Genomic DNA, 162107 nt, shown 5'->3' with positions numbered 1-162107 from the left:
CTCCGGCGTGACAGGCCGGCACTCTAACCGACTGAGCTACACCCGCATCATCTTGACTTGGTTGAGGCGTTTCCGCCCCGCATCGAGCAGCAGCGCCGTTCGATGAGCGGCTAACTAAGCGGTTCGGATTGGGGTGTCAAGCGTGTTTGAAGACAAATCCGTGACGGAATGAAAATTGATCCACAGGGCAATAAAACGATCGAAATCGGAATGGACCAATGACGCCTGCCGCCACCGACCTATCGCCCCTACCCGATCATGCATTCGTCCATGCGCGTACAGGGAGGCTGATTCCGGATCTTCTTCCCTCCCTCCCCCCACGCGTCGTTGCCGGGGCGCCATACGCGTATTTTGTCCACAAGCACGAAGCCCGCTGTTTCAGGGGGTCGCGCAATCGCCAACAAAAAAAATCAAAAAAACGATACAAATGCTCTTGCGGTTTTTTTCGGTTACGCCTAGATCACGGCCACCGACGCGGCGGACTGATCCGGTCCAAACGCGGAAGGGCGATTAGCTCAGTTGGTAGAGCGCCTCGTTTACACCGAGGATGTCGGGAGTTCGAGTCTCTCATCGCCCACCATTTTCTCCAAAAGAAAAACATCACCGAACCTGCCGTATTTGTCGCTTACGTTATCGCGTGACGTTTGCGATCTGCCTTTCGTTCTGAGTTGCATTCGCTTTAGAACTCGGCCGTCAGCGGCCGGGAATCAGGGATTCGACGGCCCCGATCGCGATACCCGCCACCGTCACCCTCGCCTGAAGCAGCAAACCCTCCAAATCCCAACGGATCGATAGGCGCAGCGGCGCTAGCCGCCGCGATACTGCTCGTCGCTGACATGCTCCAGCCAATCCACAGCCTTGCCGTCGAGCGCTTCCTGGATCGCGAGGTGGACCATGGCTGTATCGGGCGCTGCACCGTGCCAGTGCTTTTCGCCCGGCGGGAACCAGACGACATCGCCCATGCGAATCTCCTGCACCGGGCCACCCCAGCTTTGCACGAGGCCACGGCCGGCGGTGACAACCAGGGTCTGGCCGAGCGGATGCGTATGCCAGGCCGTGCGCGCGCCGGGCTCGAAGGTGACGCTGACGGCGCGGACGCGCGCCGGTTCAGCGGCCTCGATTACCGGGTCCTGGCGTACCGTGCCGGTGAAGTATTCCGCCGGAGCGCGCATCGAAGGTCTCGATCCACCGGGTATGATGTCCATCTCTCGTTCCTCCGATTTTCGTATGTGCGCTCGTCGTCAGCAGAAATGCGCTACGGCCAACGGCCCGACATCATCCGCGAGCCTATCATAACCTGTGAATTGTCACAGTCGGGCAGGCCTCACGGGCGATCTCGCAAAGATGTTCGTGGTGCGTGAGATAGATCACCTGGCCGACACGCGCCATTTCGGCCATTTGCTCGAAGGCGCGGCCTGCGCGCCCGTCGTCAAAGGTCTCCATGATGTCGTCGGCGATGAAGGGCAGCGATTCGCGGGTGGCGGCAATTTCGTGATAGCCGGCGATCCTGAGTGCCAGATAGAGCTGGAAGCGCGTGCCCTTGGAAAGATCCTTTGCAAGCTTCGATCCGCCGCCAGCGGCGTTGGCGATCAGAAACTCCTGCCCCTTGTCAGATTGTGCCGACAGGCCGGAATATTCGCCACCGCTGATGCGGCTGAAGGTTTCCGACGCACGGCGCATCATGGCGCTGCGATGCTTCTCGCGGAAAAGTCGAAGTGCAGTCTCGGCCGCGATAACGCCGGCCCGAAGCCGCAGGTAGGCAAGCGCCTCGCTTTCGATCTCGAGCAGCAGCGTCCGCCGTTTTTGGTCGAGCGCGGCGACCGTGTCGCCGCCTTCGACAGCTGAGAGCGCCTTTTCCTTCTCCCGCATGTCCGTGTGCAATTCGCTGACGTCGCGGTCGGCTTCCTCGAGCGCCCCGTCGAGCCGCACCAATTCCAGCCGCACGGCCGCATCATCGAGTTCGGAGAGTAGCGCCTCGGCCTCAGCGCATTCGTCAACGCCAAGGCGCTGCGCGAGATCCGCTTCCGATTCGACGATGCGCTGGCGTAGCCGTTGTTGTTCTCGGGCGGCTTCAAGAAACTGACCTGCCTCGTCGAGCGTCTCACAATCGAAAAATTCAAGTACAAGCTGTGTGCGCCCGACATGAAATTCCTGCTCCGACCTCACACCACGCCGTTCATCCTCAAGGCGGGCGAGTTCCAATACAAAGGTCGCTCTGCGATCGGAAAGCCGCTGCGCCTCCGCTGCGCGCGCTTTGAGCGCCATGTAGGTCACGAGCGTATCGTCCACGCTTGGCTCTCCGGCGAGCTCGGCAATGACACTCTGGAAGGCAAGCTGGTCCTTGCGCATGCCGGCGATGCGATATTCGAGGTCGGCCTGACGCTGCGTAAGCTTGTCGAGTTCCTGCAGGATCGCAAGGATAGGGCCGACCTGAGCCGGCACGAGCGGTTCGTCGCGCGCGCCCAGCCAGTTCCTCGAGAGAAGCGCCGCCCATTGCTCCTGCCAGTCGGTCATCTCGCCCTCCGCAAGAGCAAGGGCCGATTGCCGGGCCTCAAGGACCATTTTGGCGCGCTTTGCCATGTCGCGGGCCGCACCGAGGCTACCGGCGAGCGCCTGTGCCTGCGACACCGCCTGTTCGGCGACCAGCAGAAGGCCGTCGAGCCGTTCCGGCAGGCGTCCCGTCATGTCGATTGCCAGGAGTTCATCGCGTAGCCCAGCGATTGCCTCGCCCTCTTCGGCATGGGCGCGATCGATCTCCATTTGCGCGGAGCGCAATTGTGCCCGTAATTCGAGTGCCCCATTGCGGACCACCAACCAGGTCTCCAGTTGCGGCAGGCTCGTGCCGCTCGGTAAGCCACAGTCAGCGACACCTGATGCCAGCAGCTCCGCCTGCATGGCCGCATCCGTCCGAGCTTGCCTCTCCTGCTCACGCAAGACGTCTACTCGCGCCCGTCGTTCGGCAATCGACAGCGCCAGGCCGCGCATGTCGGCAAGCCTGCTCGTCTCGGAGAGACGCATCGCCGTGGCTTCGTCGTCCTCGGCCATGACGCGTTCGAAGGCTGCTGCCGTCTCAACGACAAGCCGGGCCGTGTGCGCGCGCCAAGCCTCGTCACGGCGGCGACGCAATGCTGCGGCCGAACCGTCGTCCAGGGCGCTGCCGGCCGCAGAAATACCGGCAAGCCGCGCCTCGTCGCCTGCAAGCAGCTCCCGCTCGCCGGCCATGCGGTCGGCGAGACGTTCTTGACGCTCCTGCTGGGCCGCCATCAACCTGCGCCACCCATCCAGTGTCGCGGGTGCCGGAACACCGAGTGCGTGCAGATCGTCGACGCTTCCGGCAAATGGCTTCAGCAGCACGAGCTTGTCAGCAAGTTCCGCAGCCAGCCGAGCCTTCGACGCCTCGGCCACCTGCCTGCGCACGACACAATCCCTGCGTCGCGCGTGTGACACCTGCGCGGCAAGAGCGGAGACGTCCACTGCCCCCTGCTCCTCGAGCGTCGCCAGCTTGTGCTCGGCATCCCGGCTTGATTCGACGGTGATCTGCAGTTCCTGTCGAGCCGAGGCCAGGCGCTCGACGAGCGCAGAGTGCCGGCGGGCAAGATCCTGAAGGTCGGCTACCGTACCCGCCGGCAACAGAAGAGCTGCGGGGTCGCGGTCAGCGGGCTCGCCAAGCCGCAGCAGGCAGCCAAGTATTTCTGCCTCCGCCCTTGCCAGATCGTCCTGCCTGGATGGCATATCCCGCGCCGCAGTCACATAGCGCGCATCGAGAGCGGTCTCCTGAAGGGCTGCAAGGCGCTCGATCAGGAGAAGATCCGCCGTGTCCACCTGCACCGCTTCCAGCGCATCGCGGCGATGCTGCGTTTCACTGCTGTTCTGCTGCAGCCTGATCGCAATCTCCGTCTCCTGACGCTGGAGCACCGGCAGCTCGCTCACCCAAGCCGCGGGCGGTACAGGCAACGGCGGAGCACTCGCCAGCTCCGCACGAAGCGTCTGCAGCCGGCCGAAATGCGGCAGCGCTTCGATCTCGGCTTTATGGCGCGCGCGCGCCAGTCTCAGCTCGGTGCGACGCGTGTTCGCCTCGTCGTGACGTTCGCGTGCCTGCGTCAGCGCCTTGCGCAGGGCTGCATACTCCCGTGCATTGATATCGAGTGCATTGCGTTCGGTCCTGAGCGCGTCCAGCTCGGCCTTCAGCTCCGCAAGTTGGTGCTTGCGTGCCTGCGGCCGGTAGAAGGCGTCGGCCCTCGCTCGCAGGGCTGAAAGAATGGCCGCACTGTCCGGCAAGCCGGAGCTTGCGGAAAACAAGAGCGAGCCAAGCTCGCCTTCGCTCTTCAGGATCGCCTCGCCCCCATTCTCGATGCTCTCGTCGTCCAGCGAGAACATCATCTGGTAGGTGTCGCGATCGATCGCGCCGAGCGCTCCGGAAAACAGGTTGTCGGGCAAGGGCTGCTCGTCGGGGCCGACCAGCGAGTTCGTCTTTCGCTTGATCCGGAAGACGCGATCGCTGCGGCCAGCCGCTTCGAGCGTGCCGCCCACGCGCATCGTCTGGTATGGGTGCAGGAAGCCGTAGGGGCTCGAATGCTCGATGCCGAAGAGCAGGTCGAGGAAGCCGGAGAACAGGGTCGACTTTCCAGCCTCGTTCGGGCCGTAGACGATGTGGAGATCGGGCGTGCTGGGCACCCTGTCGCCGAAATCGAGGCGGCGATCGGTGAACTTGCCGTAGCGGACGAGATCGAGCGCGCTGAGCCGCATCAGTGGCCACCCTCGCCGGCGCCGCCGCCATGAAGATGGGCGAGCACCTCGGCGGTTCCCGACACGCCGGCTTCAAACGCCAGCCGCGCGACCGCCTCTTCATCCGGCGCCAACGATTGGCGAAGCTCGGGCGGAAGCTGTTGCAAAACATCTTCCACGGCAGCCAGCACGTCCTGGCGGAACCCGTGCGCCGGCAGGACGTCCGTTTCGACGAGTGCGGCCAGCTCTTCGACGGGATCGAGCATGGTGCCCGGCTTTTCGGTCCGGGCATTACCACAGGTGAGCTCGACCTTCTCGACCCAACATCCGGCGATGCCTGCGGCGATGTTGTCGATCTCCGCCCGCAGTAGGTCGGCGTCGCGGCGAAGGCGCCAGGCCAAGGGTGTCGCGCCGGCGAGCGCCAGACGCAGGATGACGTTCTCCGCCGCTGTTTCACCACAGATGCGTGAAAGTGCCTGCCTGACGGCATCGAGCATGTCGCGCCATTCCGTGATGCCCGTCAGATCGACGCGAAGGCGTTCGAAGCTGGCGATGCCGATCGCCCGCTCGGCAACACTGAGGCGGCCATCCTCGTCGACCGTGACGAGCGACACGCTCTTCACGCCGACCTCGTTGATGTCGCGGCCTTGCGGCATGCCCGGCATGACGATGAAGGGCTCTGCCGCATGGACCTGCCGCTGATGGATATGGCCGAGCGCCCAGTAATCGAAACCATGGGCAACGAGATCGGCGACGCTGCAGGGGGCATAGAGATCATGACCGGCGGCGCCGGCGAGGCTCGTGTGCAGCATGCCGATGTTCACCGCGCCGGGCACTGGCGGCTGGAAGGCCGGAAGCAGGCTTTCGGGCGCATGCGGGCTGGCGAAGCTTACCCCGTGCACATAGACGTCACGACCGCTTGCCAGCGTCTTGGCGACCACCGCCTTCGCCCTGCCCTTGAAGACGTGGGCCGATGGCGGCAGGGTCAGCTCATTGGTGACCTGTGACTGGGCGTCGTGATTGCCGCGGATGATGAAGACGCGGATGCCGTGTTCGTCGAGCCTGCGCAGTTCCCGGCCGAGAAAAAGGGCCGTGTTCATCGACGTCTGGCTGCCGTCATAGAGGTCGCCGGCAATCAGCAAGGCATCGGCCTCTTCGGCGATGCAAAGATCGACGATCTTGACCAGGGCCTGCCGTGACGCCCCGCGCACGATTTCTGCGAGATCGGCGTTTCTAAGGGCGAGGCTGCGGAGGGGCGAATCGAGATGCAGGTCTGCGGTATGAACGAAACGGAAGGGCATGGCCGACCATGGCCGCCCCGCCATCGCCCGTCAATCAGCCGTCATGCGTCATCCACTTGCGAGATGCGCAGCCTGCCGGAAAGCATATTTCGGACATCTGAAGTAAAGGCAACGCTAATACAGATGCGGCCGGCGGCAATAGTTAACATCGTCCACTCCAGACATCGCGGTGCTACCTGCAAATATCAGATTATACTCACTTTAATCGATTAGGGCTTTTGTAATATCTTGTTCGATAGGTTTGCCCCGGCTGCGTTTCACGCGCGGCCAGGCACCGGAATGATTCCTGCTTCGGCTATCCGCTCCGTCATGACGATCAAGAGCCGGAATGACTTAATTCAAGTACAGTTTTACGGACGGCCGTCCTTCCGGGGGTACCATGTCACGGCTCAAGATTTCCCACACGCTTATTGCCCTTTTCCTCGTGGTTGCCGTTATCGTCTCGGCACTTGCCGTTTCATCTCTCGGCGGCATCAAGATGATGAACGAGCGCAACAACGAGATCGCCACCACCTGGCTGCCGCGCGTCTCGCTTTCCCGCGCGCTCGAAACGCAGCTTTCCGATACCCGCATGGCGTTTGCGCGCCATCTGATTTCCCTGACCCCGTTTGAAAAGAAGGCGGCGGAGAAGGTCATCGGCGAGACCGTCGCAGGCTTCAACAAGCTCGCCGACGAATATTCGAGCCTGATGGTCACCGATGCCGACAAGGCAGGGCTCGACAATGTCCGGACCGCCTATCAGGCCTATCTCTCGGTCGCCGAAGGCATGGTCAAGCTCTCCAACAACCTCGAGAACATGAAGGCGCAGAGCGTCTTCAAGGTCGAGATGCGCGAGACAGAAGGTAAGGTCGACGAAGCGATCAAGGAAATGCGCGCGCTGAACCTCGCCGGTGCAGATGCCGCCGTAGCCGCAAGCTCGGCGACGCATGACCAGATCCGCATGATCGAGATCGGCGTCATCGCCCTTGCCGCCGTCATCGTGCTCGGCGCCATCCTCTATGCCGTGCGCGGCATTGCCCGCCCGATCCAGATCATCACCCGATCGATGGCACGCCTTGCCGAAGGCGACACCGACAGCAGCATCCCCTATGGCGCCCGCAAGGACGAAATCGGCGAGATGGCCCGTGCAGTCGAGGTCTTCCGCCAGGCTGCGATCGCCAATCAGCATCTCGAAGCCGACGCCCAGACGCAGCGCGCCAAGGCGGAAGCCGAGCGCCTGCGCGTGACGGAAGAAGCGGAAGCAGCAGCCCAGTGCCGCCTCCAGGAAGCAACCGCCGGTCTTGCCACCGGCCTGCGCCGTCTCGCCTCGGGCGATCTCGCCTTCCAGCTCAACGAACCCTTCTCGCCCGATTTCGAGCAGTTGCGTCACGATCTGAACCAAGCCGTCGCCCAGCTCGCCGACACGCTTGCCGCCGTTTCGGCAGCCTCGGGCAGCATCGACAGCGGTGCCCGCGAAGTCAGCCAGAGCGCCGACGACCTGTCGCGACGGACGGAGCAGCAGGCAGCCTCGCTGGAAGAGACCGCAGCCGCGCTCGACCAGATCACCGTCAATGTCGGCAATTCGTCGAAACGCACCCACGAGGCCCGCACCGTTGCCGGCCAGGCCAACGAAAGCGCCCGCAAGTCCGGCGCGATCGTCTCGGGTGCTGTCGACGCCATGGGCCGCATCGAGCATTCGTCGAGCCAGATCTCCAACATCATCGGCGTGATCGACGAGATCGCTTTCCAGACCAACCTGCTGGCTCTCAATGCCGGCGTCGAAGCTGCCCGCGCCGGTGATGCCGGCAAGGGCTTCGCCGTCGTCGCCCAGGAAGTGCGCGAGCTTGCCCAGCGCTCGGCCAACGCGGCCAAGGAGATCAAGGATCTCATCCGCAACTCCGCCGTCGAAGTCGAAAGCGGTGTCCGGCTCGTTCGCGAAACTGGCGAGGCTCTGCGCACGATCGAAGGCTTCATCGTCACGATCAACCAGCACATGGACGCGATCGCCGTCTCGGCGCAGGAACAGTCCGCCGGGCTTTCCGAAGTCAACACGGCCGTCAACCAGATGGACCAGGTCACCCAGCAGAACGCGGCAATGGTCGAGGAAGCCAATGCGGCAAGCGCCCAGCTTGCCCAGGAAGCCGGCCGTCTGCGCGAGCTGATCGCACGCTTTACGCTCGCCGAGGCCGGTGGTCACGGTTACGCCCAGTCGACCGGCGCATCGCGTTGGGCCGCCTGATCGCGACCCGAGGCGACGCGCAAACGGTCGCCGATCGCGAGAATTTCTTGCCGAACAAAGTGAAACGGCCGCCAGAAATGGCGGCCGTTTCTTTGTCGGCGACGGAGTTACCGTGAAACGCCGGAGGTTTGTGTCGACAAATGCGGCAATTATAACTATCACTAATGTTACTGCCATTTCACATGGCACCTCATGAAATTCCAGCGACGATCATGAAGAAGACATTCGAAGTATCCGATAGACTGTTCGAGCTTTACCACCGGGTTCACCGGCTGGTGAACGAATCGATGACCGAGGAAGGCGTGTCGCTGGCGCGCAGCAAGTTCCTCTTCTTCCTCAGCAAGCTCGGCCCCTGTCGCTCGACCGACATCGCCTGTGCGCTGAACTTCGCGCCGCGCACGGTCACCGAAGCGATCGACGGCCTGGAGCGTGACCGCCTGGTCATGCGCAAGCCCGATCCCGAGGACCGGCGCGCCAAGATCGTCTCGATCACCGAAACCGGCCGCATCGTTCTGGAAGCCGCCGAACATCCCCGCAAACAGCTGCTCGAGGAAATCTTCTCCGCACTCGACGATGAAGAACTCGACGCGCTCTATGACATCGTCGGCAAGCTGGTCGACCGGACGGACGAGATCCGCAAGCGCAAGGATGAGGCCGAAGAGGCAGCGCAGGTCGCGATCGCCCGCTAGGCGCGGGCCGCCTTTCGCAAATCACCAGTGCCGAAACAGAAAGAGGCCGGGACGTCATGTCCCGGCCTCTCCCGTTTTCTCCGGGCGGTAACGCTTACATCGCGTTGATGGCGCCAATGGAGAAGAACAGGGTTTCGCCGGAGGAGTCGTCGACGCCGTCATTGTCGGTGACGACATAGCCGTTGCCGGCGGCATCGACGGTGAAGCCTTCGACCTTGTCGACGACGTAACCGTTCAGCGCCTTCAGTTCCGGAATGAGGTCACGAACCTCTTCCTTCTTGACAACAGGCAGTTCACCGCCAAGGGCAGCCGGCTTCAGTTCCGACAGCGCAACGCGATAGATCTTCTTGAGCTTGGCAGCCTGGCCGATCAGGTTGTCGCGCTCGATGATGTAGGCGTAGTCGCCGTGGACGGAGATTTCCGACAGGCCGACCCAGCCGTCACCGGCCTTTTCCAGCGGGTAGCGCACCGCGCCCCATTCTTCGCTCTTCGGGTTGTAGGAGACGAGCTTGACGAAGCCCTTTTCGTCATCCTTCCACTCGCGCTGAACAGCCATCCACAGCGTCTGCTCGTCGCCTTCGCCGACAACGGTGATGCCCTCGAAGCCGAAGCGGGTTTCGCCGGCGCGCAGCGCTTCCGGCAGGGCGATTTCCTTCTTGATCTCGCCCTTCTTGTTCACGTGGAAGATCGCGTGGCTGTAGAGCTTGTCGGAGTTGCCTTCCGACGCGAGCCAGAAGCCCCCTTCCCCGTCATTGGCGATGCCTTCGATGTCGAGCTTCTGAGCCGGTGCGCCGTCACGGGTGATGGCGAGCGCTTCGGTGATCAGTGCCGGCTTCTGGGTAGCGTCGATGGTGAAGATCGTCGGCTGCGACGAATAGACCGAATCATTGACGGCGCGCAGGAAGCCGGGCTTGTCGGCGACGGCAACGAGACCGGAGAGCGCACCGAAGCCGATCGGCAGGCCGTCCTTCTCGGCGGAGCGGATCTGCGGATAGGCTGCTTCGCCCTCAGCACGCTCATAGATCATGACGTGCGAGCGTGCGCCGCCATCCTCGACGAGATCGACTTCGTTTGCGGTCGCAAAGAGATTGCGCGACGGGATCGCGACGGCGCCTTCCGGCGAAATGCCCGACGGCAGAAGCTGCAGCAGTTCGGGCTCGGCGCCCGTGTCCTTGTAGACGCCGACGATCGAAGCGCGCTCGGCCAGCACGAAGAACAGGTTGTCGTCGCCGAACTTCGCCGCTTCCAGGCCCTCGGGCTCGACGCCCTTGGCCGAAGAGCGCTTCTCGGGATAGTGGCCGATCGCGGCGACTGCATGCTCGAAGCTGGCGCCCGCCTCATAGAGAACCTTGCCGGTCGTGTCGAAGATGGTGAAGCCACGCGCGCCGCCTTCATAGTCGCCTTCGTTGGCAACGACGATGCGGTTGTCGTCAAGCCACTTCACCGCATCGGGCTCGCGCTTGCGGCCCGGCTGCTCGTCCTTGAAGGCAATCGCGCCGTTGCGCTTGGTGTCGATGTTCTTGAGGTCGACAGTGCCGGCAGAGAAATGCGTCTTCACCGTTCCCGTCTTGCCGTCGATGATGACGATGTGGTTGTTCTCCTGCAGCGTCAGGGCGATCTCGTCCTTGCCGTTGAAGGAAACGAATTCCGGCTCCGGATCTTCACCGGCGATTTCAGCAAGACCGGTCAGCGTCACGCGCTTCAGCGAACCGCAATCGGCAACACCATCCTTCAGCGACAGGATAACGAGGTCGCCGGCCGGCATCTGCGGGATCTTGCCATCGTTCAGCTCTTCATCGCGCTCGTTTTCGATCGCAATGGCAGCAAGCGTGCGGTCCTTGTTGACGGCGATCGAATCCGGCTGGCCGCCGAGATCACAGGTCGCATCGACTTTCTTCGACGCCAGATCGACGATCGCCAGAAGCCCCGACGGCTTGACGAAGCTCTCGCGCGTGTTGACCGCGACGAGTGCCTTTGCACCGGCGATGGTGACGGAGGTCGGCTCGCCGTCAAAGGAAACCGTGCCGGCTGCCTTGGGCGCCTTGGCATCGGTGATGTCGATCAGGCCGACGCGCTTGCCCGGGCTGTCGGAATAGACGAGCAGATTGCCGTCTTCGCTGGCCGTGATGATTTCGGCGGATGTCGGCGCCTTGCGCGCATCGCCTTGCGGCAAGTTATCGGCAACAGCAAAGGATGCAATGCGGTTGAAGACGGGCTCGGCCGCCGCAGGAAATGCTGCGGAGGCAAGAAGAACGGCCGCGAGCGCGGTCACGCGCGAAGTGATGGTCATGATATCCCCCATGTGCGAACACTGAAAACATGGGGGTTCTGCGCGATGCCGATGACAGCCGAATGACAACGCTCGGGTTTTACACCGTTCCGGTTGCGGGAGCGGCGCGCTCGAGCCGCATCTCGTTGCGCATGATGAACAGCGAAGCGCCAAGGATCAGCACCGCGCCGACCCAAAGATACCCCGTCGGCGCGTAACCGAAAACCAGCCAGCCGGCAAAGACGTTGAGCGGCAGCTTCAGGTCGTCGAAGGGCTGCACATAGGCGGCGTCGGCAACCGTATAGGCAAGCGTCAGCAGATACTGCGCGACGACGGTCAGGATCCCGGCGAGCAGCAGGAAGCCGAGCGCTGCGCCATCGGGCACGGTGAAACCGGCCGAAAGCGCCATGGCGCCGTTGATCGGCGTCAGAAGCACAAGCAGCCAGACCGTGATCGTTTCGGGGCGCTCAAGACTGGTGAGGCTCTTGGTGATGAGCGACGAAGCCCCCCACAAAAGCGCCGAGAGGATCGGCAGAAGAGCAGCCCAGCTGAAACTGTCCGACCAGGGTTCGAGAATGATCATCGCCCCGGCGAAGCCAACCGCGGTTGCCGCCCAGCGCGCCGCACCGACACGTTCGCCGAGAAACAGGCGGGCGCCGAGGATGATGAAGAACGGCGAGGTCATGACCAGCGCGATCGCCTGCCAGATCGGCACGTGCGCTAGCCCCGAGACCCATGCCCCGACCCCGAAGGCGGCCAGCACCACGCGCACGACGTGGCGCCAGGGATAGTCGGTGCGCATGGCCGACAGCCCGGCGCGTCGCAGAAACGGCAGCGAGAAGAGGAAGGCGAAGGCATATTGCCAGAACGCCATGGCGGTGGCCGGGAAACCGAGCTTCATCGTCAGCCATTGGGTGACGACATTGAGGCCGGCAAAGGCGATCCCGGCCAGAACCATGAAGCCGGCTCCGGCCATGGCGCGCGAGGAGGAAAAACCGAGGGAAGTCTGATTCATGTCATGCACCCTGAATGCGGACCAAACACAAATCAGGACGCATGAGCGCACGACACGACGCCGGGCATCCCTGCCCTTCGTGCCGGCGACCATTCTCTTTCATCCGGACTATGACCGTCGGCTCCGGAGTTGCACCGGATCTGCTGACCCTCCCCCCAAAAATCGAGGAGAGGCGCTCGCGGGCTTGGGCCATCTTCGCGTGCCATCAAGACGCCGCGCTCTCATGCCCTTACCGCCGGTGGGGAGTTTCACCCCGCCCTGAGAATGGGCAAGCCCTAGAGCAAATGGCGGGTACCCGCAAGGGCTGCCCCAAAATGCGAAAGGGTCCGGCTTGCGCCGAACCCTCGAATACCTGGACTGCCGGCCTCGTGTCCGGCCGCCAAGCAAATCTCATCAGCCGTTGACGGCATCCTTCAGGCCCTTGCCGGCCGTGAACTTCGGCACGTTGCGTGCCGGGATGTCAACTTCCGCGCCCGTGGACGGGTTACGACCCTTCGAGGCTTCGCGGCGCGAAACCGAGAAGTTGCCGAAGCCGACCAGGCGAATGTCGCCGCCGTTCTTCAGCTCAGCCTGGATGGTCTCGAAAACTGCATCAACTGCAGAAGATGCGTCGGTCTTGGAAAGTCCGGCCTTCTCAGCAACGGCAGACACGAGCTCATTTTTGTTCATGTTTCCACCCCTTTCAGATTGGTTCGAAACGACTGTGTTTTAAGGCGCGGCGGCTTGCGCTTCGCCCGCGTCTTGCCTTTCCCAATTGCGCCTAATCCCTTGGAATGCAAGGCTTGCAGGGCGCTTTTACAACAAAAAAGACCGGCCAATGGCCGGTCTTCCCAATTTTTCTGCAAAATGAGCGCCGCGCGAGCCGGCGGCGCCCTTTTTCGAGCACCCGTCAGTGGGCGATCGAAGAGCCTGCTTCGTCCTGCGAATCAACCGGTGCAACGGTTGCCGGCTCGTTTGCCGGGTCCCATTCGATCGGTTCCGGCATGCGCACCAGAGCGTGTTCGAGCACTTCGCCCATCCGCGAAACCGGGATGATTTCGAGCGCGTTCTTCACGTTGTCCGGGATCTCGGCGAGATCCTTGGCGTTCTCTTCCGGGATCAGCACCTTCTTGATGCCACCCCGAAGCGCTGCCAGGAGCTTCTCCTTAAGACCGCCGATCGGCAGCACGCGGCCGCGCAGCGTGATCTCGCCGGTCATGGCGACATCCTTGGAGATCGGGATACCGGTCATGATCGACACGATCGTCGTTGCCATCGCGACACCCGCCGACGGGCCATCCTTCGGCGTCGCACCTTCCGGCACGTGCACGTGGATGTCACGCTTGTCGAACAGCGGCGGCTCGATGCCGAAGTCGATCGCGCGCGAGCGGACATAGGACGCCGCTGCCGAAATCGATTCCTTCATCACGTCGCGCAGGTTGCCGGTGACGGTCATGCGGCCCTTGCCGGGCATCATGACGCCTTCGATCGTCAGCAGCTCGCCGCCGACCTCGGTCCATGCAAGACCGGTGACAACACCGATCTGGTCGTCACGTTCGGCTTCGCCGTGGCGGAAGCGCGGAACGCCCAGATAGTCGTTGATGTTGGCAGCGGTGACTTCGACCTTCTTCGCCTTGCCCTTGATGATCTCGGTCACGGCCTTGCGGGCGAGCTTCATCAGCTCGCGCTCGAAGTTACGCACACCGGCTTCGCGGGTGTAGGTCTGGATGACCGCCATCAACGCGCCGTCGGTGACCGAAAACTCCTTCGGCTGCAGCGCGTGGTCGCGGATCGCCTTCGGCAGCAAGTGCCGCTTGGCGATTTCCAGCTTTTCCTCTTCGGTGTAGCCGGCGATGCGGATCACTTCCATGCGGTCCATCAACGGCGCCGGTATATTCAGCGTGTTGGCGGTGGTGATGAACATCACGTTGGACAGGTCGTATTCGACTTCCAGGTAGTGGTCCATGAAGGTCGAGTTCTGTTCCGGATCCAGCACCTCGAGCAGCGCCGACGACGGATCGCCGCGGAAGTCCTGGCCCATCTTGTCGATTTCGTCGAGCAGGAACAGCGGGTTGGACCGCTTCGCCTTCTTCATCGACTGGACGACCTTGCCCGGCATGGAGCCGATATAGGTGCGGCGGTGGCCACGGATTTCGGCTTCGTCACGAACGCCGCCGAGTGCCATGCGCACGTATTCGCGGCCGGTCGCCTTGGCGATCGACTTCGCAAGCGAGGTCTTGCCGACGCCCGGAGGGCCGACGAGGCACAGGATCGGGCCCTTGATCTTGGTCGAACGCGCCTGCACGGCAAGATACTCGACGATGCGCTCCTTGACCTTGTCGAGGCCGAAGTGATCGACGTTGAGCACCTCCTCGGCATGGTTCAGATCGGTCTTGATCTTCGACTTCTTGCCCCAGGGCAGGCCGAGCAGCCAATCCAGGTAGTTGCGAACGACGGTGGCTTCCGCCGACATCGGGCTCATCTGGCGCAGCTTCTTCAGCTCCGCGTCAGCCTTTTCGCGCGCTTCCTTGGAAAGCTTGGTCTTGGCGATACGCTCTTCGATCTCGGCCATCTCGTCGCGGCCGTCTTCGCCGTCGCCGAGTTCCTTCTGGATCGCCTTCATCTGTTCGTTGAGGTAGTATTCGCGCTGGGTCTTCTCCATCTGGCGCTTGACGCGCGAGCGGATGCGCTTTTCCACCTGCAGGACGGAGATCTCGCCTTCCATGAAGCCGAGCGCCTTTTCCAGGCGCATCTTCACGCTGGTGGTCTCCAGCATTTCCTGCTTTTCGACGATCTTGATCGAAAGGTGCGAAGCCACCGTGTCGGCCAGCTTCGAATAGTCCTCGATCTGGCTGGCAACACCGACGACCTCGGGGGAGATCTTCTTGTTGAGCTTCACGTAGCTTTCGAACTCGGAGACGACCGAGCGGCTGAGCGCCTCGATCTCGACCGGGTCTTCCTCCGGCTCGCTCAGCGTGTGCGCGGCAGCTTCGTAGAATTCTTCGCGCGGCGTGTAGCCGTCGATCTTGGCGCGCGCGCGGCCTTCGACCAGCACCTTGACGGTGCCGTCGGGCAGCTTCAGCAGTTGCAGGACGTTGGCGATGGTGCCGACTTCGTAGATCGCGGACGGTTCCGGATCGTCGTCGGTGGCGTTGATCTGGGTGGCAAGCATGATCTGCTTGTCGGTGCCCATGACTTCCTCAAGCGCACGGATCGACTTTTCGCGGCCGACGAAAAGCGGCACGATCATGTGCGGGAAGACTACGATGTCGCGGAGCGGCAGGACCGGGTAGGTCGCGCTTTCAGTCGCCGGTGACGTTTTGTTCGTCATGTCATTTCCTTTCCGTCCCGATTTCGGGCCCGTTTCCGGGAGCCCTACAGGCACTCCCGGCTGTCATATTTTCCACATGAAAGTGGAGTGCAACCGCGTCCATTTCAAGGCTCGACGCAGACATCCACAAACTGTGGCCGGGTCCCTCTGACTACGCATCAATGCTGTTGCGGACCTTGCGACGGACTACAAGCTCTTGGACCGCAACCATTAAGGTCCTTCATTGAATCGTCACATCATTGCGTTGTTTGCGGCACTTTAGCAACAATCGAATTGTGAAATCTGCGCCCCTGCGTTCGTGTCTCAACAGCTAAGTGTGAAGACATGAAGTAGACATGAAAAAGCCCGCACGAGGCGGGCTTCTCAAAGGATATTTCAGGACGCTCAGGCCGAAACGTTGGTCTTTTCGTCCGACCGTTCCGAGTAGATGTAGAGCGGCCGGGCAGAGCCCTTGACCACCTCGTCGGAGATGACCACTTCGCGCACGCCTTCGAGCGTCGGCAGCTCGAACATGGTGTCGAGCAGGATCTTTTCCATGATGGAGCGAAGGCCACGGGCACCCGTCTTGCGCACGATCGCCCGGCGGGCAATCTCGCGAAGCGCGTCCTCGTGGAAGGTCAGTTCCACGTCTTCCATCTCGAACAGGCGCTGGTACTGCTTGATCAGAGCGTTCTTCGGCTCGGACAGGATCTGGATCAGCGCATCTTCATCGAGATCTTCGAGCGTCGCCAGAACCGGCAGACGACCGATGAATTCCGGGATCAGGCCGAACTTGACGAGATCTTCCGGCTCCAGTTCGCGCAGGACTTCACCGACGCGGCGATCTTCCGGCGAGCGGACCGTTGCGCCGAAACCGATCGAGGTCTTCTCGCCACGGGCGGAGATGATCTTGTCGAGGCCGGCAAAGGCGCCGCCGCAGATGAACAGGATGTTGGTCGTATCCACTTGCAGGAATTCCTGCTGCGGATGCTTCCGGCCGCCCTGCGGCGGCACCGAGGCAACCGTGCCTTCCATGATCTTCAGAAGCGCCTGCTGCACGCCCTCGCCCGATACGTCGCGCGTTATCGACGGATTGTCGGACTTGCGCGAAATCTTGTCGACTTCGTCGATATAGACGATGCCGCGCTGCGCGCGCTCGACGTTGTAGTCGGCGGCCTGGAGCAGCTTCAGGATGATGTTCTCGACGTCTTCACCGACGTAACCGGCTTCGGTCAGCGTCGTGGCGTCGGCCATGGTGAACGGCACGTCGATGATACGGGCGAGCGTCTGGGCGAGATAGGTCTTGCCGCACCCCGTCGGGCCGACCAGCATGATGTTCGACTTCGCCAGTTCGACGTCGCTGCCCTTGGCGGCGTGCGCCAGGCGCTTGTAGTGGTTGTGAACGGCGACCGACAGGATGCGCTTGGCCTGCTGCTGGCCGATGACGTATTCGTCCAGAACCTTGATGATTTCCTGAGGGGTCGGAACACCGTCGCGGGACTTGACCATCGAGGTCTTGTTCTCTTCGCGAATGATGTCCATGCACAGTTCGACGCATTCATCGCAGATGAATACGGTCGGTCCGGCAATCAGCTTGCGGACTTCGTGCTGGCTCTTGCCGCAGAACGAACAATAAAGTGTATTCTTCGAGTCACCGCCGTTGCTTCCGCTGACCTTGCTCATTTCGACTTCCTTCCAGCACGCCGGACACTTTCAAGATAAGTGTCGCGGACCACTCAATTTGCCCCGCGCCTCAACCTCACGCAGGGCTTCCGGGAGTACTTGCCGCCCCTGGCGAAGACGCCCGACGCGGCCGCAACGACTCTCCCAACTCGAACCAACACTACGCCGTCAGATTCCAACATAGCATTAATGGTTCATATTACCGGCTTTACCCTGTCGATAAAGCCCTTGAGCCATTACAATTGTGTCACAATTACATCTATCCCGACACAAATGCGCGTTATCAGGCCTGCTCGCCGCCTTCGATTTCTTCGCGCGAGGTCAGCACCTTGTCAACGAGGCCCCAGCTCAGAGCTTCGTCCGCGTTCATGAAATGATCGCGATCGAGCGTCTGCTCGACTTCCTCGTAGGTGCGGCCGCAATGCTTGACGTAGACCTCGTTGAGGCGACGCTTCATCTTCAGGATGTCCTTGGCGTGACGCTCGATATCCGAGGCCTGGCCCTGGAAGCCGCCCGAGGGCTGGTGAACCATGATGCGCGCGTTCGGCGTGGCGAAACGCATGTCCTTGTGGCCGGCGGCCAGGAGCAGCGAACCCATCGAGGCGGCCTGGCCGACGCAGAGCGTCGAAACGGCCGGCTTGATGAACTGCATCGTGTCGTAGATCGCCATGCCCGACGTGACGACGCCGCCCGGCGAGTTGATGTAGAGCGCGATTTCCTTCTTCGGGTTTTCCGCTTCGAGGAAAAGAAGCTGGGCGCAGACGAGCGTTGCCATCTGATCTTCGACCGGGCCGGTCACGAAGATGATGCGCTCCTTCAGAAGGCGCGAAAAGATATCGTAGGAACGTTCACCGCGGTTGGTCTGTTCAACAACCATCGGCACCAGTGCCAGGGCGGTATCAACGGGATTTCTCATATCGAACCTTCATCAATCGGGTTCGCAAAACCTTTGCGAACCGGGAATCACGGGATTTACCTTCTGCTCCTACATAGAGTGTCAACACCCTGCACTTCAAGTCGCGAAGCTTCGATAAGCTTAATCGAAGGCACTGTTCGCCTCGAAGTTTGGCCGTCCTCCACACATGGTTGGCGATAGAGCATTTTTCGCGCAACGTCCTCGACCAAGACCGCACACCCAGACGCTGCGCACAGGGATCAACGGTATCGGTAAACGAAGCGCAAATGAGGCAAGCAGGCCACGGGTCACAGCTGCGACTCGATCGGCAGAATGCGGATCAGCCCGGCGATCATGCGCCTTGTTAGGCTCGCATCCGGCTCATGGCGCACCAGCCGCTCGGAGCCATTGGCGCGATCACGCCAGATGAGGCGTGATCCTTCGATGTCGACCCGGTAGCTGATTGCCGGAGAGGTTTCCTCCTCGAACATGGAAGCCAGTTCGCCGGCAAGTGCCGCATCCTGAAAGACCACGCCCATTTCGGTATTGAGCGAGGCGGAGCGCGGGTCGAAGTTCATCGAGCCGACAAAACCGTTCAGGCCGTCGACCACGAAGGCCTTGCTGTGCAGGCTCGCATTGCGGCGTCCGAACAGCGTCATGCGGTGCCCCTCGGCAACATCGCCCTGCTCCTTCAACTCGAAGAGCGCGACGCCGGCCCGGATAAGCTTGCGGCGATATTTGACATAACCGCCGTGAACGGCGGCAACGTCGGTCGCCGCAAGCGAATTGGTGAGCACCGCGACGCGAGCGCCGCGCGAAACGATGGCGGCGAGCTCCCGTGTGCCGGCAACGCCGGGGATGAAGTAGGGCGAGATGATCCTCAGATCCCGCGTGGCAGCCTCGATCAGCGGAAAGAGCTCGCGCAACAGCCAGTTCTGGCGTCGCTGCATCAGCGCCTTTTCCGGCGGATCGGATGCCAGTCGGATATCGGAACTCCAGTGAAGCTGCCGCGTGCCATGGTAGATCTCGGCCTCCTCCGCCGCCTTGTCGATGCGTTCCAGATAGAACCGCCCCGCCGGCGTGCGGGCCAATCCGTCGACGGCCTCGCGTAGCGCGGGCAAATACTGCTTGCGCGGCGTGCGCAGCGCTGCGATCGGAAGCACGGAGGCACTGTTCCAGTAGCGGTCGAACATGGCCGACGCCTGATCCAGCACCGGCCCCACCATCCAGACATCGAGATCGCGGAAATTGGAGAGTTCGGCGGCATCGAAATAGGCGTCGCCGATGTTGCGGCCGCCGGCAATGGCAACGCGGCCATCGGCCACCCAGAGCTTGTTGTGCATGCGGCGCGTGGCGCTGAAAGCGCGGATCGCCATTTCGAAGCCGCGGCGAAAGCGATCAGTGCGCGCCCGGCTCGGATTGAAGAGCCGCACGTCGATATGGGGGTGGGCGTCGAGCGCGATGCACATGCGGTCGTGGATGCCGGCATTGATGTCGTCGAGCAGCAGCCGGACACGCACGCCGCGGTCTGCAGCCGCCAGGATCTCACGGGCAAGAAGAAGTCCGGTCAGGTCGCCCTTCCAGTAATAGTACTGCAGATCGAGGCTGCGTCCGGCGCGCCGTGCCGCGTGCGCGCGCACAACCAGGGCCTCGATATTGTCGGAAACCAGCGCCACGCCATTGGCACCCGCCTGGGCGTCAACGAGCGGCGCCAGATAACGGTCTAGCTCCGTGCCTGCATCGGCCAACGGAAGGGCGCTTGACGGCGGCCCGTGTGGGCGTCGGCCGAAACGGCCGTAGATGTAAAGCACGGTCGCCACGAGCAGTCCGAGGATGGCGGCAATGGTGAACAGGACAGAGGACCACATCGAAAACTCGTCCGCGCGCTCAGGCCGACCCCGCGCGACCCGCTTCCACCCGCTTGCCGTCTCTTGGCTCCGGCTGCACGGCCTTCAGGTCGATCGAGGCCTTTACGGGCAGATGATCCGAGGCGATCCGCGCCAGCGGCGAGTCGTGCACCGCGACCGACGTCACCAGATGGTGCGGATTGCCGAGCACACGGTCGAGCGGTAACAGCGGGAAGCGCGAGGGAAAACTGGCGACCGTCGCATGGGACGGATCGAATACCGGGCTGAGGAAGGACAGCGACGAACGCCGCCCCATCCGCCATTCGTTGAGATCACCGATGAGCAGGGTCGGCCGCCCGTTGGCATCGGACGCCGCCTCGAGGATCGCCTCGGCCTGCTGGGCGCGCGAATGCCGGAGAAGGCCGAGATGGGCGGCGATGATGCGCAGCGGCCCGACTTTCAGGTCGAGATCGACGACCAGCGCACCGCGCGGCTCGACGCCAGGGAGCTTCAACTGCCGCACGTCGGAAACGGCGCCCTCGCGCAGCAGCAGGACGTTACCGTGCCAGCCATGCCCCTTGGTCGAAAAGCCGGAAATCGGCACCGAAACAAGATGCGCCTCGCGGCGCAGGTGCTCGAGATCGAGAAGACCGGCGCGCTCACCGAAGCGCTGATCAGCCTCCTGAAGCGCCACGATATCGGCACCGAGTTCACCGATGACATTGGCGGTGCGGCCGGGGTCGAAGCGCCCGTCGGTGCCGACGCATTTGTGGATGTTGTAGGAGGCGATGACGATATCGCCGCGGCTGACCGCGGCTTCGCGGTGAACGACGGTGGGACGTCTCTTGCGGATCGCAGCGACGATCCCCGCCGATAGACTGGACTGGTTTTTTCCCATGCCGCTCCCTGCTTGCTGGCCGCATCATGCGCAAATAGGTCGCCTGGTGCCATAGAAAAAGGGAGGAAAGCGGAAGTTTGTTCCCCGCGGATGGCGCACCGGAAGACGCGGGCGCCGGCGGCGAACGCACGCTACCGGCGCCCCCTTCCTGCTTTTCAGTTCAGTCGGCCGGCCCTGCAAACAGGATCAGGTTTCCGTCGGGATCGAGCACGATAAACGTACGCGCACCCCAGGGTTCCGTGCGCAACGCTTGATGAAAAGAGACCCCGGCCGATTGGTAGGCCAGGTACAATTGTTTGATGTCATTGGCGGTATCGAGGGCGATGGAGGCGGAAAGCAGGTGCTCGCGCTGTCGGATGTCGCCGACGAAGACGGGTTCGCAGACGAGACGCAGGGCAAGCCGAGCATTGTCCCGGATCACCTGCCCATAGAAGGGCGGATCGCCGTAGACGAAATCGACCGCAAAGCCGAGCTTCTCGGTGAAGAAGTCGCACGCGGCCCTTATATCGGCAACGAACAACTGTGCGGCTGTCGATTGCAGCACCGGCTGCGGTGTGGCGGGTTTCAATTGTTTGGTCATTGTCAGGGCTCCTGATTTGAGCGCCTGCCAGCTTTCGAACCCCGATTGACGCGCGACGAGTTCCTGCGCGTCAGCGAGCTTGAACTCAGCCGTCAAAATGGCGTGATCGTCAAGATCGCGGAAGCGCGGCAAGGCAGCCCTGATCTCGGCCGCGACCGGATAGTACTGGTCGCGATGCCATCTGAGGTATTGCTTCGCCTGCTTCTTCAGGTTTTCAAGGTTTGGCATGGGCGCAACTACGGTCTGTGTTCCGTAGGCGGGCGTTGCCCTTTCAGCTCTCTGCCGATGCGCCCTACGCAGCCAGGAGAGATTGGCCGCCATGGCACGTGCTGTCAACGCCCCGACGGGTGCGACATCCACGCTTGCCGGCCGAACCGCGATTCCCTTAGACATAGGGGCCATTGAAGTCCGCGAAGAGCCCCTGCCATGCCTGCCATTTCCATCGACCGCGCGCTGAGGCGCGTTTCCATCGACGCGCGCGATCCAGCCTTCTACCGTGACCCGCTCGCAGCCTATGCCGAGATCCATGCGCAGTGCCCGGCCTTCTTCTGGGAGGAACGGCAGCAGTGGTATTTCGCTGGCTACGACCAGGTGAACGCGCTTCTGCGCGACCGGCGTTTCGGCCGGCAGATCTTGCATGTGGCGACGCGCGACGAACTTGGACTACCAGCGCCGAAACCGCATTTGAAGGAATTCGACGCGCTCGAAGAACATTCGCTGCTGGAGCTCGAGCCGCCCGCACACACCCGGCTGCGCACGCTCGTCAACCGCGCCTTCGTCTCGCGGCAGATCGAACAGCTGCGGCCAGACATCGAGCAACTGTCCCATACCCTGATCGACGGCTTTGCCGATGACGGCGAGGTCGAACTGCTGAAGAGCTTTGCCGAAACGCTTCCCGTGACGATCATCGCCCGCATGCTCGGCATTCCCGTCGAGGCAGCGCCCGATCTGCTCGACTGGTCGCATCGCATGGTTCGGATGTATGTCTTCAATCCCAGCTACGAGACCGAGCTCGACGCCAACCAGGCTTCCGCGGATTTCGCCGATTATCTGCGCGGCATCATCGCAGAGAAGCGCCGCAACCCCGCGGACGACCTGCTGACGCACATGATCACCTCGGAAAAGGACGGCGAGCGGCTGTCGGACGCGGAGCTGGTCTCGACCACCGCCCTCCTCCTCAATGCGGGTCACGAGGCGACCGTGCATCAGATCGGCAATGCTGTGAAGACGATCCTGCAATCCGGACTTTCGGCGAAAGACCTGTTTGCGACGGATGCGGCAACCGCGCTGACGGTCGAGGAATGCCTGCGCTTTGCCGCACCGCTGCATATTTTCCAGCGTTACGCGCTGTCGGATATCGAACTCGACGAAGGCGTCACGCTGCGGAAGGGCGACAAGGTCGGCCTGCTGCTCGGAGCGTCGAATGTTGACCCTAAGAAATTCACCGACCCGAACGCCTTCCGACCGACGCGCGACGAAGGCGCCAATGTCTCCTTCGGAGCCGGCCTGCATTTCTGCATCGGCGCGCCGCTCGCCCGGCTGGAGCTTAATCTGGCGCTGCCGATCCTGTTTCGGCGCCTGCCGGGCATGCGGCTAAAGACCGAGCCCGAGGTCAAGGACGCGTTCCATTTTCACGGACTGGAACGCCTCGACCTCGCCTGGTGAGCAGCACCGAAGCCCTATGGGTCTCCGGTGCCGCAACGATTAAAGGCGGATGACATAGTCCTTGCGGGTCGTCTCCACGACTTCCCAGGTGCCCTCGAACCCGGGACGCAGGATCATGCTGTCGCCGGCGCGCAGATGCGCCGCTTCGCCACCATCCTGCGTGAGGATCGAATAACCGGAGAGGATGTGGAAATACTCCCACTCCTCATAGACGATCCGCCATTTTCCGGGCGTCGATTCCCAGACTCCGGCATAGAGGCCACCTTCGGCCTCCTCCAGGTTCCAGGTCTTGAACTGCGGCGCGCCTGAGATGAGCCGGTCGGCCGCCGGTGTACCGGTTTCCGCCTCGACGGTGGACAGGTCGAACTTCTGCATATTCGTCATCTTGGCACCCTTGCGAAGGGCGCGCTGGCGCGCCCTTCTCGGCTAGAGTTTCAGAGCTTGGCCAGCGCCTGTTCGAGGTCGGCGATGATGTCGGAGACATCCTCGATGCCGACCGAGAGGCGCACGACGTCGGGGCCGGCGCCGGCCGCCACCTGCTGCTCGGGCGTCAGTTGGCGGTGGGTGGTCGAGGCCGGGTGAATGACGAGCGAGCGCGTGTCGCCGATATTGGCGAGGTGCGAGAACATTTCCAGCCCTTCGACGAAGCGCTTGCCCGCCTCGTAGCCACCCTTGAGGCCGAAGGTGAAGACGGCCCCGGCGCCCTTCGGCGAATAGCGCTGCTGCAGCGCGTGGTTGGGGTCGTCCTCAAGCCCGGCATAGTTGACCCACGAAATCTTGTCGTGCGTCTTCAACCACTTGGCGACAGCAAGCGCGTTGTCGCAATGGCGCTGCATGCGCAGCGGCAGGGTCTCGGAACCGGTGACCAGCATGAAGGCATTGAACGGCGAGATCGCAGGGCCGAAGTCGCGCAGGCCGAGGACACGCGCGGCGATGGCGAAGGCGATGTTGCCGAAGGTCTGGTGCAGCACGACACCGGCATATTCCGGACGCGGCTCAGACAACATCGGGTATTTTCCGGACTTCGACCAGTCGAAGGTGCCGCCATCGACGATGACGCCGCCCATGGAGTTGCCGTGGCCGCCGATGAACTTCGTCAGCGAGTGCACGACGATATCGGCACCATGCTCCAGCGGCCGCAGCAGGTAGGGCGTCGCCATTGTGTTGTCGACGATCAGCGGCAGCTCGTGCTTGCGGGCGACCTCGGCGATGGCAGCGATATCGACGAAGGTGCCGCCGGGATTGGCGAGGCTCTCGATGAAGATCGCCTTGGTGCGCCGGTCGATCTTCGCTTCAAAGGAAGCCGGATCGGCGGGGTCGGCCCAGCGGACCTGCCAGTCGAAGGATTTGAAGGCGTGGCCGAACTGGTTGACCGAGCCGCCATAGAGCCGGTTGGCGGCGATGAAATTGTCGCCCGGGCTCATGATCGTGTGGAAGACGAGAAGCTGTGCGGCGTGGCCGGAGGCAACGGCGAGTGCCGCAGTACCGCCTTCAAGCGCGGCGATACGCTCTTCGAGCACTGCCTGCGTCGGGTTCATGATGCGGGTGTAGATGTTGCCGAACTGCTGGAGCCCGAAAAGCGCCGCGGCATGGTCGGTGTCGTTGAAGACGAAGCTCGTCGTCTGGTAGATTGGCGTCGCCCGTGCACCCGTGGTCGGGTCGGGCTGCGCCCCCGCATGAATTGCGAGCGTGTTGAAACCAGGATTGTCTTTCGTCATTTCGTCCCTCCCATGACCAGAGCGCGGCCGCCAGCCGGCGCGCCGAGGCGCTCTATCACCTTGAATCTACGCGTGAACCGCTATCGTGCTCGCACGGTTGAGCGCGCAAGCCGCGGCACTATTCCAGAGCCTACGCATGCGGTCAAAGAGGATTTTTCAAGAACTGACGGTTGTGTGGTCCGCCGGCGATGCGCCGACCGCGATCAGCCGATCAGACGCGGGTACTCGATCGCCGGACAGCGGTCCATGACCACCTTGATGCCGGCGGCTTCCGCTTTCGCCGCAGCAGCATCGTTGCGCACGGAGAGCTGGCCCCAGATCGCCTTCGGCAGCGTCTCCAGCGCGAGAATTTCATCGACGAGCGCCGGCAAGGCGTCGGCAGCGCGGAAGACGTCGACCATGTCGATCGGCTCCTTTATATCGGCAAGCCGGCCGACCACGGCCTGGCCCTGGATGCTCTTGCCGACATGCCCGGGATTGATCGGGATCACCCGGTAACCCTTGCGCAACAGAAACGCCATGACCCGATGGCTCGGACGCTCAGGATTGGGCGAAGCGCCGACAAGGGCGATCGTCTTGGTCTCGCGCAGGATGTCGGCGAGATAATAGTCCGGGTAAGCGTCGTGGTTCATCTGCGGCTTCGGATCCGTTCGTGTTAAACGGTCGTATAATGATGGCGAGGCCGGCCAAGTCAACCGTGCAGGCCGATCGTTCCCCGCCAAAGATTGCCGCTTCTGCAAGACTTTCCGGTTGCTTTTGCGCCCGTGCGGCGCGACAAGCATCACAAAGCCTGCCACATCGTTTTCCGAGGTCTCATCTTGCCCGTTGAAGTCATTGCGCTCGTCCTGTTCGGGGCGTTGTTGCACGCGACCTGGAATGCGTTGGTCAAGGCGGGAACGGAAAAGTCGCTCGACGCTGCAATGATCGCGCTCGGGGCCGCAGCCGTCGCCATCCCCTTCCTGCCGTTCATGCCGTTGCCCAAACCGGAAGCGTGGCCATACATCCTGGTTTCGGCACTGTTCCAGTTCGCCTATTTCCAACTCGTCGCCGCATCCTATCGCGCCGGCGACATCGGCCTTGTCTATCCGCTGATGCGCGGCGCGGCACCGTTGATCGTCGCGATGACCAGTGGGGCGTTGATCGGCGAAAAGCTCACCTTCGGGACGATGATCGGTATTCTAACGATCTCTGCCGGTGTGCTGACGCTCGCCTTCGAGTCGCGCAAGGGCGGCAAGAACGCGATCGTGCTTGCGCTGCTTAATGCCTGCGTCATCGCAAGTTACACCTTTGTCGACGGTATCGGCGCGCGCGTTTCAGGCAACGCCATCTCCTACACGCTGTGGATGGCGCTGCTGCCGCCGGTGCTGCTGTTCACCTGGGCTTTCGCCCGGCGCGGCATCAAGCCGGTCGCCCGCCACGTCTACAAGAACTGGTGGCGGGGCCTCATCGGCGGCGCCGGCTCGATCGGCGCCTATGGCCTGGCGCTCTGGGCCATGACCAAGGCGCCGGTCGCAACCGTCGCAGCGCTCCGCGAAACCTCGATCCTCTTTGCCGTGGTGATCTCGGTCGTGTTCCTGAAAGAACCGGTCAGCGTCTGGCGCATCGCGGCTGCCTGTGTGATCGCGCTTGGCGCCCTGCTCCTGAAGCTCGCCTGAGCGTCAGTCTTCCTTCCATTCCGGCATGCGCTTGCCGAGGAACGCGCCAATGCCGTCCTCGGCATCGCGCGCCAGCATGTTCTCAACCATGACGCCGACGGCGTAGTCGTAAGCCTCCGGCAGGTCCATCTCCGCCTGGCGATAGAAGGCCTCCTTGCCGATCTTCAGCGCCTGCGGCGACTTCGAGGCAATGACTGCGGCGTATTTGTCGACCACCTGGCGCAGATACTGCTGCGGTACGATGCGGTTGACGAGACCGAAATCCTTGGCGGTCGAAGCGTCGATGGTCTCACCGGTCAAGAGCATTTCCATCGCCTGCTTGCGATGTGCCGCACGCGTGAGCGCGACCATCGGCGTCGAACAGAAGAGACCGATATTGACGCCGGGCGTGCAGAAGGTGGAGCTGTCGGTGCAGATCGCAAGGTCACAGCTGGAAACGAGCTGGCAGCCAGCTGCCGTTGCCAAACCATCGATCTCGGCGATGACGGCCTGCGGCAGCCGTGTGATTTTCAGCATGAGATCGGCGCAGAGGCGTATCGTCCGCTCGAAGAAGGCGCTGCCGCGATCGTCGTCTTCGCGGTGCGCGGTCATTTCCTTCAGATCGTGACCGGCGGAAAATAGCTTGCCGGTCGCGGCGAGCACGACCACCTTGATGTCTTTGGAGGTTGCGACCAGATCGAACTCGGCGTGCAGTGCCTCCATCATGGCGATCGACAGCACGTTGGCCGGCGGGTTGTTGAGTGTCAGCCGCAAGACAGGCCCCGAACGTTCTTTCAGCAGCAGGCCGTTCGGCTCTTCCTTCTTGAACGATACGACGTCGGCCATCTTTTTCTCCTGGAACTTGAACGTTGGCTTGGTGGTACGCCGGCAGCGCGTGCCGTGCAAGCCGACAGGCACACCCGCTGACGCATTCCGCCTACGACCATTTTCCGCCTTGCGTCGGGCCATCAGTCGGTTTCAGGTGGCGGGCAGACATGTTGAAGGATGCAATGCATGACCATCGAGCCGATCATGACCGTCGACGACCTCAACCGGTTTCTCGACACGGATTTCCCGCAGGTCCACACTGACGGCAAGGTCTTCCATGTCACGGCGGTCGGTCCGGGCTTTGCCACCATGCGGCTCGATCCGAACGAACGGCATATCCGGCCGGGCGGAACCGTATCCGGCCCTACCCTGTTCGCGCTCGCCGATGTTTCCGCCTATATCGCGCTGATCGCCCATATCGGGCCGGTTGCGCTTGCCGTCACCACCAATCTCAACATCAACTTCCTGCGCAAGCCCGAGCCGGAACCGCTCGAATGCACCTGCCGGATCCTCAAACTCGGCAAGCGGCTTGCCGTTCTCGACGCATCGATCGTCAAGGTTGGCGACGACGACCTCGTCGCGCACGCCACGGCGACCTATTCGATTCCGCCGCGATAATTTGTGGTATCAAAATACCTCACTTGCAACATATTGTTTTTACTTGATTTTATTTCCGTAGCGCAGATTTCGCGTTCTTGACGCTTGTTTCGCACTTGCGTATAAGCTGCCGCAGATCGCGGTCCTTACGGGCCGCTTTCTCTTTTGCCCGGGAAACTGGGCAAAACCAAGCAACAAGAAACGCCCAGCGGTTCGCCGCTCGGGTCCAAAGAAAGATTTTGATATGGCAACCTTCGTTCAGAAGCCTGCAGAGGTGGAGAAGAAGTGGATCATCATCGACGCCGAAGGCCTCGTTGTTGGTCGCCTCGCTTCCCTCATCGCGAACCGCCTGCGCGGCAAGCACAAAGCTACCTTCACCCCGCATGTTGACGACGGCGACAACGTCATCGTCATCAACGCCGAGAAGGCAGTTCTGACGGGCAAGAAGTACACCGACAAGAAGTACTACTGGCACACCGGCTACCCCGGCGGCATCAAGGAGCGCACTGCGCGCCAGATCATCGAAGGCCGCTTCCCGGAGCGCGTCCTCGAGAAGGCCGTCGAGCGCATGGTTCCGCGCGGCCCGCTCGGCCGTCGCCAGATGAAGAACCTGCGCGTATACGCAGGCGCCAACCACCCGCATGAAGCACAGCAGCCGACCGTCCTCGACGTCGCCAAGCTGAACAGCAAGAACACAAGGAGCGCCTGATAATGGCTGACCTTTCCGCTCTCAAGGACATCGCCACGACCGCGGAACCGGCTGCTCCGGTTCACGTCAAGAAGGTCGACGCCCAGGGTCGCTCCTACGCGACCGGCAAGCGTAAAGACGCTGTCGCCCGCGTCTGGGTCAAGCCGGGCACCGGCAAGATCACCATCAACGGCAAGCCCTACGCGGCTTACTTCGCCCGTCCGGTTCTGCAGATGATCCTGCAGCAGCCGATCGTCGCAGCTGCCCGTGACGGCCAGTTCGACATCGACGCGACCGTTGCTGGCGGTGGTCTTTCCGGCCAGGCCGGTGCCGTTCGTCACGGCATCTCCAAGGCACTCACCTACTTCGAACCGGGCCTGCGCTCTGTCCTGAAGCGTGGTGGCTTCCTCACCCGCGACAGCCGCGTGGTCGAGCGTAAGAAGTACGGCCGTGCGAAGGCACGTCGTTCGTTCCAGTTCTCGAAGCGTTAATCGCTTCAACTGCGACACTTGGAAAGGCGGGGCTTTGCTCCGCCTTTTTTTGTTATCATCCGACGCACCATATCCCGCAACGTCGAGCCTTTGAGGCACCGCATGACCCGTTCTCCCGTCGCCAAGACCCCAGAGCCGCCCTATTACATCGTCACCTTCGCCTCGCGGCGCACGGCCGGTGATCACGGCTATGACAACATGGGAGACGAAATGGAGCGGCTTGCACGCGAGCAGCCGGGTTTTCTCGGCCTGGAAAGCGTTCGCGGCGCCGACGGCTTCGGCCTCACCAATTCCTACTGGGCCGATGAAGAAAGCATCGCGGCCTGGAAAAACAATGTCCGCCACCTGACGGCCCAGCGGCTCGGCCGCGAGCGCTGGTACGAGGATTACCAGGTGCGCGTCGGCAAGATCGAACGCCAATACGGATTCGAGCGCTCGTAGTTCTCCCGCGAGATAAGGGCACCACTGGCGACCGGCTTAAATCGGCAGCTCCGTCGTCGACTTGAGTTCGCGCAGGACGAAACTCGACACCACCGTGCGCACATGCGGATTGCGCATCAGGTAGCGCGTCATGAAGGCATCGTAGCTTTCGACGTCATTGGCGCGGATCTTCAGCATATAGTCGAACGTTCCGGATAAAGCGTAGCACTCCATGATCTCCGGCCGCTCGCGCACGACGGCGGAGAAGGCGGCAATCGCCTCATCGTGGTGATCTTCGAGCGTCACATGGGCGATGATGCAGAGTTTCAGATCGAGCTTTGCCGCATCGAGCAGCGCGACGCGCTTGCGGATGACGCCATCCGTCTCCAGTTCCTGCAGCCGTCGCCAGGCCGAGCTTTGCGACATGCCGGCTTTTTCGGCGAGATCGGAGAGAGACTGGCCGCTATCGGCCTGAATCAGCCGCAGCAGCTTTCGAACGGGCTGAAGACTTTCTTTCACATCGGACGGCATTTCGAATTTTCCTCCCGCCATCAGGCCTCCACCTGGCAACTGTGGAACAAATACTCGCTCCATCCGCGATACAATTGCAACAGGAGAGTTCATCTGACGAATGAGGAGACGTCATGACGAAGGAAAGCAGCTACACAGCCAAACTGCCGGAACCGGACGGCACTTATCTGTACACCCCGGAAGAAGATGCGATCTGGGGCGAGCTCTATCAGCGGCAGATGACGCTGCTCGCCGACAAGGCCTGCGACGAATATCTGGAAGGCGCAAAGACGCTCGATCTCGGCCCTGATCACGTGCCGCAGTTGAAGGACGTGAACCGGCGCCTCGCGGAAACCACCGGCTTCGGCGTCGAAGGGGTACCTGCCCTCATTCCGCCGTCCCGCTTCTACGAACTGCTGTCTCAGGGCAAGTTTCCGCTGGCGACCTTCATTCGCCGCCGCGAGCATATCGATTACATCGAAGAGCCCGACATCTTCCACGAGGTCTTCGGCCACTGCCCGCTGCTCACCAACCAGAGCTACGCCAACTTCGTGCGCCGCTTCGGCGATAAGGCGGTTTCGCTCGGCAAGGGCTATTCCTGGCATATGTTCCGGATCTTCTGGTTCACCGTCGAGTTCGGCCTGATCAACACGCCGAAGGGTCGCCGCTGCTATGGCGCGGGCATCGTGTCTTCGCCCAACGAGACACGCAATGCGATGGGAACCCCAGGTGTCGAGTTTCGGCCCTTCGATCTGATGACCGTGCTGCGCACGCCCTATCGCATCGATATCGTCCAGCCGATCTATTACGTGATCGACAGTTTCGCCCAGCTCGAGACGATCATTGAAGAGGATATCGCCGCGCGCATCACCGAAGCCAAGGCGCTTGGCGACTTCGCCCCGACCTACGAAGCCAAGGCCTCGTAATCGCCGAAGAAACGGCCGGCAGGGCCTTGCCTTGCCGGCAACGATTGTCCAACCTTCCGCCACCACAGGTTTGAGCGGATGCGCGCAGAGGATGCGCGCTGTCCGGCTCCGAGGCAGAGGCGGGATATGGCGAACAGGACAATCGATCATGCGCTGACGGCGCGCTCACTGACATCGGCGGCGTCCGATCCGACCCATGCCGGCATTCTCTCCTTCATGCGCCGCAAATATTCGAAGCAGTTGAAGGGCGTCGATGCCGTCGTCTGGGGGATTCCCTTCGACGCCGCCACGTCCAACCGTCCCGGCGCCCGCTTCGGGCCGCAGGCGATCCGCCGCGCCTCGGCAATCTTCGACAACGACCCGCAATACCCGTTCGACCGCGATCTCTTCGCGGAGATGGCAACGGTCGACTATGGCGACTGCCTGCTCGACTACGGCAACCATTCGAAGACGCCGGCAACGATCGAACGCGAAGCGGCCAAGATCATCAGGAGCGGCGCTTATCTGCAGACGCTCGGCGGCGACCACTTCGTCACCTATCCCATCCTGAAGGCGCAGGCGGCGCTGCACGGTCCCCTCGCCCTCGTCCAGTTCGACGCCCACCAGGATACCTGGTCGGACGAGCGCGGTCGCATCGACCATGGCTCCTTTGTCGGCCGTGCGGCGCGCGAAGGGCTGATCGACACGGACGCCTCGATCCAGATCGGCATCCGCACGCACGCGCCCGAGGATTGCGGCATCCGCATTCTCTATGGCTACGACGTCGAAGAAATGAGTGCCGGCGACATCGCCGAGACGATCATAAGGCAGGTCGGCGAGCGCAAGGCCTATCTCACCTTCGATATCGACTGCCTCGACCCGGCCTATGCGCCCGGCACCGGTACCCCGGTCGCCGGCGGCCCGTCGAGCGCCAAGATCCTGTCCGTCCTGCGCAAGCTCGGCGCGCTGACGGTGGTCGGCAGCGACGTGGTCGAAGTGGCGCCAGCCTACGACCATGCCGACATCACGGCGATCGCCGGCGCGACCGTCGCGATGTATATGCTGGGGCTGCATGCAGAGAAGCTTGCCGAGCGCGCGCCGCTTCGCTGAAGACGACCGTTGCCGTTGCGATGGAGGGCGGCTGCTTATATAGAAAAGGTGGGGTTGGCGGCGCTCCGCCGGCCTGTTGAGAAACTGATTCAATTCTATGCCAGAGTGATTCCGGAACGGCTTCTAACTGTCTGGCAGAACGGGAAAATCATGAAACCGAAGATCTTCATCGATGGCGAACACGGCACCACGGGCTTGCAGATCCGCACGCGCATGGCCGGCCGTAGCGATCTCGAACTGCTTTCCATTCCGGAAGCGGAACGACGCAACGCCGCGATGCGCGAAGATCTTCTGAACGAAGCAGACATCGCCATCCTCTGCCTGCCGGACGACGCCTCGCGCGAGGCGGTTTCGATGGTCTCGGGCAACAACAAGGTCCGCATCATCGACACCTCGACCGCGCACCGGATTGCACCCGACTGGGCCTATGGCTTTGCCGAAATGGACAAGGCGCAGCCGGAGAAGATCCGCAGCGCCCTTTGCGTCGCCAATCCCGGCTGCTATCCGACCGGCGCGATCGGCGTGATCCGCCCGCTGCGCCAGGCCGGCATCCTGCCCGACGGCTATCCGGTGACGGTCAATGCGGTTTCCGGTTACACCGGCGGCGGCAAGCAGATGATCGCGCAGATGGAAGACGAGACCAATGCCGACCACATCAGCGCACCGCACTTCCTCTACGGCCTGACGCTCAAGCACAAGCACGTGCCCGAGATGAAGATGCACGGCCTGCTCGACCGCGCACCGGTCTTTGCACCCTCCGTCGGCAAGTTCGCACAGGGCATGATCGTCCAGGTGCCGCTCTATCTCGAGGACCTCGCCGCCGGTACGACACTCGAGACGATCCACGCTGCGATCGTCGCGCATTATGCCGACCAGTCGATTGTGGAGGTCGTGCCGCTCCAGGAGAGCGAAAAGCTCGCCCGCATCGACGCCACCGAGCTTGCCGGCAAGGACACGATGAAGCTCTTCGTCTTCGGCACCCCTGGCGGCAACCATGTGAACCTCGTCGCCCTGCTCGACAATCTCGGCAAGGGCGCCTCGGGCGCGGCGGTCCAGAACATGGACCTGATGCTGTCGGCCTGATCGGCAATCGGCTGAAAAACAAAAGACCCCGGCGAGCCGCTCGCCGGGGTCTTTCTTTTTCCGGATTTCGCCGGGCGTCAGTCGCGCAATTCGATCGCCGTCGGCCGCGGGTACTCGCCGTAGAAACCGCGCCAGTGGGCGATGGCAAAGCCAAGCACCACAAGCGCGCCACCCTGGTGCGCCACGCCCCAGCCGACCGGCACCTGCAGCACCAGCGTAGTGACGCCGATCACCGCCTGCACCGAGACGAGCAGGAACAGGAGCACGGCACGGCGCGCATGGGTCGTTTCGGGTGCTGCGCGCAGCGAGGCAATCATATGCATCAGTGCGAAGGCAAAGAGCACATAGGCGCCAATGCGGTGGACGAACTGCACCGTCTTCGGGTTCTCGAACAGGTTGATCCACCAGGGCTGCTGCAGGAACAGGTCTTGCGGGATGATCGCGCCGTCCATCAGCGGCCACGTGTTGTAGCTGAAGCCGGCATCGAGACCGGCGACGAGCGCGCCGAGATAGATCTGGAACAGACTGAAGATGGCGATGATCATGGCCATCTTGCGCGAGCGGTCGGTGGGCGCCGCTTCATTCGAATGCCGACTGAGCCCGCGGAAGATCCACATGCAGGCGGCAAAGATCAGACAGGCGATGACGAGATGCGTCGCCAGCCGGTACTGGCTCACTTCCGTGCGCTCCACCAGGCCCGAGGAAACCATCCACCAGCCGATGAAACCTTGAAAACCGCCAAGCGCAAGGATCCCGAGCAGCGGCATGCGCAGTTTGCGCTCGACCTTTCCGGTGAACCAGAAATAGGCAAGCGGCAGCGCGAAGATCAGGCCGATCGTGCGCGCGAGCAGGCGGTGTGCCCATTCCCACCAGAAGATCGTCTTGAACTCGTCGACCGTCATGCCGCTGTTCATCTGCTGATACTGCGGAATGCGCTGGTAGAGCTGGAACTCCTCTTCCCACTCGGCCACCGTCAGCGGCGGGATCACGCCATGGATCGGCTTCCATTCGGTGATGGAGAGGCCCGATTCGGTAAGTCGCGTCGCGCCGCCGACGAGCACCAGGGCAAAGAGGGTGAACAGCACGACCGCCAGCCAGCCGCGGATCTGCCGGCGGTTGCGGTCGGTCCTGCCGATCTCGTTTCGAAGCATTTGTTCAGTCGCCATTTCGACGCCGGCCATCATGTTCCCTCTGGTGTCGCAGGGTTGTCGGCGGCGCAACCGGACGGATCAACGGTCGCACCTTTCGGAAAGCCGTTGATTTGCACCAGAGCGGCATGCAAAACAAGGCCGAAACCTTTGCGGCATGCGGTCGCGGCCGCTCCGCGCGCATTTGCCCCTGTGAAAGATATGAAATGCCCGTACGCCTCAGAAAGCTGATCGGCACGATCCTGATCATCATCCTCGTCGTCGTCTATGCGCTTGCCGCCGTTACATTCGCCTCGCTGCTGCTTGGCGCTGCTCCCTGGTACGTGCACCTGGCCTATTTCTTCTTCACCGGCCTGCTCTGGATCTTGCCGGCCATGCTGATCATCAAATGGATGGAAAAGCCCGCTCGGGATCGTTGATCCTCGATCCGGTAGCCATTCGGGAGGACGCCCATGCGACTTGCGGTTATCGCGGACATCCACGGCAACGATCTTGCGCTCGAAGCGGTGCTCGCCGACATCAATGCACAAGGGATCACCGATATCGTCAATCTTGGCGATCATCTGAGCGGTCCCCTCAATGCCGCGCGCACGGCCGACATCCTGATGAAACGGGCGATCCCCTCGATCCGTGGCAATCACGACCGTTACCTGTTGACGGTCGATCCGCGCGACATGGGGCTCTCCGATCGCGCGGCGTTCGATGAATTGAAGCCGGAGCACCGCGAGTGGTTGGCCACCCTGCCCGTCGCACACGTCCACAGGCAAACGTTCTTCCTCTGCCATGCGACCCCGACCGACGATGAGACCTACTGGCTCGAAGCCCTGACGGCGGACGGTACGGTTCACAGGGCCGCGCGTTCGGCTATCGAGGCCGAAGCTGTCGGGATCGACTATCCGGTCATCCTGTGCGGTCACACCCACATTCCTCGCGTCGTCCGCCTCTCCGACGGACGCCTGGTCGTCAACCCCGGCAGCGTCGGCTGCCCCGGCTACACCGACAGTCGGCCCGTGGCCCACAAGGTCGAGGCCGGATCCCCGCACGCGCGCTACGCCATCATCGAGCAGTCGGGGACGGAATGGGACGCGACCTTTCGCAGCGTGACCTACGACTGGACGGCGATGTCGCAACTTGCGGCCCGCCGCAACCGCCTTGAATGGGCCAGCGTGTTGGCAACCGGCTTCATCGCGTGAGGCGTCAATTTCGTTTCACGCTTTGCTAACCGCGTTCGCCGGTTATTGCCAATCGACCTTCATAAGCACTCCCAAATTAAAGCGATCGTAGCGGGTTTGAGGTTCAATCTCTCCGCAACAAGGACCGGACGGCACCTGCGATGACGAACTCGGAACTCACCATGGACGGCTCCGGCGACCGCCGCGCGCATGCGTCCTTGCGTGCAGATCCGACCGATGCCACCGGCCGCTTCGAAATCTCGCTTCACCGCGACCTGGAGACACTCGAAACCGAGTGGCGCATGCTCGACACCCTTCCCGGGAACTCGCTGCACCATGCCTATCATTGGTGCCGCGCCTGGGCTGCGACCCACGCCAGCGACCTGGCTCTCCTACGGATTACGTTCGATGGCGAGCTCCTGCTCATCCTGCCGCTGGAAGTGGCGCGCGGACGCCTGTTTCGAACGGCAAAGCTGATTGGAACCGAGCACAGCAACCTCAACACCGGGCTGTTTGCCCACAACGCCGCGGCCATCATCACCACGCCCGCGCTTGCCGAGGCGCTTGCCCGCGCCATCTGCGACGCACTGCGCGGCCTGGCCGACATCGTCATGCTCGATCGCCTGCCGAACGACTGGCGCGGCGACCCCAGCCCCTTTGCCCTGTTTTCGGGCGTTACCAATCCCAACCCGTCGTTCCAGCTTCCCCTTCTCGGTGGCATTCAGCCCACACTAGCCCAGCTCAACGCCAAGCGGCGGCGCAAGAAGATGCGCATTTCCGAACGGCGGCTGGCTGAAATGGGCGGCTACGACTATGTGGTCGCCCGCACGAGCGACGAGGCCCAAGCCCTGCTCGACACATTCTTTCGGCAGAAGGCGACGCGCTTTGCCACGCTCGGCTTTCCCGATGTCTTCCAGGATCCGGAAACGCAGACGTTTTTCCATGCGCTCGCCGCCCGCGTGGACGACGACGTTCAGCTCATGGAACTCAATGCCATACGCCTGCGCGGCGAAAATGATGGCCGGATCGTCGCCGTCGCCGGACTGTCGCGCAAGGCGGATCACGTGATCTGCCAGTTCGGGTCGATCGACGAAGCGATTGCCGGCGACGCCAGCCCGGGTGAATTGCTGTTCTACCGCATGATCGAGCGCCTATCGGGCGAAGGCGTGCGCCTGTTCGACTTCGGCGTCGGTGACCAGCCCTACAAGCGCTCCTGGTGCACGATCGAGACGCCGTTGCGCGATATCGTGCTGCCGGTGACGCTCGCTGGCCGGCTCGCGGGCCTGCGGCACTACCTCGTCGTGAGGGCAAAAAGGGCGATCAAGGCGAACAAGGCCGTCTATGGCCGCATTCAGCGCACGCGACGGCGCAGGCAAGGCAAGACCTTCGACAACAGTGCCGACTGATCATCCACCCTAGAGCACGGTCCCTGCGCTTTGCGGCAGAGGCCCGCGCCGCCATTACGCCGCGTCGCGATCCGGATATTCGGGGTCCGATTGCACCTGGCCGGTCATCAGCACGATGTCGCGGTAGCCCGCCGCGCCGAAGCCGGTCAGTACCTCGACGATCCGTTCGTCGCTCACCGACGGTGCCGACAGGATGATTTCGGCGCCATCGCGACCGGCGATCTTCTCGACAGCCATTTCATCGGCAGGGCCGCATTCGAGCAGGACGAGATCATAGGCGTTGGTCAAGGCGTCGATGATCATCTTCAGCCGGTCGATGCCACGCATCGCCTGGCGCGGATCGGCATCGCCCTGGGGGATGATGTGCGCGTCGGAAAAGCGGTCGGCGTGGATCGTGTCCGTGAAGGGCACCTCCCCCGCCAGGAGATTGGTGATCCCCGGAAGCTGCTGCGAGCGCGCCATCAGCCGTGTCGGGCAGGCAGAGCCCGTCAGGTCGATCAGCACGACTTTCAATTCTTCTTCGGCGAGCAACCGGGCGAGCATCACGGTCGCGGTGGAGCCCTCGTCTCCGCCGGGCGAAACCGAAATCGCAACGCGCACATTGGTGGCACGCAGATGCTCGGCGACGGCTTCGATCGAGAAATCCGCCTCGGCGGCCTCCTCCTCCGTGTCCGGGGCAAGCGAAAGCTCCGCCGCAGGCAGCAAGTCGGCTGCGTCATCAGTTGCGGACGAAATGACGGGGGATGCCTCAGCCATCTGGGTCGGCGGCAAATCGGCAACGCTTGCGGCAAGCGCCGGACGGGGCCGGACCGGTGCCCGTTCGCCCGTAGCTGAAACCGGCCGCAAGGCTCGCCCGCTGAAAAGCTCGCCGAGCATGATGCCAATGCAGGTCAGGAGGAACGTTGCAAGCGCTGCAACGATGGTGATCGGCAGTACTTTCGGGAAGCTCGCGCCGGTCGGAACCACGGCACTCGAAATGACGCGTGCATCGGCCGGCGTCGCATTCTCGACGGTGCGCGATGTCGCCTCGCGATAGCGCGCGAGATAGGTCTCCAGCAATTGCCGCTGCGCGGTCGCTTCGCGCTCGAGCGCGCGCAGCCCCACCTCTTCTTCGCCGGCCTGCGCCGACTGTGCCTTCAGCGCATTCAACTGCTGCCCGAGTTGCTGTTCGCGCAGTTCGCCGACCTTCGCCTCGTTTTCGAGGCTCGTCAGGATCTTGCGGGTCTCGGTGCTGATCTGGCCGCGGATACCTTCGAGCTGCGACTTCAGCGCCTTCAGACGCGGGTGACCGTCAAGCAGGGTGGTCGAGAGGTCCGCCACTTGCGCCTGCAGGTTCGCTTCCGTCTCCTTCAGCCGCTGGATCATCTGCGAACCGACGACATCGGCAATGGTGTCCGGCGCGCGGCCGCTTGCCAGCGCCGAGCGTACGCCGGCGGCACGCGCTTCCGCATTGGCGCGCTCGCCACGCACCCGCGCCAGTTCCGACGAAATATCCGTAAGCTGCCGTGTCGCGAAGTTGGTGGTTTCACCGGTCGGCAGCAGATCGGACGAGGCGCGATAGGCCGCAACCTTCGCTTCGGCGTCGCGCACCTTCTCGCGCAGATTGGCGATCTCGGGTTCGAGCCAGCGTGTCGCCTCGGAATTGGTATCGAGTTTTGCGCCGCTCTGGAGCGCCAGGAAGACCTTCGCCATCTCGTTGGGCACGGCGGCCGCAAGCTGGCGGTCCTTCGAGGTGAAGGCGATCGCGATCACGCGCGACTTCTCCACCTGGTAGACCTGGAGCTTGTCGGAGAATTCCTTGAGCACCCTCTCCTCGGGCGGCATCTCAAGCGGATTCTTCTTCAGGCCGAGCATGACGAGAAGATCAGAAAGCGCAGAGGGCGCCGACGACGGATCGAACTCCTTGAGTTCGTAAAGCTTCATGTTACGGGCGACCTGCTTGATGAGGTCGGCCGACTTGAGCACCTGCACCTGGCTGAGAATGCCGGATTCGTCGAAGACGCGGTCGGCGCCCGCCTGGGAAGCCTGGTTGGGGCCGCTGAACTCCGGCTCGCGCGATTCGATCAGCACGCGGGTTTCGCTCTGGTAATCCGGCGCGATCATCTTTGCTGCGCCAAAAGCAAGCGCCGCCACAGCGACGGTGGCGAGCAAAACCTTGACGCGCCGATCCCAGACGGCGCGAAACAGGCCGCCGAGGTCGATATCCACATCCTGCTGTGCGCTGCCGCTTCCCGACATGCTCGTCGCTCCGAACTTTCAAATCTCGCCGGACCGTAAAGGAACATGGTAACGCAAGGGTTAATGCGATCAACCTGCGGATGGTAAAGGCCGGGCGGCATCGCCAGGTCTCCGCGAAAATTCTACCGCGAGTTTACCTGCTATTAACCCTAACGGATCGATAACGTCACAAAAGCTGGTCGTTTCCGGAGCCTATGAACCGCATGTCCACTGCAGCTATCAAGACGGGTCTCGCGATCACGGCGGCAGCGCTGTCGATGTTGCTCGGCGGCTGCACGAGCTACCAGCCCGCACCCAAAGCCTTCAGCGAAGCCACGATCCAGCCCTATCGGCTCGACAGCGGCGACCGCCTGCGCATCAACGTTTTCGAACAGGCCGGCCTCAGCGGCACCTACACGGTCGATCAGGCCGGCTACGTCGCCTTCCCCCTGATCGGCACGGTCGCCTCGCGCGGCAGAACCCTGCCCGAACTCGAAGGCATGATCGCCGCCAAGCTGAAGCAAGGCTATCTGCGTGATCCAGACGTCACGATCGAGGTCGATCGCTACCGTTCCGTCTTCATCATGGGCGAAGTCGGTCAGGCCGGCCAGTATGCTTATGTTCCGGGGATGACCGTGCAGAACGCGATCGCGGTTGCCGGCGGCTTCTCGCCGCGCGCCAACCAGTCGAACGCCGACATCACACGCAAGATCAATGGCCGCATCATCACCGGCCGGGTCCCGATCACCGACGCTGTTCTTGCCGGCGACACGATCTATGTTCGCGAACGCCTGTTCTGATCTCGATGCAACAAGAGCGGCCCTTGCGCATCATCCACTGCTTCAGGTCGCCTGTCGGCGGGATATTTCGCCACGTGCGCGACCTGGCCGAGGCGCATGCCAAGGCCGGCCATGAGGTCGGGATCCTCTGCGACAGCACGACAGGCGGCAGTCACGAGGATCGGCTGTTCGACGAAATTCGCCCCTATCTGGCGCTCGGCCTCATCCGGATGCCGATCCATCGCTCGGTCGGGCCGTCGGATTTTGCCGCGTTGTGGCGCGGCTACAAGGAAATCAGAAGTTTGCGACCGGATGTGTTGCATGGGCACGGCGCCAAAGGCGGCGTCATTGCCCGGCTCATCGGTTCAGCCCTGCGGGTCAACAAGTATCGCGTAGCCCGCCTCTATTCGCCACATGGCGGCAGCCTGCACTACCGTCCAGGCTCTCTGACCGGGCGCTTGGTCTTCCCGGCCGAGCGGATCCAGCAGCGGATCACCGACGCCCTCGTCTTCGTCTGCGACTTCGAGCGGCAGACCTATTTCGCAAAGGTCGGTGCACCGCGCGAGCGCAACGAGCTGATCTACAATGGCATCGACGACCGGGAATTCGAGGTCGTCCCGCCCCAGCCGGATGCGGTCGATTTTCTCTATATCGGCATGATGCGGGACCTGAAGGGTCCCGATCTGTTTGTGGAGGCTTTCGCCCAGACCGAACGGCTTGTCGGCCGGCCGCTGTCAGCGCTGATGATCGGCGACGGCCCGCAGCAGCAGGAATACAGCGACCTGGTGCTGCAGCAGGGTCTCGGCCGCCGTATCCGCATGCAGCCGGCGATGAAGACGCGCGAGGCCTTTGCGCTGACGCGCAACATCGTCGTTCCCTCGCGCGCCGAATCCATGCCCTATATCGTGCTTGAGGCGCTGGCCGCGCGAAAGCCTGTTATCGCCAGCCGTGTCGGCGGCATCCCGGAAATTCTCGGACGCGACAGCACCGCGCTTGCCGAACCTGCCAATGCCCGGTCGCTTGCCGACATCATGGCCCGCGCAATCACAGAGAAAGACTGGGCGGCACGTGTGATGCCCGACCCGAGCACGTTCAAGTCGCAATTTGCAGCTTCGGTAATGTCGGCGGATATGTTAAGCCTCTATCGGGAATTGTGCCGTTACCAGCCGCCCGCCGATAGCGTGTTGCCCACAACGTAAGCGTTTCTTAGTGGCTTTCTGCTATCCCGGCTGAGGGACTTCAGCGCCGGAAGACAGCCATGAACAAGTTTGACCGCCCGGGTTCGTTCGATCCCGAAGCGCTTCGCAAGAAGATTTCGGAAATCCGCGCCCGCGCGCCTGGCGAAATGCCGGACGAAACGACGACCACGGATCTCAATCCGCTGGCGCGGCAGATCGCCGAGCAGTTCAGCGCCGATACCTATTCGCCAGCGATGATCATGGGGCTGATGCGCCTGTTCGAGTTCAGCGCGCTCTTTGCGATCGGCTATGCCATTAACGCGCTTTATGTCCAGCCGGGCTTCGAGCAGCTGCCGCTCTATCTGGCAATCCTCTTTGGCGGCTCCGCCCTGGCGGTCGCTGCCATGCAGATCGCCGACACCTACCAGATCCCGGCGCTGCGCGCCTGGCTGCGGGTGATGCCGCGCATCCTCGCCTCCTGGGCCATCGCATTCGGCGGCATCGCCATCGCGCTGTTCTTCCTCAAATCCGGCCATCAGTATTCACGTGTCTGGTTCGGCGGCTGGTTCATCGGCGGCGCAATCTTTCTGATCGCCGAGCGCGCCTTCATCGCCTATTCCATCCGCCATTGGGCCCGAAACGGCACGATGGAGCGCCGCGCCGTCGTCGTCGGTGGCGGCCAGCCGGCCAAGGACCTGATCCGCACGCTCGAGGACCAACCCGACAACGACATCCGCATCTGCGGCATTTTCGACGACCGCGACGAGCGCCGCTCGCCCAACGTGATCGCCGGCTACCCGAAACTCGGAACAGTCGACGAACTCGTGGAATTCGCCCGCCTGGCCCGCATCGACATGCTGATCATCTCGCTGCCGCTGACGGCGGAAAAGCGCATTCTCCAGCTTTTGAAGAAGCTCTGGATCCTGCCGGTCGACATCCGGCTCGCCGCCCACGCCAACAACCTGCGCTTCCGCCCGCGCAGCTATTCCCATGTCGGCGACGTGCCGATGCTCGACATCTTCGACAAGCCGATCGCCGATTGGGACTCGGTTGCCAAGCGCGGCTTCGACATCTTCTTCAGCGTCGTCGCCCTGGTGCTTCTGTGGCCGATCATGCTCGGCGCGGCGATTGCGGTCAAAGCAACCTCCCCCGGCCCGATCATCTTCAAGCAGAAGCGGCACGGCTTCAACAACGAGACCATCGAGGTCTACAAGTTCCGTTCGATGTATACGCATATGAGCGACCCGACGGCCCGCAACGCGGTGACCAAGGGCGATCCGCGCGTCACCCCCGTCGGCCGCTTCATCCGCAAGTCCTCGATCGACGAACTGCCGCAGATCTTCAACGTGCTGAAGGGTGAGCTGTCGCTCGTCGGGCCGCGGCCGCACGCCGTGCTCGCCCAGACCCAGAACCGCACCTATTCCGACGTTGTCGAAGGCTACTTCGCCCGCCACCGCGTCAAGCCCGGCGTCACCGGCTGGGCGCAGATCAACGGCTGGCGTGGCGAGATCGACAATGACGACAAGATCCGCCTGCGCACCGCCTTCGACCTGCACTACATCGAGAACTGGTCGCTGCTCTTCGACCTCAAGATCCTGTTCCTGACGCCGTTCAGGCTGCTCAACACCGAGAACGCCTATTGAGCACCGTCGATACAGGCCGGCTCCCGATCGCTCGTCCCCAGCTTGCGGCGCTCTCGCTGCTCGGCTCCGGGCTCGTCGCCTTTGCCGTGTTTCTCTCCGGCTTCGTCATTTTCGAGCCGGCGCCCTATGAGCTGTTCCTGGTGGCGCTCATCGGCCTTTGGGCCCTTGTGGGCCTCAAGATCTCGCGCAGCGTCGCCCCGCTGCTGACGCTTCTAACCCTTTTCATGGTCGGCGGCATGCTGTCCCTGACGGTCATGACCGACCTGACAAAGGGGCCGATGTACATGGCGGTCTCCGGCTTCCTCGCGCTCTCCTCGGTCTTCTTCGCAGCCATCATCGAGGACCGCCACGAGCGGCTGCGGCTGATCTTCAATGCCTGGACGGCGGCGGCCATCATCACGGCACTGCTCGGCATCCTCGGCTATTTCGGCGCCGTGCCGGGTGCGGAAAACTTCACGCTCTATGGCCGCGCCAAGGGCGCATTCCAGGACCCCAACGTCTTTGGCCCGTTCCTCTCGGTGCCGGCCATGTACCTCATCCACGGCATCCTCACGCAGCCCATCCAGAAGGCGCCGCTCAAGATCGCCGCGCTGCTGGTGCTGGCACTCGGCGTCTTCCTTTCATTTTCCCGCGCAGCCTGGGCCCTCAACCTATTCTGCGTCGTCGCCTTCGTCTTCGTGATGCTGCTGAAAGAGCGAAACGGCCTCTTTCGCCTGCGTATCCTGGTGCTTGCGCTGGTCGGCGGAATCATGATCGTCGGCGCCCTCCTCGTCGCGCTGCAGTCCGAGCAGGTCGCAACGCTCTTTTCCAGCCGCTCGCAGCTGGTGCAGGATTATGACGGCGGCCACCTCGGGCGCTTCGACCGCCACAGGCTCGGATTCCTGATGTCGATGGAAAAGCCGCTCGGCATCGGCCCCATGGTCTTCAGCACGATCTTCCCGGAAGACGAGCACAACGTCTGGCTGAAGTCGCTGACCTCCTACGGCTGGCTCGGATTCATCAGCTACGTGACGCTGATCATCTGGACGCTCTCGCTCGGCTTCCGCTTTCTGCTACTCAACCGCCCCTGGCAGACCTATCTGATGATCGCCTGGGTCGCCGTCCTCGGCCATGTCGGGGTGGGCAATGTCATCGACACGGACCATTGGCGCCACTTCTACCTGCTCATCGGAATCATTTGGGGTTGCGCCGCCCTTGAATATCGCCATCGCCGGCACGCGCGCGCCGGCCGGAGCTCCTGACCATGGAACATGTGGTTCCGCGCCGGTCGCCGGCCCCTTCCCTCAAGCTCCTAGAAGTGCTGGAGCCGAGCGGCGGCGGCTCGGGCCGGCACTTCCTCGACCTCTGCCGCGGCATGCACAAGCGCGGGCATCACGTAGAGGCCGTCTATTCGCCGGTGCGCGCCGAGGAAGGTTTCGTTCGTGAACTGAAGGCAATCGGCCTGCCGGCGGTACACGCCGTCCTGATGAGACGCGCGCCCGGGCCGTCTGACGTCGGCTGCTTTCTCGAACTCCGGCGCATCATCCAGAACAACGGTTTCGACATCGTCCATGGCCACAGTTCCAAGGCCGGTGCGCTGACGCGCCTGCGGCTGCCCGGTTCTCATGTGCCGCGCATCTACACGCCACACGCCTTTCGCACGCTCGACCCGACGCTCGGCCGCGGCGGACGGCTGATCTATGGCACGATCGAATGGGCGCTGGCCCGCTTCTTTACCGATCACCTGATCTGCGTCTCCGACGACGAGTTCCATCACGCGCTGTCCCTGCACATGCCGGAGAAGCGCATGTCGGTGATCGTCAATGGCGTGGCACCACCCTCGGGCGAATTGGCGCAGACGCTGCGCGCCAGCTTCGGCATCGCGCCGGACGCTTTCGTTTTCGGCTTCGTTGGACGATTGTCCGCCCAGAAGGCGCCGGAACGGCTGATCGCCGCTTTCAAGAGTGTGGCCGCCTCGGTCAGAAACAGCCACCTGGTCATGGTCGGCAGTGGCGAGCTCGAGGGCAGTCTTCGCAAGGCGATTGCCGAAAGCGGGCTTCAGAACCGGATGCATCTGACCTCCGCCTTCACAGGCCCGCAGGCCGTGCCGGCCTTCGACCTCCTGGTGATGCCGAGCCGCTACGAGGCGATGTCCTATGTGATGCTTGAAGGGGCTGCGGCCGGCAAGGCGATCATCGCCACCGATATCGGTGGCGCGCGCACGGTGATCGAGGACGGGCGGAACGGTTATATCCTTCCCAATAGCGACGACACATCAGCACTCGCCAAGAGCATGATCAGTGCCGCGGAGCCCGAAACCTTCAAGGCCCTGTCGGCCAGCGCGGTAAGCCTGAAGGACCGCTTTACGCTTGCCGTCATGCTCGACCGCACGGAGGCCCTTTACCGGAACGCGGCTTCAAAACTGCAGAAGGCCGCCCCTCAGCCAGTCACCTAGAACGGACAGCGGCGGCGTGATTGCCGCAGCGCGCCTACAGAAAGCAAAAAAGAGGCCCTGCTGAAGGACCTCTTTTGCTGCATTTGCAGGATCGCTTAGGGCGTCGATCCTTCTGCGCCCGAACCACCGCCGGTATCAGGGTTCGAACTTGGTGCCCCCGTATCGCCGTTGGAATTGGCGGTGCCGGTATCCGGGTTGGAGCTCGCAGCACCGGTATCCGGGTTGGAACTCGCCGTGCCGGTATCACCCGATGAGCCGGTAGGCTGGCCCGGAACGAGGATGACGGCGTCGTCGGCACGGGCGGTGCCGGACGTCGAAATGACCGGCATTGCCGTCAGGGCCGAAAGCCCGAGCAACGACACGGCAAAAATCTTCGAAAGCGTCTTCATTCCATTTCCTCCTTTGGCAGGCAGGTGCCCGCCATAAGGCCATTCCATCACTTTCGCGAGGACGGCGATCGGCCCCAGCCGCGTGGACCATCGCACCGGAACGAGGCATTTTAGCGATTTCGGATGAGCGATAAATTTTATGCGTTGCAACCAACGGGGGCCCGTCCGGTTTCGTGCGCCGATCACAGCCAAGTGCGACCCGGGCCGGCGCGATGCTGAGATAGCCCGTTGCAAGGCCAAACCGAAGCTTGGAGCACCGGAGCCGGCAAGGAGACATCACGATTGCGGACGCAGCCGACCGAACTCCGGCTGGCCGAGTTTCAGCGCTCGAAAAGTCTTCGGACGGAGTGCGTCAGCCGACTGATCCGCTTGTGCCAGCGCGACTTGAGACGCTTGCTCGCCCAAGGCGTCGCTTGCCGGTACTGCAAGTACAGGGGCTGCGCCGGGTGCTGGCAACGAACGGAGTTGGGCTTGTCGTGCGTGAAATGGAAGATCGCCGGTTCGTCGGCATGCGAATGCAGGATCACATTCCAACGACGGTCGAGGGAAGCGAATTGCCCAACGAGAGCGATGTTCAAGGCGTCCTGATCGAAGAATTTCAGCCTTGCGGCCTGTGAACGGACAATCTCGAGGCAGCGGCTGGACAGATCCCTCTTCAGCCATTCCACAATGTCGATCAGCAAAACGCCGGAATTCATCGTTCTCGTTCCGTCCGGAAGCTTCAGACGCGCATTGTCCTGGTTGGAAACGCCGCCAACGGCGGCCACCGGCATGCCGGACATATCCAGGTTCAGCAACGGACGCAGACTGTCGACCACGATCGTATCGGCATCGAGATAGACAAGCCGCCCCTCCTTGCAGCCAAGGAGGTCTGGCAAGACAAGCCGGGTATAGATCGATCGGCTCCAGTTGCTGTTGGTCTTCAAGCCCTCGAATTGCCGAAGCGCTTTTTCGGACAATTCGAACAGCGTTAAGCGCAGGCGCCCGCCGCACCGTCTCAGATGCGATTTATCCTTGGGGGTCAGTCCGTCGCAGAAGACGATGACGTTGACCTCGTCGACGTCGCCATTCAGAGCCAGCGTATGCAACATCACTCCGGCGAACTCGACAAACCTGCGGTCCACGGAAGTGACGACAAAACACGCGCTTAAAGCCAAAGCCGATTCATCAGTTTCCGCACGCATTAAGCCCCCCAAATCGTGCCAGGCCATCAAGACAATGACCCGCTATTCGCCCATCCCTCACGGCAAGGCCGCCGAAGTGATCGGTCGCTTATCGAAAAGATGAAGGGAAAACAAAATTCCTCAGGGGATTTCGGCCATCAAAGCCGAAGAGGAAAATGGTCGGAGCGGCGGGATTCGAACCCACGACCCCTTGACCCCCAGTCAAGTGCGCTACCGGGCTGCGCTACGCTCCGAACCGAGGAAACCCCTATATAACCAACGCTTAGAGCGCAAGCGGGAAAATGCGGCCAGGATCGAAAAAGGAACAAACGGCGTGGAAAAGTATGCTTGGGAGCCGAAAGTCCGACAGGACATTCGGCAAATTCACGGCATGGCATCGCCCCCGTGACGCGACCGCGGACAGAGAAAGCCCCCACCATCCGCGCGCCACTGGATGTCTGCAAGGTCCGATGCTGCGTGGCGACGAAAACACCATCCGCGCGTCCGGCTACGGAACCTTCACCAAAACGAGATCCCGTCGCTCGAAACTTGCTGCCTAACGCAACGTGAGCTTGCCATCATGGATGAATTGAGGGACAGTTTGATACTGGCCCTTGAGGCCTGGAGCGTCTCCCCTTCTAGGAGAAAACCATGCCTCTTAAGTCCCTTATGGCCCTCACCGCGCTTGCGCTTCTCACGCTCTCCGGCTGTGCGACCTCGGGTTCGACCAACACGACCTATGCGCAGTGGACAGGCCCCTACCCTGAGCCTGACGTCTCCGCGGCGAGCCCCGGCGGCTTCCGCATCTCCTACTGACGCTTTTTCAAACGCTGTTGAAGTTGGTCGCGCGAACGTCCTGCGGATAGGCGCGCATATGCTCCTCGCCGTCGGGTAGCGCGCCGACGGCAGAGGCGCTGCCTTGGTGATCGTATAAAAGATAATTGCGCCGAGACGGCTCGGCCGACATTCAGTCGGCCGTCCGAAAACGGTCTTGATCGATCCTCCGGAATGGCTTTCTCAGCGCACCTGGTCGAGCAACCGCTTGCACTCCAGGAGGTCATAGAGCGCCTCCTGTAGCAGGGCGCGATCTTCCTTGCCCACGGACGAGGATTTTCCAAGAGAGATCTCGGGCACGTCGTCACTGCTGCCGCCGAAGGAGAAGAAGCGGCGGCTCGCGGGCGCCTTGGCGCGGCCAACGATCTGATCCTCCTCGGAAAGACCAGCCTTCGGCGGTGCCGGCTCTTCGTTGCTGGAGGCCGCAAGCGCCTCGACGGTCGCGAGATCGCCGCTCGCAATCGCCGCGACGAACTTGTTGCCGTTGGTCTTCAGGAGTTTCTGAACGCCCTTGATCGTATAGCCGTGATCATAGAGCAGATGCCGGATGCCCTTCAAAAGGTCGACATCCTCCGGCCGGTAATACCGCCGGCCACCGCCGCGCTTCATCGGCTTGATCTGCTGGAAGCGGGTTTCCCAGAAACGCAGGACGTGCTGCGGCAGGTCGAGATCGTCAGCGACCTCGCTGATGGTGCGAAAAGCGTCCGGGCTCTTTTCCATATCGTTCCCAATCCATGCCATGCGACTCAGGCTCGAAAGCCGACAATGAGCCGATACCGCGCCAATGATGGCACGAATCGGCTCCATTTCAACGGCTTATGGATGGGTTTTCAACCACATTTGTGGCTGTCGTCTGGCGTTCACGAAACGGGAGACACCGGTTTCTGCTTGGCCCTGCGGCCCAGATGCGCCTTCAGCACGCGTTGCTTCAGGACGTTCGACGCCTTGAAGGTCATCACGCGCCGGGGCGAAATCGGCACTTCCTCGCCGGTTTTCGGGTTTCGCCCGATGCGTTCGTTCTTGTCGCGGACCTGGAAGGTCGCGAAAGAGGACAGCTTCACACTCTCGCCACGCACGATTGCGTTGCATATTTCGTCAATGACGGTTTCCACCAGCTCGGCAGACTCTGTCCTCGACAGACCCACCTTGCGAAAAACCGACTCAGCCAAGTCCGCCCGTGTTACTGTTTTTCCGCTCATCTTCCCCCACCAACGTCTGGTACGCCGATCAGCGTCCGAAGACTATTGCCCTTGCCTTTTGCGGTCAAGCGCCTGTTGCTTAAGCAATTTCTTTACCAGCGGAGGAGCACGGAGCCCCAGGTGAAGCCACCGCCCATGGCCTCGAGCAGGACAAGGTCACCCTTCTTGATCCGGCCATCACCCGCCGCCGCATTCAATGCCAGCGGAATGGAGGCTGCGGAGGTGTTGCCATGCAGATCGACGGTCACCACAACCTTGTCGAGAGGGATACCAAGCTTCTTGGCGGAACCGTCGATGATGCGCCGGTTGGCCTGGTGCGGGACCAGCCAATCCAGATCTTCGGCCGTCGTCCCGGTCGCCTCGAAGGCGGCCTCGATGACGTCGGTGATCATGCCGACCGCATGCTTGAAGACTTCGCGGCCTTCCATCTTCAGATGGCCGACCGTTCCCGTCGTCGACGGGCCGCCGTCGACATAGAGCTTGTCGCGGTGCGCACCGTCGGAGCGAAGCTTCGCCGTCAGCACGCCGCGGTCGGCATTGGTGCCCTCGCCTTCCTGGGCTTCCAGGATAATGGCGCCGGCGCCATCGCCAAAGAGCACGCAGGTCGTGCGGTCGTTCCAGTCGAGAATGCGGGAGAATGTCTCCGCGCCGATCACCAGCACGCGCTTGGCAAGCCCGCCGCGGATATAGGCATCCGCCGTGGTGACCGCGTAGACGAAGCCCGAGCAGACTGCCTGCATGTCGAAGGCCGCGCCATGGCGCATGCCGAGACGGTCCTGGATGTTGACGGCCGTTGCCGGGAACGTGTTGTCCGGGGTGGAGGTCGCCAGGATGATCAGGTCGATGTCATCAGGGGTGAGCCCGGCATTGGCGAGCGCGGCGCGTGCCGCACCTTCGCCGAGCGAAGCCGTGGTCTCGCCCTCGCCGGCGATGTAGCGCTGCCGGATGCCGGTGCGCTGCACGATCCACTCATCGGACGTATCGACCTTGGATTCCAGCTCCTGATTGGTGACCACGCGTTTCGGCAAAGCCGCGCCGAAACCGCGAACGACGGAACGGATCATCTATTCAAACCTCATCATTCATGCCGGCGGAAAGGGCCTGTGGCGGCTCGCCGCCATGGTACTTCGCCAGATCGAGCTCGATCTTCGCCTTCAGGCCATTCTTCACCATGTCGTAGCCGACATCGATCGCGGCTGCAAAACCTTCGGCATCCGCACCACCATGGCTCTTGATCACGACGCCATTGAGGCCAAGGAACACGCCGCCATTGACCTTGCGCGGGTCCATCTTCTCCCGCAGGCGGTCGAAGGCGCCCTTGGCCAGGATATAGCCGAGCTTGGCAAGAAGCGTGCGCGACATGGCAGCGCGCAGATATTCGGCGATCTGGCGCGCGGTGCCTTCGGCAGCCTTCAGCGCAATATTGCCGGAAAAACCTTCCGTGACGACGACGTCGACGGTTCCGCGACCGATGTCGTCGCCCTCGACGAAGCCGTAATAGTCGAAGCCGTCGATATTGGCTTCACGGATCAGGCGGCCGGCTTCCTTGACCTCTTCCTGTCCCTTGATCTCCTCGACGCCGACATTCAGCAACCCAACCATCGGCCGCTCGATCTCGAACAGCGCGCGCGCCATGGCGCCGCCCATCAGCGCGAAATCCATCAATTGCTGCGCGTCCGCACCGATCGTCGCGCCGACATCGAGCACGATGCTCTCGCCCTTCAGCGTCGGCCAGATGGCGGCGATCGCCGGCCGTTGAATTCCCTGCATGGTGCGCAGACAGAAGACCGACATGGCCATCAGCGCGCCGGTATTGCCGGCGGAGACGACGACGTCTGCCTCGCCGGCGTTGATCGCGTCGATCGCTTTCCACATGCTCGACTTGCCGCGACCACGGCGAAGCGCCTGGCTCGGCTTCTCGTCCATGGCGACTGCAATCTCGCAGTCGTAAAAGGTGCTGTTGGCCTTCAGCTTCGGATATTTTTCAAGGAGGCCCGCGCACTGCGCTTCGATGCCGAACAAAACGAACTTGATGTCCGGATGACGTTCAAGCGCTCTTGCGGCGCCGGGGATGACGACTTCAGGACCATAGTCGCCCCCCATCACGTCAAGTGAAATTCTGACCACGCGTGTCTTATCCTTTATTTCTGCCACACAACACGTGCCGCCGCGGCGCACTCAACGGAAACGCATTGACGAAACATATTGCTTCTGACGCTTGAGCCAAGCACGCGGCAGATCGCTTTGGCGGCTCTTCTGGCCGGTTTGGGGCCAAAATACTGCTTTTCCATTGCGTGACAACCGAATTGTAGATGACGCTTTCGCGACCTCAGTCCTTTTTCCAGTCCTTCAGGACCGCAAAGGGGTTCGGCTTCTTGTCATCGGCAGATGTGCTCTCGATGCGCTCGCCGAACGTCACGCCGGGCTTACGGGGATAAGGGTCGATCGCGAGCGCAACCTGCTCGCTGACGACGACGCCGGCGTCGATGGTGTCGCCGATAAAGGTATCGGGAATATCGGGGCCGTCAGGGTCGAGAACCATCTCGCCGCCGTCGTTGCTCGCCTGGCGGGCAAGCCGCGATCCCTCGGGCACGAAGATCGCCTCGACCAGCTCGTTGATATCGGCTTCAACCGGCTCAAGCGTGACAACACAGCTCTGCACGATGCGGGCCTTGACGTCGCCCTTGATCTTCACGCCATCCTTCTTCCAGCGCGCGATCTGCAGGTCGGCCTCGAGCGACAGGACATCGTTGATGTTCCAAAGCTCGGCAAGCGCCTTGCGCTCACGTTCATTGGCGGAGAGGTGAACGCTGACCGCGTTCGCCGAAATGTGCCCTACCTTCACCGGGTAAGAAAAGGCCGGCCGGCTTTCGTCTTTCATGATTGGATCCTTCCTCGCGCGGGCTTGCCTGGCGCCCATCGCGAATGCAGCCGCCGACCGGCTGCCGGTGGCGACGCTCTTGTTTTCTATTACGCCCCAGCCGGCGGAATGTGCAACTGGCCGACTTCGACAACGTCTTCCGCGACATCGACGAGTTGCGCCTCAACCGCCAGCAGATAGCCAGCAAGCGCCACCATCGAAGGCGCGGCGTCGCCGCCATCCGGATGGAAGTTGCGCCTGAGCGCTGCCGCCAGAGCCTCAACGTCCTTCGTTTCCAGCGCCGCCGCGTAAGATTCGAGCCGGCCGTAATACATGCCGGCCAGCTTCTTCATCTTCTTCGGCACGCCGGCGTCACCGACGCCGAGCTCGCGGATCGAATGATCCACGTCCTCGAAGAAGGCATCGATGATCTCCTGGGCGATTTCCTGGCCCGCCCTCGCCGAAGCGCGCGTGCGGCGGAAATAGAGGATCAGCGTTGCCGACAGCATCTCGAACCGGCCCATGACCGTGTCCGGCACATCGAGGTCGGTGTAGAGGTAAGGCTGGCGTGCGGCCGCCGTCAGCAATGCATATTGCCGCTCGACAATCGCGGTGTTGCCACTTTTTCTTTTAAACAGTCCAAAAATCATCACAAAGCTCGGGCTTGGCTTTCTCGAAATGCGCGCAAGCGCCCATGACGTTGTTGCATGACAGCCGAAGCTGGTTTACCGAAGCAGGCACGAATTGCAATGGCGGATCTGCCATCGTTTCTCCAAGGGGAGCTGTCGTTGACGAAGCGGTATTTGAGAAAAAACTTTAAGACCCTCGGCCGCGTGGCGGTCGTAGCCACAATCGCCGGTTTTACCCTTTCCGCCTGCCAGTCCGCCAATGTCGGTGAAGTTCTCCATCAGGGCTATGTGGTTGATCAGGAAACGCTAAACCTCGTTCCGGTCGGCTCCAGCCGCGAGCAGGTGCTGCTCTCGCTCGGCACGCCCTCGACGACGGCAACCTTCGACAACGAAGTGTTCTACTACATTTCGCAGACGCGCAAGCGCCCTGTCGCCTTCATGAAGCCGCAGCTGGTCGACCAGTCGATCCTGGCCGTCTATTTCGACAAGGAAGGCACCGTCAGCCAGCTGGCTCACTACACGCTGAAGGACGGCAAGGTCTTCGACATGCTGACCCGCACGACGCCGACAGGCGGCAAGGAAACAAGCTTCCTCGGCCAGCTGCTGACCGGCCCCGGTGCAGGCCAGGCCGCGGCACGCAGCCTGTTCAAGGACTTCGGCAACTAAGCCGCCCCATTCCAAGGAAAAGGCCCGCGGAACGATGTTCCGCGGGCCTTTTTGTTTGCTTGGCGATGCGATCAGGCGAGGATTGCCAGAAGCAGCAGCGCCACGATGTTGGTGATCTTGATCGCCGGGTTCACGGCCGGACCGGCCGTGTCCTTGTAGGGGTCGCCCACGGTGTCGCCGGTCACCGACGCCTTGTGGGCGTCGGAGCCCTTCAGATGACGTTCGCCGTTCTTGTCGACGAAACCGTCCTCGAAGCTCTTCTTGGCATTGTCCCAGGCGCCACCGCCCGAAGTCATCGAGATCGCCACGAAGAGGCCGTTGACGATGACACCGAGCAGAGAGGCACCGAGAGCCGCGAAGGCCGAGGCCTTCGAGCCCGAGAGCAGCAGCACGCCGAAATAGACGACGACGGGCGCCAGCACCGGCAGCAGTGAAGGAATGACCATTTCACGGATCGCCGCCTTCGTCAGAAGGTCGACGGCGCGGCCATAGTCCGGCCGTTCCGTGCCTGCCATGATGCCGGGCTTCTCGCGAAACTGCCGGCGAACCTCCTCGACGATCGAGCCGGCTGCACGGCCGACGGCAGTCATCGCAATGCCGCCGAAGAGATAGGGAATGAGGCCGCCGAAGATCAGGCCGGCAACCACATAGGGGTTGGAGAGGTCGAAGGAGATCTGCCCGACATCGGCGAAGTAGGGATATTTGTCGCCATTGGCGGCGAAATAGCTCAGATCGTTCGAATAGGCTGCAAAAAGCACCAGCGCGCCGAGACCGGCGGAACCGATTGCGTAGCCCTTGGTGACGGCCTTGGTGGTGTTGCCAACGGCGTCAAGCGCGTCGGTGGATTTGCGCACCTCCGGCGGCAGATGCGACATCTCCGCGATACCGCCGGCGTTGTCCGTGACCGGCCCGAAAGCATCCAGCGCCACGATCATGCCGGCGATGCCGAGCATGGCGGTGACGGCAATGCCGGTGCCGAAGAGGCCGGCGAGCTGGTAGGTCGCGATGATGCCGCCGACGATGACGATGGCCGGCAGCGCCGTCGATTCCAGCGAGACGGCAAGCCCCTGGATGACGTTGGTGCCGTGGCCGGTGACCGAGGCCTGGGCGATCGAATTCACCGGCCGCTTGTTGGTGCCGGTATAGTACTCCGTGATCACCACGATCAGCGCCGTGACCACCAGCCCGAGAATGCCGCAGATAAACAGGTTCCAGCCGGTGATGTCCTTGCCGGCGACGGTACCGATCGAGCCCCATCCGATGGTGAAGGATGTGGCCGCGCCGAGACCGAGGATCGACAGCACGCCGGTGACGATCAGCCCTCTGTACAGCGCTCCCATGATCGAATTGTTGGAACCCAGCTTCACGAAGAAGGTGCCGACGATCGAGGTGATGATGCAGGCGGCGCAGATTGCCAGCGGATAGACCATGACGGTTGCGAGCAACGGCGTCCCGGCAAAGAAGATGGCCGCCAGCACCATGGTTGCGACGATGGAGACAGCATAGGTCTCGAACAGGTCGGCGGCCATACCGGCGCAGTCGCCGACATTGTCGCCGACGTTGTCGGCAATGGTCGCCGGATTGCGCGGGTCGTCTTCCGGAATGCCGGCTTCGACCTTGCCGACGAGGTCGCCGCCAACATCGGCACCCTTGGTGAAGATGCCACCGCCGAGACGGGCGAAGATCGAAATCAGCGATGCGCCGAAACCGAGCGAGACCAGGGCATCGATGACTTCGCGCGAGGCAGGCTCATGCCCCATGCCGGCCGTAAGGACGACGTAGTAGACCGAGACTCCGAGAAGGGCCAGGCCTGCAACGAGAAGGCCGGTGATTGCGCCGGATTTGAAGGCGATGTCGAGACCGGAGGCAAGGCTGACGGAAGCAGCCTGGGCCGTGCGTACATTGGCCCGCACCGAAACATGCATGCCGATGAAACCCGCGGCACCCGAAAGGATCGCACCAATCAGAAAGCCAAAAGCGGCGGCGGGAGAAAGAAGAACCCAAGCGGCGATGAATACGACGACGCCGACAATGGCAATGGTCTTGTATTGACGCGTGAGATAGGCCTGCGCCCCTTCACGAATGTAGCCTGCGATTTCTTGCATGCGGGCGTTCCCCTGGTCGGCGGCAAGCACCGACTGTGTTGCCCAGATGGCGTAAGCCACCGCGAGCAACCCGCATGCGATAACGCCCAATAAAATGGTCATTTCGCATTACCCTCCGTTACAACCCGCGGACTCACTCCCGGCCGCAGGCCCCTCAAAACCGCGAATCACGCACCACCTCCTCAAGCAGCACCCCTCACGGCGCGGCCAGAGTGCGGTTGCAACGGGAGATCGTCAAGCCCCGAGAAACGCCACTGGCGGCGCCTCGTTCGCTTTAGATTTCAGGGGAATGGAGCGTTAGGCGGCGGCCTTGCGCGGCGCCCGCTTCAGGAGCAAGAGGAGGATAAGGCAAACGATCGTCACCGGCCACACGACCGCGTTCAGCATGTCCCAGCCATAGGCGGTGAGGACCTTGCCCGAGGCAAACGACGACAGCGCCACGGTGGTGAACAGGATGATGTCGTGGAAGGCCTGGACCTTGTCGGCTTCCTGCGGCCGGTAGCTGCTGGCGACGATCGCCGTCGAGCCTATGAAGCCGAAGTTCCAGCCGAGGCCAAGCAGCACCAGCGCACCCCAGAAGTTCCAGAGCTCGATGCCCATATGCGCGACTGCGGCGCAGGCCATGAGCAAGAGCAGGCCGCAACCGACGATGCGTTCCGCGCCAAAGCGGCTGATGAGCATGCCGGTGACGAAGCTCGGCGCAAACATCGCCAGCACGTGCCACTGGATGCCGAGCGTGGCGAGCTCGGTCGAGAAGCCGCAGCCGATCACCATGGCGACGGGGGCGCCGGTCATCATGAAGGTCATCAGCGCGTAGCTGGAAATGCCGCAGATCATGCCGGTGGCAAAGCGCTGGCTGCGGACGATCTCGCCGAGCGGACGAACGGACTGATCGTGGTGGGCACTCACCATTGCGCCCGGCTCGGGCAGCCGCAGCGGCGCGAAAAACAGGGCAGCGACGAGGCAAATCGGCATCAGGACGACGAAAGCCCCGGCAAAGGAAACCGGCGCGAACAGGTCGCCAGCGAAAATGACGATCTGCGGACCGAGAACGGCCGAAACGATGCCGCCGCCGAGGATCAGCGAGATTGCCTTGGGCTTGTAGAACGACGGGGACGCATCAGCGGCGGCAAAGCGCAGCTTCTGCGTAAAGCCGTTCGACGAGCCGAGCATCGCGAGTGCGAAGGCGAAGAGCCAGAAATTCTCGCGGAAGAGTGCGACGGCGGCGAGCGCTGCCCCGGCGGCCGCGATTGCGGTCCCGCTCATGAAGGCGAAACGGCGGCCGATCAGGCGCGACAATACCGCAACCAGCACAACGCCCAGCGCCATGCCGACGTTGAACGCGGTGAGCGGCGCGGTGGCCAGCGACTTGTCTTCCGCCAGCATCTGGTAGCCGGCGACACCGCCGACCGAAAAGCAGATGGGGCCGACGACGCCGAGCACGGCCTGCGCGGCGGTCAGGAGGTAAACGTTGCGGCGTGTTTCGCGAAGGGTGTTGCCCATGTCATCTGCAGCAGCCGCAACCATCGACCTTATTTCCTCGGTTCGCCGCGGACCTGTCGGGCAATGCGGTCGAGGACAGCATTGACCAGCTTGGGCTCGTCATCCGAGAAGAAAGCCTTGGCGATCTCGACATATTCCGTGACGATCACCGGAACCGGCACGTCCTTGCGCTCGAGCATCTCGAAGGTTCCGGCACGCAGGATGGCGCGCACGGTGGAATCGAGACGCGACAACGCCCAGTCGTCCTGAAGCGCCGAACCGATCAGCGGATCAAGCTTGCGCTGGTCGCGCACGACACCGGCGACAATCGACCGGAACCAGGAGGGGTCGGCCTTCAGGTAGGTGTCGCCATCGACATCCTGTCCGAGGCGATGCGCTTCGTATTCAGCAACCACTTCGAGGACACCGGTGCCGCCGATGTCCATCTGATAGAGCGCCTGCACCGCGGCAAGGCGTGCTGCACCGCGCTGGTTGACCTGCTTCAGCGGTTGATCCGAGGGGGTTTTCGTCACTTTTCCGTGCCCAGTTTCTTCTTAAGTTCAATCATGGTCAGTGCCGCACGCGCAGCAAAGCCACCCTTGTCGCCTTCCGACCGGCGCGCACGCGCCCAGGCCTGATCGTCGTTTTCGACCGTCAGGATACCGTTGCCGATCGCGAGGCTCTCGCTCACCGCAAGATCCATGATCGCGCGCGAGGATTCGTTCGCGACGATGTCGAAATGATAGGTTTCGCCACGAATGACCATGCCAAGGGCAACGAAACCGTCGTATTCGGTGCCGCCTTCATCGGCGCCGTCGAGCGCCATGGCGATCGCCGGCGGGATTTCGAGAGCACCCGGAACCGTTACGATATCATAGGTCGCCCCGGCTTCGTCCAGCGCATGTTTTGCTCCGTCGAGCAGAGCGTCGGCCATATCGTCATAGAAACGCGCTTCCACAATCAGGATGTGGGCTGCCGTGGTCTCTGCCATGGATCACCTGTCTTTGAGAATTCAGCGCCGGATGCGACCGGCCAAGGCGGCGGTCAAACCACGCCCGGCGTCGAATGGCAAGCAAATTCCACCGCAGACGGCCTTTTGCCGCGTCCGGCGGCCGCCAATAGCCACCATCCTAAGCTTCGCCGCTCCTCCAATTCGGTCCCACCGGAGGGCGCTGCCGCCGACGGGCGAAGACGGCAAGCCTTACGCCTTATTCGCCCCCATACGCGGCCTCACAGCCCCTGGTGAAACCATCGCGCGATTGCGCCTAGATGGTCTCGCCGATGGATTGCAACACTAGGATGTATTCCTGTAACCATCGTCGCTAATTTTAGCGATCGCAGGTTGACGACGGGACGAACGCGCGACACGGATAGAACGTATTAGCGTTACCGCGACAACGGTGCGCCAGGGAGGACCATGTGACCGATACGAAAAAGCCGATCGTTAATCCTAAAAACCTGGAACTCGACCACTGGACGCAAGGCACTTTCTTCGAATCCCGCGACGCCGCCTTCGGCGCGCTGCTCGGCCTCAAGGATCTGGGCATCGGCTACGGTGAAGTGCCGCCGGGCAAGTCTGGCTGCCCGTTTCACAATCACCATGTCGAAGAAGAAATGTTCATTATCCTCGAGGGTGAAGGGACTTACCGCTTCGGCAGCGAGCGTTACGCGGTCGGCCCGGGTGACATTCTGGGGGCGCCTGCGGGCGGTCCTGAGACGGCACATCACCTGATCAACACCGGCACAGTGCCGCTCAAGTACCTTTCGATCTCGACCAAGGCGGCAACCGAAATCTGCGAGTACCCGGATTCGGGCAAGTTCCTCGCCAGGACGCGCGGCACCAAAGGCGAGCGGTCGTTCAGCTTCACCGGCCGACCGGAAAGCGCCGTCGACTACTGGGACGGCGAGCCCGGTGCCTGACATCATCACAGCATAGGATCGAATATGCATAGCGTTCCCATCATCGAGACCGATCGCCTTGTCCTGCGCCCCTATCGCCGTGACGATTTCCCCGCCTATTCCGCGCTGTTCGGCGATGCCGAGGTCATCCGTTACGTCGGCGGGGTGCCGTTTACGCGGGAGCAGTCCTGGACCCGCTTCCTGCGCCAGGTCGGCATGTGGCACTATTTCGGCTTCGGCTTCTTTGCCATCCAGGACCGGGAGACCGGGACCTTTCTCGGCGAGGCCGGTTTCCACGACGTGCATCGCGCCATCACGCCTTCGCTCGAAGGGACGATGGAAACGGGGTGGGCGCTGTCGCCAAAAGCGCATGGCAAGGGGCTCGCAACCGAGGCCGTCAGCGCGGCGCTCAAATGGGCCGACCACCAGTTTCCGACGTTGCGCAAGACCTGCATCATCGATATCGGCAATCACGCCTCGATCCGGGTCGCCGAGAAGCATGGCTTCAAGGAATTCTGGCGCACGACCTATCACGGCAACCACGTGATCATGTTCGAGCGCCACCAGAAGGCAGCGGCTGCGACAGGCGAAAGATGGGCTCGCGCGCACGCCGAAACATGAACAAGTTTTAATTGTTTTCCCGATGCCAATGCCTTGGAAAGGGCCACATTCCGGCCCAGTTTCCTAGTCGTTGGCACGACGCGCCCTCCCCAAGAAGGGAGCAAACGCCGACCAATCAGTCGAAACAGTCCAGCGTTTTTGCTTGTGAGTGACAACACCCGCAAACGAACCCTGCTGGCCGCCGCAACAGGCGAACCTCACCGGCCCGGAAACCCGCAAGGTTCCGCGTTCCCGAATCGGGCCGGCTTGCGCCTTGTTGCTGGCAAGCAAAGGAGCATGACCATGAACCGCATAGCCAAGCTTTCCGTCATCGCTGCCCTCTCCGCCCTCTCCTTCGGCGGCGTCTCCTACGCTGCGAGCGCAGCCATGAACTGGCCGGCCGAGATCGACCACACCGTTCGCGACTTCAAGGGCGATCGTTTCACCGTCGTTGACGTGGATACGCTCAAGGAATCGAGCCAGACGCGCATGTGGATCGACGAAGCAACGCCGCAACAGCTTTCGTCTCTGCACGCCGCAGTGAACGCCAACAAGCCGCTGGCGGCCAAGCTAAAGGCCCAGAACGTTGAAATGAACAATATTGCCGGCGCGGAACAGGCAGCCGATGGCAGCCTGACCCTCTATCTGCGTTGAGTAGCCACACCTCCCAAAACACGAACCGCCCCCGTTGGGGGCGGTTTGCATTTGGGTGAATGAGAAAGTCCGCTTACGCCGGCTTTGGCGCCGGGAATTCGGCGAGGCGCGCTGCATAACGCGCCATGGTATCGACCTCGAAGTTGACGAAATCGCCGGCCTTGCGCTCGCCCCAGGTTGTAACCTCCAGCGAGTGACGGATCAGGAGCACGTCGAATTCCGCGCCATCCACCTTGTTGACCGTCAGAGACGTGCCGTCGAGTGCCACCGACCCCTTCGGCGCGACGAACTTTGCCAGATGCTCAGGCGCACGCAGGCGAAAGCGCACGGCGTCACCTTCCGCTTCCACCGATAGGATTTCCGCCTTGTCGTCGACATGGCCGGAAACCAGGTGGCCGCCGAGTTCGTCGCCGATCTTCAGCGAGCGCTCGAGATTGATGCGCGTGCCCTTCGTCCAGCCGGCGATCGTCGTCAGGCGGAGCGCCTCTTCCCAGGCCTCGACCTCGAACCAGCGCTCGTTGCTGCCGGCGTCAGGCAAGGCCGTCACCGTCAGGCACACGCCGGAATGGGCGATGGAAGCCCCCATGTCTATCGTCTTTGGGTCGTAGTGCGTGGCGACACGCAGCTTGATGCCTTCCTTCAGCGGGGTGACGGAATCGACGGTGCCGATATCGGTAACAATGCCTGTGAACATCAGTTTTCTCTTTCGTATTCCTCGAACAAATCGTCGCCATACCGTGCCTCGGCGACGCGCCGGAAGCCTGCCGGCACGGACTTACGGTCAAATGGGGATGCAATGCCGTTTTCGCCAATGGTCCCCGGTCCGGTGTAGAGCTGGATACGGTCGACGAGGTCCGCATCGAGAAAGGCGCGTGCAGCCACAGCACCGCCTTCGACCATCAGCGAGGAGATGCCGCGGGAGGCGAGTGCCGCAAGAAGGTCGGCGATCGAACCGGCTTCGAGCACCTCGACACCGGAGGCCTCCAGGGCCGCCTTACGTGCTGCTCGGCCGTCATCGACGTCCGCATCCGCATCGCCGGAACCGTCGCTGGAGACCACGATAACGGGGACCTCCCGCGCCGTTAACACGAGTTTGGAGGAAAGCGGCAGGTCGAGCCGGCGGTCGAGAACGATGCGCAGTGGCGAACGATGTTCGAGCCCCGGCAAGCGCACGGTCAATTCCGGATCGTCGGCCGCAGCCGTGCCGATCCCGACCAGGATCGCGTCGGTCTCTGCCCGCAGCATCTGCACCTGCCCGCGAGAAATCGGACCGGTGATGCGCACTTGCCCCTCGCCCTTGCGCCCGATCATGCCATCGGCCGAAACGGCAAGCTTGAGAGTCACATAGGGACGTCGGCTGACCTGGCGCATGAGGTAGGCTTCAAGCGCGTGATGCCCTTCCTCGGGGAGCACACCGATATCGACAGTGATGCCGGCATCGCGCAGGCGCACGACGCCACGCCCGGCGACCCGCACGTCCGGATCGAGGATCGAAATCACCACGCGCGATATGCCGGAGGCGACGAGCGCGTCGGCGCAGGGCGGCGTCTTGCCGTGATGCGAGCAGGGCTCCAGCGTCACGTAGGCCGTAGCACCCCTCGCCTTCTCGCCGGCCTCGGTCAGCGCCTGAGTTTCGGCATGCGGGCGGCCGCTCCGCGCGGTTACGGCCCGGCCGACGATAACGCCGTCCTTGACGATCAGGCATGCGACCGAGGGATTAGTGGATGTCTGTCCGAGATGGTGGCGAGCCAGTCTCAGCGCCGCGGCCATGAACCTTTCGTCTTCACGGTTGGGTGCTGTCATGGCTCTATCCAGCCTGATCTACTCGCCGGGATCGCGCGCGATCTTGGCGCTGATCTCGGTGATGACCTTCTCGAAATCCTCCGCATGGGAGAAATCGCGATAGACCGAAGCGTAGCGCACGAAAGCCACGTCATCGAGGCTCTTCAGCGCTTCGAGCACCTGCAGGCCGATTTCTTCCGAAGGGATCTCGGTCTCGCCGGAGCTTTCTAGGCGGCGCACGATGCCGGAGACCGCCCGCTCGATGCGGTCGCGATCGACCGGACGCTTGCGCAGCGCAATCTCGAAGGAGCGCAACAGCTTGTCCCGGTCGAAAGGAACCTTCCGACCGGTTTTCTTGATGATCATCAGTTCACGCAACTGCACCCGTTCGAAGGTCGTGAAACGACCTCCGCAATCCGGACAAATCCGGCGGCGGCGAATGGCATTCCCGTCCTCTGCCGGACGGGAATCCTTCACCTGACTGTCTTCAGAACCGCAATAGGGGCAGCGCATGGGCGACCGATCACATGTAGCCGTACATCGGGAAGCGGTCGGTCAGCTTGACGACCTTGTCGCGCACGCTCGCTTCGACGGCAGCATTGCCCTCGTCGGAGTTGGCGACCTTCAGGCCGTCGAGAACCTCGACGATCCGCTCGCCGATTTCCTTGAACTCGGCTTCCTTGAAGCCACGGGTCGTGCCGGCCGGCGTGCCGAGACGGACGCCCGAGGTGACGAAGGGCTTTTCAGGATCGAACGGGATGCCGTTCTTGTTGCAGGTGATGAAGGCACGACCGAGAGCGGCTTCCGCGCGCTTGCCAGTTGCGTTCTTCTTGCGCAGGTCGACGAGCATCAGGTGGTTGTCCGTACCGCCCGATACGATGTCGAGGCCATTGGCCTTCAGCGTTTCGGCGAGCGTGCGGGCGTTCTTGACGACCTGGGCCGCATAGTCCTTGAACGACGGCTGCAGCGCTTCGCCGAGGGCGACAGCCTTCGCAGCGATGACGTGCATCAGCGGACCGCCCTGGAGGCCCGGGAAGACGGCCGAGTTGATCTTCTTGGCGATATCTTCGTCGTTGGTCAGAACCATGCCGCCGCGCGGGCCGCGGAGTGACTTGTGCGTCGTGGTCGTTGCCACGTGGCAATGCGGGAACGGCGACGGATGCTGGCCACCGGCGACGAGACCGGCGATGTGCGCCATGTCGACCATCAGCCAGGCGCCGACTTCATCGGCGATCTCACGGAAACGCTTCCAGTCCCAGATGCGCGAGTAAGCGGTGCCGCCGGCGATGATCAGCTTCGGCTTGTGCTTGCGCGCCTGCTCGGCGACGTTGTCCATGTCAAGCAGGTGGTCGTCTTCACGCACGCCGTAGGAGACGACGTTGAACCACTTGCCGGACATGTTGACCGGCGAACCGTGCGTAAGGTGACCGCCCGAATTGAGGTCGAGGCCCATGAAGGTGTCGCCCGGCTGCAGGAGCGCCAGGAACACGGCCTGGTTCATCTGCGAACCGGAGTTCGGCTGAACGTTGGCGAAGTTGACGCCGAAGAGCTTCTTGGCGCGCTCGATCGCCAGTTCCTCGGCGATGTCGACGAACTGGCAGCCGCCGTAGTAGCGCTTGCCCGGGTAGCCCTCGGCATATTTGTTGGTCATGATCGAGCCCTGGGCTTCGAGCACGGCGCGGGAAACGATGTTCTCGGAGGCGATCAGCTCGATCTCGTGGCGCTGGCGACCCAGCTCCTTCTCGATCGCACCAAAGATGTCCGGATCGCTGTCGGCCAGAGAGCGGGTGAAGAAAGCGTCATTGGTCTGTTCAGGCATCGGCGCGAGGCTCCTCTCAAGGGTGGCAGTTCTTTAACTTCCTCGCACGGAGAGAGCAATATCCGCTGTGCGGTTTGCGTCATTTCCCCCATCTGCCGCGCCGAAATATCGCGGGGTGCGGCGCATGAAAAAGCCGCGCTTCCAGGGGAAACGCGGCTTTTCGATTTCGTGTCGCAAACCTGCTTATTGCGGCAGGGCGTCCTGGTCGACCGAACCGGCCGACTGCTCGACGCCATAGGGCGTCTGAAGCGCGAGTTCGGTGGCACCGTCGCGCTGATAGATATCGTCGCGGAACTGCACCACGCCGTCCTTGGCGGACCAGGCGGTGATGTAGGTGAAGAAAACAGGGACTTCCTCGGCAAGCGTGATTGGCGTGTTGACGCCGGTCTTGATGGTCGCCTCGATCTGCTGGCGCGACCAGCCGGGCGTTTCCTTCAGCAGCCAGGTCGAAAGGTCGCGCACGTTCTGCACGCGTACGCAGCCCGACGATTCGAAGCGCATGAGCTTGTTGAACAGGCCCTGCTGCGGCGTATCGTGCATGTAGACCTGGTGCTCGTTGTGGAAGTTGATCTTCGTCGAGGACATCGCGTTGATCTTGCCCGGGTCCTGGCGGAACATCAGGTTCGGCGCCTTCTCGGCGTTCCAGTCGACGGTTTCCGGCGACACTTCGCCGCCGCTGCCGTCGAACAGGCGGATCGAGTTGCGCGCCAGGTAGGTCGGATCCTTACGCATCAGCGGCATGATATCCTTCTGGATGATCGAGCGCGGCGCGGTCCAGTAGGGGTTGAGGATGACCTCGTAAATCTTCGAGTTGAGGATCGGCGACTGGCGGTCGATCTTGCCGACGATCGCCGTGTGGCGCAGCGCCACGCGGCCGTTCTCAACCGCTTCGATATAGGCGGCCGGGATGTTGACCATCACGTAGCGGCGACCGAGCCCGCCCGACATCGACTGCAGGCGAACGAGGTTGGTCTGAAGCTGGCCGAGGCGGGTGTTGGCATCGACATTGATCGCCTTCAGCGTGTATTCGCCGATGACGCCGTCTGCCGGCAGACCGTGACGGGCCTGGAAGCGCTTGACTGCACCCTCGACGTAGCTGTCGAAGGACGAGGAGACACCGGCCGAGCGCGGCAGGTCGCCGGAAACCATCAGGCGCTGGCGGAGCTGCTGCACGGACGGGTCGGTGACGCCGAGTTCGAGCTTGACGCTGGTCTGGACCGACGGCCAGCCGCCCTGCGAAACGATGTTCTGGTAGTCGAAGATCGCCTGCTGCACGTGAGCGATCGTTTCCGGGCCGAAAACCGGCGTATTCGAAACGACCGTCGTCGCGGTGCGCGATGCCCCTTTCGCGTCAAACTGGTCGTCCCAGGAGCCGCGGCGAGGCGAATTGATGATCTCGTTCAGGGCGTCCTGTGCGCTTGCCGCGCCGGCGACTGCCACGGCGCCGAAGGTTGCTGCCGAGCGCAAGAAGGCGCGGCGCGAGAATGCATCAATTCCATTCTTTTTCGACATAATCCTACCATCCCAATGCGTTGGCACGCGCCCTATGCGCTGACACGCACGTTGCCGCAGCCCTAACACGATCGTGGTTAACAAAGGTCAACCAACGAGCCACCCTGCCCTCACAAGATTTCACGATGCCGCGAGTGAGGACCCTCATCCGGCAGGCGAAACGCGAAACGAATCCACACACCAGAAAACATGTGGCCGCACCTACCGCATGTCGTCGTCGCTGTCATAGCAATATGGCCAATTCGTGTCTCGGCGAGGCTGAACCGCGACATGGCATGCCTTTTGCTTTTCGCTAGGCGCGACGGGGCTGGAGCCGAAGTGGAAACGGCAACATTCTGATTTGCTAATGTTTTTGACTTGAAAAATCGCGCGAAGGCGCGGAAAGCGTGCCGCAGCTGTGCAGCTTTTCGGCAACAGGACAGGGTGCCGCAAATGGCAAAGGTCGGACACGCAGGGATTGCGCCCGACCCTTGAACTGGAGGTTTGCCTTGATCAGAGGCGGTACATGATTGAGTCGTTCCAGAAGCGATCGAGGCGCTGCAGGAGCTTGTTCATCTGGGTGAACTCGTCCGAACCGATCCCGCCGACCTTCTGGATCGAGCCGATGTGGCGCTCGTAAAGCTTGGCGACGGTTTCGGCGATTTCCTGGCCGTCTTCCGTCAGGCTGATGCGGACCGAGCGGCGGTCGACGCGGGAGCGCTGATGGTTGATCAGACCGAGGTCGACGAGCTTCTTGACGTTGTAGGAGACGTTCGAGCCGAGGTAGTAGCCGCGGGAGCGAAGTTCGCCGGCGGTCAGTTCCGAGTTGCCGATGTTGAAGAGCAACAGAGCCTGAACGGCGTTGACGTCGCTGCGACCTTCGCGGTCGAACTCGTCCTTGATGACGTCGAGCAGGCGGCGGTGCAGACGCTCGACGAGGTGAAGGGATTCCATGTAGAGACCGCGGATGGTTTCTTCCTGGGGGTCTCTGGCCTGAACTGCCTGCGGCTTCATCTTGGTGTTCATTTGACTGCCTCACTGTTTTGTTTGGCGGTGTCTGTTTGTCTTCCCGCCTTGAGTGAGACCCTATCGAATACGTCTAAAATTCTACTTAAACCGCAGCCTTAACAAGAGCTTGCCATTTGGCGACCCTGTCTCAGGGTGAATCAACTCTTACCTGCCTGGCAAGCCGCCAGCGCTGATAGAAGATCGCCGCGCGGAAAAGAACGAAGGTAACGGCGACCGCCGCGTGCAGCACGACCAGCAGCGGACGGGTGCCGAAACTGGCCGGATAGAACTCGTACATCACGATCTCGATCGCTGCCGCAACCACCCAGACGACCGGCCCCCAGGAGACCAGCAGCCACAGGCCGAGGGCAGCCACCGGATAGATCACGGCAAGTGCGGTTGCGGCCGCCCGCCACTCCGGCGTCAGGAGATCGAAGCGCCCGGCGCCGCCATGGGAAAAGCCGATCAGCATGGCCCAGTAGTTCAGCGCGAACCAGATACATGAAGCGGAGACCAGACGCAGGAAGAGACCGAAGAGGATCTCGGTCAGCGACGGTTTCGGCACATGGGCAGAATCATGAAGCATGGGCGGCAAGATAGGGCGGGTCTTTGCCATCCGCCAGCGGCATCACGGCCTCCCCTCCTCCGCGGCCACCCTTAAAGGGAAGAAATGCCGCAGCCCGTTCGCCGGCCGCGCGGTTCCCAATGACGGCCAGCCCATGATAAAGCGCTTGCCTATCGACGATTTTCACGGGAAAGGCGCGGCGCGATGAACGACAGGACAAATCTTGTGGACAGGGTTACCGGCCACCGCCGCATGCGCCGCAACCGCAAGGCCGACTGGACGCGCCGGCTGGTGCAGGAAAACCGCCTGACCATCGACGACCTGATCTGGCCGATCTTCATCGTGCCGGGAAGCAATATCGTCCAGCCGATCGATGCGATGCCGGGCGTCAACCGGATGAGTATCGACAAGGCGGTCGAAGCGGTGAAGGAAGCGGCCGATCTCGGCATCCCGGCGATCGCCACCTTCCCCAACATCGACCTGTCGCTGCGCGACGATACCGGCTCCAACAGCCTTGCCGCCGACAACCTGATCAACCAGGCGACACGCGCCTTCAAGAAGGCCGTGCCCGAAATCGGCATCATCACCGATGTCGCGCTCGATCCCTTCACCAGCCACGGCCATGACGGCATCCTGCGCAACGGCGAAATCGTCAACGACGAGACGGTCGAGACGATCGCAAGGGCGGCCGTCGCCCAGGCCGATGCCGGCTCCGACATCATCGCCCCCTCGGACATGATGGACGGTCGCATCGGCGCGATCCGCCAGGCGCTCGACGCGAGCGGCCACCAGAATGTCGGCATCATGTCCTATGCGACCAAGTTCGCTTCCGGCTTCTACGGTCCCTATCGCGAGGCGATCGGCACCGGCGGCCTTCTGAAAGGCGACAAGAAGACCTATTACATCGACCCCGCCAACGGCACCGAAGCGATCCGCGACGCAGCCCTCGACGTCGAGGAAGGCGCCGACATGCTGATGGTAAAGCCAGGCCTTCCCTATCTCGACATCTGCTGGCGGATGAAGGAAGCCTTCGGCCTGCCGGTCTTCGCCTATCAGGTGTCCGGCGAGTATTCGCAGGTAAAGGCCGCGGCTGCCAACGGCTGGATCGACGGCGAGAAGGTGATGCTCGAAACGCTGCTCGCCTTCAAGCGCGCCGGCTGCGACGGCATCCTCAGCTACTTCGCCGTCGAAGTGGCCCGCATCCTCGCCAAAGGCCGCTGAAACGCTCCGCTTGATCCGGGCCCAGATCCTTGTTTTGCAGGGAATGCCATCCCATATCCTTGCTGCAACCAAACGAGGCTTTTGACCGATGACCATGCACAACGAAGAACTGAGGCTGCCGAGCAATGACTGGCGCGCCTATCAGGGCGTGCTGTCGCGACGCGTCTTTGCCTTTCTGATCGATTACGCGATCATCGCGCTTCTGTGGATCCCCGCGGCGGTCGTCGTCTTCTTCCTCGGCATCCTGACGCTTGGCCTCGGCTTCATGCTGTATCCGGCGCTCTTTGCGATCGTCGCCATGCTCTATTTCGGCCTGACGGTCGGTGGCCGCGAACAGGCCTCTCCCGGCATGCGCGTGATGGGCCTGGCGATTGCCAGAACCGACGGGCGCCCGATGGACTTCCTGACGGCGATCGTCCACCTCGTCATCTTCTGGATCGCCAACGCGCTGTTGACGCCGCTGATCCTGCTGATCGGTCTTTTCACCGACCGCAGCCGCCTGCTGCACGATCTGCTGATCGGCACCGTCACGGTGCGCCGCGACATGTATTGAAACCGGCGCAGGCAACCGAGCTGAAAGCGTAAGGCGGCGTCTTCCGCCTTACCGCCGCCACCTATCGTGGTCACACCTAAAATATCGGCAGGCGCAGACGGAAGCGGCAAACGAGTGAGTTGACGTTTTCCATTCTTGCGCCATGCTACTGTCATGAACCACAGCGCGAAGAGTGACCTCCGCACTCGATGAACACACAGACCGCACCGTCTCCGCAATTTTACCTGACTGCACCGGCAGCCTGCCCTTATCTGCCGAACGAGATGGAGCGGAAGGTTTTCACCCACATGGTGGGCGAGCGCGCGCCCGAGCTCAACGATCTCCTGACGCAAGGCGGCTTCCGCCGCTCGCAGAACATTGCTTACCGTCCTGCCTGCGAAACCTGTCGGGCCTGTATTTCGGTGCGCATCCTCGCCAACGAGTTCAAGCCCACCCGCTCAATGCGCCGGGTGCTTGCCGCCAATCACGACGTGATCTCTGCGGAGTATGCGGCCGAGCCGTCGAGCGAACAGTACAACCTCTTCCGCCGCTACCTCGACCGACGCCACCAGAAGGGCGGCATGTCGGACATGTCGGTGCTCGACTATGCGATGATGGTCGAGGACACCCATGTTCACACCAAGATCATCGAGTATCGCCTGAGGGTCGAAGGCGACGGCATCAGCGAGAAGGCGCGCGGGCCGTTGATCGCTGCAGCGCTGACCGACCGCATGGGCGACGGGCTGTCGATGGTCTACTCCTTCTTCGACCCGGCGCAGGAAGAGCGCTCGCTCGGCACCTTCATGATTCTCGATCACATTCGCCGCGCCCGGGAGCGCGGCCTTCCCCATGTCTATCTTGGCTATTGGGTCAAAGGCTCGCGCAAGATGGGGTATAAAACAAAGTTTCTGCCGCAAGAGCACCTTATGGCCCGTGGCTGGGAGCGCTATGAAGGCGGAGACACCATCCTGGAAGCCGCTCCTACGAAAACGGGTTAGAAATTGAGTTCATCTTCCGATGCCGCGATGCACCGGCGCGGCCTTGCCATCACCGGCCTCGGCGGCCTCGCCCTCTCCTTCGACATCCCGCTCATCCGATCCGCCGGCGGCGACGTCTGGTCGCTGCTTGCCGTGCGCAGCCTGTCGACCTTCGTGATCGCGCTGGGCGCCTGGTTTGTGCTCAACCGCATGCTCGGCCGGAAGATTTCGCTGATGCCCGGCAAGGCCGGCCTCCTGGTCGGCATCTTCTACGGCATCAATTCCTGCACGTTCCTGCTCGCCGTCTTCAACACCTCGACGGCAAATGTGGTCTTCATCCTCGCCTTCACCTCGATGTTCGCCGCCATCCTCTCGTGGATCTTCCTGAAGGAGAGGCCATCGAATGCGACGCTCGTGACCATGCTGGTGATGGTGCTCGGCGTCGGGCTGATCGTCCAGGACGGGCTGGAAAGCGGCCACCTCTTTGGCGACGCCATGGCGGCATCCTCCGCATTTCTGCTGGCAAGCGCGATCACGATCAGCCGCGCTAGCAAGCGCGACATGGCGCTGGTGCCGCTGGTGACGGCGATCTTTCCGGCAGCCGTCGCGCTCCTGATGCTGCCGGCCGGCGGCTTCACGATCGCGGCCCCCGGCTACATCCTGTTCAACGGCCTGGTGATGATCCCGCTCGCCTTCTTCTGCCTTGCGACCGGCCCACGTTATCTCTCAGCCCCGGAAGTGGGTATGTTCTATCTGCTCGAGACCATTCTCGCGCCGATCTGGGTGTGGATGGTCTTTGCCGAAACACCGACAACGCAGACGCTGATCGGCGGTTCGATCCTCATCTTCGCGCTGATCGGCCATTCGCTCTGGCAGATGCGCAGCCGGTCGCTGAAAGCGGCCGTCGCCTGCGCCGAATAGCACTATTGTTTAAGACTTGTCGTCACGCTGACTGCTCGGCCGCGGACGTCGCTGTTTGTGATCGACGCCGCGATCGCGCACCGGCAGCGGCTCCTGCGGCTGTCCGAGCGAAGCCGGGCGGACGCCGGGCATCTCTACGCGCATGACCCAGAGTTCGCGGTTGGTGTTGATCCAGGTGGCCGCGACGCTGAGCGGCGCCGGATTGCCGATCAAGGCGTCGCCGTCGCGCCGCCTGAGGCGGGTAACGAGGCCAGCGGCCTCCAGAAGCGTTATGTGCGTTTCCAACTCTTCGCCGGTTACCGCGACGGCCACAGCTATGTCGGCGACGCGCGCCTCGCCGGCAAAAAGGATCTCGAACGTGCGGCGGCGAACCGGGTGGGCAAGCGCCAGCAGGACGTCATCAAGGGTTGTGGCATTCGGCATCGCTGTCATCCCTGTTGGATGCGCAGTGATCCATTATAGCCTTCTGGCTTACAAGCGCCAGTTGCGCTTGCGTTTCATTTGGATTTCCAATGATTTAAGAGCGCGCGCCAAACTGCGCCAGAACGAGACAGAAGCCACGCAGTCGTTAGACCGCATGGCTCTCGTTATCATGGTCAGCCGCTGAACTTGCCGCTGCGCGGGAAGCCCTTCGGAACGACGCGGCCGGCAGAGGCGCGGTCGCCCTGCCATTCGATCAGTTCGTCCTTGGTCTTGGTAAAGACGCGGCCGGCGCTGTCTTCCCAGACGAGACCGTCGGCGATCGTGAAGCAGCGGATGTCGGAGATGCCGCCATCCTTGTAGCGCTGCAGCCGCACGCCCTTGCCACGCGCCATCTCGGGGATCTGCACGAGCGGGAAGACGACCAGCTTGCGGTTTTCGCCGACGACGGCCACGTGATCGCCCTTGACCGGAACGACCAGCTTCGCTTCGTCGCTGCCCGATACGTTCATCACCTGCTTGCCCTTGCGGGTATTGGCGACGATATCGCTTTCGCTGACGACGAAGCCGTTGCCGGCAACCGAGGCGACGATAAGCCTGCGCGCCGGATCGTGAACGAAGGCCGTCAGAACGTCCTGGTCGGTCTCCATGTCGACGATGATGCGCAGCGGCTCGCCATGGCCGCGACCGCCGGGCAGCTTGTCACCGCCGAGCGTGTAGACCTTACCGCCTGTCGTGAAGACGAGGATCTTGTCGGTCGTCTGCGCCGGGAACGCCACCTTCAGCGCATCGCCCTCCTTGAACTGGAGTGACGACGTGTCGGAGATGTGGCCCTTCAGCGCGCGGATCCAGCCCTTCTCAGAGATGACGACGGTGATCGGTTCCTTCTCGATCATCGCCTGCTGGATCGCCTCGACGTCGGCTTCCGGCGCATCGGCAAAGGTGCTGCGGCGCTTGCCGATCTCGGTCGCCTTGGCAAACTTCTTTTTGACTTCGCCGATTTCCCAGGCGACGGTCTGCCACTGCTTTTCGTCGGAGGCGAGCAGCGCCTCGATCTCGGCCTTTTCCTTCGAGAGCGCATCGAACTCGGTGCGGATCTCGAATTCCTCGAGCTTGCGCAAGGAGCGCAGGCGCATGTTGAGGATCGACTCGGCCTGGAGATCGGTGAGCGAGAACCGCTCCATCATCACCGTCTTCGGCTCATCCTCTTCACGGATGATGCGAATGACTTCGTCGATGTTCAGGTAGGCGACAAGGTAGCCGCCGAGGATTTCGAGCCGGCGGTCGATCGCGGCCAACCGGTGGCGCGAGCGGCGCTGCAGCACTTCGCGGCGATGCGCCAGCCATTCCGACAGCACTTCGTTCAGCGCCATGACCCGCGGCACGCGCCCCATGGACAGCACGTTCATGTTGAGCGGAATGCGGCTTTCGAGCTCGGTCAGCTTGAACAGCGATTCCATCAGGATGCCGGCATCGACCGAACGGCTCTTCGGCACGAGGACGATGCGGATGTCTTCGGCAGATTCGTCGCGGATGTCTTCGAGCAGCGGCAGCTTGCGGGCGATCAGCAGCTCGGCAATCTTTTCGATCAGGCGCGACTTCTGTACCTGGTACGGGATCTCGGTGACGACGATCTGGTAGCCGCCGCGCCCAAGCTCTTCCTGCGCCCAGCGGGCACGGACGCGGAAACCGCCACGGCCGGTGCGGTAGGACTCGGCCATGCTTTCCCGGCCCTCGACGATCACGCCGCCGGTCGGGAAGTCGGGCCCTTCGATGCCGCCCTTTTGCGGGTTGGCCGGATCGTAAAGCAGATCCTCGACGGTCGCCTCGGGATGACGGATGAGATGCAGCGCCGCGTCGCACAGTTCATGCGCGTTGTGCGGCGGGATCGAGGTGGCCATGCCGACGGCGATGCCGGTCGCGCCGTTTGCGAGCAGGTTCGGGAAGGCGCCGGGGAGCACGGTCGGCTCCTGGTCTTCCTCGTTGTAGGTCGGGCGAAAATCCACCGCGTCCTGGTCGATGCCTTCCAGAAGCAGCGAGCAGACGTCCGTCATCTTGGCTTCGGTGTAGCGCATCGCCGCGGCGTTATCGCCGTCGATGTTGCCGAAGTTGCCCTGGCCATCCACCAGCGGATAGCGGATCGCAAATTCCTGCGACAGGCGCACCAGCGCGTCATAGATCGACGCGTCGCCGTGCGGATGGAACTTACCCATCACGTCGCCGACGATACGCGCGCATTTCTTGAACGAGGAGTTGGGGCGCAGCCCCATCTCGCTCATCGCATGCACGATGCGGCGGTGCACGGGCTTCAACCCGTCGCGAACGTCCGGAAGCGCGCGGTGCATGATGGTCGACAAGGCATAGGCGAGGTAACGCTCTTCCAGCGCCGCCTTGAGGTCAACCGGCTGAATGTGATCGTCCCCGCCTGACGGGGGATTGAGGCTTTGTCCCATAGGTTCTTGCTAGCGCAACAAACCCGGAACGGCAAGGTTTTCAGGGCTTGCGCTTGTGGAGAACCCCCGCGCCTCAAATAACCGGCCCGCACACCGATCCGCTTGCCCCGGCGCAATGTTCGTGCAACGGTCGCGCCGCTATGCGTCGGAGGCTGCCGCCAGGTAACGTCCCGGAAAGCATGCCCGAGCAGGAACATGTGCGGTTCGCCCAAGCGAATATAATTTCGCCCTGTTTCGTAATAGCTTCGGCTGGAGTTGATTTGGACGATTTGCAAGGGGGATCGCAGGACGCGCATTGGCAGATGGAAATGGCGGCAGCGCGCCGCCGACAAAGACGAATGCTGCCAAGCGCCTACAGTTGAAGCCCTTGCCAAGGGAACCAGATCAGCGACGCCTTATCTTCTTAAACGCTACACAATCAAAGATTTTCACGAAGGAACTCGAAATGATGCACACGCGCAAGATCCGCCTGATGATGGCGAGCGCCGCGCTCCTCACGCTTACCGGCCCGGCCTTCGCGCTCGATGGCGCCGATCTGATGAAGAAGCTCGACGCAGCGACGAACGCGAACGGCACCTCGCTCACCTATGACAAGGCCGAAGTCGACGGCGACAAGGTGACGGTGACCGGCGTCAAGCTCAAGGTCGCAAGCCAGCCGGGCGAAGCGGTGGACCTGAAGATCGGGGACCTGACCTTCGAAGGCGTCGAGGAAACCGAAGGCGGCGGCTACTACGCCGAAACCGTTTCGTTCCCCGACGTCAATGTCAGCCAGGACGAGGGTGCCATTTCGGTCAAGGACATCCTGCTCTCCGGCCTGACGATCCCGGCCAATGCGACCGGCGGAACGATCAACGACATCCTTCTCTATGAAAGCGCCAGCACCGGCCCGATCGCCGTCAGCTCCAAGGGCAAGGAAGTCTTCTCGCTCGAAAGCACCGAAGCCAACCTCGCGCGCCAGGAAAATGACGCCGGCTTCGACTTCGACGCGACTGCGTCCGGCATCAAGGCCGACCTGTCGTCGGTCGAAGACGCCAAGAGCAAGGAGGCGATCGAAAAGCTCGGCCTCACCACCATCGACGGCGCCCTGACGATGAAGGGCAGCTGGGAAGTCGAAAGCGGCAATGTCGCACTCGAAGAATATGCCCTCGACTTCAAGGATGTCGGCCGGCTGAACTTCGCTCTCGACATCTCCGGCTACACGCTTGCCTTCGTCAAGTCGATGCAGGAAGCGATGAAGGCTGCCGAAGCCAACCCGAACAAGGAAGAGGCCAACCAGGCCATGGGTCTCGCCATGATGGGCCTCATGCAGCAGCTGACCTTCAACAGCGCCGAAATCCGCTTCGACGACGCGTCGATCACCAAGAAGGCGCTCGACTATGCCGGCTCGCAGCAGGGTGTTTCCGGCGAGCAGATGGCGCAGTCGCTGAAGGGCCTGGTTCCGATCATGATGGCGCAGCTCAACGTGCCGGAACTACAGAACCAGGTGTCGGCCGCCGTCAACGCCTATCTCGACGGCCCGAAGAGCCTGACGATCAGCGCCGCTCCGGAAAAGCCGGTTCCGTTCCCGATGATCATGGGTGCTGCCATGGGCGCGCCGAACACCATCCCGTCGGTGCTCGGCGTCAAGGTAACGGCGAACGACTAATCGTTCAGGTTTCTCCCGGCCTCAATCGAGCCCAGGAGAGACCAAGATGACGACCAACCTTGCGCGCCGAGACAGGCGCGCAAGGTTTGATGGCGATTCACTCGGCGGACTTCGCCAGCCGAAGCCCGCGCCGCGCCCTCCCCTGAAAGAACAAGCTCCGCCTTTACTTGCGAACCGCACAGTCGGATCACGTCGAGCGCCCTTGTGGAGCGCGCATCGGCTGCGTGCGGGGCACGCTTCTTCCCGGTCGGCTATTGCTTGCACCAAGAAATTTTCACCGTAAGGCGATGGCGTTTTTCATCGAAATCGTGCATGCCAGCCTCAGGCAATTCAGAGTCCGACTTCCAGCGAACTTGAGAGCATTTAAGCCTCGGCCGGGACGTCTCGGACTTTGTCCAAAATATACAAATACATACCCGAATATCGTCTCCACGTTACGGCAGATCGGACGTAAATGCTCGCCTGGCTCCAGCAGTCTGTAAATTTCACTGAAGAATTGCTGGAGGGGAAATTCGCCCCCGTCCGAGCCGATTACTACACAGGCCCGCCGGGTAAGCCGCTGCGGCTGCTGCTCCAGGCACGGACGGATTTCCTGTCGATCTGGCGGGCGAGCGACTATACCGAAAAGGTCTCGCAGACCAAGATCCTCGGGCGACAGATCATCGTCGTCAATTCGCCCGACCTGATCCGCCAGGTCGTCGTCAAGCGCCACGAAAACTTCGAACGCAAGAGCCCGCAGATGCGCCGGGCACTCGAATTCCTGCTGGGCGACGGGCTGTTCATTTCGGACGGAGACACCTGGAAGCAGCGCCGGCCGCTGGTGGCAGATATCGTCCACGCCAAACGGGTCCCCTCCTTCGGACCGGTCATGGAAAATACGACCAGCGAACTGGTCGAGCGCTGGAACCGCATGCCCGATGGCGCCGAGGTCAACGCTCTGCACGAAATGGCCGGACTGACCGCAGAGATCATCGCGCGCAGCGTCTTCGGCAACCAGCTCGGCGACGATAGCGCGGCGGCGGTGACCGAGGGCTTCACCAGCTACCAGTCGCTGGTCGATTCCATCAACATCGGCTACTTCCTCGGCTTCGACGATGGCCTGCCAGTGCTGCGCACACCGAGCCTGCGTCGTTCGGTCAAGCGCATCCACGCAACCATCGACAAGGTGGTTGAGGATCACCTGGCCGGACGCGGCGACCACAATTCGATGGTCGAGCTGCTGATCCGCCGCCAGCAACGAAACCCGGAACTGAAACTCGACCTCGTCGCCTTGCGCAACGAGGCCGCAACCATCTTCATGGCCGGGCACGAGACGACGGCGGCGACGCTGACCTGGACCTGGTATCTGCTTTCGAAGGCCGGCTGGGTCGAGAAGGCAGTCCACGACGAAATCGCCAGGGTCTGCGGCGACCGGACACCGACGATCGACGACGTGCCGCAGCTCGAATGGTGCCGCGCGGTCATCGAAGAAACGCTTCGCCTCTACCCGCCGGTGCCGATCCTGGCGCGGCAGACCCGCGAGGCGGACATGATCGGCGACGTTGCCGCCGAGCCGGGCTCGCTCGTGCTGATCGTGCCGTGGCTTCTCCACCGGACTGAAAGCCTCTTCCAGGATCCGCACCATTTTCATCCGGAGCGATTTACCGAGGGTCGTCGGCCGACGCCCTACAGCTTCATTCCGTTTGCCAGCGGCCCCCGCGTCTGCCCCGGTCTGCATTTCGGGCTGACCGAAGCGATCCTGTGTCTAGCAATCATTGCCCAGCGGTTCCGGGTGCGCGTCGCCACGCGCCACGCAGTCGAGCCAATTTGCCGCCTGACATTGCGACCGAAGCGCGGACTTCCAGTCACGCTTCACAGGCGCAGGAGCGAAGCGCATGGGTGATCCACGCCCGCAAGAGCCGATTGCCAAGCGCAAGGCCTGGACCTTCACGGAGGAAGGCGTCCCCGGCCTTACGGACGCGCTAGCAGGCGGTGATCGCCTGCGCGCTTTCCAGCGTTACTGGATTTCCGACAACCTGTGGAACCTCGCCAACCTCGCTGGACACTTTGGCATGAAAATGTTGCCGATGGACGCCTGCTCGCGCCTAGGGGCAGCACTCGGCCTCTTCGCGGTGCCACGGTTCCACAAGGTCGCGGCTCAGCGCGCCCGTGCAACCATCCAGCATCTGCGTCCCGACCTGGACGCCTCGCAGCAGGAGGCGTTGTTTCGCGAAAACTGTCGAGCACAAGGGCGACTGATGACCGAGTTTTCGGTGATCAACCGGCTGCAGCGCTGCCCCGAGCGGCTCAAGGCCGATAGCCTCGCGCGGATCCGCGACGCAGCGAAGGAAGGGCCGGTCATCACCGTCGGCATGCACCTTGGCAACTGGGAGGCCGGGACCATTGCCATCCGGAGTTTTGGCCTTCAACCCTACGCCTCGTACGTGCCTCCCAAGGGCCGCGCAAAGTCCTGGATCGCCGAAAGGGTTCGCACCAAGGCCGGGCTACGGTTCCTTCCTCCCGGGGCGGAAGGCATTCGGCCGGCGCTCAGGGTGCTGAAAAACGGCGGTGTCGTCAGCATGTTTTGCGACGAAGGCTTTGCCGGCATGATCAGGGGACCGTTCTTTGGCCGCAAGCCGCATCAGGAGGGCAACATTGCGGTGGCCATTCGACTGGCACGCATGACGGGCGCAACGATCTGCCCATGGTACTGTCTGCGCACAGACAACTTCCGCTTCGAGTTTGAAGCACTCGAGCCTATTCGGTTGCCGGCTGAGGATCGCCCGAATGCGCGAATTCTGGACGACATGCTGCTCTTGAATAACGCCATCGAGCCGGTCGTTCGCGCCCATCTCGACCAATGGTACTTCCTCGACAACGCGCTTCGGCCGCAGTGAAGCTTGCTTGCGCTTTTTGGTGCGCCCGCATGTCGGCCTTGCGATCGCCGCTTGATGCCGGCCGGGTCTGGCCTATTTATCCCGCCAAGGACCGAATTCCCTGTTCCTGACCGATAAAACGGAAGGAGATAGCCATGGGACTGAAGCAGGCGGACATTACAGCCATCCTTGGCCCGGTCGACGAGACGCTGATGGCCGAACTGCTTGCGACCGGCGCAACGGCCGGCGAGCTTGCAGAGGCGATCGCCTGGGTCAACAACGATGAAGCGCTGATCGGGGAAGGCCGCCATCTGCCGGCCGGCCGTGTTGCGGCGCTGATCGACATCTTGACCCCAGACAACGAAGAAGAGCGGAATTTCGAACTGTAGTCGAACACGACTACTTGCCGGGTAAGTCCGATTGCAAGCCGCCTGCCGGGCGGCTGGGTGCGTGAGGCCATATGTTCGTGTTGAGGGAGGTCCACAATGGCTGCCAAGGAAGTCAGGTTCAGTAGCGATGCCCGCGATCGGATGTTGCGCGGTGTCGACATTCTCGCCGATGCGGTCAAGGTCACGCTCGGCCCGAAGGGCCGCAACGTCGTCATCGAACGCGCCTTCGGCGCGCCGCGCATCACCAAGGACGGCGTGTCGGTCGCCAAGGAAATCGAGCTCGACGACAAGTTCGAGAACATGGGCGCGCAGATGTTGCGGGAGGTCGCGTCGCGCACCAGCGACGTGGCCGGCGACGGCACGACGACGGCCACCGTGCTTGCACAGGCCATCGTCAAGGAGGGCGTCAAAGCGATCGCATCCGGCATGAACCCGATGGATCTGAAACGCGGCATCGATCTCGCCGTCGACGCGATCGTCGCGAAACTGAAGACCCACGCGCGCAAGATTTCCAACAATGAGGAGATCGCACAGGTGGGCACGATCTCGGCCAACGGCGACGCCGAAATCGGAAGCTATCTGGCAAAGGCCATGGAGCGTGTCGGCAATGAAGGCGTGATTACGGTCGAGGAGGCGAAAACCGCCGAAATCGAGCTGGAGATCGTCGAAGGCATGCAATTCGACCGCGGCTATCTCTCCCCCTATTTCGTCACCGACCAGGAGAAGATGCGGGTCGAATTCGAAGACCCCTACATCCTCATTCACGAAAAGAAGCTTTCCAACCTGCAGGCGATGATCCCGATCCTCGAAGCGGTGATCCAGGCAAGCCGGCCGTTGTTGATCATCGCCGAGGATGTGGAAGGCGAAGCGCTGGCGACGCTGGTCGTCAACAAGCTGCGCGGCGGGCTGAAGATCGCGGCCGTCAAGGCCCCGGGGTTCGGCGACCGGCGCAAGGCGATGCTCGAAGACATCGCCATCCTGACGGGCGGAACGGTCATCTCCGAAGACCTCGGCATCAAGCTCGATAACGTGACGCTCGCCAATCTCGGGCGGGCCAAGCGGGTGATGGTCGAGAAGGAAGACACCACCATCGTCGACGGCGCCGGCACCAAGGCGGATATCGACGGACGCGTCGGCCAGATCAAGGCGCAGATCGAGGAAACGACCTCCGACTACGATCGCGAGAAGCTGCAGGAACGGCTGGCCAAGCTTGCCGGTGGTGTCGCGGTGATCCGGGTGGGCGGCTCGACAGAAGTGGAAGTGAAGGAAAAGAAGGACCGGGTCGACGATGCGCTGCATGCGACACGGGCCGCGGTGGAGGAAGGCATTCTGCCTGGCGGCGGAGTCGCGCTGCTTCGGGTCGTCCACGCGCTCGATGGGCTCAAGCCCGAAAACGACGACCAGCGCGTCGGCGTCGAGATCGTGCGGCGGGCGCTGGAGGCGCCGGTGCGCCAGATCGCCGAAAACGCCGGCGCCGAGGGCTCGGTCATCGTCGGCAAACTTCGGGAGATGAGCGATTTCGCCCAGGGCTGGAACGCGCAGACCGGCGAGTATGGCGATCTCTACCGCATGGGCGTCATCGATCCGGCGAAGGTCGTGCGGGCAGCGCTACAGGACGCGGCGTCCGTCGCCGGCCTGCTTGTGACGACCGAAGCCATGGTCGCCGAAAAACCGAAGAAGAACGGACCCACGCCACCACCCGGTCCAGGCATGGACTTCTGACGGGCGACAGATGGTTGGTCGCCTAGCCGGACAGCTGGCGGTGGCGCCCGACCTCGGCAATGGCAAGCTCAACGATCGGCAGCAGGTCCGCTTCGCCGAAGCGACATCTGGAGCAGGCAAACAAAAAGCCCGACGAGACGATCGCCGGGCTTTTTCTTTAGTGTCAGGTCCGTTCGACCTTAGTCCTTCTTCTGCGGGATCGGGCGGATCGCCAGTTCGCGCAGTTGGGCCGGCGCCGCTTCGGACGGTGCGCCCATCAGGAGGTCAACCGCCTGCTGGTTCATTGGGAAGATCGAGATCTCGCGCAGGTTCTTGGCGCCGACGAGCAGCATGACGATGCGGTCGATGCCAAACGCCATGCCGCCATGCGGCGGTGCGCCGTACTGGAAGGCGCGGTAGAGGCCGCCGAACTGGTCTTCGACTTCCTGCTGCGACTTGCCGGTCAGTTCGAACGCCTTGACCATCACTTCCGGAAGCTGGTTACGGATCGAGCCCGAGGCGATTTCAAAGCCGTTGCAGACCATGTCGTACTGGTAGGCCTTGAGCGACAGCGGGTCTTCGGTGTTCAGCGCCTCGAGGCCACCCTGCGGCATCGAGAAGGGGTTGTGGGCGAAATCGATCTTCTTTTCGTCTTCCAGCCATTCGTAGAACGGGAAGTCGACGATCCAGCAGAATTCAAAGCGGTCACGGTCGACGAGGTTCAGCTCCTCGCCGGCGCGGGTGCGGGCTTCGCCGGCAAACTTGTAGAACTTGGCGGGATCGCCGGCGACGAAGAAGCAGGCGTCGCCATCGTCAAGACCGAGCTGCGTGCGAATCGCGTCCGTGCGCTCCTCGCCGATGTTCTTGGCGAGCGGACCGGCGCCTTCGAGCTTTTCGCCTTCCTTGCGCCAGAAGATGTAGCCGAGGCCCGGCTGGCCCTGGCTCTGGGCCCAGGCGTTCATGCGGTCGCAGAATGCGCGCGAGCCGCCGGTCTTGGCCGGGATCGCCCAGACTTCGACCTTCGGGTTCGACGCGATCATGTTGGCGAACACCTTGAAGCCGGACCCGGCGAAGTGCTCGGTGACGGCCTGCATCTCGATCGGGTTGCGCAGGTCCGGCTTGTCGGAGCCGTACTTGCGGATCGCGGTGTCGTAAGGAATGCGCGGGAACTTTTCCGTCACCGGCTTGCCGTCGGCAAACTCGACGAAGATCTCGCGGATCACCGGCTCCATGGTCGACCAGACGTCTTCCTGCTCGACGAAGCTCATTTCCAGGTCGAGCTGGTAGAACTCGCCCGGCAGGCGGTCGGCGCGCGGGTCTTCGTCACGGAAGCACGGCGCGATCTGGAAGTAGCGGTCGAAACCGGCCACCATCAGCAGCTGCTTGTACTGCTGCGGCGCCTGCGGCAGCGCATAGAAGCTGCCGGGATGGATGCGCGACGGCACGAGGAAGTCGCGCGCGCCTTCCGGCGACGATGCAGTCAGGATCGGGGTGGTGTATTCGGTAAAGCCGACTTCGCCCATGTGGCGGCGCATCGACGAGATGATCTGGGTGCGCTTGACGATGTTCTTGTGCAGCGTATCGCGGCGCAGGTCGAGGAAGCGGTACTTGAGCCGCACGTCTTCCGGATAGTCAGGCTCGCCGAAGACCGGCAGCGGCAGTTCCTTGGCCGCCGAGAGAACTTCGATCTCCTGGGCGTAGAGCTCGATCTCGCCTGTCGGCATGCCCTTGTTGACGGTGTCGTCCATGCGCGCCTTGACGAGGCCGTCGATGCGCACGACCCACTCACCGCGCACGGTCTCGGCTGCCTTGAAGGCGGGGCTGTCGGGATCGGCGACGACCTGGGTAATGCCGTAATGGTCGCGCAGGTCGATGAAGAGCAGACCGCCATGGTCGCGGACGCGGTGGACCCAGCCGGAGAGGCGAACGGTGGAGCCGACGTCCGACTTGCGGAGGGCGGCACAGGTGTGGCTGCGGTAACGATGCATCGTCTTATCCCGGAATTGCAAAGAGCCGCGCAGGCACGTCAGAAACGGCGCACGGCAACATGGTCAAAATCGGGCGGAAAAGCGCATGACGCGTTGCCTTTGTCAAGCCGCGCGGCCGCTGTCCGCCCCCGATGGAGGTGCGTTGTAAACGAAGGAAAGGGCCAGTCCAAGGGCGCTCGTGACAAGAGCAGGCCGAAATGCCGCGAAAAGGACGGCAATCGTCACAATTCGGGGCTGTCCGCCGGCAGAATGCGGGGCTACACAATCACTGGCCGCACATTTGATCCTCGAGTCGTGGCCGATTTTCGGATGTTGCCTGCCCCATGTCCCAGATTCGCCCGCTCATCCCCCTTCTTGTCACCGCAGGCATCCTCATCGGCGGCAACGGCCTGCAAGGCACGTTCATCTCGCTGCGCGCGCTTGAGGAGGGCTTCTCCACCTCGCTGATCGGGGTGATCGGTGCCGGCTACAACATCGGATTTGCGCTCGGTTGCGTCTATGTCACCCGCATCCTGCGTTCGATCGGGCACATCCGCACCTTCTCGGCCATGGCCGCAATCGCGTCGGCAGCGGCGATTTCCATGGTGCTCGTCATCAATCCGCTGATGTGGTTCCTGATGCGGCTTCTGGCCGGCATCTGTTTCGCCTGCCTGTTTGCGACCGTCGAAAGCTGGCTGAACGCCAGCGTCACCAATGCCAACCGGGCGCGCACGCTCTCTGTCTACCGTCTCGTCGATCTCGGCTCGGTGACGGCGGCGCAATACGTCATCCCGGGCATCGGCCTTGGCGGCTTCGAGCTCTTCGCCATCATCTCGATGGCGCTGACCTTGTCGCTGGTGCCGATCTCCTTTGCCGACCGCTCGAGTCCCGTCGCGCCGGAAGCGATCCGCTTCGACGTCAAGGCGCTCTGGAACATCTCGCCGCTTGCGACCGTCGGCTGCATCGTCGTCGGCCTCACCAATGCGGCCTTCCGCTCGCTGGGTCCGATCTACGCACAAGGCATCGGCCTGTCGGTCACCGCGATCGCCACCTTCATGAGTGCCGGCATCATCGGCGGCGTCGTGCTGCAGTATCCGCTCGGCCACTATTCCGACCGCATCGACCGGCGGCTGATCATCCTGATCGCCACCTTCGGCTCGCTGCTGGCCGGCCTGTTCCTGGCCTTCGGCGCCGGCAACGACGAGTGGCTGAATTTTGCCGGCATCTTCCTGTTCGGCGCCTTTGCCATGCCGCTTTATTCGCTCTGCTCGGCCCATGCCAACGATCACGCGGCCGAGGGACAGCATGCGCTCGTTTCGGCGGGCATGCTGTTCTTCTGGTCGCTCGGCGCGATCATCGGGCCGCTGTTTGCATCTTTCCTGCTCGAAATCTTCGGGCCGCAGGCGCTGTTCATCTACACGGCAGCGATCCTCTTCCTGTTCATGCTCTACACGCTGCAGCGCATGACGGCGCGCGCACCGGTACCTGCCGGCGAGCGGGCGATGCCGTTCCGCAACCTCCTGCGCACCTCGTCCTTCTTCAACAAGCTCGCTGCCGGCAACAACCACAAGCGCAAGGACCGCTGACCTGCGGCAAGATGCGCGCGATCAGCATAATTGCTGAACACAATAATCAGGTTTAGAACCGGCACACCGCAAACAGCAGCCGAGATCGCCGAAATGCCCGTCATCAGCCGCCGCACCTTCCTCCAAGGCTCCGCTGCTCTCGGAGGCGCCTTCACGCTTGGTGCCGGCATGGCGGCCCGCGCCGGCGCCGCACCCGATCCGCAGATCCTGATGGCGCAGCTAACCGAAGCCCAGATCGCCAAGGATGGGCTTACGCCCAAGGTCATGACCTACGGCTTGGGTGAGACCTCAAGCAGCGCCATGCCGCCTGTCCTGCGCATGCGCAAGGGTGAACCCTATGCCGCCCGCCTCCTCAACCGGCTCGACGAGCCGACAACGGTGCATTGGCATGGACTGCGCATCGCCAACGCCATGGATGGCGTGCCGGAACTGACGCAGCCTTATGTCTATCCGGGCGACCGTTTCGACTATCTGTTCACCCCGCCCGATGCCGGCACCTTCTGGTACCACCCACATTGCAACACGCTGACGCAGATGGGCGCCGGCCTGACCGGCGTGATCGTCGTCGAGAACCCGGACGATCCGACCTTCGATGCGGAGATCGTGCTCAACCTGCGCGACTGGCGGCTCGGCACGGGCGGCGCCTTCATCGACGCCTTCAAGCCGCGCGATGCGGCCCGCGGCGGCACCTACGGCACGGTGCGCACCGCCAACTGGCAGCAAGAGCCTACCTATGATGCACCGGCAGGCGGCCTGGTGCGCGTGCGCATCGCAGCAACGGACGTCACCCGCATCTATACGATCGGCCTTGAGGGCGCGGACGCAATGGTCATTGCGCTGGACGGCAACCCGGTCGACAAGCCGTTTGCGCTTGACCGCTACGATTTTGCGCCCGGCCAGCGCGTCGATCTTGTCGTGCGCATGCCCGATGGCGAAGGCCAGACGGCCACGCTCGGCAACCTGCGTGGATCGCATCCCTGGACGATCGCGCGCTTCCGCTCAGCCGGCGCCTCGCTCAAGCGTGACCTTCGGGATGTCGCCCCCCTGCCCGCCAACCCGATCGCGGAAGCTGATCTTTCCACCGCCACCCGCGTGCCGCTCGAACTGACGGCGACGGCGGAGCACAAGGCGACGCCTTCGATCTGCGGCTCGCTCGGCTACACCTTCTGGGCGATCAACAAGGTTCCGTGGCCGGGCGACACGCCCGATCCGATCGCGCCGATCGAGGAGATGAAGCTCGGCAAGAGCTATGTGCTCGAGGTCGCCAACCGGACGCCGCATGCCCACCCGATCCATCTGCACGGCCTGAGCTTCCGCGTTATCAATTCCAACAAGCGGACTTTCCTGCCGCCGCCGACCGATACGATCCTGCTTTTGCCCGATGAACAGGCGGAAGTCGCGCTTGTGGCGGACAATCCGGGCGATTGGGTCGTGCATTGCCATATCATCGAGCACCAGAAGACCGGCATGACGGGTTATTTCAAAGTCGTCTGAGATTTCGATTGTGACAGATGCCGCGAAGAGTTACACGAAATTCCAAGCCGCATTTTCGCCACAGTGATTTAAATCTGATGATTGAAACAACAGCAGACCTTGAGGCCGCCTGCCAGCAGCTGGCCCTTTCAAATTATATTACGATTGATACCGAATTTCTTCGCGAGACGACTTTCTGGCCGGAGCTTTGCCTGATCCAGATGGCGAGCCCGGACCTTGCCGTGATTGTCGACCCGATGGCGAAGGGCATCGATCTTGCGCCCTTCTTCGCGCTGATGGCCAATCCTGAGGTCATCAAGGTGTTCCATGCTGCGCGTCAGGACATCGAAATCATCTTCCATCTCGGAAACCTTATTCCGCATCCGATCTTCGATACGCAGGTCGCAGCGATGGTTTGCGGCTTTGGCGATAGCGTTTCCTACGACCAGCTGGTCAACCGCGTCACCGGCACGCAGATCGACAAGTCCTCGCGCTTTACCGACTGGAGCCGCCGTCCGCTGACCGAAAAGCAGCTCGACTATGCGCTGGCCGACGTCACGCATCTGCGCGACATCTACAAGTACCTGGCGGCAGAACTCGAGCGCGAAGGCCGTTCGCTCTGGCTGACCGAAGAGATGGCCATTCTCGAAGCCCGCGACACCTACGACCTGCACCCTGACGACGCCTGGCAGCGGCTGAAGATGCGGGTAAAGAAGCCGATCGAGCTCGCCGTGCTGAAGACGGTCGCCGCTTGGCGCGAGCGCGAGGCACGCGCCCGCAACGTGCCGCGCGGCCGCATCCTCAAGGATGACGCCATTTACGAGATCGCCCAGCAGCAGCCGAAGGATGCGGAAGCACTGGCACGGCTCCGGACCATCCCCAAGGGCTGGGAACGCTCCACCGCCGGAACGGCGGTCGTCGAGGCCGTCAACGAGGCGCTGGCGATCCCGAAGACCGATCTGCCGAAGCTTCCGCGCCAAAGCCATGCGCCGGAAGGTGCTGCGGCCGCTGGCGAGATGCTGAAGGTGCTTTTGAAGCTGATCGCCGAGAAGCAGGGCGTCGCCGCGAAGATCATCGCCAACAGCGAAGATCTCGACAAAATAGCTGCCGAGGGCGAGAAGGCGGATGTCGCCGCGCTCAAGGGCTGGCGGCGCGAACTCTTCGGCGAAACGGCACTGAAGCTGATCAACGGCGACGTCGCCCTGCGCTTCGTCGACAAGAAGATCGAAGCAGTGGAAATCGGCGCCGAGATCACGTCCGCGTCAGCTTGAAAAAGGGATTGGGCGGAGACAAGTTTCCGCCTGAATCCAGCTCTAGCCAAGGGCCGGGCGGAACAGAATCACCATCGTATCAAACGATGTGACGTGAGCCGGCGCCTTGGGCAACGCCGACCGACACGGATGCCGCCTTTCCGGTACCGGAGCTTTCTGCATGCGTTGGCGCTTTTCGACTTTCGAAGGACTTCTCTTGCTGCTGGTCATCGCCGGCGCCGGCGCGGTCTACGCATGGGTTTTCTACGGCAAGGGCGCCCTGATCGGCGCAACCTATGCACTCTTCATGTGCCTTCCGATCATCGCGTTTGAGCGACGCATCATTTTTCGGCGTCTGCATCGGCGGATCCACGCCTTTTCCACGCCGGTCTTCTTCGTCGCGTCGCTGGTGATCTACTTCGTGCTTCTCGACGTCGGCTATGCCGCCGCCGGCCTGCTCATGCAGACGGGGGGCGTCATGAAGGACCACTGGATGGACGCGATGATGCCGTCGAAGACAGTCCTCGTCTTCGCGCTCGGCGTTTCGGGTTCGCTCGTCTTCATCCTTAGGGTTCGCGAACTGCTCGGGCGCGACGTCTTTTTGAGCCTGCTCACCGGCCGCTACCGCAGGCCGGTCGAGGAGGAGCGCGTCTTCCTCTTTATCGACCTTGCCGGATCGACCGCCTATGCCGAGAAACACGGCGACCTCAGGATGCAGGAATATCTCGGCAGGCTGTTTGCAACGATCGCCGATCCGGTGATGCGCTACCGCGGCTCGATCGACGACTACATCGGTGACGCCGCCGTCATTACCTGGCCTTTCGATCGCGCCACCAACAATGCCGCCTGCATTCATTGCGTCTTCGACATCCTGGAGATGATCGATGCGGACGCGACCCGCTGGCAAAAGGAGTTCGGCGAAGTTCCGCGCCTGCGCGCAGCACTTCATGGCGGCACCATCGTCGCGGCGGAGATCGGGCTCGACCGGCACAAGATCACCTATTTCGGCGATACGGTGAACACCACCGCCCGGCTTGAAGGCTTCTGCAAGACGCTTGGCCACCAGGTGCTGATCTCCACCGACCTCGCGCGTAAGATGCGCCTGCCGCATTATGTCCGGGTCGAGGATCTCGGCGAGCATGCCGTCAGAGGACGGGGGCAGAAGCTTGGCGTTCTGTCGCTGCGCGCAGGCAGCGCAGCGCCTCAGCTGGCATCGACCGCGGCCGAGTGATCTCGACCGACCGGATCGTGATCGCCGTCAACCGTGCAGCTTGGCGCCCTTGGTGATCTTGTCGACCAGCTTCTTGTCCGCATGAATGGCAATGCCGGCGACCGCAGCGTCTTCGGGGCTGGTCTCGGCGAAGACCGCCCGGTTGGCGTGGTCGTGGCCGGTGGCGAACATGGCGTCGACATAGATCGAGGCTTTGACCTCTCTTTCGATCGCACGCCGTTGAATGTTGCCGAGCGTCTTCCCATCTGCGGCTAGCACGATGATCGGCTGGATGCTCAGGGCGTTGTAGACGTTGCCGGCGCCATCGCGATAATCTTCGCCGATGATTTCGGGCTTCTGTCCGGCGATCCCGGTGGCGAGGAAGGCGGTGACGTTGAGCTTCTGCCAGGTTGCCAGGTCCTCGCGCAAGACGATTGCAAATTTGGTATCGAACATGACGGCCATCTCCATTTCAGCCCGACAGGGCGTGCCGGAAGACGCATTATCGGACGGTGCCGCAATCGATCTTGAACGATTGTGCGGCGCGCCCGGCGACGGCATCCGGGTGGCGCCTGCCGTCGATGGCATCGAGCGCATCGAGGCGCGCCTGCATGGAAAGTTCTTCGAGCCGCACCGCCACGATACCTACGCGATCGGCGTGACGCTCGGTGGCGTGCAGACGTTCCAGTACCGTGGCGAAAGTCGCTTCAGCAATCCTGGAAGCATCATCATCCTCCATCCGGACGAGATCCACGACGGCGGCGCGGGAACGGAGATCGGGCTTCGCTACAGGATGATGTACCTGCAGCCGGAACGGTTGCTCGCAGCCCTTGGCGAAACCGATCGTTCCCTGCCCTTCGTCGCAGCCCCTGTCGTGGGCGACGAGGCGCTGAGGCAGGCGGTCGGCGAAGCCGTCATGGATCTGGACAATGGCATCGACGAACTGGCGCTCGACGATATCCTCGTACGGATCGCCGAGGGGCTCTACCGCCACGCCGGCACCAAGGACGCCAAGCCCGGAAAGACCGACAAGCACGCCGTTCTCCAGGCGAGCGAGTTCCTTCGCGCCAATCTCGAACGCCCCGTCGGCTCGCAGGAACTGGAGGCGGTGAGCGGGCTCGATCGCTTCACCCTCGCCCGGCAATTCCGCCGGGTTCTCGGCACCAGCCCGCACCGCTATTTGCTGATGCGCCGGCTGGAGCGGGCACGGCAGATGATCGCTCGGGGCGAAAGCCTTGCCGGTGCAGCACTCGAAACCGGCTTTGCCGACCAGGCGCATTTCACCCGTCATTTCAAGCGCGCCTACGGCCTGACGCCCGGCCGCTGGGCGAGCCTCGCCGTCGCCGGCCAATCCTGTCACCAAAGCTTCATCGGGTTGTAAAGCAAGCATCACCCAACCGTCATCATAGCCGCCTATCGGGTTCGGACTGCAGCGCCGCGCGTCGTGGGACGCGCAAGGGTCGCTGCAGCACGTCGAATTTGCTGCACGTCTTTCTCCTTGGATCTACGGCGATCCAAGGCGGCAGGCAGAGGCTCCAACCCAAGGTGAACTTCATGACGAAAACGCTTCTCGCCACTGCGGCTCTTTCCCTTTTGATGACGATGGCCGCCTCGGCCGAGGAAAAGTCCTTCACCGCGACCCTGAAGGGCCACGCGATCCTGCCGGCAAACACGATCATCGCTGCCCCCGCGGACGCGCCTGAGTATCTCAAGACCTCCGGCAAGTTCACCACCGCGGACCGCAAGCGTGCCGAAGCGCTCGGCACCGTGCCGGGCAAGGACGGCGTGCGCCTGACCGGCCTATCGCTTCCCTTCGACGGCCAGCCGATGCAGGGCTTTTCCGGCATCAAGGCGATGGAAGATGGCACCTTCTGGAGCCTGTCCGACAACGGCTTCGGCAGCAAGATGAACTCCAGCGACGCCATGCTGATGCTGCACCATGTGAAGATGGACTGGGACGCCGGCAAGGTCGAAGCGCTGAAAACACTGTTCCTGACCGACCCGGACAAGAAGGCCCCCTTCCCGATCGTCATGGAAGGCTCGGACAAGCGTTATCTCACCGGCGCCGACTTCGACGTCGAATCGATCCAGCCGGTCGCCGACGGCTTCTGGGTGGGTGAAGAGTTCGGACCCTACATTCTCAAGTTCGACCTCGACGGCAAGCTGACCGATGTGATCGCGACCACGGTGGACGGCAAGCCGGTGATGTCGCCCGACAACCCAACGCTGACGCTGCAGGGCGACCCCTCGAAGAAGACGCCTGCCTTCAACCTGAAGCGCTCCGGTGGCTATGAAGGCATGGCGCTTTCCAAGGATGGCAGCAAGCTTTACGGCCTGCTCGAAGGCCCGATCTGGACCGACAGCGAAACGGTCGAGCAGGCCGATGGCCGCCCGGCGCTGCGCATCATCGAACTCGATGTCGCAAGCAAGGCCTGGACCGGCCGTAGCTGGCTCTACCCGCTGGCTGAAGGTGGCGAGGCAATCGGCGACTTCAACATGCTCGACGACAAGACCGCACTGGTGATCGAGCGCGACAATGGCGCCGGCACGATGGACAAGGCCTGCGCCGATCCGAAGGACCCGAAGCCGGACTGCTTCGCAACGGGCTCCAAGGTCAAGCGCATCTACAAGATCGCCTTCGACGACAGCAATGCCGGCAAGGCCGTGCGCAAGATCGGCTACATCGACCTCTTGAAGATCGCCGACCCGGATAACAAGAAGCGCCAGGGCGGCGGCGAAGGCTTCTACGACATGCCCTTCGTCACCATCGAAAACGTCGACCGCGTCGATGCGACCCACATCATCGTCGGCAACGACAACAACCTGCCGTTCTCGGCCGGTCGCGCGCTCGACAAGGCCGACGACAACGAGTTCGTACTGCTCGAAGTCGGCGATTTCCTGAAGGCCGAATAAACAAGAAGGGCGCGCGAATTTCGGTTCGCGCGCCCTTCCTTTTTTAGTCCGGGATTTCTTCGGCGTCAGCTTTCGAAGTGGAAAGCGAGCCGCTTGCCGGTAAGCTTGCCAAGCTGCTGCAGGCGGCCATCCAGACGCTCTCCAGCAAATTCCGAATAGGCAGCCGGAACGACGATTTCCAGATCCACGTCCGGGAGCGACGACTTGCGGAACGTCAGGTTCCGCGCAATGCCGGGCATCGATGCCGAGAAGAGGTAGGCGACGCGCAAGAGGCCGCCGAGCAGCTTTGCCAGTTCCAGCAGGCGCGGCGTCGTGATGCCGGCAAGCGCGTTCGTGGCGCCGTCGTCGTTGAGCCCTTCGAAGCGGTAATAATTGGAAAGCGCGATATAGGCCCGGCCGGCGTGGGTAATGCCCGAGAAGGTCGAGTGGGCGATGATGTTCAGCGCCTGCAGGCCGCGATAATCCGGATGAGCGCGCCAGCTGATATCGGCGAGCAGGCAGGCGGCCTGGCGGTACCGGCCCTCCTCTTCCGTCTCCTCGATGCCGAAGAACGGCACCATGCGGCCGGTCCAGTCGGCCAGCTCACGGGCGTGCTCGGGCGAGCGGGCGCGCAGGATGGCGATCTCGTTTGCCGCTGTCAGCAGTGGATCCTGGGCGCGCTCCTCGTCCTTCAAGAGCGAAAACAGATAGCCTTCGCGAACGCCGAGCGCCGAGAAGGAAATCCGCTCCGGCTTCATGATCTCAAGCGCTTCCTGCATGGCGATCGCCCCGAAGGGCAGAAGGCTGCGGCGGCTCTTGGAGATCGTCGAATAGGCAGATGGCTTGATGTTCTTCGGCTCGATCACTTCCGGCAGAAGCGCCATCGCCTCGTCGAAGGAAATCTCGTAGCCCTGCATCATGTGCAGCGGATAGTCGCGGATTTCCATGTGCAGCTTGGCGATCGAGCGCCAGGTGCCGCCGACCGCATAGAAGGTGCGCCCTGTGCCGGTCTTCAGCACGGCCGAGTTCTTCATGAACTTGCGCACCCAGGTGCGTGCCTTGGTGAGCGAGCCGTTGCTGTGCTCGAACAGGCGGATACCGCCGAGCGGCAGGGTGATACCCTTGCCGATCTTCGTGCCGGCGACGTCGACGAGTTCGAGCGAGCCACCGCCAAGGTCGCCGACGACACCGTCGGGATCGTGGTAGCCGCTGACGATGCCCATCGCGGAATAATAGGCCTCTTCCTCACCGGTGAGGATGCGGACCTTGTGACCGAGGATCGCCTCGGCCTTCTCGATGAAGGCCGGGCCGTTGCTCGCCTCGCGCGCGGCTGCCGTCGCCAGCACATACATCGAGGTCGCCCGCGCCTGTTTGGAGAGCGCGTGAAAGCGATGCAGCGCTCTCAGCGCGCGCTCGACGCTGTCTTCATCCATGCGTCCGGTCGCATCGATGCCCTTGCCGAGACCGCACATCACCTTTTCGTTGAACAGCATGGCCGGCGAGCGGCTCAGGCCTTCGTAGACGACAAGGCGGATGGAGTTCGAACCGATATCGATAACGGAAACCGGGCGGATGCCGGGCAGACGCCCCTGCGCTTCAGATTCGACCATGCAATTCCAGTTTATTTGTGCCAGCCGCTCTTCCAGCCGGCTATGAGCTTCGGTGCGCTGGACTTCAGGGCCTCGCCCCGGCCGGAGAGGCTGGGATTGGTCATGAAATAGTGCTGTGCGTTGAAAGGCTCGGCGTCCTTGCCGACTTCCATCCGGCGAGAGGTGCCATCGGGAAGAATTTCGTAGCTCTGCTGGTTGTCGATGAGATTACCCAGCATGATCTGCGACAGAACCTGTTCGTGCACAGTCCGGTTGATGAGAGGCACGAGCGTCTCGACCCGCCGGTCCAGATTGCGCGGCATCATATCCGCCGAGCCGATATAGACAAGGGCATTCTCCGATGGAAGCCCGTGGCCGTTGCCGAAGCAGAATATGCGGGAATGTTCAAGGAATCGACCGACGATGGACTTGACACGGATATTGTCGGAGAGCCCCGGGACCTGCGGGCGCAGGCAGCAGATGCCGCGCACCACCAGGTCGATTTCAACGCCGGCGCGGCTCGCCTTGTAGAGCGCGTCGATGATCTCGGGATCGACGAGCGAGTTCATCTTCATCCAGATCGCAGCCGGGCGCCCGGCCTTGGCATGCTCGATCTCTTCGTCGACGTGCCTGAGGATGCGCGGACGCAGTGTGTGCGGCGAGACCGCCAGCTTCATGCCCGCTTCCGGTTCGCCATAGCCGGTGATGAAATTGAAGATGTTCGCCATGTCGTGGGCGATCACAGGATTGCAGGTGAAGAACGACAGGTCGGTGTAGATCTTCGCCGTGACCGGGTGGTAGTTGCCGGTGCCGAGATGGCAATAGGTCCGAAGTTTGCCCTCTTCGCGCCGCACCACCATCGACATCTTGGCGTGGGTTTTCAGTTCGATGAAGCCGAAGACGACCTGCACGCCGGCACGCTCCAAGTCGCGCGCCCAGCGGATGTTGGCTTCTTCGTCGAAACGCGCCTTGAGCTCGACCAGCGCCGTCACCGACTTGCCGGCCTCGGCAGCGTCGATCAGCGCACGCACGATCGGGCTGTCGTTCGACGTGCGGTAAAGCGTCTGCTTGATGGCGACGACATCAGGATCGCGCGCCGCCTGCAAGAGGAACTGCACGACGACGTCGAAGGACTCGTAAGGGTGGTGCACCACCATGTCCTTTTCGCGGATCGCCGCCAGGCAGTCGCCGGCATGCTCGCGCACGCGCTCCGGGAAACGCGGATTGTACGGCTCGAAGCGCAGATCGTCGCGCGGAGCCTTGGTGATTTCGGACAAAGTGTTGAGTGCCAGCAGTCCCGGCAGGACGGCGATCCGGTTTTCCGGGACGCCCAGTTCCTGGACGACGAACTGGCGCAGCGACGCGGGCATTTCCGAATCGGTCTCGATGCGGATCACCGAACCGCGGCGACGGCGCTTCAGCGCGGTCTCGAAGAAACGCACCAGGTCTTCGGCCTCTTCCTCCACTTCGATATCGCTGTCGCGAATGATGCGGAAGGTACCGGAGCCCTTGACCTCGTAGCCGGGGAACAGCCGGTCGATGAACTGGCTGACCATATCTTCGAGCGTGATGTAGCGGATGACGTTCTTGACGTCCGGCAGCCGGATGAAGCGGTCGAGTGCGACCGGCAGGCGCAATAGCGCCGTCATCGGCTCACGGCCGGTCTTGCTGACCAACTGCAGGCCCATCGAGAAGCCGAGGTTCGGAATGAACGGGAACGGATGGGCCGGATCGATCGAGAGCGGCGTCAGCACCGGGAAGATCGCCTGGTCGAACTCGTTGGCAAGCCAGCTCCTGTCCTGCGCCGACAGCGAGGCCGGGCGAACGATGAGGATGTCTTCCTTGGCGAGATACTGCTGAAGCACGGCGAGCGAGGCCTGCTGCTCCATCTGCAGATTGTCGATTTCCTTCAGGATGTCTTCGAGCTGCTCGACCGGCGTCTTGCCGTCGGGCGAACGCATCGAGAGGCCCTGGCGCACCTGGCCTTCGAGGCCGGCGACGCGCACCATGAAGAACTCGTCGAGGTTGGCAGCCGAGATCGACAGGAAGCGGACGCGCTCCAGCAGCGGATGCGCGGTGTTCAGCGTTTCCTCGAGCACGCGGCGATTGAACTGCAGCCAGGAAAATTCGCGGTTGATGAAGCGCTGCGGGCTCGTCAGCAGGTCGACGTCCTCCGCCGATGCCTGATTTTCGTTCACCGCAGATAGCGCGTTATCCATGCTTTTCAGATCCCATTGCTCCGGCTGCACCGGCTATCTCAGTTTGACGACGGTTATGTGACAGTCAATCGGACCGACGTTGATTTCCCAGTTCTTCAAGCACTTCGGAAGCGAGCGCGCGCGAAAGCTTCGTGCCGCGGGCGAGCGCCAGATGGTCGATGCGCTCGACGATCGTCTGCGCGGCTTCGAGCGACCGTTCCATGCGCTGGACGATGTAGCCGACCAGGCGCTCGTCGACGAGGAGCTGCCGATCGGCAAAGAGCTTGATCAGCACCTGCGTCAGCAATTCGTCGTCCGGCTCGCCGATCTCGACCACGGTCGCGGCCTTCAGGCGCGAACGCAGGTCCGGCAGCGTTACCGGCCAGGACATCGGCCAGAGCCGCGTCGTCATCAGCAGGCTGGTGCCATGCTGGCGCACGTTGTTGATGACGTGGAACAGCGTCGTATCGTCGAAACCGCTGCGGTCGGCATCCTCGAAGAGAACGGGCCTTTCGGCCGCGATCAACGCGGCATCGGAGCCGGCGAGCGGATGGATGACTTCCGCCCCTGCCCGCTCCTTCCAGATGCTGGCGAGGTGTGATTTTCCGGAGCCGACCGGGCCGGCGATGATGACCACCGGCGCCGGCCAGTCCGGCCAATGGTCGACGATGGCGATGGCCGCGCTCAGCCTGTCAGAGACGAGCAGGTCCTCACGACCCGTCGCCGGGTCGTGGCCGAAGGCCAGGGGGATTTGTTCAAATGGGCGTTTTGTCATGCTGTACTCGGGACAATCGTCGGAAATCAGGCGGCCTTGTCGCTCTTCGCCTTCTTTTCCACGGCCTTGCCGTGCCCGTGATAGAGGTCGCTATCAAGGTAGCGCTGGATGCCGAAGCGGACAAGCACGCCGATCGCAGCCGCCGCCGGCACCGCCACCAGCAGGCCGACGAAGCCGAAGAGCGCGCCGAAGGCAAGCAGCGCAAACATCAGCCAGACCGGGTGCAGGCCGACGCTTTTGCCCACCAGCTTCGGCTGGAGGATGTTGCCCTCCATGAACTGGCCGCTGAAGAAGACGGCAAGCACAAGGCCAATCCAGAGATAATCCGGCCAGAACTGCACCAGGGCGACGCCGACGGCGAGAACCAGGCCGACCATGGATCCGACATAGGGAATGAAGCTGATCATGCCGGCAAAGAGGCCGATCAGCAGGCCGAAGTTGAGACCGACCAAGGAGAGGCCGATACCGTAGTAAAGGCCGAGAATGACGCAGAGCGAGCCCTGCCCGCGCACGAAGCCGGCGATCGTCGCGTTCATGTCGCGGGCGATCTGGCGCACATCCGAGACGTAGTCGCGCGGCACCCAGCTGTCGACCTTCTCCACCATCCGGTCCCAGTCGAGCAGGATGTAGAAGGCGACGACGGGGGTGACCACCAGCAGCGAGATGACATCGAGCAGCGCCACGCCGGAGTTCCAGATCTGCTGGAAGAGCGTGCCGACGAAGGCGGCGCCCTGTTCGAGCAGCTTGCCGGAGCTTTGCTTCAGCGACGGCATCTGGCTTGCCAGCCAATCGGGGATCAGCCGCGCCTGCGCCTCGTTGACGAGCACCTGCAGCTTCGAGGCGTAGCCCGGAATATTGGCGATGAAGTCCGATGCCTGGCTGACGATGACGGGAATGATGATCATCAGCGCCAGCACGAAGACGACGACGAAGCCGACCAGGATCACCACCGTCGCCATCAACCGGCTGAGACCGAAGCGCTCCAGGCGGTCGGCGACCGGGTCGAGGAAATAGGCAAGCGCCATGCCGGCCAGGAACGGCAGCAGGATCGAACTGAAGACCATCAGAAAGGCAATGAAGGCGGCAAGCACCAGCAGCCAGAAAATGACCTGACGCTGCAATCCGGAACCGCTGACCTTGATATCCATGACATTCCTCTTGAGGCGCCGCTCGCCACTGTTGCGTATCACAACCCAGTCAAGGAGATAGGGGGCGGTGCGCGTAACGGTCAAGTGCGACCGGTGCAGTCATCCAGTTTAAAGCCAAGCGGACTGGCTTGCGCCGTGGGATATGGGCAAAATGGTGAAAAAACGCCGCCAATGCCTGCTCTCGGCTTGCACTCCCTTGCCTGCCGTGCCAATCGCATCCGCAAAATACCTGTCGCACGACGAGCCTTGGAGAACGAGCATGAGCCAGTCGGGAAAGAACGGTCTCACCTATAGCGACGCGGGCGTGGATATCGACGCCGGTAACCTGATGGTCGAGAAGATCAAGCCGCATGTGCGCTCGACCCGGCGCCCCGGTGCCGACGGCGAGATCGGCGGCTTCGGCGGTCTCTTCGATCTCAAGGCTGCGGGCTTCACCGACCCGGTTCTTGTGGCCGCCAATGACGGCGTCGGCACCAAGCTGAAGATCGCGATCGACGCCAACAAGCACGACACCGTCGGCATCGACCTCGTCGCCATGTGCGTCAACGACCTGGTCGTCCAGGGCGCCGAACCGCTCTTCTTCCTCGACTATTTCGCGACCGGCAAGCTCGACCCGGACCAGGGCGCAGCGATCGTCGCCGGCATTGCCGCGGGCTGCCGCGAATCCGGTTGCGCGCTGATCGGCGGCGAGACCGCCGAAATGCCGGGCATGTATTCGGGCGGCGACTATGACCTCGCGGGCTTCGCGGTCGGTGCTGCCGAACGCGGTCAGCTGCTGCCGGCTGGTGACATCTCCGAAGGCGACGTCATCCTCGGCCTTGCCTCCTCAGGCGTGCATTCCAACGGCTATTCGCTGGTGCGCAAGATCGTCACGCTCTCGGGCCTTGCCTGGGACGCCCCTGCGCCGTTCGGGGAAGGCACGCTTGCCGACCTGCTGATGACGCCGACGCGCATCTATGTGAAGCCACTCCTGAAGGCGATCCGCGAGACCGGTTCGATCAAGGCGCTCGCCCACATCACCGGCGGCGGTTTCCCCGAGAACATTCCGCGCGTGCTGCCGAAGCATCTCGCTGCCGAGATCGATCTCGATGCGATCAAGGCGCCGAAGGTCTTCTCCTGGCTTGCCCAGACCGGTGGCGTTGCCGCCAACGAAATGCTGCGCACCTTCAACTGCGGCGTCGGCATGATCGCCGTCGTTCCGGCCGACAAGGCTGCAGAGGTCGCGTCCGTGCTGACCGGCGAAGGCGAAACCGTCTTCACGCTCGGCCGCATGGTCGCCCGCGAAGAAGGGGCAGCCGGCACGATCTACAAGGGCAACCTCGCCCTATGACGACAGAGGTCTCGACGGGCAAGAAGCGGGTCGTCGTCTTCATTTCGGGCGGCGGCTCCAACATGCTGGCGCTCGCAAAGGCGACCGCCGAGCCGGACTTCCCGGCCGAGATCGTCGCCGTCATCGCCGACAAGGCGGATGCCGGCGGCCTTGCCAAAGCCGAGGCGCTTGGCATCCCTACCCGCGCTTTCCTGCGCAAGGACTTCGACAGCAAGGACGCCCACGAAGCGGCAATCCTTGCCGAACTCGACCGGCTGTCGCCGGACATCATCTGCCTCGCCGGCTACATGCGCCTGCTCTCGGCGACGTTTATCCAGCGGCACGAGGGACGCATCCTCAACATCCATCCGTCGCTGCTGCCGCTTTTCCCCGGCCTGCACACCCATCAGCGGGCGATCGACGCCGGCATGAAGGTCGCCGGCTGCACGGTGCACTTCGTCACCGAGGGCATGGACGAAGGTCCGATCCTCGCGCAGGCGGTGGTCCCGGTTCAGCCCGGAGACACATCCGACAGCCTTGCGGCACGGGTGCTGACCGTCGAGCACCGCACCTATCCGATGGCGCTTCGGCTGATGGCCGAGGGCAAAGTGCGCATGGAAGGCGGCCGCGCGGTGAGCGAAAACGCCGCCGAAGCGAACGCCACGCTGATCTCACCGGCAGCCTGACTAGATCAATTGGTCACTTCGCCGACGCAAGCCGGCGATCGAGAGCGTCGAGCACGCGCCGTGTCAAAGCCGGATAATCCTCGTCGAAGTGGTGTCCGCCGTCGATGCCGATGACGTCGACGCCGGTGCCCTTCAGCTGCGGGCAGGCATCGTCCTCTTCGTCGGTGCCGTAGATGCATTGCACCAGCGCCGGATCGATGCGCTTGATGTCGTCGAGCGGATCACCGCCCTTGCCGTCGCCCGAAGCCCCCAGCCAACCCAGCACCGAAACCTTGTAATCGACCATGTGCGAGAGGGCCATCAAGGTCACCTGGCGAACATGGGCCTTTTCGCCAGCCGGCAGCAGGTTGAAGGTTCGCGGCAGCACGTCGGCACCGAAGGAGTAGCCGATGAGGAGCACGTTTCGCACGTTCCAGTGCTTGCGGTAGTAGCTCATCACCTTGGCAAGGTCGTCCGCCGTCACCTGCGGATCGCGCTCGGACCAGAAGTAATGCAGGGAATCGAAGCCGACGACAGGAACGCCCTGCTGCTGCAGCACGTCGCCGACTTCCTTGTCGATGTCGCGCCAGCCGCCGTCGCCCGAATAGATTACCGCCATCGTGTCACGGGTCGGCTTTGCGTCGAGGATGGTCAAGGGCAGGCCGAACGGATTGCCGGCGTCGCGCTCGCTGTCGATGATATCGGTGAGGTGATCGGACAGCGTCGTATAGGCGTCGTCTTCGCTGTCCTCCTGCTCGATGTCCGGGTGCTTGGCGATCAGCGCCGCCACATGGGCGCGCCCGTCCGCCGACGCTGCGGGAGAAAAGACGACGGAGACCGGGTCGGGCAAGACGCCGTCGGTCAGTCCATAGACCATGCGGTCGCCCTTCTTCACCTTTTCGGCCGGGGTGCAGAGCTGTTTTTCAAGCGCGATCCCCTCCTCCGGGTCGACTGCTAGCGTCTGGCCGATGGTTGCCGGTGGCGTCTGGGCGGCGATCGCCAGCGCCAGCGCACCGCCGGCACCGACGCCCGCGACGACGGGCAGCTGGTAGGCGTCCGTGCCGACCGCGCGCTGCACCTGCTGGCTGAGCGATTCGATATCGGAGACCATATAGATGCAATCGCCATCATCCTTGGCGAGCGAGGCGAGATAGGCCTTGAGGTCGATGCCGATGACGACGGTCTTGTCATCCGTCAGCGTGTCGGCGATCGCCTGTTCCTTGTCCGTCCAGCCGGCCGCGTCCGACAGCAGCACGACGAGTGCGGCCGCCTTTTCCTTCGGCAGCATGATGCGTGGCGACGGGATCATCCCGGTATCATAGCTCTTCGGTGCGTCCTCGGCGAGAGCGGGGAACATTGATACGGAGAGCAGCAGCGCCGCCGAAGTCAGGCATTTCCAGGCGTTCGCGACACGGATCATTTCTTCACCACTCCCTTGAGACCGCCACCGATCAGGAATGTCGCATCCATCAGGGCGAGGATCGGATTGATGCCGCCACTGGCGACAAGATAGCGCGGTTGCCACTGCGGATGAAACTTCGACTTGAAGGCCCTCAGGCCCTTGAAGTTGTAGAACCGTTCGCCGTGTTCGAAGAAGGTGCGCCCGGCCCGGTCCCAGACCGGCGCGATCTGGCGCGTGGACATGCCCGATAGGGGCGCCATGCCAAGGTTGAAGGTTCGGTAGCCCTCGGCCTTCAGATACTCCATCACCTGGGCGAAGAGAAAATCCATCGCGCCCTTCGGCGCATCCGGCGAGAAGCGCATGAGATCGACGGTGCCCTCCTCCTTGGTTGCCGTGACCAGAATGTTGGCAAAGGCGACCATACGCCCGCCGCAGGTGAGGATCGCCACCGGCTGCTCACGAAGATATTCGGGATCGAAGGCACCGAGCGAGAAGCCCTTCTCCTTGGCATTGTGATGCGCGAGCCAGGCATCGGACACCGCGGTCAGGTCCGGCATGACGTCCGCGACGTTTTCGGGCGCGACGACACGGAACTCGAGCCCGTCGCGCTGGGCACGACTCACCTGCTGGCGCAGGTTTGCCCATTTGCCCCCCTTCAGCTCGAAGCGGGCGAGATCGACGCGCGCCAGTTCGCCGAGCCTGAAGGCGCGCAGCCCGGCATCGGCATAATAGGCGAGCCCTTGGGGCGAGACCTGGTAGAAAACTGCCCGGCAGCCGGCCGCGCGCGCCTTTTCGATGAAGTGCCAGATCAGCTCCGGCCAGGCATCGACCGGACCGACAGGATCGAAAAGCGCAATCCAGGACCGAGCGCGCTGGCCATACATGATGAAGGCGCGGCCGTCGGCGGAAAACAACAGGCTCTTGTCGCCCATGCGCACCAGGTTGGCATCGGACATGTCCTGCGCCTCGACGATCGAAAGCGCCCGCTCCATCGCGTCGTCGGAGGCAGGTTCGGCGGCTCCGGTTGCCGGACGCATCAGGCTCCAGATCGCAAGCATGCTCGCGCCGATGGTAACGCCGAGAAGCGCGCGCAGGCCGCGCGGCGCTTCGGCGGAGAATTCGAACTGCCACCAGAGTTCATGGCTGTATTCGACATCACGATAGACGAAGAGCAGGACGACCAGCGCGCCCAGGCAGATGACGCCCAGCGCTGTCAGCCACGGCACCGTCAGCGCCTGCCCGAACAGCGAGGCAGGCCGCACGAACAGGCGGCGGCTGACGATGAGACCCACCAGGAAGAAGGCCAGCATGCCGGCTTCCACCACGGCGATCGCCTTGATCAGCGACAGCAGCAGCGCGGCGACGGCAATCACGATCGAGGCCCACCAGGCACCGTCGAGCCTCAGCGCCAGTCCGCGCGAGACGACGACGAGGGCAAGGCCGAGGAGGCTCGCAAGGAAGTGCGCGCCTTCGACGATCGGCAACGGCAGCAGTCCTTCGAGGAATGCCAGGTTTTCGTCCGGCGTCGGCGTCACGCTGGAAAGTACCAGCATGATCGCCAGCACGATGCCGAGCGTCGCCAAGAGGAGCGGCGTCATGCGGCCGCCGATGCGCCGCACGCTCGATGCGACCGGATGGCCGGATAGCTGGCGGAGTTCGATGCCGATGACGACGGCGATCGCGATCACCAGCGGCAGCACGTGGTAGATGACGCGGTAGAGCACCAGCGCGCCGAGAATGGTGTCGACATCGGCGTTATGACCGAGCGTCGCGATAATGATCGTCTCGAAGACGCCGAGGCCGGCCGGAACGTGGCTGAGGACGCCGACGCCGACGGCCAGCGAATAAACCGCAAGGAAGGCCGGCCAGCCGATCGTTCCAGCGGGCAGGAGAACATAGAGAACCGTCGCGGAGGCGGCGAGATCGAGCGCCGTCACCAGGAACTGGCGCGAAACCGTACGCGAATCCGGCAGCCGCAAGGTCAGCCGGCCGAGGCTCACCTCCCGCCCGTCCCGCGCCAGAAAGAACACGCTGAAGAGCCCGGCGAGGATGAGGGCGGCGATCACGCGCAGCACCAACGGATCCATGCCGGTCATCGGCGCCACATATTCGCCGACGGCGAGCAGGCTGAGGCAGGTCACCGTCAGCAGTCCGAGCCCGAAGGCGAGCGTCACGAAGGCGATGATCCGGGCGATGTTTTCCGGCTCGATGCCGAGGCGCGAATAGGAGCGGTAGCGGATGGCGCCGCCGCTAAGCGCCCCGAAACCCGCGGTATTGCCGACCGCGTAAGCCGAAGCCGCCGTCAGCGCCACATCGGCATAGGGCAGCTTGCGCCTGATATAATCGAGCGCGCTGACATCATAGAAGGTGAGCGCGAGGAAGCTCAATGCGGTGAAGAACACCGCGGCCGTAACCGCCGTCCAGCTGGTGTCCGCCAATGCCTGGACGACTTCGTCGTACTGAACCTCGGATGTCAGGTGAAAGATCGCAAAGCCGAAAAGAGCGATCACAAGGAGCGTACCGGCAGCCGAAAGATAGCGACGGTTGCGGCGCAGGAAGGCGATCCAGCCTCCCTCCGCCTGCTGTTCGTCGTCGGCTGCACGTTCCGGTAGAGAGGGTGTCATGAAGCGCCCATGTCGATAATGAGGACATCAGCGCTTTAGCTTACCCGATGCGGATCAAAAAGTGAAATATCCGTAATAAATAATGGTCTTACAAAACAATCCCTTAGGCGAACAGTTCCTGCCGGTTCAGCTTCGCCCACTGCAGCAGCATGATCGTCTTTGCGTCGCGGATCTCGCCGCTGGCGATCATCGCGAAGGCTTCGTCGAAGGGGATCTCCAGCACTTCGATGTCCTCGCCCTCATGCGCAAGTCCTCCGCCGTCGCCGCGCTTCTCGGTGGCGTCGATGTGGCCGGCAAAGAAGCTCGTGCGTTCGGTCAGCGCGCCAGGGCTCATATAGACGTCGAAGAGGTGGATGACGTCCTGGACGTGGTAGCCAGTCTCCTCCAGCGCCTCGCGGCAGATCGCCTCTTCCGGAGTGTCGCCGTCCAGAAGCCCGGCGGCCGCCTCGATCAGATAGGCGGGGTCGCCCTGGAGCAGCACGGGCACGCGCAGTTGCCGCACCAGGATGACGCTCTGCCGCCTGGCATCGACGAGCAGGATGGTCGCCGCATTGCCATGGTCGTGGATCTCCCGCTTCAACGTCACGGTCGCGCCATCGGACATCTGCTGTTCGAACGTCACCTCTTCCAGGTGCGCAAAGCCCTTCCACAGCGTGCGGCGGCCGACGATCCTGACGCGCGGGTCATGGTGGGTGCTCATGCAACTTCCTTCTCCGGCGAGTGCGATCTCGCCATTTGGCCATCAGTGGATATGTTCTGTCGCCGTGCGGTCTTCCCGCTCCATCTGCAGCGTCGTGTGGTGCAGGTCGAAGGTCGCGCGCAACCGGTCCTCGATCGCGCGGCGCACGGTCTCGGCATCGGCGCCGTCGGCAAGCACGGCGTGAGCGGTCAGCGACGGCTGGCTCTGGGTGATCGCCCAAAGATGCAGGTCATGCACGGAGGCAACACCGGGAACGGCGGCAATCGTCGCGTGGACATCGGCGAGGCGCATACCCGGCGGCACGCCTTCAAGCAGGATGTTGACGCATTCCCTCAGCAGCACCCAGGTGCGTGGGAAGACCATGAAGCCGATGCCGACAGCGAGCAGCGAATCGACCCATTGCCACCCAGTCAGCCAGATGACCACCGCACCGACGATGACAGCGACCGAGCCTAGCATGTCCGACCAGACTTCGAGATAGGCGCCCTTGACGTTGAGGCTCTCGTCCTTGTGGCTGGTGAGCAGCCGCATCGAGGCGAGATTGACGAGAAGGCCGATGACGGCAATCACCAGCATGCCGCCGGACTGGATCTCCTGCGGCTCGGACAGCCGCTTCCAGGCCTCGTAGAGAATGTAGAAGGCGACACCGAGCAGGAGCAGCGCGTTGAAGGCGGCAGCCAGGATCTCGAAGCGGGCGTAGCCATAGGTGCGCAGGAGGTCCGACGGGCGGCGGCCGACATGGATGGCGACGAGCGCGATCGCAAGGGCAGCCGTGTCGGTCAGCATGTGCATCGCGTCGGAGATCAGCGCCAGGCTGCCGGTCAGGATCCCGCCGACCACTTCGGCCAGCATGAAGCCGCCGGTCAGGCCAAGCGAGGCCCAAAGCCTTGAAACCGGCGTGCTCGTGACATCTGCATGGTTGTGATCGCCGCTCATGGGAGGTTCCGTCTGCCGTTCTACAACCTGATTTAGCGCGCCAACCTTACCCAGACCCTGTTGTCGTGGAAGGCGGCACCACCATAGGGCGCAACCGCATCGGCACCGGTCAGCACGTTGATGCCCTCCCCGTCGAGATGCGCGCCATTCGGCCACAGGCCCTCGGCGATGACCACGCCGCGGCGGGCGCCGCCACCGATCTTCGCATGCAGACGCACCTGGCCGCGGACGTTGCCGATCTGGACGATATCGCCATCGGCAATGCCGAGTTCTGCGGCATCTTCCGCATGAACCATCACTTCCGGGCGCACTTCCTTCTGGATCGAGGATGGCGTCTCGGCAAAGGTCGAGTTGAGGAAGGACCGAGCCGGAGAGGTCGCCAGCCGGAACGGGTGCTCGGCATCGGCGACCTCGATGAGGTCGACATGATCAGGAAACTCCGGCAGCGCCTGGTGCGGCCCCTGAGTGCCCATCGACTTCGGCGGCCGGTTCGGCGCCGGCGTTCCCGTCCAGTCCGCCTTGAAGCGGAACTTGCCATCGGGGTGGCCGAAGCCATTGAGGAAATGCGCCTCCTCGAAAGCCGGCTGACAGTCGAGCCACTTCTGGCGCTTCATCTCCTCGTAGCCGATACCGTAGTTGGCGAGCAGCCGGTCGATGTGCTCACGTTCCGTCAGGCCGAAACCGGCATGGTCGGCAACGCCAAGTCGCCTGGCGAGTTCTTCGATCACGAAGAGATTGGTACGCACGGTCGAGGGCGGCTCCACCACCTTGGGGCCGATCAGGATGTGCTGGTGGCCGCCGCCGCGGTAGAGGTCGTCATGCTCCAGGAACATGGTTGCCGGCAGCACGATATCGGCAACAGCCGCCGTATCGGTCATGAACTGCTCGTGCACCGCGACGAAGAGATCGTCGCGCAGGAAGCCGCGCTTCACCAGCCGCTGCTCCGGCGCCACATTCACCGGGTTGGTGTTCTGGATCAGCATCGCCGTCACGGGACCACGATGGCGCAGCGCCTCGGCGTCGCCGGTCAGCACCCGGCCGATCTGCGACTGGTCGAGCATGCGGACATCCGGATCGTGGAAGGCCGAGCCGATCAATTCGCGCTTGTCGAGCTTGAAGATGTCGTTGTTGGAGTGAAAGGCGCCGCCGCCTTCGTGTTTCCAGGAACCGAGGACAGTCGCGACCGATGCTGCCGCGTGGATGGCGACGGCACCGTTGCGCTGGCGCGTGAAACCGTAGCCAAGGCGGAAATAAGTCCGCGGCGTCGTGCCGACCAGTCTTGCGAAGGCCTCGATTTCCTCAACCGACAAACCAGTAATCGCCGACGCCCATTCCGGGCCGCGCGACGTCAGATGTGCTTCAAGGCCGGCCGGGTCGTCGGCGAATTTCGCCATGTAGGCCCGATCGGCGTAACCGTCGCGAAACGCGATGTGCATCACGGCGCAGGCTAGTGCGGCGTCGGTGCCCGGCTTCAGCACCAGGCCCATGTCCGCCTGCTTGACCGTCGGATTGTCGTAGATGTCGATGACGACGATCTTCGCGCCGCGATCCTTGCGTGCCTTCACGGCATGGGTCATCACGTTGACCTGGGTGGCGACCGCATTCGTACCCCAGATCACGACGCAATCGGCCTTGGCCATTTCGCGCGGGTCGGGGCCCCGCAGGGCGCCGGTCGCCATGCTCAAACCGGTCCAGGCCATGTTGGTGCAGATCGAACCGAAGAAGCCGGAATAGCGCTTGGCATGACGCAGCCGGTCGATCGAGTCGCGCTGCACCTGGCCCATGGTGCCGGCATAGAAGTAAGGCCACACGGTCTCGGCGCCATATTTCTGCTCGGCGCGAATGAACTGATCGGCGATCTCGTCGAGCGCCGCCTCCCAGCTCACATCCTGCCAGCTACCCTCGCCCTTGGCGCCCTTGCGACGCTTCGGCGCCACCAGACGGTCGGGATGATAGATGCGCTCGGAATATCGCGCCACCTTGGCGCAGATCACGCCGGCGGTGTAGGTATTGGCGGCTGCGCCGCGCACACGGCCGATCCGCCCTTCGGCGGTCAGGTCGACTTCCAGGGCACAGGCCGAGGGACAGTCGTGCGGACAGACCGAGTGGCCGATGGTTTTTTCTGCTTTGATGGGGTTCGCAACGTTCATGGCTTTTCTATATGGCATCGGCATTTCGGCTCAAAGAGCCAATCGCCCACCCATCGCAACTATTGATCACAGCCATCGGCGGCGCTCATGAACTATCGGCACATCTATCACGCAGGCAATTTTGCCGACGTCCTGAAGCACGCAGTGCTGGCACGGCTCGTCACCTATCTCCAGCAGAAGGAGAAGGCGTTCCGCGTTCTCGATACCCATGCGGGTATCGGGCTCTACGACCTCTCCAGCGAGGAAGCGCAGAAGACCGGTGAATGGCGCGACGGCGTCGGCCGACTGCTCGACGGCGAACTGCCGCCGGAGATCGCGGCGATCCTTGCCCCTTACCTCTCCTCCATCCGCGCGCTGAACCCCGGCTCCGAGCTGACGCTCTACCCTGGCTCGCCGAAGCTCGCGCGCATGCTCTTCCGTCCCCAGGACCGGCTTTCGGCGATGGAGCTGCATCCGGACGACTACGAAACGCTACACCGGCTGTTCGACGCCGATTTCCAGAGCCGCGTCACCGAGCTCGACGGCTGGCTGGCGCTGGGCGCGCACCTGCCGCCGAAGGAAAAGCGCGGATTGATTCTGGTCGACCCGCCCTTCGAAAAAGAGGGCGAATACGAACGGCTGGTGGATGGCCTTGCGCGCGGCTACCGCCGCTTTACCGGCGGCGTCTATTGCCTGTGGTATCCCCTGAAGCAGGGCGCGCCGATCAAGGCGTTTCATGAGGCGCTGAAGGCGCTGGACATCCCGAAGATGCTCTGCGCCGAGCTGTCGGTCAGAAGCGACCGGGAAACCACCGGGCTTTCCGGTTCCGGCCTCATCATCGTCAACCCGCCCTTCACGCTGAAGAGCGAGCTCGACCTGCTGCTGCCGTTCCTGAAAACCCGGCTGGGGCAGGATCGTTTCGCGTCCAGCCGCTGCTTCTGGCTGCGCGGCGAAGAACAGACAACCCGAGGGGCTTGACGGACGGGCGCGACGCACCGCAATCTCATGTGACGACATAGGGAGACGCCCATGACTCGCACGCTCGCCGCCACGCTTCTCATTTCGCTTTCCCTCGCGGGCGCTACGGCGCCGGGCGCCATCGCCGCCGACTACATCGGCAGCAGCCAGGCGCAATCCTACAATGCCGGGGTCTGCAGCGAATCCTCGGTCCTCGGCTTCATCACATCCCGGTTCGCGTATCGGGATGCAAACTACCTGCACGCCAACCTCTCGATCGCCGAAATCCGCAACATGGGGCAGAACCGGCAGGAGTTCCGCGACGAAACGCATCTCGTCGAGCGTGAATACTGCTACGGAACCGCGGTGATGACCAACGGCGAACAACGGTCGCTCTATTACCTCATCGAACGCCCGTGGGGCTTTGCCGGCGTCGGCAGAAGCATCGAGTTCTGTGTCGGCGGCCTCGATCCCTGGTATGTCTACGGCGCGTATTGCGCCTCGCTTCGCTAATCATGAAAGCATTCCGGAATGTGCGCCGGCTTTTGCCGGCGCTTTTTATTGTCACCGCCCTTGCTGCCTGCAGCGACCAGAGCACCGAGAAGGCGCCGACGGCGACGGGGCAGCAGACAACAAAGGCAGCCCCTGCGGTTCCGCTCGGCAGCGGGTTCGATTTCTACGTGCTTTCGCTTTCCTGGTCGCCGACCTGGTGCGGCGACAACGACCCCAAGGGAAAATCCAGCCAGTGCGAAGTCGGCGGCAATCGCGGACTGATCGTGCATGGCCTGTGGCCGCAGAACGAACGGGGCTATCCGGACTTCTGCCCGACACGGCAGTCCGATCGCGTGCCCTCGTCGCTCGGCAAGCAATATCTCGACCTCATTCCATCGATGGGCCTGATCGGCCACCAATGGCGCAAGCACGGGACCTGTTCCGGCCTCAGCCAGGAGGATTACTTCGCCGTCACACGCGCGGCCTGGGAGCGGCTGACGCTGCCGTCGGAGCTCGCACCTCCCCCGCAGGAAAAAGGCCTGCGTGTTGCCGCCATCGAAGACGCGCTCGTCGCCAAGAACCCTGGCATGACGAAGGACGCTGTCGCCGTGACCTGCGAGGGCAATCGGCTCGAGGAAATCCGGATCTGCTTCGACAAGTCGCTCAATTTCCGCGCCTGCCCGGCGGTCGATCGCCAGGCCTGCCGAAAGGAAAGCGTGTCGCTGCCCCCGGCGCCTTGACCAGCCGGAGAAGGCGCGCCTGTTAGAAACCCATCTCGCAATCCCTGGAAGGAAAGACGCTCGATGAAGATCTTGTACTCGCCCGCCTCGCCCTATTCGACCAAGGTGCGCATGGCGGCGCATTATGCGGGCTATGCGGCCGAAAGTGTCCTGACCGACACCAATGCCAACCCGCCGGAGCTGATCGACAACAATCCGCTCGGCAAGATCCCGACGCTGATTCTCGACGACGGACGGGCGCTCTACGACAGCCGTACGATCATGCATTTCATCGACCGGGAAACCAAGGGCAAGCTCTATCCGAGGAATGCCGGAAAGCGCACCGACGTCGAGCTGCTGGAGGCGCTGTGCGACGGCATCTGTGACAGCCTGCTGTCGATCGTCTACGAGAAGCGCTCCCATCCCCCGGAAAAGGTGCATCAGCCCTGGATCGACCGGCAATGGGAAAAGGTCGAGCGCAGCCTCGACCACCTGAATGCCAACCTGCCGAAGACCGGCACCAAGCTCAATGCCGGCCATTTCGCGCTCGCCGCGATGCTGCGCTACATCGAACTGCGCTTTGCCGGCGAATGGCAGAAGGGACGCGCCAAGCTGAAGAACTGGCCGGCGAAGTTCGAAAAACACTTCCCGGATTACCCTAAGTTCAAGGCCTGAACAGAAGGCACAAAAAAGGCCGGGGTGACCCGGCCTTTTTCGTTGATCTGGCGAAGCCGATCAGAACTTCACGCCCATACCGACGCGAACGCTGTGCTCGTCGTAGCCCGACGAAACGTTGGTGCCGCCCATGCGGAAGTCCTTCGAGCCGTAGTCCGTGTAACGGTACTCGACGCGTGCGGTGATGTTGTCGGTGACGAAGGTTTCCGCGCCGACACCTGCGGTCCAACCGACCATGGTGTTCTTGTCGGAAGCGCCGCCGACGGTGCCCTTGGTCTGGCCGACGGCGAGACCTGCGGTACCGTAAACGAGGACCGGGTTCAGATCGACACCGACGCGACCGCGGAGCGAGCCGTTGACGCCCTGCTTCATGCGCAGGTTGCCCTTGGTCGAATCCTGGCCGGAGTAGCCGATGTCGGCCTCACCGCCGTATACCATCTGGCCGTCCTGAACGTTGTAACCGCCATAGAGGCCGCCGCCGAAGCCGGCTGCGGTGTTGCTGCCGGTCGCATCGTGCTGGCCATGCTTCCAATCGGCGGTACCACCGACATAGGCACCCGACCAGTTCTTGGCTGCCGGCTCGGTGTATTCGGCCTGCGGAGCTGCCGGAACTTCGTCGATCGCGTCTGCAGCCTGGGCGGCCTGGAAGGCGATGAGGGTCATAGCCGAAGCCATGAGGGTGGTGGTGAGCGTACGCATAAACATTCTCCTTTTCGTACCGATGCCCCTCGGGCTTGGGGTCCCGCAGTGGAACATCGGACAACTTTTAATTAACCCGCCCGGTTGAACTGAAATTGGCCAGCAATTGCGGATTCACAAGAGCCAAATTGTGAAATTTTGGTGGCACAAACGCGCCCAAAATTTGATGTTGCTTTGGCGCCACAGGAGATTTGTTAACCATGATTCAAGATTAACGAAAGCTATACTATAAGTACGCAAAATAATACAATTTACGCCAATTCCATTAATTTTTGGGCAAGGAATCGTCAGGGAGTGTTTCAGCCCCGCGTTTCTTCCCTATATCTTCGTCCGCTGACGCGAAGATTCGAAAAAGCGGGATGAAACGTTGAAGAAAGCACTGAAGGCGGCACTCGTAACCGGGGGCGCCAAGAGGATCGGCAAAGCTATAGTGGAGGACCTGGCCGCCCACGGCTTTGCGGTCGCCATTCATGCCGATGCCTCATTTGACGAAGCGCAGACCCTGGCGGAAACCCTCGTAAAGGCCGGAACGAATGCCGTCGCGATTCGAGCCGATCTTACGGACACGGGCGCGACATCGACACTGATCGAGCGCGCGACAGCTGCACTCGGCCCGATAGACCTGCTCGTCAACAATGCGTCGCTGTTCAAGAAGGACAGCCTCGATGCCTTCGACGAAGAGGTCTGGGACCAGCATTTCGCGCTGCATGTGAAAGCCCCGTCCCTGCTGGCGCGCGATTTCGCCGCGCTACTGCCCGCCGATGCCAGCGGGCTCATCATCAATGTCATCGACCAGCGCGTCTGGGCTCCCAATCCGCGCTTTTATTCCTATATGTTGTCCAAGTCGGCGCTTTGGACGGCAACCCGGACGATGGCGCAGGCGCTCGCCCCGCGCATCCGCGTCAACGGCATCGGCCCCGGGCCGACGCTGCCGAACGAACGGCAGGACCCGAAAGATTTTGAGGCGCAGGTCGATGCGCTGATCTTGAAGCGCGGGCCGACGCTCGACGAATTCGGACGCACGATCCGCTTCCTGTTCGACACGCCGTCGATTACCGGGCAGATGATCGCACTGGACGGGGGCCAGCACCTCGCCTGGGAAACGCCCGACATCAGGGAGATAGTGGAATGAATGGACGCGTGCCGGCCGACGGCGGCATCCTTTATGACGGCAACGAAACGGAAGACGACGACGACCTGATCGAAGTGTCTGACGCGAGCAGCGTCGCGCCCGTCGTCGCGTGGCACGAGAATCACTCGGAGACCAAGGGGCTGAAGGGCGCGGAACTGATCCAGGCCTTCGTCAAGCTGCTGCCGAACGGCCCCGGCGTCTACCGCATGTTCAACGAGGCCGGCGACGTTCTCTATGTCGGCAAGGCGCGCAGCCTGAAGAAACGCGTCAGCAACTATGCCCAGGGGCGCGGCCATTCCAACCGCATCGCCCGCATGGTGCGCGAGACCGCGAACATGGAGTTCGTGACGACGCGCACGGAGATCGAGGCGCTGCTGCTCGAAGCGAACCTGATCAAGCGCTTACGCCCACGCTTCAACGTGCTTTTGCGCGACGACAAGTCGTTTCCCTATATCCTGGTAACCGGCGACAGCCGGGCGCCGGCGCTCTACAAGCATCGCGGCGCACGCAGCCGCAAGGGCGACTTTTTCGGTCCCTTCGCGTCCGCGGGCGCGGTCGGCCGCACGATCAATTCGCTGCAGCGCGCCTTTTTGCTTCGGACCTGCACCGACAGCGTCTTCGAGACGCGCACGCGCCCCTGCCTGCTTTACCAGATCAAGCGCTGTTCGGCGCCCTGCACGGGCGAAATCAGCGATCAGGGCTACGCGGAACTGGTGCAGGAGGCCAAGGACTTCCTCTCGGGCAAGAGCCAGGCGGTGAAGGCGACGATCGCTGCCGCCATGGGCGAGGCAGCCGAGAACCTCGACTTCGAAAGGGCGGCGCTTTACCGCGACCGCCTGGCCGCGCTCAGCCACGTCCAGAGCCACCAGGGCATCAACCCCTCCGGCGTCGAGGAAGCGGACGTCTTTGCGATCCACCACGAGGGCGGGATCTCCTGCATCCAGGTCTTCTTCTTCCGCACCGGACAGAACTGGGGCAACCGCGCCTATTTCCCGAAAGCCGATCCTTCGCTGCCGACGGCCGAGGTGCTCTCGCAGTTCCTCGCGCAATTCTATGACGACAAGCCCTGTCCCCGGCAGATCCTGCTTTGCGAAGCGGTGGAAGAGCAGGAATTGCTCGGCCAGGCACTCAGCGAGAAATCCGGCTACAAGGTCGCGATCCAAGTGCCGCAACGCGGCGAGAAGAAGGATCTCGTCGACCACGCGCTCGCCAATGCGCGCGAAGCCCACGGCCGCAAGCTGGCCGAAACGGCCTCGCAATCGCGCCTGCTTGAAGGCTTCTCGGAAACCTTCAAGCTGGAGCGCACGCCGCGCCGCATCGAGATCTACGACAACTCGCACATCATGGGCACCAATGCCGTCGGCGGCATGGTGGTCGCGGGCCCGGAAGGCTTCGTCAAAGGCCAGTACCGCAAGTTCAACATCAAATCGACCGACATCACCCCGGGCGACGACTTCGGCATGATGCGCGAAGTGATGACACGACGGTTCTCACGGCTGCTGAAAGAGGAAGGCAAGCCGGACCGGAGCGTGGACGTCGGTGACGATGCCGCCTTCCCCGCCTGGCCCGACGTCATCCTCATCGACGGCGGTCAGGGCCAGATGACGGCGGTGCGCGCCATTCTCAAGGAGCTCGACGTCGAGGACTGCGTGACGGCGATCGGCGTCGCCAAGGGTGTCGACCGTGACGCCGGCCGTGAACGCTTCTTCGCGCTCGGCCGCGACAGCTTCACGCTGCCGCCGCGCGATCCGGTGCTCTATTTCATCCAGCGGCTGCGCGACGAGGCGCACCGCTTCGCGATCGGCTCGCATAGGGCCCGCCGCAAGAAAGAGATGGTCAAGAACCCGCTCGACGAGATCGCGGGGATCGGGCCGACGCGCAAGCGCGCGCTGCTCACGCATTTCGGCACCGCCAAGGCCGTCTCGCGCGCCGGCATCAACGACCTGATGGCCGTCGCCGGGATTTCCGAAACGGTGGCGCGGCTGGTCTACGAACATTTCCACGACGATGCGGGGAAATGAAAACCTGATGTCACAATTCACCCGGCGTTCACATGCGATAGGGCAAATATGACAGTTGACGACGATGACCTGTTGACCTCCGGCCAGCAAAGTCATTTCTGTACCTGACGAACCAGAGAACACGAATCCATGCCCACGCCCGTCGCCTACAGCATCCCGAACCTGCTCACCTATTTCCGCATCCTGATCGTGCCGCTGATCGTGCTTTGCTTCTTCGTCGAAGGACGGCTGCACAGTTCGGACTTCGCGCGTTGGACGGCGGTTACGCTCTTCGCGATCGCGTCGATTACAGACTTCTTCGACGGTTATCTCGCGCGGATCTGGAAGCAGACCTCGAACATCGGCAAGATGCTCGACCCGATCGCCGACAAGCTGCTGGTCGCCTCGATCCTGCTGCTCGTCGCGGCAGACGGCACGATTGCCGGCTGGTCGATCTGGGCCGCCATCATCATCCTGTGCCGCGAAATCCTGGTCTCGGGCCTGCGCGAATATCTGGCGGCGCTGAAGGTCAGCGTGCCCGTCACCCGTATCGCCAAGTGGAAGACGACGATCCAGATGGTGGCGATCGTCTTCCTGCTGGCCGGCCCAGCTGGTGACAAGATCCTGCCCTATACGACGGAAATGGGTATCGGCCTGCTGTGGATCGCTGCGGCGATCACGCTCTATAGCGGCTACGACTATTTCCGCGCCGGCCTGAAGCACGTGGTCAACGAATGAGCACCGTCAATCTCGTCTATTTCTCCTGGGTGCGCGAGCGCATCGGCAAGGGTGAGGAAACCCTCGACCTTCCCGCCGGCGTCGTCACCATTGCCGATCTGCTTCAGCACCTGAAGACGCTCGGTGAGGAATACGAGGCGGCGCTCGAACATGAAAACGTCATCCGCGCGGCCATCAACCAGGAACATGTCGACCACAGGGAGCCGATCGCCGGCGCTCGGGAGATTGCCCTGTTTCCGCCAATGACGGGTGGTTGAGGCCATGCGCGCGCCGGTGACCGTGCGCGTCCAGCGCGAGGACTTCGAGCTCAATGCCGAGGTCGCAAAGCTTTCGGCCGGGCGTGCCGACATCGGCGCTGTCGTCACCTTTTCCGGGCTTTGCCGCGACGAAGCGGGCGCGCTTGCCGCCCTCGAACTGGAACACTATCCCGGCATGGCAGAGGCGGAGATCGAACGCATCTGTCACGAAGCGGTCGAGCGCTTCTCGCTCCAGGCCGCCACCGCCATCCACCGCTACGGCAAGATCCTTCCCGGCGAGAACATCGTGCTTGTCGTTACCGCTTCGCGGCACCGGCAGGCTGCCTTCGACGGCGCCAACTTCATCATGGATTTCCTGAAGACCTCGGCGCCCTTCTGGAAGAAGGAACACCTGGGCGACGGCACGACCGGCGGCTGGGTCAGCGCCAAGGACGCCGACGATACGGCCAGGGACCGCTGGTCGAAGTAAAAGCGGCCGTCCCTCGAGGTCAGGGAATGGCCTTTTCCTTGCGCGTCACCGCCAGCACGATCACCAGAAATCCAAAGATCGCAAAGTCTCGCCAGAGGATCGGGCCATAGGCGCTCCACAGCGTTTCCAGCAGGCCGACCGCAGCCGCGCCAAGCGCGGCATAGAGCGGTGAAGCCTGACCGCCGATCGCGGCGATGAACAGCACCTTGACGCCGAAGGTCAGCCCCGTGCCGAAATCCATGTTGCCGTAGTAGGATGCGGCAAGAATGCCGCAGACGGCGGCAATCAGGGACGCCGCGCCATAGGCGACGATGTAGACGGTGGCAGCGTCGACGCCGCAAAGGGCCGCAGCCCCCCGGTCCTCGGAAACGGCCCGCCAGAACCGCCCTGCCCGCGAATGCGTCAGGAACCAGTGGCCGGCCGCCACCAGCGCCGCCATCAGCGCGGTGTTGCCGAGCTGGATGACCGTCAGGGTGACCGGAAACCGCGGATCATCCCAGAAGACGATGTTGGCGTTGAGGAACGGCGGCAGCCACAGGCTGCGGGTCTCCGAGGCAAGCCGTGCCGTTTCCATCAGCACCAGCAGGCAGCCGAGCGAGGCGACGACGACGGTGTTGGCCGACGAGAAAGCCAACGGCCGCATGACATACCGCCCGGCAACGAGCCCGGCCCCAACGCTGAAAGTCAGGGCTGCCGCCGCACCGAGACCAAGGGCGGCCGGAAGCACCAGCCACAACCGGTCCCAGCCGAAAGCGGCAAACAGCACAAAGATCTGGCCCGAGAAAGCAAAGAGCGCACCATAGGTGAGATCGGCCCGGCGCGTCACGGCAAAGGCGATGGCATAGCCAAAGGCAAGCGCCGCGTAGAGCGCAGCGATGGGGACGGCATTGGCGAGCTGCTGCAGAAAGTAGAGCATGGCGCATCCGGAGCGTGACAAGATCAATATAACTGGTAAAATCCATTTTGCCAGTTAGGATTTTAGCATGACCTTCACCTGGACGGCCCATCGATTTGCCGGCGGCGCCCTGGCACTGGACGTCGCCAATTCCATCGTCCTGCGCTTCGACCCCGAGCGCCGGATCGACCGTTTCGCCGATGTCGCAGCGCTCGATTCCTTTGCGGATGCGGCCAACCGCTTTGGGGCGGAGAATCTGCGCTTCGGTACTCTTGCGCCTGTCGCCGAGGAGAACCGTGGCCGGCTCTTACTGCTGCGCGAAGCGACCGACCGGCATTTTCGCGCGGAGATTTCGGATGCAGGGCGGCCGGAACTGTTGGCGGATCTGCTGGAGGCGATCGCCGGCGTCCTGCGCGGCCCGAAGCATCAGGGCGGCCGGCTTTCGCTTGACACCGCGACGGCGCGATCGGCGCTCACGCTTGCCGCCAACCCGGAGCCCGACCGGCTGAAGATCTGCCCGAATTGCGGCTGGCTGTTTCTCGACCGCAGCCGCAACCGCAGCCGGACCTGGTGCGACATGGCCGTCTGCGGCAACCGCAACAAGGCCAAGCGCCACTATCACCGCAACAGGGAAGAGGCAGCCTCATGACAAGGACATTCGGGATCATGGCCACGCTTGCCATCGCACTCGCCGCCAGCGGATGCCAGCGCGAGAGCGGCCCCGATCCGCTGAAGCTGACGGGCAAGATGTTCGTCTTCAACTACCGCCTCGCCTATGCGACCTACATGGTCACGCTGACCAAGGCGGAGGCGGTGCCCGACGGCAGCGTCGTCGTTGCCCGCTTCGAAAACCCGGCTGGCGGCGACGCGCTGACGCTGGAGCGCAAGCTTTTTCCGAAGCTGGAAAAAGTGGTGCTGGAAAGCCCCGATATTACCTGCGTGAAGAAGGACCGCCCCTATACGGTGTCGATCGAGGTCAAAGGCCCAGAAGGTCAGTCGCTGCAGAAACTGGAAACGACCGTGGTCTCCGATGTCGACCAGGACATCATGCCGGCCAAGCCGCTGGTCGAGGGCCCGGCCTACGATAAGAACCCGGCGGTCTTCAGCGGCGGCAAGGCACCGGCGCACTTCGAGACCGCAAAATGCCCCGTCTGAGAGACCGGGCAACAAAAAACCGGAGCGTTTCCGCTCCGGTTCAAATCTCGAGTCAATTCAAGCCGCTACGGCTTGAACCGAAGATTTTGAATCAGCCGACGATCTCGGTGCCCGAGAACCAGTAAGCGATTTCTTCAGCAGCGGTTTCCGGAGCGTCCGAACCGTGAACCGAGTTTTCGCCGATGGAGAGAGCGTGAACCTTACGGATCGTGCCTTCGTCAGCGTTTGCCGGGTTGGTGGCGCCCATGACTTCGCGGTTCTTGGCGATTGCGTTTTCGCCTTCGAGAACCTGAACGATCGTCGGGCCGGAGGACATGAACTCGACCAGTTCGCCGAAGAACGGACGTTCCTTGTGAACGGCGTAGAAGCCTTCGGCTTCGCGACGGCTCATCCAGACGCGCTTGGAAGCGACGACGCGCAGGCCGGCATCTTCGAGCATCTTGGTGATGGCGCCGGTCAGGTTGCGCTTGGTCGCGTCCGGCTTGATCATCGAGAAGGTACGTTCAATAGCCATTGGCTCAAATCCCTTGTTTCTTGAGAAGTGGCGGTTCATTAGCCGCCAATTCCGCGCAAAACAAGGGGGTTCACCGATGATTCGGCTTGGGCCAGGCGGGTTTCACGCAGCCGTCACACTGCGCCCGAGCCCGTCATGGAGATCGAGGCAGCGTTCGAACCAGGCGGTGACGGCGTCACCCGGCTGAAGCAGGCGTTGCGGCGAAACGATGCGCGCCCACTGAAACGCCCCGAAGACGATGTAGTCGGCGAAAAGCGGCGTTGCACCACCCAGAAAGTCCTGAAACTTCAGCAGATGGCGCAAAGGCTCGAGCTTTTCCGAGAAGGTTGCGAGCGAGGGTCCGCCACTTTCGGCCACCGCTTCGAGCGATGTGCCGAAGCGCTTTTCCCGGCTCTCGCGGAAATAGGCCTGATCGACGGGATCCAGCCGGTCGTGAATATCCCTTATGATGATGCGGGTGATGGCCGGGTGCAGGGTCGTCTGCGACCAGCCCTCGACGAAGCGCGAGATCGCCTTCGCCCCCTCGCCGGCGAAGAGCGCCGGCCGGTCCGCATAGGTTCGTTCGAGATAGAGGGCGATCTCGAAGCTGTCCTTCACCAGCGTTTCACCGTCCCGCAGCAACGGAACCAGGTTCGTCGCACCGTCCTCGACCGCCCGGATTTCGGTGAACCCGATCGGCACGGTGTCGAAGTCGAGCCCCTTGTGGGCCAGCGACATCGCGATCTTCCACACATGCGGCGAGAAGGGACGCGCCCTGTCGGACCCACACAGCGAATAGAGCTTTCTTGTCATGCGAACCCTCCGGGACGATTGTCATCCCCTTGAACGACATATCCGCCGCGTCATCAAATCAGTAAATTTCATGAATGATATCAGCCACAGGAATGCGGTTCCGGGTTAGCGTCACCACCCGCAAACAGCAGCCACCAGAAAGGTAGCCGATGCTCGATCACTTTCGCATGTTCGCCGACTATAACCGCTGGGCGAACCGCCTCGTCTATGCCGCCGCTGCGGAACTGACCGATGCCGAACTGCGGGAAAACCGCGGCGCCTTTTTCGGCTCGCTGCTTTCCACCCTCAATCATATCCTCGTTGCCGACCGCATCTGGATGAAGCGCTTCACGGGCGAAGGTGATACCCCGCCTTCGCTCGATACGACCCTGCACGAGGACCTCGCCGCCCTCACCGCCGCGCGGGCGGTCGAGGACGAACGCATCATTGCCTGGATCGATAGCCTCAGCGAGGCGCGCCTTGGCGCTGTGCTCAGCTACAAGACGCTCACCAATCCGACGGCCGTCACGCAGAAGCTGGCGCCGACGCTCGGGCACTTCTTCAACCACCAGACCCACCATCGCGGTCAGGCGCACGCGACGCTCACCGCGCTCGGGCGCCCGTCGCTGATACTGGACCTCGCCCAGTTTCTAAGGACGCAAGGGTCACAGTGGGCGTAGCGGCGAGCGCAACGCCTCGATGCCGAACAGCCGCAGTGGCCGGATCTCACGCCCTCGCCACGCGGCGAGCGCCTTCAGGAGCTGGCGCTGGCCGAACCACGCGGCAAGCCCGAGCGCGACGCCGCCAACAATCGACAGCAGCGAAAAAGCAGCCGGCGGCAAGGCCGGCTGCAACGGCAAGATCAGCAATTCCGGCACGAAGCGGTGCAGGATGTAGATGTGGAAGCCCGCCGCCGACAGGGGCAAGATGAGCTGGGCCGACCAGCGCGGCAGACTGACGCGCGGAAGGTAAAGCAGCGCTGCCAGGACGCAGATCTGCAGGAGATACTTGATCTTCGTGCCGATCCAGACCCCTTCGTAGAGACCGAAGAACAGGAAGGCGGCGGTCCCAGTCAGCATCAGCAGCAGCCGTTGCCTGGCCGTTTCGGCAACGGCAGTGCACCAGCCGATAACGGCGAGATAGAAAATCCATGGCAGCGTGAAGATCTGGCGGTTGCCGATCGGCCAGACGAGCGGCAGCGCCAGCCGGGCGACAAGCGCGGCCAGCAGCAGGGCCATGCCGGCAGCGAATGGTCGTGCCGACACGAACCGCCGGAACTGCGGGATGGCAAAGAGCCCGACGAAGACGAGCATCATCTGGCAATAGGCTTCGATGAACCAGTAGAGATAGGGCACCATGCCGTGTGTCTCCGGCAGGGCCAGGCCGAAATTGCCGACGAGGAAGACCGAGGCCCAGGGCACCTCTCCCCAGGCAACCGCATAAACCGCAACGATCAGGTAATAGGGGATCAGCACCTGCGTGAGCGGCCGCAGGATCGCCCAGCCGTCGCCTGCAAGCAGCGGCCCCATCTGGAAGCGTGCGAGGCTGAAACCGGCGAGGACGACCATGGCCGCCGACCCGCCGGGGATCGGCCACAGGAGCTCGTGGTGCAGGACGACCAGAAAAATGGCAAGCGCGCGGACCAAGAGGTCCGTGCCGATCCGCCGCGTGGTGGTCTCACGCCGTTCCTGGAGCGATAGCGTGGCGATCGGCAAGGTCTCCCAGGCATCCGGAACTTGTCCGAGCGCCTTTTCCAGGCCGATCGACAGCTGAACGAAGCGCAGGGAATCACCACCGAGCGAGACAAAGCTGTCGGACCGCTTGACCCGCTTCGGATAGAAGACCTGGGCGAAGAGTCCTTCGATCCCGCCGTTTTCATCATCGCCGCTGGCCACCGCCTGGCGGGCCGCCATGTTCAGCGCGTTGTAGTCGATCTTGCCGCTGGCAAGCCGCGGCATCTCGGCAAGGGGCGTCGCCTTCAGGTGCGCCAAGGTCAGCCCGCTAGCCTGCGCCAGGTACCGTCTGATCTCTTCGCCATCGCGGCTACCGGCATAAAAGGCGTGAAGCCCGGCATCGTCGCCGACGACGGCAGCGGTGATGCCGCGCGCTTCGAGCCCCGCTTCCAGAACGTCGTGCGCGATCCTGAGCCCGGCGATCTTGGAGATGCGCTTCATCCGGCCAACGATCTGGAACAAGCCGTCGGCATGGCGCATTGCAAGATCGCCGGTGCGCAGTTCGCCAAGATCGGCACCGCGGCTAAGATCGTTCCGAGACGTGGCATAGCCCATCATGACGTTCGGGCCACGATAGACCAGCTCGCCGGCCACGCCGTCGCTTTCGATCGGCACGCCGCTCTCGTTTTCGATCAGAAGGCGTCCACCGGGAATGGCGACGCCGATCCTGTCCTCGTTGCCGGCAAGCTCAGCCGGCGGCACATAGGCGATGCGGGCGGTGGCTTCGGTCTGGCCGTACATGGCGAAGAAAGCCGCCCCCTGGGTGCCGAGGTGCTCGTTGTAGAGACGGATGACACCAGGGCTCAAACGGCCACCGGCAACGGTCATGAAACGCAGGTGTGGGAACCGCCGATCGCGGAAGCCCACCCTTTCCAGCAGCTCGTAGGAATAGGGTACGCCCGAAAGGTTCGTGCTGCCGCTTTCCGCCAGGCCATCGAGAAAACCGGCATCGAGGATGGAGCCGCCGGGAATATGGAGGCTGGCGCCAACGGCGAGGTGAGAATTCAGCACCGACAGGCCGTAGGAATAATGGAGGGGCAGGATCAGGCAACCGCGATCTTCCGCCGTCAGGCCCAGATAGTCCGCGATCGCCACCGCGTTGGCCGAAACGTTTTCCCGCGAGAGGCGCACGGCCTTGCCGCAACCGGTACTGCCCGAGGTCGAGAGCATGACGGCGAGTTCGTCATGGGGCGCCCTGTCGCCTTGTCGCAGATGCTCCGTGCGCCAGCGGCCATCGATGCGACGGAAGCCGAAGTCTGGCTCGAAGGCATCGACCCAGGATCCGGCTGCACCTTTCTTCGGGACCTGCATGGCGACGGCATGCCCGGCGGCGAGCGCTGCCAGATAGGCGACAATCGCGTGTTCGCAAAGCTCGGCCTCGATCGTCACCAGCCCGCGCGGGCCGCGAAAGGCAAGCGCCTGGCGGGTCACCCGCTCGAGGAGTTCGCGATAGGTGACGATCCGTTGCGCGGAAAACACCAGCGCCGGCCGATCGCCCCATTTTGCCAGATCCGCAATGAACGAGAGGGACATGCTTGACCGTCGCTGTTTGCCCGGGCTCGATGCCCGATTTAGCAGCGCCGAATATAATTGGTGACTAAAGGCGTCAAGTATAAAGATGGCGACGGTTGACGACCATCCATTGCCCTGCGACATGCGGTTGCGAACCACCGCGGGCGGATGGAATTTAGCAACCATACCGGGCGGGAATCGCCCGCGGCCCGAAATCTTCAGACTCCCTTAAATGCGGCCTTCTCATAGTGGCGGCTTATCGAGCGAGAGATCGAGATGGCAGCGGGGGCCAAGACAGAATGAACAGGCAAGTTCCAGCGGATGCCAGCCGAACGCAGGCGAGGCAGGCGGCGATCATTCTGAAGGTGGCGCATGCGATGTCGGCGCACGGGATCGCGGCCCTGCCCCGCAACTACGAGCTTTTCTACGAGGCACTGTCCGGCCGCCTGCCGCAGCTTTCCCGGGAACTCGCCGCGCTCGGAAACAATCCGCAGCAGGATGCGCTGGATGCCGTGGGCCTGAGGCATCACCTCGTCTCCCATGCAGCACTTGCCGCAGACCGGGCGAGAGCCGCCGGCCAGCAAGCGCTAGCCGAGATCGCCGAAAAGCTCAGGCTCTCCCTGTTGCAGAAGCAGAGCTTCAAGGATGAACTCGATCATTTCGCCGGGCGCCTGGCCACTGACCCCGTTGCTGGCATGTCCGAATTCGCCGACGACGCCGCGCGACTGCGGGAAGCGGCCGGTCGTCTGACCAATGAAGAAGGCGCTCTCCAGCAGGCGCTGGAAACCAGCATGACACATCTCGCCGAACTCGAAGGCGAGCTTGCCGAAAGCCGGCGATCCCTGACCCGCGACCCGGCCACGGGCCTGCCAAACCGCGTGGCGCTGACGACCAAGCTCGACTCGATCCTCGAAACGGAGCGGACGGACCAGCCGGTCGCCCTGCTTCTCGTTTCGGTGGAGGGGCTGCGTGAGGTGGCGGAGCACCACGGCGGCACGGCTGCCGCGAAGGCGCTTGCCAAGCTCTCGGCGCTGTTTCGCAAGTCGATCAAGAAGGACGATTTCGTCGCTCGCGTTGGCCAGCAGGAGTTTGCCTTCCTGTGCCGCGATGTCAGCGCCGAAAATGCCGAGGCCATTGCCCGGCGGCTGCGGCAGTCCGTGCAGGAGCTGACAGTCACCCTCCCCGGACGGGCGCACACCGCCGAGACGCTTTCGCTTGCGGCCGGTATTACCCTTGCGCAACCGGCATCGACCAGCGCCGATCTGCTGTCCCAGGCGGAACAGGCCCTTACCGGCGCCCGCGATGGCGCCGGCATCCTCTGCTATTCGGCGGCCCTCGGCCGCGGCAGGCCCTACGGCCAGAGCGCCGCCTGACGATCTTGCCTCAGGCGGCGACCGGCTGACGGCTGTCGTCGATCTCCGACGCCTTCTCGCGCAGACAGCCGAGCAGGCGAAAGAGTTCCGTGCGTTCGCAATCGTCGAGCGCCGAGAACAGTTCATCGATCGTGCGATGTCGCGGCTGCAGTGCCGCCTCCAGCGCCAGCCGGCCGCGATCGGTGATCGAGATGATCTTCGCGCGGCGGTCTTCCGGATCCGGTTCGCGCAGGACCATCCCGTCCCGCTCTAGGCCGTCGATCGCTTCGGTGACGGTTCTGGCCGCAAAGCCGAGCGCAGCGGCGATATCCGCGCAGCGACAGGGGCCAAGCGTGTTCAGATAAAACAGGAACTTGCTGCGCGCGAGCGAAACGCCTTCCTCCGACATGGACGCATTCACCAGGCGATGAACGCGGTGGTAGAGCTCGAAGAGCCGCTCGGCGACTTCGACTTTTTCTGTCATGGCAATGTACCTCACTTGGCAACGCCAAAACGAAACAACCCGGCCCCGCGTGGCGGGACCGGGTTGTTCGGTCAACCGTTTGGCGTGACTTACTGCTTGTTTTCGTCGGCTTGGCCGAAAGCCTTGGCGCCGCCATTGGCGATCGCGCCGGTTGCCGTCGTGTCGACGGTCTTGTCTTCAATGCCGGCATAATAATCGCCGCGGCTTGCGGTCGCGGACACACCGGCGCCGGCCGAAGCCTCGGCGCGACCGGTAAAGAGCGGCGTGGAGCTCACACCCTCATAGTAGCTGCCGCCGGCAACGGCCGCAGACGCGCCACCGAGCATGGCGGCCGCAATGAGAACTGCGGCAAAGGACTTCTTCATCGATCTGTTCCTTGGTGGAGATGTAAGGTTGGGGCTCAGCCCCTCTAGGCGCTTGGGATCGCCTCATAGGATCATCACGGTGATCCATCAAATCCCTTGAAATGGGGTGCGGGCGAAAGCCCGCGCCCCCTCATTCATCGCGGTTAGCGCGAAATGCCCTGGTAGTATTCGCCTTCGCCGCCGATCACGCTCTTCGGCGCGACGCTGAAGTTTGCGACCGAGCCGGTGTTGGTGCGATCGACATAGCCGGCTTCGGAGCTGCCGATGGTGAAGGACGACTTGCCGGTAACGGCAGGCGTGCGCTCGGTGTAGAGCGGCGTCGGGCTGACACCTTCATAGTAGCTGCCGCCGGCGAAGGCAGCGGAAGCGCCACCGAGGATAGCGGTTGCAACGAGAGCGGCGGAAAGAGCGGTCTGGATAGCGGTTTTCATGGTCTTCACTCCTGGGAGGCTCGTTCGGCTGAACGAGGTTTCATCAAAATGTCCTTGGCCGGATCGGTCGTCCCTCGGAACGCGGGGCCTCTGCCACTGGCGTTCGGTCGATCGAGGCGGTCAGAAGAGCGTTCCCCGCCCTTCCGTTATTGAAATGGTCCCTCACGATGAGGATGTGTAGTATCGATAGTCGGAACGCCTTGTTCAAAAATCGATAACAATGGCCTCTTGAATTCCCGGACCGCCACAGCGGTGGCAGCTGCACACCGACGCCTCTTGCCTTCAAGGCCAAGTCCGGGCAAAAGGCCGCAATGATCCAGATTTCCGGCCTTTCCGCCCGCATCGCGGGACGTCTCCTCATCGAAAACGCATCCGTGACGCTTCCGGCGGGCACGAAGGCGGGGCTCGTGGGCCGAAACGGCGCCGGCAAGTCCACGCTGTTTCGCATCATAACCGGCGAATTCGCGTCGGAAGCGGGCACGATCGCGCTACCCAAGAACGCGCGCATCGGCCAGGTCGCGCAGGAAGCGCCCGGCACAGAAGAACCGCTGATCGAGATCGTGCTCAAGGCGGACAAGGAGCGCACTGCGCTGGTCGCCGAAGCCGAGACCGCGACCGATCCGCACCGGATTGCCGAGATCCAAACCCGGCTTGCCGACATCGGCGCCCACTCGGCCGAAGCGCGTGCTGCGAGCATTCTCGCCGGCCTCGGCTTCGACCACGAAGCGCAGCTGCGTCCCGCCTCGTCGTTTTCCGGTGGCTGGCGGATGCGGGTGGCGCTTGCGGGCGTGCTCTTTTCCGAGCCGGATTTGCTGCTGCTCGATGAGCCGACCAACTATCTCGACCTCGAAGGCACGCTGTGGCTGGAGGATTACATCCGCCGCTATCCGCACACGGTCATCATCATCAGCCACGACCGCGACCTCTTGAACACCGCGGTCAACGCCATCGTGCATCTCGACCAGAAGAAGCTCACCTTCTATCGCGGCCCCTACGACCAGTTCGAGCGGCAGAAGGCGGAAGCCGACGAACTGCAGATGAAGGCGAAAGCCAAGAACGACGCGGCTCGTAAGCACCTGCAGAGCTTCATTGACCGCTTCAAGGCCAAGGCCACCAAGGCGCGCCAGGCGCAAAGCCGCGTCAAGGCGCTGGAGCGCATGGGCACGATTGCGGCCGTGATCGAAGACCATGTCCAGGGCTTCTCCTTCCCTGACCCCGAGAAGGAAGCCGCCTCGCCGATCATCGCCGTCACCGGCGGCACCGTCGGCTACGAGCCGGGCAAGCCGATCCTCAAGCGCTTGAACCTCCGGATCGATACGGACGACCGCATCGCGCTGCTCGGTTCCAACGGCAACGGCAAATCCACCTTCGCCAAGTTCATCTCGGGTCGCCTTGCGCCAGAGGCGGGCGAATTGAAGATTGCGCCGAACCTCAAGGTCGGCTTCTTCGCCCAGCACCAGCTCGACGACCTGATCCCCACCCAGAGCGCCGTCGAACATGTGCGGCGACGCATGCCCGAAGCACCCGAAGCAAAGGTGCGCTCGCGCGTGGCGCAGATGGGGCTCGCGACGGAAAAAATGGAAACGCCCGCCAAGGATCTCTCCGGCGGTGAAAAGGCGCGGCTGCTGATGGGGCTTGCAGCCTTCGACGCGCCGAACCTCCTGATCCTCGACGAGCCGACCAACCACCTCGACATCGACAGCCGCAACGCGCTGATCACCGCGCTCAACGACTATTCCGGTGCCGTGATCCTGATCTCGCACGACCGGCACCTGATCGAGGCGACGGCCGACCGGCTGTGGCTGGTGCGCGACGGTACCGTGACGAGCTATGACGGCGACCTTGAGGATTACCGCAGCCTGATCGTCGGCGGCCCCAAGGCGAAGGACGAGAAGCCGAGGCCGACGGGCGTCGATGACAGTCTTTCGAAGGCGGACCAGCGCAAGGTCAATGCCGACAAGCGTGCCTCGCTGGCACCGCTCCGCAAGAAGATCAATGAAATCGAATCCTTGACCGGAAAGCTGGAGAAACTGATTCAGGCACTTGATGTGGAACTTGCCGATCCGGCGCTCTACGAAAAGTCGCCGGCCAAGGCTGCGCAGAAGGCCAAGGAACGCTCCGATGCGGCAACAAAACTCGCCCACGCCGAAGAACAATGGCTCGAGCTTTCCGCAGAATATGAAGACGCGATGGCCGGCTGATAAGCCGGCCCGGCGGTCGCCTCGCCTCCGTCACCCCAGCTCGAAGCTGGTGATTCCGTAGATCCGCGCCAGCGGTAAACCGGGATCCGGTCCACGATACATGCGCGCGGTTTCAAACACGGGCTTCAGATTGTAGCGATCGCAAAGTGCCTTGGCCGAGGCGTTCGGTTCGGGGATGTCGAGGTAGACTTCACTGCCGTTGACGCCGGCGGCAAGCTTTCGAAAGACAAGGTCGGCACCGGTCTCGGTATCAGAAAACAGCGGCCCGATCTTGAAGCCGTTACGGCAGGCCCGGATCGTCCCGTAGGCCGCAACCGCGCCGTCGCGCAGCAGCAAGACGCTGCGCCGCCCGTCGCTCGACTTCAGCCACTCGCGCAGAAAAACTTCGCGACGCGCCGGGACGAAACGTCGATCATAGTCGACGAGGAGCGGCATATGCACCGGCGCGACCTCAAGGAGATCTGCGCCCGGCGGCTCGACCACGTCGATGATGCCGCCGTAGCGGATATTCGCGTGGGCGTAGGCGAAGCCCGACCGGCTATAGCCCTCCTGCTGCGCGACCACACCGTCCAGGCCGACGATGCGCCGATCGGCAGCCGAGATCGCCTGTTGCCACAGCTGCCGGCCGATGCCCCTGCCACGGTGATCCGGCCGGGTGATGTAGAAGCCGAGAAAGCCGTAATTTTCGTTGTATCGCACCAGCGAGATCGCTGCGACCGGCCCCTCCTCTCCATCCGCTACCCAATACCCCTCCGGGTCGGCCGCCCAAAAAGGCACTGCGTCGCCGAGACCGGGGTTCCACCCCTCCTCCGCGGCCCACTCGATCATGACGTCGAGGTCGGCTCGGCTTGCCCGACGGATCTGCTGCTGCATCGTTCACTCCCCTTTCAAGCGGTGAGACCGCCCCATCGTCCTTCTGGCTGACGGGAGGGCACCGCACGTCCGCCGGTAAAGTTAGTGCGGCGGCGTTGAGAGGGAATGACAATCTGTCGATTTCGTCGACATAGATGTCCTCGTCTGGCCGGTGGGCGGCCGCTTGCTCCCGGTGCGCAATCTGCTACAAGAACCGACAATAAGTCATACAAATCGAGCGGAACACCATGGCCCCCATCAAAATAGCGCTTGTCGGCATCGGCAAGATCGTTCGCGACCAGCACCTGCCAGCGATCGCCAAGAACGGCGACTACCAGCTGATTGCCGCCGCGAGCCGGCATGGGACGGTCGATGGCATCGACAATTTCAAGTCTATCGAGGCAATGCTCCAAGCTGTGCCTGCGATCGAAGCCGTGTCGCTCTGCATGCCGCCGCAGTATCGCTACGAGGCGGCGCGCGTCGCACTCGACGCCGGCAAGCACGTGTTCCTGGAAAAGCCGCCGGGCGCCACCCTCAGCGAAGTGGCGGACCTCGAGGCGCTGGCCGCATCGAGGGGGCTGTCGCTGTTTGCAAGCTGGCACTCCCGCTACGCGCCGGCGGTGGAAGCGGCAAAGTCCTTCCTGGCAAGCACGACGATCAAGGATGTCCAGGTCATCTGGAAGGAAGACGTGCGCCACTGGCATCCAAACCAGGAATGGATCTGGGCGGCCGGCGGCCTCGGGATCTTCGATCCGGGCATCAACGCGTTGTCGATCGTCACCCACATCCTGCCGCGGCCGCTGTTCGTAACCTCGGCTGTGCTCGAATTCCCCGAGAATCGCGATGCGCCGATCGCCGCCAGCATCACGTTCACCGACGGCCAGAAGCTGCCGGTCGCAGCGGAATTCGACTGGCGCCAGACCGGCAAGCAGAGCTGGGACATTGTGGCCCGCACGGCGGGTGGCGAGATGGTGCTGTCCGAGGGCGGCGCCAAGCTCTCCATCGACGGCAAGCTCGTGCACGAGGAGCCGGAGCAGGAATATCCGATGCTCTATCGGCGCTTCGCCGAAATCGTCAAAGCCGGGAAGTCCGACGTCGACCTGGCGCCGCTTCGCCACGTCGCCGATGCCTTCATGCTCGGCAAACGCAAGTTCGTCGAGGCTTTCCACGACTGATCTTCCGGACAGGCCGGAAACAAAAAGCCCGCGGTCTCGGCCGCGGGCTTTTTTGTCGCAACGCTTGTAAACTCAGGCCTTCTTTTCCCAGCGGCCATCGCGGTTCTGCTGCCAATAGGTCAAGGTGTGCCCCTCGCCCTTCAGCCGCTTCCAATGACCGCGCGCGCCTTCCAGCTGCTCCTGGTCGTAGCCGTCAAACATGAAGACGATGCGCTCATAGGCCGAAACGTCAGGCGGGCTCGCGCCATCGATGACGAAACGCACCGTCGCCGCATTGGCGTTACCGTCGTCAGCGACGAGCAATACCGGCTGGTCCGCCGCAAAATCGCTGGCGTCGGTGCCATGCGGCAGGAAGCTCTCGTCGCGATAGACCCAGAGATGCGTGTCGAGCGCGTCGCGCCGCTCGGCATCGATCGTCTGCACGACCACCCGCCAGCCACGCTCGACACTCTTGTCGAGCAATGGCGGCAGTGCGTCTTCCAGCTTCGATTCCGTCAGGTGATAGAACAGGATCTCGGTCATGCCGACTTCTTCCCGCCTTGTGTCACGTCCGGCATTGGCGATCAGGCCTCGTAGCTCGCCCGCACCAGTTCATCGAGCAGCCGCACGCCGAAGCCCGAGCCCCAGGACTGGTTGACCTCGTCGGTCGGCGCGCCCATGGCGGTACCGGCGATGTCGAGATGCGCCCAGGGCGTGTCCTTGACGAAACGCTTGAGGAATTGCGCCGCGGTCACCGCGCCGCCGTGGCGGCCGCCGGTGTTCTTCATGTCGGCGAACTTGCTGTCGATCATCTTGTCGTATTCCCGGCCGAGGGGCATCCGCCACAGGGGCTCGTGCGTCGCGATGCCGGCGGCAAGAAGCTGCCCCGCCAGGCGGTCATCGTTGGAGAACAGGCCGGCATGATGCGTCGCGAGCGCCACCATGATGGCGCCGGTCAGCGTTGCAAGGTCGATGATCGCCTGCGGCTTGAAGCGATCGTTGCAGTACCAGAGCGCATCGCAAAGCACGAGACGGCCCTCGGCGTCGGTATTGATCACCTCGATCGTCTGGCCGGACATGGAGGTCACGATATCGCCGGGGCGCTGGGCGCTGCCGTCGGGCATGTTTTCCACAAGGCCGATGATGCCGATGGCGTTGACCTTGGCTTCACGGGCGGCGAGCACGTGCATGAGGCCGGTGACGGCTGCGGCGCCACCCATGTCGCCCTTCATCTCCTCCATGCCGGCTGCCGGCTTGATCGAGATGCCGCCGCTATCGAAGACGACGCCCTTGCCGACGAAGGCGAGCGGCCGGTCCTTCGACTTGCCGCCCTTCCACTGCATGATGACAAGCCGCGGCGGGCGGCTCGACCCTTGTGCGACGCCGAGCAGCGCGCCCATGCCGAGCTTCTTCATTTCCTTTTCGGTGAGGATCTCCACCTCGACGCCGAGCTTTTCCAGCTCCTTCGCCTTGGCGGCAAACTCGACCGGGCCGAGCACGTTTGCCGGTTCGTTCACCAGATCGCGGGCGATAAACACGCCTTCGGCAACGGCCTGCGCCGCCGTGAACGCCTTTTTCGCCGCTATGACCGTGCCGGTGACGATCGTCACCTTGGTCGGCTTGCCGGACGATTTCGCGTCGTCGTCGGCCTTCTTGGTCTTGTAGCTGTCGAAGGCGTAGGCATTCATTTCCATGCCGAGCGCGAAGTCGGCGGCCGCCTTGCCGGTCACGTTGACGTCGTCCGCATCGATAAAGACCGTCACCCTGTCGACCGAGCCGAGCTTCGCTGCAACGCTACCGCCGGCCTTCAGCCAGTCATGGTCCGTCAGCGCATCCGCATCTCCAAGACCGAGCACGACGATTCGATCGGCGGGCGAGCCATGCGGCGCGACGATGTCGAGGGTGGAGAACGCCTTGCCGGTAAACTTCTTGATCTTCGCCGCCTTCGCCACCACGTTCTCCGGGTCGGCGACATCGGCGCCGGCAGCCGCCGACGCGCCCGCGGTCTTCAGCAGAACGGCGACGCCGCCGCTCGGCTTGTGGGACTTGGCAAAGGTGAACTCAAACTTCATCGACATTGAAAACTCCGGGTATTTCCTGTCTGGACGCAACCCTTTGGATCGAATGGATCTTTCCGAGGGATCGAGCGCCAGCCCAAGGGGATCGAGGCCGCACAACGCATCCGGGCGACACGGCAGGGCTCATGGCAAGCCGGCCTGTTACCGGGCGGTTACAGTGGCAAATATTCGCATCGTTCGCCACCGTCAAAGCTGTGGCCGGCACCCTTCTCGCTTTTCAACCGCTTGGCAAGATGCCCGCAGATGTTTACATGCGGTTAACCGAGGTTCTTCGCCTTAAATTATCCCTGTTGCTACACAATTCGAGCAGCAGGGATGGCTGGCAAAGGACCGGGCCTCGGTTTACGGACATGGGCGGGACCCGGTTCGACAACCGCCGCCGGAACAGAAACATGAGCAGGATTTTGGACCGGACACGGGCATGAAGCTGATCGAACGCTACATATTCCGGCGTGCCGTGATCATGTTCCTCGCAACGCTCCTGCCGTTGCTCGGCATCGTCTGGACGACTCAGGCGCTGACCAACGTCAACCTCGTCACCGACAACGGCCAGTCCGTGTTCGCCTTCGCCAAGGTGGCGACCCTCATCCTGCCCTCCGTCATCACGATCATTCTGCCCTTTGCGCTGGTGATCGGCGTCACGCAGACGCTGTCGACGATGAACACCGATTCGGAGCTGACGGTGCTCAATGCCGCCGGCAGTTCGCGCATGGCGATCATCCGGCCGGTGATCTACCTGGCCTTGGGCCTCAGCGTGCTTTCCTTCGTGGTCGACAATTTCGTCGAACCCTATTCGCGCACGGCGCTGCGCAAGATGCTGGCAACCGCCAACGCCGACCTCCTGTCATCCGTCGTCCAGGAGAACACATTCCGCAAGGTCGCCGACAATCTCTACGTCCAGGTTGGCGCGCGGCGGGGCGGCGGCGTGCTGCAGGGCATCTTCGTCGCCGATTCGCGCAATCCGAGCTTCGAACTCGTCTACTACGCCCGCGAAGGCGCCATCGACGACAAGAGCTCGGCGCTGGTGATGAAAGACGGGGAAGTGCAACGCAAGCTCCCCGACGGCAGTGTGTCGATCATCAAGTTCGACTCCTACGCCTTCGACCTTGCCGACATGACCAAGACGACGCGCGAGGCAACCATCCGGGCTAAGGACCGCGACCTTCCCGGCCTGATCAATCCGGACCCGGAGGATCATGTCTACAAGAACAATCCGCTTGCGTTTACAGCCGAGCTCAACCGTCGCTTCACGGAATGGACCTTTCCCCTGCTGTTTGGCCTGATCGCGCTCGTCTTCAGCAGCGACGCACGCTCCCACCGCGAAGCGCGGCTTCATCCGATGGTCAGCGCCCTCGGTATGGCGCTGCTCATCCGCTGGATGACGTTTTACGCCGGTAACAGCGCCGAGGACTCCGTCTGGTTCGTACCTTTGATGTATGCGGTGCCGCTGCTTGCGGGCGCGCTCTGCATTCACCAGCTCGTCAGCAACAGGCGGCTGGACATTCCGATGACCGGGCAAGAAAAGCTGCAGGAGCTCCTGGTTCGCCTGCGCCTGATGCGGCCCGATGCCGAGAAAGGGCAGCCGTCATGATGGGCACGCTCGGCCGCTACTTCTTCATGCGCTATGTGATCACGACGTTCTGGTTCCTCGTCGGGATCTTCTCGCTGGTCTTCATCATCGACTTCAGCGAACAGGCGAGCCGGTTGGCGAACCTGCCGCGCTACAGCATCTCCGGCGCCCTTTTGATGACCGCGCTTCGCATCCCGCTGATCCTTCAACAGACGATACCCTTCGTCGCGCTGTTTTCGGCCATGGCGGCGCTGATCTCGCTCAACCGCCGCTACGAGCTGGTCGTGACCCGCGCAGCTGGCATTTCCGTCTGGCAGTTCCTGCGGCCCTTCATTCTCGGCTCCTTCCTCTTCGGCGTGCTGGCGGTCGTGGCGCTCAACCCGCTTGCGGCCTGGGGAACGAAGCGCGGCGAAGCGCTTTTGGCCGAATGGGGCTCCACGCGGAACGCCGACGCCGGCTCGATCCCGTGGCTTCGGCAGATCTATAACGGCACGGACACGATCATCGGCGCACGCTCTGTTCAGGACAACGGGACGACACTTCTCAACGTCACCGTCATCCACTTTGATCCACAGGGCACGATCATTCTGAGACAGGATGCGGCGTCGGCGAAACTCGAAGATGGTTACTGGCTTCTTAACGACGTCACGGAAACGCGCAACGGACAGCTTCCGCAACGTTTGAAAACAGCACAGCTGGCCACCAATCTTAAGCCGGAGTTTGTTCAGGAACGTCTTGCAAAGGCTGATTCCATTCAGTTTTTCGACCTGCCGCGCAAGATCGAAGTGGCCCGCTCCTTCGGTTTTTCGACCAACGGCATGGAAACCCAATTCCACTCAATGTTGTCGTTGCCGCTGCTGCTCGTCGCCATGACGCTGATCGCCGCTTGCGTGTCGCTGAAATTTAGCCGGTTTAACCAATCGCGCTCCGTAATTCTCGGTGGCATCCTTTCAGGCTTCGTGCTTTATGTCGTCACCGTGCTTGTCAAAGCATTCGGGAGCAGCGGCATTGTGCCTCCTTTCGTTGCAGCCTGGTTGCCAGTTGTTGTAGCGATGGCGCTGGGCTCGACGATTCTTTTAAATCAGGAGGATGGCTAGTGGCGGTAGTGAACCGCAAACGTATAAGGCTGATCAACGCCGCCCTGCTCGCAGGCGTGGCGCTGCAGACACTTGCCATGGGAATGAGTGCGCCAGCGATGGCGCAGCAGGCTTCGGAGCGCCTCGATTCGTTGCGCCCGAACATGCCGGAAGACGCCAAGCTGCTTCTGTCCGCCAATGAGCTCGTCTACAACAAGGACGCCGAAAAAGTGATCGTGCGCGGCAACGTGCAGATCGATTACGGCGGCTACAAGATGGTGGCCCGCCAGGTCGAGTACGACCAGAAGAAGGGCCGCATCTATGCATCCGGCGAAATCCAGTTCGTCGAGCCGGGCGGCAATGTCGTCTACGCCGACAAGATGGATATCACCGACGATTTCGGGGACGGCTTCCTCGATCAGATGCGCATTGAAACCACCGATCTGACGCGGCTTGCTGCCACGAGCGGCGAGCGCCGGAACGGCGAAGAATTCATTCTGAACGAGGCCGTCTACACGGCCTGCACGCCCTGCTCGACCAAGCCGGAACATCGCTCGCTGTGGCACATCAAGGCCCAGCGCGTCATCCAGAACGGCCGCACGCGGACAATCCGCCTGGAGAACGCCCGCTTCGAACTGTTCGGCAAGCCGATCGCCTATATTCCGGTCATGGAGCTGCCCGACCATACGGTCAAGCGCAAGAGCGGCTTCCTGTTCCCGACGTTCCGCTCGGCCCAGAAGCTCGGCGTTGGCGTCGGCGTCCCCTACTACTGGGCGATCTCGCCCTATATGGACGCAACGGCAACGCTTACCGGCCTGACGCGACAGGGCTTCCTGCTGGAGGGTGAATTCCGCCAGCGGTTCCACAACGGCTTCCATACGCTGAACTTCGCCGGCATCAGCCAGCTCGACAAGGGCAAGTTCACGCCTGGCACCGTCGACGCGATGCACACCAACCGTGGCATGATCGCCTCGAAGGCGGAGTTCGAGATCAACCCGCGCTGGACCTTCGGCTGGAACGTGCTCGTCCAGTCGGACGCCAACTTCGCCAAGACCTACGAACTGTCGAATTTCGACGGAACGACCTACGTCAACCAGGCGTATCTGAGCGGGCTCGGCAAGCGGAACTACTTCGATCTGCGCGCCTTCTACTTCGACATCCAGGATGCCGACGCCAACAGCATCGAGGAGAACCAGCAGCCTGCGGCACAGGTTCTCGACTATTCCTACAAGTCGCCTGAATCCGTCCTGGGCGGTGAGCTTTCCGGTACGCTGAACTTCACGAACGTGAAGCGCAACCGGCTCGACGCGTTCACGCAGCCGGGCGTGACCCGTTTCCGTGGCCTCGAGGGCACGTCGCACCGCCTGACCGGCGAGCTGGAGTGGAAGCGCACCTTCATTGCTCCGGGCGGTCTGGTCATCACGCCGCTGCTGGCGGCGCGTGGCGACGCCATCGGGCTGAACATGGACAACCCGGGTCCGGCCTACACCGGCGACTTCAACACCAGCGACGCGGCAACGCGGCGCATGTTGACCGCAGGTCTCGAAGCCCGCTACCCGATTCTGTTCGTGGGCGAGGACAGCAGCCACGTGCTCGAACCGATCGCGCAGCTCTATGCACGCCCGAACGAGCAATATGCCGGCGGCCTGCCAAACGAAGACGCGCAGAGCTTCGTGTTCGACGCGACCAACCTCTTCGACCGCGACAAGTTCTCCGGCTTCGACCGGATCGAGGGCGGCACGCGCGCCAATGTCGGTTTCCGCTATACCGGAACCTTCGACAGCGGCTACGGCCTGCGCGGCATCGTCGGCCAGTCGTTCCATCTGGGCGGCCTCAACTCGTTTGCGACGGACGACCTGGTCAAGGCCGGGGCGAATTCCGGTCTCGAGACCAGGAGTTCCGACTATGTTGCCATGTTCGGCATCGATGCACCGTCCGGCCTGATGGCGAGCGTTTCCGGCCGCCTCGACGAAAAGGACCTGTCGCTGCGCCGCGCCGATACGACCGTCGGCTATCTCGGCACGACGTGGCAGGCGGCGATGACCTATACGCGCATCGAAGCGCAGCCGCTCTACGGATCTCTGTCCAACCAGGACGAAATCCAGACGGCTGCCGCCTACCGGTTCCATGATTACTGGTCGGTGTTCGGCGCGATCACCTATGACATCAACAAGGATGTCATCTCGCGCAACGGTTTCGGCATCACCTACGACGATCAGGACACGCTGTTCTCGATCGTCTACAAACAGGAACGCGATACCGACGCCAATGTGGCGAACGACTGGTCGATCGGCGCGAGAATCAGCTTCCGTACGCTCGGCGACGTGAACGTCGGCGACACCAAGTTCGAAGAGCTGGACTATTATTGATATCGTCAAGCGAGTGGGCGGACCAAAAGTTCGCCCATTCGTCGATATCGGCACGGTCAAACGGTCTTGTCATCGTTTGGCCGCATGTATTATGCATTCCCTCCGACAAGATAAGGCAACGGCGCAAGGCCGACAGGCGGACAAAGCCTGTCGACGGTGATAGTCCGGGATATAGGAAAAGATAATGGGCGGGAAAATGTCGATCTTGAGGACACTGTCGGTACTGGCTCTGGCCGGCACCTTGAGCGTTGCCGTATGCTCCGGAGCTCAGGCAGCAGCGAGCACGGTCAAGGTAACGGTCAACAACACGGTGATTACCTCCGGCGACATCGCCAAGCGCGTGGCCTTCCTTCGCCTGCAGCGCCAGAAGGGCGGCAACGACGAAGCCAAGAAGCAGCTCGTCGACGAAGTTCTCAAGCGGGCCGAGATCGCACGCATCGGCCAGTCCGTCAGCACCCAGGAAGTCGATGCCGCCTATGCGCGCTTCGCCTCGGGCAACAAGCTTTCGACCGAACAGCTCGGCAAGATTCTCGATCAGGCCGGCGTCGGCGCCGAACATTTCAAGCAGTTCATCGCCGTGCAGATGAGCTGGCCGCGCGCGGTCAACTTCCGCTACGGCAGCTCCAACCGCCTCCAGGGCGCCGACCTCGTCAAGCGCATGATGGCCGGTGGCGGACAGAAGCCTGTCACCACCGAATACTTTCTGCAGCAGGTGATCTTCGTCATTCCCGAGAAGAAGCGCGGCGCGATCACCGCGAAGCGACAGGCCGAAGCCAACGCCTCGCGCGCCCAGTTCCCGGGCTGCGAAACCTCCAAGGTATTTGCCGCCAACTATCGCGACGTGTCGATCCGCAGCCTCGGCCGCATGCTGGCCCAGCAGTTGCCCGACGAATGGAAGCCGCTGATCGAGAAGGCCGGCGAGAACGGCACCACTGGCACCCGCGTGACCGAGAAGGGCGTCGAGTACCTGGCGATCTGCAAGAAGCGTGAGGTCAACGACGACACCGCCGCCGAAATCGTCTTCCGCGCCGAGGATATCGGCAAGAAGAAGGAAGGCGGCGAGGACCCGAACAGCGAGAAGTACCTCGAAGAGCTGCGCAAGAAGGCGCAAATCGTCAACAAGTAATCACGACGGAACCATGCGCGAAACAACCGGCGGGCCCCTCGCCCTGACCATGGGCGACCCGGCCGGTATCGGGCCGGACATCAGTCTTTCGGCCTGGCTCGGCCGCCGCGACCACGCGACGGCCCCCTTCCTCTTCATCGGCGACCCCGCGGTTCTTGCCGCACGCGCCTCGATGCTCGGCTACACAGTGCCCATCCGCGAGACCGATTGCGCCGGTGCGCCCTCCCTCTTCGATACGGCGTTGCCGGTGCTGCCGCTTACCTGCCCTGCCCCGATCAAGGCCGGTGATCCTGACACGGCCAATGCCAGCGCCGTCATCGGTGCGATCGACACGGCCGTGCGACTGGTGAACGCCGGTCAGGCGTCGGCCGTGGTCACGAACCCGATTGCCAAGGCGGTTCTTTATGACGCCGGCTTCCGCTTTCCAGGCCATACCGAATACCTCGCCGATCTTGCCGAAAAGGCGACGGGCGAGCCGGTTCTGCCGGTGATGATGCTGGCCGGACCGAAGCTGCGTGCCGTTCCCGTCACCATCCACATCCCCTTGAAGGACGTGCCGGAGCAACTGACGCCGGACCTCATCTATCGCACCTGCGCAATTACTGCGGCAGACCTTCGCAATCGCTTCGGACTTCAACAGCCGCGGCTCGCAATCGCCGGCCTGAACCCGCATGCCGGCGAAAACGGTGCGCTTGGGCTCGAGGACGACGCCGTTATCCGACCGGTCATCGACCGGCTGCGCGCTGAAGGCATCGATGCCGTTGGACCGCTGCCGGCCGATACGATGTTCCATGATCGCGCACGCGCCACCTACGACGTGGCCATCTGCATGTATCACGACCAGGCGCTGATCCCGGCCAAGGCGCTCGGCTTCGACGATAGCGTCAACGTCACGCTCGGTCTTCCCTTCATCCGCACCTCGCCCGACCACGGCACGGCCTTCAGCCTTGCCGGCAAGGGCGTCGCTCGCGACGACAGCCTTCGGGCAGCCCTCGACCTTGCCGCATCGCTTGCGGCCAATATGCCAGGAGATACCCGCTGATGGCCGCCCTTGACGGTCTTCCTCCGCTACGCGACGTCATCCAGCGTCACGGCCTCGATGCCAAGAAGGCGCTCGGCCAGAACTTTCTGCTCGACCTCAACCTGACTCAGAAGATCGCGCGGACCGCCGGTTCGCTCGAAGGCGTGACGGTCATCGAGGTCGGCCCCGGACCGGGCGGCCTCACTCGCGCCATCCTCGCGCTCGGCGCCAAGAAGGTCATTGCGATCGAGCGTGACTCGCGTTGCCTGCCGGCGCTTGCGGAAATCGGCGCGCATTATCCGGATCGGCTGCAGGTGATCGAAGGTGACGCACTGAAGACGCCCTTCGAGACGCTTGCCGATGAGGGGCCGGTCAAGATCATCGCCAACCTGCCCTACAATGTCGGCACGCAGTTGCTCGTCAACTGGTTGCTGCCCGAGCGCTGGCCACCCTTCTGGCAGTCACTGACGCTGATGTTCCAGCGCGAAGTGGGCCTGAGGATCGTCGCCGACGCGGATGACGACCACTATGGCCGCCTCGGTGTGCTCTGCGGTTGGCGTACGAACGCACGGATGGCGTTCGACGTGCCGCCGCAGGCCTTTACGCCACCACCGAAGGTCACGTCCTCCGTGGTCCATCTGGAGCCGGTCGAAAACCCGATCCCCTGCTCGGTCGCAGCCTTCGAGAAGGTGACGCATGCAGCCTTCGGCCAGCGCCGCAAGATGCTGCGCCAGAGCCTGAAGCCGCTCGGCGGCGAGGCGCTGCTTGCCAAGGCCGATATCGACCCGCAGCGACGCGCCGAAACGCTTTCGGTGGAAGAGTTCTGCCGTCTGGCAAACTGCCTCTGAGCGAACATTTGGATCGCAAGGCGCGCGCTACAAATAGCGTGAATCAAAAATGGCTCCTCACGGAGCCATTTCTTTTTTGAAGCCTCAGAACGGGTTTTCGGTCAGCAGCCCGTTGACGAAATCGAACAGCCCAGGGCGCCGGTCGCGGCGCAGGCGTTCGGCCTCGACGATCGCCCGCACGGACGCAAAGGCGCGGTCGAGATCGTCGTTGAGCACGATGTAGTCATACTCCCGCCAGTGCTCGATCTCGGCGCGCGAATTGGCAAGGCGCGTGGCGATCACCTCTTCGCTGTCTTCGGCCCGGCGATGCAGGCGCGACTGCAGCTCGGCCATGGACGGCGGCAGGATGAAGATCGAGACGACGTCTCCCGCCATCTTTTCCTGAAGCTGCTGGGCGCCCTGCCAGTCGATATCGAACAGCATGTCCCGGCCTGCGGCCATGGCCGCCTCCACCGCGTCGCGCGGCGTGCCGTAGAAATTGCCGTGCACCTCCGCCCATTCGAGCAGCGAGTCTGTGGACCTCAGCGCCTCGAATTCGCGGATGGACTTGAAGTGATAGTGCCGTCCGTCAATCTCGCTTGGGCGCCGCTGACGCGTCGTCACGCTGACCGAAATGCTCATCTCCGGATCGGCTTCCAGGAGATTGCGCGCAATGGTCGACTTGCCTGCGCCCGACGGCGAGGAAATAACGAGCATCAGCCCACGACGGGCGATCTTGATGGGCGAAGGGGTCGCCGGGTTCATACCTTACTCCAGATTCTGGACCTGTTCGCGGAACTGGTCGATGACGACCTTCAACTCGATGCCGGCCGCAGACACAGCGGCCGCGTTCGACTTGGAACAGATCGTATTTGATTCTCGGTTAAATTCCTGTGCGAGGAAATCGAGCTTGCGCCCGACCGGGCCGCCCTTCGACAGAAGCTCCCGGGCGGCAACGATGTGGGAGCCAAGCCGGTCGATCTCCTCGCGAAGATCTGCCTTGGTGGCGAGCAAAGCGACTTCGGCATGGAGCCGGTCCCGGTCGAGCGACGAGCCGTTGTCCATCACCAGAGCCACCTGCTGCGCCAGCCGGTCGGCAATCGCCGCGGCGCTACGTGACGGGTCGGCCTCGACCGTCGCCGTTAGCCGCTCGATCGTCTCGACCTGCGCCAGCAGGATCTGACAGAGCGCCGCGCCCTCGTCCTCTCGCATCTTGCGCAGATCGGCGAGCGCGCCCGCCAGCCCGGCCAGGATATCGGCGTCGAGCGCCGAGCGCTCTTCTTCGCTCTCCTCCGGCTCGCGGAAGTCGACGATGCCGCGGATCGAGAGAAGCGTGTCGAACCGGAGCGGCGCGGGATCGACGAGATCACCGAGCTGGCCGCGCAGGTTCAGCACCGCCGTCAAGGCTGCCTGGTTGACCACCGCCTCGACGGCCGCCTCGCCGCCACTGACGGAGAGGCCGATCTGAAGATTGCCGCGGGAAAAATACTCTGCTGCGAGCTTGCGCACCTCGGGCTCGAAGCGCTCGAGCCCCTGCGGCAGGCGCAGCCTGAGATCCAGGCCCTTGCCGTTGACGGAGCGCAGCTCCCAGGCCCAACGACGGCGGCCGCTGCTGCCTTCTCTCCGGGCAAAGCCGGTCATCGATTGGAGCGGCATCATCACCTCCGTTGCGGTTTCAGCAGAAGCAATAAGGCGACGGCGCGGCATCCCGCAAGGGATATCCGCGCCGTGATTCGTCCGTCCACAGTGCAAGCATCGCTAGGCGGCGCTGCCGCCCGCGAGAGCGCCGGCCTATTGCGGCTGCGTAGCTGCCGGTTCAGCAGTGCCGGCGTCAGACGCAGCCTTCGCCGCTTCGGCTGCCCGCTCCGCCTCAACCTTGCGCCAGCGGCGGACATTGGCATTGTGTTCGTCGAGCGTTTCGGCAAAGACGTGGCCGCCCGTGCCGTCGGCAACGAAGTAAAGCTCCGGCGTGCGTGACGGATTGGCGACCGCTTCCAGTGCTGCACGGCCAGGGTTGGCGATCGGCGTCGGCGGCAGGCCCTTGATGATATAGGTGTTGTACGGCGTCTGCTTGTCGATATCCGACTTCAGAATCGGCCGGTCCGCCGGCTTTCCGTCACCGCCGAAAATGCCATAGATGATCGTCGGGTCGGATTGCAGCCGCATGCCCTTGTCGAGCCGGTTGATGAAGACCGAAGCGACGCGCGGGCGCTCGTCGGCGCGGCCGGTTTCCTTCTCCACGATCGAGGCAAGCGTCACAAGTTCTTCCACCGTCGAAACCGGCAGATCGGGATCGCGCTTCTCCCAGATCTGGCCGACCAGGATCTTCTGGGCTGCGGCCATCTGCTGGACGATCTCGCCGCGCTTGGTGCCGCGCGTGAACTTGTAGGTGTCAGGCATCAGCGAGCCTTCGGCCGGCAGTTCCGACGGCAGATCGCCGACGAGCACCGGATCATCGGCGAGCCTGTGGAACATCTGCTTGACGGTCAGGCCTTCGGGCAGGGAAACGGAATAGAGGATCGACTTGCCCGACTTCAGGAGCTGCATGACCTCCTGCATCGACGAGCCTGCCTTGATCTCGTATTCGCCGGCCTTCAGCGTCTCGTTGTCGAGATAGGCTTCGGAGACGAAACGGAAAACACGCGCATCGGTGATGATGTTGCCGCGCTCAAGGCCGCTTGCGATCTCGCTCATGCCGGCGCCGCCGCGGACGATGAAGTTTTGGTTCGCCTGCAGCGGGCCCGGCTTTTCGTACTGGTGCATCGCATAATAGACCGTGCCGGCGGCGGCGAGCGCTGCAAACACGATGACGGTCATGACGAAGTTCAGGAAGATCACGACCTGGCTGCGTGCTTTGCGCGATCGTTTCGGCGGCTGCGGCACCTTTTCCGGACGCAGCGCTTCGTTTGCCGATTTCGGAATGATCGGTCCGTTGCTCGCGTTTTCACTGCGGCCGAATTGCGCCGCGCCGTTATCGTTTGAGTCGCTCACGATTATCCCGAACCCGAAATTCGCGGCCTCATTCTCTTCCTGCTTCCGGTGCGAATTTCGGACTGGACCGTGGCAGGCATAGGTCAAATTTATAGAACGGTGCCGCCCAGAAGGCCGGCGTCCGCAGTTACTCAAAAATCCGCGGCCGGTGCAATCTCACCGAAGAACCACAGAAATGTGTCGAATCACCGTCCGTTCAAGGGAACGCGGCGGACGACCGACACTTTAATCCGGAACCTCGGCCCGCGGCAAAAACCGGGCAAACCGTCGTTCCAGGCAATGGCTGAATGGCAATCTGACAGATATGCCTTGCGCGAACATCGCGGTCGGCGAGCGCCATCTTCCATGACGGCGCCTCCTCCCAACACATGCTTGTAGCGAGCAATACGGCAAAAGCTGGATCATCGCGCCGCCTTCTGCGGTCGGCGCAATGATTGGCTCAGGCGACGCTCCGGGCGCGCGATCAGGCGCCGGTGTAGCGACGCAGGACCAACGAAGCGTTGGTGCCGCCGAAACCGAAGGAATTCGAGAGCGCCACGTTGATTTCACGCTTGCGTGCGACATGCGGCACGAGGTCGATCTTCGTCTCGACCGATGGGTTGTCAAGGTTCAGCGTCGGTGGCGCGATGTTGTCGCGGATCGCCAGCGCCGAGAAGATCGCTTCCACCGCGCCGGCAGCGCCGAGCAGGTGGCCAATGGCCGACTTGGTCGAGGACATCGAGATCTTCGACGCGTGCTCGCCAACCAGACGCTCGACGGCGCCAAGCTCGATCGTGTCGGCCATGGTGGAGGTGCCGTGGGCGTTGATGTAGTCGATATCGGCAGCCGTCAGACCGGCGCGCTTCAGCGCCATCTGCATGCAGCGATAGGCACCGTCGCCGTCTTCCGACGGGGCAGTGATGTGGAAGGCATCGCCCGAAAGGCCGTAACCGACGACTTCCGCATAGATCTTGGCGCCGCGCGCCTTGGCATGCTCGAGCTCTTCGAGGATGACGACGCCGGCGCCCTCGCCCATGACGAAGCCGTCGCGGTCGATATCGTAGGGGCGCGAGGCCTTCTGCGGATCGTCGTTGTGCTGGGTCGACAGCGCCTTGCAGGCGGCAAAGCCGGCGAGCGAGATCCGGCAGATCGGCGATTCCGCGCCGCCGGCCACCATGACGTCGGCATCACCGAGCGCGATAAGACGGCTCGCGTCGCCGATCGCATGCGCGCCGGTCGAACAGGCGGTGACGACAGAGTGGTTGGGGCCGCGCAGCTTGTGGCGGATCGACACCTGGCCAGAGGCAAGGTTGATGAGGCGGCCAGGAATGAAGAACGGCGAGATGCGGCGGGGGCCCTTGTCGCGCAGCGTGTAGCCGCCTTCGACGATGCCCTCGAGGCCGCCGATGCCTGAACCGATCAGCACGCCGGTTGCGATCTGGTCTTCATCGCTCTCCGGCTTCCAGCCGGCATCGGAAAGCGCCATGTCGGCCGCAGCCATCGCGTAGACGATGAACGGATCGACCTTGCGCTGCTCCTTCGGCTCCATCCAGTCGTCGGCATTGAAGGTAGCATCGGTGCCGTCACCGAAGGGAATGCGGCAGGCAATCTTGGCAGGAAGGTCCTCGACCTCGAATTCGGTCACTTTGCGCGCGGCATTGTGCCCGGCAAGCAGGCGCGCCCACGTCGCCTCAGTTCCGCAACCCAAGGGAGATACCATGCCGGTACCGGTGATAACGACACGTCTCATAGTCCGCGACCCACCCTGACTTTTCCATTTCAGAGCCGGATCGGACCACGTGTAACGAACCCGATCCGGGCATCCATTTTAAGGTTCTTATTCACGATCAGAGGGAAATGCGGAAAACGCTTGCTGATCGAAATCCCCGCTCAGCGCGGGATAGCCCACTTCCCTGGGCTGAAACGGGCCGCTTTAGGCGGCCCGTCCACGGCCGAAGCCGCTTCAATATATTAGGCCTGGGCCTTTTCGATGAACTTGACGGCGTCGCCGACAGTCAGGATCGAGTCAGCAGCGTCGTCCGGGATTTCAACGCCGAATTCTTCTTCGAAAGCCATGACCAGTTCGACGGTGTCGAGCGAGTCCGCGCCGAGGTCGTCGATGAAGCTTGCGCCTTCGCTGACCTTTTCGGCGTCGACGCCAAGATGATCAATAACAATTTTCTTTACGCGTTCTGCGATATCGCTCATGTCGGAGTTCCTCGACCTTCGTTTCTGTAGGCGCCTATTCCGGCACCGGTACTCTTCTGTAAGCCTGATAGACCAAGACGGCCCACCCGGCAATCCATCCAACCGGAACTGCGGCAAACCCAAGGCAGCCAAGGCTGCCGGACGCCTGGCGGGACCGGTCGACTGCTAACAGTCATGGCCCGATTAACACGGTTTAACGCTGTCGCAAAGTCCGAAAATGCCTGTCATTCGCTTGCTCAACATTGAATTTCAGGCATTTGGCAGGCGGCATCCCGGGACGTTGAAGATCGCCCGCCGCACAATCTCGGCGGGCGGCCCATCCCGGAAACCGGATCAGATCATCGCCATGCCGCCATTGACGTGAATCGTCTGGCCGGTGACGTAACCAGCTTCATTAGAAGCGAGGTAAGCGACCGCCGAAGCGATTTCGGCGCCGGTGCCCATGCGCTTCATCGGGATCGCGCCCATGATCGCGTCCTTCTGCTTGTCATTGAGCTTGCCGGTCATCGCGCTTTCGATGAAGCCCGGAGCCACGCAGTTGACCGTGACGTTGCGCGTCGCGATTTCCTGGGCAAGCGACTTGGAGAAGCCGATCATGCCGGCCTTGGAGGCGCAGTAGTTCGCCTGGCCAGGGTTGCCGGTGACGCCGACAATGGAGGTGATGTTGACGATGCGGCCGAAACGGCGACGCATCATCGGATGGGTGAGTTCGCGCGTCAGGCGGAATACGGCCGTCAGGTTCACTTCGAGAACGGCATCCCAGTCCTCGTCGCTCATGCGCACGAAGAGGCCGTCCTTGGTGATGCCGGCATTGTTGACAAGGATGTCGACGCCACCGAGTTCGGCTTCAGCCTTTTCGCCGAGCGCCTTGACTTCGGCGCGGTCGGAAAGGTTTGCCGGGAAGAGCTGCACGCGATCGCCAAGTTCGTTGGCGAGCGCTTCGAGCTTTTCGACGCGGGTGCCGTGCAGGCCGACGATGGCGCCTTGAGCGTGCAACATGCGGGCGATTTCTTCGCCGATACCACCGGATGCGCCGGTAACGAGAGCCTTGCGGCCGGAAAGATCAAACATCTCTTTGATTCCTTATAACTGGAGCGCCTAGGCGCTCGCTCAGGCGAGCAAGGCGGCGAGTGCTGCGTCGATATCGGCGGGCGTATTGACGGCGATACCGGTGACGGTCTTGTCGATGCGGCGGGCAAGCCCGGTCAGGACCTTGCCGGAACCGAGTTCATAAAGCGTCGTGACGTTGTTGGCGGCGAACCACTCGACCGTCTCGCGCCAGCGGACCTGGCCGGTGACCTGCTCGACCAGCAGACGGGCGATCTCTTCGGCGTCGCTGACGGGCGCGGCAAGCACGTTGGCGATGACGGGCACCACCGGATTGCGCTTTTCGACCTTGGCCAGCGCCTCGCGCATCGCGTCGGCAGCTGGCGCCATCAGCGCAGAATGGAAGGGTGCCGAAACCGGCAGCATCAACGCGCGCTTGGCGCCCTTTTCGGAAGCGAGTGCCGCGGCCTTCTCGACGGCAGCCTTCTCGCCGGAGATCACCAGCTGGCCACCGCCATTGTCGTTGGCGATCTGGCAGGAACCGAGGGCGGAGGCTTCGCGGCAGACGGCTTCGACGTCCGCATGTTCGAGGCCGATGATCGCCGCCATCGCGCCCTTGCCGACGGGAACCGCCGCCTGCATGGCGTTGCCGCGGATGCGCAGCAGGCGCGCCGTGTCGGCAATGGAGAAAGTACCGGCGGCACAGAGCGCCGAGTATTCGCCGAGCGAATGGCCGGCGACGAAGGAAACCTTGGACTTGAGGTCGAGGCCCTTGGCTTCGAGCACGCGAATGACGGCCATCGATACGGCCATCAGCGCCGGCTGCGCGTTCGCCGTCAGCGTCAGCGTTTCCTCGGGGCCGTTCCACATGATCTCGGACAGTTTCTGGCCGAGTGCCTCATCGACTTCGGCAAAGACGGCTGCTGCTTCCGGAAAAGCGTCGGCCAGATCCTTGCCCATGCCGACAGCCTGGCTGCCCTGGCCTGGAAACGTGAATGCAATGCTCATGGGATCGTCCCTTCCCTAGATCACTAGGATTTCGGGTCGGCGCGACACGAAATCCTAGTGATCGGTTCTTATGAGTTAGAGCGGGATGCAGGCAGAAACCATACATCTCCGGTTTCCTCTCCATTCACATTCCTTACCGACGAGTCAAGCTTGGAGGCCGGCAGGGACGCGGCCGACAGGCCCTTTTGCCCTTGATCTTCAACAATCAAGGCGTAAGTTTGCCGCCCGATGTCGCTCTGCCCTTTCCCCAACCACCGGGGCTGAGGCGACCGCTCCATTCCCGGTGCCGGCGCCCCTTCCCTCCCCAGGTCGGCGCTCGCCCTTCACAAGGATACTTATCTAGATGCGCTACAACACGCTTGGCCGCACCGGCATCAAGGTTTCGGAAATCTGCCTGGGCACCATGACCTGGGGCTCGCAGAACTCCATCGCCGAGGCGCATGAGCAACTGGATTACGCCTTCGACAAGGGCGTCAACTTCATCGACACCGCCGAACTCTACCCGACCACCCCGCTGTCGCCGGAGACCTACGGTGACACGGAACGCTTCATCGGCGAATGGCTGGCCAAGCGCGGCCGGCGGGATGACGTCGTTGTCGCGACCAAGGTTGCCGGTCCCGGCCGCCCCTATATCCGCAATGGCAACCCGACGACACCCGAAGGCATCGATCAGGCGATCGACGCCAGCCTCAAGCGGCTGAAGACCGACTATGTCGACCTCTATCAGCTTCATTGGCCGAACCGCGGCCACTATCATTTCCGCAATGCCTGGTCCTACGACCCGTCCAAGCAGGACAAGGACCACGTCGCGAGCGACCTCCGGGCGATCCTCGACAAGCTTGGCGACCTCGTTAAGGCCGGCAAGGTGCTCGCTATCGGCCTTTCCAACGAAACGGCGTGGGGCACGATGAAGTTCATCGACATGGCGGAGCGTCATGGCCTGCCGCGAGTCGCTTCGATCCAGAACGAGTACAACCTGCTTTACCGCACCTACGACCTCGACCTCGCGGAACTGTCCCACCATGAGGACGTAGGCCTGCTCGCCTATTCGCCGCTCGCCGCCGGCCTTTTGAGCGGCAAGTATCTCGACGGCGCGAAGCCGAAGGGCTCGCGTCTCTCGATCAACGGCGATCTCGGCGGCCGCTTCACGCCGCACCAGGAACCGGCCGTCGAAGGCTATGTCAAACTGGCGCGCGAGCACGGCCTCGATCCGGCGCAGATGGCCATCGCCTTCTGCCTGGCGCGGCCGTTCATGGCTTCCGTCATCATCGGCGCGACCTCGATGGAGCAGTTGAAGACCAACCTTGGCGCCATCGACCTTACGCTGTCGCAGGACGTCGTAAACGGGATCCGGCGGCTGCACCGGATCTATCCGATGCCGATCTGAGTGTGAGAGCAGATCGCCGATGCCGGTGCCTCAGACGAAAGCGGAACTGCTTGAGGCGATCGACCTCCAGTTCGCCAGGCTGATGCGCGAGTTGGAACGGGTTCCTGGCCAGCGCTACCGCGAACCTTCGATCGAGGGCCACGCCAAGGGCACCGTGATGAGCGTCGGCGATCTCGTCGCCTACCTCATCGGCTGGGGCGAACTGGTGATCAAATGGATCGATCGCGATCAGCGCGGCGAGCCCGTCGACTTCCCCGAGACGGGCTACAAATGGAACGAACTCGGACGGCTGGCGCAGAAATTCTATGCGGACTTCCGCGCTCTTTCGCCAGGCGAGCTTGTCGCCAGGCTGAAGCAGAGCAAGGAGGCGATCGAAGCACGGATCAGGGATCGCGACGAGCAGGCGCTCTACGGGCGGCCGTGGTACGGAAAATTCACGCTCGGACGCATGATCCAGTTCAACACGTCCTCTCCTTATGCCAATGCCCACGGCCGGCTGCGCAAACGGAAGAAGGCAAACGGGCCGACGTAAAAAGCGGAAAAGATACGGCAAGCCTTGCCTTCCGCGGAAAAATGCGTATAAGCGCGCTGTTCGAAATGCCCGGTCTTCTGGCTGGTGGCTGAACGGAGGGCCGGCTTCCTCGAGGGGAGCCGTTAGGATTGCACGTCTTTCCGGCCTCCCGTGTCTCCGCTCTCGACCGTCTCGATACAACACTTTCTTGCCGGCTGCCTGCAGCCACTAAGAACAGTCGTTGAGGCTTAGCCGCCGAGGTCCGGGCTGATTAACGCAAGAAAGGCAAGCCACAATGGCTCTTTATGAACACGTATTCCTGGCCCGCCAGGACATCACGCCGCAGCAGGTCGACGGCCTCGTCGAGCAGTACAAGGGCGTGCTCGAAGCAAACGGCGGTAAGGTCGGTCGCGTCGAGAACTGGGGCCTGAAGTCCCTCACCTACCGCATCAAGAAGAACCGCAAGGCTCACTACGTTCTTATGGACATCGACGCTCCGGCAGCGGCTGTTCACGAAATCGAGCGCCAGATGCGCATCAACGAAGACATCCTGCGCTACATGACGATCGCCGTCGAAAAGCACGAGGAAGGCGCATCGGCCATGATGCAGAAGCGCGACCGTGACGACCGTCCGCGCCGCGATGGCGACCGTCCGGAGCGTGGCTTCGGCGACCGTGGTCCGCGTCCGGACCGTGGCGACCGCGAAGACCGCCCGCGCCGCCCGCGCGAAGACCGCGCGTAATCAAGAAACTTTAGGAGATTAAGACAATGGCTGAAGTTTCTTCCGCTCCGGTTCGTCGCCCGTTCCACCGTCGCCGCAAGACCTGCCCCTTCTCGGGCGCAAACGCTCCGCGGATCGACTACAAGGACATCCGTCTTCTGCAGCGCTACATTTCCGAGCGCGGCAAGATCGTTCCTTCCCGCATCACGGCCGTTTCCCAGAAGAAGCAGCGCGAACTCGCCCAGGCGATCAAGCGTGCACGCTTCCTCGGCCTGCTGCCCTACGTCGTTTCCTAAGAACGGCTGACCTTCCGTCAGTCTTCTGACTCGACGGAACCCGACGTGTTGGGAGAGGCGCTCCCCTAAGGTGAGCGCCTCTTTCACTCCCTTCCGCGATGGGCGCGGATCGGAACCGGCGCGATGCGCCAAAATCCCATGCTGGGGACAAGGCTTCGGCCATCCCCTAACTGCACGAAGCAGGACAGCGAACGTGACGAATGTGAACAGGACATCGCTGCTGACCGGCGTTCTCGCCGGCTTTACCGCCGCCCTCTTGTCGATGGGCGCGAATACGCAGTCGTCTCTTGCGATCGTCCTTTACGCCGCCTCGGCCCTTCCGATCCTGATTGCCGGCCTCGGCTGGGGCAATGCTGCCGCGATCACCGCGATCGTCACGGCCGGCGCCACCGGTGCCGTTCTCGTTTCGCCCTATTTCTCGCTGCTGATCCTCGTCGTCACGCTGATCCCGGCCGGTTGGCTGAGCCACCTCGCCAATCTCGCCCGCCCGGCGTCCGAACTCGGCGGCCCGGACGAGGCGCTCGCCTGGTATCCGCTTTCCGATATCCTCAGCCATCTCGCTGGTCTGGTGACCGTCGGCATGATCATCGTCGGCGTCATCGTCGGCTATGGCGCCGATATCTCCGATCGCATGGTCGATATCGTCATTCAGGCGGTGAAGGCCCAGGACAGCGCCTATAACCCCGATGCAGCCGCCATCGCCCAGATCAAGTCGCTCTTCACCCTCGCCTTGCCGCTCGTCCAGGGCGCGATCTGGGTGCTGATGCTGTTTACCGCCTACTACCTTGCCACCCGCATCGTGCAGATGTCCGGCCGGTCGTTGCGCCCGCGCGAGGATATTCCTTCGACGCTGCGCATGCACCGCAACGCGATCTTCATCTTTCTCGGCGGCCTGGTCCTCACCTTCCTCGGCGGCGCACCCGCAACGATCGGCGCGCTGATCTGCGGAACCTTCGGCGCGGGCTTCCTGCTTGCCGGTTTCGCCTCCTTCCATTTCCGCACGCGCGGCAAGTCCTGGCGGCTTCCCGTGCTGTGGATCGCATACCTGTCGGTGCTCGTGTTCACGATCCCGGCATTCTTCTTCCTCCTGTCCGGCCTGATCGATACGCGACGCACCATCGCGGTCACGCCGGTTGGAAAAAACTGACCAACGAACTGGAACTCTGAAAGGAAACCAACATGGAAGTCATTCTTCTCGAACGTATCGCCAAGCTCGGCCAGATGGGCGAAACCGTAAAGGTTCGCGACGGCTTTGCCCGTAACTACCTCCTGCCGCTCGGCAAGGCGCTGCGCGCCAACGCCGCCAACAAGGCCCGTTTCGAAGCTGAGCGTTCGACGCTCGAAGCTCGTAACCTCGAGCGCAAGTCGGAAGCCCAGGCTGTTGCCGAGAAGCTCGACGGCAAGTCGTTCATCATCGTTCGCTCGGCTGGCGAAACCGGCCAGCTTTACGGTTCGGTTGCTGCCCGCGACATCATCGAAGTGCTCGCTGCCGAAGGCTTCAACGTCGGCCGCAACCAGGTCGACCTCAACCAGCCGATCAAGTCGATCGGCCTGCACAAGGTCACGCTGCACCTGCACTCGGAAGTCGAGATCTCGGTTGAAGTCAACGTTGCCCGTTCGGCCGAAGAAGCCGGTCGCCAGGCCAAGGGCGAAAGCCTGACCTCGGCCGACGCCATCTACGGCGTTGACGAAGACGCCCTGAAGCCGGAAGACTTCTTCAACCCGGAAGCCGAATTCGAAGGCGAAGAAGAATAAGCCTTAAAGGCCATTCGACATGCGAAAGCCCGGATCATCGATCCGGGCTTTTTTCTTGGCCGCTGCACGGCCCACTCTGGCAATGACCTCCGAGAAGTCCAGCCCCTTATCCGTGAGCGGCAACGGGCGTGCCGCCCTTGTTGGCCTGGTCCGGTGCAACACGCACCGGCGCATCCTTGTCGACGCGCACGACGACCGAGAGACCGGGTGAGAGCATTTCCGCCAGCGGCTGGCCGGGATCGACGGCGATGCGCACGCCGACGCGCTGGGCCACCTTGGTGAAGTTGCCGGTGGCGTTGTCCGGACGGATGATGCTGAACTCCGAACCGGCGGCGGGCGAGAACCGCTCGATATGCCCCGTCAGTTCGTTCCTCTGCAGGGCGTCGACCGCGATGGTGACGGGTTGGCCCGCCTTCATGCCATCAAGCTGCGTCTCCTTGAAATTGGCGACCACCCAGACGTCGTTCGGAACCAGCGCCAGGAGTTGCGAGCCGGCCGTCACATATTGACCGATGCGCGCGCCGATCTCGCCGAGCCGGCCGTCACGCGGCGCGACGATGCGCGTGTTGTCGAGATCGATACGTGCGAGTTCGACGGCCGCTTCCGCCCCGCTCACCGCGGCCTGCAGTCCGGAACGCGCGCCGAGCGTCGTCGCCAGTGCCTGCTTCGAGACTTCCAGCCCAGCTTCTGCCTGGCTCACGGCAGCGTCGGCCTGCTCGAAGCCCGCACGCGCCTGATCGGCGTCGCTGCGGGTCGAAACACCCATTTCCGCAAGCGGGCGAATGCGGTCCCAGGTCGCACGCGCCCGGTTGAAGGCGGCCTTGGCGCTGTCGATCTGCGCCTGGCTTGCGGCGATACCAGCCTTGGCCGAAAGCTCCTGCTGGAAGGAATTGGCAAGGGCTGCCTTCTGACCGGCAAGCGTGGCTTCCGCCTGCGCCACCTTCTGCGCATAGATGCGGTCGTCGATCTTCACCAGCAGTTGCCCGGCCTTGACCGTCTCGTAGTCGTGCACCGGAACATCGGCGACATAGCCCGCAAGCTGTGGGCTCATGATCGTGACAAAGCCACGCACATAGGCGTTCTCGGTCGATTCGACCGAACTGTGGAACGGCGGCAGCCGCCAGGCGTAGAGCACGAGGGCGATACCGGCGATGCCGGCGAGAAGAACGATGATGCTCGTGGGCGAGCGCAGGGATTTCAACATGGTCGTCAACTCTGTCAATCAGGTGGCCGGCATCGGCGCAGGCGCGGACAATCTCTGCCTGAGCCAGTTGTAGAAGATGTGCAGCAGTAGCCCGGCGAGCGCGAAGAGCGCGACCGCCGAAGCCAGCAGGAAGGCGTCGTTGTAGGCGAGGATGTAAGCTTCGCGGGTCACCTGCTGTGACAACAGCACGGTGCCCTCGCCGCCGAGCAGGGTCTTGTCGCCCATCACCTTGGCGTAGGCGGCGGAAAGCTGGTTGACGCGCTGGGCAACCAGCGGGTTCGAGAGCACGATCTGTTCGGCGAGAATGTTGGAGTGAAACTTTTCGCGGATCGTGACGAAGGTGCCGAAGGCGGCAGAGCCGATCAGGCTGCCGATGCTCTGGGTGAAGAGGAAGATCACGATGAAGCTCAGGATATAGCTCGGCCCCTTGGCGAGCGCCGCCTTGAAGCCGCGTGCCATGGCCGGCGGCAGGAAGAGCGCCGTGCCAGACGCAATCATCGCCTGGCTCAGATACATCTGCTCCGGCCGCGTGAGGCTGGTCGCCTGGCTATCCATATAGGCGCCGGTCGCCAGAAGGCCGAGCGCCAGGATATGCACGCGCTCCGCATGCTGAGGGTTCATCAGCGCGGCGCAAAGCAGGCCGCCACCGATCGCCGCGGCAAGGATGATCCAATAGAGGGTCGCGACCTGCTCGAACTGGAGACCGAGCTGCTGGTAGAAGTTCGCCGCGACCGTCGATTGTTCGGAGGCCACCAGGCGGAAAATGAGGAGAACGGCGGCAAAGTGCACGATCTCCTTGGAGGCGATCCAGCGCACGTCGATCAACGGTACCGGGCGATGGAGCTCGATCAGCACCGCGGTCGTCAGTGTCGTGATCGAGACGACCAGCAGGACACCGAGCCATGGCGCCTCGAACCACCAGTAGAGGCGCCCCATGGTCAGGACCACGGCGAGGCAGCCGAAGGCGACGGCGACAAGCAGGTAGCTCAGGATATCCATGCGCTGGATGACCTTCGCATGCGGGACCGGCGTCAGCGGCAGCAGGTAGATGATCGGCAGCGCGATCAGCGCCAGCGCCATTTCCAGCGTGTAGAGCGCGTGCCACTGGCCGTATTCGATCAAGGTCGGCGAGATCAGGCGGGTGACCGGCGCGGAAATCGTCGTGCAGGTGAGCGCCAACGCCAGACCGACCGTCAGCTTGCGCGCCGGCGGAAAGGCTTCGAGCATGTAGAGAAAACCGAGCGTCGACATCGGTGCGGCGGCAATGCCGCTGATGAAGCGCACGACGATCGCCGAATGCAGATCGGAAACGAAGACGTTCATCAGCGAGACGACGACGAAGCCGGCGATGCTGATTTCGGCAAAACGGCGCAGCCCGTACTGGGCGCGGATCTTCACCAGCGCAATCGACAGGCTGACATTCGGCGCCATGTAGGCCGCCGAGAGCCAGCCGGCCTCGATGGCGGTCGCCGAAAGCGAGCCCTGGACCTGCGTGAGGTTGGCGAGCGCCAGGTTCATGCCGAGCCCCTGCGTCAGGAACAAAAGCACGGAGCCCAGGACATAGACCGCCGAAAGCAACAGGCCTTTCTCGACCGGGGCCGGTACGGGCGCTGGCGCCGGTTCTGGCGCAATCGCGGTTTCCCCGCGTTGATCCTCGTCGATGGTCTCCGCAGCCTCAAGCTCGATGGCGAGGCGATTGTCGTTTGCGGCGGCCGTCGCGCCTGCACCCATCGCCGTCACTCCCGCGCCAGCGACTGGACATTGTCGGCGATCGCCCGGATTACCCGCTTCGTCACCGCAAGCTCGGCTGCGTCGATGCCTTGCAGCACTTCCGCGCGGATCTCATCGGCAAGCCTGAGGATCTCGTCGGCGACCGTGCGGCCGAGTTCGGTCATATGGATCTGCTTGGCGCGGCGGTCGGAGACCTCCACCCGCCGCTCGATGAAGCCCTGCTTCTCCATGCCGTCGAGCAGGCGCACCAGGGTCGGGGTCTCGATGTCGAGCTCGTCGGCGAGCTCCCGCTGGTTCAGGCCGTCCTTCTTCGTCAGGGCAAAGAGCGCGCGGGCGCGCGAAAGCGTCAGCCCCCTCTCCTTCACCCGCGCATCGAACACGGCGCGCAGCTTGCGATTGACCAGCGACAAGGCATCGAACAGTTCGCGGTTCACGGTTGGCTGATACATTGGTATCTTTTCCATATTACTAGCATGCTAATTATATTGCCTCTATCTAATCCAAATGCGGTGGATTTTCAAGATGCGGATTTGAGGCAGAGGAGGGCGGCGTTACACTTCGGCTTGTCGGGAAGGTTCGGGTGATTCGCGGCGTCAACGACCAAATTTGTGACGACGGCATAATCCGCACATTTGCGAACCCCCGCCTGTGGATCAGTCGAACAACGGGAACAGCGCCGGATGCGGTGACGTCGCTCTGCGACTGTGTCCCTCGTGCACTTGACCCGGCCCGCGCTTAGACGCAAACCGGTGCCACACCAGACAGAGGCAGAGATAATCGAATGAACGAAGCGTCGCGAAAGCTATCCCCTATCGGCAAGGATCAGGCGGACCAGCACTACCGCGAGGCCCCGAACAACCTCGAGGCCGAGCAGGCGCTGCTTGGCGCGATCCTCGTCAACAACGACGCCTACTACCGCGTCTCGGACTTCCTGAAGCCCGTGCATCTGCACGAGCCGCTGCACCGCAAGATCTACGAAGTCGCCGGCGACATCATCCGCATGGGCAAGATGGCGAACCCGGTCACCATCAAGACCTTCCTCAAGGCCGACGAGAAGGTCGGCGACGTCACCGTCGCGACCTATCTTGCGCGCCTCGCCGGCGCCGCCGTCTCGATCATCAACGCGGAAGACTATGGCCGGGCGATCTATGACCTGGCGCTTCGCCGTTCGCTGATCACCATCGGCGAGGACATGGTCAACATCGCCTATGACGCGCCGCTCGACATGCCGCCGCAGGGCCAGATCGAAGATGCCGAGCGCCGTCTGTTCGAACTGGCCGAGACCGGCCGCTACGACGGCGGCTTCCAGTCGTTCAACGACGCCGTGGCGCTCGCCATCGACATGGCCGGCCAGGCCTTCGAGCGCGACGGCAGCCTTTCGGGCATTTCAACCGGCATCCTGTCGCTGGATGGCCGGATGGGCGGCCTGCAGCGCTCCGACTTGATCGTGCTCGCCGGACGTCCCGGCATGGGCAAGACCTCGCTTGCCACCAACATCGCCTACAACATTGCTGCGGCCTATGAGCCGGAAGTCCAGGCTGACGGTTCGTTCAAGGCCAAGAACGGCGGCGTCGTCGGCTTCTACTCGCTCGAAATGTCGTCCGAACAGCTCGCCACCCGTATCATCTCCGAGCAGACCGAAGTCTCCTCGTCGAAGATCCGCCGCGGTGACATCTCCGAGGCCGATTTCGAAAAGCTCGTCGCCTGCTCGCAGATGATGCAGAAGGTGCCGCTCTATATCGACCAGACCGGTGGTATCTCGATCGCTCAGCTTTCCGCCCGCGCGCGCCGCCTGAAGCGCCAGCGTGGCCTCGACTGCCTGGTGGTGGACTACATTCAGCTCATGACCGGTTCGGGCAAATCCAGCGACAACCGCGTGCAGGAAATCACCCAGATCACCACCGGCCTCAAGGCACTCGGCAAGGAGCTGAACGTTCCGATCATCGCGCTCTCGCAGCTCTCCCGTGGCGTCGAAAGCCGCGAAGACAAGCGTCCGCAGCTCTCCGACCTTCGTGAATCGGGCTCGATCGAGCAGGACGCCGACGTCGTGCTCTTCGTGTTCCGTGAGGAATACTACGTGAAGAACCTGGAGCCGCGCGACGAGTTCGATCCGAAGTACGAAGAGTGGAAGATGAAGATGGAGCAGGTGAAGGGCACGGCCGACGTGATCATCGCCAAGCAGCGTCACGGACCGACCGGTACCGTGAAGCTCGCCTTCCAGTCGGAATTCACACGCTTCACCGATCTCGCCGACCCATCCTTCACCCAGTACGAGGAACACTAGACTGCTTCATTGTTTCATCGAAACAGTGAAGCGCCATCACTTTGAAAGAACGCAATTCCGGACGGAAACCGTTTCACACTTTTCCTGGAATTGCTCTTAAGTTCCGTGGGGGCGGCCGGAGCGGGCTGGGAAAAATGTTTGCGGTTTCCCAGCCCGCTCTCATTTTCAAAGGCATGTGGTTTTCTCGCCGAAGCGCACCTCGCACTCCGGCACAAACTCTCAGAACACGAGGCGAAGCAACGCCACCGAGACGACGCCGACGGCGACCGACACCAGGAGCGGCAGTCGCATGGCGGCCACCGCCGTCGCGGCAGCGGCGATCGTTTCCGCCGGACCGGTCACGAAGGCAGTCGGCGCGATGACCGCCATCAGCACGGCCGGCGGGATCGCCTCCAGCGCGCGCTTCTGGTTTTCCCCGATCGTCACATAGCGGATCAGTACGAGGCCGCCGATGCGAGTCGCGATCGTCGCAACCGCCATGGCAAGGATTGCGAGCAGCGTATTGAGATCGACGGTCATGCATGGGCCTCCTTGCGGGCGCCGGAGAGAAGTGCCACCACGACGCCGGCCGCAGCCCCGGCAGCGATGTACCAGACCCCCGGCAGCAATTGATGCGTCAGGACCGCGGCGAGCGCGCTTGCAGCCAGAACGGCCCCGGTCTCGCGCCCCTTCCAGAAGCCCATGACCAGCACGATGAAGACGGCGGGGAACGCAAAATCGAGGCCCGTAACCTTCGGATCGCCCAGGAAGGCACCGAGCAGCGCGCCCCCAAGGCTCGTCAACACCCAAAGGCAATAGAACGGCACCGCAAGGCCCGCATACCAGGCAGGCGTCAGCTTGCCGTTGCTCGCGCGCATCTCGGCCATGGCCCAGATCTCGTCGGCCAGAAGCAGCATCGACACATAGCGCGCCGGCCCGGAGAAACTGTCGAGCTTGCCGCCGATCGAAGCGCTCATCAGCACATGGCGAATGTTGACGAGCAGGGCCGAAAAGCCAAGTGCTGCCCAGGACGCCGGATGCGTCCAGATATCCATGGCGACGAACTGCGATCCGCCGGCAAAGACCAGCGCGCTCATCAGCGCCACCTCGGCCGGCGTGAGCCCCTTGCTCGCAGCCACCGCGCCGAACACGAGGCCCACCGGCATAACCGCAACGATCAGCGGCGTCATGGCGACTGCCGCGGCCCGAAATTCCTGAAACGCACTTCTTTCCTGCAACGTCCACGTCTCCATTCGCGCGATGCGCCGCCTTTCCACGCAGGCGCGCCGTCGCAATCACCCGCGTGTTCTAGGTCTCGGGTTGAGGATCGTCTTGAACGAAAGTGATCAGCCGGCGCGGAAGGCCCCGGGGGTGACGCCGGTGCGCGCCTTGAAATGACGGCTGAAATGCGCCTGGTCGGCAAAGCCGCATTGATAGGCCGCGTCCACCGCCGACCAGCCGTGCCGCAGCAACGTCTTTGCCGCCCGCACGCGCTTGTCGGTCAGGTACGCGTGCGGCGTGATGTGGAACTCCTTGCGGAACGCGCGGATGAGGTGGGCGCGGCTGAGGCCGGCGACTTTCGCCAGTTCCTCGAGCCCGACATCCTCGGCATAGTTTTCCGCCAGGAAGTCGCGCGCCCGGTGCACCGCCGATTGCTCCCGCGTTTCGATCGGCGTGATGATCGTGCTGCCATGGCGCTCGAACATCGTGGCGAGAACGCTGAACATGCTCTCTTCCGCCTCGAGGGTGCCGCCGTTCAGTTCGAGCATGCGGTGCGCGTGATGAAAGGCAATCGCCAGATCCGGCGCCTGCAGCACGCGCCTGGAAAAGGACGGCGTGCCCTTGAAGGCGCGGCCGGTCACGTCCTCGATGATGTTCACCAGAAGCTCGGCGCTCGGGTAAACCATGCGATAACGGTAACCGCTGCCACCGGGATGGCCGTCGTGGATCTCGTCGGGGTTGATGAGATAGAAAAAACCCGGGCCTGCTTCCGAGCGCTCGCCCTTGATCTTGCTAATCTGCGAACCGGCCTCGATGGCGCCGATGCTGAAAGTCTCGTGCGCATGCGGCGCGAATTCGTGGGTGATGAAGGTCGCCGTCAGACATTCCATGCCCATGAAACGGGGATCCCGCCAGAAGCGCGTGCGCTCGGCGCCCTCAATCGGCGTGTCATCGATGGCCTGCTGCTGCGAAATCGTCTGCATGGGGAGAGAATAGTGATGCTACGCGCCCGCGTCTTGCACAAAAGTGCTCGTTCAAAACCGAGGCGCTTTCAATCGGTGCGACAGGCCGGCATTTGCGACAGTGGGCGCTAGGCTGTATTGCTCTTGGATCGTCCACGGCAGAGTACCCGGCATGCTCCCTCCAGAATTTCTCGCCGCCTCCAACCGGCTCACCATCGACCTCGGCGCCCTCACCGACAACTGGCGCGCGATGAATGCCCGCTCGGGCAAGGCGCGGGCGGCGGCAGTGCTCAAAGCGGACGCCTATGGACTCGGGATCGATCAGGCAGCCACTGCCCTCTATGCCGCCGGCGCGCGCGACTTCTTCGTTGCCAATGCCGAGGAAGGTGCCGATCTCCGCCCCCTGGTTCCGGACGGCCGCATCTACATTCTCGCCGGCATGTGGCCCGGCAACGAGGCGCTTTTCTTCGACAATGACCTGGTGCCGGTCATCAATTCGGACGAGCAGCTGGCCGTGTTCATGGCCGCACTCTCCGAACGGGGCGACCACCCTTGCGTGCTGCATGTCGATACCGGCATGAACCGGCTCGGCCTTACGGTCGAGCTGGCCGTTGCGCTTGCGACAGACCCGGCGCGGCCGGCGAGCTTTTCGCCGGTGCTGATCATGAGCCACCTCGTCTGCGCCGACGATCCCGAACACCGGCTGAACGGCATTCAGCTCCGGCGCTTCCACGAAGCGACCGCCGCCTATGAAGGCGTCGATGCGAGCCTTGCCAACTCCGGCGGCGTTTTCCTCGGGCCCGACTATCACTTCGACCTGACCCGGCCGGGCATCGCCGTTTATGGCGGCGAGGCGGTGAACGACGTCCCCAACCCGATGAAACCGGTGGTGACCGCCGAGGCACGGATCATCCAGGTTCGCGATGTGGCCGCCGGCGGCACAGCGAGCTATGGCGCATCCGCCCGCTTCGACCGCGACAGCCGTATCGCGACCGTCGCAGTCGGCTATGCCGATGGATACCACCGCTCGGTCTCCGGCGGCGGCGTCACCCTCAGGCAGGCAACGCCATCAGGGGCCTTCGGCTTCCTGCATGGCCGGAAAGTGCCGCATGTCGGCCGCGTCACCATGGATCTCAGCCTTTTCGACGTCACCGACCTTCCCACGGGTACTGTGCGGCCGGGCGATTACATCGAGCTCTTCGGGCGGCACGTCGCCATAGACGATGTCGCGCGCGCCGGCGGTACGATCGGCTACGAGATGCTGACCAGCCTCGGACATCGCTATGCCAGGCACTATGTCGGCGGCGCGTGACGCCGTCCTTCATATCATTTTTCAGTCATTCCCACTGAAATTCACCTTTTGTTCCGCGTTTCGCGGCATTATGTGACGATACAAGTGATTCTTTTCCGCCGACGCCCGATCGCGACGTCGGCGGTCTCACATTCCGAAAGTCGATGCCGATGGCGAAAGCGCGTACCCAATTCATCTGCCAGAACTGCGGCACGGTCCACACCCGCTGGGTGGGCAAGTGCGAAGGCTGCGGCGAGTGGAACACGATCATCGAGGACAATCCGACGGCAGGCATCGGTGGCGGTCCGTCGCGGGCGCCGAAGAAGGGACGCCCGGTGGCGCTCACCACGCTCTCGGGCGAGATCGAAGACGCGCCACGCATCCAGACAGGCATCTCGGAACTCGACCGGGTGACCGGCGGCGGCTTCGTGCGCGGCTCGGCGCTGCTCGTCGGCGGTGATCCCGGCATCGGCAAGTCGACCGTGCTGATGCAGGCGGCGGCCGCGCTCTCGCGCCGCAACCACCGCGTCATCTATGTCTCGGGCGAAGAGGCCGTGGCGCAGGTGCGCCTTCGCGCCCAGCGGCTTGGCGCTGCCGACAGCGACGTGCTGCTCGCCGCCGAGACCAACGTCGAGGACATTCTGGCAACGCTGTCGGAAGGCAAGCGCCCGGATCTGGTGATCATCGATTCGATCCAGACGCTCTGGAGCGACATCGTCGATTCGGCGCCGGGCACGGTGACCCAGGTTCGCACCGGCGTTCAGGCAATGATCCGCTTTGCCAAACAGACGGGGACCGCCGTCGTGCTCGTCGGCCACGTCACCAAGGAAGGCCAGATCGCCGGTCCGCGCGTCGTCGAGCACATGGTCGATGCCGTGCTCTATTTCGAAGGCGACCGCGGCCATCACTACCGCATCCTGCGCACCGTCAAGAACCGCTTCGGCCCGACCGACGAGATCGGCGTGTTCGAGATGTCGGACAAGGGCCTGCGCGAGGTTGCCAACCCGTCGGAACTCTTCCTCGGCGAACGCAACGAGAAATCGCCAGGCGCCGCCGTCTTTGCCGGCATGGAAGGCACCCGGCCCGTCCTCGTCGAAGTGCAGGCGCTGGTCGCGCCGACCTCGCTCGGCACGCCGAGACGCGCGATCGTCGGCTGGGATTCCGCGCGGCTCTCGATGATCCTCGCCGTGCTCGAAGCCCATTGCGGCGTGCGGCTCGGCCAGCACGACGTCTATCTCAACATCGCCGGCGGTTACCGCATTTCCGAGCCGGCAGCAGACCTGGCTGTGGCTTCCGCACTGGTTTCATCGCTTGCCGGGCTTGCCCTTCCGGCGGATTGCGTCTATTTCGGCGAAGTCAGCTTGTCGGGTGCCATCCGGCCGGTTGCGCATACCGCACAACGCCTTAAGGAAGCCGAGAAGCTCGGGTTCTCGCAGGCGGTCCTGCCGTCCGCTTCGACCGAACTGCCGAAAAACGGCAATGGCCGCTGGAGCGAGATGGAAAGCCTGCCCGATCTGGTGGCGCGCATCGCGGGGTCGCGAAACGCACTGAGACCGGCGGAGGACGAAGACTGAAAATGCGGATGTCGCAGGCCGCCCTTTAAGGGCCGCAAACAGGCTGAAAATGCCCTGAACTCAGGGCCGATGGCGGATAGGCTTGAGGAGACCCGGACGAACCGGGTCCGGAGTAAGGACAAAATGCCCATTACAATTCTCGACGGTATCGTTCTCGGCGTCGCCCTGTTTTCCGCAATCCTGGCCATGGTTCGAGGCTTCTCGCGCGAGGTGCTCTCGGTCGCGAGTTGGGTGGGTGCGGCAGCTGCCGCCTACTTCCTCTACCCGCATCTCCTGCCCTATGCGAAGCAGTACACCAACAGCGACACGGTCGCGATGATCGGATCGGCAGCGGTGATCTTCCTGATCGCGCTGATCATCATCTCCTTCATCACCATGCGGATCGCCGATTTCATCATCGACAGCCGCATCGGCGCGCTCGACCGCACGCTCGGCTTCCTGTTCGGCGCCGCCCGCGGCATCCTGCTGGTCGTCGTCGCCATGCTGTTCTTCAACTGGCTCGTCGCTCCGCAGCAGCAGCCGACCTGGGTTACCCAGGCCAAATCGAAGCCGCTGCTCGACAATCTGGGCAACAAGCTGATCGCGCTGCTGCCCGAGGAAGCCGACGCCACCATTCTCGATCGTCTGCGCGGCAAGGACACGACCGGCGAAGGCGAAGGCGAAGCGCCGGCAACGACGCCCGGCCAGGCACCTGCGACGACGCCGGACCAGGCGCCCGCCGACGACGCCCCGGCCACCAACGGCTGAGACAGGAACGATTTGCCGACAAAGCCCGCCCCGCGGGCTTTGTCCTTTTGGGGAATAACGCTTGCAGCCGTTTTCAGCTAAGATTGCTTGAAGACGGCGGGCCTGATCACGATATGCGCACCGGTACGGAGCAAAGGCGACTGTGATGACCGATAGATCCATCGAAATCCACGATGAACTCGAAGGCGACGAACTGCACGAAGAGTGCGGCGTCTTCGGCATACTGGGGCACTCGGATGCGGCGGCGCTGACAGCGCTCGGCCTGCACGCGCTCCAGCATCGCGGTCAGGAAGCCGCCGGCATCGTCACCTTCGACGGCAAGCAGTTCTGCACCGAAAAACGCATGGGCCTCGTCGGCGACCACTACACGGATCCCGCGACGCTCGCGAAACTGCCCGGCTTCATGTCGATCGGCCACACCCGCTATTCGACGACAGGCGAAGTGGCGCTGCGCAACGTGCAGCCGCTCTTTGCCGAACTCGAAGTCGGCGGCATCGCCGTCGCCCACAACGGCAACTTCACCAACGGCCTCACGCTTCGCCGGCAACTGATCGCCGACGGCGCCATCTGTCAGTCGACCTCGGATACCGAAGTCGTGCTGCACCTGATCGCTCGCTCGAAGCAGACCTCCTCCTCCGACCGCTTCATCGACGCCATCCGCCAGATGGAAGGCGGGTATTCGATGCTGGCGATGACCCGCACGAAGCTGATTGCCGCGCGCGACCCGATCGGTATCCGTCCGCTCGTCATGGGCGAACTCGACGGCAAGCCGATCTTCTGCTCCGAGACCTGTGCACTCGACATCATCGGCGCGACCTATGTGCGCGACGTAGAGAACGGCGAAGTCATCATCTGCGAGATCCAGCCGGACGGCTCAATCACCATCGACGCGCGCAAGCCCGAAGTTTCGCAGCCTGAGCGCCTCTGCCTGTTCGAATATGTCTATTTCGCCCGGCCGGACTCGGTCGTCGGCGGCCGCAGCATCTATGTGTCGCGCAAGAACATGGGCATCAACCTTGCCAAGGAAGCGCCGGTCGAGGCCGACGTCGTGGTTCCGGTTCCGGATGGCGGCACGCCGGCCGCCCTCGGCTATGCCCAGCAGAGCGGCATCCCCTTCGAATACGGCATCATCCGCAACCATTATGTCGGCCGCACCTTCATCGAGCCGACGCAGCAGATCCGTGCCTTCGGTGTCAAGCTCAAGCATTCGGCCAACCGTGCGATGATTGAGGGGAAACGCATCATCCTCGTCGACGATTCGATCGTGCGCGGCACGACGTCGGTGAAGATCGTGCAGATGATGCGCGACGCGGGCGCACGCGAAGTGCATGTGCGCGTCGCCAGCCCGATGATCTTCCATCCGGATTTCTACGGTATCGATACGCCGGATCGCGACAAGCTGCTCGCCAACCAGCATGCCGACCTCGCCTCCATGTGCCGCTACATCGGCGCGGACTCGCTCGAGTTCCTGTCGATCGACGGCCTTTATGAGGCTGTCGGCGGCGAGAAGCGCGATCCGAAGGCACCGCAGTTCACCGACCACTATTTCACCGGGGACTATCCGACCCGCCTCCTCGACCAGGAAGGCGCCAGCAATGTCCGCAAACTCTCGGTTCTCGCCAGCAACGGATAATCAGACACTAAAATGACGATCGATCTCAAAGGCCGGGTGGCCGTGGTCACCGGCGCATCGCGCGGTATCGGCTATTTCACCGCTCTCGAACTGGCCAAGGCCGGTGCCCATGTCGTCGCCTGCGCGCGCACCGTCGGCGGTCTCGAAGAACTCGACGACGCGATCAAGGCGGCGGGCGGTTCTGCGACGCTGGTGCCCTTCGACCTCGCCGACATGCCGGCGATCGACAAGCTCGGTGGTGCGATCAACGAGCGCTGGGGCAAGCTCGACATCCTGGTTGCCAATGCCGGCGTGCTCGGCACGATCTCGCCGATCGGCCATGTCGAGGCGAAGGTGTTCGACAAGGTGATGATGATCAACGTCAACGCCACCTGGCGGTTGATCCGTTCGCTGGAGCCGCTGCTGATCAAGTCGGACGCCGGTCGTGCGTTGATCCTGTCGTCGAGCGCTGCACACAAGTGCAAGCCCTTCTGGGGCCCCTACTCCGCGTCGAAGGCCGCCGTCGAGGCTCTGGCCCGCACCTGGGCCGGCGAGACGCAGCGCCTGCCGCTACGCATCCTCTCGGTCGACCCCGGCGCCACCCGCACCGCGATGCGCGCCCAGGCGATGCCCGGCGAGGATCCGGGGACCGTGCCGCATCCGTCGGAAGTCGCAGCCAAGCTGCTGCCGCTGGTCGGCCCTAACCAGACCGAAACCGGCAAGCTCTACATCGTGCGCGAAGACAAGATCGTCGATTACCGGATGCCCGAATAAGCTTCGGCACACCGCTCAAATGAGAAAGGCCACCGTGTCGTCACGGTGGCCTTT

General features: G+C 62.9%; 149 protein-coding genes, 2 tRNA genes and 1 riboswitch. Of the genes, 75 read left to right on the top strand and 76 right to left on the bottom strand.

Annotated elements, in window-relative coordinates:
• Window positions 1-504 precede the first annotated feature (504 nt).
• Window positions 505-580 (top strand) — tRNA-Val (locus L981_RS02980).
• A gap of 226 nt (window positions 581-806) precedes the next feature.
• On the opposite strand, the gene L981_RS02975 is transcribed toward L981_RS02980, so the two are convergent.
• The 3 genes from L981_RS02975 to L981_RS02965 form a co-directional block, all read right to left on the bottom strand.
• The gene (locus L981_RS02975) at window positions 807-1205 is read right to left on the bottom strand and encodes a cupin domain-containing protein (RefSeq protein ID WP_043611485.1); all 399 of its coding nucleotides are present in this window, start codon (window positions 1203-1205) and stop codon (window positions 807-809) included.
• Between the two features lie 85 nt (window positions 1206-1290).
• Window positions 1291-4746: an AAA family ATPase gene (locus L981_RS02970; protein ID WP_043611484.1), complete on the bottom strand. Its 3456-nt coding sequence runs from the start codon at window positions 4744-4746 to the stop codon at window positions 1291-1293.
• On the bottom strand, window positions 4746-6026 hold the full coding sequence (locus L981_RS02965; protein ID WP_043611483.1) for an exonuclease SbcCD subunit D: 1281 nt from the start codon (window positions 6024-6026) through the stop codon (window positions 4746-4748). The genes L981_RS02970 and L981_RS02965 overlap by 1 nt, the downstream gene beginning before the upstream one ends.
• 379 nt (window positions 6027-6405) lie before the next feature.
• On the opposite strand from L981_RS02965, the gene L981_RS02960 reads away from it, so the two are divergent.
• Both L981_RS02960 and L981_RS02955 read left to right on the top strand, forming a co-directional pair.
• Complete coding sequence (locus L981_RS02960; RefSeq protein WP_043611482.1) at window positions 6406-8244, top strand: methyl-accepting chemotaxis protein; 1839 nt, start codon at window positions 6406-6408, stop codon at window positions 8242-8244.
• 212 nt (window positions 8245-8456) lie between these two features.
• On the top strand, window positions 8457-8933 hold the full coding sequence (locus L981_RS02955) for a MarR family winged helix-turn-helix transcriptional regulator (protein ID WP_043611481.1): 477 nt from the start codon (window positions 8457-8459) through the stop codon (window positions 8931-8933).
• Between the two features lie 94 nt (window positions 8934-9027).
• Here the strand turns inward: L981_RS02955 and L981_RS02950 are convergent, their stop codons facing one another.
• From L981_RS02950 to L981_RS02910, 9 genes are all read right to left on the bottom strand, one after another.
• A complete protein-coding gene (locus tag L981_RS02950; RefSeq protein WP_197067090.1) occupies window positions 9028-11235 on the bottom strand; it encodes an esterase-like activity of phytase family protein in 2208 nt (735 codons plus the stop codon).
• 67 nt (window positions 11236-11302) lie between these two features.
• Window positions 11303-12217, bottom strand: a complete 915-nt coding sequence (locus L981_RS02945) for a DMT family transporter (protein ID WP_043611480.1) — start codon at window positions 12215-12217, stop codon at window positions 11303-11305.
• An 87-nt stretch (window positions 12218-12304) separates the two neighbouring features.
• Window positions 12305-12487, bottom strand: a riboswitch (FMN riboswitch).
• A gap of 123 nt (window positions 12488-12610) precedes the next feature.
• Window positions 12611-12886: a DNA-binding protein HupB gene (gene hupB / locus L981_RS02940; protein WP_034803616.1), complete on the bottom strand. Its 276-nt coding sequence runs from the start codon at window positions 12884-12886 to the stop codon at window positions 12611-12613.
• Window positions 12887-13106: 220 nt separating this feature from the next.
• Window positions 13107-15527 (bottom strand): endopeptidase La, encoded by a 2421-nt coding sequence (gene lon, locus L981_RS02935; RefSeq protein ID WP_043611479.1) that lies wholly within the window; start codon window positions 15525-15527, stop codon window positions 13107-13109.
• 384 nt (window positions 15528-15911) lie between these two features.
• Entirely contained in the window at window positions 15912-17189 is a 1278-nt protein-coding gene (gene clpX, locus L981_RS02930; protein WP_043611478.1) for an ATP-dependent Clp protease ATP-binding subunit ClpX, read from the bottom strand.
• A gap of 283 nt (window positions 17190-17472) precedes the next feature.
• Window positions 17473-18105 carry an ATP-dependent Clp protease proteolytic subunit gene (locus tag L981_RS02925; RefSeq protein WP_034803630.1) on the bottom strand — a complete coding sequence of 211 codons (633 nt, stop codon included), beginning with the start codon at window positions 18103-18105 and terminating at the stop codon, window positions 17473-17475.
• 287 nt (window positions 18106-18392) lie between these two features.
• The gene (locus tag L981_RS02920; RefSeq protein WP_043611477.1) at window positions 18393-19952 is read right to left on the bottom strand and encodes a phospholipase D family protein; all 1560 of its coding nucleotides are present in this window, start codon (window positions 19950-19952) and stop codon (window positions 18393-18395) included.
• A 19-nt stretch (window positions 19953-19971) separates the two neighbouring features.
• The gene (locus L981_RS02915; RefSeq protein WP_043611476.1) at window positions 19972-20829 is read right to left on the bottom strand and encodes an endonuclease/exonuclease/phosphatase family protein; all 858 of its coding nucleotides are present in this window, start codon (window positions 20827-20829) and stop codon (window positions 19972-19974) included.
• Window positions 20830-20989: 160 nt separating this feature from the next.
• Window positions 20990-21637, bottom strand: a complete 648-nt coding sequence (locus L981_RS02910; protein ID WP_043611475.1) for a VOC family protein — start codon at window positions 21635-21637, stop codon at window positions 20990-20992.
• A 198-nt stretch (window positions 21638-21835) separates the two neighbouring features.
• On the opposite strand from L981_RS02910, the gene L981_RS02905 reads away from it, so the two are divergent.
• Complete coding sequence (locus tag L981_RS02905; RefSeq protein WP_043611474.1) at window positions 21836-23074, top strand: cytochrome P450; 1239 nt, start codon at window positions 21836-21838, stop codon at window positions 23072-23074.
• 39 nt (window positions 23075-23113) lie between these two features.
• Here L981_RS02905 and L981_RS02900 read toward each other — a convergent pair whose 3' ends face one another.
• The 3 genes from L981_RS02900 to L981_RS02890 all read right to left on the bottom strand — a co-directional run bounded on the left by L981_RS02900 (window position 23114) and on the right by L981_RS02890 (window position 25424).
• Window positions 23114-23458 carry a cupin domain-containing protein gene (locus tag L981_RS02900; RefSeq protein WP_043611473.1) on the bottom strand — a complete coding sequence of 115 codons (345 nt, stop codon included), beginning with the start codon at window positions 23456-23458 and terminating at the stop codon, window positions 23114-23116.
• Between the two features lie 50 nt (window positions 23459-23508).
• On the bottom strand, window positions 23509-24792 hold the full coding sequence (locus tag L981_RS02895; RefSeq protein WP_043611472.1) for an O-acetylhomoserine aminocarboxypropyltransferase: 1284 nt from the start codon (window positions 24790-24792) through the stop codon (window positions 23509-23511).
• Between the two features lie 203 nt (window positions 24793-24995).
• Window positions 24996-25424, bottom strand: a complete 429-nt coding sequence (locus tag L981_RS02890; RefSeq protein WP_043611471.1) for a CoA-binding protein — start codon at window positions 25422-25424, stop codon at window positions 24996-24998.
• Between the two features lie 186 nt (window positions 25425-25610).
• Here L981_RS02890 and L981_RS02885 point away from each other — a divergent pair, with 186 nt between their 5' ends.
• Window positions 25611-26447 carry a DMT family transporter gene (locus tag L981_RS02885; protein WP_043611503.1) on the top strand — a complete coding sequence of 279 codons (837 nt, stop codon included), beginning with the start codon at window positions 25611-25613 and terminating at the stop codon, window positions 26445-26447.
• A gap of 3 nt (window positions 26448-26450) precedes the next feature.
• On the opposite strand, the gene L981_RS02880 is transcribed toward L981_RS02885, so the two are convergent.
• Window positions 26451-27272, bottom strand: a complete 822-nt coding sequence (locus L981_RS02880; protein ID WP_043611502.1) for an enoyl-CoA hydratase — start codon at window positions 27270-27272, stop codon at window positions 26451-26453.
• A gap of 168 nt (window positions 27273-27440) precedes the next feature.
• Between L981_RS02880 and L981_RS02875 the strand changes: the two genes are divergently transcribed.
• The 4 genes from L981_RS02875 (at window position 27441) to L981_RS02860 (ending at window position 29471) form a co-directional block, all read left to right on the top strand.
• Window positions 27441-27872, top strand: coding sequence for a PaaI family thioesterase (locus L981_RS02875; RefSeq protein ID WP_043611470.1), 432 nt, complete (start codon window positions 27441-27443; stop codon window positions 27870-27872).
• A gap of 223 nt (window positions 27873-28095) precedes the next feature.
• The gene (gene rplM, locus L981_RS02870) at window positions 28096-28560 is read left to right on the top strand and encodes a 50S ribosomal protein L13 (protein ID WP_043611469.1); all 465 of its coding nucleotides are present in this window, start codon (window positions 28096-28098) and stop codon (window positions 28558-28560) included.
• Window positions 28561-28562: 2 nt separating this feature from the next.
• Window positions 28563-29030, top strand: coding sequence for a 30S ribosomal protein S9 (gene rpsI, locus L981_RS02865; protein ID WP_043611468.1), 468 nt, complete (start codon window positions 28563-28565; stop codon window positions 29028-29030).
• Between the two features lie 102 nt (window positions 29031-29132).
• The gene (locus L981_RS02860; protein ID WP_043611467.1) at window positions 29133-29471 is read left to right on the top strand and encodes an antibiotic biosynthesis monooxygenase; all 339 of its coding nucleotides are present in this window, start codon (window positions 29133-29135) and stop codon (window positions 29469-29471) included.
• Between the two features lie 36 nt (window positions 29472-29507).
• On the opposite strand, the gene L981_RS02855 is transcribed toward L981_RS02860, so the two are convergent.
• The gene (locus L981_RS02855) at window positions 29508-29981 is read right to left on the bottom strand and encodes an Lrp/AsnC family transcriptional regulator (RefSeq protein ID WP_052201546.1); all 474 of its coding nucleotides are present in this window, start codon (window positions 29979-29981) and stop codon (window positions 29508-29510) included.
• Between the two features lie 113 nt (window positions 29982-30094).
• Here L981_RS02855 and L981_RS02850 point away from each other — a divergent pair, with 113 nt between their 5' ends.
• From L981_RS02850 to argC, 3 genes are all read left to right on the top strand, one after another.
• Complete coding sequence (locus L981_RS02850; protein ID WP_043611466.1) at window positions 30095-30886, top strand: phenylalanine 4-monooxygenase; 792 nt, start codon at window positions 30095-30097, stop codon at window positions 30884-30886.
• Between the two features lie 126 nt (window positions 30887-31012).
• On the top strand, window positions 31013-31975 hold the full coding sequence (speB, locus tag L981_RS02845) for an agmatinase (RefSeq protein ID WP_043611465.1): 963 nt from the start codon (window positions 31013-31015) through the stop codon (window positions 31973-31975).
• 150 nt (window positions 31976-32125) lie between these two features.
• Window positions 32126-33058 carry an N-acetyl-gamma-glutamyl-phosphate reductase gene (gene argC / locus L981_RS02840; protein ID WP_043611464.1) on the top strand — a complete coding sequence of 311 codons (933 nt, stop codon included), beginning with the start codon at window positions 32126-32128 and terminating at the stop codon, window positions 33056-33058.
• Between the two features lie 77 nt (window positions 33059-33135).
• Here argC and L981_RS02835 read toward each other — a convergent pair whose 3' ends face one another.
• Entirely contained in the window at window positions 33136-34239 is a 1104-nt protein-coding gene (locus L981_RS02835) for a COX15/CtaA family protein (protein ID WP_043611463.1), read from the bottom strand.
• Between the two features lie 173 nt (window positions 34240-34412).
• On the opposite strand from L981_RS02835, the gene L981_RS02830 reads away from it, so the two are divergent.
• The 3 genes from L981_RS02830 to L981_RS02820 all read left to right on the top strand — a co-directional run bounded on the left by L981_RS02830 (window position 34413) and on the right by L981_RS02820 (window position 36784).
• A complete protein-coding gene (locus L981_RS02830; RefSeq protein WP_043611500.1) occupies window positions 34413-34625 on the top strand; it encodes a DUF2842 domain-containing protein in 213 nt (70 codons plus the stop codon).
• 33 nt (window positions 34626-34658) lie between these two features.
• Window positions 34659-35399: a metallophosphoesterase gene (locus L981_RS02825; RefSeq protein ID WP_043611462.1), complete on the top strand. Its 741-nt coding sequence runs from the start codon at window positions 34659-34661 to the stop codon at window positions 35397-35399.
• Window positions 35400-35539: 140 nt separating this feature from the next.
• Window positions 35540-36784 (top strand): GNAT family N-acetyltransferase, encoded by a 1245-nt coding sequence (locus L981_RS02820; protein WP_052201545.1) that lies wholly within the window; start codon window positions 35540-35542, stop codon window positions 36782-36784.
• Window positions 36785-36838: 54 nt separating this feature from the next.
• Here L981_RS02820 and L981_RS02815 read toward each other — a convergent pair whose 3' ends face one another.
• Window positions 36839-39022 carry an exopolysaccharide transport family protein gene (locus L981_RS02815; RefSeq protein ID WP_043611461.1) on the bottom strand — a complete coding sequence of 728 codons (2184 nt, stop codon included), beginning with the start codon at window positions 39020-39022 and terminating at the stop codon, window positions 36839-36841.
• 203 nt (window positions 39023-39225) lie between these two features.
• Between L981_RS02815 and L981_RS02810 the strand changes: the two genes are divergently transcribed.
• Genes L981_RS02810 through L981_RS02790 form a run of 5 tightly spaced genes read left to right on the top strand, consistent with a single transcriptional unit; the run spans window position 39226 to window position 45035 of the window.
• Window positions 39226-39801, top strand: a complete 576-nt coding sequence (locus L981_RS02810) for a polysaccharide biosynthesis/export family protein (RefSeq protein ID WP_034804249.1) — start codon at window positions 39226-39228, stop codon at window positions 39799-39801.
• Between the two features lie 5 nt (window positions 39802-39806).
• Window positions 39807-40979 carry a glycosyltransferase family 4 protein gene (locus L981_RS02805; RefSeq protein ID WP_043611460.1) on the top strand — a complete coding sequence of 391 codons (1173 nt, stop codon included), beginning with the start codon at window positions 39807-39809 and terminating at the stop codon, window positions 40977-40979.
• Window positions 40980-41038: 59 nt separating this feature from the next.
• Entirely contained in the window at window positions 41039-42601 is a 1563-nt protein-coding gene (locus L981_RS02800) for an undecaprenyl-phosphate glucose phosphotransferase (RefSeq protein WP_043611459.1), read from the top strand.
• The gene (locus L981_RS02795) at window positions 42598-43842 is read left to right on the top strand and encodes an O-antigen ligase (protein WP_043611458.1); all 1245 of its coding nucleotides are present in this window, start codon (window positions 42598-42600) and stop codon (window positions 43840-43842) included. Before L981_RS02800 ends, L981_RS02795 begins: the two co-directional genes overlap by 4 nt.
• Window positions 43843-43844: 2 nt before the next feature.
• Window positions 43845-45035: a glycosyltransferase gene (locus L981_RS02790; protein WP_052201544.1), complete on the top strand. Its 1191-nt coding sequence runs from the start codon at window positions 43845-43847 to the stop codon at window positions 45033-45035.
• 95 nt (window positions 45036-45130) lie between these two features.
• Here L981_RS02790 and L981_RS02785 read toward each other — a convergent pair whose 3' ends face one another.
• The 3 genes from L981_RS02785 to L981_RS02775 all read right to left on the bottom strand — a co-directional run bounded on the left by L981_RS02785 (window position 45131) and on the right by L981_RS02775 (window position 46841).
• A complete protein-coding gene (locus L981_RS02785; protein WP_043611457.1) occupies window positions 45131-45424 on the bottom strand; it encodes a hypothetical protein in 294 nt (97 codons plus the stop codon).
• 320 nt (window positions 45425-45744) lie between these two features.
• Complete coding sequence (locus L981_RS02780; protein ID WP_197067089.1) at window positions 45745-46608, bottom strand: glycosyltransferase family 8 protein; 864 nt, start codon at window positions 46606-46608, stop codon at window positions 45745-45747.
• Window positions 46609-46764: 156 nt separating this feature from the next.
• Window positions 46765-46841, bottom strand: a tRNA-Pro gene (locus L981_RS02775).
• A gap of 397 nt (window positions 46842-47238) precedes the next feature.
• Here L981_RS02775 and L981_RS34955 point away from each other — a divergent pair.
• Window positions 47239-47403, top strand: coding sequence for a hypothetical protein (locus tag L981_RS34955; RefSeq protein WP_089043959.1), 165 nt, complete (start codon window positions 47239-47241; stop codon window positions 47401-47403).
• Window positions 47404-47604: 201 nt separating this feature from the next.
• Here the strand turns inward: L981_RS34955 and L981_RS02770 are convergent, their stop codons facing one another.
• The 6 genes from L981_RS02770 to L981_RS02745 form a co-directional block, all read right to left on the bottom strand.
• Window positions 47605-48141, bottom strand: a complete 537-nt coding sequence (locus L981_RS02770) for a MerR family transcriptional regulator (RefSeq protein WP_034803717.1) — start codon at window positions 48139-48141, stop codon at window positions 47605-47607.
• A gap of 140 nt (window positions 48142-48281) precedes the next feature.
• Complete coding sequence (locus L981_RS02765; RefSeq protein WP_034803721.1) at window positions 48282-48620, bottom strand: integration host factor subunit alpha; 339 nt, start codon at window positions 48618-48620, stop codon at window positions 48282-48284.
• A 92-nt stretch (window positions 48621-48712) separates the two neighbouring features.
• Window positions 48713-49684: a beta-ketoacyl-ACP synthase III gene (locus L981_RS02760; protein ID WP_043611455.1), complete on the bottom strand. Its 972-nt coding sequence runs from the start codon at window positions 49682-49684 to the stop codon at window positions 48713-48715.
• Window positions 49685-49688: 4 nt separating this feature from the next.
• On the bottom strand, window positions 49689-50747 hold the full coding sequence (gene plsX, locus L981_RS02755; protein WP_043611454.1) for a phosphate acyltransferase PlsX: 1059 nt from the start codon (window positions 50745-50747) through the stop codon (window positions 49689-49691).
• 202 nt (window positions 50748-50949) lie between these two features.
• Window positions 50950-51501, bottom strand: coding sequence for a DUF177 domain-containing protein (locus L981_RS02750; RefSeq protein ID WP_043611453.1), 552 nt, complete (start codon window positions 51499-51501; stop codon window positions 50950-50952).
• Window positions 51502-51590: 89 nt separating this feature from the next.
• Entirely contained in the window at window positions 51591-52130 is a 540-nt protein-coding gene (locus tag L981_RS02745; RefSeq protein WP_043611452.1) for a ubiquinol-cytochrome C chaperone family protein, read from the bottom strand.
• Between the two features lie 138 nt (window positions 52131-52268).
• On the opposite strand from L981_RS02745, the gene L981_RS02740 reads away from it, so the two are divergent.
• The gene (locus L981_RS02740) at window positions 52269-52775 is read left to right on the top strand and encodes an outer membrane protein assembly factor BamE (protein ID WP_043611497.1); all 507 of its coding nucleotides are present in this window, start codon (window positions 52269-52271) and stop codon (window positions 52773-52775) included.
• Window positions 52776-52846: 71 nt separating this feature from the next.
• Here the strand turns inward: L981_RS02740 and L981_RS02735 are convergent, their stop codons facing one another.
• From L981_RS02735 to ribH, 4 genes are all read right to left on the bottom strand, one after another.
• On the bottom strand, window positions 52847-54982 hold the full coding sequence (locus L981_RS02735; RefSeq protein WP_043611451.1) for a sodium-translocating pyrophosphatase: 2136 nt from the start codon (window positions 54980-54982) through the stop codon (window positions 52847-52849).
• 195 nt (window positions 54983-55177) lie between these two features.
• Window positions 55178-56407, bottom strand: a complete 1230-nt coding sequence (locus tag L981_RS02730; RefSeq protein WP_043611450.1) for an MFS transporter — start codon at window positions 56405-56407, stop codon at window positions 55178-55180.
• Between the two features lie 5 nt (window positions 56408-56412).
• The gene (nusB, locus tag L981_RS02725; protein ID WP_043611449.1) at window positions 56413-56895 is read right to left on the bottom strand and encodes a transcription antitermination factor NusB; all 483 of its coding nucleotides are present in this window, start codon (window positions 56893-56895) and stop codon (window positions 56413-56415) included.
• Window positions 56892-57353, bottom strand: coding sequence for a 6,7-dimethyl-8-ribityllumazine synthase (gene ribH, locus L981_RS02720; protein WP_043611448.1), 462 nt, complete (start codon window positions 57351-57353; stop codon window positions 56892-56894). Before ribH ends, nusB begins: the two co-directional genes overlap by 4 nt.
• 428 nt (window positions 57354-57781) lie before the next feature.
• On the opposite strand from ribH, the gene L981_RS02715 reads away from it, so the two are divergent.
• The 3 genes from L981_RS02715 (at window position 57782) to L981_RS02705 (ending at window position 59515) form a co-directional block, all read left to right on the top strand.
• Window positions 57782-58282: a cupin domain-containing protein gene (locus L981_RS02715; protein WP_043611447.1), complete on the top strand. Its 501-nt coding sequence runs from the start codon at window positions 57782-57784 to the stop codon at window positions 58280-58282.
• Between the two features lie 24 nt (window positions 58283-58306).
• Window positions 58307-58882, top strand: a complete 576-nt coding sequence (locus tag L981_RS02710) for a GNAT family N-acetyltransferase (protein ID WP_052201543.1) — start codon at window positions 58307-58309, stop codon at window positions 58880-58882.
• Window positions 58883-59164: 282 nt separating this feature from the next.
• Window positions 59165-59515 (top strand): hypothetical protein, encoded by a 351-nt coding sequence (locus L981_RS02705; protein ID WP_043611446.1) that lies wholly within the window; start codon window positions 59165-59167, stop codon window positions 59513-59515.
• Window positions 59516-59588: 73 nt separating this feature from the next.
• On the opposite strand, the gene L981_RS02700 is transcribed toward L981_RS02705, so the two are convergent.
• From L981_RS02700 to L981_RS02670, 7 genes are all read right to left on the bottom strand, one after another.
• Window positions 59589-60209: a riboflavin synthase gene (locus tag L981_RS02700; RefSeq protein ID WP_043611445.1), complete on the bottom strand. Its 621-nt coding sequence runs from the start codon at window positions 60207-60209 to the stop codon at window positions 59589-59591.
• Window positions 60209-61318 (bottom strand): bifunctional diaminohydroxyphosphoribosylaminopyrimidine deaminase/5-amino-6-(5-phosphoribosylamino)uracil reductase RibD, encoded by a 1110-nt coding sequence (gene ribD, locus L981_RS02695; protein WP_043611444.1) that lies wholly within the window; start codon window positions 61316-61318, stop codon window positions 60209-60211. Before ribD ends, L981_RS02700 begins: the two co-directional genes overlap by 1 nt.
• Window positions 61319-61336: 18 nt before the next feature.
• Window positions 61337-61810 (bottom strand): transcriptional regulator NrdR, encoded by a 474-nt coding sequence (gene nrdR, locus L981_RS02690; protein ID WP_034803756.1) that lies wholly within the window; start codon window positions 61808-61810, stop codon window positions 61337-61339.
• A 10-nt stretch (window positions 61811-61820) separates the two neighbouring features.
• Window positions 61821-63116, bottom strand: a complete 1296-nt coding sequence (gene glyA, locus L981_RS02685; protein ID WP_043611443.1) for a serine hydroxymethyltransferase — start codon at window positions 63114-63116, stop codon at window positions 61821-61823.
• Window positions 63117-63299: 183 nt separating this feature from the next.
• A complete protein-coding gene (locus L981_RS02680; RefSeq protein WP_043611442.1) occupies window positions 63300-64628 on the bottom strand; it encodes a murein L,D-transpeptidase in 1329 nt (442 codons plus the stop codon).
• A 492-nt stretch (window positions 64629-65120) separates the two neighbouring features.
• Complete coding sequence (ldtR, locus tag L981_RS02675) at window positions 65121-65633, bottom strand: transcriptional regulator LdtR (protein WP_043611441.1); 513 nt, start codon at window positions 65631-65633, stop codon at window positions 65121-65123.
• A gap of 130 nt (window positions 65634-65763) precedes the next feature.
• The gene (locus L981_RS02670) at window positions 65764-66201 is read right to left on the bottom strand and encodes a DUF6163 family protein (protein ID WP_043611440.1); all 438 of its coding nucleotides are present in this window, start codon (window positions 66199-66201) and stop codon (window positions 65764-65766) included.
• A 183-nt stretch (window positions 66202-66384) separates the two neighbouring features.
• Here L981_RS02670 and hemB point away from each other — a divergent pair, with 183 nt between their 5' ends.
• The 4 genes from hemB to L981_RS02645 all read left to right on the top strand — a co-directional run bounded on the left by hemB (window position 66385) and on the right by L981_RS02645 (window position 69831).
• A complete protein-coding gene (gene hemB, locus L981_RS02660) occupies window positions 66385-67401 on the top strand; it encodes a porphobilinogen synthase (protein WP_043611438.1) in 1017 nt (338 codons plus the stop codon).
• 88 nt (window positions 67402-67489) lie between these two features.
• Window positions 67490-67954 carry an RDD family protein gene (locus L981_RS02655; RefSeq protein WP_043611437.1) on the top strand — a complete coding sequence of 155 codons (465 nt, stop codon included), beginning with the start codon at window positions 67490-67492 and terminating at the stop codon, window positions 67952-67954.
• Between the two features lie 188 nt (window positions 67955-68142).
• Complete coding sequence (locus tag L981_RS02650) at window positions 68143-68931, top strand: arginyltransferase (protein WP_043611436.1); 789 nt, start codon at window positions 68143-68145, stop codon at window positions 68929-68931.
• A gap of 3 nt (window positions 68932-68934) precedes the next feature.
• Window positions 68935-69831 carry a DMT family transporter gene (locus L981_RS02645; protein WP_043611435.1) on the top strand — a complete coding sequence of 299 codons (897 nt, stop codon included), beginning with the start codon at window positions 68935-68937 and terminating at the stop codon, window positions 69829-69831.
• Between the two features lie 9 nt (window positions 69832-69840).
• Here L981_RS02645 and L981_RS02640 read toward each other — a convergent pair whose 3' ends face one another.
• Together L981_RS02640 and parC are read right to left on the bottom strand one after the other, a co-directional pair.
• Window positions 69841-70254, bottom strand: coding sequence for a transcriptional regulator (locus tag L981_RS02640; protein WP_371258815.1), 414 nt, complete (start codon window positions 70252-70254; stop codon window positions 69841-69843).
• A gap of 173 nt (window positions 70255-70427) precedes the next feature.
• On the bottom strand, window positions 70428-72704 hold the full coding sequence (gene parC / locus L981_RS02635) for a DNA topoisomerase IV subunit A (protein ID WP_043611434.1): 2277 nt from the start codon (window positions 72702-72704) through the stop codon (window positions 70428-70430).
• Window positions 72705-73149: 445 nt separating this feature from the next.
• On the opposite strand from parC, the gene L981_RS02630 reads away from it, so the two are divergent.
• The 5 genes from L981_RS02630 (at window position 73150) to groL (ending at window position 79315) form a co-directional block, all read left to right on the top strand.
• Entirely contained in the window at window positions 73150-74349 is a 1200-nt protein-coding gene (locus L981_RS02630; protein WP_043611433.1) for a hypothetical protein, read from the top strand.
• A gap of 454 nt (window positions 74350-74803) precedes the next feature.
• The gene (locus L981_RS02625; protein ID WP_043611432.1) at window positions 74804-76231 is read left to right on the top strand and encodes a cytochrome P450; all 1428 of its coding nucleotides are present in this window, start codon (window positions 74804-74806) and stop codon (window positions 76229-76231) included.
• Window positions 76224-77225: a lysophospholipid acyltransferase family protein gene (locus tag L981_RS02620; protein ID WP_043611431.1), complete on the top strand. Its 1002-nt coding sequence runs from the start codon at window positions 76224-76226 to the stop codon at window positions 77223-77225. Before L981_RS02625 ends, L981_RS02620 begins: the two co-directional genes overlap by 8 nt.
• Window positions 77226-77359: 134 nt before the next feature.
• Entirely contained in the window at window positions 77360-77593 is a 234-nt protein-coding gene (locus L981_RS02615; protein WP_043611430.1) for a hypothetical protein, read from the top strand.
• A gap of 96 nt (window positions 77594-77689) precedes the next feature.
• A complete protein-coding gene (gene groL, locus L981_RS02610) occupies window positions 77690-79315 on the top strand; it encodes a chaperonin GroEL (protein WP_043611429.1) in 1626 nt (541 codons plus the stop codon).
• Between the two features lie 179 nt (window positions 79316-79494).
• Here groL and aspS read toward each other — a convergent pair whose 3' ends face one another.
• Window positions 79495-81282, bottom strand: a complete 1788-nt coding sequence (gene aspS, locus L981_RS02605) for an aspartate--tRNA ligase (protein WP_043611428.1) — start codon at window positions 81280-81282, stop codon at window positions 79495-79497.
• Between the two features lie 323 nt (window positions 81283-81605).
• Here aspS and L981_RS02600 point away from each other — a divergent pair, with 323 nt between their 5' ends.
• The 4 genes from L981_RS02600 (at window position 81606) to L981_RS02585 (ending at window position 86801) form a co-directional block, all read left to right on the top strand.
• Window positions 81606-82847, top strand: coding sequence for an MFS transporter (locus L981_RS02600; protein WP_043611427.1), 1242 nt, complete (start codon window positions 81606-81608; stop codon window positions 82845-82847).
• Between the two features lie 93 nt (window positions 82848-82940).
• Window positions 82941-84341, top strand: coding sequence for a multicopper oxidase family protein (locus L981_RS02595; RefSeq protein WP_043611426.1), 1401 nt, complete (start codon window positions 82941-82943; stop codon window positions 84339-84341).
• 77 nt (window positions 84342-84418) lie between these two features.
• Window positions 84419-85591: a ribonuclease D gene (rnd, locus tag L981_RS02590; RefSeq protein WP_043611425.1), complete on the top strand. Its 1173-nt coding sequence runs from the start codon at window positions 84419-84421 to the stop codon at window positions 85589-85591.
• 160 nt (window positions 85592-85751) lie between these two features.
• A complete protein-coding gene (locus L981_RS02585) occupies window positions 85752-86801 on the top strand; it encodes an adenylate/guanylate cyclase domain-containing protein (RefSeq protein ID WP_043611424.1) in 1050 nt (349 codons plus the stop codon).
• Between the two features lie 27 nt (window positions 86802-86828).
• Here the strand turns inward: L981_RS02585 and L981_RS02580 are convergent, their stop codons facing one another.
• Window positions 86829-87236: a DUF2000 family protein gene (locus tag L981_RS02580; protein WP_043611494.1), complete on the bottom strand. Its 408-nt coding sequence runs from the start codon at window positions 87234-87236 to the stop codon at window positions 86829-86831.
• Here L981_RS02580 and L981_RS02575 point away from each other — a divergent pair.
• Together L981_RS02575 and L981_RS02570 are read left to right on the top strand one after the other, a co-directional pair.
• A complete protein-coding gene (locus tag L981_RS02575; protein ID WP_082005860.1) occupies window positions 87235-88161 on the top strand; it encodes an AraC family transcriptional regulator in 927 nt (308 codons plus the stop codon). The genes L981_RS02580 and L981_RS02575 overlap by 2 nt on opposite strands.
• Before the next feature lie 173 nt (window positions 88162-88334).
• Window positions 88335-89693, top strand: coding sequence for an esterase-like activity of phytase family protein (locus L981_RS02570; RefSeq protein WP_043611423.1), 1359 nt, complete (start codon window positions 88335-88337; stop codon window positions 89691-89693).
• Between the two features lie 65 nt (window positions 89694-89758).
• Here L981_RS02570 and ppx read toward each other — a convergent pair whose 3' ends face one another.
• The 4 genes from ppx to L981_RS02550 all read right to left on the bottom strand — a co-directional run bounded on the left by ppx (window position 89759) and on the right by L981_RS02550 (window position 95382).
• Window positions 89759-91282, bottom strand: a complete 1524-nt coding sequence (gene ppx / locus L981_RS02565; RefSeq protein WP_043611422.1) for an exopolyphosphatase — start codon at window positions 91280-91282, stop codon at window positions 89759-89761.
• Window positions 91283-91293: 11 nt separating this feature from the next.
• A complete protein-coding gene (locus L981_RS02560; RefSeq protein ID WP_043611421.1) occupies window positions 91294-93480 on the bottom strand; it encodes an RNA degradosome polyphosphate kinase in 2187 nt (728 codons plus the stop codon).
• A 64-nt stretch (window positions 93481-93544) separates the two neighbouring features.
• Window positions 93545-94234 carry a DnaA regulatory inactivator HdaA gene (gene hdaA, locus L981_RS02555; RefSeq protein WP_043611420.1) on the bottom strand — a complete coding sequence of 230 codons (690 nt, stop codon included), beginning with the start codon at window positions 94232-94234 and terminating at the stop codon, window positions 93545-93547.
• Window positions 94235-94260: 26 nt separating this feature from the next.
• On the bottom strand, window positions 94261-95382 hold the full coding sequence (locus L981_RS02550; RefSeq protein WP_043611419.1) for an AI-2E family transporter: 1122 nt from the start codon (window positions 95380-95382) through the stop codon (window positions 94261-94263).
• Window positions 95383-95641: 259 nt separating this feature from the next.
• Here L981_RS02550 and purM point away from each other — a divergent pair, with 259 nt between their 5' ends.
• Window positions 95642-96712, top strand: a complete 1071-nt coding sequence (purM, locus tag L981_RS02545) for a phosphoribosylformylglycinamidine cyclo-ligase (RefSeq protein ID WP_043611418.1) — start codon at window positions 95642-95644, stop codon at window positions 96710-96712.
• Window positions 96709-97377 carry a phosphoribosylglycinamide formyltransferase gene (gene purN / locus L981_RS02540; protein WP_043611417.1) on the top strand — a complete coding sequence of 223 codons (669 nt, stop codon included), beginning with the start codon at window positions 96709-96711 and terminating at the stop codon, window positions 97375-97377. The genes purM and purN overlap by 4 nt, the downstream gene beginning before the upstream one ends.
• 13 nt (window positions 97378-97390) lie before the next feature.
• Here the strand turns inward: purN and L981_RS02535 are convergent, their stop codons facing one another.
• From L981_RS02535 to L981_RS02515, 5 genes are all read right to left on the bottom strand, one after another.
• Window positions 97391-98776 (bottom strand): virulence factor family protein, encoded by a 1386-nt coding sequence (locus tag L981_RS02535; RefSeq protein ID WP_043611416.1) that lies wholly within the window; start codon window positions 98774-98776, stop codon window positions 97391-97393.
• Window positions 98773-101382, bottom strand: coding sequence for a bifunctional lysylphosphatidylglycerol flippase/synthetase MprF (gene mprF, locus L981_RS02530; protein WP_043611415.1), 2610 nt, complete (start codon window positions 101380-101382; stop codon window positions 98773-98775). Before mprF ends, L981_RS02535 begins: the two co-directional genes overlap by 4 nt.
• 103 nt (window positions 101383-101485) lie before the next feature.
• Complete coding sequence (locus tag L981_RS02525) at window positions 101486-102082, bottom strand: NUDIX domain-containing protein (protein ID WP_043611414.1); 597 nt, start codon at window positions 102080-102082, stop codon at window positions 101486-101488.
• A gap of 42 nt (window positions 102083-102124) precedes the next feature.
• On the bottom strand, window positions 102125-103018 hold the full coding sequence (locus tag L981_RS02520; RefSeq protein ID WP_043611413.1) for a cation diffusion facilitator family transporter: 894 nt from the start codon (window positions 103016-103018) through the stop codon (window positions 102125-102127).
• Between the two features lie 32 nt (window positions 103019-103050).
• A complete protein-coding gene (locus tag L981_RS02515) occupies window positions 103051-105186 on the bottom strand; it encodes a molybdopterin-dependent oxidoreductase (protein WP_043611492.1) in 2136 nt (711 codons plus the stop codon).
• A gap of 69 nt (window positions 105187-105255) precedes the next feature.
• On the opposite strand from L981_RS02515, the gene L981_RS02510 reads away from it, so the two are divergent.
• From L981_RS02510 to L981_RS02495, 4 genes are all read left to right on the top strand, one after another.
• The gene (locus L981_RS02510; RefSeq protein ID WP_043611412.1) at window positions 105256-106125 is read left to right on the top strand and encodes a 23S rRNA (adenine(2030)-N(6))-methyltransferase RlmJ; all 870 of its coding nucleotides are present in this window, start codon (window positions 105256-105258) and stop codon (window positions 106123-106125) included.
• Between the two features lie 51 nt (window positions 106126-106176).
• Window positions 106177-106617 (top strand): hypothetical protein, encoded by a 441-nt coding sequence (locus L981_RS02505; RefSeq protein WP_043611411.1) that lies wholly within the window; start codon window positions 106177-106179, stop codon window positions 106615-106617.
• Between the two features lie 2 nt (window positions 106618-106619).
• Window positions 106620-107336: a hypothetical protein gene (locus tag L981_RS02500; RefSeq protein WP_052201542.1), complete on the top strand. Its 717-nt coding sequence runs from the start codon at window positions 106620-106622 to the stop codon at window positions 107334-107336.
• 63 nt (window positions 107337-107399) lie between these two features.
• Window positions 107400-107990 (top strand): glutathione S-transferase, encoded by a 591-nt coding sequence (locus L981_RS02495; protein WP_043611410.1) that lies wholly within the window; start codon window positions 107400-107402, stop codon window positions 107988-107990.
• Between the two features lie 60 nt (window positions 107991-108050).
• Here the strand turns inward: L981_RS02495 and L981_RS02490 are convergent, their stop codons facing one another.
• Window positions 108051-108689, bottom strand: coding sequence for an outer membrane protein (locus L981_RS02490; protein ID WP_043611409.1), 639 nt, complete (start codon window positions 108687-108689; stop codon window positions 108051-108053).
• Between the two features lie 367 nt (window positions 108690-109056).
• On the opposite strand from L981_RS02490, the gene L981_RS02485 reads away from it, so the two are divergent.
• From L981_RS02485 to L981_RS02465, 5 genes are all read left to right on the top strand, one after another.
• Window positions 109057-109821, top strand: coding sequence for an SDR family oxidoreductase (locus L981_RS02485; protein WP_043611408.1), 765 nt, complete (start codon window positions 109057-109059; stop codon window positions 109819-109821).
• A complete protein-coding gene (gene uvrC, locus L981_RS02480; RefSeq protein WP_043611407.1) occupies window positions 109818-111842 on the top strand; it encodes an excinuclease ABC subunit UvrC in 2025 nt (674 codons plus the stop codon). Before L981_RS02485 ends, uvrC begins: the two co-directional genes overlap by 4 nt.
• 129 nt (window positions 111843-111971) lie before the next feature.
• Window positions 111972-112559, top strand: a complete 588-nt coding sequence (pgsA, locus tag L981_RS02475; protein WP_043611406.1) for a CDP-diacylglycerol--glycerol-3-phosphate 3-phosphatidyltransferase — start codon at window positions 111972-111974, stop codon at window positions 112557-112559.
• Window positions 112556-112816 (top strand): molybdopterin converting factor subunit 1, encoded by a 261-nt coding sequence (gene moaD, locus L981_RS02470; protein ID WP_043611405.1) that lies wholly within the window; start codon window positions 112556-112558, stop codon window positions 112814-112816. Before pgsA ends, moaD begins: the two co-directional genes overlap by 4 nt.
• 4 nt (window positions 112817-112820) lie before the next feature.
• Window positions 112821-113285, top strand: coding sequence for a molybdenum cofactor biosynthesis protein MoaE (locus tag L981_RS02465; protein WP_043611404.1), 465 nt, complete (start codon window positions 112821-112823; stop codon window positions 113283-113285).
• Window positions 113286-113304: 19 nt separating this feature from the next.
• Here the strand turns inward: L981_RS02465 and L981_RS02460 are convergent, their stop codons facing one another.
• On the bottom strand, window positions 113305-114201 hold the full coding sequence (locus L981_RS02460; protein ID WP_043611402.1) for a branched-chain amino acid ABC transporter permease: 897 nt from the start codon (window positions 114199-114201) through the stop codon (window positions 113305-113307).
• A 67-nt stretch (window positions 114202-114268) separates the two neighbouring features.
• Between L981_RS02460 and L981_RS02455 the strand changes: the two genes are divergently transcribed.
• Complete coding sequence (locus L981_RS02455) at window positions 114269-114829, top strand: CGNR zinc finger domain-containing protein (RefSeq protein ID WP_043611401.1); 561 nt, start codon at window positions 114269-114271, stop codon at window positions 114827-114829.
• Complete coding sequence (locus L981_RS02450; protein ID WP_043611400.1) at window positions 114826-115335, top strand: hypothetical protein; 510 nt, start codon at window positions 114826-114828, stop codon at window positions 115333-115335. The genes L981_RS02455 and L981_RS02450 overlap by 4 nt, the downstream gene beginning before the upstream one ends.
• 91 nt (window positions 115336-115426) lie before the next feature.
• Here L981_RS02450 and ndk read toward each other — a convergent pair whose 3' ends face one another.
• Entirely contained in the window at window positions 115427-115849 is a 423-nt protein-coding gene (gene ndk, locus L981_RS02445; protein ID WP_034803877.1) for a nucleoside-diphosphate kinase, read from the bottom strand.
• Window positions 115850-115951: 102 nt separating this feature from the next.
• Complete coding sequence (locus L981_RS02440) at window positions 115952-116641, bottom strand: glutathione S-transferase family protein (RefSeq protein WP_043611399.1); 690 nt, start codon at window positions 116639-116641, stop codon at window positions 115952-115954.
• A gap of 149 nt (window positions 116642-116790) precedes the next feature.
• Between L981_RS02440 and L981_RS02435 the strand changes: the two genes are divergently transcribed.
• A complete protein-coding gene (locus tag L981_RS02435) occupies window positions 116791-117300 on the top strand; it encodes a DinB family protein (protein ID WP_043611397.1) in 510 nt (169 codons plus the stop codon).
• On the opposite strand, the gene L981_RS02430 is transcribed toward L981_RS02435, so the two are convergent.
• Entirely contained in the window at window positions 117286-119886 is a 2601-nt protein-coding gene (locus L981_RS02430) for an AMP-binding protein (protein ID WP_052201541.1), read from the bottom strand. The two genes, L981_RS02435 and L981_RS02430, sit on opposite strands and share 15 nt — an antisense overlap.
• A gap of 278 nt (window positions 119887-120164) precedes the next feature.
• Between L981_RS02430 and L981_RS02425 the strand changes: the two genes are divergently transcribed.
• Window positions 120165-121238 carry a GGDEF domain-containing protein gene (locus L981_RS02425; protein ID WP_043611395.1) on the top strand — a complete coding sequence of 358 codons (1074 nt, stop codon included), beginning with the start codon at window positions 120165-120167 and terminating at the stop codon, window positions 121236-121238.
• A gap of 10 nt (window positions 121239-121248) precedes the next feature.
• Here the strand turns inward: L981_RS02425 and L981_RS02420 are convergent, their stop codons facing one another.
• The 3 genes from L981_RS02420 to L981_RS02410 form a co-directional block, all read right to left on the bottom strand.
• A complete protein-coding gene (locus L981_RS02420; protein WP_043611392.1) occupies window positions 121249-121701 on the bottom strand; it encodes a MarR family winged helix-turn-helix transcriptional regulator in 453 nt (150 codons plus the stop codon).
• 89 nt (window positions 121702-121790) lie between these two features.
• The gene (locus L981_RS02415; RefSeq protein WP_043611390.1) at window positions 121791-122066 is read right to left on the bottom strand and encodes a hypothetical protein; all 276 of its coding nucleotides are present in this window, start codon (window positions 122064-122066) and stop codon (window positions 121791-121793) included.
• 143 nt (window positions 122067-122209) lie between these two features.
• Window positions 122210-122497: a hypothetical protein gene (locus L981_RS02410; RefSeq protein ID WP_034803904.1), complete on the bottom strand. Its 288-nt coding sequence runs from the start codon at window positions 122495-122497 to the stop codon at window positions 122210-122212.
• A 311-nt stretch (window positions 122498-122808) separates the two neighbouring features.
• Here L981_RS02410 and L981_RS02405 point away from each other — a divergent pair, with 311 nt between their 5' ends.
• Complete coding sequence (locus L981_RS02405; protein WP_043611388.1) at window positions 122809-124698, top strand: ABC-F family ATP-binding cassette domain-containing protein; 1890 nt, start codon at window positions 122809-122811, stop codon at window positions 124696-124698.
• Window positions 124699-124728: 30 nt separating this feature from the next.
• Here L981_RS02405 and L981_RS02400 read toward each other — a convergent pair whose 3' ends face one another.
• On the bottom strand, window positions 124729-125571 hold the full coding sequence (locus L981_RS02400; protein WP_043611386.1) for a GNAT family N-acetyltransferase: 843 nt from the start codon (window positions 125569-125571) through the stop codon (window positions 124729-124731).
• 227 nt (window positions 125572-125798) lie between these two features.
• On the opposite strand from L981_RS02400, the gene L981_RS02395 reads away from it, so the two are divergent.
• On the top strand, window positions 125799-126725 hold the full coding sequence (locus L981_RS02395; protein ID WP_043611385.1) for a Gfo/Idh/MocA family protein: 927 nt from the start codon (window positions 125799-125801) through the stop codon (window positions 126723-126725).
• Between the two features lie 72 nt (window positions 126726-126797).
• Here L981_RS02395 and L981_RS02390 read toward each other — a convergent pair whose 3' ends face one another.
• Together L981_RS02390 and L981_RS02385 are read right to left on the bottom strand one after the other, a co-directional pair.
• Window positions 126798-127247 carry a DNA polymerase III subunit chi gene (locus L981_RS02390; RefSeq protein WP_043611384.1) on the bottom strand — a complete coding sequence of 150 codons (450 nt, stop codon included), beginning with the start codon at window positions 127245-127247 and terminating at the stop codon, window positions 126798-126800.
• Between the two features lie 41 nt (window positions 127248-127288).
• The gene (locus L981_RS02385; protein WP_043611382.1) at window positions 127289-128782 is read right to left on the bottom strand and encodes a leucyl aminopeptidase; all 1494 of its coding nucleotides are present in this window, start codon (window positions 128780-128782) and stop codon (window positions 127289-127291) included.
• Window positions 128783-129203: 421 nt separating this feature from the next.
• Between L981_RS02385 and lptF the strand changes: the two genes are divergently transcribed.
• From lptF to rsmA, 6 genes are all read left to right on the top strand, one after another.
• Window positions 129204-130373, top strand: a complete 1170-nt coding sequence (gene lptF, locus L981_RS02375) for an LPS export ABC transporter permease LptF (protein WP_043611379.1) — start codon at window positions 129204-129206, stop codon at window positions 130371-130373.
• Window positions 130370-131449, top strand: coding sequence for an LPS export ABC transporter permease LptG (lptG, locus tag L981_RS02370; RefSeq protein ID WP_034803924.1), 1080 nt, complete (start codon window positions 130370-130372; stop codon window positions 131447-131449). The genes lptF and lptG overlap by 4 nt, the downstream gene beginning before the upstream one ends.
• Window positions 131449-133797, top strand: coding sequence for an LPS-assembly protein LptD (locus L981_RS02365; protein WP_043611378.1), 2349 nt, complete (start codon window positions 131449-131451; stop codon window positions 133795-133797). Before lptG ends, L981_RS02365 begins: the two co-directional genes overlap by 1 nt.
• Before the next feature lie 184 nt (window positions 133798-133981).
• Window positions 133982-134923 carry a peptidylprolyl isomerase gene (locus tag L981_RS02360; RefSeq protein ID WP_043611377.1) on the top strand — a complete coding sequence of 314 codons (942 nt, stop codon included), beginning with the start codon at window positions 133982-133984 and terminating at the stop codon, window positions 134921-134923.
• Between the two features lie 13 nt (window positions 134924-134936).
• Window positions 134937-135965, top strand: coding sequence for a 4-hydroxythreonine-4-phosphate dehydrogenase PdxA (gene pdxA, locus L981_RS02355; RefSeq protein ID WP_043611376.1), 1029 nt, complete (start codon window positions 134937-134939; stop codon window positions 135963-135965).
• Window positions 135965-136792 (top strand): 16S rRNA (adenine(1518)-N(6)/adenine(1519)-N(6))-dimethyltransferase RsmA, encoded by an 828-nt coding sequence (gene rsmA / locus L981_RS02350; protein WP_043611375.1) that lies wholly within the window; start codon window positions 135965-135967, stop codon window positions 136790-136792. The genes pdxA and rsmA overlap by 1 nt, the downstream gene beginning before the upstream one ends.
• A gap of 84 nt (window positions 136793-136876) precedes the next feature.
• Here the strand turns inward: rsmA and gmk are convergent, their stop codons facing one another.
• The 7 genes from gmk to fabD form a co-directional block, all read right to left on the bottom strand.
• The gene (gene gmk / locus L981_RS02345; RefSeq protein WP_034803935.1) at window positions 136877-137536 is read right to left on the bottom strand and encodes a guanylate kinase; all 660 of its coding nucleotides are present in this window, start codon (window positions 137534-137536) and stop codon (window positions 136877-136879) included.
• Window positions 137537-137539: 3 nt separating this feature from the next.
• Window positions 137540-138427 (bottom strand): YicC/YloC family endoribonuclease, encoded by an 888-nt coding sequence (locus tag L981_RS02340; protein WP_043611489.1) that lies wholly within the window; start codon window positions 138425-138427, stop codon window positions 137540-137542.
• 135 nt (window positions 138428-138562) lie between these two features.
• Window positions 138563-139762, bottom strand: coding sequence for an endolytic transglycosylase MltG (gene mltG / locus L981_RS02335; RefSeq protein WP_043611372.1), 1200 nt, complete (start codon window positions 139760-139762; stop codon window positions 138563-138565).
• Window positions 139763-140225: 463 nt separating this feature from the next.
• Window positions 140226-141491 carry a beta-ketoacyl-ACP synthase II gene (gene fabF / locus L981_RS02330; protein ID WP_043611371.1) on the bottom strand — a complete coding sequence of 422 codons (1266 nt, stop codon included), beginning with the start codon at window positions 141489-141491 and terminating at the stop codon, window positions 140226-140228.
• Between the two features lie 221 nt (window positions 141492-141712).
• Window positions 141713-141949: an acyl carrier protein gene (locus tag L981_RS02325; protein WP_003531676.1), complete on the bottom strand. Its 237-nt coding sequence runs from the start codon at window positions 141947-141949 to the stop codon at window positions 141713-141715.
• A 333-nt stretch (window positions 141950-142282) separates the two neighbouring features.
• Window positions 142283-143020, bottom strand: a complete 738-nt coding sequence (gene fabG, locus L981_RS02320) for a 3-oxoacyl-[acyl-carrier-protein] reductase (RefSeq protein WP_043611367.1) — start codon at window positions 143018-143020, stop codon at window positions 142283-142285.
• Window positions 143021-143059: 39 nt separating this feature from the next.
• The gene (gene fabD / locus L981_RS02315; protein WP_043611365.1) at window positions 143060-144004 is read right to left on the bottom strand and encodes an ACP S-malonyltransferase; all 945 of its coding nucleotides are present in this window, start codon (window positions 144002-144004) and stop codon (window positions 143060-143062) included.
• 343 nt (window positions 144005-144347) lie between these two features.
• On the opposite strand from fabD, the gene L981_RS02310 reads away from it, so the two are divergent.
• The 6 genes from L981_RS02310 to rplI all read left to right on the top strand — a co-directional run bounded on the left by L981_RS02310 (window position 144348) and on the right by rplI (window position 148674).
• A complete protein-coding gene (locus L981_RS02310; protein ID WP_043611363.1) occupies window positions 144348-145391 on the top strand; it encodes an aldo/keto reductase in 1044 nt (347 codons plus the stop codon).
• A gap of 19 nt (window positions 145392-145410) precedes the next feature.
• Complete coding sequence (locus tag L981_RS02305) at window positions 145411-145923, top strand: ClbS/DfsB family four-helix bundle protein (protein WP_043611361.1); 513 nt, start codon at window positions 145411-145413, stop codon at window positions 145921-145923.
• A 274-nt stretch (window positions 145924-146197) separates the two neighbouring features.
• Window positions 146198-146644 carry a 30S ribosomal protein S6 gene (gene rpsF, locus L981_RS02300; protein ID WP_034803973.1) on the top strand — a complete coding sequence of 149 codons (447 nt, stop codon included), beginning with the start codon at window positions 146198-146200 and terminating at the stop codon, window positions 146642-146644.
• 26 nt (window positions 146645-146670) lie between these two features.
• Complete coding sequence (rpsR, locus tag L981_RS02295) at window positions 146671-146919, top strand: 30S ribosomal protein S18 (protein ID WP_025426448.1); 249 nt, start codon at window positions 146671-146673, stop codon at window positions 146917-146919.
• Between the two features lie 193 nt (window positions 146920-147112).
• Window positions 147113-148066: a membrane protein gene (locus tag L981_RS02290; RefSeq protein ID WP_043611358.1), complete on the top strand. Its 954-nt coding sequence runs from the start codon at window positions 147113-147115 to the stop codon at window positions 148064-148066.
• A 32-nt stretch (window positions 148067-148098) separates the two neighbouring features.
• Window positions 148099-148674 carry a 50S ribosomal protein L9 gene (gene rplI, locus L981_RS02285; protein WP_034803982.1) on the top strand — a complete coding sequence of 192 codons (576 nt, stop codon included), beginning with the start codon at window positions 148099-148101 and terminating at the stop codon, window positions 148672-148674.
• A 106-nt stretch (window positions 148675-148780) separates the two neighbouring features.
• On the opposite strand, the gene L981_RS02280 is transcribed toward rplI, so the two are convergent.
• Genes L981_RS02280 through L981_RS02270 form a run of 3 tightly spaced genes read right to left on the bottom strand, consistent with a single transcriptional unit; the run spans window position 148781 to window position 152058 of the window.
• On the bottom strand, window positions 148781-149878 hold the full coding sequence (locus L981_RS02280; protein ID WP_043611357.1) for an HlyD family secretion protein: 1098 nt from the start codon (window positions 149876-149878) through the stop codon (window positions 148781-148783).
• Between the two features lie 18 nt (window positions 149879-149896).
• Window positions 149897-151609 carry an MFS transporter gene (locus L981_RS02275; protein ID WP_082005859.1) on the bottom strand — a complete coding sequence of 571 codons (1713 nt, stop codon included), beginning with the start codon at window positions 151607-151609 and terminating at the stop codon, window positions 149897-149899.
• Between the two features lie 5 nt (window positions 151610-151614).
• Window positions 151615-152058, bottom strand: coding sequence for a MarR family winged helix-turn-helix transcriptional regulator (locus tag L981_RS02270; protein ID WP_043611356.1), 444 nt, complete (start codon window positions 152056-152058; stop codon window positions 151615-151617).
• 332 nt (window positions 152059-152390) lie between these two features.
• On the opposite strand from L981_RS02270, the gene L981_RS02265 reads away from it, so the two are divergent.
• A complete protein-coding gene (locus L981_RS02265; protein ID WP_043611355.1) occupies window positions 152391-153893 on the top strand; it encodes a replicative DNA helicase in 1503 nt (500 codons plus the stop codon).
• A gap of 219 nt (window positions 153894-154112) precedes the next feature.
• Here the strand turns inward: L981_RS02265 and L981_RS02260 are convergent, their stop codons facing one another.
• From L981_RS02260 to L981_RS02250, 3 genes are all read right to left on the bottom strand, one after another.
• Complete coding sequence (locus L981_RS02260) at window positions 154113-154412, bottom strand: AzlD family protein (RefSeq protein WP_043611353.1); 300 nt, start codon at window positions 154410-154412, stop codon at window positions 154113-154115.
• Entirely contained in the window at window positions 154409-155062 is a 654-nt protein-coding gene (locus L981_RS02255; protein WP_052201547.1) for an AzlC family ABC transporter permease, read from the bottom strand. The genes L981_RS02260 and L981_RS02255 overlap by 4 nt, the downstream gene beginning before the upstream one ends.
• Window positions 155063-155218: 156 nt before the next feature.
• Window positions 155219-156076: an AraC family transcriptional regulator gene (locus tag L981_RS02250; protein ID WP_043611351.1), complete on the bottom strand. Its 858-nt coding sequence runs from the start codon at window positions 156074-156076 to the stop codon at window positions 155219-155221.
• Window positions 156077-156227: 151 nt separating this feature from the next.
• Between L981_RS02250 and alr the strand changes: the two genes are divergently transcribed.
• The 5 genes from alr to L981_RS02225 all read left to right on the top strand — a co-directional run bounded on the left by alr (window position 156228) and on the right by L981_RS02225 (window position 162053).
• On the top strand, window positions 156228-157367 hold the full coding sequence (alr, locus tag L981_RS02245) for an alanine racemase (RefSeq protein ID WP_043611349.1): 1140 nt from the start codon (window positions 156228-156230) through the stop codon (window positions 157365-157367).
• 149 nt (window positions 157368-157516) lie between these two features.
• Window positions 157517-158920, top strand: coding sequence for a DNA repair protein RadA (gene radA, locus L981_RS02240; RefSeq protein WP_043611486.1), 1404 nt, complete (start codon window positions 157517-157519; stop codon window positions 158918-158920).
• A 123-nt stretch (window positions 158921-159043) separates the two neighbouring features.
• A complete protein-coding gene (locus tag L981_RS02235) occupies window positions 159044-159667 on the top strand; it encodes a CvpA family protein (RefSeq protein ID WP_034803987.1) in 624 nt (207 codons plus the stop codon).
• Between the two features lie 145 nt (window positions 159668-159812).
• Window positions 159813-161300, top strand: a complete 1488-nt coding sequence (purF, locus tag L981_RS02230; protein WP_043611345.1) for an amidophosphoribosyltransferase — start codon at window positions 159813-159815, stop codon at window positions 161298-161300.
• Between the two features lie 12 nt (window positions 161301-161312).
• Window positions 161313-162053, top strand: coding sequence for an SDR family NAD(P)-dependent oxidoreductase (locus L981_RS02225; RefSeq protein ID WP_043611344.1), 741 nt, complete (start codon window positions 161313-161315; stop codon window positions 162051-162053).
• Window positions 162054-162107 lie beyond the last annotated feature (54 nt).

It is taken from the genome of Ensifer sp. ZNC0028 (assembly GCF_000799055.1).
In the GTDB taxonomy this organism is placed as follows: Bacteria; Pseudomonadota; Alphaproteobacteria; order Rhizobiales; family Rhizobiaceae; genus Ensifer.
Note: the sequence above shows the minus strand (reverse complement) of the source record. Positions and strands in the feature narration are given on the sequence as shown.

What these genes read in the sequence shown, in the direction of transcription:
- L981_RS02975 (WP_043611485.1), bottom strand. Translation starts at nt 1,205, where the DNA reads ATGGACATCATACCCGGTGGATCGAGACCTTCGATGCGCGCTCCGGCG.
- L981_RS02970 (WP_043611484.1), bottom strand. Translation starts at nt 4,746, where the DNA reads ATGCGGCTCAGCGCGCTCGATCTCGTCCGCTACGGCAAGTTCACCGAT.
- L981_RS02965 (WP_043611483.1), bottom strand. Translation starts at nt 6,026, where the DNA reads ATGCCCTTCCGTTTCGTTCATACCGCAGACCTGCATCTCGATTCGCCC.
- L981_RS02960 (WP_043611482.1), top strand. Translation starts at nt 6,406, where the DNA reads ATGTCACGGCTCAAGATTTCCCACACGCTTATTGCCCTTTTCCTCGTG.
- L981_RS02955 (WP_043611481.1), top strand. Translation starts at nt 8,457, where the DNA reads ATGAAGAAGACATTCGAAGTATCCGATAGACTGTTCGAGCTTTACCAC.
- L981_RS02950 (WP_197067090.1), bottom strand. Translation starts at nt 11,235, where the DNA reads ATGGGGGATATCATGACCATCACTTCGCGCGTGACCGCGCTCGCGGCC.
- L981_RS02945 (WP_043611480.1), bottom strand. Translation starts at nt 12,217, where the DNA reads ATGAATCAGACTTCCCTCGGTTTTTCCTCCTCGCGCGCCATGGCCGGA.
- hupB (WP_034803616.1), bottom strand. Translation starts at nt 12,886, where the DNA reads ATGAACAAAAATGAGCTCGTGTCTGCCGTTGCTGAGAAGGCCGGACTT.
- lon (WP_043611479.1), bottom strand. Translation starts at nt 15,527, where the DNA reads ATGACGAACAAAACGTCACCGGCGACTGAAAGCGCGACCTACCCGGTC.
- clpX (WP_043611478.1), bottom strand. Translation starts at nt 17,189, where the DNA reads ATGAGCAAGGTCAGCGGAAGCAACGGCGGTGACTCGAAGAATACACTT.
- L981_RS02925 (WP_034803630.1), bottom strand. Translation starts at nt 18,105, where the DNA reads ATGAGAAATCCCGTTGATACCGCCCTGGCACTGGTGCCGATGGTTGTT.
- L981_RS02920 (WP_043611477.1), bottom strand. Translation starts at nt 19,952, where the DNA reads ATGTGGTCCTCTGTCCTGTTCACCATTGCCGCCATCCTCGGACTGCTC.
- L981_RS02915 (WP_043611476.1), bottom strand. Translation starts at nt 20,829, where the DNA reads ATGGGAAAAAACCAGTCCAGTCTATCGGCGGGGATCGTCGCTGCGATC.
- L981_RS02910 (WP_043611475.1), bottom strand. Translation starts at nt 21,637, where the DNA reads ATGCCAAACCTTGAAAACCTGAAGAAGCAGGCGAAGCAATACCTCAGA.
- L981_RS02905 (WP_043611474.1), top strand. Translation starts at nt 21,836, where the DNA reads ATGCCTGCCATTTCCATCGACCGCGCGCTGAGGCGCGTTTCCATCGAC.
- L981_RS02900 (WP_043611473.1), bottom strand. Translation starts at nt 23,458, where the DNA reads ATGACGAATATGCAGAAGTTCGACCTGTCCACCGTCGAGGCGGAAACC.
- L981_RS02895 (WP_043611472.1), bottom strand. Translation starts at nt 24,792, where the DNA reads ATGACGAAAGACAATCCTGGTTTCAACACGCTCGCAATTCATGCGGGG.
- L981_RS02890 (WP_043611471.1), bottom strand. Translation starts at nt 25,424, where the DNA reads ATGAACCACGACGCTTACCCGGACTATTATCTCGCCGACATCCTGCGC.
- L981_RS02880 (WP_043611502.1), bottom strand. Translation starts at nt 27,272, where the DNA reads ATGGCCGACGTCGTATCGTTCAAGAAGGAAGAGCCGAACGGCCTGCTG.
- L981_RS02875 (WP_043611470.1), top strand. Translation starts at nt 27,441, where the DNA reads ATGACCATCGAGCCGATCATGACCGTCGACGACCTCAACCGGTTTCTC.
- rplM (WP_043611469.1), top strand. Translation starts at nt 28,096, where the DNA reads ATGGCAACCTTCGTTCAGAAGCCTGCAGAGGTGGAGAAGAAGTGGATC.
- rpsI (WP_043611468.1), top strand. Translation starts at nt 28,563, where the DNA reads ATGGCTGACCTTTCCGCTCTCAAGGACATCGCCACGACCGCGGAACCG.
- L981_RS02860 (WP_043611467.1), top strand. Translation starts at nt 29,133, where the DNA reads ATGACCCGTTCTCCCGTCGCCAAGACCCCAGAGCCGCCCTATTACATC.
- L981_RS02855 (WP_052201546.1), bottom strand. Translation starts at nt 29,981, where the DNA reads ATGCCGTCCGATGTGAAAGAAAGTCTTCAGCCCGTTCGAAAGCTGCTG.
- L981_RS02850 (WP_043611466.1), top strand. Translation starts at nt 30,095, where the DNA reads ATGACGAAGGAAAGCAGCTACACAGCCAAACTGCCGGAACCGGACGGC.
- speB (WP_043611465.1), top strand. Translation starts at nt 31,013, where the DNA reads ATGGCGAACAGGACAATCGATCATGCGCTGACGGCGCGCTCACTGACA.
- argC (WP_043611464.1), top strand. Translation starts at nt 32,126, where the DNA reads ATGAAACCGAAGATCTTCATCGATGGCGAACACGGCACCACGGGCTTG.
- L981_RS02835 (WP_043611463.1), bottom strand. Translation starts at nt 34,239, where the DNA reads ATGGCCGGCGTCGAAATGGCGACTGAACAAATGCTTCGAAACGAGATC.
- L981_RS02830 (WP_043611500.1), top strand. Translation starts at nt 34,413, where the DNA reads ATGCCCGTACGCCTCAGAAAGCTGATCGGCACGATCCTGATCATCATC.
- L981_RS02825 (WP_043611462.1), top strand. Translation starts at nt 34,659, where the DNA reads ATGCGACTTGCGGTTATCGCGGACATCCACGGCAACGATCTTGCGCTC.
- L981_RS02820 (WP_052201545.1), top strand. Translation starts at nt 35,540, where the DNA reads ATGACGAACTCGGAACTCACCATGGACGGCTCCGGCGACCGCCGCGCG.
- L981_RS02815 (WP_043611461.1), bottom strand. Translation starts at nt 39,022, where the DNA reads ATGTCGGGAAGCGGCAGCGCACAGCAGGATGTGGATATCGACCTCGGC.
- L981_RS02810 (WP_034804249.1), top strand. Translation starts at nt 39,226, where the DNA reads ATGTCCACTGCAGCTATCAAGACGGGTCTCGCGATCACGGCGGCAGCG.
- L981_RS02805 (WP_043611460.1), top strand. Translation starts at nt 39,807, where the DNA reads ATGCAACAAGAGCGGCCCTTGCGCATCATCCACTGCTTCAGGTCGCCT.
- L981_RS02800 (WP_043611459.1), top strand. Translation starts at nt 41,039, where the DNA reads ATGAACAAGTTTGACCGCCCGGGTTCGTTCGATCCCGAAGCGCTTCGC.
- L981_RS02790 (WP_052201544.1), top strand. Translation starts at nt 43,845, where the DNA reads ATGGAACATGTGGTTCCGCGCCGGTCGCCGGCCCCTTCCCTCAAGCTC.
- L981_RS02785 (WP_043611457.1), bottom strand. Translation starts at nt 45,424, where the DNA reads ATGAAGACGCTTTCGAAGATTTTTGCCGTGTCGTTGCTCGGGCTTTCG.
- L981_RS02780 (WP_197067089.1), bottom strand. Translation starts at nt 46,608, where the DNA reads ATGCGTGCGGAAACTGATGAATCGGCTTTGGCTTTAAGCGCGTGTTTT.
- L981_RS34955 (WP_089043959.1), top strand. Translation starts at nt 47,239, where the DNA reads ATGCCTCTTAAGTCCCTTATGGCCCTCACCGCGCTTGCGCTTCTCACG.
- L981_RS02770 (WP_034803717.1), bottom strand. Translation starts at nt 48,141, where the DNA reads ATGGAAAAGAGCCCGGACGCTTTTCGCACCATCAGCGAGGTCGCTGAC.
- L981_RS02765 (WP_034803721.1), bottom strand. Translation starts at nt 48,620, where the DNA reads ATGAGCGGAAAAACAGTAACACGGGCGGACTTGGCTGAGTCGGTTTTT.
- L981_RS02760 (WP_043611455.1), bottom strand. Translation starts at nt 49,684, where the DNA reads ATGATCCGTTCCGTCGTTCGCGGTTTCGGCGCGGCTTTGCCGAAACGC.
- L981_RS02750 (WP_043611453.1), bottom strand. Translation starts at nt 51,501, where the DNA reads ATGAAAGACGAAAGCCGGCCGGCCTTTTCTTACCCGGTGAAGGTAGGG.
- L981_RS02745 (WP_043611452.1), bottom strand. Translation starts at nt 52,130, where the DNA reads ATGATTTTTGGACTGTTTAAAAGAAAAAGTGGCAACACCGCGATTGTC.
- L981_RS02735 (WP_043611451.1), bottom strand. Translation starts at nt 54,982, where the DNA reads ATGACCATTTTATTGGGCGTTATCGCATGCGGGTTGCTCGCGGTGGCT.
- L981_RS02730 (WP_043611450.1), bottom strand. Translation starts at nt 56,407, where the DNA reads ATGGTTGCGGCTGCTGCAGATGACATGGGCAACACCCTTCGCGAAACA.
- ribH (WP_043611448.1), bottom strand. Translation starts at nt 57,353, where the DNA reads ATGGCAGAGACCACGGCAGCCCACATCCTGATTGTGGAAGCGCGTTTC.
- L981_RS02710 (WP_052201543.1), top strand. Translation starts at nt 58,307, where the DNA reads ATGCATAGCGTTCCCATCATCGAGACCGATCGCCTTGTCCTGCGCCCC.
- L981_RS02705 (WP_043611446.1), top strand. Translation starts at nt 59,165, where the DNA reads ATGAACCGCATAGCCAAGCTTTCCGTCATCGCTGCCCTCTCCGCCCTC.
- L981_RS02700 (WP_043611445.1), bottom strand. Translation starts at nt 60,209, where the DNA reads ATGTTCACAGGCATTGTTACCGATATCGGCACCGTCGATTCCGTCACC.
- ribD (WP_043611444.1), bottom strand. Translation starts at nt 61,318, where the DNA reads ATGACAGCACCCAACCGTGAAGACGAAAGGTTCATGGCCGCGGCGCTG.
- nrdR (WP_034803756.1), bottom strand. Translation starts at nt 61,810, where the DNA reads ATGCGCTGCCCCTATTGCGGTTCTGAAGACAGTCAGGTGAAGGATTCC.
- glyA (WP_043611443.1), bottom strand. Translation starts at nt 63,116, where the DNA reads ATGCCTGAACAGACCAATGACGCTTTCTTCACCCGCTCTCTGGCCGAC.
- L981_RS02680 (WP_043611442.1), bottom strand. Translation starts at nt 64,628, where the DNA reads ATGTCGAAAAAGAATGGAATTGATGCATTCTCGCGCCGCGCCTTCTTG.
- ldtR (WP_043611441.1), bottom strand. Translation starts at nt 65,633, where the DNA reads ATGAACACCAAGATGAAGCCGCAGGCAGTTCAGGCCAGAGACCCCCAG.
- L981_RS02670 (WP_043611440.1), bottom strand. Translation starts at nt 66,201, where the DNA reads ATGCTTCATGATTCTGCCCATGTGCCGAAACCGTCGCTGACCGAGATC.
- hemB (WP_043611438.1), top strand. Translation starts at nt 66,385, where the DNA reads ATGAACGACAGGACAAATCTTGTGGACAGGGTTACCGGCCACCGCCGC.
- L981_RS02655 (WP_043611437.1), top strand. Translation starts at nt 67,490, where the DNA reads ATGACCATGCACAACGAAGAACTGAGGCTGCCGAGCAATGACTGGCGC.
- L981_RS02650 (WP_043611436.1), top strand. Translation starts at nt 68,143, where the DNA reads ATGAACACACAGACCGCACCGTCTCCGCAATTTTACCTGACTGCACCG.
- L981_RS02640 (WP_371258815.1), bottom strand. Translation starts at nt 70,254, where the DNA reads ATGCCGAATGCCACAACCCTTGATGACGTCCTGCTGGCGCTTGCCCAC.
- parC (WP_043611434.1), bottom strand. Translation starts at nt 72,704, where the DNA reads ATGGGACAAAGCCTCAATCCCCCGTCAGGCGGGGACGATCACATTCAG.
- L981_RS02630 (WP_043611433.1), top strand. Translation starts at nt 73,150, where the DNA reads ATGATGCACACGCGCAAGATCCGCCTGATGATGGCGAGCGCCGCGCTC.
- L981_RS02625 (WP_043611432.1), top strand. Translation starts at nt 74,804, where the DNA reads ATGCTCGCCTGGCTCCAGCAGTCTGTAAATTTCACTGAAGAATTGCTG.
- L981_RS02620 (WP_043611431.1), top strand. Translation starts at nt 76,224, where the DNA reads ATGGGTGATCCACGCCCGCAAGAGCCGATTGCCAAGCGCAAGGCCTGG.
- L981_RS02615 (WP_043611430.1), top strand. Translation starts at nt 77,360, where the DNA reads ATGGGACTGAAGCAGGCGGACATTACAGCCATCCTTGGCCCGGTCGAC.
- groL (WP_043611429.1), top strand. Translation starts at nt 77,690, where the DNA reads ATGGCTGCCAAGGAAGTCAGGTTCAGTAGCGATGCCCGCGATCGGATG.
- aspS (WP_043611428.1), bottom strand. Translation starts at nt 81,282, where the DNA reads ATGCATCGTTACCGCAGCCACACCTGTGCCGCCCTCCGCAAGTCGGAC.
- L981_RS02600 (WP_043611427.1), top strand. Translation starts at nt 81,606, where the DNA reads ATGTCCCAGATTCGCCCGCTCATCCCCCTTCTTGTCACCGCAGGCATC.
- L981_RS02595 (WP_043611426.1), top strand. Translation starts at nt 82,941, where the DNA reads ATGCCCGTCATCAGCCGCCGCACCTTCCTCCAAGGCTCCGCTGCTCTC.
- rnd (WP_043611425.1), top strand. Translation starts at nt 84,419, where the DNA reads ATGATTGAAACAACAGCAGACCTTGAGGCCGCCTGCCAGCAGCTGGCC.
- L981_RS02585 (WP_043611424.1), top strand. Translation starts at nt 85,752, where the DNA reads ATGCGTTGGCGCTTTTCGACTTTCGAAGGACTTCTCTTGCTGCTGGTC.
- L981_RS02575 (WP_082005860.1), top strand. Translation starts at nt 87,235, where the DNA reads ATGACGGCCATCTCCATTTCAGCCCGACAGGGCGTGCCGGAAGACGCA.
- L981_RS02580 (WP_043611494.1), bottom strand. Translation starts at nt 87,236, where the DNA reads ATGTTCGATACCAAATTTGCAATCGTCTTGCGCGAGGACCTGGCAACC.
- L981_RS02570 (WP_043611423.1), top strand. Translation starts at nt 88,335, where the DNA reads ATGACGAAAACGCTTCTCGCCACTGCGGCTCTTTCCCTTTTGATGACG.
- ppx (WP_043611422.1), bottom strand. Translation starts at nt 91,282, where the DNA reads ATGGTCGAATCTGAAGCGCAGGGGCGTCTGCCCGGCATCCGCCCGGTT.
- L981_RS02560 (WP_043611421.1), bottom strand. Translation starts at nt 93,480, where the DNA reads ATGGATAACGCGCTATCTGCGGTGAACGAAAATCAGGCATCGGCGGAG.
- hdaA (WP_043611420.1), bottom strand. Translation starts at nt 94,234, where the DNA reads ATGACAAAACGCCCATTTGAACAAATCCCCCTGGCCTTCGGCCACGAC.
- L981_RS02550 (WP_043611419.1), bottom strand. Translation starts at nt 95,382, where the DNA reads ATGGATATCAAGGTCAGCGGTTCCGGATTGCAGCGTCAGGTCATTTTC.
- purM (WP_043611418.1), top strand. Translation starts at nt 95,642, where the DNA reads ATGAGCCAGTCGGGAAAGAACGGTCTCACCTATAGCGACGCGGGCGTG.
- purN (WP_043611417.1), top strand. Translation starts at nt 96,709, where the DNA reads ATGACGACAGAGGTCTCGACGGGCAAGAAGCGGGTCGTCGTCTTCATT.
- L981_RS02535 (WP_043611416.1), bottom strand. Translation starts at nt 98,776, where the DNA reads ATGATCCGTGTCGCGAACGCCTGGAAATGCCTGACTTCGGCGGCGCTG.
- mprF (WP_043611415.1), bottom strand. Translation starts at nt 101,382, where the DNA reads ATGACACCCTCTCTACCGGAACGTGCAGCCGACGACGAACAGCAGGCG.
- L981_RS02525 (WP_043611414.1), bottom strand. Translation starts at nt 102,082, where the DNA reads ATGAGCACCCACCATGACCCGCGCGTCAGGATCGTCGGCCGCCGCACG.
- L981_RS02520 (WP_043611413.1), bottom strand. Translation starts at nt 103,018, where the DNA reads ATGAGCGGCGATCACAACCATGCAGATGTCACGAGCACGCCGGTTTCA.
- L981_RS02515 (WP_043611492.1), bottom strand. Translation starts at nt 105,186, where the DNA reads ATGCCATATAGAAAAGCCATGAACGTTGCGAACCCCATCAAAGCAGAA.
- L981_RS02510 (WP_043611412.1), top strand. Translation starts at nt 105,256, where the DNA reads ATGAACTATCGGCACATCTATCACGCAGGCAATTTTGCCGACGTCCTG.
- L981_RS02505 (WP_043611411.1), top strand. Translation starts at nt 106,177, where the DNA reads ATGACTCGCACGCTCGCCGCCACGCTTCTCATTTCGCTTTCCCTCGCG.
- L981_RS02500 (WP_052201542.1), top strand. Translation starts at nt 106,620, where the DNA reads ATGAAAGCATTCCGGAATGTGCGCCGGCTTTTGCCGGCGCTTTTTATT.
- L981_RS02495 (WP_043611410.1), top strand. Translation starts at nt 107,400, where the DNA reads ATGAAGATCTTGTACTCGCCCGCCTCGCCCTATTCGACCAAGGTGCGC.
- L981_RS02490 (WP_043611409.1), bottom strand. Translation starts at nt 108,689, where the DNA reads ATGCGTACGCTCACCACCACCCTCATGGCTTCGGCTATGACCCTCATC.
- uvrC (WP_043611407.1), top strand. Translation starts at nt 109,818, where the DNA reads ATGAATGGACGCGTGCCGGCCGACGGCGGCATCCTTTATGACGGCAAC.
- pgsA (WP_043611406.1), top strand. Translation starts at nt 111,972, where the DNA reads ATGCCCACGCCCGTCGCCTACAGCATCCCGAACCTGCTCACCTATTTC.
- moaD (WP_043611405.1), top strand. Translation starts at nt 112,556, where the DNA reads ATGAGCACCGTCAATCTCGTCTATTTCTCCTGGGTGCGCGAGCGCATC.
- L981_RS02465 (WP_043611404.1), top strand. Translation starts at nt 112,821, where the DNA reads ATGCGCGCGCCGGTGACCGTGCGCGTCCAGCGCGAGGACTTCGAGCTC.
- L981_RS02460 (WP_043611402.1), bottom strand. Translation starts at nt 114,201, where the DNA reads ATGCTCTACTTTCTGCAGCAGCTCGCCAATGCCGTCCCCATCGCTGCG.
- L981_RS02455 (WP_043611401.1), top strand. Translation starts at nt 114,269, where the DNA reads ATGACCTTCACCTGGACGGCCCATCGATTTGCCGGCGGCGCCCTGGCA.
- L981_RS02450 (WP_043611400.1), top strand. Translation starts at nt 114,826, where the DNA reads ATGACAAGGACATTCGGGATCATGGCCACGCTTGCCATCGCACTCGCC.
- ndk (WP_034803877.1), bottom strand. Translation starts at nt 115,849, where the DNA reads ATGGCTATTGAACGTACCTTCTCGATGATCAAGCCGGACGCGACCAAG.
- L981_RS02440 (WP_043611399.1), bottom strand. Translation starts at nt 116,641, where the DNA reads ATGACAAGAAAGCTCTATTCGCTGTGTGGGTCCGACAGGGCGCGTCCC.
- L981_RS02435 (WP_043611397.1), top strand. Translation starts at nt 116,791, where the DNA reads ATGCTCGATCACTTTCGCATGTTCGCCGACTATAACCGCTGGGCGAAC.
- L981_RS02430 (WP_052201541.1), bottom strand. Translation starts at nt 119,886, where the DNA reads ATGTCCCTCTCGTTCATTGCGGATCTGGCAAAATGGGGCGATCGGCCG.
- L981_RS02425 (WP_043611395.1), top strand. Translation starts at nt 120,165, where the DNA reads ATGAACAGGCAAGTTCCAGCGGATGCCAGCCGAACGCAGGCGAGGCAG.
- L981_RS02420 (WP_043611392.1), bottom strand. Translation starts at nt 121,701, where the DNA reads ATGACAGAAAAAGTCGAAGTCGCCGAGCGGCTCTTCGAGCTCTACCAC.
- L981_RS02415 (WP_043611390.1), bottom strand. Translation starts at nt 122,066, where the DNA reads ATGAAGAAGTCCTTTGCCGCAGTTCTCATTGCGGCCGCCATGCTCGGT.
- L981_RS02410 (WP_034803904.1), bottom strand. Translation starts at nt 122,497, where the DNA reads ATGAAAACCGCTATCCAGACCGCTCTTTCCGCCGCTCTCGTTGCAACC.
- L981_RS02405 (WP_043611388.1), top strand. Translation starts at nt 122,809, where the DNA reads ATGATCCAGATTTCCGGCCTTTCCGCCCGCATCGCGGGACGTCTCCTC.
- L981_RS02400 (WP_043611386.1), bottom strand. Translation starts at nt 125,571, where the DNA reads ATGCAGCAGCAGATCCGTCGGGCAAGCCGAGCCGACCTCGACGTCATG.
- L981_RS02395 (WP_043611385.1), top strand. Translation starts at nt 125,799, where the DNA reads ATGGCCCCCATCAAAATAGCGCTTGTCGGCATCGGCAAGATCGTTCGC.
- L981_RS02390 (WP_043611384.1), bottom strand. Translation starts at nt 127,247, where the DNA reads ATGACCGAGATCCTGTTCTATCACCTGACGGAATCGAAGCTGGAAGAC.
- L981_RS02385 (WP_043611382.1), bottom strand. Translation starts at nt 128,782, where the DNA reads ATGTCGATGAAGTTTGAGTTCACCTTTGCCAAGTCCCACAAGCCGAGC.
- lptF (WP_043611379.1), top strand. Translation starts at nt 129,204, where the DNA reads ATGAAGCTGATCGAACGCTACATATTCCGGCGTGCCGTGATCATGTTC.
- lptG (WP_034803924.1), top strand. Translation starts at nt 130,370, where the DNA reads ATGATGGGCACGCTCGGCCGCTACTTCTTCATGCGCTATGTGATCACG.
- L981_RS02360 (WP_043611377.1), top strand. Translation starts at nt 133,982, where the DNA reads ATGGGCGGGAAAATGTCGATCTTGAGGACACTGTCGGTACTGGCTCTG.
- pdxA (WP_043611376.1), top strand. Translation starts at nt 134,937, where the DNA reads ATGCGCGAAACAACCGGCGGGCCCCTCGCCCTGACCATGGGCGACCCG.
- rsmA (WP_043611375.1), top strand. Translation starts at nt 135,965, where the DNA reads ATGGCCGCCCTTGACGGTCTTCCTCCGCTACGCGACGTCATCCAGCGT.
- gmk (WP_034803935.1), bottom strand. Translation starts at nt 137,536, where the DNA reads ATGAACCCGGCGACCCCTTCGCCCATCAAGATCGCCCGTCGTGGGCTG.
- L981_RS02340 (WP_043611489.1), bottom strand. Translation starts at nt 138,427, where the DNA reads ATGCCGCTCCAATCGATGACCGGCTTTGCCCGGAGAGAAGGCAGCAGC.
- fabF (WP_043611371.1), bottom strand. Translation starts at nt 141,491, where the DNA reads ATGAGACGTGTCGTTATCACCGGTACCGGCATGGTATCTCCCTTGGGT.
- L981_RS02325 (WP_003531676.1), bottom strand. Translation starts at nt 141,949, where the DNA reads ATGAGCGATATCGCAGAACGCGTAAAGAAAATTGTTATTGATCATCTT.
- fabG (WP_043611367.1), bottom strand. Translation starts at nt 143,020, where the DNA reads ATGTTTGATCTTTCCGGCCGCAAGGCTCTCGTTACCGGCGCATCCGGT.
- fabD (WP_043611365.1), bottom strand. Translation starts at nt 144,004, where the DNA reads ATGAGCATTGCATTCACGTTTCCAGGCCAGGGCAGCCAGGCTGTCGGC.
- L981_RS02310 (WP_043611363.1), top strand. Translation starts at nt 144,348, where the DNA reads ATGCGCTACAACACGCTTGGCCGCACCGGCATCAAGGTTTCGGAAATC.
- L981_RS02305 (WP_043611361.1), top strand. Translation starts at nt 145,411, where the DNA reads ATGCCGGTGCCTCAGACGAAAGCGGAACTGCTTGAGGCGATCGACCTC.
- rpsF (WP_034803973.1), top strand. Translation starts at nt 146,198, where the DNA reads ATGGCTCTTTATGAACACGTATTCCTGGCCCGCCAGGACATCACGCCG.
- rpsR (WP_025426448.1), top strand. Translation starts at nt 146,671, where the DNA reads ATGGCTGAAGTTTCTTCCGCTCCGGTTCGTCGCCCGTTCCACCGTCGC.
- rplI (WP_034803982.1), top strand. Translation starts at nt 148,099, where the DNA reads ATGGAAGTCATTCTTCTCGAACGTATCGCCAAGCTCGGCCAGATGGGC.
- L981_RS02280 (WP_043611357.1), bottom strand. Translation starts at nt 149,878, where the DNA reads ATGTTGAAATCCCTGCGCTCGCCCACGAGCATCATCGTTCTTCTCGCC.
- L981_RS02275 (WP_082005859.1), bottom strand. Translation starts at nt 151,609, where the DNA reads ATGGGTGCAGGCGCGACGGCCGCCGCAAACGACAATCGCCTCGCCATC.
- L981_RS02270 (WP_043611356.1), bottom strand. Translation starts at nt 152,058, where the DNA reads ATGTATCAGCCAACCGTGAACCGCGAACTGTTCGATGCCTTGTCGCTG.
- L981_RS02265 (WP_043611355.1), top strand. Translation starts at nt 152,391, where the DNA reads ATGAACGAAGCGTCGCGAAAGCTATCCCCTATCGGCAAGGATCAGGCG.
- L981_RS02260 (WP_043611353.1), bottom strand. Translation starts at nt 154,412, where the DNA reads ATGACCGTCGATCTCAATACGCTGCTCGCAATCCTTGCCATGGCGGTT.
- L981_RS02255 (WP_052201547.1), bottom strand. Translation starts at nt 155,062, where the DNA reads ATGACGCCGCTGATCGTTGCGGTTATGCCGGTGGGCCTCGTGTTCGGC.
- L981_RS02250 (WP_043611351.1), bottom strand. Translation starts at nt 156,076, where the DNA reads ATGCAGACGATTTCGCAGCAGCAGGCCATCGATGACACGCCGATTGAG.
- alr (WP_043611349.1), top strand. Translation starts at nt 156,228, where the DNA reads ATGCTCCCTCCAGAATTTCTCGCCGCCTCCAACCGGCTCACCATCGAC.
- radA (WP_043611486.1), top strand. Translation starts at nt 157,517, where the DNA reads ATGGCGAAAGCGCGTACCCAATTCATCTGCCAGAACTGCGGCACGGTC.
- L981_RS02235 (WP_034803987.1), top strand. Translation starts at nt 159,044, where the DNA reads ATGCCCATTACAATTCTCGACGGTATCGTTCTCGGCGTCGCCCTGTTT.
- purF (WP_043611345.1), top strand. Translation starts at nt 159,813, where the DNA reads ATGACCGATAGATCCATCGAAATCCACGATGAACTCGAAGGCGACGAA.
- L981_RS02225 (WP_043611344.1), top strand. Translation starts at nt 161,313, where the DNA reads ATGACGATCGATCTCAAAGGCCGGGTGGCCGTGGTCACCGGCGCATCG.